This is a genomic window from uncultured Arcobacter sp., from assembly GCF_937982575.1.
Lineage (GTDB): Bacteria > Campylobacterota > Campylobacteria > Campylobacterales > Arcobacteraceae > Arcobacter.
The window spans coordinates 172,875-347,004 of sequence record NZ_CALJLR010000006.1 but is presented as its reverse complement, the minus strand read 5'-3'; the positions used below and the strand labels follow the sequence as shown (position 1 = coordinate 347,004).

165 protein-coding genes and 1 tRNA gene (1 of these 166 running past the window's edge) are annotated in these 174,130 nt (G+C 28.8%); 90 read left to right on the top strand and 76 right to left on the bottom strand.

Annotation, left to right across the window (positions count from 1 at the left end):
- Positions 1 to 226 precede the first annotated feature (226 nt).
- A tRNA-Thr gene (locus Q0617_RS06790) sits at positions 227 to 302 on the top strand.
- Positions 303 to 313: 11 nt separating this feature from the next.
- On the opposite strand, the gene Q0617_RS06785 is transcribed toward Q0617_RS06790, so the two are convergent.
- Both Q0617_RS06785 and rpsU read right to left on the bottom strand, forming a co-directional pair.
- Positions 314 to 1,267 (bottom strand): hypothetical protein, encoded by a 954-nt coding sequence (locus tag Q0617_RS06785; protein WP_298751777.1) that lies wholly within the window; start codon positions 1,265 to 1,267, stop codon positions 314 to 316.
- 151 nt (positions 1,268 to 1,418) lie between these two features.
- The gene (gene rpsU / locus Q0617_RS06780) at positions 1,419 to 1,631 is read right to left on the bottom strand and encodes a 30S ribosomal protein S21 (protein ID WP_013136837.1); all 213 of its coding nucleotides are present in this window, start codon (positions 1,629 to 1,631) and stop codon (positions 1,419 to 1,421) included.
- A gap of 115 nt (positions 1,632 to 1,746) precedes the next feature.
- Here rpsU and moaC point away from each other — a divergent pair, with 115 nt between their 5' ends.
- The 4 genes from moaC to Q0617_RS06760 are packed head-to-tail and all read left to right on the top strand — an operon-like array spanning position 1,747 to position 4,664.
- Positions 1,747 to 2,217: a cyclic pyranopterin monophosphate synthase MoaC gene (gene moaC, locus Q0617_RS06775; protein WP_298751775.1), complete on the top strand. Its 471-nt coding sequence runs from the start codon at positions 1,747 to 1,749 to the stop codon at positions 2,215 to 2,217.
- The gene (locus Q0617_RS06770; protein ID WP_298751774.1) at positions 2,214 to 2,477 is read left to right on the top strand and encodes a DUF493 domain-containing protein; all 264 of its coding nucleotides are present in this window, start codon (positions 2,214 to 2,216) and stop codon (positions 2,475 to 2,477) included. Before moaC ends, Q0617_RS06770 begins: the two co-directional genes overlap by 4 nt.
- 11 nt (positions 2,478 to 2,488) lie before the next feature.
- Entirely contained in the window at positions 2,489 to 3,316 is an 828-nt protein-coding gene (locus Q0617_RS06765; RefSeq protein ID WP_298751772.1) for a M15 family metallopeptidase, read from the top strand.
- On the top strand, positions 3,300 to 4,664 hold the full coding sequence (locus Q0617_RS06760; protein ID WP_298751771.1) for a M99 family carboxypeptidase catalytic domain-containing protein: 1,365 nt from the start codon (positions 3,300 to 3,302) through the stop codon (positions 4,662 to 4,664). The genes Q0617_RS06765 and Q0617_RS06760 overlap by 17 nt, the downstream gene beginning before the upstream one ends.
- Here Q0617_RS06760 and Q0617_RS06755 read toward each other — a convergent pair whose 3' ends face one another.
- The 5 genes from Q0617_RS06755 to Q0617_RS06735 form a co-directional block, all read right to left on the bottom strand.
- Positions 4,665 to 4,925, bottom strand: coding sequence for a hypothetical protein (locus Q0617_RS06755; RefSeq protein ID WP_298751770.1), 261 nt, complete (start codon positions 4,923 to 4,925; stop codon positions 4,665 to 4,667).
- A 5-nt stretch (positions 4,926 to 4,930) separates the two neighbouring features.
- Positions 4,931 to 5,719, bottom strand: coding sequence for a 5'/3'-nucleotidase SurE (surE, locus tag Q0617_RS06750; RefSeq protein ID WP_298751769.1), 789 nt, complete (start codon positions 5,717 to 5,719; stop codon positions 4,931 to 4,933).
- Positions 5,716 to 9,261 (bottom strand): DNA polymerase III subunit alpha, encoded by a 3,546-nt coding sequence (gene dnaE, locus Q0617_RS06745; protein WP_298751768.1) that lies wholly within the window; start codon positions 9,259 to 9,261, stop codon positions 5,716 to 5,718. Before dnaE ends, surE begins: the two co-directional genes overlap by 4 nt.
- Before the next feature lie 93 nt (positions 9,262 to 9,354).
- The gene (locus Q0617_RS06740; RefSeq protein ID WP_298751767.1) at positions 9,355 to 10,101 is read right to left on the bottom strand and encodes a patatin-like phospholipase family protein; all 747 of its coding nucleotides are present in this window, start codon (positions 10,099 to 10,101) and stop codon (positions 9,355 to 9,357) included.
- A gap of 5 nt (positions 10,102 to 10,106) precedes the next feature.
- The gene (locus Q0617_RS06735; RefSeq protein WP_298751766.1) at positions 10,107 to 10,835 is read right to left on the bottom strand and encodes a UDP-2,3-diacylglucosamine diphosphatase; all 729 of its coding nucleotides are present in this window, start codon (positions 10,833 to 10,835) and stop codon (positions 10,107 to 10,109) included.
- A gap of 83 nt (positions 10,836 to 10,918) precedes the next feature.
- Here Q0617_RS06735 and Q0617_RS06730 point away from each other — a divergent pair, with 83 nt between their 5' ends.
- Positions 10,919 to 12,064 (top strand): glycosyltransferase, encoded by a 1,146-nt coding sequence (locus tag Q0617_RS06730; protein WP_298751765.1) that lies wholly within the window; start codon positions 10,919 to 10,921, stop codon positions 12,062 to 12,064.
- A 3-nt stretch (positions 12,065 to 12,067) separates the two neighbouring features.
- Here the strand turns inward: Q0617_RS06730 and Q0617_RS06725 are convergent, their stop codons facing one another.
- Positions 12,068 to 14,179: an adenylate/guanylate cyclase domain-containing protein gene (locus tag Q0617_RS06725; RefSeq protein ID WP_298751763.1), complete on the bottom strand. Its 2,112-nt coding sequence runs from the start codon at positions 14,177 to 14,179 to the stop codon at positions 12,068 to 12,070.
- 48 nt (positions 14,180 to 14,227) lie between these two features.
- Here Q0617_RS06725 and Q0617_RS06720 point away from each other — a divergent pair, with 48 nt between their 5' ends.
- Positions 14,228 to 14,797 carry a hypothetical protein gene (locus Q0617_RS06720; protein WP_298751762.1) on the top strand — a complete coding sequence of 190 codons (570 nt, stop codon included), beginning with the start codon at positions 14,228 to 14,230 and terminating at the stop codon, positions 14,795 to 14,797.
- Between the two features lie 13 nt (positions 14,798 to 14,810).
- Here Q0617_RS06720 and Q0617_RS06715 read toward each other — a convergent pair whose 3' ends face one another.
- The gene (locus tag Q0617_RS06715; RefSeq protein WP_298751761.1) at positions 14,811 to 15,362 is read right to left on the bottom strand and encodes a DJ-1 family glyoxalase III; all 552 of its coding nucleotides are present in this window, start codon (positions 15,360 to 15,362) and stop codon (positions 14,811 to 14,813) included.
- Positions 15,363 to 15,569: 207 nt separating this feature from the next.
- Between Q0617_RS06715 and Q0617_RS06710 the strand changes: the two genes are divergently transcribed.
- Positions 15,570 to 16,217 carry a FlgO family outer membrane protein gene (locus Q0617_RS06710; protein WP_298751760.1) on the top strand — a complete coding sequence of 216 codons (648 nt, stop codon included), beginning with the start codon at positions 15,570 to 15,572 and terminating at the stop codon, positions 16,215 to 16,217.
- Positions 16,218 to 16,226: 9 nt separating this feature from the next.
- Positions 16,227 to 16,808, top strand: coding sequence for a FlgO family outer membrane protein (locus tag Q0617_RS06705; protein ID WP_298751758.1), 582 nt, complete (start codon positions 16,227 to 16,229; stop codon positions 16,806 to 16,808).
- On the opposite strand, the gene recJ is transcribed toward Q0617_RS06705, so the two are convergent.
- The 4 genes from recJ to Q0617_RS06685 form a co-directional block, all read right to left on the bottom strand.
- On the bottom strand, positions 16,803 to 18,365 hold the full coding sequence (gene recJ / locus Q0617_RS06700; protein WP_298751756.1) for a single-stranded-DNA-specific exonuclease RecJ: 1,563 nt from the start codon (positions 18,363 to 18,365) through the stop codon (positions 16,803 to 16,805). The two genes, Q0617_RS06705 and recJ, sit on opposite strands and share 6 nt — an antisense overlap.
- A complete protein-coding gene (locus Q0617_RS06695; RefSeq protein WP_298751754.1) occupies positions 18,365 to 19,981 on the bottom strand; it encodes a CTP synthase in 1,617 nt (538 codons plus the stop codon). Before Q0617_RS06695 ends, recJ begins: the two co-directional genes overlap by 1 nt.
- A gap of 131 nt (positions 19,982 to 20,112) precedes the next feature.
- On the bottom strand, positions 20,113 to 21,498 hold the full coding sequence (ccoG, locus tag Q0617_RS06690) for a cytochrome c oxidase accessory protein CcoG (protein ID WP_298751753.1): 1,386 nt from the start codon (positions 21,496 to 21,498) through the stop codon (positions 20,113 to 20,115).
- Positions 21,499 to 21,599: 101 nt separating this feature from the next.
- Entirely contained in the window at positions 21,600 to 22,445 is an 846-nt protein-coding gene (locus Q0617_RS06685) for a hypothetical protein (RefSeq protein WP_298751752.1), read from the bottom strand.
- Between the two features lie 250 nt (positions 22,446 to 22,695).
- Here Q0617_RS06685 and Q0617_RS06680 point away from each other — a divergent pair, with 250 nt between their 5' ends.
- Positions 22,696 to 23,949 (top strand): hypothetical protein, encoded by a 1,254-nt coding sequence (locus Q0617_RS06680; protein ID WP_298751751.1) that lies wholly within the window; start codon positions 22,696 to 22,698, stop codon positions 23,947 to 23,949.
- 16 nt (positions 23,950 to 23,965) lie between these two features.
- On the opposite strand, the gene mnmG is transcribed toward Q0617_RS06680, so the two are convergent.
- A complete protein-coding gene (gene mnmG, locus Q0617_RS06675) occupies positions 23,966 to 25,858 on the bottom strand; it encodes a tRNA uridine-5-carboxymethylaminomethyl(34) synthesis enzyme MnmG (RefSeq protein ID WP_298751750.1) in 1,893 nt (630 codons plus the stop codon).
- Positions 25,859 to 26,077: 219 nt separating this feature from the next.
- On the opposite strand from mnmG, the gene ribE reads away from it, so the two are divergent.
- Positions 26,078 to 26,695, top strand: coding sequence for a riboflavin synthase (ribE, locus tag Q0617_RS06670; protein ID WP_298751749.1), 618 nt, complete (start codon positions 26,078 to 26,080; stop codon positions 26,693 to 26,695).
- Here the strand turns inward: ribE and mreC are convergent.
- From mreC to Q0617_RS06635, 7 genes are read right to left on the bottom strand one after another with little or no spacing between them, the layout of a single operon-like run.
- Positions 26,679 to 27,479: a rod shape-determining protein MreC gene (mreC, locus tag Q0617_RS06665; RefSeq protein WP_298751748.1), complete on the bottom strand. Its 801-nt coding sequence runs from the start codon at positions 27,477 to 27,479 to the stop codon at positions 26,679 to 26,681. The two genes, ribE and mreC, sit on opposite strands and share 17 nt — an antisense overlap.
- Positions 27,480 to 27,507: 28 nt before the next feature.
- The gene (locus Q0617_RS06660) at positions 27,508 to 28,539 is read right to left on the bottom strand and encodes a rod shape-determining protein (RefSeq protein WP_298751746.1); all 1,032 of its coding nucleotides are present in this window, start codon (positions 28,537 to 28,539) and stop codon (positions 27,508 to 27,510) included.
- Positions 28,540 to 28,560: 21 nt separating this feature from the next.
- Complete coding sequence (gene clpX, locus Q0617_RS06655) at positions 28,561 to 29,787, bottom strand: ATP-dependent Clp protease ATP-binding subunit ClpX (RefSeq protein ID WP_298751745.1); 1,227 nt, start codon at positions 29,785 to 29,787, stop codon at positions 28,561 to 28,563.
- Positions 29,788 to 29,792: 5 nt separating this feature from the next.
- Positions 29,793 to 30,581 (bottom strand): acyl-ACP--UDP-N-acetylglucosamine O-acyltransferase, encoded by a 789-nt coding sequence (gene lpxA, locus Q0617_RS06650; protein WP_298751743.1) that lies wholly within the window; start codon positions 30,579 to 30,581, stop codon positions 29,793 to 29,795.
- 7 nt (positions 30,582 to 30,588) lie between these two features.
- A complete protein-coding gene (fabZ, locus tag Q0617_RS06645; protein ID WP_298751742.1) occupies positions 30,589 to 31,032 on the bottom strand; it encodes a 3-hydroxyacyl-ACP dehydratase FabZ in 444 nt (147 codons plus the stop codon).
- Between the two features lie 53 nt (positions 31,033 to 31,085).
- Positions 31,086 to 32,129: a lipid-A-disaccharide synthase gene (gene lpxB, locus Q0617_RS06640; protein WP_298751740.1), complete on the bottom strand. Its 1,044-nt coding sequence runs from the start codon at positions 32,127 to 32,129 to the stop codon at positions 31,086 to 31,088.
- Complete coding sequence (locus tag Q0617_RS06635) at positions 32,130 to 33,203, bottom strand: epoxyqueuosine reductase QueH (protein ID WP_298751739.1); 1,074 nt, start codon at positions 33,201 to 33,203, stop codon at positions 32,130 to 32,132.
- Between the two features lie 62 nt (positions 33,204 to 33,265).
- On the opposite strand from Q0617_RS06635, the gene Q0617_RS06630 reads away from it, so the two are divergent.
- On the top strand, positions 33,266 to 33,652 hold the full coding sequence (locus Q0617_RS06630) for a hypothetical protein (RefSeq protein WP_298751738.1): 387 nt from the start codon (positions 33,266 to 33,268) through the stop codon (positions 33,650 to 33,652).
- Here Q0617_RS06630 and Q0617_RS06625 read toward each other — a convergent pair.
- Positions 33,649 to 34,374, bottom strand: coding sequence for an IclR family transcriptional regulator (locus Q0617_RS06625; protein ID WP_298751737.1), 726 nt, complete (start codon positions 34,372 to 34,374; stop codon positions 33,649 to 33,651). The genes Q0617_RS06630 and Q0617_RS06625 overlap by 4 nt on opposite strands.
- Before the next feature lie 383 nt (positions 34,375 to 34,757).
- On the opposite strand from Q0617_RS06625, the gene Q0617_RS06620 reads away from it, so the two are divergent.
- The 6 genes from Q0617_RS06620 to fumC all read left to right on the top strand — a co-directional run bounded on the left by Q0617_RS06620 (position 34,758) and on the right by fumC (position 43,070).
- The gene (locus Q0617_RS06620; protein ID WP_298751735.1) at positions 34,758 to 35,891 is read left to right on the top strand and encodes an aldolase/citrate lyase family protein; all 1,134 of its coding nucleotides are present in this window, start codon (positions 34,758 to 34,760) and stop codon (positions 35,889 to 35,891) included.
- Between the two features lie 13 nt (positions 35,892 to 35,904).
- A complete protein-coding gene (locus Q0617_RS06615; protein WP_298751734.1) occupies positions 35,905 to 38,424 on the top strand; it encodes an aldolase/citrate lyase family protein in 2,520 nt (839 codons plus the stop codon).
- Positions 38,425 to 38,433: 9 nt separating this feature from the next.
- A complete protein-coding gene (locus Q0617_RS06610) occupies positions 38,434 to 39,501 on the top strand; it encodes a MaoC family dehydratase (protein ID WP_298751733.1) in 1,068 nt (355 codons plus the stop codon).
- Between the two features lie 29 nt (positions 39,502 to 39,530).
- Complete coding sequence (locus Q0617_RS06605; protein WP_298751732.1) at positions 39,531 to 40,514, top strand: aldolase/citrate lyase family protein; 984 nt, start codon at positions 39,531 to 39,533, stop codon at positions 40,512 to 40,514.
- A 254-nt stretch (positions 40,515 to 40,768) separates the two neighbouring features.
- Complete coding sequence (locus Q0617_RS06600) at positions 40,769 to 41,611, top strand: DUF5718 family protein (protein WP_298751731.1); 843 nt, start codon at positions 40,769 to 40,771, stop codon at positions 41,609 to 41,611.
- 61 nt (positions 41,612 to 41,672) lie between these two features.
- Positions 41,673 to 43,070, top strand: coding sequence for a class II fumarate hydratase (gene fumC / locus Q0617_RS06595; protein ID WP_298751730.1), 1,398 nt, complete (start codon positions 41,673 to 41,675; stop codon positions 43,068 to 43,070).
- Here fumC and Q0617_RS06590 read toward each other — a convergent pair.
- Positions 43,067 to 43,708, bottom strand: a complete 642-nt coding sequence (locus tag Q0617_RS06590; protein WP_298751729.1) for a flavin reductase — start codon at positions 43,706 to 43,708, stop codon at positions 43,067 to 43,069. The genes fumC and Q0617_RS06590 overlap by 4 nt on opposite strands.
- A gap of 48 nt (positions 43,709 to 43,756) precedes the next feature.
- On the opposite strand from Q0617_RS06590, the gene Q0617_RS06585 reads away from it, so the two are divergent.
- Positions 43,757 to 44,176 carry a hypothetical protein gene (locus Q0617_RS06585; protein ID WP_298751728.1) on the top strand — a complete coding sequence of 140 codons (420 nt, stop codon included), beginning with the start codon at positions 43,757 to 43,759 and terminating at the stop codon, positions 44,174 to 44,176.
- 28 nt (positions 44,177 to 44,204) lie between these two features.
- Here the strand turns inward: Q0617_RS06585 and Q0617_RS06580 are convergent, their stop codons facing one another.
- Positions 44,205 to 45,896, bottom strand: coding sequence for an L-lactate permease (locus Q0617_RS06580; RefSeq protein ID WP_298751726.1), 1,692 nt, complete (start codon positions 45,894 to 45,896; stop codon positions 44,205 to 44,207).
- A 168-nt stretch (positions 45,897 to 46,064) separates the two neighbouring features.
- Here Q0617_RS06580 and nfo point away from each other — a divergent pair, with 168 nt between their 5' ends.
- Positions 46,065 to 46,910 (top strand): deoxyribonuclease IV, encoded by an 846-nt coding sequence (gene nfo / locus Q0617_RS06575; protein WP_298751725.1) that lies wholly within the window; start codon positions 46,065 to 46,067, stop codon positions 46,908 to 46,910.
- A gap of 131 nt (positions 46,911 to 47,041) precedes the next feature.
- Positions 47,042 to 47,608 carry a hypothetical protein gene (locus tag Q0617_RS06570; protein WP_298751724.1) on the top strand — a complete coding sequence of 189 codons (567 nt, stop codon included), beginning with the start codon at positions 47,042 to 47,044 and terminating at the stop codon, positions 47,606 to 47,608.
- 17 nt (positions 47,609 to 47,625) lie between these two features.
- On the opposite strand, the gene Q0617_RS06565 is transcribed toward Q0617_RS06570, so the two are convergent.
- Positions 47,626 to 49,494 carry a diguanylate cyclase gene (locus tag Q0617_RS06565; RefSeq protein WP_298751723.1) on the bottom strand — a complete coding sequence of 623 codons (1,869 nt, stop codon included), beginning with the start codon at positions 49,492 to 49,494 and terminating at the stop codon, positions 47,626 to 47,628.
- Positions 49,495 to 49,647: 153 nt separating this feature from the next.
- On the opposite strand from Q0617_RS06565, the gene Q0617_RS06560 reads away from it, so the two are divergent.
- The 16 genes from Q0617_RS06560 to nuoN all read left to right on the top strand — a co-directional run bounded on the left by Q0617_RS06560 (position 49,648) and on the right by nuoN (position 66,087).
- A complete protein-coding gene (locus Q0617_RS06560; protein ID WP_298751722.1) occupies positions 49,648 to 50,004 on the top strand; it encodes a hypothetical protein in 357 nt (118 codons plus the stop codon).
- Between the two features lie 87 nt (positions 50,005 to 50,091).
- Entirely contained in the window at positions 50,092 to 51,825 is a 1,734-nt protein-coding gene (locus Q0617_RS06555) for an ATP-binding protein (RefSeq protein WP_298751721.1), read from the top strand.
- Between the two features lie 293 nt (positions 51,826 to 52,118).
- Positions 52,119 to 52,508 (top strand): NAD(P)H-quinone oxidoreductase subunit 3, encoded by a 390-nt coding sequence (locus tag Q0617_RS06550; protein ID WP_298751720.1) that lies wholly within the window; start codon positions 52,119 to 52,121, stop codon positions 52,506 to 52,508.
- Positions 52,490 to 52,999, top strand: a complete 510-nt coding sequence (locus Q0617_RS06545) for an NADH-quinone oxidoreductase subunit B (RefSeq protein WP_298751719.1) — start codon at positions 52,490 to 52,492, stop codon at positions 52,997 to 52,999. Before Q0617_RS06550 ends, Q0617_RS06545 begins: the two co-directional genes overlap by 19 nt.
- Positions 52,999 to 53,820, top strand: coding sequence for an NADH-quinone oxidoreductase subunit C (locus tag Q0617_RS06540; protein WP_298751717.1), 822 nt, complete (start codon positions 52,999 to 53,001; stop codon positions 53,818 to 53,820). The genes Q0617_RS06545 and Q0617_RS06540 overlap by 1 nt, the downstream gene beginning before the upstream one ends.
- Before the next feature lie 3 nt (positions 53,821 to 53,823).
- Positions 53,824 to 55,050: an NADH dehydrogenase (quinone) subunit D gene (gene nuoD, locus Q0617_RS06535; protein WP_298751716.1), complete on the top strand. Its 1,227-nt coding sequence runs from the start codon at positions 53,824 to 53,826 to the stop codon at positions 55,048 to 55,050.
- A gap of 12 nt (positions 55,051 to 55,062) precedes the next feature.
- A complete protein-coding gene (locus tag Q0617_RS06530) occupies positions 55,063 to 55,362 on the top strand; it encodes an NADH-ubiquinone oxidoreductase subunit E family protein (protein ID WP_298751715.1) in 300 nt (99 codons plus the stop codon).
- A 3-nt stretch (positions 55,363 to 55,365) separates the two neighbouring features.
- On the top strand, positions 55,366 to 56,160 hold the full coding sequence (locus Q0617_RS06525; protein WP_298751714.1) for a hypothetical protein: 795 nt from the start codon (positions 55,366 to 55,368) through the stop codon (positions 56,158 to 56,160).
- Complete coding sequence (locus Q0617_RS06520) at positions 56,157 to 58,631, top strand: NADH-quinone oxidoreductase subunit G (RefSeq protein WP_298751713.1); 2,475 nt, start codon at positions 56,157 to 56,159, stop codon at positions 58,629 to 58,631. Before Q0617_RS06525 ends, Q0617_RS06520 begins: the two co-directional genes overlap by 4 nt.
- A gap of 1 nt (position 58,632) precedes the next feature.
- Complete coding sequence (gene nuoH / locus Q0617_RS06515; RefSeq protein ID WP_298751712.1) at positions 58,633 to 59,625, top strand: NADH-quinone oxidoreductase subunit NuoH; 993 nt, start codon at positions 58,633 to 58,635, stop codon at positions 59,623 to 59,625.
- A gap of 8 nt (positions 59,626 to 59,633) precedes the next feature.
- Entirely contained in the window at positions 59,634 to 60,257 is a 624-nt protein-coding gene (nuoI, locus tag Q0617_RS06510; protein ID WP_298751711.1) for an NADH-quinone oxidoreductase subunit NuoI, read from the top strand.
- Positions 60,258 to 60,265: 8 nt separating this feature from the next.
- Positions 60,266 to 60,838, top strand: a complete 573-nt coding sequence (locus tag Q0617_RS06505) for an NADH-quinone oxidoreductase subunit J (RefSeq protein WP_298751710.1) — start codon at positions 60,266 to 60,268, stop codon at positions 60,836 to 60,838.
- Positions 60,835 to 61,134, top strand: a complete 300-nt coding sequence (nuoK, locus tag Q0617_RS06500; RefSeq protein ID WP_298751709.1) for an NADH-quinone oxidoreductase subunit NuoK — start codon at positions 60,835 to 60,837, stop codon at positions 61,132 to 61,134. Before Q0617_RS06505 ends, nuoK begins: the two co-directional genes overlap by 4 nt.
- Complete coding sequence (gene nuoL / locus Q0617_RS06495) at positions 61,135 to 63,066, top strand: NADH-quinone oxidoreductase subunit L (RefSeq protein WP_298751708.1); 1,932 nt, start codon at positions 61,135 to 61,137, stop codon at positions 63,064 to 63,066.
- A gap of 13 nt (positions 63,067 to 63,079) precedes the next feature.
- Positions 63,080 to 64,606: an NADH-quinone oxidoreductase subunit M gene (locus Q0617_RS06490; protein ID WP_298751707.1), complete on the top strand. Its 1,527-nt coding sequence runs from the start codon at positions 63,080 to 63,082 to the stop codon at positions 64,604 to 64,606.
- Positions 64,606 to 66,087 (top strand): NADH-quinone oxidoreductase subunit NuoN, encoded by a 1,482-nt coding sequence (nuoN, locus tag Q0617_RS06485; RefSeq protein ID WP_298751706.1) that lies wholly within the window; start codon positions 64,606 to 64,608, stop codon positions 66,085 to 66,087. The genes Q0617_RS06490 and nuoN overlap by 1 nt, the downstream gene beginning before the upstream one ends.
- 36 nt (positions 66,088 to 66,123) lie before the next feature.
- Here the strand turns inward: nuoN and Q0617_RS06480 are convergent, their stop codons facing one another.
- Positions 66,124 to 66,513: an EF-hand domain-containing protein gene (locus Q0617_RS06480; RefSeq protein WP_298751705.1), complete on the bottom strand. Its 390-nt coding sequence runs from the start codon at positions 66,511 to 66,513 to the stop codon at positions 66,124 to 66,126.
- Positions 66,514 to 66,656: 143 nt separating this feature from the next.
- Here Q0617_RS06480 and Q0617_RS06475 point away from each other — a divergent pair, with 143 nt between their 5' ends.
- From Q0617_RS06475 to Q0617_RS06450, 6 genes are all read left to right on the top strand, one after another.
- Positions 66,657 to 67,520, top strand: coding sequence for an MqnA/MqnD/SBP family protein (locus Q0617_RS06475; protein ID WP_298751704.1), 864 nt, complete (start codon positions 66,657 to 66,659; stop codon positions 67,518 to 67,520).
- A 3-nt stretch (positions 67,521 to 67,523) separates the two neighbouring features.
- On the top strand, positions 67,524 to 68,303 hold the full coding sequence (locus Q0617_RS06470) for a UDP-N-acetylmuramate dehydrogenase (RefSeq protein WP_298751703.1): 780 nt from the start codon (positions 67,524 to 67,526) through the stop codon (positions 68,301 to 68,303).
- 89 nt (positions 68,304 to 68,392) lie between these two features.
- Positions 68,393 to 70,759 carry a type I DNA topoisomerase gene (gene topA, locus Q0617_RS06465; RefSeq protein ID WP_298751702.1) on the top strand — a complete coding sequence of 789 codons (2,367 nt, stop codon included), beginning with the start codon at positions 68,393 to 68,395 and terminating at the stop codon, positions 70,757 to 70,759.
- A 2-nt stretch (positions 70,760 to 70,761) separates the two neighbouring features.
- A complete protein-coding gene (locus Q0617_RS06460; RefSeq protein WP_298751701.1) occupies positions 70,762 to 71,274 on the top strand; it encodes a YfcE family phosphodiesterase in 513 nt (170 codons plus the stop codon).
- On the top strand, positions 71,264 to 72,115 hold the full coding sequence (locus tag Q0617_RS06455) for a biotin synthase (protein WP_298751700.1): 852 nt from the start codon (positions 71,264 to 71,266) through the stop codon (positions 72,113 to 72,115). Before Q0617_RS06460 ends, Q0617_RS06455 begins: the two co-directional genes overlap by 11 nt.
- Positions 72,116 to 72,124: 9 nt before the next feature.
- On the top strand, positions 72,125 to 73,297 hold the full coding sequence (locus Q0617_RS06450; protein ID WP_298751699.1) for a cation:proton antiporter: 1,173 nt from the start codon (positions 72,125 to 72,127) through the stop codon (positions 73,295 to 73,297).
- Here the strand turns inward: Q0617_RS06450 and Q0617_RS06445 are convergent.
- From Q0617_RS06445 to Q0617_RS06425, 5 genes are all read right to left on the bottom strand, one after another.
- A complete protein-coding gene (locus Q0617_RS06445; RefSeq protein WP_298751698.1) occupies positions 73,259 to 74,056 on the bottom strand; it encodes an AMIN domain-containing protein in 798 nt (265 codons plus the stop codon). The genes Q0617_RS06450 and Q0617_RS06445 overlap by 39 nt on opposite strands.
- Positions 74,053 to 74,310 carry a septum formation initiator gene (locus tag Q0617_RS06440; protein WP_298751697.1) on the bottom strand — a complete coding sequence of 86 codons (258 nt, stop codon included), beginning with the start codon at positions 74,308 to 74,310 and terminating at the stop codon, positions 74,053 to 74,055. The genes Q0617_RS06445 and Q0617_RS06440 overlap by 4 nt, the downstream gene beginning before the upstream one ends.
- Before the next feature lie 9 nt (positions 74,311 to 74,319).
- A complete protein-coding gene (gene eno, locus Q0617_RS06435) occupies positions 74,320 to 75,597 on the bottom strand; it encodes a phosphopyruvate hydratase (protein ID WP_298751696.1) in 1,278 nt (425 codons plus the stop codon).
- 154 nt (positions 75,598 to 75,751) lie between these two features.
- A complete protein-coding gene (gene recA, locus Q0617_RS06430) occupies positions 75,752 to 76,792 on the bottom strand; it encodes a recombinase RecA (RefSeq protein ID WP_298751695.1) in 1,041 nt (346 codons plus the stop codon).
- Positions 76,793 to 76,877: 85 nt separating this feature from the next.
- The gene (locus Q0617_RS06425; protein ID WP_298751694.1) at positions 76,878 to 77,090 is read right to left on the bottom strand and encodes a hypothetical protein; all 213 of its coding nucleotides are present in this window, start codon (positions 77,088 to 77,090) and stop codon (positions 76,878 to 76,880) included.
- Positions 77,091 to 77,195: 105 nt separating this feature from the next.
- Between Q0617_RS06425 and pseB the strand changes: the two genes are divergently transcribed.
- The 15 genes from pseB to Q0617_RS06350 are packed head-to-tail and all read left to right on the top strand — an operon-like array spanning position 77,196 to position 90,524.
- Positions 77,196 to 78,188, top strand: a complete 993-nt coding sequence (gene pseB, locus Q0617_RS06420; protein WP_298751693.1) for a UDP-N-acetylglucosamine 4,6-dehydratase (inverting) — start codon at positions 77,196 to 77,198, stop codon at positions 78,186 to 78,188.
- Positions 78,189 to 78,195: 7 nt separating this feature from the next.
- Positions 78,196 to 78,825, top strand: coding sequence for an adenylyl-sulfate kinase (gene cysC / locus Q0617_RS06415; RefSeq protein ID WP_298751692.1), 630 nt, complete (start codon positions 78,196 to 78,198; stop codon positions 78,823 to 78,825).
- Positions 78,826 to 78,833: 8 nt separating this feature from the next.
- Positions 78,834 to 79,559 carry an adenylyl-sulfate kinase gene (gene cysC, locus Q0617_RS06410; RefSeq protein WP_298751691.1) on the top strand — a complete coding sequence of 242 codons (726 nt, stop codon included), beginning with the start codon at positions 78,834 to 78,836 and terminating at the stop codon, positions 79,557 to 79,559.
- Positions 79,556 to 80,689, top strand: a complete 1,134-nt coding sequence (gene pseC / locus Q0617_RS06405; RefSeq protein ID WP_298751690.1) for a UDP-4-amino-4,6-dideoxy-N-acetyl-beta-L-altrosamine transaminase — start codon at positions 79,556 to 79,558, stop codon at positions 80,687 to 80,689. The genes cysC (Q0617_RS06410) and pseC overlap by 4 nt, the downstream gene beginning before the upstream one ends.
- Positions 80,682 to 81,383: a pseudaminic acid cytidylyltransferase gene (gene pseF, locus Q0617_RS06400; protein ID WP_298751689.1), complete on the top strand. Its 702-nt coding sequence runs from the start codon at positions 80,682 to 80,684 to the stop codon at positions 81,381 to 81,383. Before pseC ends, pseF begins: the two co-directional genes overlap by 8 nt.
- Complete coding sequence (pseG, locus tag Q0617_RS06395) at positions 81,380 to 82,276, top strand: UDP-2,4-diacetamido-2,4,6-trideoxy-beta-L-altropyranose hydrolase (protein ID WP_298751688.1); 897 nt, start codon at positions 81,380 to 81,382, stop codon at positions 82,274 to 82,276. The genes pseF and pseG overlap by 4 nt, the downstream gene beginning before the upstream one ends.
- Positions 82,273 to 82,830: a hypothetical protein gene (locus Q0617_RS06390; protein WP_298751686.1), complete on the top strand. Its 558-nt coding sequence runs from the start codon at positions 82,273 to 82,275 to the stop codon at positions 82,828 to 82,830. The genes pseG and Q0617_RS06390 overlap by 4 nt, the downstream gene beginning before the upstream one ends.
- Complete coding sequence (pseI, locus tag Q0617_RS06385) at positions 82,827 to 83,849, top strand: pseudaminic acid synthase (RefSeq protein ID WP_298751685.1); 1,023 nt, start codon at positions 82,827 to 82,829, stop codon at positions 83,847 to 83,849. The genes Q0617_RS06390 and pseI overlap by 4 nt, the downstream gene beginning before the upstream one ends.
- Positions 83,850 to 83,857: 8 nt before the next feature.
- Positions 83,858 to 84,145 (top strand): hypothetical protein, encoded by a 288-nt coding sequence (locus tag Q0617_RS06380; RefSeq protein WP_298751683.1) that lies wholly within the window; start codon positions 83,858 to 83,860, stop codon positions 84,143 to 84,145.
- Positions 84,145 to 84,846 (top strand): SDR family oxidoreductase, encoded by a 702-nt coding sequence (locus tag Q0617_RS06375; RefSeq protein WP_298751682.1) that lies wholly within the window; start codon positions 84,145 to 84,147, stop codon positions 84,844 to 84,846. The genes Q0617_RS06380 and Q0617_RS06375 overlap by 1 nt, the downstream gene beginning before the upstream one ends.
- On the top strand, positions 84,846 to 86,189 hold the full coding sequence (locus tag Q0617_RS06370; RefSeq protein WP_298751681.1) for a fatty acid--CoA ligase family protein: 1,344 nt from the start codon (positions 84,846 to 84,848) through the stop codon (positions 86,187 to 86,189). The genes Q0617_RS06375 and Q0617_RS06370 overlap by 1 nt, the downstream gene beginning before the upstream one ends.
- Entirely contained in the window at positions 86,189 to 87,094 is a 906-nt protein-coding gene (locus Q0617_RS06365; protein ID WP_298751679.1) for a LicD family protein, read from the top strand. Before Q0617_RS06370 ends, Q0617_RS06365 begins: the two co-directional genes overlap by 1 nt.
- A 17-nt stretch (positions 87,095 to 87,111) precedes the next feature.
- Positions 87,112 to 88,380 carry a phosphoenolpyruvate mutase gene (aepX, locus tag Q0617_RS06360; protein ID WP_298751778.1) on the top strand — a complete coding sequence of 423 codons (1,269 nt, stop codon included), beginning with the start codon at positions 87,112 to 87,114 and terminating at the stop codon, positions 88,378 to 88,380.
- Complete coding sequence (locus Q0617_RS06355; RefSeq protein ID WP_298751678.1) at positions 88,380 to 89,450, top strand: thiamine pyrophosphate-dependent enzyme; 1,071 nt, start codon at positions 88,380 to 88,382, stop codon at positions 89,448 to 89,450. Before aepX ends, Q0617_RS06355 begins: the two co-directional genes overlap by 1 nt.
- Positions 89,451 to 89,474: 24 nt before the next feature.
- On the top strand, positions 89,475 to 90,524 hold the full coding sequence (locus tag Q0617_RS06350; RefSeq protein ID WP_298751677.1) for a phosphonoacetaldehyde reductase: 1,050 nt from the start codon (positions 89,475 to 89,477) through the stop codon (positions 90,522 to 90,524).
- Here the strand turns inward: Q0617_RS06350 and Q0617_RS06345 are convergent.
- The 18 genes from Q0617_RS06345 to Q0617_RS06260 all read right to left on the bottom strand — a co-directional run bounded on the left by Q0617_RS06345 (position 90,517) and on the right by Q0617_RS06260 (position 109,484).
- Positions 90,517 to 92,217, bottom strand: a complete 1,701-nt coding sequence (locus Q0617_RS06345) for a glycosyltransferase (RefSeq protein ID WP_298751676.1) — start codon at positions 92,215 to 92,217, stop codon at positions 90,517 to 90,519. The two genes, Q0617_RS06350 and Q0617_RS06345, sit on opposite strands and share 8 nt — an antisense overlap.
- Positions 92,218 to 93,261, bottom strand: coding sequence for a glycosyltransferase family 2 protein (locus Q0617_RS06340; RefSeq protein ID WP_298751674.1), 1,044 nt, complete (start codon positions 93,259 to 93,261; stop codon positions 92,218 to 92,220).
- 4 nt (positions 93,262 to 93,265) lie between these two features.
- A complete protein-coding gene (locus Q0617_RS06335; RefSeq protein WP_298751673.1) occupies positions 93,266 to 94,645 on the bottom strand; it encodes a glycosyltransferase in 1,380 nt (459 codons plus the stop codon).
- Complete coding sequence (locus Q0617_RS06330; RefSeq protein ID WP_298751672.1) at positions 94,642 to 95,610, bottom strand: GDP-mannose 4,6-dehydratase; 969 nt, start codon at positions 95,608 to 95,610, stop codon at positions 94,642 to 94,644. Before Q0617_RS06330 ends, Q0617_RS06335 begins: the two co-directional genes overlap by 4 nt.
- 7 nt (positions 95,611 to 95,617) lie before the next feature.
- Entirely contained in the window at positions 95,618 to 97,225 is a 1,608-nt protein-coding gene (locus tag Q0617_RS06325) for a glycosyltransferase (RefSeq protein WP_298751670.1), read from the bottom strand.
- Positions 97,225 to 97,893, bottom strand: coding sequence for a class I SAM-dependent methyltransferase (locus Q0617_RS06320; protein ID WP_298751668.1), 669 nt, complete (start codon positions 97,891 to 97,893; stop codon positions 97,225 to 97,227). The genes Q0617_RS06325 and Q0617_RS06320 overlap by 1 nt, the downstream gene beginning before the upstream one ends.
- Before the next feature lie 13 nt (positions 97,894 to 97,906).
- Positions 97,907 to 98,680, bottom strand: coding sequence for a hypothetical protein (locus Q0617_RS06315; protein ID WP_298751667.1), 774 nt, complete (start codon positions 98,678 to 98,680; stop codon positions 97,907 to 97,909).
- Positions 98,680 to 99,732: a glycosyltransferase family 2 protein gene (locus Q0617_RS06310; protein WP_298751666.1), complete on the bottom strand. Its 1,053-nt coding sequence runs from the start codon at positions 99,730 to 99,732 to the stop codon at positions 98,680 to 98,682. Before Q0617_RS06310 ends, Q0617_RS06315 begins: the two co-directional genes overlap by 1 nt.
- Before the next feature lie 88 nt (positions 99,733 to 99,820).
- On the bottom strand, positions 99,821 to 101,431 hold the full coding sequence (locus Q0617_RS06305) for a glycosyltransferase (RefSeq protein ID WP_298751665.1): 1,611 nt from the start codon (positions 101,429 to 101,431) through the stop codon (positions 99,821 to 99,823).
- On the bottom strand, positions 101,412 to 102,314 hold the full coding sequence (locus tag Q0617_RS06300) for a polysaccharide deacetylase family protein (RefSeq protein ID WP_298751664.1): 903 nt from the start codon (positions 102,312 to 102,314) through the stop codon (positions 101,412 to 101,414). The genes Q0617_RS06305 and Q0617_RS06300 overlap by 20 nt, the downstream gene beginning before the upstream one ends.
- Positions 102,307 to 102,939 carry a methyltransferase domain-containing protein gene (locus Q0617_RS06295; protein ID WP_298751663.1) on the bottom strand — a complete coding sequence of 211 codons (633 nt, stop codon included), beginning with the start codon at positions 102,937 to 102,939 and terminating at the stop codon, positions 102,307 to 102,309. The genes Q0617_RS06300 and Q0617_RS06295 overlap by 8 nt, the downstream gene beginning before the upstream one ends.
- Positions 102,929 to 103,696, bottom strand: a complete 768-nt coding sequence (locus Q0617_RS06290) for an FkbM family methyltransferase (RefSeq protein ID WP_298751662.1) — start codon at positions 103,694 to 103,696, stop codon at positions 102,929 to 102,931. The genes Q0617_RS06295 and Q0617_RS06290 overlap by 11 nt, the downstream gene beginning before the upstream one ends.
- A 1-nt stretch (position 103,697) precedes the next feature.
- Positions 103,698 to 104,804, bottom strand: a complete 1,107-nt coding sequence (locus tag Q0617_RS06285; RefSeq protein ID WP_298751660.1) for a hypothetical protein — start codon at positions 104,802 to 104,804, stop codon at positions 103,698 to 103,700.
- Positions 104,801 to 106,075 carry a hypothetical protein gene (locus Q0617_RS06280; protein WP_298751658.1) on the bottom strand — a complete coding sequence of 425 codons (1,275 nt, stop codon included), beginning with the start codon at positions 106,073 to 106,075 and terminating at the stop codon, positions 104,801 to 104,803. The genes Q0617_RS06285 and Q0617_RS06280 overlap by 4 nt, the downstream gene beginning before the upstream one ends.
- The gene (locus tag Q0617_RS06275) at positions 106,060 to 106,815 is read right to left on the bottom strand and encodes a class I SAM-dependent methyltransferase (RefSeq protein ID WP_298751656.1); all 756 of its coding nucleotides are present in this window, start codon (positions 106,813 to 106,815) and stop codon (positions 106,060 to 106,062) included. The genes Q0617_RS06280 and Q0617_RS06275 overlap by 16 nt, the downstream gene beginning before the upstream one ends.
- A complete protein-coding gene (locus tag Q0617_RS06270) occupies positions 106,812 to 107,918 on the bottom strand; it encodes a DegT/DnrJ/EryC1/StrS family aminotransferase (protein ID WP_298751654.1) in 1,107 nt (368 codons plus the stop codon). Before Q0617_RS06270 ends, Q0617_RS06275 begins: the two co-directional genes overlap by 4 nt.
- On the bottom strand, positions 107,918 to 108,346 hold the full coding sequence (locus Q0617_RS06265; protein ID WP_298751653.1) for a hypothetical protein: 429 nt from the start codon (positions 108,344 to 108,346) through the stop codon (positions 107,918 to 107,920). Before Q0617_RS06265 ends, Q0617_RS06270 begins: the two co-directional genes overlap by 1 nt.
- The gene (locus tag Q0617_RS06260) at positions 108,339 to 109,484 is read right to left on the bottom strand and encodes a glycosyltransferase (RefSeq protein ID WP_298751652.1); all 1,146 of its coding nucleotides are present in this window, start codon (positions 109,482 to 109,484) and stop codon (positions 108,339 to 108,341) included. Before Q0617_RS06260 ends, Q0617_RS06265 begins: the two co-directional genes overlap by 8 nt.
- Before the next feature lie 470 nt (positions 109,485 to 109,954).
- Here Q0617_RS06260 and Q0617_RS06255 point away from each other — a divergent pair, with 470 nt between their 5' ends.
- Together Q0617_RS06255 and Q0617_RS06250 are read left to right on the top strand one after the other, a co-directional pair.
- Positions 109,955 to 112,069, top strand: a complete 2,115-nt coding sequence (locus Q0617_RS06255; protein WP_298751650.1) for a hypothetical protein — start codon at positions 109,955 to 109,957, stop codon at positions 112,067 to 112,069.
- Between the two features lie 158 nt (positions 112,070 to 112,227).
- Complete coding sequence (locus tag Q0617_RS06250) at positions 112,228 to 112,746, top strand: adenylyl-sulfate kinase (protein ID WP_298751648.1); 519 nt, start codon at positions 112,228 to 112,230, stop codon at positions 112,744 to 112,746.
- Positions 112,747 to 112,920: 174 nt separating this feature from the next.
- Here the strand turns inward: Q0617_RS06250 and Q0617_RS06245 are convergent, their stop codons facing one another.
- From Q0617_RS06245 to trmA, 20 genes are all read right to left on the bottom strand, one after another.
- The gene (locus Q0617_RS06245) at positions 112,921 to 113,727 is read right to left on the bottom strand and encodes an FkbM family methyltransferase (RefSeq protein ID WP_298751646.1); all 807 of its coding nucleotides are present in this window, start codon (positions 113,725 to 113,727) and stop codon (positions 112,921 to 112,923) included.
- Entirely contained in the window at positions 113,727 to 115,307 is a 1,581-nt protein-coding gene (locus Q0617_RS06240) for a hypothetical protein (RefSeq protein ID WP_298751644.1), read from the bottom strand. The genes Q0617_RS06245 and Q0617_RS06240 overlap by 1 nt, the downstream gene beginning before the upstream one ends.
- A 14-nt stretch (positions 115,308 to 115,321) precedes the next feature.
- Entirely contained in the window at positions 115,322 to 116,347 is a 1,026-nt protein-coding gene (locus Q0617_RS06235) for a nucleotidyltransferase family protein (RefSeq protein WP_298751641.1), read from the bottom strand.
- Complete coding sequence (locus Q0617_RS06230) at positions 116,340 to 117,026, bottom strand: acylneuraminate cytidylyltransferase family protein (RefSeq protein ID WP_298751639.1); 687 nt, start codon at positions 117,024 to 117,026, stop codon at positions 116,340 to 116,342. The genes Q0617_RS06235 and Q0617_RS06230 overlap by 8 nt, the downstream gene beginning before the upstream one ends.
- 1 nt (position 117,027) lies before the next feature.
- On the bottom strand, positions 117,028 to 118,020 hold the full coding sequence (locus Q0617_RS06225; RefSeq protein WP_298751636.1) for a class I SAM-dependent methyltransferase: 993 nt from the start codon (positions 118,018 to 118,020) through the stop codon (positions 117,028 to 117,030).
- A 53-nt stretch (positions 118,021 to 118,073) separates the two neighbouring features.
- Complete coding sequence (locus Q0617_RS06220; RefSeq protein WP_298751634.1) at positions 118,074 to 119,168, bottom strand: radical SAM protein; 1,095 nt, start codon at positions 119,166 to 119,168, stop codon at positions 118,074 to 118,076.
- Between the two features lie 73 nt (positions 119,169 to 119,241).
- A complete protein-coding gene (locus Q0617_RS06215; RefSeq protein ID WP_298751632.1) occupies positions 119,242 to 119,898 on the bottom strand; it encodes a PIG-L family deacetylase in 657 nt (218 codons plus the stop codon).
- Positions 119,891 to 121,036: a UDP-N-acetylglucosamine 2-epimerase gene (neuC, locus tag Q0617_RS06210; RefSeq protein ID WP_298751630.1), complete on the bottom strand. Its 1,146-nt coding sequence runs from the start codon at positions 121,034 to 121,036 to the stop codon at positions 119,891 to 119,893. The genes Q0617_RS06215 and neuC overlap by 8 nt, the downstream gene beginning before the upstream one ends.
- Positions 121,037 to 121,045: 9 nt before the next feature.
- Positions 121,046 to 121,783, bottom strand: a complete 738-nt coding sequence (locus tag Q0617_RS06205) for a WbqC family protein (RefSeq protein WP_298751627.1) — start codon at positions 121,781 to 121,783, stop codon at positions 121,046 to 121,048.
- Positions 121,774 to 122,778: an N-acetylneuraminate synthase gene (gene neuB / locus Q0617_RS06200; protein ID WP_298751626.1), complete on the bottom strand. Its 1,005-nt coding sequence runs from the start codon at positions 122,776 to 122,778 to the stop codon at positions 121,774 to 121,776. The genes Q0617_RS06205 and neuB overlap by 10 nt, the downstream gene beginning before the upstream one ends.
- The gene (locus Q0617_RS06195) at positions 122,775 to 123,353 is read right to left on the bottom strand and encodes a NeuD/PglB/VioB family sugar acetyltransferase (protein ID WP_298751625.1); all 579 of its coding nucleotides are present in this window, start codon (positions 123,351 to 123,353) and stop codon (positions 122,775 to 122,777) included. The genes neuB and Q0617_RS06195 overlap by 4 nt, the downstream gene beginning before the upstream one ends.
- Positions 123,350 to 124,501, bottom strand: coding sequence for a LegC family aminotransferase (locus tag Q0617_RS06190; protein WP_298751624.1), 1,152 nt, complete (start codon positions 124,499 to 124,501; stop codon positions 123,350 to 123,352). Before Q0617_RS06190 ends, Q0617_RS06195 begins: the two co-directional genes overlap by 4 nt.
- Complete coding sequence (locus tag Q0617_RS06185; protein ID WP_298751623.1) at positions 124,488 to 125,669, bottom strand: UDP-N-acetylglucosamine 4,6-dehydratase; 1,182 nt, start codon at positions 125,667 to 125,669, stop codon at positions 124,488 to 124,490. Before Q0617_RS06185 ends, Q0617_RS06190 begins: the two co-directional genes overlap by 14 nt.
- A complete protein-coding gene (locus Q0617_RS06180) occupies positions 125,669 to 129,877 on the bottom strand; it encodes a 6-hydroxymethylpterin diphosphokinase MptE-like protein (protein ID WP_298751622.1) in 4,209 nt (1,402 codons plus the stop codon). Before Q0617_RS06180 ends, Q0617_RS06185 begins: the two co-directional genes overlap by 1 nt.
- 132 nt (positions 129,878 to 130,009) lie before the next feature.
- Positions 130,010 to 131,059: a GDP-L-fucose synthase gene (locus tag Q0617_RS06175; RefSeq protein ID WP_298751620.1), complete on the bottom strand. Its 1,050-nt coding sequence runs from the start codon at positions 131,057 to 131,059 to the stop codon at positions 130,010 to 130,012.
- 23 nt (positions 131,060 to 131,082) lie between these two features.
- A complete protein-coding gene (gmd, locus tag Q0617_RS06170) occupies positions 131,083 to 132,204 on the bottom strand; it encodes a GDP-mannose 4,6-dehydratase (RefSeq protein WP_298751618.1) in 1,122 nt (373 codons plus the stop codon).
- A 33-nt stretch (positions 132,205 to 132,237) separates the two neighbouring features.
- Entirely contained in the window at positions 132,238 to 133,638 is a 1,401-nt protein-coding gene (locus Q0617_RS06165) for a mannose-1-phosphate guanylyltransferase/mannose-6-phosphate isomerase (protein WP_298751616.1), read from the bottom strand.
- A 167-nt stretch (positions 133,639 to 133,805) separates the two neighbouring features.
- Entirely contained in the window at positions 133,806 to 135,299 is a 1,494-nt protein-coding gene (locus Q0617_RS06160; protein ID WP_298751614.1) for a flagellin, read from the bottom strand.
- Between the two features lie 293 nt (positions 135,300 to 135,592).
- Positions 135,593 to 137,209, bottom strand: coding sequence for a flagellin (locus Q0617_RS06155; protein ID WP_298751612.1), 1,617 nt, complete (start codon positions 137,207 to 137,209; stop codon positions 135,593 to 135,595).
- Positions 137,210 to 137,243: 34 nt separating this feature from the next.
- Positions 137,244 to 138,365, bottom strand: a complete 1,122-nt coding sequence (gene trmA / locus Q0617_RS06150) for a tRNA (uridine(54)-C5)-methyltransferase TrmA (protein ID WP_298751610.1) — start codon at positions 138,363 to 138,365, stop codon at positions 137,244 to 137,246.
- Positions 138,366 to 138,447: 82 nt separating this feature from the next.
- On the opposite strand from trmA, the gene Q0617_RS06145 reads away from it, so the two are divergent.
- The 17 genes from Q0617_RS06145 (at position 138,448) to Q0617_RS06065 (ending at position 157,263) form a co-directional block, all read left to right on the top strand.
- Positions 138,448 to 139,986, top strand: coding sequence for a helicase-related protein (locus Q0617_RS06145; protein WP_298751608.1), 1,539 nt, complete (start codon positions 138,448 to 138,450; stop codon positions 139,984 to 139,986).
- Between the two features lie 51 nt (positions 139,987 to 140,037).
- Positions 140,038 to 141,981 carry an ankyrin repeat domain-containing protein gene (locus tag Q0617_RS06140; protein ID WP_298751606.1) on the top strand — a complete coding sequence of 648 codons (1,944 nt, stop codon included), beginning with the start codon at positions 140,038 to 140,040 and terminating at the stop codon, positions 141,979 to 141,981.
- Positions 141,982 to 141,989: 8 nt separating this feature from the next.
- Entirely contained in the window at positions 141,990 to 143,291 is a 1,302-nt protein-coding gene (gene glmU / locus Q0617_RS06135) for a bifunctional UDP-N-acetylglucosamine diphosphorylase/glucosamine-1-phosphate N-acetyltransferase GlmU (RefSeq protein ID WP_298751604.1), read from the top strand.
- On the top strand, positions 143,284 to 144,546 hold the full coding sequence (gene coaBC / locus Q0617_RS06130) for a bifunctional phosphopantothenoylcysteine decarboxylase/phosphopantothenate--cysteine ligase CoaBC (protein WP_298751602.1): 1,263 nt from the start codon (positions 143,284 to 143,286) through the stop codon (positions 144,544 to 144,546). Before glmU ends, coaBC begins: the two co-directional genes overlap by 8 nt.
- Positions 144,539 to 145,219: a di-trans,poly-cis-decaprenylcistransferase gene (locus tag Q0617_RS06125; protein ID WP_298751600.1), complete on the top strand. Its 681-nt coding sequence runs from the start codon at positions 144,539 to 144,541 to the stop codon at positions 145,217 to 145,219. The genes coaBC and Q0617_RS06125 overlap by 8 nt, the downstream gene beginning before the upstream one ends.
- Positions 145,179 to 145,976, top strand: a complete 798-nt coding sequence (locus Q0617_RS06120; protein ID WP_298751598.1) for an A24 family peptidase — start codon at positions 145,179 to 145,181, stop codon at positions 145,974 to 145,976. The genes Q0617_RS06125 and Q0617_RS06120 overlap by 41 nt, the downstream gene beginning before the upstream one ends.
- Positions 145,973 to 146,992 (top strand): LptF/LptG family permease, encoded by a 1,020-nt coding sequence (locus tag Q0617_RS06115; RefSeq protein ID WP_298751596.1) that lies wholly within the window; start codon positions 145,973 to 145,975, stop codon positions 146,990 to 146,992. Before Q0617_RS06120 ends, Q0617_RS06115 begins: the two co-directional genes overlap by 4 nt.
- Positions 146,992 to 147,720: a tRNA pseudouridine(38-40) synthase TruA gene (gene truA / locus Q0617_RS06110; RefSeq protein WP_298751594.1), complete on the top strand. Its 729-nt coding sequence runs from the start codon at positions 146,992 to 146,994 to the stop codon at positions 147,718 to 147,720. The genes Q0617_RS06115 and truA overlap by 1 nt, the downstream gene beginning before the upstream one ends.
- Positions 147,721 to 147,824: 104 nt before the next feature.
- Entirely contained in the window at positions 147,825 to 148,541 is a 717-nt protein-coding gene (locus Q0617_RS06105; protein WP_298751591.1) for a response regulator transcription factor, read from the top strand.
- Between the two features lie 75 nt (positions 148,542 to 148,616).
- Positions 148,617 to 149,765: an MFS transporter gene (locus tag Q0617_RS06100; protein ID WP_298751589.1), complete on the top strand. Its 1,149-nt coding sequence runs from the start codon at positions 148,617 to 148,619 to the stop codon at positions 149,763 to 149,765.
- Positions 149,762 to 150,118 (top strand): hypothetical protein, encoded by a 357-nt coding sequence (locus Q0617_RS06095; RefSeq protein WP_298751587.1) that lies wholly within the window; start codon positions 149,762 to 149,764, stop codon positions 150,116 to 150,118. The genes Q0617_RS06100 and Q0617_RS06095 overlap by 4 nt, the downstream gene beginning before the upstream one ends.
- Before the next feature lie 207 nt (positions 150,119 to 150,325).
- Positions 150,326 to 151,840 (top strand): P-loop NTPase fold protein, encoded by a 1,515-nt coding sequence (locus tag Q0617_RS06090; RefSeq protein WP_298751585.1) that lies wholly within the window; start codon positions 150,326 to 150,328, stop codon positions 151,838 to 151,840.
- A 586-nt stretch (positions 151,841 to 152,426) separates the two neighbouring features.
- Positions 152,427 to 153,245: a heat-shock protein gene (locus Q0617_RS06085; RefSeq protein WP_298751583.1), complete on the top strand. Its 819-nt coding sequence runs from the start codon at positions 152,427 to 152,429 to the stop codon at positions 153,243 to 153,245.
- A gap of 10 nt (positions 153,246 to 153,255) precedes the next feature.
- Positions 153,256 to 153,861, top strand: a complete 606-nt coding sequence (gene grpE, locus Q0617_RS06080; RefSeq protein WP_298751581.1) for a nucleotide exchange factor GrpE — start codon at positions 153,256 to 153,258, stop codon at positions 153,859 to 153,861.
- 71 nt (positions 153,862 to 153,932) lie between these two features.
- A complete protein-coding gene (gene dnaK / locus Q0617_RS06075) occupies positions 153,933 to 155,819 on the top strand; it encodes a molecular chaperone DnaK (RefSeq protein ID WP_298751579.1) in 1,887 nt (628 codons plus the stop codon).
- Between the two features lie 11 nt (positions 155,820 to 155,830).
- The gene (locus Q0617_RS06070; protein ID WP_298751577.1) at positions 155,831 to 156,112 is read left to right on the top strand and encodes a hypothetical protein; all 282 of its coding nucleotides are present in this window, start codon (positions 155,831 to 155,833) and stop codon (positions 156,110 to 156,112) included.
- 62 nt (positions 156,113 to 156,174) lie between these two features.
- Positions 156,175 to 157,263, top strand: coding sequence for a murein transglycosylase A (locus tag Q0617_RS06065; RefSeq protein ID WP_298751575.1), 1,089 nt, complete (start codon positions 156,175 to 156,177; stop codon positions 157,261 to 157,263).
- Between the two features lie 10 nt (positions 157,264 to 157,273).
- On the opposite strand, the gene Q0617_RS06060 is transcribed toward Q0617_RS06065, so the two are convergent.
- The gene (locus Q0617_RS06060; protein ID WP_298751572.1) at positions 157,274 to 157,528 is read right to left on the bottom strand and encodes a hypothetical protein; all 255 of its coding nucleotides are present in this window, start codon (positions 157,526 to 157,528) and stop codon (positions 157,274 to 157,276) included.
- 138 nt (positions 157,529 to 157,666) lie between these two features.
- Between Q0617_RS06060 and Q0617_RS06055 the strand changes: the two genes are divergently transcribed.
- A complete protein-coding gene (locus tag Q0617_RS06055; RefSeq protein WP_298751570.1) occupies positions 157,667 to 158,476 on the top strand; it encodes a phosphatidylserine decarboxylase in 810 nt (269 codons plus the stop codon).
- Between the two features lie 81 nt (positions 158,477 to 158,557).
- The gene (locus Q0617_RS06050) at positions 158,558 to 158,773 is read left to right on the top strand and encodes a hypothetical protein (protein WP_298751568.1); all 216 of its coding nucleotides are present in this window, start codon (positions 158,558 to 158,560) and stop codon (positions 158,771 to 158,773) included.
- Between the two features lie 31 nt (positions 158,774 to 158,804).
- Here the strand turns inward: Q0617_RS06050 and Q0617_RS06045 are convergent, their stop codons facing one another.
- A complete protein-coding gene (locus tag Q0617_RS06045) occupies positions 158,805 to 159,161 on the bottom strand; it encodes a rhodanese-like domain-containing protein (RefSeq protein WP_298751566.1) in 357 nt (118 codons plus the stop codon).
- A gap of 127 nt (positions 159,162 to 159,288) precedes the next feature.
- On the opposite strand from Q0617_RS06045, the gene Q0617_RS06040 reads away from it, so the two are divergent.
- Both Q0617_RS06040 and dsbD read left to right on the top strand, forming a co-directional pair.
- Positions 159,289 to 159,654 (top strand): thioredoxin domain-containing protein, encoded by a 366-nt coding sequence (locus tag Q0617_RS06040; protein WP_298751564.1) that lies wholly within the window; start codon positions 159,289 to 159,291, stop codon positions 159,652 to 159,654.
- Between the two features lie 11 nt (positions 159,655 to 159,665).
- On the top strand, positions 159,666 to 161,396 hold the full coding sequence (gene dsbD, locus Q0617_RS06035; RefSeq protein WP_298751561.1) for a protein-disulfide reductase DsbD: 1,731 nt from the start codon (positions 159,666 to 159,668) through the stop codon (positions 161,394 to 161,396).
- 8 nt (positions 161,397 to 161,404) lie between these two features.
- Here the strand turns inward: dsbD and Q0617_RS06030 are convergent, their stop codons facing one another.
- Genes Q0617_RS06030 through Q0617_RS06020 form a run of 3 tightly spaced genes read right to left on the bottom strand, consistent with a single transcriptional unit; the run spans position 161,405 to position 165,585 of the window.
- A complete protein-coding gene (locus Q0617_RS06030) occupies positions 161,405 to 163,939 on the bottom strand; it encodes an HD domain-containing protein (RefSeq protein ID WP_298751558.1) in 2,535 nt (844 codons plus the stop codon).
- Positions 163,936 to 164,685 (bottom strand): sigma 54-interacting transcriptional regulator, encoded by a 750-nt coding sequence (locus tag Q0617_RS06025; RefSeq protein ID WP_298751555.1) that lies wholly within the window; start codon positions 164,683 to 164,685, stop codon positions 163,936 to 163,938. The genes Q0617_RS06030 and Q0617_RS06025 overlap by 4 nt, the downstream gene beginning before the upstream one ends.
- Positions 164,686 to 164,721: 36 nt before the next feature.
- Positions 164,722 to 165,585, bottom strand: coding sequence for a hypothetical protein (locus Q0617_RS06020; RefSeq protein ID WP_298751553.1), 864 nt, complete (start codon positions 165,583 to 165,585; stop codon positions 164,722 to 164,724).
- 149 nt (positions 165,586 to 165,734) lie between these two features.
- Between Q0617_RS06020 and Q0617_RS06015 the strand changes: the two genes are divergently transcribed.
- The 5 genes from Q0617_RS06015 to pyrC all read left to right on the top strand — a co-directional run bounded on the left by Q0617_RS06015 (position 165,735) and on the right by pyrC (position 170,200).
- The gene (locus tag Q0617_RS06015) at positions 165,735 to 166,949 is read left to right on the top strand and encodes an ammonium transporter (protein ID WP_298751550.1); all 1,215 of its coding nucleotides are present in this window, start codon (positions 165,735 to 165,737) and stop codon (positions 166,947 to 166,949) included.
- Between the two features lie 75 nt (positions 166,950 to 167,024).
- Positions 167,025 to 167,363, top strand: a complete 339-nt coding sequence (locus tag Q0617_RS06010) for a P-II family nitrogen regulator (protein WP_298751548.1) — start codon at positions 167,025 to 167,027, stop codon at positions 167,361 to 167,363.
- A gap of 221 nt (positions 167,364 to 167,584) precedes the next feature.
- On the top strand, positions 167,585 to 168,769 hold the full coding sequence (locus tag Q0617_RS06005) for an ammonium transporter (RefSeq protein ID WP_298751545.1): 1,185 nt from the start codon (positions 167,585 to 167,587) through the stop codon (positions 168,767 to 168,769).
- Positions 168,770 to 168,848: 79 nt separating this feature from the next.
- Positions 168,849 to 169,187: a P-II family nitrogen regulator gene (locus Q0617_RS06000; protein ID WP_298751542.1), complete on the top strand. Its 339-nt coding sequence runs from the start codon at positions 168,849 to 168,851 to the stop codon at positions 169,185 to 169,187.
- Complete coding sequence (gene pyrC / locus Q0617_RS05995; protein WP_298751538.1) at positions 169,187 to 170,200, top strand: dihydroorotase; 1,014 nt, start codon at positions 169,187 to 169,189, stop codon at positions 170,198 to 170,200. The genes Q0617_RS06000 and pyrC overlap by 1 nt, the downstream gene beginning before the upstream one ends.
- A gap of 5 nt (positions 170,201 to 170,205) precedes the next feature.
- Here the strand turns inward: pyrC and fliM are convergent, their stop codons facing one another.
- Positions 170,206 to 171,300 carry a flagellar motor switch protein FliM gene (gene fliM / locus Q0617_RS05990; RefSeq protein ID WP_298751535.1) on the bottom strand — a complete coding sequence of 365 codons (1,095 nt, stop codon included), beginning with the start codon at positions 171,298 to 171,300 and terminating at the stop codon, positions 170,206 to 170,208.
- 3 nt (positions 171,301 to 171,303) lie between these two features.
- On the bottom strand, positions 171,304 to 172,356 hold the full coding sequence (locus Q0617_RS05985; protein WP_298751532.1) for a flagellar basal body P-ring protein FlgI: 1,053 nt from the start codon (positions 172,354 to 172,356) through the stop codon (positions 171,304 to 171,306).
- Between the two features lie 64 nt (positions 172,357 to 172,420).
- On the opposite strand from Q0617_RS05985, the gene Q0617_RS05980 reads away from it, so the two are divergent.
- The 4 genes in view from Q0617_RS05980 to Q0617_RS05965 are tightly spaced (at most 11 nt apart) and all read left to right on the top strand, a layout consistent with a single transcriptional unit that may run on beyond the window.
- Entirely contained in the window at positions 172,421 to 173,377 is a 957-nt protein-coding gene (locus tag Q0617_RS05980; protein WP_298751529.1) for a hypothetical protein, read from the top strand.
- Positions 173,374 to 173,646 carry a flagellar biosynthetic protein FliQ gene (locus Q0617_RS05975; RefSeq protein ID WP_298751527.1) on the top strand — a complete coding sequence of 91 codons (273 nt, stop codon included), beginning with the start codon at positions 173,374 to 173,376 and terminating at the stop codon, positions 173,644 to 173,646. Before Q0617_RS05980 ends, Q0617_RS05975 begins: the two co-directional genes overlap by 4 nt.
- Positions 173,643 to 174,047, top strand: a complete 405-nt coding sequence (locus Q0617_RS05970) for a hypothetical protein (RefSeq protein WP_298751525.1) — start codon at positions 173,643 to 173,645, stop codon at positions 174,045 to 174,047. Before Q0617_RS05975 ends, Q0617_RS05970 begins: the two co-directional genes overlap by 4 nt.
- An 11-nt stretch (positions 174,048 to 174,058) precedes the next feature.
- Positions 174,059 to 174,130, top strand: partial view of a hypothetical protein gene (locus Q0617_RS05965; RefSeq protein WP_298751523.1) — the 5' portion only. Its footprint extends 420 nt past the window's final position; only the first 72 of its 492 coding nucleotides appear in the window; it begins with the start codon at positions 174,059 to 174,061; its stop codon lies off the right edge, out of view.

Sequence of the window (174,130 nt, the reverse complement as noted above, 5' to 3'; positions counted from 1 at the left end):
CTGCAGGGTCCCCTTGTGGAAACGTAAGTCGTCGCCAACTCTTGAGTATTTTTAAAGCTTAGTTCTTTATAGATTTATTTCTATTCAGTGCTAAGCTTTTTTTTAGCCTTTTTTTTACAGAATCTTTCTTTTATTCTTTTTTCTCAGGTGTCAATATTATTCAATATTACCTGTATCAGGATTATTCCCTACGGTCAGGCATCACTATTAGTTATTCATTATATAAGCTCGCATAGCTCCAACGGTAGAGCAATTGCATGGTAAGCAAGAGGTTGCAGGTTCGATTCCCGCTGTGAGCACCACTCTTTTTTATCTATTTACCAATAACTATACCTAATCTAAATTTAAATGCATAACGCATTTTGAAGTTATCTTCTCTTTCCCCATATAAAGAGGGAACAATATCATAATAGAGCCATTTTCTTATATAGTGTTTATATGAGATATATGCATCATAGTTTTTAGTTTTAAAATTTGTTTGATTATCATTTGAAGATATTGATGTTACATAATTGAGGGTATTTTTACTTGAAAGTATATGTGTAAGTCTCAATGAGTTATATATATTATTATCACTTGCTTTTTTATTCCAATAATATTGATTTGTATTTATAAACCGTAATTGATTATTGATATGTTTTTTTAAAGAGAGTGTGGTACTATTTTCAAAATTGTTTTTGTTATTTAATTCAATTTTCTCTTGAGCAACAAAATTCCAACTATTTGTCAAATCAAATTCTTTACTAACACTACTATTGATAAAAACAAAAGAGTTTAATTTAACTCCAGCTTTTGTTCTTAAGTTATAGTATTTTTTATATTTATCATATTCTAATGCTAAACTACTTTTATCATCTTTATAAGGAACACTTTCATTGTTATCTTCATACTCTTTCCCAATTTTATTGTCATCATTTTCTATGACTAATTTTAGTTTCTCTTTAAGTTGTGGAAGTCTCACTTTTACATTAAAAGTAACTCCACTTGTGTTTCCTTTTGTTTGTGTATTGTTGTAGTATGTTTCTATATGAATGGAACTGTTTTCATATTTATATGAACTTTTTTCATCAGTAAGGGTTTCATCCAATACTTTTGAGTATTGATTGAGTTTGTCATAAGTATATTTAAGATAAGTTTCTGTTGAATTGAGCATTTTATTAACAATTGAAGTGTTTTCTTGAGAGTGTTCTTCTTTTTCATAATCATGAAAAGAATATAAAGTCAAAGGAAGCATAAGTGTTATTAGGATTCTGAATAGATATTTCATAACATCCTCCTTATAAAAATGATTCCATTATTTATCTTAATAATTCATAAATATAAAGATTATAAAATTATTTTAATTTAGAGGTATTATAAAAAAAGACATAAAAAAAGGGCCTCTATTTCTAGAGACCCTTTTAGGTAATAGTGAACTATTACAGTCTAGATTCGTATCTTCTAAGCATATACAATCTTTTAAGCATTTTTTTCTTAGCGTTAATTTTTTGTTTCTTTCTCTTTTCAGTCATAGGTTCAAAAAATCTTCTTGCTCTTGTTTCAGTAACGATTAGGTTTCTGTCACATTGCTTTTTAAATCTTCTATAAGCTTCGTCGAATGATTCGCTATCTTTAACTTTAATACCTGGCACTATAATCACCCACTTTCTTTTAAAATTTAGGGATGCATTATATTTAAATAATACTTAATTACAATTTAACTCTATTTTGATATAATCCCATAATTTAAGATATTTAGGAAAAACTTTGGATTTAACACACTTAGATGAAAATAATAGACCTAAAATGGTAGATGTGTCAGATAAAAAAGAGACAACAAGAGTTGCTATTGCAAGTGGGCAAATATCTATGTCAAAAGAGGCATATGATGCTATAATTACTAATAACACAAAAAAAGGTCCAGTTCTTCAAACTGCTGTTATTGCTTCAATTATGGGAGTTAAGAAAACAAGTGAGTTAATACCTATGTGTCATCCTTTGTTATTGAGTGGAATAAACTGTGATATTGAAGAGTTACCATCTTTACCTGGATTTAAATTAATTGTTACAGCAAAATTAAATGGACAAACTGGTGTTGAGATGGAAGCTTTAACTGGTACAAGTATTGGCTTACTTACAATTTACGATATGGTAAAAGCTATTGATAAATCAATGGTTATATCAAATGTACAGTTGGAGAGTAAATCAGGTGGTAAAAGTGGAGATTTTATTAGATGATAGATTTAAATAAGCATAAATTAGAATTAGATTATCCTTGTAGTTGGGTATATAAAGTTGTTGTTGTTGAAACTGTTAATATAAAAAAAGTTATTAAAGAAGTTATAACAGAACGAGAGCACAAGTTAGTAGAATCAAAGGTTAGTTCAAAGGGTAAATTTAAAAGTTATACTTTAGATTTAATAGTTCATAATGATGATGATAGAAAAACTATATATGAGCTTTTGGGTAATCACGATTCAGTAAAAATGGTTTTATAAAAGAAGAAAAAATGAATAGAAGAGAATTTTTAGAAAAAGCAAGAAATTTTGCAATTGGTTCAACTCTTTTACCAATTATTGGAAGTGCAAGTTCATTAATAATAGAAGATGAAGAGTTACTTACTCCAAAAGATATAATTTTTGCTAGTGAAAATCGTATTAATATCTCAAAAGATGTATTTTTAGATAAAAAGTTTCATGAATCTTTTTTAAATGTTCAGAAGAAACTTAACTATATCCAACGTTATGTGGGATATGGAAATTTTAATATTATATCATTTGATGAAGCAATAAATGTTTTAAGATATTCAAAAGACCAAACCATTTTTACAAGTGATGAGTTAGCTTTTATAGAATATATTTTTTATTATGAGCCTTCTTACCATGGGTTTTATGGTGAAAGAACAACTATAAATCTAAGCTCTAAAATAAATAAAAATGATATTGAAAAAATACCTTATACTGGCCATTATGTATTTAAGGGAAAACCAAAAGAGACATATTTAAAACTAAAAAAAGATATCGGTCCAACTATTTATTTAACTTCAGGTGTTAGATCTGTTGTGAAACAAATGAGACTATTCTTAGATAAGTTAAAATCAGTAGATATGAACTTATCAATGGCTTCAAGATCAATTGCTCCTCCTGCTTTTACATATCACTCAGTTGGGGACTTTGATGTTGGTAAAAAAGGTTTAGGTGCTGACAATTTTACAGAAAGATTTGCACATACTAGTGAATTTACAGAGATGAAAAGTTTAAAATATATTGATATGAGATATACAATTGGTAATAAGGATGGAGTAAGGTATGAACCTTGGCATGTTAAAGTTATTTAGATTTTTATTTATTTTTATATTATTACAAAATTTGCATGCAAATAGTAGTGACTTAAATTTCAAACTTATTAAAAAAGGTATTCAAGATGAGAATACTCTTTTAATAGTAGGTGGCATACAAGGTGATGAACCTGGTGGTTTTATGGCTGCATCTTTGATTGCTACGCATTATGAGATAACAAAAGGTTCTGTTTGGATTGTTCCAAATTTAAATTTTAATTCTATTATTCAAAGATCCCGTGGTCCCTTTGGAGATATGAATAGAAAGTTCGCATATATATCAGAAGAAGACCCTGATTATATTGATGTAAAAAGAATAAAAGAGTTGATTAAAAAACCAGAAGTTAAATTAATACTTAATTTGCATGATGGAAGTGGATATTTTAGAAATAAATATATAGATAAAGACCACTCTCCTTATAAATGGGGACAGAGTTCTATTATTGACCAATCAAGCCTAAATGTACCTGCATATGGAAATTTAGAAGAGATAGGGAAAAGAATTTGTAAAAAAGTAAATGAAAGTTTGATTAGAGAAGAGGATATTTATCATCTACATAACACTAAAACTAAACTTGGTGATAAGGAGATGGAAAAAACCTTAACTTATTATGCAATAAATAATGGTAAAGCAGCTTTTGGTAATGAAGCAAGTAAAGAGTTACCTGTGCATGAAAGAACTTATTATCATCTACTTGCTCTTGAAGAGTATATGAATATTATGGGGATTGAATTTAAAAGAAAGTTTGATTTAGAACCAATAGCCTTGAGAAATGTAATAGATAATGATATTTATATCTCATTTTATAATGATAAGATAAAACTTCCTTTGTCTGAAGTGAGAAGTTATATTGGCTATTTTCCAGTAAAAAAAGATGGAACAATTGATTTTAAACCAAGTAGTCCTGTAATGACAGTTATCAAAAATAGTAATTCAACATATGCAATACATTATGGAAATAGAAGACTATCAGTTTTAGAACCAGATTATTTAGAAGTTAGTGAAAAGAAAGAGAATATAAAATTCAAGATTGATGGAGAAGATAAAAATATAGAAATAGGTTCTTTGGTTGATGTAGGAAAAAGTTTTTATGTCTTTCCAAATGAGTATAGAGTAAATGTTATTGGATATGTAAATAAAAACTTTAGAAATGAATCGGGACTCAATATTGAAAAAGATGATATTATAAAAAGATTTTCTTTAGATAGAAAAGGTGAAATCTACAGAGTTGAGTTTTATAACAAGATTGATAATAAATTTGCTGGAATGGTATTGGTGAAGTTCTCAAAAAAGTTTTATGAGGAACTAGTTTCTAATGAAGTAGGAAAAGTTCCTCCTTCATTATAATTATAAATCTACTAGTTCTTTTTTTATTTTTTCTTGGTTGATTTTTTTTATGGCATTTTTGTGAAGTTCTTCAACTCTTTCTAACTCTTCATCAATTAACTCACAAATTTGCTCGAAGTCTTGACCCTCTTCTGATGCTACAAAAACTTTATACTCTTTTTTTGTGAATTTTCTTTTTAAAATCTCTTTTAACTCTTTTTCATCTTTTAATTCGCCAACAAGTTTTTCTATATTGCAAATTAGAGCCTTTTTAAAATTCATTTACGTTATTCCTTTATCCAATTATTTAAATTTGTTATGTCATCATATGAAGTCATATCTAACATTATAGGAGAAATTGAGATAAAATTTCCTTTGATGGCTTCAAAATCACAATCTAAATGTTCACTTCTCTCCCAAATCAAAGGATGAAGTCCAATCCAGTAGAACTCTTCACCTCTTGGATTTAGATGTCTATGAGTATCATTCCCATAAACTCTATATCCCGCTTTTGTTATTTTAATACCCTTGCACTCTTCTTCTTTTATTGGAGGTATATTTATATTTAGAAATCTTCTATTTTCTAAAGGGAATTTATTTTCTAATATTTTCTTAGCAATTTTTGCAATTGTTTTTTTTGCTAATACAAAATCTTTTTCACTAGTAATATCTTCACATCTATCATTACATACTTGTGAGATTGCAATTGCAGGAATACCTTGAAGTGTAGCTTCCATGGCTGCTGCTGCAGTTCCACTATAAGTAATATCTTCACCCATATTTGCACCAATATTTATACCACTAATTACTAAGTCAGGTTTGTATCCCTCTTTAAAAAGATTGTTCAAAGATATAAAAATACAATCAGTAGGACTTCCATCATCAATTTTATAATAATCATCATTTACATTAATCATTCTAAGTGGTCTATCAAGTGTCAAAGAGTGGCCACAAGCAGACTTATTTTTAGCAGGTGCAACAACTGTAATTTTTGCTATGGGGCTTAGTGCTTTTATTAAAGCTTTTATTCCAATTGCATCAAAGCCATCGTCATTTGTTATAAGGATATGTTTCATTGTGCTATAAATACTCCATCAAGTGATTTTACAAGACTTTCTATATTTGAGGTAACTTTAAACCCACTATCAAGCTCAATATCACCTAGTTTTGATTTTACCAATAGTTTTAACTCTCTTTTACCTTGATTATTTGCAATGATTTCAAAAAGATCATACATGATTCTATCATCATTTGTAAAGTTTACTGCAACTGTTATAGGTGGCTCTGCTATTGCTTTTTGTTTTGTTTTGATTTTTTCTTTTTTTGCTTCTTTTAAAGTCTCTATTTTTCGCAAATTGATTCTTGTAAATTGATCATCTTTTGTGATTCTTACTTTAAATGCTATAGGTTCATCTAAATTAAAATCTTCTTTCAACTCTTTTAATCTATCTTCAAAAAGCATAAGCTCTATATTTCCATGGAAGTCCATAAGGCTCAATATGGCAAATTTATTTCCCTTTTTAGAGATTCGTTCTGTTATGGTTTCAACTTTTCCTATGAACAGAGCCTCACTTCCATCTCCTAAATCTTCAATTTCAGAAGATAAGGTATAACTTATCTCATCAAGTTGTGCTCTATACTCATCAAGTGGATGTCCCGATACATAAAACCCTAAAGATTGTTTTTCTAATTCTAATAACTCTTTTAATTCATACTCTTCAAAAGTTTCAAGTTGCACTTCAATTTTAGTTAACTCTTGTGAATCTCCAAATAGTGATCCTGTTGCCATTTTTTTTGCAGCCATTGCTTTTCCAACAGTTTCATTTATAAGCTCAATTTGCTCTAAAATTGACCGTCTTGAATAGCCAAAAGTATCAAAGCCACCAGCTTTTGCTAGGGATTCAAATACTCGTTTATTCACTTTACTTCCATCAACTCTGGAAATAAAATCTGCAAAATCTACATAATTGCCATTTTCATTTCTCTCTTTTAAAATAGATTTAATTGCCACATCTCCAGCACCTTTTATGGCACCCATTCCAAACATTACAACTTCTTGACCATCAATCTTTTTAGCAGAAAATACAAGGTCTGATTTGTTTATATCAGGTGGGAAAAGGTCTAGTTTTAATCTTTTTACTTCATCTACATATTTTACAACTTTGTCTGTGTTATCTTTTTCCAAAGTTAAAAGTGCTGCCATAAACTCTGATGGATAATATTTTTTTAGATATGAAGTATAAAAAGTAACTAGGGCATATGCTGCTGAGTGAGATTTATTAAACCCATATCCAGCAAACTTTACAATAAGGTCGAATAGCTCTTCACAGTGAGTTTTTTGGAATCCTTTTTTAACTCCACCAATAGCAAACTCACCTTTTAGTCTATCCATCTCTTCTTTAATCTTTTTACCCATAGCCCGTCTAACTAAATCCGCACCACCAAGGCTAAAACCACCAATAGTTTGTACGATTTGCATAACTTGCTCTTGGTAAACAATAACCCCATAAGTAGTCTCTAAAATTGGACGTAAAGGTGCGTCAAATTCATCATAAAAGTAGTTTATTTGGGCTCGACCATGTTTTCTATCAATAAAGTCATCAAGCATCCCAGACTCCATTGGACCTGGTCTATAAAGTGCAAGTACGGCGATTATATCCTCAAAATTTGATGGTTTTAATCTTTTACATAAGTCTTGCATACCATCGGACTCTATTTGGAATAGCCCAATAGTATTTCCAGTTTGAATTAGGTCATAAACACCTTTATCATTTACATCAACAGTAAGAAAATCTACTCTTTTTCCATGTCTTTGTTCTATTAATTTATTTGCTTCTTCAATTACTGTTAAGGTTTTTAAACCCAAGAAGTCAAATTTGATTAAATCCACATCTTCTACATACTTTCCATTGTATTGGGTTGCAAGGGTTTCCATTCCTGAAGGTTTAAACAGAGGTGTTTTATTCCATAATGGTTCATTTGAAATAACAACACCAGCTGCATGTGTTCCTGCATTTCTATTTAGTCCTTCTAGGGCTAGGGCAAATTCCCAAACTCTTTTTGCTTGTGGGTTTGAATCACAAAGCTCTTTAATCTTTGGCTCTTTTTCATATGATGATGTTAAGTTTATTCCTAGTTCATCGGGAATAAGTTTTGCCATGGCATCTGCTTGAGAATATGGCATATCAAGAACTCTTGCAACATCTCTAATAACCCCTTTTGCAAGAAGTTTACCAAAAGTGATAATTTGAGCAACATTGGCTCTACCATATTTATCAATAACATAATCAAGAATCTCTTGACGTCTTGCTTGACAGAAATCCATATCGATATCTGGCATAGATATTCTTTCTGGGTTTAGAAATCTCTCAAAAAGTAAACCATAAGGAATAGGGTCAATATCTGTAATAGCAAGAGAAAAAGCAACTAAACTTCCAGCAGCAGATCCTCTTCCTGGACCAACTGGTATTCCCATTTGTTTTGCAACAATTACGAAGTCCCAAACAATAAGCATATATCCTGGGAATTTCATATTATTGATAATATCAATCTCTACTTGTAATCTATCTTTGTACTCTTGATGTCTCTCTTCTGGAACTATTTCAAGTCTTTTTTCTAAACCTTGCCAACACTCATGAATAAATAAAATCTTATCATTTTCTAGGGAGTATTCTTTTTCTGGTTCTGGTAGAGTTAAGCCTTGCTCTTGCGATTTTTCTCTAGTAAATTTGAAGTTTGGAGGAGTTGGATCACCTAGTTTTATCTCTAAATTACATTTATCAGCTATTTCTTGAGTAGCATAGATTGTTTCTGGGATATCTGCATATAATTTTGAGATTTGTTCTGATGATTTTAAATAAAACTCATGAACACTGTGTCTTAGTCTATTTGGATCATCATAAAGTTTATTCATGGCAATACACATGAATGCCTCATGTGCATCGGCATCTTTTTGTTTTAAATAGTGAGTATCATTTGTAGCAACAACTTTTATGCCAGTCTCTTTTGATATTTTTAAAATTTGGTCATCAATAAAATGTTGGTCTGAAATGCCATGTCTCATTATTTCCAAGTAAAAGTCATCTCCAAATATCTCTTTATATTCTAAAGCAATCTTTTTTGCTTCTTCATAACCTTTTGCACCATTTTTTACATTTCTTTCACTTTGTGTATTTAGATGCCAGTTTACTTCACCTTGCAAACAAGCAGCACTACATATAAGTCCTTCACTGTGCTCTTTTAATATCTTTTTATTTATTCTAGGATAGTAGTAAAATCCATGCATATATGCTTGGCTAGTCAAAAACATTAGGTTTTTGTATCCTGCATCATTTTTTGCATATAAACATAAGTGAAATCTTTTTCTATGGGACTTATCATCTAATTCTTCTGAATTATGAATATAAGCTTCCATCCCAATTATGGGTTTTATCCCTTCTGCTTTCATCGCTTTATAAAAGTCAATAGCACCAAACATATTACCATGGTCTGTCATGGCAACACTTTTCATTCCTAATTCTTTTATCTTTTTAGCTAAATCTTTTATTTTATTAGCACCATCTAAAAGTGAGTATTCTGTATGTAAGTGTAAGTGCGTAAATTCGGGTATTTGTGACATGTTAATTCTTTAATATTTTATATGGCGATTATAACAAAATCGCAATTAAGATATGATGGAAATATTTAATAAATTTTAATATTTAAAACTATTTTAAGAGAAAAACTTTGGTGCTTCTTTGTAGCCTAAATCAAAAATATCTTGAAGACCTTTAAAGGTAAACATTGGAGTTTGTCTAAGTAGTGGATGTGTTATATATAAATCACTATGTTGTATAGAGTAGTTTCCATTATTAAAGCGAGTTTGAAAGAGTCTTTTTTTTAGAGGCTTTAATAAATCAAATCTTTTTTTCTGATTTTTTTCTGATTTAGGCATTAAATCTATACATACTATTTTATAATCTTTGTTTTGCAATGGGCTAATTGGCATATTATCAAAAAGTCCACCATCAATTAGATATTTGTGGTCATAATGAATAGGCTTAAAAATAGGAATCAAGGCACTTGAGGCTAAACATAGAGGGTGAGTCTCCCCTTTGTTAAAATAGTAAATTTTTTTTGTTTTTGTATCATAAGCATTGACATGGACACTTTTAGGAATATCTTCAAGGTTTTTAATAGGCAAGATAGTATCTAAAAGATGATGCTCTTTATCAATACGAAGTAGACCATTTTTAAAGTAGTTAAATTTGAGTGTTTTTTTTATTTCATCACTTTTAAATATTTCTAGCTGTTTTCTAGCTTCTATACCACTTGCATGAGAACAAGATATTATAGCACCAATTGAGCTTCCTGAATAGGCTTTTATCTCTATGGTTTTATCTTCTAAATAGGCTAAAATTCCTAAGTGAAATGCACCACGAGCTGCCCCTCCACTTAAGCAAAGAGCTAAATTATCCATCTATTTTACCAAGTAATAATTTTAAAATCACCTTCATATGTCTCCACTACAGCTGTGCATGATTCAACCCAATCACCACAGTTTTTATATTCAATCCCATCAATATCTCTTTGTTCTGCTTTATGAATATGTCCACAAATAATACCATCATAACCTTTGTGTTTTGCATGGTCAGTTAGAACTTTTTCAAAATCATTTATAAAATTAACAGAACTCTTGACATTATCTTTTATATATTTAGATAGTGACCATTGAGAATTTATTTTAAAAGTTGTTCTTATTTTATGCAATATATGATTTACATAAAGTAAAAAGTCATATCCATAATCACCTAAAATGGCTAACCATTTTTTTGTCATAGTAATAGAATCAAAAAAATCACCATGGGTAATATAATATTTTTTTCCACTTATTGAAGTATATGTAAACTCATTTGATACTTCTAAATTATTTCCTAGCACAAGAGGAACAAAAGGCCTTAAAAACTCGTCATGGTTACCTGTGATTAAATATACGTTTGTACTCTTTCTTGCTTTTCTCAGGATTTTTTGTATTACATCAGAGTGTGATTGTGGCCATACAAATTTCCTTTTTATTGACCAGCCATCAATAATATCCCCCACCAAGAAGAGGTTTTCACTTTCATTCTCTTTTAAAAAATCAATAAGTTTTTCTGCTTGTGCAAACCTTGTGCCTAAATGTACATCTGATATAAATATTGTTTTGTATTTCATAGCTTGATTGTAATTGTAAATGATTACATTATGGCATCAATTTAAGTAATATTTTTGTAACCATCTAGAGATAAAATAGTTAGATGAGAAATACACAATTGGTTTTGTTTAGTGATACAGTTTATGATTTAAATGGCGTCTCTAGATTTTTAAATGATTTTGCAAAAATAGGTGAAAAGAGCAATTTTAGTATAATTACTTCTACGAAAAAGAGTGCTTTTTCTCAAAAAAAGAATATTTATAATATAAACCCATATTTTAAGATATCCATGCCTTTTTATAAAGAGTTGGATTTAGTATTTCCAAATCCATTTAAAATGGCAAAGCTCTTAAAACAGTTATCTCCAACACTAATTCACATCTCAACTCCAGGACCAGTTGGACTAATAGGTTCAATATTAGCAAAAATTTACAAGATACCAAAAGCAGGAATATATCATACTGATTTTCCTCAATATATCTACAAAAACAGTAACTCAAAATTTTTTAAATATATTTCTAAAACTTATCTACGGTTTTTTTATAGAGATTTTGAAGCTATATTTGTAAGAAGTGATGAGTATAAGAATATTATTATAAATGATTTAAAAATTCATGAAAAAAAAATCTTCACACTAAAAGCTGGCATTGATACAAAAAACTTTTCATCATCTTTTAGAAATACTGATATTTGGAATAATTATAGAATAAAAACAAGTACATTAAAGTTTTTGTATGTGGGAAGAGTTACAAAAGAGAAAAATATTAAGTTTTTGATTCAATTATTTAAAGAGATCTCTCTTTTATCAACAAATATTGATTTGATAATTGTTGGTAATGGAGAGTTTTTAAAATATAAAGATGAATTAAAAAAGAACAATATATATTTTTTAGGAGCAAAGGGAGGAGATGAATTATCTAAAATTTATGCAAGTTCTGATGTTTTTATTTTTCCCTCTACTACTGATACCTTAGGTCAAGTTGTTCTTGAGGCAATGTGTTCAGGTCTACCTGTTATTGTTACAAATGAGGGTGGACCAAAAGAGTTTGTAAAGCTAGCAAATAGTGGATTTATATTGGATATAAAAAATAAAGATATGTGGATAGAGGCTATTATGAAATTAAAAGAAGATAAAAACTTACAAAAAGAATATTCACAAAATGCAAATTCTTTTATGTTACATAATGATATAAAAAATAGTTTTGATGATTTCTGTTTAAAAAATAGGTTAATTTGCTCTAAAAGATAAGTCTTATTTACTATGCATTATAAAGTTTTTATTTGATTCCTTTGAAGCTAATAGTTCAACACATTTATCTATATATAGTTTATTTAATTTTGTAGGTTCTATTTTATTCATTTTTTCAAAAATTGCTTTACACTTATCAAACTCTGATATTTCATAATATTTAATCGCTTCAGCATAATCACTCTGTTTATCCTTAAACTTTTCATACTCTTTGTTTGTTAAAACCTCATAAAGTTTGATGGCACTACTTTTTCCTTTTACTACAACACTTGCTAGGTATTTGAGGTGGTACTTTTGGGTTAATTGATTCTTTGTGGATTCTGATATTATTAATTTAACTCCAAAGGTTTTTGTAAGACCTTCTATTCTTGAAGCTAGGTTTACATTATCTCCAATAATTGTATAATCACTTCTTCCTTTAGAACCCATCTCTCCTACAACTGCTAATCCCGTATGAATTCCTATACCAATCTCAATGATTATTTTAGAGTCTTTTTGAAGTTGATCATTAAGTTTTTCTAATTCTTCAAGTTGAGATAGTGCAGTTTGTAAAGCTTTATCTGCATGATTAGATACTTCACATGGGGCATTCCAATAAGCCATAATGGCATCACCAATAAACTTATCAATAGTTCCATGGTTTTTGGTAATACTCTCAGTCATTGGTTCAAAGTATCTATTTAGAAGTTCAATAAGTTTTTGAGGAGAGTCGAAATTTTCTGAAAGAGATGTAAATCCTCGTATATCACTAAAAAAGACAGTTAGTTCTTTCTCTTTTGCTTGAAAGTTATTATTTTCATTTGATAATAGGTCATTGGCAACTTCTAAAGAGACTTTTTTTGCAAACTTATCTTTTATAAACTCTTTTTGTTTTTGTTCTCTTTGGTAGTTAATATAAAAGGCACTTATTGTGGTAATTACTATGGAGATTAAAGGGTAAAAAAGATTTAAAACAAGTCCTTGTGAAAAGAGTAGATAGTAATAACTCATATATAAAATAGAGGATAAGATAAATACAACGACTAGTGTTAAAACTGAAGATAAGTATAATAAAATAAGACCTAAAATAAGAGTTAAAAATAGAATTATAAAAATATCAATAGCTTTTGCAAAGGGTGGTTCATATAGAAAATCACCCTTTAAAATATTGTCAATCATATTTGCATGAATTTCAACACCAGGCATAGCTAGGTCATACACTGTAGCTCTTAAATCAGCCAGTGTTGTAATGGAAGTTCCTATTAAAATAAATTTCCCACTCACATCTTTTGGGTCAAAATTACCATTTAGTACATCTAAAAAGGAGATATATTTAAAGCTGTTTTTTGCACCTCTGAAATTTATTCTCATAAATCCATTTTTATCTGTGGGTATTGCCATGTTTGAAAGTTTAACACCATGAATTGCATAGTTATCTTGAAGTATTTTTACTTCTTTTGTTTGACTTGCAATATTTATCATTTCAAAAACTAAGGATGGGTAAATCTTATCTTTATACTCTAACATCAAAGGCATTTTAGTCATTTTGCCACCATAATCATTGAAAGCATTAAAAAATCCTGATGAATAAGCACTCTCTTGTACGGGAGATATATTAGTAACTACGTTGTTAAATTTTAAAAGATGAGGTGAACTATTTGGTGTAAATTTTGTAATTGGATGTGGTTGTGAGTTTTTGGATAAATCTTTAGTAAAATAGTATCCCAAAACAGTTGGTGTTTGTGAAACAACAGCTGCTAAAAGTTCATCATTATCTCTAAATTCACCTTTTACACCTAAACTTTTTGCCATAAATGAGGGTGAACTTCTATCAAATTCGGAAAAAATTATATCAATACCAATTATTCCAGCTCCTGCATTTGTAAGGTTTGCTAAAACTTGTGCCATATAATCTCTACCAAAAGGCCATTGTCCTATTGCACTTATAGATTTTTCATCAATATCTATTATTACAACTTTTTGGCTTGTTGGAATATTACCTCTTATTTCAAAGAAAATCTCTCTAATTTTTTCATCAAAGTTGTTAGTTATTTTCTCAAAGTTTAAATAAGAAAAAATAAGTAGTAAGAAAATAGTGAAGAAAAATAGAATTTTTCGTTTAAAAAAAAGTTTCATTACTTATGATATAATAATTGAACTAAATTATATTTGAGGGGAAGAAATATGAAAAAAATAATAATCTGTTTATCATCTGTTTTTTTATTTACATTATATGCAGATAGTGTTGTAAGTAGTGGTGAAGTCTATATAAATGGAGAAAAAGCTACTAAAAACAGTGTTGTAAAATTGGGTGATTTTATTAAAACTGGTAAAAATTCAAAAGTAAAATTTAATATAGGAAAAGATGCCTTTTTGGCAAAAGGTGATGCAAAATTTTCAATTAATGAAAAAGCTGGTGTAAAAAGTCTAAATATAGTCACAGGTGGAGTTTTAGCTGTTTTTGAAAAGGGTGGGAACCATGAAGTAAAAACAGAAAATATGACAGCGGGGATTAGGGGAACTGGTGTTTATTTAGAGCAAAAAGAGGGTAAAGCATACTTCTGTACTTGTTATGGAGAGACTGAACTATCTACTCAAAAAGAGCATAAAACATATACTGCACATCACCATAATATGGTTTGGGTAAAGGATGATGGAAGTGTCAAACCAGCAAAATTAAAAGAAGGTCATACAGATGATGACCTTAGAGAACTTGAAGCTATGGTAGGAAGAGTTCCTGATTTTGACAAATAATTTATAAAAGATACTAGCAGTTCTTTGCTAGTATTGCTTCTTTTACTACTTCGTATTTTTCTTGCCCTTTTAAAATCTTAACAATTTCCAAAGCAAAAGCCATAGCAGTTGCAGGTCCTCTTGATGTTAACACTTTACCATCAATTACTACATCTTGATTTTGAATATAATTGTGCTCATTTATTTTTTCTTCAAACCCTGGGTAGCAGGTATAGTTTTTATTTAAAACTCCTGCTTTATAAAGAGCATAGGGTGCTGCGCATATTGCAGCGATATTTTTATTGTTTTCTTTGAACTTTTTAAGAATTTTTTGTAAAAGCTCATCTTGGGCTAAATTAAAAGCATTTGGCAGTCCACCAGGCAGTGCTATCATATCAAAATCTTTTTCCTCAATATTACATAATAATATATCTGCTTTTATTGATATTTGGTGGGCACCTTTTACTTCTATGTTTTCTATAGATGCAACAGTTACTTCAATATCTGCACGGCGACAAATATCAATTATACTTACAGTTTCAATCTCTTCAAAACCATTTGAAATAGGTATTAAAAGTTTTGCCATAGTGAAATCCTTTTTGTTATTATTCTAACATATTTCTTAGCTTGAAGTGAAATTCTTTGATAAACAAAGAGAGATATAAACTTCATTTATTAATATTAGCTTAAATAATATGTGCAAAGAGAGAAAATACCAACTATTTAACTGCATATCAAGTACATATAAGTAAAGTTTAAATAAAATTTATCAATTATGAAAAAGGGGTAATACATGCTTAAGCTATTGAGAAACTCTAGTCTGATACTTTTATCAACACTTACACTTTTAACTGCTGGGAATAACAATTCACCAGAAGATGCAGGAGTTAAAAAAGCTGATAAGAAAGTTCAAATTACGAAACAACATTTAAAGATTGCAGAAGATATGCAAGTAAATGTTACAACACAAAATTCTTTAGAAGCTACAATTTCTTCTCTTGCAACACAAATGATGCAAAACAACAAAATGCATACTAGTAAATCTGTTTTAATCACATCTTTTGTTAGACTTGATAACTTTAAAAAGACTACTGAGTTTGGAAGAGTTATTAGTGAAAGTTTAATAAATGAATTATCAAACAGAGGTTTTAATATTATTGAATTTAGAGGACAACTTGGTGTTTCTGTAAATGCACAAGGTGAGTATTTCATTACAAGAAATGTAAGTAAAATGAAAGAAAATGTTCAAAATAGTTTTATTGTTGTGGGAACGTATTCAAGACAATATGGAAAAATAATGTTAAATGCTAGAGTAATTGATAATGCAAATGGACAAATCATTACAAGTGCTAGATCTACTTATGAGCATGGTTTAAGAAATGATTGTGTTATTTTCAAGGATTGTAAACCTCCTAGAACAATAAAAATAATGTCAGAATAATAATAGTTTATGAAACCCAAAGTTTTAAAAAAAGAGATGTTTAAACTTCTTTTAACATCTCTTTTACTTCCTCTACTTTTTACTTCATGTGTTTATAAAGACATTGATGGAGCAAATAACTTTCAAGCAATGCTAAGAGCATTAGTCGAAAAATCTTATGCTAAATTTGATCAAAATATTTTTAAAGATGAGACTGTTTTAGTATCAGACTTTGTTAATCTAGATAGATTGCAAAATCATTCTAAATTAGGCTTTTTATTATCAGACTCTTTAAAAAACTCTTTACTTAATAGAAATATACTAGTTAGAGAGGTTGAACTTGGTAATGACTTTAGAATTGGGGAACATGGGTTTAATCTATTAACTAGAAACTCAAATAGAATAAATAACCAAGTTATCAATGAAAACTTTGCAGTTGTTGGAACATATAGTGTTACAACAAAAAGATTAATAGTATTTATAAAACTTATAAATATAAGAACTGGCACAATATTAAGCTCTTCAAGTGCTTCTACACGAATAGATGAAGAGATACTTGATTTAGAGAGAACACCTGACGTAAGAACTACTTACGCACCTTTAGTTTTATAAGAAGTCTTGAATTAAAAATTGAGGGCTTATATCTCCTCTAAACTCATTTTTATTTACTGATATTATCATATCAATAAAATCTTTATTTATATTATTGCTATAAAATTTTATAGCTTCAAATTCAAAGCCATCTGAGTTTAGAAAAAGCTTTAGATGGTTTTTTTCTCTACCAAAAAGTTCAGACTTTATGATTTTTGCATTTGTTATTTTAAAGATAGGTTTGTGGTTTTCTAATCCATATGGCTCAAAGCTCTCTATTATTTGCATAAACTCTAAATCAACACTTGAAATATCAAGTTCTCCTAAGGTAATGGGTTCAATATATAGCTCTTTTGATGTATTTGACACAACATTATTCATAATAGTTTTAAACTCTTCTAAATACTTTACTTCCATATTTATTCCAGCGGCATTTTTATGTCCACCAAAACCCAATAAAAGATGCTGTGCTTTAGAAATGATTGTATGTAGATTGATATCTGCATTTGCCCTTGCACTTCCTTTTGCAATTCCATCTTTTATTGAGAAGATAAAGGCTGGTCTTTTAAAAGCATGTGATAGTTTTGAAGCAACTATACCAATAACTCCCTCATGCCAGTTTTCACCCCACACAACTATCGCTTTGTCGTTTATATCAATTTCATACTTTGCTTTTAGGGATATCTCTTCTTGGATACTCTTTCTTCTATTGTTTAGCTCTTCTAAAAGCTCTAGGGACTCATTTGCCTCTTCGATGGTATTTGAAAGAAGAAAAGATAATGCAATTGAAGCATCTTCCATTCTTCCAGCACTATTTATTTTTGGAGCTATTATAAATCCTATATCATCAGATACAAAAGAGTTTTTTCTCATGATATTTCGTAAGTGGGATATGGCAACTCTTTTTGAAGTCTCTATTTTTTTTAAACCATTTCTTACCATAGTATAATTTAGGCTTGTCATTGGCATCATATCAGCTATTATTGCAATACATAAGAGGTCTAAAAAATCACTCATATTGATATTTAGATTTAACTCTTTTTTTATAGCCGCACAAAAATACCAAGCTACTTGAGCTCCGCATATATCTTTAAATGGGAAATTACACTCTTGTTGTTTGGGATTTATGATGGCATATGCATTTGGGATATTTTCTCCAACTGTATGGTGGTCTGTAATTATTACATCAATATTTTTCTTATTTAAAGTCTCAGTTGCCTCACATGCAGAGATTCCATTATCTACTGTGATTACTACACCTTCATTTATAAGATCACAAATCTTTGTTGATAAGCCATATCCATGTTCAAATCTATTTGGAATAATATAATCAACTTCATAGCCAATTTTATTAAAAAAATCTACCATTATTGATGTTGAAACAACCCCATCAACATCATAGTCTCCTACAATAGTTATCTTTTCATTGTCAAGTATGGCTTTTTTTACACGTTTAGTTGCTTTATCTATATCTTTAAAGTTTGTTGGAGGGGGAATATCTGCAAGCTTAGAGTAGCTACTCTTTTCGTGTCTTGCAGATAAAAGGTCAAAAAGTTTTTGTTTTGTGACTTTAGACATTACTTTATTTTAGTAGCTTGTCTTACAAAATCAGTAATTATAGGATTTGGTGTTTCCAAATGAGATGTAAACTCTGGGTGAAACTGAACACCAACAAACCATGGGTGATCTTTTATCTCAACTGCTTCAATAAGTCCATCTGATTCACCAGAAACAATCATTCCTGCTTCTTCTAATTTTTGTTTATAGGCAGGGTTTGCTTCATATCTATGTCTATGTCTTTCAAAATATGTTTCATTGTTTCCATATGCAGCTTTTAATTTTGTTCCAGCTTTTGGATTAAATGGATATTCTCCAAGTCTCATTGTTCCACCCATTGGTGATTTATGAGTTCTAAGTTGTTTATTTCCCGATTGATCCATAAATTCATCAATTAAATATATAGCTGGATTAGCAGTCTTATCATCAAACTCTATTGAGTTTGCATCTTCGATTCCAAGTACATTTCTACAATATTCTACAATAGAGAGTTGCATACCTAAACAAATCCCTAAAAATGGAATATTATTTACTCTTGCATACTCAATTGCTTTTAACTTACCTTCAACACCTCTATTTCCAAAACCACCAGCAACTAATATTGCATCTGAGTTTCCAATTATGTCGTAAGCTCCAACATCTTCAATTCTTTCACTATCACACCAGTTAATATTAACCTTAGTATTTAAGTGAGCTCCTGCATGAATCAATGATTCTGTTAAAGATTTGTAAGACTCTTTTAGTTCTAAGTATTTACCAACAAAAGCGATTGTAATCTCATCTTGAGGAAGAATAATATGTTTTACAAGAGTTTCCCATTTTTCCATATTTGGTTTGATTTTGATATTAAAGTGTTCTGAAAGTGGAGTTAAAATTCCCTCTTTTAAGAAGTTCATTGGCACTTGATAAATAGATTGAGCATCACCTGCTTCTATTACTGCATTATTATTAATATCACAAGACATTGCAAGCTTTTTCTTTAACTCTTTAGGCAATGGTCTTTCACTTCTACAAACAAGCATATGAGGAGTAATACCAATTCTTCTTAACTCTTGAACACTGTGTTGAGTAGGCTTTGTTTTAAGTTCACCTGCTGCTGCTATATAAGGAACTAGTGTTACATGAATATTCATAGTTCTATCTTTATCTAATTCATGTCTAATTTCTCTAATTGATTCCATAAAAGGTAGCCCTTCAATATCTCCAACTGTTCCACCAAGCTCTACTATTAAAAACTCATGGCCTTCTGCTGCATCAAAGATTCTTGCTTTTATTTCATCAACTACGTGAGGGATTACTTGGATAGTCTTTCCTAAGTATCCACCTTCTCTTTCTCTTTTGATTACTGATTGATAAACTTGACCAGTAGTAAAACTATTTTTTGCACCAAGAGTTACATCAATAAATCTTTCGTAGTTTCCTAAATCTAAATCTGTTTCAGCACCATCTGCTGTTACGAATACTTCTCCATGTTCTAGTGGACTCATTGTTCCTGGGTCAACGTTTAAATATGGGTCGATTTTTAACATGGTTACTTTGTAACCTGATTGTTTTAAAATAGTGGCAATAGAGGCAGAAGTTATCCCTTTTCCTAAGGAACTCAAGACTCCACCCGTAACAAATATAAATTTAGTCATTAGTGATACTCCGTAAAAAATAGTAGTTATTATAGCCGCGATTATAGCTAAGGTTTTGTTAAGAGGGGTTTAATTTTTTAGAAGATTTTTGTAAGTGTAAATATTTAAATTCACACTTACAAGTAGTAGTATTATTTAAGTTTATCGCTTCTAGGGTAGATAAATATAGCTTTTCTAAATACTTGAATTCTTTCAGGTTCATCAACTGCATAAGCTCTGATGGTCACTGGAATTGGTGTATCTTTATCAGCATTATCAACCAATCTTTTTGATGTTTCTAAAATAACAACTTTTTTTGCAAGTTTTCCCGCACTTAGATTAAATGGGCTAAATCTTTTTATATATATATCTTTATGGTCAATTATTTCTAAGTTATATTTATGTCTTTTTGAATCTGTATTTTGAAATAAGAATAAGAAGTTATTTGAAACTACTCCATCATCTTTAATTTTATAAAGTTGTGTAGTCTTATTTACATTTAATAGCATGTACTCTTTTTTACCACCCATTACAAATAAAAGTCCAACTATCACAAGTAATGCAACACTGTACATAATAGTTGATTTTCTAATTACTTTTGTAGGAATATTGTTTTTTATTTTATTTGTACTTGTCCATTGAACAAGTGACTCTTTCCCAAGTTTACCCATAACAGTAGTACATGCATCAACACACTCTAAACAGTTGATACACTCTAACTGTAAACCTTTTCTAATATCAATATGTGTAGGACACACAGTGACACATGATTCACAGGTTGTACACTCATTTGCTGAATCTGGTAAATCTTTTGCTTTAAAAATGATTTTTTCTTTTTTATCATTATAAATATCTCCACCTCTATTTGTAGAGTAGATTGCTTGGAGAGTATTATCATCATATAAAACTGATTGAACTCTTGAATATGGACATATGTATACACAAAAATCTTCTTTTAGTTTTACAACATCATAGATTAAAAATGCAGCAATTGATAAAACAATTCCTATTAAAAACATGTGCTCCGTAGGGTCTTGTAAATATGCAAAGAAATCTTCTGGTGGAACAAAATACCACATAAAGTCAGCAGCAGCAACTAAAGATAAAATAGACCACAAAATAATACCTACAACTTTTTTACTTGCGTTTTCGGCTTTTGAATAATCAGGTTCTTTTTGTTTGTTTTTGATTCTTCTTAATTTTAATAAAGTTGATTCAATCAAATCTCTATAAACAACTCTAAAGATAGTTTGAGGACATGCCCATCCACACCAAGCTCTACCACCAATAGCAGTAACAGCAAAAATACCTAAAAATAACAACATTAATAAAAAGGGCATCATATAAAGTTCTTGCATATCAAATGCAATCCCCATTAGGTGTAGTTGTTTTTTATCAAATGATAATAAAAAGATGTGATTACCATTTATTCTAATAAATGGTATTACCAAAGCCATAATTGTAACAATTAAATAAACATAATACCTATTAAATCTATAAGGTCTTTTTTTAGGAAGTTGGACAGTATCGGAAGCCATTTTTTGCCTTTCATAAGGTGAACTTATACTATTTCACCTTTGTTTTTTGAATTATAGAAGATAAGAACTTACAAATAGCATAAAAAATTGATAAGCTCAGCTTATGATTCTATGCTTGAGAGTTTATTATAAGCATCTATTTTTTTACTTACTTGTTCTATGATAGGAGTAAAATCAAAATTATCTATTTCATTTAGTTTTGGATAAGAAATTATTTTTTCTTCAAATTCTGAGACTATTTTATCTAAGTTTTCGTTATAGTTTATTGTAGGAATGTTTAAATTTGAAATAAATTCCATATTATACTCTTTGTCTTGTCTTAAAAGTAAAATAGGATTGTTCCCACAAGCAATAGATTCAAAGCAACTTTGAAGTGATGTTGTTAATAAAAACTTTGAATTTGATATGGTATTTACATACTCTTCATCTGTAAATAGCATATTAAAATATGCAGCAAGTTTTGATTCATTACCTAAAAAGAAGTAGTGCCCTAATAGTAAATTAAGTTCTTGTTTTGAACTATTATTTGTAAGTTCAAGTAACTTGTTTTCGTAATCATCATCGCCAAAGAAAAAAGTCTTTTCTAATTTTGGACTTTCATTTTTTACAAAAAGAGAAGTATCTATAATAAAATCTGGAATATCATCTCCTATTTTATAAAGTAATGAGCAGAAATCTTTCATATGAGTTTCCATAAATTTTGTTGTCTCATCTGAATCAAAGATTAAGATATCGCCTCTTTTCATCATATTTGGAAGGTTCGTTAAAACATCAACGCTTACATATTTTTTAATACCTAGCTCTTCTTTAGCATAAACACCAGCTCTAAAATCGCAAGTACATAATATAGGATCAAACTCTTTTAATATTGAGGCAACTGCTGCACATCTTCTTGTTGCTTCAAGACCAATGTTATGACCACTTTTTGCATAAATATAAACTTGCATTATTTATTTTTCCTTTTGCTGTGATGAGATTAGAATTATGATAAAACTCTTGATTTTTTGGGATTGTACAATGTTTTAGTTAAAGTTTACTATAAATTATTTACTGATTTATTGAAATAAAAGAGTTTGTATATTTAATATTTATATTTTAATTTTATTAGATTATTTTAAAAATAAGACAATTTTCCTTCTGTTTTAGCTATTAATTAGATAAAATAATTTTATACAACCTTTCTAAAGGATATCTGTAATGGAAAGTATTATTGCCTTAGAAGCACTTATTAAAGAAAATGAAGCAAAAATAGCTTTACATAAACAACAAATTAAAAACCATGAAGCAGGTATTAATAAACTTTCTCGTGTATCTTTTGCTTCAGCAGAAAATTCTTTAGAAGTATCAACCGAACTTGTGGAAAAATATAAAAAAATGCTATCCCAACTTCTAACGATGGATGAAAAAGAACTTGAAGAGAAAGAAAGACTAATTTTTCTTGCTGAAAGAAAGAAATATTTTGATGCACAACCTTCCAGAATAAAGCTAAATATAGAACAAAGTAATGACAAAAAATTAGAGGTATTGAGAATCATAGAAGAGTTACCTACTGATATTAAATTTGATGATAAAGAACTATTTGAAATAGCAACAAAATCAATAGAGATGTCTCTTTCAGACCTAAATGATATTAGTAGTAAATTAGCAGATATAAGAAGTGAGTTTAATGCAATAAAAAAGCATATAGATGAAGAAGATTTACAAGAAATAGCAACTATTGATTTTCTTCTTCCCATTGTTGTCCTTCATTTTTATATATTAAGTTCAAATATAATACAAAATATAAATGAAGCAAATGAAAAAGTTTTACAAAAAAAAGAAATGATATTAAAAGGAAAAACTGTAAAACTTGCGGAGATAAAAAAGTCTTTAGAACTCAATGAAAAACTATTAAAAGAAAAACAATCAGAAGAAAAGAGTGATAAAGAAGAGATAAAAAATATAGAATCCATTATAAAAAGTCTCAATAATGAATTTAATAAAATAAATGAGATATTTATCCCCGAAGTAAAAACAAAAACTTTTTCAGGCTTCCCCAAATATCAAGATTGGTGGATAAGAGAGCTATGGGTAAGTCATCAAGCATATTTTGCTTTATTTAAATGGAAAGAAATTATTAGTAAATTATGCATAACAACAGAACAAAAAAAGGCTTGGAGTATAATCTTTGATAGATGGGTTTTTATAAAAAAACTCCTTAATGATAAAGGAAAACTTGCCTATGATTACCATTTTGCCTTTGATTCACTATTGAGTACTTATGCAGAAGTTGAAGAAGAATTGGATATAAAAAATATAGAGTCTATGGAAGTTATTATAAATGAAATAACTAAAAAAGAAGATTTCACAAAAAACGTTGGATTTCATAGTGTAAATACTGCATATTTAAAATTTAAAATGGAAAAACAAAAAGCTAAAGATAATACAAGTGATGAAAGTATGTTGTTTTAGATAAAAATGAGGCTATTTATATAGCTTCATTTTTTATTGATTTATTTTGTAAATTTATATACAAATGTATAACATCAACTGCTGCTGGTGTTATACCTGAAATTTCTCCTGCGTTGAAAAGTGTAGGGGGCTTAAACTTTTCTAGCTTTTCCACAGCTTCATTTGAAAGGCCTGGGATTACTCTATAGTCAAAATTCTCTGGTATTTTTAATTGAAGCATTTTTTTCATTTTTTCTATTTGTTTTTGTTGTTTTTCAACATATCTATAATATTTGGCTTCGATGATTATTTGCTCTTTTATATAATCATTTAACTCTTTGAATTGTGGACATAACTCATCAAGATGTTCATTTGTTACACCGTTTCTTCCTACAATGTCAACTAATAAAACTCTATCTTTGATTTTATCTTGTCCGAGTTTTTCTAGAAGTTCTAGATTCTCTTTTTTAGAAGTAAACCATTCATCTTTCATAAAATCGATTGCTTCTTTTATGCATTTGTCTTTGAATTGCACTTTTTGAATAGTTTCATCATCTATAAGACCAAAATCATGTCCATAGTGACTTAGACGTAAATCAGCTCCTTCTTCTCTCAGAAGTAATCTGTACTCAGCACGGCTTGTAAACATTCTATATGGTTCAGATGTTCCTTTTGTAACTAAGTCATCAATTAGAACACCTATATATGCTTCATCACGTCTTAGGATAAATGGTTCTTTTCCATCAATTGCAAGTGCTGCATTGATTCCTGCCATTAGTCCTTGTGATGCCGCTTCTTCATAACCTGTTGTTGCATTGATTTGTCCTGCATGGTATAGGTTTTTTACTTTCTTTGTCTCTAGAGTATGTTTAAGCTCAGTAGGGTCTATATAATCATACTCTATAGCATATCCATATCTAACTATTTTGGCATTTTCTAATCCATTGATTGAGTGAATCATGTCTTTTTGAACATCAATTGGTAATGAAGTACTAAGTCCATTGATATAATACTCTGTACACATAGCTGTTTGTGGTTCTAAAAATAGTTGATGTCTATCACGTTCTGAAAATCTACTTACCTTATCCTCAATACTTGGACAGTATCTTGGCCCTCGTCCTTCAATTTGTCCTGTAAACATTGGAGCTCTATGAAAATTACTAGAAATTTTGCCATGCGTTCCTAAGTTCGTATATGTGATATAACATGGGTGTTGTTTTGGATTAAATGTTTTTTTATCTGTTCTAAATGAAAAAGGTGTTGGTTTTTCATCTCCACCGTGTTCTTCCATTTTTGAAAAGTCAATTGATTTTGCATCGATTCTTGCAGGTGTTCCTGTTTTTAGTCTTCCTACATTTAGTCCAAACTCTTTTAACTGAGTTGATAGTGTAGTTGAAGGTAATTCCCATGCTCGACCTGCATCATAAGTTGAGCTTCCTATATGAATAAGACCTTTCATAAAAGTTCCAGTTGTCAGGATTACTTTTTTTGATTTAAACTCTTCTCCAAGTTTTGTTTTTACACCACATACTTCAAGTTCATTTTCATCTGATGTTAGTAAAGATGTCACTTCATCTTGGTAGATTTCAAGATTGGCAGTATTATGACAAACTTCTCTCATATACTCTCTATATCTATCCATATCAATTTGTGCTCGACTACCTTGAACAGCTGCACCTTTTGAGGCATTTAATACTCTAAATTGAATACCAGCACTATCAGTACAAAGTCCCATTTCACCACCAATAGCATCTAACTCTCGCACTAAGTGACCTTTTGCTAGACCTCCAATTGCAGGGTTACAAGAAGCTGCACCTATTTGTTCAACTAGCATAGTAATTAGTAGAGTTTTTTTACCCATTCTAGCACTAACTAGTGAAGCTTCAATACCAGCATGACCACCACCTACTACTATTACATCATATTCCATTTTATCTCCATATATACACAATTATCTAATGTATCTCTATTCTTTTTATGTTTATATTGAAAAGTGATTAAAAGTTTGATTAATTTTTTAGTGTAGTTTAAAATTAGCTTCTCAATAAATTTTCGCTATTATACCAAATAATTCGACTTTAAGTATCAACAACAAATAAAATTATACTAAAATAGTTATTGATACTTACAAAAGTTTTAAAGGAAAGCAGTGTTTACAGGACTAATTAGAGAGATGGCTGAGGTATTAAGTCTTAAATCAAATCTTCTTACACTAAAAGCAAAATATACTCCCAAAATAGGTGACTCTATAGCGATAAATGGCGCATGCTTGACTGTGGTGAAAGTTTCCGGCGGAACTTTTTCAGTGGAGTTGTCTCCTGAGTCTCAAAAAATTCTTGCCATGGAGAATTATAAGGGTAAGGTTCATATGGAGCCTGCAATGATGATGGGAGATAGATTTGAAGGGCATATTGTTCAAGGCCATGTGGACTGTTTAGGTACAATAAAATCTATAACTAAAAATGGTAACTCAAGTGATTTTATTATCTCTTTGCCAAGTGAATATTCAAAATATATAATTCCTAAAGGAAGTGTAACTATTGATGGAGTATCACTTACAGTTAATGAAGTTTTAAAAGACTCTTTTAGGCTGACGATTATTCCCCATACTGTTGAAAATAGTCTTTTTAAAACTTATAAAATAGGTACAAAGGTAAATTTAGAAACTGATATGTTTGCTAGATATATTTATAATATGTTTAAAAAAGATGAAAAGTGTGATGATTTAACTTGGGGGCAAGTAGATAAGCTTATGGCTTCTTACTAGTTGGTTTTGTTGTTTTAACTGGCTTTACAAGTGGCTTTGTAGTTGTTTTTTCAATTACTTTTACGACAGGCTTTTTTGAATATATATAGAAAAAGTTTTGTTCTAAGGCATTTACAAACGGTTCTATTTTTGCTTCTTGCATATCTGCCATTTTTTTAATTGCTACAACTTTTCCAACTTTTAATCCTTCAAAAAAGATATTATCCATTCCTGAGGTTATTACTTCATCTCCAACTTTAATATTTATCCAAATAGGAATAAACTTTGCTAAAAGTGTATTTGAGTTTGAAAGCCCATGTGTAATACCAGGAGCTTTATTTTCTCCAATAAAAACTGCATAATTACTTTTTTCATTTCCATTTAAAAGTGCTAATGCTTGATTACCTTTATTTACAACAATTCCAGCTGCATAGTTTTCTGAAATTAGACCCTCTATTTTTGAATCTGTTTTTTTTACATCTAACCAAACTTTTGTAAAATCATCAAAATCTACATATGATAAAACTTTTGCTAGTTTTAAGTCAGACTTGTAGTTTTTTAACTCTTCATGAACATCTTTGATTTTTGTTAGTTCTAGATTTTTTTGGGCATATAGAAGTCTATACTTTTTAAGGTCTTGGTTTTCTAAGGATATATTTTCAATTGTTTGAGCTTGAAAAAAATATTTTGTTAAAGTTTTTTCAACAATAAGTAGTTTTTCTGTATAAAATTTTTTTATGTCATTTATAAATTTGAAGTTTGAGCTTATTGACTGGTCTACATTGAAAATGTATAGACCAGTCATGATTATAAAAAGAAGAAAAAAGAGTAGTTTATTCATTAGAAATTAATTTTAATAAAGCTTCCTCGTCTAACACTTTGCTTGTACCATAAGCAACAGCTAAAAGTGGCTCATCAGCAACTTTTACAGGTAATTTAATAATGTCAGCTAAGTAAGTATCTAAACCACGAATTAGTGCTCCACCACCAGTTAATGTAACACCATTATCAACAACATCTCCAGCTAAATCAGGTGGCATATCTTCCAATACACTTCTAACAGCTGCAACGATTTCTCTAAGAGGTTCTTTGATAGCTGTTCTAACACCTTCACTACCTAATTCAATAGTAGATAATAACCCTGAGTTATCTCTACCTTTTACTCTGATTTTTAACTCTTGGTCAAGTTTAACAGCAGTTCCTATTTCTATTTTAATAGTTTCAGCAGTTCTCTCACCAATATATAAGTTATAGTTTTGTCTAACATAATCCATAATCGCTTTATCACATCTGTCACCAGCTGTTTTAATTGATTTAGATAGAACAAGTCCACCAAGTGAAGTAACACCAATCTCAGTAGTACCACCACCGATATCAACAACCACATAACCAGAAGGATCAGATACAGGAATTCCAGCACCAATTGCCGCTGCCATTGGTTCTTCTACTAAAAATACTTCTCTAGCTCCTGCACTTAAAGCAGACTCTTTTACGGCTTTTCTTTCCACTTGTGTAATTCCATATGGAATACATATAATGATTCTAGGTCTTATAAAAGATTTTCTTGAGTGAGCTCTTTCAATAAAATATCTAATCATTCTCTCTGTCATTTCAAAATCTGCAATAACCCCATCTCTCATTGGTCTTACAGCTTGAATATTTAAAGGTGTTTTACCAATCATTTGTTTAGCTTCAACACCCACTGCTAATATTTTATCTTTTCCGTATTTATCATGTTGAACAGCAACAACTGATGGTTCATTGATAATAATACCTTTTCCTTTTACAGAAACGATAGTATTTGCAGTACCAAGGTCGATAGCCATGTCACTAGAAAAAAATCCAATTAATTTGTCTAAAAACATCTACTCTTTCTCCTTTTTAAATTAAGCAATTTTTGGTTCTTTTTTATCACTCACTACATCTTTTGTAATAGTAATAGTTTTATCTTTGTAATTTGGTAAATCAAACATAATATCAAGCATAATATCTTCTAAAATTGATCTAAGTCCTCTAGCACCTGTTTTTCTCTCTATTGCTTTTTTTGCAATCTCAAGTAGGGCACCTTTTTCAAATTTTAAAGTAACATTATCCATGTCAAAAAGTTTAACATACTGTTTTACAAGTGCATTCTTTGGTTCAGTTAAAATATGAACCATATCATCTTCTGTAATTTCGTTTAGTGTAGCAATCATATGTAATCTTCCAATTAACTCTGGAATTAAACCATATTTTACCAAATCATCTGCTTCAACTAATGAAATAAGGCCATCATCATCTTTTTTACTACTTTTGGTTTGATTAAAACCTAGAACATTATTTCCTTTTTTTCTTTTGATTATATCTTCTAAACCATCAAAAGCACCACCACAAATAAATAAGATATTTGTTGTATCTACTTGTATCATATCTTGGCCTGGATGTTTTCTTCCACCTTTTGGTGGAACATTCACAACACTTCCTTCGATGATTTTAAGCATAGCTTGTTGAACACCTTCACCTGATACATCTCTAGTGATTGATCTATTTTCACTCATTCTAGCAATTTTATCAATCTCATCAATAAAAATAATACCAGTCTCTGCTTTTTTAATATCACCTTCGGCTGATTGTAAAAGTCTTGTAATAACATTTTCAACATCATCACCTACATATCCAGCTTCTGTTAAACTTGTAGCATCTGCGATTGCTAAAGGAACATCTAAATATCTTGCTATTGTTTGAGCAAGAAGTGTTTTACCAGAACCAGTAGGACCTATAAGTAAAACATTTGATTTATTTATTTCTGTATCTTCACCAATTTCATCACGTCTAAAAATTCTTTTATAATGGTTATAAACTGCAACAGATAAAACTTTTTTTGCTCTATGTTGTCCTACAACATAATCATCAAGTAAAGCTTTTAGTTCACTTGGAGTATGAAGTTTTACTTCTACAGCAGCTTCTGCAACTTCACTGCTTGGTAATTGTTCATTTTCTGCAGGCTCTTTACCACTCATGATATCAAAAGCTGCACTTACACAAGATTTACAAATACAAGCATTATCTCCTGATATTACTGGATTTGCTTTACTATCTTGTGCACCACAAAAATCACATTTTAATTTACTCATATATTCTACTTCTCCTGCTTTCTAATAAAGGGAATTCCTCTTTTTGTATTTATAATAAAGTTTGTAAATTCTAAAACATATTTATTATCTTGCGTTTTTACTAATTCATTTGCAACTTCTTGAATAGGTTGTCCCGATTCAAAAATCTCTTTATATGCTTTTTTCACAGCATTAATATCTTCTCTTCCAAGTCTTCTTCGAAGACCATTTAGATTTAGACCTCTAAGGTTTGCTCTGTTTCCTTCTGCTAAACAAAAAGGTGGGATATCTTGTGTTACTACAGAACCTCCACCAATCATTGCGTGGCTTCCAAGTTTACAAAACTGATGAATAGGAGTTAGTCCACCAACAACCACATAATCATCAACTTCAACATGACCTGCAAGTGTTGCAACATTGGCAAATACACAATTATTTCCAATAATTACATCATGGGCAACATGAACATAGCCCATAAAAAGGTTATCATCACCAATTCTAGTGATTGAACCTCCACCTTTAGTACCTGGGTTAAAAAGTGTAAATTCTCTTATTTTATTTCTATTTCCAATGATTAATTCTACATCCTCACCATCAAATTTTAAATCTTGTGGATCAGTTCCAAGTGCTGCATGTGAATAGATTTTATTGTCATCCCCAATTGTTGTTTTACCTGTAATTACTGTGTGAGAACCAATAACGTTTCCATTGCCAATTTTTACTTCAGAACCTATGATTGTATATGCGCCAATTGTAACATTGTCACCGATAATTGCACCATCTTCTATTATAGCTGTTTTATGGATGTTATTCATCAAATACCTATTTATCCACTACCATAGCTTTTAATTCAGCTTCAGCAACTAACTTATCATCAACAAAAGCTTTACCATCAAGTACTATTAGAGTTCCTCTTAGTTTTTTTACTTCAATTCTATACTCTAATTTATCACCAGGTTTTACAGGTGTTCTAAATTTTGCTCCATCAATACTCATAAAATAGATAACTTTACTTTTCATCTCTTCATTTGATAAATTATTGCTTTTTAGGGCTAATATTCCACCAGCTTGTGCCATTCCTTCAAGGATTAATACACCTGGATAAATTGGATGACCTGGAAAGTGTCCCATGAAAGCTGGTTCACTAATAGAGATATTTTTAAAACCAACGATACTTTTACCTTTTTCCATATCTGTAATTCTATCTACAAGTAAGAAAGGGTATCTGTGTGGAAGTATCTCTTGAATTTCTGTAATGTCTAACATATATTTTTTCCTAGATATTTTTATTTAAGGCATATATTCTATCAAAATATAAATTAGTTTTGAATTATGTGAGCCACATTCTTAGAACTTCCAAATTTTAGATATTCCCTTAATGTTTTTGAATTATCCATGAATTTGTTAGTATCCATCTTTTTATAGTCATTTAAAAGGTTTTCAACGCTTACATTTTCTTGTAAAAATTCACTGTGAATTAACTCTTTTTGCATTTTTGAAAAGAAAATATTGGCTAATCCTACTGCTGGAAGTTTTACAAGTCTTGAACCAATAAAATAATCTAGCTTTTTAGCAATATAAGAAAGTGTAAAGGGTGTTCCTATAAGTGCGGCTTCTAAGGTTGCAGTACCACTACAAATAAAGGCATAATCTGCATTTTTTAAGCTTTCATGGGCATTATTTGAAATAGTAAAGGCTGAAATATCACCATAAATAGTTTTAATATACTCTTCATCAAATTTTGAAGGGATGATTAAAATATACTCTTTATTTGGAATACTTTTAATTAGTTCTTTAAATATAGGCATAAGATTTATAATCTCATTTTTTCTACTTCCTGGCATAAAAGCTATTTTATTTGTGCTTGAAGCTGTAGTTTTGTAATCTTTTATTTCATCCAATAAGGGATGACCTACATAAGTTATTTTTTCTTTTTTTGAGTAATACTCTTTTTCAAAAGGTAAGATTGAACATAGTTTATCACAGTATTTTTCTATTTTAGGAATTCTACCTTTTTTCCATGCCCAAGCTTGGGGTAAAATATAATAAATAATCTCTTTATTTGGATACTTCTTTTTAAGAGCTTTTGCTAAAGGTAGATTAAATCCAGAAGAATCCATAAGTAAAACTTTATTCGCATCTTTTGCTAGTTCTACCATCTCATCTTTTAGTTTAAAGAAAAATGGTAATCTTTTTATAGCATCAACAAATCCCATGATAGCAAGTTGTTCAATATCATAATTTGGATTTCCTAGTTTTTTATCAAATATCCCAAAAAGTTCAACATCCTCATTTAGATGTTTTTTTAACTCTGCTAAGTGTATATTTGAAGAGGTTTCCATAGCACTTACAAGAAGTTTCATTTATATAATTACCTCTTTTACATCTTCATAAATTTTTGCATCTATATCTATTTCATATTTTCCATCAATTATTTCATCAATAATTACAATTGCTGATAAACCATAAGGATTTTGTGTAATTTCACTTCTTACTTTTAACTCAGCTTCAAATGTTAAAGGATGATACATCAAATCTTTTACATCTCTATAGTGTGATTGGGTAAAGTCATTGAAGGTATCTACGGTGATAATTTTTACTTCATCTTTATTTAGATAATGTATTTCAGCCTTTTCAAATGCAATTCTTCCACTTGTTTTACCTTTGTTTACTGTTGAGTAACATAAAAAATATGAAGGAACAATTTTCTTATCCACTTTTACTTTAGCATTTAAAAGTCTATAGTTTAAAAACCGCTGTTTTACTATTTTGTATGGGATATGTGTTTCATCTAAATTTGTTCTGTTGTTATATAATTCTAGTCGATACTCTATTGATTGGGGTAAAATTTGGTTTGAAATAGGCAAAAACATCTCATCCATTAGTTTGTCTTGGCTTTCTCGTTGTGCGCTCAATCCAAATAAACAACCACAATAATTTTGTCTATAAAATGAGTTTTCTTTTACCACTTTTGCTTGTTCTTCTACACCTTTGCCACTTCGATAATCTTTGAAAATCCATTTAATATTGTATTTTTTTTCTAACTCATTTCCAATTATTTCAAGTTTTTCTTGGGATTTTTTAGGAGAGATTAAAAGGGTTGTTGTGAATTTATCATGACCCAATTCAATAGCTTTTTTAACAGTTGTTTCTAATCTATCATCAAAACAAACTGTGCATCTGTCGCCTTTTTCTGGCTCATCTTCTAAGCCTTTTACTTTTTTTAACCACTCATCGAGATTATAAGGTCCCTCTATTAACTCTATGTCTAATTTATGGCAAGAGTATTCAACATCTTTTAGTCTAAGTAAGTATTCATTGTAAGGATGAATATTAGGGTCATAAAAAAAACCAACCAATTTTTCATCTGGGAAATCTTGTTGAAGTCTTTGTAAAAAATAGTGACTATCAACAGAACAGCATATGTGAACAAGCATTTAAATCCTTTATTTAATCGTATTATAGTAAAATTATTTTCAAATTAAAAGAGGAGCAGTTTTTGATTAAAACATTTACAGGCTTAATCTTTACGGTTTTGTTTCTAAGCTCATGTGCACAAAAGCAAATTATTAATTCAACAAGTGCAACTATTTTGATAAAAACTCCTACTATGAAGTTTTATGATAAAGGGTTTATATCTACCTTTGAAAATTACACACAAGTACAAATATATAGTGCTGGTAAAACTGTTTTAGATTTGAAGTTTTATGAAAATAGGGTTTGCAAATCAACTTTTGAGTGTGAGAGTTCAAAAGAGTTTAATAAAAAGTATTTACACTCTTCATATAAAGAAGATTTTTTAAAGACAATTTTTGATAACAATAAAAAAGAGACAGTGTTTAGAGATAAAGAGCACAATATTTTAATAAAAATAAAAAAAGATTAGATAACTGGATTTACCAAATTAAATATTTTTTTAGCTAATTCATGGGATTTTTCTTTATTTACTCTCGCAGAAAGTCCAGAAATTCCAACAGTTCCTACAAACTCTTTTTTGTTGTTAAAATATGGAACGGCAATAGAAAAAAGACCAAACTCATACTCCTCAAAACCTATTGCATACCCCCTTTGTTGAACTAGTTCGATCTCTTTTTGTAGTTTTGTCACAGTAGTAATAGTGTTTGCTGTATATTTTTTTAAATCTAGATTTTTCAAATTTACATTTTCAAAGGCTAATAAAACTTTCCCAAATGCATTTGCATGAAGTGGCGCATGAAGTCCAATAGAGTCTTTTGTTTTTAAAACTCTAGTTGATTTATCCACTTGATTTAAATATAAAACGGCGTTATCATCTAAAATACCAACATAAGAACACTCTTGGGTTAAATAATATATTTCATCAAGTAAGACTTTAGTCCTATCTACAATTTTCTCCCTTGACTCTTTTTGTGAGATGTTTTTCATAATATCACTCAGTACTATCTCTTTAGAGTTTTCAACATACTCTATAAAACCTTCACAAAGTAGTGTTGAAATAAGTCTTGACATAGTACTTTTATCTATATCATGTATTTGGCATAAATAGTTTGCCGTCAAAGGGACATTTGATTTCATGATTGATTTAAGTATTGATAACCCTTTGGTTAAGGATTTATTATGATTTTGCAATAGTATATCTCTTTATTTGATTTTTCTTATTTTATCATTTTTTATTTAAATTGCCTTATCTTTGCTTTTATATAAGCTTAAAAATTTCTTGAAACTATTCTTTGGGTAAGAAATGAACATTTTAATAAGCAATTGAAAAGATTTTATTGTGGATAGTAAGAGTTTTAGACTTTTTTTTCTCACTATGTGAAACTTACAAAATTGTAAACCTCTATAAAGCCTATAATATGGGCTAAATATCAGTTTATAAATTTTTTCTTAATCTAAAAACTAATAAAAAATTTTATATTTGAGTTTATATTATGTATGGATTAATTCTCTCACAAGAAGAGGTATTGCTTCAAAAAAGTAATAAAAAAATAAAATATATAAAGGTAAATATCATGACTTCGTCTATTATAGATTTATCAAAATTAACTGCAAATGATGATTTAAAACCAGTATTAGGTGGGCATTGGCCTGGAATTCAAATATACTATCCTCCAATCAAGTTTAATCCACTTGATGGTAGCTATGAAACAATGGAGCAAGCAAAACTTAGACTTCAAAAACATGCTTATAAGACAAAAGCACATACAGTGTTATTTGACTTGGAAGATGGATGTAGACAAAAAGCTATGAGTAGAGAGCTTTTAATTCAAGAGTTACCAAAATTTCCAGAGAGAGATTTTCAAATAGCTATTAGAATAAATCCTTTTAGAACTGATGAGTATGAAGAAGATTTAAAAATGTTAAAACAAGTACACAAATATATTGATGCAATTGTTTTAGCAAAAGCTGGTGAGGTTTATGGGGACGCTGAGATTAGAGATTTATCTTCTTGGTTAGTTTCTATTGGTAGTAATTTACAAATTCAACCAATTATTGAGCATCCAAAGTCACTTCAAATAGCTGATAAGCTTATGAGTCACTCAACAGTACAACACGTTGTATTTGGTATCCATGACTTCTCAAAAGCAATGGCTTACAAAATCACACCTGAGGGTTGGATTGATGAGTTAGAGACTTTCTTTAATATGCTTACAATGGAAGCTAGAATTAAAGGTAAAGGTGTAATTGGTGGTGTTGAAGTATTACTTACTCCAAACTCTTTACCTGATTCTTGTGTTGAGAAAAAAGATATTAGAAGATGGTTAGATTTACATGGTGATGATGCATCAAGACATGTTTATGCTCATGCACAAAGAGAAACGGCTATGGGATTAACAGGTAAACAAGTTATTACTCCAAATCATATCAATGTTTGTAAAGTTGCTTTTACACCATCTCCAAAAGAGACAGCAAAAGATATTGAAATCTTAAAAGCTGCTCTTGAAGCAGATGCACTTTTAAGTGGAGCTATTAGATATAAAGGTGAGATGTTAGATCCACCAATGTTTGGTAAATCATTACAAAATCTTTTAAGAGGTTATGCCTTAAGAAGTTTAAGTAAAGAAGATCAAGCTTTCGCATTAACAGTACTAAACAAAATGCCGTTACATACATTTAAAGAAAACTGGCCATACGGTCAAATATAGTAAGGAATATAATATGAGTTCAACAATAAAAATCGACGTACCTGAATTTTTAAATATTGGTGTAGCTTGTACATCTGCTCACGTAGGAACACCTAAAGAGAACAGTACAGCTATGATAATAGAAGATGATAAATTAGGAACTGATGAGATAACTTATAAAGATTTAGCTACAAGATCAGATCAAGTTGCTAATTTCCTTACAAGTATTGGAATTGGTGCAAGAGATAGGGTTTTAGTTTGTTTAAAAAACTCTTTAGCTTATCCAATCTCTTTCTTTGGTGCTATAAAAGCGGGAATCATTGCAGTTCCTACTTCTACACTTTTGAGTGGTTCAGAAGTTAAGTACCTAGCAGAAGATTCACAAGCTAGTGCTATTGTATTATCAGCATCTATGTATAAAAACTTACTGCCATATTTAGAAAATGTGGATAACTTAAAAACAATTATAGTTGCAGGAATAGATAGTGTAGATGAACTTGAAAAACCAAAAGGTATTAAAGTTTACTCTTTAAGTGAGATTTTAAAAAATGGTGATGCAACACCAAATCACTATAAATCAAAATCAGGAGAGCCTGCATATTTAGTATATACATCAGGAACAACTGGTTATCCAAAGGGTGTTTTACATTCACATAGATCATTAGTAGGAAGAACTCCTGCAACTGAGTATTGGTTTGATTTTAAAGAGAATGATAGAATCATGCACTCTGGTAAATTCAACTGGACATATGTATTAGGTTCAGCTCTTATGGATCCATTGTTTAATGGTCATACGGTTATTGCTTATGAAGGTGCAAATGATGCATCTACTTGGATTAATTTGATTAAAAAACATCAATGTACTATATTCATTGGAGTTCCAACTATTTATAGACAAATTATTCAAAAAACAGATTTTACAATTAAAGATTGTCCAAGTCTAAGATATTGTATGAGTGCTGGTGAGCATTTATCTGATGAGATGTTAGGACTTTGGAGAGAAAAATTCAACCAAGATATCTTTGAAGCAATCGGGATGAGTGAATGTTCTTATTATATTTCACACTCTAAAAACAACCCAATTAGACCTGGAAGTGCAGGATTTGTTCAACCAGGACATATTGTAAAACTTCTAGACCCTGAAACTTTAGAAGAGGTAGCCTTAGAAGAAGAAGGGATGATTTGTATAGGAGTTGATGATCCAGGACTGTTTTTAGAGTACTGGCAACTTGAAGAAGAGACATCAAAAGCTAGACATGATGGTTACTTCTTTACAGGTGATTATGCAAAAAGAGATAAAGATGGATATATATGGTTCATAGGTAGAAAAGATGATATTATCAATACTTTTGGGTTTAGAGTATCTCCACATGAAATCGAAAGAGTTGTAAAAACTCATGATGCAGTTGCTGATTGTGTTGCTTTTGGTTTAGATATTGGTAAAGATAAAACAATAGTTGCTATTGCTGTAATTGGACATGAAGATTTAAGTGCTGAAAAAGAGGCTGAAATATTAGCATTCTCTCAAGCTAATTTAGCAAAATATAAAGCACCAAAAGAGATTTTTGCACTTAAAGATTATCCAAGAACAAAAAATGGAAAAGTTCTTAGAAAACAACTTGTAAAACAACTGCATGAACAACATCACGCTAAAGAGAGTGGTGAAGAAGTTATTGAATATAAAGCAAGAAGATCAATGATTTTTGTTCCTGCATATAATAAAAAGTTTGTTAAAAAAGCAAAATCAATACTAGCAGATAGTGTAGTATTTGATTTAGAAGCAATTTTACATGAGCAAAAAGAGACTGCAAGAAATGTAATAAGAGAAGTATACAAAGAAGAGGGTTCAAAATTTGGAGAATCTGAGAGAATACTAAGAGTAAATGCAGTTGGAAGTGAAGAGTTCAAAAAAGATATGGCACTTGCAGGTGAACTTGATATAGATGGGATATTATTCTCATTAATTGAAACAGTTGAACAAGTAGCCCAAGCTGAAAAAGCCTTGATGGAAGTTAATCCAAACCTAACTATGATGGTTATGATTGAAACTCCACTTGCGATTTTAAACTCGCCTGATATTTGTGCATCTAGTACTAAATTAGAAGTTGTAGTTGTGGGTTCTAATAACTTATCAAATAGACTTCAAATAGATATTAAAAGAGGTTCAAAAGCGATGTTTAATTATCTAGCTCGTATTGCCTTATCTGCAAAAGCATATGGTAAAACAGTTATTGATGGACCTCATTATGATGTTCATGATGAGTTTGCTTGTGAAGCTTCAACTAAAGATGCCTATGATTTAGGTTTTGATGGAAAAGCTTTAATTCATCCAGTACAAGCTGAGTATATCAATGATATCTTTACTCCAAAAAGAAAAGAAGTTCAAGAGTATGAAGAGATGATTGCTAAGTTTGATGAAGCTGCAAAAGAGGGTAAAGAAGTAATTCAATACAAAGATAAATTAGTGGATACAAGTAGAATCAAGTGGGCTAAAAAGATGATAACATTATATGAAACATATAAATCATTGGGTCAAAATCTATTTGGTAAATAAGGGAGAAATATGTCTAAAATAAGCACTAAAATCAATTTTGGAAACTTTTTTGAAGATTTTACTATCGGTCAAAAAATAATTCATCCACTTCCTAGAACAATAACAGATGGTGATGTATCTTTTTACATCGCCTTAACTGGAAGTAGATTTGCTTTACATTCATCTGATTTGTTAGCACAAAAGATGGGTTATGAGAAAAAACCTCTTGATGATTTATTGATGTTCCATTTAACATTTGGAAAATCAGTTCAAGATATCTCTTTAAATGCAATTGCAAACTTAGGTTATGCAGAAGTATCTTTTCCTAATCCTGTATTTGTAGGTGATACTGTAAGACTAGAAACTGAAGTAATTGGCTTAAAAGAGAACTCAAATGGTAAAAGTGGAGTAGTTTATGTTCACTCTATTGGATATAACCAAGATGAAAAAGAGGTTTTAAATCTTAAAAGATGGGTTATGGTTCACAAAAAAGATAAAGAGACAATCTTAGGTACAAATGATGTTCCTACTTTTGAAAAAACTTTACCAATAGGAAGTAGTATTAATATCCCAGTTCAAAAAGATATTGACACAGATGCAACTGGTGGAAAATACTTTTTTGAAGATTATGAAGCAGGTGAAAGATTAAACCATCCAGAGGGAATCACTGTTGATAATAGTGACCATACACTAGCAACTAAACTTTATCAAAATAATGCAAAAGTTCATTTTGATGATTTTATGATGCAAAGTAGCCCTATGAAACAGCGACTTATGTATGGAGGTCATGTTATCTCAATAGCAAGAAGTAACTCTTTTAATGGTTTGCAAAATGCACAATGGCTTTACTCAATAAATAGTGGAGCTCATGCAAACCCAACATTTGCAGGTGATACTATTTATGCATTTACTGAAATTATTGAGACTATTGAACTTGATAATAGAGATGATATTGGACTTTTAAGATTAAGAACGGTTGGTCTTAAAAATATGAAAGCCCAAGATGTTGAATCTACTTTCGATGAAAATGGAAAGTATATTAAAAATGTAGTTTTAGATTTAGATTACACAGTTGTAATCCCAAGAAAACAAAAGTAAAAAATTAAATTTTAAAAAAGGAAAATAATATGACACACCCTAATGAAGCACTATTTGAATCTGGTAAATCTTTACCAATCATCCCAACTTGTGAGCACTTTGCAGGTAGCGAGAAACTTATTTTAAAAGGTTTCGAGATGCAAAAGAAACTTGGACCTGTTTTTGATATCACTTGTGATTGTGAAGATGGAGCTGAGACTGGTAAAGAAGTTGAACATGCAGAGATGATTGTTAGAGTTGTAAACTCTGATGCTAACCCATATGCAATGGCAGGAACAAGAATCCATGATGCTGCACATCCTGATTGGAGACAAGATGTTGATATCTTAGTTCCTGGTGCTGGTGAAAAGTTAGCATATATAACTTTACCAAAATCAACTTCTTATGAAGATGCAAAAATGCAAATTGAGTATATTCAAGAGGTAGCTAAAAAAGCTGGAATTACAAGAGAGATTCCAATTCATATCTTAATTGAGACTCATGGAGCATTACAAGATGTAGAGAAAACTGCAACTTTACCTTGGTTACAAGTTTTAGATTTCGGTCTTATGGACTTTGTATCAGGTTACCAAGGTGCAATCCCAGCTATTAATATGAGAAGCCCAGGTCAATTTGAGCATAGATTAATTGGAGCTGCAAAAGCTAAAGTATGTCAAGCAGCTATCCAAAATCATGTTATTCCTTGTCACAATGTTACATTAGATTTAAAAAATCCATACCAAACATTTAAAGATGCAGAAAGAGCTAGAAATGAGTTCGGATTTATGAGAATGTGGTCAATTTACCCAACACAAGTACAAGCAATCGTTGATGCTATGAAACCAGACTTTACAGAACTTGAAGCTGCACAAAATATTTTATTAGCTGCACAAGATGCTGAGTGGGGACCTATTCAATATGAAGGTGAGTTACATGATAGAGCAACATATAGATATTTCTGGGAATTAGTTCAAAGAGCACATTTCTCAGGGGCTAAAATGTTAGATGAAGTTACAAAAAGATTTTTTGCTTAATTAAAATTCTTAAGCTAAATTTATAGATAAGAGGGTAACCTTTTATCTGTAATTTAATATGAAAGGATATATGATGAAAAAGCTCGTCAAGGTCGCCAACTATGGTGAGAAGAGTTTAAACCCCAGGTAGATTTTTAGACAATATAATTTAACTACCCACATAAACTTCACGAAAAAATTCTCACTCAAATAAATAATCATCCAAAAAACAAAAAAACACATTGTCACAAATTTAAAAAATTGAAGGCAAAAAAATGAATAGACACAATATAAAATTAGATGAATTAAAAGATTATTTAGGATTTGGTGTTGCAGGAAACTTTGCAAACCACTTAGGAGAAGCTGGAGAAGCTGATGAATTTTCAGTAATAAAAACAGATGAAAAAGATGCACCAAAGGGATTGTTTCCTTTTTATATTCCAAATCATGACAGCTTTTTATCACAGTTTCCCATTTGTACAGATGAGATAACTCACAACGATATAGAACACTTACAAGTTGAAGCTGAGGTTGGATTAATCTGTGATTTTGTATATGAAAATGATAAATTAGTAGATTTAAAACCAAAATATTTTGGTGCATTTAATGACTGCTCAAACAGAATCCAAGATGGAAACAAACTAAGTACCAAAAAGAACTGGGGAAAAGGTTCAAAAGGTATTGCCCATGACTTTATAGAAATAGATAGTTTTGAAGAAGATGGTATATTAAACAAGTTTCATATTGCTTCGTTTATTAGACGTGATGGGATTTTAAGGGATTATGGAACAGTTAGTGCTGTACGATCATACTCTTACTTTTTCAATCAACTTAAAACTTGGATGATAGATAAGTTTAATACCCAAGAAGATTTGGGACCATTGGAAGAGTTGCCACCTTTTATAAAAGATATAAATAAACACAAAGGTCTTTTAATAGCAGCAGGAGCTACAGCGTATACTGAGTTTGGGAAACATCATTTTTTAGAAAGAGGAGATGAGATTTTTATATATGTTTATAATGCTCACTTCCACTCATTTGAAGATATTATGCAAGATATGGCAGGCTCTGATGTTTTTTTATCACAGTGTTCTAAACTTCATCAAATAGTTAAATAAACTTTTTCAATAATCTCTTTGTTTTTTGTTATATAATTAACAAAAAAAGGGAGCAATTATTATGAAGTATAGAATAGAAAAAGATACTATGGGCGAAATAAAAGTTCCAAATGACAAATATTGGGCAGCTCAAACCCAAAGAAGTTTGGAGAATTTTCCCATAGGTATTGAAAAAATGCCCCAAGAGATAATCAAAGCCTTTGCTTATTTGAAAAAATCATGTGCAGTGGTAAACTATGACTTACAAAAACTTCCCCTAGAAAAAAAAGATGCCATAATCAAAGTATGTGATGAGATTATTGAAGGTAAATTAGATGATAACTTTCCTTTAGCCGTATGGCAAACAGGAAGTGGAACCCAATCAAATATGAATCTAAATGAAGTGATAGCTTCAAGAGCAACTGAACTTTTAGGAAAAGATTTTAGAATAGAAAAACTAATCCATCCAAATGATGATGTAAATAAAGCTCAAAGTTCAAATGACACATATCCTAGTGCCATGAGAATAGCCTTTGTCTTAGAGATACAATCTCAACTAATCCCTGCAATAAATCAATTAAAAACTACACTAGAAAGTAAGTGTAAAGAGTTTGAAGATATTATCAAAATAGGAAGAACACATCTACAAGATGCCACGCCACTTACTCTAGGTCAAGAGTTTTCAGCCTATGTTGATATGTTAGAAAAAGCACTTAATCAAATAGATGATAGTATGAAATATATATGTGAGCTTGCCATTGGTGGAACAGCAGTTGGTACTGGACTAAATGCTCACCCAGATTTTTCACATCTTGTTTGTGAGAATTTGAATATTAATACAAAAACAAAGTATAAATTTGTATCTCATCCAAATAAATTTCACTCTTTAACATCACACGATGGGGAAGTGTTTTTAAGTGGAGCCTTAAATGCCCTTGCTTCAAACCTTATGAAAATAGCAAATGATATAAGATGGTTAGCTTCAGGGCCACGATGTGGAATAGGGGAGTTAAATATCCCTGAAAATGAACCGGGAAGTTCAATCATGCCTGGAAAAGTAAATCCAACCCAAAGTGAAGCTATGACAATGGTTGCAGTGCAAGTTATGGGAAATCATACAACAGTAAGTGTAAGTGCTAGCCAAGGAAACTTTGAGTTAAATGTATTTAAGCCAGTCATTGCTTATAACATCTTGCAGTCAATTAGACTTCTAAGTGATACCATGAAAGCATTTAATGATAACTGCGCAGTTGGAATAAGTGCAAACAAAAAGAATATAGAAAAATATCTAAATGACTCTTTGATGTTAGTAACAGCTCTAAATCCATATATTGGATATGAAAAAGCTGCCCTTATAGCAAAAACAGCTCACAAAAATGGAACAACTCTAAAAGAAGAGGCTCTTAGTTTAGGCCTATTAACAGCAGAACAATTTGATGAGTATGTAAAACCTCAAGAGATGGTAAGACCTAAAGCTTAAAGGTCAACCATCGCTTTAAATCTTACACCACATCTTCCTATATTTTCTACATTGATATGCATCTTTTCATTGATTCTTTCATCTTCTATAAACTGTTTTTTTATCTCTAAAATAAGAGGTGTAGTTTTTCCCGGGATTTTAACAGTGTCATAATACTCACAAAAAAGTGCACTTTGAGAAGAAGAAATCATAGGTGGAAAACCTTCAAGTATCTTTTGAACTTCTATTTCATACTCTTCTATTTCACTTTGTTCTTTTGGCAACATTGTTGAAGAGAGTTTTACTTTTTCTACATTGTCTTTGTTTACAAAACAGATTGTTGCTTTTTTAGTTTTTAGAATATTTGCTAAGCTATCTTTTGGGCTTCCATCCTCTTTTATTCCAATTGCAACTATTAAAGCTGCTGGGTTACTTGATATTGGTATAAAATATGAAAAAGGGGCTGCATTTAATACTCCATCATTATCTGTTACTATCCACGCAATTGGTCTTGGAACTACTGTATCTGACATAATTTTATATCTATTTAAATCACTTATCTCTTCATAATCAAGAATCATAAAAGTACCTTTGTTTTTATTTATTATATTTAGTTTTTGGTTAATGCCATTTGAAACCTTTAAGTGCTGATTAATCAATTAAATCATAAAATAATCAAATAAAGAGCTAATATAAAAGGGTTATAGGTGAAAATAATTTTTATACTTATATTTACAATTTCTTCAATTTTTGCAATATCACCTAAAGATTTATTAGGAACATGGGAAATGAGTAACTTAAGTGAAAAAAGAGCAAATATCTCTTTTGGTTTATACAATAGTTATAATGAACCTTTTGATATAAAGTTTATGGAAAACTATATTGTAAAATATCATGGAGAAGAACACAAAAGTTATTATGTTCTAGATGCAGATAAAATTTTTGTATCTAAGCATAAACCTTTTAATGGAGAGTTTTTAAATTCAAAAGCTATTGATATCTATGAAATAGTTAAAAAATTAAATAAAAAAGATACAAATAAAAAAGAGTGTTATGAAATCCATATTTTACAAAAGGCACTTTATGGGATTTATAGTAGAAGAGGTAATCAAAAGATGTGTAGGTAAAAAAAAGAGGGAATACCCTCTTTTTTGTTTATTTGATTAAAGGATCTGTAAGTCCTAGATAATACATACCAATAAGACCAATAATTCCCGCAATTAAACAATAATAAATAGTAGGTATTATTGTTTTTCTTAAGGTTTCACCTTCTTGATCAAGTAATCCAACTGTAGCAGAAGCTGCAACAACATTGTGTATTGCTATCATATTACCAGCAGCAGCTCCAACAGCTTGAAGTGCTATCATAAGAGCCGTTGAAAGTCCAAGTGCATCTGCAACTCCAAATTGAAATTGACTTAACATCATATTTGAAACAGTATTACTTCCTGCAATAAAAGCTCCTAGGGCACCAATTAGTGGAGCAAATAATGGATAAATATCACCAACTGAAGTTGCCACAAAGTTTGCCATAGCAACTGGCATAGAATCAAACCCCGCACCATTTACTCCTGAGTTGATAAGTATTCTTACTAATGGAATAGTAAATATAAGTACAAAACCAGCACCTAACATTACTTTTGAAGACTCACCTAGTGCTTCTTTCATCTCTTTAAATTCCATTTTGTGTAGAAAATAAGTGATTAAAACTACAAGTACTAAGATACCACCTGGTAAATAAAGAGGAACAATAGAGTAACCTAAGCCTTCACCTAAAATATCTTTAAAAGGAATAACCCAAGATTTAACAAAAGCTTTTGCTTCATCTGAAACCCTAGTAATTACTAAAATAAGTGCCACAAGAACATATGGAACCCAAGCTTTTGCTAAAGACATATCAACTTTAGTATTCATAGCATCAAGGTTCATCTCAAGTTTTGATACCCAATGAACAGGCCACATCTCTTTTGGAGCAAAATCCCAAGTATCTTTAGGGATTAAAAACCCTTTTTTAGCTGCAAATATTACAATTGGAAGTCCAACTAAAGCCCCAATAAGAGAAGGGAACTCAGCACCTAAAAATATACCAGTTAGTGCGTAAGGAATTGTAAATGCTAATCCACCAAAAATAGCAAAAGGTAAGATAGATAAGCCTTCTGTCCATGATCTGTTTTGACCAAAAAACCTAGTCATCATAATAATCATAAATAGTGGAATCAAAGTACCAGTTATAGCATGAATAACTGCAACTTCGCTAGTGATTAGTTGTAAGTAAGTTTCCCAGTTTGAACCTACAGCTTCTAAAGATGCACCAATAGTTTGTGCATCTAAACCTTTGTTAACACCTATTAAAATAGGTGTTCCAACTGCACCAAATGATACCGGAGTACTTTGTATCATCATACCTATCATAACAGCTGCCATGGCTGGGAATCCAATAGCAACCATAAGTGGTGCTGCAATAGCAGCTGGTGTTCCAAATCCTGAAGCACCTTCAATAAAAGAACCAAATAACCAAGCGATAATAATAACTTGTACTCTTCTATCAGGACTTACATTATTGAATCCTTCTCTGATAACTTTTATTGCACCTGAGTGTTTAAGAGTATTGAGCAATAATATTGCCCCAAAGATTATCCATAAAACTGCAATAGTGATAAGTAAACCTTGAACAGTAGATGCAAGTATTCTATTAAAACTAACTTGCCATATATAAAAGGCCACAACTGTTGTTACTATATAAACAACAGGCATCGCTTTTTTTGCTGGAAGTCTAAATCCCACCAACAAGATAGCTGCCACAAAAATAGGAAGAGCCGCAAAAAGGGCTTGTGTGCTTATTTCCATAAAATCTCCTTAATAATTAGAATTAAATATTAATTAAAGAAAATGATATTTGTATGATAAAAGTAGCATTAACATAGCATTTTTAATAAAAGAACTAAACTGAAACAATAAGCGACATAAAACCCAAGATTAAGTAAAATCCTCACAAAAAGATATTAGGAATTGATAATGAAATACGTAGGAGCACACGTAAGCGCAAGTGGTGGAGTATACAATGCACCCATAAATGCAACAGCAATAGGGGCAAAAGCCTTTGCACTTTTTACAAAAAACCAAAGACAATGGGCAGCAAAACCTTTAGAAAATGATGTTCTTGATAAGTGGTTTGAAGAGATGGACAAATGTGGAATACTACCAAAACATATTTTACCACATGACAGTTACCTTATAAACTTAGGTCATCCTGTAGAGGAAAATAGACAAAAATCTTTAGATGGATTTATACACGAAATTGAGCGATGTGAAATCCTAAAACTAGACAGACTAAACTTTCACCCAGGAAGTCACTTGCGAAAGATAAGTGAAGAAGAGTGCCTAGACAATATAGCCCTTTCTATGAACAAAGCAATAGATGCAACAAATGACATAAAACTAGTAATAGAAAACACAGCAGGACAAGGAAGTAACCTAGGATACAAGTTCGAACACTTAGCTTACATCATAGATAAAATAGAAGATAAAAGTAGAGTTGGAGTATGTATAGACACCTGTCACATGTTTACAGCAGGATATGATATAAGAACAAGAGAAGCCTATGATAAAACATGGAAAGAGTTTGATGAGGTAGTAGGAAGAGAATACCTAATGGGTATGCATATAAACGACTCAAAACCAGATTTAGGAAGTAGAGTAGATAGACATGATAGTTTGGGTCAAGGAAAGATTGGTTGGGATGCTTTTGGGTTTATTATGAATGATGAGAGGATGGATGATATTCCGTTGGTTCTTGAAACTATCAATGAAGAGATTTGGGCTCAAGAAATTCAAGACTTGTATAATTTAGTAGAAAAATAAAATCTCACTATTCTTAAAAATAGTTTAAAACACTATTTTTAAGCCCTTATTTACTTATATTCATCAAAAATTTCATTTTAATCTATACTTCACAGATATATAATAAAGCTAATATAATAAAGGTATAGATAATGATAGACAAAAATCAACAAAATAATGACAATATAGCAAATATGAGCAGTTCTGCTAAACTATTTTTTAGTAACTATGAGCAGTTTAAAACAAAAGCTGTTCCAAGTGAAATTAAACTTTTTAATAGCTATTTTCCTATGATGGATGCTTTACCTCACTTAAAAAAGAAAAATGTACTTGATAAGTGTCCTATATATGATTTGTTTGGTAAGAGTACCAAAATCATTTATGAGCAATATGACTGCGTTGATATTGATTCTATTAAGATAAATAGCAATAAGATTTTAATCAATTTCATAGTTAGTTCAAGTATTCCAGAAAGTTTTATTGAAGATATGACTCAAAATATCAAAAATAATACTTATGCAAATAGTGAATTTACTGTAAAAGTAACTAATGTAGATACATATGACTATGGGAAAATAGATATTATTTATAGTATTGATGAAAGAAATACTATATTTGATGAAGCGGAACTTATAGATATCTATCATGGATTAAGTGTGCTTAATCTAAACCCTGAACTACAAGATAAAGTAAAAAATATGCTTATAAAAGCTTTCTAGATTTTCCAAAAGAGGAGTTACTCCTCTTTTTCATAAATCACTCTATTTCTTCCCTCATCTTTTGCTTTATATAAAGCTTTGTCTGCTCTTTCATAAATAGTTTCGTAAGTATCTTTATTTAAAATATTTTTAGCAACTCCGATGCTGATTGTTATTTTAAGTAAATTATTCCCATAGTCAAAAATAGTATTTTCAATATTTTGTCTTATTCTTTGGGCGATGTTTATAGCATTTTCTTTGTTTTTTTCATCTAGAAGTATCATAAACTCTTCTCCACCTATTCTTCCTATATAATCTTTTTTTGAGATAATCTTTCTTATATTGTTGATGGCATCTTTTAAAATATAGTCTCCACATAAGTGTCCATAAGTATCATTTATCTTTTTAAAAAAATCAATATCTAACACTAAGAGATGAAACTCTTTTGTATCAATCCAGACTTCACACATATCTTTTATAGCAACTTTATTGAATATTTTTGTTAGTCCATCAATTGAAGCTTTTACTTCTAGGTGTGATATCTTTTTATTTAAAGTAGAGACATCATTCATACAAATTAGATATTTGCCCATATCAAGTTTAGATACATCAAAAGTAAAATAAAAGTTGTCATCTCCCATAATCTGAAATTTTGCAGGGATGTTTTTTGAAGAGTAGTATTGTGCAATATTTAGAAGATTTTTTTGAGTATTATTATCTACTAAAACAATATTTGATAAGAAATTATCTTCTGAGGTGAATGTATCTACAAACTTTTTATTTACACTTTGTATCTTATCCCCTTGGGTTATCATGATGATATTTTGTTGTGTATCTAGGACAGATTTTAAAAAATCTCTCTCTTTTTTTAGTTTTTCATGTTGTTTTATATCTATTGAAAGAAGCATTTCATTTAATTTTTTTGCTAAAAATGAAATCTCATCGTCATAGTTGTCTTTTATTATTATCTCTAGGTTATTATTTTCAGAGATCTTTTTTACTTTGTTTGAGATTTTGATAATCCTATCTGAAAAAAATATTTTTATAAAAATATAAAATATCATGATGATAAGTAAAAAACAAATAGATACGCAATATAATATAAAATTCATATTTGATTTTAGTTCTTGATATATATATCTTTTACTTTTTATACTAAAATAAAAGTTTTTATTCTCAAATTCATCAAAATATCTTACATATGTAAAAAGGTAGTTTTCATCCACATTTACAGTTTTGTATTTTATATTTAGTTTTTTATTTTTGATAGTGTTAAACTTATCAAAATCCACACTATTTATAAGTGAGACATACTCTTGTAGTACATCAGATATATTGGATAAAAAGTGAGAATCAATCGCCCTTGAAAAGTATATATATCCTATAGTTTGAGTGTTCCTGTTTTTTATCTCTTTTATATCAAAAATAGATTTTTCATAATCGGTAGTCATATAAAAGATCTCTTTTTTCTTATTTATATATTTTTTTATATCTTTAGTTTTAATGAAATTAATTAATTCAGTTGAGACACTCAACATCTCATTTGAACTAATATCATAACTTTTACCAAAAAGAAATTTTTTATCTTTATCAAAAATCAAAAAATTACTGATATTTAGTTCTTCCATTAAATTACTATCACTAAAATATGTTTTAAGTTGTGCATGATCTGATTTATTGATTATATCTCGGAGTCTTTCATTTTCTTGAAATTCGTATGCGATTTTTTTTAGATACTCACTATTGAAGTCTATTATATTGTGTAGTTTTAGAATATTTCTTTGTATTATTTTATCTTCAAGTATTTGAGACTTTTGAATTCTATTTTGTACAAGACCCGAAATAAAGGTTATTATAATAAGACTAATTAGAGTAAATAATAATGCCATTTTTTTGCTTATTTTCATTGGTATTCCCTAAAAATAAATTTTTTAGGAATATAACATAATTAGTATTAAATAATAATGATTATCAATATAAAATATTAATTAATTGAAAATTCATAATTAATTTTAATAATAACTTATGTAAAATAGGAAAAATACCAAGGAAATTTTTTTATGATAATACTAGTTTTACTTTCTCCTTTTTTAATAGCTTTAGGATGGGTTTTATATGTAGACTCCTCAAATATAGATATGATTGAAAAGTTTTATAAAAACGAATCTTGCAATACGATTTATAATTATAAATCAAGATATAAAGGTTTGTGTAACGATAATATTACAATAATAAACAACAAGTTTAGTATTGATTTTTCAAAAAATGTTTATATAAAATATGATGATATTAGAAATATTACGCGGGTAAATAAAGATATTTTAATACAAAATTCTAAAGGTGAAGAAAAATTATACTTTAAAGAAAAAGTCCATAGTGATATATTTTATGAACAGTTAAACAAAAGATTAAAATAGAGTATCTTATTTTAAGATTTGTTGATGTATTATTGATATTTAGCTAAGAAATTTTAAATAGATAATTAAAAATAGGAATAACAATTAATGAATGAATTGATTAAATTTATAAAGAGTATAGATTTAGAAAAAGAAGAACTATTTGTACAGTTGAAGTGTAATTTAGAAGAGGGGAAAATACTTCAGCATCTTACAAAAGAGTATATAAATGGCAGAGATGCTTTGATGGTGATAGATATTTTATCAGAATTTTATGATGTAAAAAAATATGAGCACTTAGAAAAACTTGAAGTGATAAAATCATTACTTGAGCTTGGTTGGTTAGTTCAAAACTCATTTACACCAATAAAACTAAGTGAGTTATCAAAATTGGAGTTACTGAACTCTAGTGTATCTTTAACACCATCATTTTTAAGACTTATGGAAGATGGTTCTATGGATATGTCTCTACCTGAGATTACAAAATACAGTGATCACTTGGAGTATTTGCAAGATCAGTTTTTCAAAATAGATTTAGCTCAAAAGTTAAATGTAGTAAAACACAACTTTGACGAAAAGTCACCAAATATAAAAAGACTAAAATCAAAACTTACACTTTTAGAAAATAGAATCAAAGAGAGAGTACAAGCTACTCCAAATGAAATCATGCTTGTGGGCTTTTTTAAAGAAAATGACCTAAACGAACATGAGCAGATGATATTTATAGCACTTCTTAAAGAGGAGTATTCAGGTGGAGATGAATCAATAAGAGATATGAATTCACTTATTGAGCTAATCTCACATGATGATTATGAGAAAATCAAAAACAGAAGTCTGCTAGAAGAGAGTTCAAAGTTGGTTTCAACAGGACTTGTTGATTATGATGAGATGCTAACACCTTTTGGTGGGATAAATAGAAACTTTTATATTCCTGATGAGGTTTTATATAAGATTTCACACCCAACAAAAAAGAAAACAAGAACATCTAAAATCAAAATCGACAACGTGATAAAAGAGCAAGATATGTTTGAGTTAATATCAACTGATAAGACTATGGAGGATGTTGTATTAAATCCAAAAACAAGAGAGACGCTAGATGCACTTTTGCAACAAGTTGACAAAAAGGTAATAAATAGACTAAAAGAGTGGGGAATAAAAGATAGAAAAAAAGGTATTGATGCCAGAATTATCTTTTATGGGGTTGCAGGTACTGGTAAAACTTTGACTGCCCTTGCCCTTGCAAAATCACTTAAAAGACAAGTTTTAGCTTTTGATTGTTCTAAAATACTCTCTATGTATGTGGGTGAGAGTGAAAAAAATGTTAGAAAAATCTTTGAAACATACGTAGATATAAGAGATAAAACAAAATCAGAGCCAATTTTATTACTAAATGAAGCTGATCAGTTTTTAAGTTCTAGGGTGACAGAGTCTACAAGTGGTAGTGATAAAATGCACAATCAAATGCAAAATATCTTTTTAGAGCAAATAGAGCGTTTCGACGGAATACTTATTGCAACTACAAATCTTTTGGAGAGCTTAGATAAAGCATTTTCAAGAAGATTCAACTATAAAATAGAATTTGTTAAGCCAAACAAAGTTCAAAGACTAGAACTGTGGAAAAAGTTATTACCTGAAAACATCCCATTGGATAGTGATTTTGATATGGAAAAAATATCTGAAGTTGAACTAACAGGTGGTCAGATAGAGCTAGTTATAAAGAACACTGCATATAAAGTAGCAGTTATGGATGAACCAATCTTTAGAATGGAAGATTTCAAAGAACAAATTTCTAAAGAACAACGGTCTCAATTTGACACTGAAAATAAAGTTGGATTTTTCTAAAACTGTTTCTAAATCTCTATATAAAATTATAATATTAGTATAATAAATTTATATTAATCTAAGCCTAGATTAATATAAATCCATTAATTATTGTTTTTTACCTATAAATATAAATTTTTTAAATAACAATGTTAAGAATGACTGATTTTAGGCTAAGCTATTTTTAAACTAACGCAGTTTTGCGGTAGATTTATTAAGTCTAGATTTAAAATATTTTTGCTAGTATCTAGCTGAATATAAATTAAAATGAAAAAACTAAATTCTTTAAATACAAAGAAATTAAGGATATAAATATGACTCATATGGATTTCGCTCATCCGTATTTTGGTGTTTTTATGATGTTTGTTTTAACCTTTGGGGCATTTTTTGCAACAATTTGGTTAGCAAGACTTGTAAGTCGAAAAATGGCAAGACTTGATACAGAAAAACTTAAAACTACATATTATGAATGTGGACCAGAAGTTACAAAGCAACCAAACACTATCTCTGTGCAGTTTTATCTTATGGCACTGCTATTTATCTTATTTGATATAGAGATAATATTTATGTTTCCATGGGCTGTTGACTTTAAAGTCTTAGGTTGGTTTGGATTTATAGAGATGATTCTATTTATCGTACTACTAACTATTGGCTTTATTTATGCATGGAAAAAAGGAGCGCTTGAATGGCACAGCATAAAATAAAATATTTTCAAGATGGGGGAGCACCTATTGCTCTTACAACTGTTGACAAAATTGTAAACTTTGGAAGAAGTAACTCCTTATGGCCTTTAACTTATGGTTTGGCTTGCTGTGCAATTGAGATGATGGCAACAGGGGCTTCAAGATTTGACTTCGATAGATTTGGAACAATATTTAGAGCTAGTCCAAGACAAGCTGATGTTATCGTTGTAGCTGGAACACTTACAAAAAAACATGCTGAATATATGAGAAGACTATATGACCAAATGCCAGATCCTAAATGGGTTATCTCTATGGGAAGTTGTGCAAATACTGGTGGTATGTTTAACACTTATGCCACAGTTCAAGGGGTAGACAGAGTAATACCTGTAGATATTTATCTTCCAGGTTGTGCACCAAGACCTGAAACACTACAATATGCTCTTATGATGCTTCAAAAGAAAATAAGAAGAGAGTCTGCATTTTTATCTAAAAAGAAAAAGAGGTTAGTATAATGAGAAAATATACTCCTAAAGATGATGTTCAAAAAAAATCATATTATAATGATAGATTTTATGTAACACCAACAATTCCTAGACTTGACCCTTCAAGTGATGAAATATATGCAAAAGATATTGAATCATTAAAATCAAAAGTAACTATACACGATAGTTATATAGAAAATGGTGAGTTAGTTATATATATAAATCCACAAGACAATGTAAAAACACTAACACTTTTAAGAGATGAGCTAGAATATGACATGCTTATGGAGCTTTCAGCTATAGATTATATCGCTACTAGAAAAGGTTTTGAGATTTTTTATGAAATGCTTTCTATGAGTAAACATAAAAGAATGAGAGTTAAGTGTTTCATTGAAGAAAAACAAACAATAGAGTCAGTTTATGGTGTGTTTAAAATGGCAAACTGGTCTGAGCGAGAAATGTTTGACATGTATGGAGTAAAAATCCTAAACCACCCAAATATGAAAAGAATACTTATGCCAGATGATTGGTATGACCATCCCTTGAAAAAAACATATCCACTTCACGGTGATGAAGTTGCACAATGGTACGAAGTAGACCATATCTTTGGAAAAGAAGCTAGAGATGAGATAGGTCCAGAAGAGAGAGATGATGCAGCCGTTGATAGATATGATACTACAAGATTCTCAAGACTTGGACATGAAGTTCCTTTTGGAACAGAAATTACAGAAGGTAATGAGACACAAACACCACTTGGATATACAGAAGAGGGTGGAGTGAAACTATTTGGAAAACGAATCATTAAAGATTTAGATGAAAAAAAATCTAAAATATTAGATAAGAGAAGGTAAATCATGCAACAAACCAATAGACTAAAACCTTTCTTTGAAAATATAAATTTTGAAAGAGCTGATAACACTATGGTGGTTAACTTTGGACCACAACATCCATCTGCTCATGGACAAATGAGACTAATCCTAGAACTTCAAGGTGAAGAGATAATAAAATCAAGACCTCATGTTGGATATCTTCATAGAGGAATGGAGAAGATGGCTGAGAATATGATTTATAATGAATTCTTGCCAACAACGGACAGAATGGATTATATTGCTGCAACTTCTAACAACTACGGTTTTGCCCTTGCTGTTGAAAAACTTCTGGGAATAGAGGCTCCAAGACGTGCAGAGATAATTAGAACTATGCTTTTAGAGATAAACAGAATCATGTCTCACCTTTTTTGGCTTGCAACTCACGCCTTAGATGTTGGTGCTATGTCAGTTTTCCTTTATGCCTTTAGAGAAAGAGAGTTTGCAATAGATTTAATCGAAGATTATTGTGGAGCTAGACTAACTCACAGTGCAGTTAGAATTGGAGGAGTACCTTTAGATTTACCAGATAATTGGTGTGAAGATTTAGAGAAGTATATAGGTATCCTAGAGGCAGAAGTTACAAAATATGAAGCCCTATTAACAGATAATAGAATCTGGAGAATGAGACTTGAAAATGTTGGTGTAATAAGTAATGAGATGGCAAAATCTTGGGGATGTTCAGGACCAATACTTAGAGCAACTGGTCAAAAGTGGGATTTAAGAAAAGAGATGCCTTATGGAATATATCCAGAGCTTGACTTTGATGTACCAGTTGCAACTGCTGGAGATAGTTTTGCAAGATATGAATTACATATGCAAGAACTAAGGGAAAGTTCTAAAATCTTAAGACAATTAATACCTATGTATAAAGAGTCAAAATGTGAACTTATGGCGCATGAGCCTCAATATATCTCAGCTTCAAAAGAAGATATTATGACTCAAAATTATGCCTTGATGCAACACTTTGTTTTAGTAACACAAGGTATGAGACCACCAAAGGGTGAAGTTTATGTGGCAACAGAATCACCAAAGGGTGAGTTAGGTTTTATGATTGTAAGTGATGGAAGCCCATATGCTTATAAGTTGAAACTTAGAGCTCCATCTTTTTGGCATACAGGACTTTTAGAAGAATTATTAGTTGGTCACCAATTAGCTGACGTTGTTACTATTATTGGTAACTTAAACGTAGTTTTTGGTGAGATTGACAGATAAGGGAGTAGGTTTATGAAAAGATATGATTTAAGACCATTAAAAGATAATTTCTACTCTAGAATGTTAGAACTAATGGATAAAGATATAAAAGATGGTGAAAATGCAATATTTCTTTTTGAAATAGGAGATTTTACACATATCCAAAAATCAGCAGATGAGATTTATGAAGCTGGATATACACTTATGAACTCAATTAAGTTCAATGAAGTAGATTGGACAATAGTTGTTAAAAAAGTAAAACCAGAGCCAAGATTAGTTGAAGAAGTTCAAGAAGAGTCAGATGAAGATGATGACGATGATGATGAAGAGTAAAATATGAATTTAGAATTAGTTTCAAAAAGTGATTATATTGTCTGCCTAGGGGCAATGATTTCAAAAGATTCACCAAAAATGAATGATTTGATTATAGAGGCAATTGCAAAAAATGAGGCAGAGTTTATCTATATGCATCCAATTGATGATATTGATTTAAAACTTTACTGTACACAGTTTGTAAAATATGAAGTTGGAAGTGAAGAGGGTATTTTAGCATTGCTTCTAGAGTATTTTACTAAAGATAGAAATAATGATTTAGAAGAGTATTTATCTGATTTAGATATTGGATATATTTCAGCTGAGAGTAGTGCGGGAGAAGAAGAGTTTGAAGAGATGGTAAAGCGTTCTTCAAATAAAACTACTAAAACTATTATTTTGGGAGAAGATTTATTTACTCACGAAAGAGTTGCCAATATCTCTTCTATGATAAAAGTTCTTGAAGAGTTTAGTGGATTTAATATTATTTTATTATCAGATATTATTTTACAAGCAAGTGCCAAGTTAGAAGATGTGGCAGAACTCAAATCTTATAATGGAACAGTGGCTTATAAATATGTTAGCAGTGAAGATGAGTTTATATATGGAAGTGAATCATTTTCAAGAGTTGCTAAGGTGTCAAATAAGGATAATGTTTCTATAAATTATAAAAATGAGACTCTTCAAAGAACTTTTAAACTAGATAAAAACTTACAAGGAACTATTGCTTTATGTGGTGTAAAAAATGATGATGAGAGTTTTTTATCACAAGGGTATAGATATAAGCAAGTAAAAATTGAAAAGGTTGATGCATTATGAGTGAAATGATTACTTTAACAATTGATGGAAAAGAGCTAAAAGCTAAAGAGGGAGAAACAGTATTAAATGTTGCCCGTGCAAATGGAATATTTATACCAGCACTTTGTTATTTAACTAGATGTTCACCTACACTTGCCTGTAGATTATGTCTTGTAGAATCTGCTGGAAAACAAATCTATGCCTGTAATGCCAAAGTAAAAGATGGCATGGAAGTTACAACTACAACTGAAAATATAGAAAAAGAAAGACGTGCAATAATGGAGGTTTATGATGTAAACCATCCATTACAATGTGGAGTTTGTGACCAAAGTGGTGATTGTGAACTTCAAAACTATACTCTTTATCAAAAAGTTGATTCTCAAAGTTATGCCATAAAAGATGTAAATAGACCAACTGAACACTGGGGAGTTATGAACTATGACCCAGGACTTTGTATTGTTTGTGAAAAGTGTGTAACAGTATGTAAAGATATGATTGGTTCAAATGCTCTTTCAACTGTAAAAAGAGGGGCAGAGGCTATTGAAGGTAAGTTTAAAACTACTATGCCAAAAGATGCTTACTCTATGTGGAATAAACTAAACAAATCACTTATTGGCTTTGAAGAAGATAAGTGTGTTGATTGTGGTGAATGTATCTCTGTTTGTCCTGTTGGAGCGCTTGTATCAAATGATTTCCAATATAAAACAAACTCATGGGAACTAACACGAATACCTGCATCAAACTCTCACTCAAGTGATTGTTCACTTATCTATTATGAAGTAAAACATGAATCAATAGTAAACCATGATGTTAAAAAAATCTATAGAGTAACAAATGAACACCACTATGCATCACTAAATGGTGCTGCTAGATTTGCTTATGATTTTGAAAACAGAGTTGAAAGTCAAGATGAAATAGCTTTTGATAAAGCAATTGAGGCATTTAAAAAAGCTGATACTATTAAGTTTAACTCATTTATTACAAATGAAGAGGCTCATATTTTACAAAAGCTAAAAGAGAAGTTTGGATATAAACTTATAAATAGTGATGCCTTAGCTTACAAAAAGTTCCTTGAAGCATATTCAAGCGTTAGTGGAAAAACTCTTTATAGTGCAGACTTAAAAGATATCCACAGCTCAAACTTTGTAATTTCTGTTGGGTCTTATTTAAAATCTGATTCTCCAAATACAAAATATGCCTTTAATAACTCAGTTGTTATGAATAAAGGAGCTGGACTATATTTTCATCCAATAGGTGATCCAGTAATGGAACAGTGTGGTAAAAGAGGAAAAACAACAGAGTTTATCTATCACAACCCACTTGCTGAAGAGTCTGTTTTATATTTTATTTTAGATAAATTTGGAGCTGATTTACCAGAATCTATTCAAGCAACACTTGATTCATATAAAGAGACAAGATTAAAATCTATTACAGAGATGATAAAAGAAAAAGTTGTATCTGTAGTAAAAGATGAAGAAACAGGTGAAGAAAAAGAAGTAACTAAAATGGTTCCTAAAAAAGTTACTAAAGAAGTTGAGTTTGAATATACAAGACTTTTAGATGAGATAAATTGTGATGCAACACTAATTGATACAATTGAAGCTATGAAAGATAAAAAAGATAGATACACTTTGATTTTAGGTGAAGATTTAATAACTCATGCAAACTCACAAAATCTTGCAAAACTAGCTGCCTTGATAGAAAAACATACACAATTTAAAGTAGTGATTATCCCAACTTCTACAAACACTTTAGGTGTGAGCTTGATTTGTGATTTAGATGAAGAAGAAGGGTCTTATTGCGTAGGATATAACGTAAAAGCAGATTTCCAATTATCAGCCCTAGGAGATGGTGATTTAGATATGCCAGCTCTTAATCAGCAAGAAGGAACTTTTACAAATATAGATAAAAGAGTTGTTCCTACAAATGTAGCCTTACCTTATAACGGTTATGTTTTAAATGACATTGCAAATGTTTTATTAGAAGCAGAAGTTGAACACACAATAGAATATACAAAATCTTTACCAGTAGCGAAAGGCTTTAAAGCAGTTGAGTTTGATAGTTTAACTAACTACTTCTCAAATGACTGGAGTGAAAATAGAGGTTATGTATTAGATTCTTTAGACATAGAGACAAATGATGAACTAGGTGAAAAACAAAACCAAACTTTTGAAATAACAGATGAACAAATCACTATTTACAAAGCAAACCCAATCAATCAATTCAATGAATTCACAGCAATTGCCCATGAGTTTAAAGATGATTTAGAAAGTGGAATGTTTGCAAATGAGACATTATTGGCTGAGTTAGAACTAAGTGTTGGAGATAAAGTCTTATTAAGTGCAAATGGATGTGAAATCCAAGTAAATGTTTATGCTGATAATCAAGTATCAGGAAAAATTGCTTATGTATCAACTTTTGAGAAAGAGTTAAATACAAAAGCACTTTTTACTGGATATAGATTTACAAGTGCAAATGTGAAAAAGGTGTAATATGGAGACAAGTATTTTAATAGAAACAGTTGTAAAAGCTATTGTTATATTAGCAGTATTTTCTGCAATTGCCGGTTTTACAACTTATATTGAGCGAAAAATATTGGCTTTTATGCAAAGAAGATTGGGGCCTACAAATGTTGGACCCTATGGAATCTTGCAACTTGTTTGTGATGGTATAAAACTATTTACAAAAGAGGACTTTATACCTCAAAACTCTGTAAAACCTATATTTATGGTTGCACCAATTATCACAGCAGCAACTGCTTTTATTGCTATGACAGCAGTTCCATTTTTCCCTGAGTTTGAGATTTTTGGTTATACAATAAGACCAATTATTGCAGATATTAATGTGGGTGTATTATTTGTAATGGGTGTTGCTTCAGTTGGACTTTATGGACCACTTTTAGCTGGGATGAGTTCTGGAAATAAGTGGGCACTTTTAGGAGGTGCGAGAACTGCCATTCAACTACTATCGTATGAAGTTGTATCTGGACTTGCACTTTTAGCTCCACTTATGCTGGTTGGTTCTTTATCTTTGATTGATATAAATGCTTATCAAAGTGAAGGCTTCACTTCTTGGATAGTATGGACACAGCCTTTAGCATTTGTTCTTTTTGTAATGGCTGGGTTTGCAGAGACAAATAGAACACCTTTTGATTTACTTGAGCATGAAGCTGAAATTGTTGCAGGGTATGCAACAGAGTATTCAGGTATGAGATGGGGGATGTTTTTTATAGGTGAGTATGCGAATCTATTTACAGTCTCATTTTTGATTTCACTAATTTTTCTTGGTGGATACAATGATTTATGGTTTATCCCTGGTGGATTAGCGATTATTTTAAAAGTATCATTTTTAATATTTTTCTTCTTATGGACAAGAGCTTCTTGGCCACATGTAAGACCAGATCAATTGATGTGGTTATGTTGGAAAATCTTAATGCCACTTGCAGTAGTTAATATTTTAATTACTGGCTTTGTGATGATGTTTTAGGAGCAGTGATGAAATTAGATGAATTAAAAAATAGAAATATAAGCGAACATGATTATATCAATATTCAAAAGAATAGTTTCCCTGAAACTCCATGGCAAGAGTTTAAACAGATATTTAAAAGATCAATAAAAGGTGAACTTTTTACAGGACTAAAAGTTACTTTTATCATGATGAAAGAAGCATTGTTTAATAACAATATGCACACAGTTCAATATCCAATTGAAAAACTTCCAATAGGACCAAGATATAGAGCTGTACATAAACTTCTAGGACTTTTAGAATCGGGAGAAAATAGATGTATTGGTTGTGGACTTTGTGAAAAGATTTGTATCTCTGATTGTATTAGAATGGATACAAGAATTGATGAAAACTCTAGAAAAGAGGTTTTAGAATACACAATAAACTTTGGTAGATGTATCTTTTGTGGATATTGTGCTGAGGTTTGTCCTGAGCTTGCCATTGTTCATGGTGGAAGATATGAAAATGCAAGTGAACAACGAGCTCACTTTGTGGTTAAAGACGATTTATTGACTCCACTTGATAAATTGGCTTCTCAACAAGAGTATCCAGGTTTTGGTGCAGTATCTCCAGATGCTGACGAAAAAATCAAAAAAACTCCATTAGAGTATTAGGAGAGATGATGTTTGAAATAGTAGCTTTTTACCTATTTGCAATATTGACAATAGTGATGTTCTCAATAACTGTATTTACAAATAACGCACTTTATGCACTTAGTGCCCTTGCAGCTGGTATGATATTTATCTCTGCTTTTTTCTTTTTGTTAAATGCTGACTTTTTAGGTGTTGTTCAAATTGTAGTTTATACAGGTGCAGTTATGGCACTTTATGCCTTTGGGATGATGTTCTTTGATTCTATGAGTGAAGTAAAAGAGAGAATCCAAAACCCTAGATTAGTTTTTTTACTAAGTGGAATGGCAGCTGTAATTATTGTGATTGTTTTTGTCTCTCCAATTGTATCTGATAATATTATTGCCGAATATGCAGTTCATCCAGAGTATGGAAATACTCAAGATGTGGGTGTTGTTTTATTTACTAAATTTTTAGTTCCATTTGAAGTTGCAGCTGTAATGTTATTAGTTGCAATGATAGGTGGAATTATATTAGCAGGGAAAAAGATGGATGTATCATATTCAGAACTAAGTGAAGATGAAATAGATGCACTAGAATCATCAAATGAAAAGGATAGCAAATGAGTTTAAATGCATATTTAATACTTTCAGCACTTCTATTTTGTATAGGATTGATTGGGGTTATTAGAAGAAAAAATCTTTTAATGCTATTTTTTGCAACAGAAATAATGCTAAATGCTGTAAACATAGGACTTGCTGCTGTTTCTCATTTTCATCAAGACCTTACAGGTCAGATGTTTGCATTTTTTATAATCGCAATTGCTGCAAGTGAAGTTGCTATTGGATTGGGATTACTTATTTTATTATATAAAAGAAAAAATTCAATCAACTTAGACACTTTACAAAGTATGGAGGGGTAGATGGAAAAGTTTATATACATAGCACTATTTGCACCCCTTGTAGGATCACTTGTTGCGGCACTATTTTCAATGAAACCAAAAACTTTGTTTACTGGTATTTTCACAAGTTTTATGTTAGCTGTTTCATTGCTTGCTTCTTTAGTCTTACTTTTTCATATATATTCAACAGGAGAGAGTATAAGTGTAAAACTTATGGACTGGATTGTTATAGGAAACCTTAGTATTCCATTTGGATTTGTAGCAGATGCAGTTAGTGTTACTATGATGTGTGTTGTAACTATGGTATCTACTATGGTACATATTCACTCTATTGGATATATGGACCACGACAAATCATTTAATAGATTTTTTGCATGGTTATCAGCTTTCGTTTTTTCTATGATGATTCTTGTTATGAGTGATAACTTTGCAGGGCTATTTATAGGTTGGGAAGGAGTTGGTTTATGTTCTTGGGGACTAATTGGGTTTTGGTATCACAAAGAGGATAAAGCACTTACAAGTGATATCTATAACTCACCATATTCAACACTATCTCCATACTCATCAATCTCTCCTGGGTATGCTGCAAATGAAGCCTTTATCATGAATAGAGTAGCAGACCTTGGTATGTTGATTGGACTATTCTTGATTTATTGGAACTTAGGCTCACTACAATATGATGTGGTATTTGCTGAAATTGGAACACTTTCTCATGGTTTAGTTGTGGCAATAGCAGCATTTTTATTTATTGGAGCTATGGGTAAATCAGCACAATTTCCTTTTAATCAATGGCTTGCAAATGCAATGGAAGGTCCAACACCAGTATCTGCACTTATTCACGCAGCTACTATGGTAACAGCTGGGGTTTATTTGGTTGTAAGAGCAAATGAGATTTTTACTGTTGTTCCTGAAGTTGGATATTTTATAGCTTGTCTTGGTGCTTTTGTTGCAATATTTGCAGCTTCTCAAGCACTAGTGGCAACTAATATTAAAAAAATCATCGCCTTCTCAACACTAAGTCAGCTTGGATATATGTTTGTAGCTGCTGGACTTGGAGCTTATTGGGTAGCACTATTTCATCTAGCAACTCATGCATTTTTTAAATCAGTTCTCTTCTTAGGGGCTGGAAATGTTATGCATGCTACAAATGATGAGATAAATATCAAAAATATGGGTGGACTTCATAAGCATATGAAAGCAACATCTATTATTATGACAATTGCTTCAACTGCATTAGCTGGTATCTTCCCACTTGCAGGTTTCTTCTCAAAAGATTTAATCTTAGAGGTAGCATTTGGACATCATGCTTATATTTTATGGGCAATTTTATGGATAACAGCTGGGCTTACAGCATTTTATTCATTTAGACTTATTATGTATGTATTTCATGGAGAAGAGAACTTTAAAAAGTTTGGTTATCACCCACATGAAACTTATCCATTTGTAATTGCAGCTATGACACCACTTGCTATTTTAGCAATTATCGCAGGATGGTTCCAAGATGCTTTTGTGGGAATGATTACAAAAGTTTTACCAAAACTTGAAATTCATGTTGACCACTCAACACTAAATATTTTAATAGCAGTAACAAGTGCCATTGCAATAGCAGGTATTTTATTTGCAGTATTCAAACATAAAAAAAGTGGTACATACTTTAGTGAAAAGCTGAAAAATAGAGCTTGTTATAAACTATTGGCAAACCAATATTTTATGCCACACTTTTTAGAGTATGTAATAAACAGACCTTATTTAGCAATGAGTAAGTTTGCATGGAAAGAGATTGATCTTAAAGTAATTGACTCTATTGTTGATGGTATTGGAAAAATTGTTTATGCATCAGGTAAAGAGGCAAGACCTATTCAATCAGGTAACTTATCGTCACTATTAAAAGTGATGGTTTACGGTCTTGTAATACTATTAGTTCTAAGTGTAGCGCTTGGGTTTTTAAAGTAAAGGGTTAGAAGGTATGGAACATATTTTATCAATTTTAATATTTTTTCCGGCATTTGCTGCATTTATAGGGTTTTTAGTAAAGAGTGATTCTATTAGAACTTATGCAATTATTGTCACAGCACTTGAGTTTTTGATTTCACTTATCTTATGGTATGGCTTTGATAGTTCAACACCAGATATGCAGTTCATGGAATCAATTCCATTAATTAGCTCTTATGGGATTAATTATGTTGTAGGAATAGATGGTATTTCACTATTTTTAGTTCTTATGACTACATTTATGACAATGATTTCAATTATTGGATTAACAGAGACTAGGTCTTTAAAAAATATGCTAATCACTGTGTTGTTTTTAGAGATGACTATGGTGGGAGTATTTTTAGCTTTAGATGCCATTGTCTTTTATCTATTTTGGGAACTTTCACTTATACCTATGCTGTATATCATAGGTGCATGGGGTGGAAACTTAAGAATTTATGCTTCAATTAAATTCTTTATTTATACCTTTACAGGTTCACTTGTAATGCTTATTGGTATGCTTTATTTAGGGTATGTTTATTATGTGACAACAGGAACATGGAGTTTTAATATCTTAGATTGGAATATGCTTTTACTTCCATTTGACATGCAACTTTGGCTATTTGTAGCATTTTTCTTAGGATTTGCTATCAAAGTTCCAATGGTACCATTTCATACTTGGCTTCCTTATGCCCACGGTCAAGCACCAACAATTGGTTCTGTAATACTAGCTGCAGTGTTACTAAAAATGGGAACTTATGGATTTATTAGATTCTCTCTTCCTCTTTTTCCTGATGGAACAGTCTATTTTATGATACCAATGGCAATATTAGCTCTTATAGCTATAGTATACACTGCAATGGTAGCTTATGGACAAGAGGATATAAAACAAGTAATTGCTTACTCTTCTGTTTCTCATATGGGTGTAATTATTTTAGGAACATTTGCACTAAATGTTGAAGGTATTGGTGGGTCAATTTTCTTAATGATTTCCCATGGTATTGTTTCAGGTGCACTGTTCATGCTTGTGGGTGTGATTTATGATAGAAGGCATACGAAAATGATGAGTGAATTTGGTGGATTGGCAAGAGTGATGCCAAAATATGCAACTATATTTGCAATCATGCTTATGGCTTCAGTTGGATTGCCTTTAACTATTGGTTTTGTAGGAGAGTTTTTATCTCTATTAGGATTCTTTAAAGTATCACCAGTGATGACTTTAATAGCAGGACTTACTATTATTTTAGGTGCAGTTTATATGTTAGTTTTATATAAAAAGACTTTCTTTGGACCAATAACAAATCCAAAAAATGAGAATCTTGAAGATGCAAAAGGAAGAGAACTTGTTGCTTTAATTCCTTTGGTTGCATTAGTTATTATTTTAGGGATTTATCCAAAACCAATATTAGAGCCTGTTAATACTTCGGTAAAACATTTAGTGGAAGTTATGAAGATAAAAGCTCAACAGCCAGCTTCTACAGCACAAATCTTATCGTCAAATACAATTGGGGAGGCAAAATAATGATACCAGCTATTTCAATTGATTTTGCAAGTTTAAACTTTGGAACTATAGTTCCTATGTTAGTTGCTATTGTTGGAGCCTTGGTTATTTTATGTGTTGATTTAGCAAATAAAAAACTTGATAAATCTCTATATATTATTTTGGCAGTTCTATTTTTGATTGTAGATTTAGGAACGCTAGTAGGATACAACGGCGATGTAAGAGGTATGTTTGATTTGATGTTGGTTGATGGTATTTCAATACTTTCACAATCAATTATTATCATTGCTTCAATTTTGTTTATTTTATTGTCATTTACAAAACAAAGATTTAATGAACAACGATATCCTGAGTATTATGCATTATATTTGTTTATGATTGCAGGTTTTCAGTTTATGGTAAGTTCTGATTCACTTATTTTGATATTTGTTGGATTAGAAACTGCATCAATGGCACTTTATACAATGATTGCTATGCATAATAGAATAAACGCAATTGAAGCAGCAATCAAATACTTTACAATGGGTGCCTTAGCAGCTGGACTATTTGCTTTTGGTTCACTTATCTTTTATGCTCTAACAGGAACTGTAGAACTTGGTAAAATATCTGAAGTATTAGTGGCATCTGATTTTGAAAACTATCCATTTGTTTTATTAGGTGTTGTATTTATACTTTCAGCTTTAGGATTTAAACTTTCACTTGTACCATTTCATGTTTGGGTTGCTGATGTATATGAAGGCTCAACTGCTTCACTTGCAGGGTTTATGTCTATTGTTCCAAAAATGGCAGGTTTTGTAGTAGCTCTTAGATTTTTTGAAATATTTGTTTCTTCAGGAAATCTATTTGTAGAAGCGATTTTATATGGTGTGGTAATTTTGACTATGACTATACCAAATATCATAGCCCTATTACAAAAAGATATAAATAGAATGCTTGCTTACTCATCTATTTCAAATGCTGGGTTTGCCTTATCTGCTATTTTAATAGGAACAACACAAGCCACAACTGCTATGTTTTTATATTGGATTTTGTTTTTAGTTACAAATCTTGGTGGATTTGCAATGTTATGGCTAAATAGAAATAAAGATTATAAAACATTTAAATCAGACCATGATATGGAAAAATATGCGGGACTTATAAAAATATCTCCAATGACAGCAGTTATTATGGGACTATTTTTACTCTCCCTTGCAGGTATTCCTCCCTTTGCACTGTTTTGGGGTAAAATGTATCTATTAGGTGCTGCTGTAAATGCTGGATATGTAGTATTAGCAGTAATCATGGCTTTAAACTCTGCAATTGCAGCTTACTATTACCTAAGACCAATTGTATATATGTTCTTAAAAGAACCAGTTGTTGATGGTATAAAATATATGGAAAATGCAACAACTACGAGTAAAGTAGTAGTTGGAGCTTGTGCAATATTTACTATAGTTTCAATATTCTTTATTGAAAATATTTTAGAAGTGATTTCTTATTATATTCAGATTTCTGGTTATTAGAAAAATTGCAAGGTCATAAACTGACCTTGCAAAAATTTAGTTAGAATTTTTCATTCCTTTTCCCATACCTTGGCCTTGACCCATGCCTTGACCTTTATTCATACCTTTTTGGCTTTTTTTCTCACTCATATTTTTCATTTGCCCTTCTAGCAGTTCCATTTTACTTAGTTGTTTATCTGAGTTAGTATCAAACTGTTCAAAAGTTGGAGCATTCCCTGCATTTTTCATTCTCATACCTTGTTCTGCTTTTGCATTCATTCTTTTTTCTCTTAAATCATAAAATTCAGTTTGCGAAATAGAACCATTTTTGTCACTATCATAAGCTTCAAAACTCATAGGACCTTTTTTTGTAAAATCTGTAGCACCTAGTGCTGCAACAAGTGAACCAGAAACCAAAGTCATAATGACTAATTTATATGCTTTCATAACATTCTCCTTAATTAACATAACTAATTATACTCTTTTAACTTAACATTATGTTAACAATATGGAAAAATAAAAATATTTGCATAACCAAAGATAAAACCATAACTTGCTACAATCTTTTGATTAAAAAAGAAGGATAGAATTTGAGAAAAATTAGTGTTGCACACTCTCCGGATGCTGATGATATTTTTATGTATTATGCTATAAAATTTGGTTGGGTTACTCCAAAAGATGCAGTTTTTGAAAATATTGCTGATGATATTGAGAGTTTAAACCAAGCTACAATAAATGGTGTGTATGACATCTGTGCAATCTCATTTGCGCTGTATCCTTTTGTAAAAGATGATTATGCTCTTTTGAAAACAGCAGTTTCGTTTGGAAATGGCTATGGACCAAAGTTAGTAAAGAAAAAAGATGTAAGATTAAAGAAAAACTTTAAAGTAGCACTTAGTGGCGAGTTTACGACAAATGCTCTGTTATTTAAAATTGCATATCCAGATGCAAGAGTTACATATATGAACTTTTTAGAAATAGAACAAGCTGTATTGGATGGTGTTGTTGATGCAGGTGTTTTAATACATGAGTCAATACTTACCTTTGATGATAGTTTGGAAGTTGAACGTGAGCTTTGGGATATCTGGCAAGAGTTAGCTGGTAAAGAGTTGCCTCTTCCTCTTGGTGGTATGTGTTTAAGAAGATCAATTCCTTTAACTCATGCAATTGATTATGAAAATACTTTAATAAAAGCAGTAAAAGTAGCAAATAAAAATAAACATATACTTTCTGATATGTTAATAGAAAGAGGACTTATAAGAGTTGATGCACCAACCCTTGATAAGTATTTAGACCTTTATGCAAATGATGATTCTATTGAGTTAAGTGAACTTCAATATGAGGCTTTAGATAAACTTTATGAACTAGGGTTTAAACATGGTTTTTACGAAAACCTTATTAAGTCACGAGAATTTTTAATACCTAGTGAATATGAAGAACTAAGAGCAAAATAATTGATGGAAAACTATTTTGAGCAAATAGATTTTAAAAAATATAGTTCCATTAAGATTGGTCCTCTTGTTGATGTTTTAGTTATAAATGAGATAGGTGATTATAGTGAGTACCAAATAATAGGACAAGCTAATAATATACTTGTATCAGCTACTCCTCCAAAGTTTGCAAAACTTGGCAAAGCTTTTGATTATATAGAACAAAAAGAAGATAAACTACATGTAGGGTGTGCTACAAAATCTGGAAAGCTTTTATCTTATGCAAAAAGAAATAATCTAGCAAATTTTGAATTTCTTGGTAAACTTCCTGGAAATCTTGGTGGTTTGATTAAGATGAATGCAGGCTTAAAAGAGTGGGAGATATTTAATTATATAGACTCAATCAAAACAAAAGATGGCTATATTAAAAAAGAAGATGTACAATACGGATACCGATATACAAATATAGATACTATAGTTTATGAACTTGTATTTAATATATCTAGTGGATATAGTAAAGAGATGAATGAACTATTTTCTAAAATGCGAAACAATCAACCACAAACTCCTAGTGCAGGAAGCTGTTTTAAAAATCCACTTGGAGATAGTGCAGGAAGATTGATAGAGCAAGTTGGATTAAAAGGGTTTAATAAAAATGGCATGTCCTTTTCAAAAGTACATGCAAATTTTTTAGTAAATGATGGTGGTGGAACTTTTGAAGATGCAATATTTTTAATAAATCTTGCAAAGCAGAAGGTAAAATCAGAGTTTAATATCGATTTACAAACGGAAGTTATAATTTTTTAGCTAAAAATGTTAATTTTAAAGCTTAAGTGCTTTTAATCTAATTATGTTAGAATTCGTGTTCGAAAAAAATTAGTGGGGTTATTTTTATAGTGAAAAATTTAGTTATCGTAGAGTCACCAGCAAAAGCAAAAACAATTTCAAAATTCCTTGGACCGGATTATAAGGTTATGGCATCAATGGGCCATGTAAGAGATTTACCAAAGTCAAAATTAGGCTTTGATCCAGCGGATAATTTTAAACCTCAATATCTTATTTCCACAGATAAAAGAAAAGTAATTGCTGATTTGAAAAAAGAGATAACAAAAGATACAACTATCTACCTCGCGGCCGATGAGGATAGGGAGGGAGAAGCTATTGCATGGCATCTTATCCCAGCACTTAAAGTTGAAAAAAACCCACTAAAAAGAATAGTATTTCATGAGATTACAAAGGGCGCAATTTTAAAAGCCTTAGAAAATCCAAGAGAAGTAAATCAACATCTAGTTGATGCACAACAAGCAAGAAGAATCCTTGATAGAGCAGTTGGATATGAGCTTTCTCCACTATTATGGAAAAAAGTAAGATATGGACTTAGTGCTGGAAGAGTTCAAAGTGTTGCTGTTAGAATCATAGTTGATAGAGAAAATGAGATTAGAGCTTTTGTTCCAGAAGAGTTTTGGAAAGTAAAAGCAGACTTTATAAATCCTGAATTAAAAACAGAACTTGCAAAAATCAATGGAAAAGTAAAAAAAATCAAAAATGAGCAAGAAGCTAAAGTAATCGAGGCTTCTATCAATCAAGGTGATTTTGACCTTTTTGATATTGAAGAGAGTGAAAGTAAAAGAAACCCAGCAGCTCCTTTTACAACTTCAACACTTCAACAAGAAGCAAGTAGAAAACTTGGATATTCTGTAAAACAGACTATGGTAATAGCACAACAACTTTATGAGGGAAATATTCAAAATATCCCAAATCATACAGGTGGTTTGATTACATATATGAGAACTGACTCCTTAAATCTTTCAGCAGTTGCAACAAGTGCTGCTAAAGAAGTGATTGAAAAAGAGTATGGAACTGAATACAGCTTAAAAAGTCCAAGAGTGTACAAATCAAAAGCAAAAGGGGCACAAGAGGCTCACGAAGCTATTAGACCTGTTGATTTAAGTTTGAAACCTAGCATGATAAAAGCTTATGTTGATAATGCACAGTATAGACTTTACAGTCTTATTTGGAAAAGAACACTTGCTACTCAAATGCAAACAGCAAAAATAGCAAACACTACATATAAAATAAGTGCAGGAAAAGATAAAGAGTACGAGTTTCAAGTAAAGGGTCAAAGAATTATTTTCCCTGGTTTTATGAAAGTTTATACAGAAGGTAGTGATAATCCTGAATCTGCACTTGATAGCAGTGAAAAGATACTTCCTACTATAAAAGTTGGTACAAAATTAGATTTAGAAAATCTTGATTTAGAACAAAACTTTACAAAACCACCAGCACGTTATACTGAAGCTTCGTTAGTTAAAAAGTTAGAGAGTGAAGGAATTGGAAGACCATCTACTTATGCTCCCACAATCTCAACTATTCAAGCAAGGGAATATATTACAAAATCTGAGGACAAAAAGTTAATACCTACTCCAACAGGTGAAATAGTAAACTCGTTTTTAACTGACCATTTTCCTCATATCTTGGACTTAGGATTTACAGCAAAAGTTGAAGAAGAGTTTGATGATATTGCTGATGGAAAGATTGCTTGGCAGCAAGTTATGCAAGACTTTTATGGTGATTTTAAAAAAACAATAGACGAAAAAGAAGAGAGTGTAAATAAAGAAGATTATTTACAAATAAGAGAAATAGGGATGCATCCAAAATTAGGAAAGCCTGTAAGTGCAAGAGTTGGTAGGTTTGGACCTTTTGTTCAAATTGGAACAAAAGATGATGAAGAAAAACCTCTTTTTGCAGCTATTCCAGAGCATTTAAATATGGATACTATTACTATGGATGAGGCTTTGTATTTATTTACTCTTCCTAGAGTTGTTGGACAAACAACAGAAGGTGAAGATATAAAAGCAAATATAGGAAGATTTGGTCCATATTTACAAGTAAAAACTAAATATTATTCACTAAAAGAAGATGATCCTTATACTATAGAACTACCACGAGCTTTAGAGCTTATCAAACACCTTGATGAAGAGAAAGCAAAGGCAACTATAAAGAACTTTGAAAAAGAGAAAATTATTGTTCTTGAAGGACGATATGGTCCATATATTAAACAAGGTAGAAAAAACTATAAAATTCCAAAAGGTAAAGATGCTACTTCTTTAGAGTTGGAAGATTGTTTAAGTATCATAGAAAATGATTCAAAAACTACAAAAAGAGCTCCTGCAAAAAAAGCACCAGCTAAAAAAACACCAGCAAAGAAAGCACCTGCAAAAAAAACCACGACTAAGAAAACGACTGCTAAAAAAGAGAAATAATCTTGAAAATAGCAGTTCTTTCTGATAGTCATAAAAAAGTTGATTTAACAAAAGAGGCTATTGACTTTTTAAAAGCAAAGGGCGCACAATACTTGATTCATGCAGGTGACTTGTGCTTACGTGAGAATTTAGAACTTCTAAAAAGTTCATCTTTACCTTATGTGTGTGTATATGGCAATAATGACAACTCTTTAGTTCATCTTTCAAATGAATTTAAAATAGAGAATGAGCCATATTATTTTAAAATAGAGGATATAAAGTTTAAACTTATGCATCTTCCTTTTTATATGACTGGCGATTGTGATGTTGTCATTTTTGGACATACTCATATCTTTGAAAGTGAATATAAAGGGAATACTTTATTTTTAAATCCTGGTGAAATATGTGCGAGAGAAAAACCTCTTAGTGAGTGCGTATTGTTGGAAATTAACCCAAATGAGTATATAATTAACTATTACTCAAAAAATATAAATGAAAAAGAATTTTTAAAAAAAGAGATAAAATATGAGCGATAATAAAGAGATATTTTTATGTGCCATTTGTAATATTGAAAGTGGTACTTGTAATGAAGACTGTAAATTTTGTACACAAAGTGTAAAATATAAAGCAGATATATTAAGATATAAAAGAAAAGAGATAGAACAAGTTGTAGAAGAAGCAAAAAGAGCAAAGGCAAATAATGCTAATGGATTTTGCCTTGTAACAGCAGGAAAAGGCTTAGATGACAAAAGATTAAAGTTTGTTGTTGAAGCAGCTAAAGCTGTAAAAAAAGAGAATTTAGGACTTATTTTAATTGCTTGTAATGGAACTGCTAGTGTTGAACAACTGCAAACGCTTAAAGAGGCTGGGGTTGATGCTTATAATCATAACCTTGAAACAGCAGAAGACTTTTATCCTGAGATTGTTACAACTCATACTTGGCAAGAGAGATATCAAACTTGTAAAAATGTAAAAGAAGTAGGATTAAGACTTGTATGTGGTGGAATTTTTGGTCTTGGAGAAACCCAAGAACAAAGAGTATCAATGCTTGAATCAATCGCATCTTTAGAGCCTATGAATGTACCTTTAAACTTTTTTCATCCAAATGAAGCTTTACCAATAGTAAGTAATAGTGTTTCAAGAGAAGAGGCATTTGAATTAATCAGTTTAGCCCGAAATTTGGTTCCAAATGCAATGAAAATAATGGTTGCTGGTGGAAGAGAACTTATGTTTGGGGAAGAGCAATATAAGATTTTTGAAAAAGGCGCAAATGCCTTCGTAATAGGAGACTATTTAACTACTTCAGGGAAGTCTCCAGTAGAAGATATGAAAGAGCTTGAAAAACTAGGATTTAAAATCAAAAGAGAAAGAGATTAATAAAAACAAATGGCAGAAGAAATCCTAATAATAATCTCAATTTCGATAATAATTTTTATCTCTCCTTTGGTATCGAAATTTACAAAGATACCAACGGTTCCTGTTGAGATTATATTGGGAGCACTTGCTGTTTATTTTTCTTTGATTGTTGAGCACACTATTTTAGAGCTAGTTGCAGAACTTGGATTCTTATATTTGATGTTTTTAGCAGGTCTTGAAGTTGATTTAAAAAAGATAATCAATTCGGACCCCTTAATTCTTAAAAAGTCGTTAGTTTATAATGGGGTATTATTCTCCCTTTCTTTTTTAATAGCATGGTATTTCGAACTAAGTAATGTATTTGTAGTTACTCTTCCTTTAATCTCTATTGGTATGCTAGCAGCATTAAGAAAAGAGTATGGAGATGAAGACTGGGTCTCTATGGCAATACTTGTAGGTCTTGTAGGAGAGATTGTTTCTATTATAGTTTTAACAACAGTTTCTGCAGGATTAGAGCTTGGATTAGGTTGGGAATTTGCTAAAACAATGATGTTGTTTATGGTGTTCTTATTTAGTTTATTAGTAGTATACAAAGTCTTTCATAACTTATTATGGTGGTATCCTGAAATAAAAAGATATCTTATGCCAGATGATGATCATCAAGAACAAGATATAAGAGTCTCTATGGCTATTTTCTTTTTATTGATTACTATTATGATTTATTTAAAACTAGAAGTGGCATTTGGAGCATTTATTGCAGGTACTTTTATAAAGACATTTTTTGAGCATAATAAAGCTCTTCCCACAAAACTAGAGCACTTTGGTTTTGGTTGGCTAGTTCCAATATTTTTTATATCTGTAGGTTCTTCTTTTGAGCTTGAAGCACTATTTCATGATGGACTTTTTCTTAAAGCCTTAACAATAGTAGGGGCTATGATTTTTATTAGGTTCGTAGCATCATTTTTATTTATGAAAGAGTTAAAGGGTGGGAAGTTTCTTTTAATAGGGCTTTCTCATTCAATGCCGCTTACTCTTTTGATTGCAGTAACGACATTGGCTTATCATAATCATAGTATCACTCAGTTTTATTATTATGCATTTATTCTAGCTTCTATTTTAGAAGTTTTAATTGTAATGATAATAATAAAACTGCTAACTTATTTCTTATTTAGAAACAATGTAAACCAAGCTATCATCAAATGATATATCATAGTTAGAAGGCATATCTTCTACTAAAATAACCACTCTAAAAAATTGATCTTCTTTGTGATTTCCAGCTACAAGTTGTTTAAAATTTGTAGAGTCTAAATCTAACTTTTTAGTAAAAAATGAAACATTTCCTTTGAAGTCAACAATTAATTTTTTCTCATCTTCTAAATAAAACTTTTTCATAATTTTATATTTTGTATTTAAAGTCATTTTATCATCTGAATACTCAACAGTTAAAAATGGTAAAACCTTTAAACTTTTAACTTCCATTTGCATATCATCTTGCATTTTTGGTTCATCTTGAGCTGTCATTTCTTCTGGTCTTGGTTTTACATAAATAACAGGACCTCTCTCTTCAAGCTCTTTGGCTTTAGCAACAGCTTTAGCTTTTTCCATTTTTGCTTTTGCAGCTTCTTTTTTTGCAGCTTCAACTTTTTTTAGTGCTTCTTGAAGCATCTGTTCTTTTTTTATTTGAGCCTCTTTTTCCATTTGCTCTTTTTTCATCTCTTCTTCACTTTTTGCAACAGCAGATGGTAAAGGTTTATTTACATCGCCCTCATGCAAAATAGGGGTCATATCTTCTAGTTCAATATCTTGGTTTTTTTCCATAAACTCAGCTGGGTAGTTTTGGTCTATTTCCATAAGTCTTGCAACTTCATCATCATATGCTTTTGTTGGCATAAACGGATTTTCCCTTGCTTGCAAAGAAGCAACAATAAGTAGTGATGTAACAATTAAAGGTAAAGATTTCATTCTTCTGGCTCCAAATTTTTTAATTCAAAATACTCTTTTTGTAATCTCGCATTACTCTCTTGAAGTCTATTTATTTCACTAGTTAAATAAGACTTCTTATTTTTAAGTGATTTATAAACCTCAAAAGAATTTACTCCAAAGAGTAAGTTTGCCACATGATAGCTTAGAAAAAGCGTAATAGCAATAGAAATTATTGCTATTACAGTAAATCGTTTTATCTCTTTATTTACATAACGTTTACTTTTCTTTTGCATATTATAATACTATTTTTTAGAAAAAGGTTGTTTCCCTAAATATTCAGCATAAGCAATTTCAGCACCAATTTCTAAAAGTCTGTTATATTTAGCGATTCTATCACTTCTTGCTGTACTTCCTGTTTTGATTTGTCCACAATTTAATGCAACTGCAAAATCAGCAATAAACGCATCTTCTGATTCTCCAGATCTATGTGACATAACACAATTATAATTGTTTCTTTGTGCCAATCTGATTGTTTGCATTGTTTCACTAACTGACCCTATTTGATTAGGCTTAATTAAAATTGAGTTTGCAATTCCTTTTTGAATACCTTCTGCAAGAATATTTGCATTTGTTACAAATAAATCATCACCTACTAATTGAACTTTTGAACCTAGTTCTTCAGTTAATATTTTCCAACCATCCCAATCGTCTTCACTTAATCCATCTTCGATAGATACAATTGGATATTTTGCACAAAGGTCAGCATAATAAGCAACTAACTCTTTTGAAGTCAATTCTCTATTTTCTGATTTTAGTACATAAAGACCTTTGTCATTAATGATTTCAGATGCAGCAACATCAAGTGCGATTGCAATTTGTTCACCAGCTTTATATCCAGCTTTTTCAATTGCAGTCATAATAACTTGGATTGGTTCTTCGTTTGATTTTAAGTTTGGAGCAAATCCACCCTCATCACCAACTGCTGTACTCTCACCCATCTCATCAATTACTTTTTTTAAGTTTTGGTAAATCTCTGCTGTTGCTCTTAAACCTTCATTGAAGTTTTCAAAACCAACTGGCATAATCATATACTCTTGAAAATCAACTGAGTTATTTGCGTGTTCTCCACCGTTTATAATATTGAACATAGGCACAGGCATAGTCATTGCATTTGCTCCACCTAAGTATCTATATAATGGAATTTGTAAAGAAGCAGCAGCAGCTCGTGCTACTGCCATAGAAACACCAAGAACTGCATTTGCACCAAGATTTGAATAGTTGTCTGTTCCATCAATATCTTTCATAGTTGCATCAACTTCTGCTTGATTATAAGGGCTTAAACCAATTAATTCATTTGCAATTGTTGAATTTACATTTTCAACTGCTTTTAAAACACCCTTTCCTAAAAATCTTTTATCGCCATCTCTTAATTCTAAAGCTTCTCTTTTACCAGTACTTGCACCACTTGGAACGATTGCACTTTGTTTTGTACCATCACTTAAAATAACTGTTGCTCTAACTGTTGGATTTCCTCTTGAATCTAATACTTCATCAGCATAAATGTTATCAATATATACCACGTAGGTCTCCTATAAATATTTAAATTTCTTAGATTTTATCTAAAAAATCATTTTAAAGTTCTTTTATGGTTTTAGGGATTTTTAATTATTTTGTGTAGTGGAGGTAAGTGTAGTTTTGTAAATAGTTAAATCTAAGAGAAAAATCTCTTAGATATTAATCTTCACCTTCTTCTGAGCTTTCATCACCTTCAAATGGTACTGCATCATTTACACCCATTGCTTCAAGGATTTTTTCTTCAATCTCTTTGGCTATTTCTGGATTTTCTCTTAAGAATACTTTTGAGTTCTCTTTACCTTGACCTATTTTACTGTCGTTATAAGAGAACCAAGCTCCTGCTTTATCAACGATGTCTAATTTTACACCATAATCAACAAGTTCACCCATTTTAGAAATACCTTCTCCAAACATGATGTCAAATTCTGCTTGTTTGAATGGAGGTGCAACTTTATTTTTTACAACTTTTACTTTTACTCTATTTCCTATTGAGTTTTCAGCTTGTTTAAGTGTTGCAATTCTTCTAATATCAAGTCTAACAGAAGAGTAAAATTTAAGTGCATTTCCACCAGTTGTTGTTTCTGGACTCCCATATCCTGTCATACCGATTTTCATTCTAATTTGGTTGATGAAAATTACTGTACAGTTCATTTTATGTAAAATACCAGTGATTTTTCTTAAAGCTTTACTCATAAGTCTAGCTTGAACACCAACTTGTTGGTCATCCATATCCCCATCAATTTCTACTTTTGGAGTAAGTGCGGCAACTGAATCAATTACGATTAAGTCTACAGCTCCACTTCTAATAACAGTTTCAAGTATCTCTAAAGCTTGCTCTCCAAAGTCTGGTTGAGAAACAAGTAAGTTATCTGTATCTACTCCTAAATTTTTAGCATAAATAACATCAAGTGCATGTTCTGCATCAATAAAAGCACAAACTCCACCTTGTCTTTGGCACTCAGCAATTGCATGTAAAGTTAGTGTAGTTTTACCTGAAGATTCAGGTCCATATATCTCTATGACTCTTCCCTTTGGTAATCCTCCAACACCTAATGCTAAGTCAAGTCCTAATGAACCTGTACTAATAGCTTCTACTGGAACAGTCTCCTTATCTCCAAGTCTTACAAGTGAGCCTTTTCCAAAAGCCTTGTCAATTTGTTTAATAGCTAAATCTAGTGATTTCTTTTGATTTTCATCCATGTTTTTTTCCTGCATCTTATTAATTTTGTGTATTTTATCAGAAATAGTTTTAATTGGGAAAAATTATTACAAATTGTAATAAAATTTATTCTTGATTTTCTTTTTTTGTCTCTTCATCTATTTTTTGAACAGTCTCAATTGTCTTTATGTGGGAGTTTACTCTTTTTTTCATAGTAAACTTTTTTATATGTTTGGCAAGTATTTTTGTATATTTCTTATAATTTCTTGAACCCTTCTCAAAGGTAGCAAGTTTTTTCTGGATTTTGATAATATCTTCTGAAATAAAATTTTCTGACATAAAATACCTAATTTTTAATTTATTAAATTATTACATATTCGCTCTTAAAATAAAAGTTAAATAATATATTAGGTAAAATAAAACAATTATAATAAAGGGCCGTAAATGTTTAATGAGAAAAATATTTTAATTACTGGTGGGACTGGAAGTTTTGGTAAGAAATTTACACAAATGATACTTAAAAGGTATAAACCAAATAAAATTATAATTTTTTCAAGAGATGAACTTAAACAGTATGAAATGTCCCAAGATTACAATGACAAGTGTATGAGATACTTTATTGGAGATGTAAGGGATGCCAATAGACTTAAAAAAGCTATGAATGATGTGGATTATGTTATCCATGCTGCAGCTTTAAAACATGTTCCAATTGCAGAATACAATCCAATGGAGTGTATAAAAACAAATATTGATGGTGCACAAAATGTAATTGATGCTGCCATTGATAATAGAGTTAAAAAAGTAATTGCCTTGTCAACTGATAAAGCCGCAAACCCAGTAAATCTTTATGGAGCGACAAAATTAGTATCTGATAAACTTTTTGTTGCAGCAAATAACTTAGTAGGGAAAAGAGATATCTCTTTTTCAGTTGTAAGGTATGGAAATGTTTTAGGAAGTCGGGGTTCAGTAGTTCCTTATTTTGAGAAGCTAATTAGAAATGGTGCCAAAGCTTTACCAATTACAGATGAAAAAATGACAAGATTTATGATAACACTTGAGCAAGGTGTCGATTTTGTTCTTAAAAACTTTGAGCGAATGAAAGGTGGAGAAATATTTGTACCAAAAATTCCATCTATGAAAATAGTAGATTTAGCAAAGGCAATGGCTCCAAGTTTACCCCTTGATATTGTAGGAATTAGACCTGGTGAGAAACTTCATGAAATAATGTGTCCCTCAGATGATTCACATTTAACAATAGAGTTTGAAGATCATTTTGTAATAGGTCCAACAATAAAATTTCATTCAGTACGAAATTATCTTGAGAATAATTTAAGAGAAATTGGTATGCAAGTTGAACAAGGTTTTGAATATAACTCAACTAAAAATGATGAATGGCTAGATGAAAAAGAGTTTTTAAATTTAATAAAAGGCCTTTAGTTAAATTATGAATAATAAAACAGATGAAAATATAGTTTGGCATAAACAAACAGTAGAAAAAGAAGATAGAGTACGATTATTATCTCAAAAACCATCAATATTGTGGTTTACAGGATTAAGTGCTAGTGGGAAATCAACTATTGCAAATGCTGTTGAAGCAGAACTTTTTAGAATGCAAAGAAAAACTTATTTGTTGGATGGTGATAATGTAAGACATGGCTTAAATAAAGATCTTGGTTTTTCTGAAATGAATAGAGTTGAAAATATAAGAAGAGTAGGAGAAGTTAGTAAATTATTTGTAGATGCTGGACTTATAGTGTTAACAGCTTTTATAAGTCCTTTTAAATCAGATCGACAAATTGCAAGCTCATTAGTTAAATATGATGAATTTATTGAAATATTTATTGATACCCCTATTAGTATTTGTGAACAACGAGATCCCAAAGGTTTATATAAAAAAGCTAGAGAGGGTGGACTTAAAAATTTCACAGGAATTGATTCCCCATATGAAGAGCCAGAAAATCCTCAAATTCATATAAGAACAGACAAACATTCTATTCAAGAGTGTGTAGATATAATTATAAACTACTTAATTAAGTTTGGTTATATAGAGGGTAATCTTGAATATGCAATTTAGAGGTTTTAATGTATAGAGATACTAATTTAAGATCAGTAACTAAAGGTATTAGTTGGAGATTTGTTGCAACTACTACAACTATTATTATTGTTTATATATTTTTTGGAAGACTTGATTTAGCAATTGCAGCTGGTGTAATTGAAACTGTTTTAAAAGTAGGACTGTATTGGGCACATGAAAGAGCATGGTTTAAAATAAAATGGGGAAGAAAAAAAATAGAACCTTTTAATCTTTGGTTTACTGGATTACCACTTTCAGGTAAAACAACATTGGCAAATAGAGTTTATGAAGAGTTATCTAACTTTGAAATTCCTTTGGAGCGAATTGATTCTAAAGATATTAGAGATTTAATTCCTGGTATTGGGTATACGAGGGAAGATAGAAATAGGCACATGCATAGAATTGGACATTTGATTAAAACTTTACAAAATAACTCAGTATCAACTGTTGCTTCATTCGTAAGTCCATATACAGAGTCAAGAAAAGCTATAAGAGAAATGGTTAAGAACAATATTGTAGTATATGTTAAAGCAGAACTTGAAACTTGTAAAAAAAGAGATATTAATGGTAAATATGAAAAAGCCTTAAGGGGTGAGTATGAAAATTTTACGGGTGTTAATGATGTATATGAAGAACCACAGCATGCAGAAATTATAATAGATACAGACAAACTAAGCATAGATGAATCTGTAGAAGTCATTATCAAATATATAAAGAGTAATTATATAAAATGATGAATTTTATTCCCTATAGCAAACAAAATATTTTAGATGATGACATAGAAGCAGTAGTAAAAACTTTAAAAAGTGATTATTTAACTACTGGGCCAAAAATAAAAGAGTTTGAAGAGGCTCTTTGTAAATATACTAGAGCTGAATATTGTGTGGCTGTTTCAAATGGAACAGCTGCTTTACATTTGGCTTCTCTTGTACTTTTAAAGGAAAATGATAAAGTCCTTACAACTGTAAACTCTTTTTTAGCAACCTCAAATTCAATTCTTTACGTAAAGGCAAAACCAAATTTTGTGGATATTTGTGAAGATGGAAATATAGATTTAGATCTTTGTGAAGAAGAGTTAAAAAAAGACTCTTCGATAAAAGCAATTTATGTGGTTCATTTTTCAGGACTTAGTGTAAATCAAAAGAAATTAAAAGAGTTAAGAGATAAATATAAGGTAAAGATTCTTGAAGATTGTGCACACTCTATTGGGGCAATTAATGATGGTGTAAAAGCGGGATCTTGTTTAAATAGTGATATTTCAACTTTTTCTTTTCATCCGGTAAAAGGTTTTACTACAGGTGAGGGTGGAGCTATTACTACAAACTCAAAAGAGCTTTATGAAAAGCTTTTGCTTTTGAGAAATCATGGAATGAAAGCAAAACCTGAAATTGGACCTTGGCATTATGACATGACAGAATTGGGATTTAATTATAGGCTTACAGATATAGCTTGTGCTTTGGGAATCTCTCAACTAAATAGATTAGATGGGTTTTTAGATAAAAGACGAGTATTAGCTAAAAGGTATTGTGAGATTTTAGAAAAATATGATTTTGTAAAACCTATATATGATTTTACTAATGAATCTGCTTATCATCTTTTTGTTGTAAATATTGACTTTGATAAGTTTGGTATTGATAAAAAAGATTTTGTGACTAAAATGAGAGAAAAGAATATTGGTTTACAATTTCATTATATCCCTATTAATAAACAACCATATTATAAAGATTTAGGATATGGAACTGAAAATACCCCTATGATGGATAAGTATTATAAAGAAGCTATTTCTTTTCCTCTTTATCCAAATTTGTCTATTGAAGAACAAGATTATGTAATTGCTTCAATGTTAGAGGTGTTGGATGTCTAAGTGTATTTGTATAATACCTGCTCGAGGTGGAAGTAAAAGAATTCCAAAAAAAAACATAAAAGATTTTTTTGGAAAACCTCTTATTGCATATACAATTGAAACAGCATTAAAATCAAAATTATTTGATAAAGTAGTAGTTTCTACAGATGATGAAACTATTGCTAAGGTTGCTAAAGAGTATGGGGCTGAAGTTCCTTTTTTAAGACCAGTTGAATTAAGTGATGATTTTACAGGAACAGGTGCAGTAATTGGACATGCTCTGTCTTTTTTGCAAAAGCAAGGTGAAAAGTATGATTTTCTTTGTAGTATCTATGCAACAGCACCACTACTACAAGTGAAGTATATACAAAAGGGCTTAGAGAGACTTCAAAATAGTGATGCTGTTAACTCTTTTAGTGCAACTTCTATGCCCTTTCCTATTCAGAGAACTTTTAAAATCAACGATGACAGATGTGAGATGTTTTGGCCTGAAAACTTTTCCAAAAGAAGTCAAGACTTGGAAGAAGCCTATCAAGATGCAGGGCAGTTTTATTGGAAAAACTTATATAAACAATCTAGTGATGTGATGTTTGGTAAAGATTCAATTCCTATTGTTCTTCCTAGGTTTTTAGTTCAAGATATTGATACTTTAGAAGATTGGGAGAGAGCTGAAGTTTTATATGAAGTTTTAAAAATACAAAAGAAAATTTCATGAAAAATATTTTAATTAGAGCTGATTCTTCTTCTAAAATTGGCATTGGGCATATCATGAGGGATTTGGTTTTAGTACAGCAATATTTTAACTCAAATATAACTTTTGCTTGCCAAGACTTAGAGGGAAATATAAATAGCAAAATCTTAGAAGCAGGTTATGATTTAAAAATATTAAACTCAAATGATGTAGAAGAGTTAGATGCTTTAATCAAGAGTTTAAATATAGATTTCTTAATCATTGACCATTATGAGATAGATTATAATGTTGAGGAAGAAATTAAAAATCAAAATCCTACCTTGAGAGTTTTAGTTTTTGATGATACTTATGAAAAACATCATTGTGATATTTTGTTAAATCACAACATTTATGCCCAAGAAAAAAACTATAAAGATTTAGTGTCACCTTCTTGTGAGTTAAGATGTGGTGAAAAATATACTTTAATACGAGAAGAGTTTAAGTACTATGAGCACCTAAGAAGAAATAAATCAAAAAAGAAAAAAATATTAATAGCTTTTGGGGGAAGTGATTTTGATAATATTTCATTAAAAGTATTAAAAAGTTTAAAAAAGAAAAAAGATATAAAAATCTATCTTTTAACAACTAATGCAAATAAAAATATAAAGACTCTAAAAGAGTTTATAAAAGATTTTGAAAATATAAAATTAATAATAAATAGTAAAAATGTAGCCAAACTAATCCATAAAATAGACCTAGCAATAGTAAGTCCAAGTACAATACTACATGAAATAATATATTTAAATAAAGAGTTTATCGCCATACAAACAGCTACAAATCAAAAGTTTATGATGAAGTATCTAAAAAAGAACAGATATGCTTGTATGAAAAGGTTTTCTAAAAAAGATTTTTTGAAAAAATTTGAGGCAAAGATATGAATAAAATAGTACTAAAAGATTATCTTCTCTTATCAAATGAAGAGCATAAAGAACTTTTGGACATAAGAAATAAAGAGTACATAAGAGAAGTCTCTTTAGATACAGATGTTATCGAGTTTGTAAATCATATTAGTTTTGTAAAGGGCTTAAAAAATAGTGATAAAAAGTTTTTTGCCATAATTTTTGAAGATAAAATCATAGGTGGAGTAAATATTTTTAATATAAAAGAAGATATTAAATGGGGAGTTTTCTTTTTAGAAGAAGCAAATATTATGATTAAATCCCTAGTGCCACTCTATTTTTTAGAATATATTTTTAAAACTTATCAAAAAGAAGAGATATTTTTAGATGTTAAAAAAGAGAATATCAATACAATATCTTATGACAAAAACTTAGGCTTTAATATTTTCAAAGAAGATGATAAAATAATATCTATGAAGATGAGCAAAGATGAGTTTGAAAATGCAAAAGAGAAGGCATTTTTAAAAAGAGTGATGAAACAGTTTAAAAAGTTTGATTTTGAGATAATTTCTTATGAGGGAGTTGACGTTTGAAAATAGGAAAGTTTAATTTTACTACAGATAAAACATATATAGTAGCAGAACTTAGCGCAAATCATAATGGCTCTTTAAAAACTGCCCTTGATACAATAAAAGCGGCAAAAGAAACCGGGGCTGATGCCATCAAAATCCAAACTTATAGAGCCGATACCATAACCTTAGATTGTAAAAAAGATGATTTTATGATAGATGGTGGAACATTGTGGGATGGGAAGAGTCTTTACGAACTTTATGAAGAGGCTTATACACCTTGGGAGTGGCATGAAGAGCTTTTTTCTTATGCTAGAAGCCTTGATATGGATATTTTTTCAACTCCTTTTGATAAAAGCTCTGTTGATTTTTTAGAGCAGTTTAACCCAAGTGCTTACAAAATAGCCTCTTTTGAAATCACTGATTATGAGCTTGTAGAGTATGTAGCTTCTAAAATGAAACCCATAATCATAAGTACAGGAATAGCTACATATGAAGAGATAGAAGATGTGGTAAATATTTGTAAAAGAGTTGGAAATAAAGAGATAATACTTTTAAAATGTACAAGTGCTTATCCAGCACCAATGGAGTTGGCAAATTTGAAAATGATACCAGATATGGCTGAAACATTTGAAGTAATAAGTGGATTTTCAGATCATACTATTGGAAGTACTGCTCCCATAGCCGCTGTAACCCTTGGAGCTAGAGTTATAGAAAAACATTTTATCTTGGATAAATCTATTGGGGGGCCGGATAGTGAGTTCTCAATGGATAAAGTTGAATTTACGAAGATGGTAAAAGATATAAGAGATACAGAAAAACTTCTTGGAAGAGTTGATTATCGACTTGATGAAAAAAGAGAATCTCAAAGAAGATTTTGTAGAAGTTTATACGTATGTAAAGATATAAAAAAAGGTGAAATCTTTTCACAAGAGAATATAAAAAGTGTAAGACCAGGATATGGTAAACATCCTAAATATAAAAAAGATATAATAGGAACAAAGGCAACAAAAGATTATACTTTGGGCGATAGGGTAGAGTAGGAGAAAAGATGACAGAAAAAATAGAAAATATAATATGTGAGACTCTAGTTGAACTAAATGAAGAGTTAGGAAATGAAAACTTTGAGAATCCTACAAGTAAAACAAAACTTTATGGAACTAATGGCATGGATTCACTAGCTTTAGTATCTTTTATAACTGACTTAGAAGAGCGAATTAGTGATGAGTTTGATAAAGATATTGTTTTAGCAGATGAAAAGGCTATGAGCGCTAAAACTTCTCCATTTCGAAGTGTTGAAAGTCTAACAATTTATATTAAATCACTTTTGGAAGAGTAATGAGTCAAATTATAGTTATAACTGGAACATCAAAAGGAATAGGGCAAGCTTTAGCAAACTACTATTTAAAAAATGGTGAGATAGTAATAGGTTGCTCAAGGGGTGAGAGTTCTATAAAGCATGATAACTATAGACACTTTTCTTTAGAAGTAAATGACGAAAAAGCAGTTATAAAGATGATTAGAGAAGTAAAAAAAGAGTTTGGTAAAATCGATATCTTATTAAACAATGCTGGAATGGCATCTATGAATCATATCCTTACAACATCTGTATCAAGTGTAGAAAAAATATTTGCTACAAACTTTTTAGGTACATTTATCTTTACAAGAGAAGTATCAAAAGTGATGATGAAACAAAAGTATGGAAGAATTGTAAACTATACAACAGTTGCAAGTGCTCTTAGACTTGAAGGGGAAGCAATATACGCTGCAAGTAAAGCAGCAATAGAAAACTTTACACAAACCTCTGCAAAAGAGCTAGCACCTTTTAATATAACAGTAAATGCCATAGGCCCAACACCTGTTCAAACAGACCTAATAAAAGCAGTTCCAAAAGATAAAATAGATGAGCTTTTGGCAAAACAAGCCATAAAAAGATTTGGACAGTTTAATGATATAAAAAATGTGATTGATTTTTTTATTAGCAAAAAGAGTGATTTTATAACAGGGCAGATAATATATCTTGGTGGGGTTTCTAACTGATGAATTATTTATTTGATAAATTTTCTATATTTAAGGAGTTAGATGCCATTATAATTGAAGGTAAGAGTTACTCTTATGAGAATTTATTAGAAAAAATCCTTGAGTATAAAAAGATATTAGAAAATAAAATAGAAACATCAAGTGTAGTTGCTATTTTAGGTGATTATTCTTTTGAAAATATAGCTTTGTTTTTTGCTTTATATGATAATAAAAATATAATAGTACCCATAACTACAAGTTTAGAAAACTTGCAAAACGAATATATGCAAGAATCATTTTGTGAATATAGTATAAAAATTGATGGTGAAATAAAAATAGATAATTTACCTGTAAATAGTTCCCATGAGATGATAAAAACTCTAAAGAAGAATAATAACTCAGGGTTAGTACTTTTTTCAAGTGGAAGCACAGGTAAACCAAAAGCTATGATACACAATCTAGACAACTTAATAAGCACATATAAAGACAAAAGAGCAAAAGCTATGAATATGCTTGTATTTTTGATGTTTGACCATATAGGTGGATTAAATACACTATTTAATGCCTTTTCAATGGGAGCTTGTCTAATCATCCCCAAAAATAGAGATGCTAAAACAATTTGTGAGCTTATCCAAGATTATAAAATCATGGTATTACCCTCTAGTCCTACATTTTTGAATCTTATTTTAATCTCAGGGGAGTATTTAAACTATAACTTGCGAACTCTTCGAATGATAACTTATGGAACTGAAGCTATGCCAGAATCACTTTTGATAAAACTAAAAGAGATATTTCCAAGGGTAAAATTTCTACAAACCTTTGGTACAAGTGAGACAGGAATTAGCACTACAAGTTCTAAATCATCTGATTCTTTGTATATGAAAATAGAAGATGAAAACCAAGAGTATAAGATAGTAGAAGGGGAACTTTGGCTTAGAAGTAAAACCCAAGTTTTAGGATACTTAAATGCGAGCATGGACTCTTTTACAAGCGATGGTTGGTTTAAAACTGGCGATTTAGTTGAAGAGATAGAAGATGGTTATCTAAAAATCATAGGTCGAGGAAAAGAAGTAATCAACGTAGGTGGAGAAAAAGTCCTACCTGCTGAGGTTGAATCAGTTGTTTTATCTATGGATGAGATAGAAGATTGTATGGTTTATGGCGAGCAAAATGCAATTACAGGACAAACAGTTGTTTGTGATGTGGTTTGTTCACAAGCGCTTGATAAAAAAGAGTTAAAGAAACTTATAAGAAGTTTTTGTAAACAAAAGCTAAATAACTATAAAATACCTACAAAGATAAATTTGGTTGAGAAAACAAACTTTTCTGATAGATTTAAAAAAATAAGAAAGAAAGAGAAATAGTGAAAAAAGTAATATTATTTGGTACAGGCAATGGATCTAAAGAATATTTGTTAAAATATGGAAGTGAATTAGATGTAGTAGCAATAGTTGATAATGATAAAGAAAAAGAGGGTACTATATATCAAGACAATTTAATAATATCTTCTCCATCTTCAATAGCTAGTTTTGATTATGATGAAATAATTATTGTTTCACAATGGGCAAAAGAGATTTCTAGTCAACTTGAAAAAGAGTTAAATGTTGATATTTCAAAAATTTACATTCCTCCTAAAAAAGATATAAAAGATGTACAAAGACCATTTGAAGATCCTAATACAAGGGAATTGGCAAGAGAAATAATAAAAAAATTATCTTATTATGCTATTGAAGATAATATTCCTTTGTTAGTTGACTTTGGGACATTACTTGGAATAGTAAGAGATAATGATGTTATTTTATGGGATGATGATGTTGATTTCTCAATTGTTAATCTACCCTTAGATGTTGAATTTGAAACGTGGTTGCTAAATGCAATTGGAAAAATTAACTTACCAGTTAATCTTAATATTAAATCTAAAATAGTTGATAATAAACAAGTTAGTTTTATACTATTTTTTAAACATGAATCATACAAAACATTTAGCATTTCAATTAGTTTAAGAGAATTAAAAGATGATAGGTATATTCATCTACCTAGTGGCGGAATGTGGTATTCTCCACAAAAGTTTTTTGATAAATATGAAATAATAGAATGGGATAAACATAAAGTAATGGTTCCTTTTTGTTATAAAGAGTATTTGGAATTTTTATATGGTGATTGGAAAAAACCTAAAAAGGATATAACAATGACAGACTATGCAAATTTAGGTGAAGTCAAATATGAGGACTTTATAAAATCTGGTGATGGATATAAGGAAATAATGTGAAAAAAATCTATGTAGGAATGAGTGCAGATTTAGTACACCCTGGTCATATGAATATATTAAAAGTAGCTTCTGAATTGGGTGAAGTAACAGTAGGACTTTTAACAGATAAAGCAATAGCAAGTTATAAAAGACTTCCTTACATGACATATGAACAACGAAAAGTTGTAATAGAGAATATTAAAGGGGTAAAGGAAGTTATACCTCAAAATACACTTGATTATAGACCAAACCTTGAACTTGTAAAACCAGATATCGTTGTCCATGGAGATGACTGGAAAGAGGGGGTGCAAAGTAAAACTAGACAGCAAGTTATTGAAACGCTATCTCAATGGGGTGGAAAATTAGTTGAACCTTCTTATACTGATGGTATATCATCAACGGCTTTAAATAAGTCATTAAAAGAGTTAGGTACAACTCCAGATATTAGAAGATCTAGACTAAGAAGACTTATTGATTCAAAAGAAATAGTGCGAGTTATGGAATCACATAATGCATTAAGTGGTTTAATTACTGAAAATATAAAAGCAGAAAATGGAACAGAATACGATGGTATGTGGTCAAGTTCACTTACTGATTCAACTTCAAAAGGTAAACCTGATATTGAAGCAGTCGATGTAACTACAAGAATAAATACAATTAATGAAATATTTGAAGTAACAACAAAACCTATGATTTATGATGCAGATACAGGTGGAATAGCTGAACATTTTGCTTTTACAGTTAGAACATTAGAGAGAACAGGAATAAGTGCTGTAATAATTGAAGATAAAACAGGATTAAAGAAGAACTCTTTATTTGGTAACGATGTAGCACAAACTCAAGACACAATAGAAAATTTTTGCCAAAAAATTCAAACTGGTAAAAAAGCTCAAATTACTGATGATTTTATGATTATTGCAAGAATTGAGAGCCTTATATTGGAAAAGGGAATTGATGATGCGATAACTCGTGCAAAATCCTATATTGAAGCTGGAGCTGATGGTATAATGATTCATTCAAGACAAAAAGAGCCAGATGAAGTAATTGAGTTTTGTAGACAACTAAGAGAATATAATGAAAATATTCCAATTATTGCTGTTCCTACTTCATATAATCAAATTACAGCAAAAGATTTATCAAAAGCAGGAGTTAATGTAGTAATATACGCAAACCACATGTTAAGAGCTGCATACCCAGGTATGAAAAATGTTGCAAAATCAATTTTAGATAATGACAGAAGTTTTGAAGCAGAAAAAGAGCTCCTTTCAATTAAAGAGATTTTAGATTTGATTCCAGGAACTAAATAATGCCATTAGACACAAAGGTTTTTGTTAATCGTTTAATAAAAGAACATTATACTCATTTGTGTGTAGTACCTTGTAGTTTTGCAAAATATGTAATAAATGAAGCTATTAATAATCCAAATATAGAGTATGTACCCTGTGCAAGTGAAGCTGTAGCTTGTTCCATCGCAGCTGGACTTAAAATGTCAGATAAAAAACCTATAGTTATTGTGCAGTCTTCAGGTGTTACAAATATGGGCTCATGTATTACGAGTTTACTTAAACCTTATGGTGTGACTTTTCCTATACTAACAAGTTGGAGAACATACAAAGAAGGGGATAGTGAGATACAACATCAACATTTAGCAACACAACTGCCAAGTTTAATAGAAGCCTATGGATATGAACATACTATCTTAGATAATGAAAATCTTAATAATGCAATTTCACAAGTAAACAGTTGTGATAATACAAATACTATTTGTATACTTAAAAAAGATAGCTTCACAAAAGTTGCTTTAGATGAAAAACATATTATAGATTTATCAAAGTATATACCAAGAAGTAAATATTTAATCAATCTTAATGAAAAGTTTAAAGATACCCAAACTCTTTTTATAGGGACAACTGGAAATACTGCCCGAGAAATGTATAGTTTTATGCCAGATACGAACAACTTTTATATGGCAGGAAACATGGGGGGAGCATTAAGTCTAGGCTTAGGTTCTTCAATGGCAGGTAAAAAAGTATTTGTTTGTGGTGGTGATGCTGAATTTGTGATGCACATGGGTGGATTAACAACGGCAGGGAGATACAACCATGAAATAGATTTAACATACATATTGTTCGATAATGAGTCTAATAAATCTACAGGTGGGCAAAATACTTATCAAAAACATTTAGATTATATAAATATCGCAAAAAGCTCTGGATTAGATGTTTTTACTGAGCTTATAGTTACAGTAGAAGATTTTACTAAGATAATAGATAAGTTTGATTCTAAATCAGGTTTAAAATTTTTATGTGTAAAATGTGGAGTTGATGAAGAAACTCCACGGCCTCCATTAAAGATAGTGAAAGTGAATAAATTATAAATGAAAGAGGATTTCACTTATTATATGCCAACAAAAATTGTGTATGGGAATGAATCTTTAAAAGATTTAGATAAATATATAAATGGTAGAAAAACATTATTGGTTACTTCTGAAGGTTTTGTTAAAAGGGGTTTAGTTGATAAAGTTAAATCTATAACTTCAAATATAGTCGAAGTTATAAGTGATATAAAGTCTCATCCAGAGTTTACAGATTTAAAAAAAGTATACAATTTTATAAAGAATATTGATTATGAATTGATTTTGGCTATGGGAGGAGGAAGTGTACTAGATGCTTCTAAGTTTTTCTCAGTTCAAAACCAAGAAAAAGATTACCAATTTGTAGAAGATATAATAAAAGGGAAAAGAGAGAAAAAAGAATATATAATAACTCCTACTATATCTATACCTACAACAGCAGGTACGGGAAGTGAGATAACTCCATGGGCAACAATCTGGGATATGGAAGAGAAGAAAAAATATTCTTTATATTTATCTGAACTTTTTAGTGAAGTTGCACTTTACGATGCAACTTTAACTTTGAGTGTTCCTAAAAATATCACTATTCAAACAGGTTTAGATACTCTTTCTCATGCACTTGAATCTATTTGGAATAAAAATGCGAATCCAATAACGGTAGGATATGCTATAAAATCTGCAAAATTAATAATTGAAAATTTAGTAAAATTATCAAATGACTTAGATAATTTAGAATATAGAAATAATATTATGAAAGCTTGTATGTATGCAGGTTTAGCATTTTCTAATACTCAAACAGCAGTTGCTCATGCTATGAGTTATTATATTACAGCTAATAAAGGTATTCCTCATGGAATAGCTTGTAGTTTTACTCTTCCAATGCTTATTGATAAAGTTATTGGAAAATACGATTTTATTGATAATGCATTATTTGATATATTTGGAGAGTTAAGTTCAAATAAATTAAGAGATATATATCAAGTGTTAAATATATCAACAAAGTTTAGTGATTATAATATAGATAAAGAAGAAATTGAAAGTTTATTGTTTTCTTTACAAAATAATCAAAGAGCTGGAAATAGTTTAGTTTCTATGTAGAAAATTTTTCATATTTAAACATCTTTAGAATACTATTCTTAGAAAGATTAATAATTTCTCTTTTATCTTTTTCAAATACTTTTTTCGCTTTTTTAAAGTCTTTAACAATCAGGTTTAAACCATATTTTGTTGTATCTCTATCAATAGTTAGGTTTTCACTTGCATAATTTAAATCAATACCCAATAAATATATTTTTCTAAAACCTAAGTAGTATGCAAGTTGTAAGCATAAATGCAAAGTTGAACTTGAAATATAAAGTTTTTTACTTATATCTTTTGAGAACTTAGTTTTTCTATAATTTTTATCAAAATAGTTAAAGTATGTAAAATCTTCACTGTAAAAATAGTAAGAAGAATTTTTCTCTTTTATCCTCTTTTTATAACTTTTTGGTAGAAAAAGATATTTTGTATGGATATTTTTAATGGTTGAAATATTTTCATTTAGAAATAGTTTATCACTTTCTATAAAAAAAGTTGGCTCAAAATCATTTGAATTAATAGACTCGAAATGATTCCCAAAAATGATTGTAAACTGGTCTTTTAATAAAGATTTGTCAAATTCATGAAATGAAGAACCTTGTCCTAGTATAAAACAAGTTTTATCTTTGAATCTATCTTTTAATTCTATATTTCTTTTTATAACAGTATCTTTAAGTTTATCTTTAAGTAAGGTATCAATTAGTAGATTCTGTTTTATTCCTAAGATATCTTTTTTATACAATTTACTAGGAGATTGTTTTTGATAAGAATTAATAATAGAGATATTTTCTAAATATTTTAAATAAGAAGTAAGGTCATTATTTTTAATAAATTCTAAATTCTCTTTTTGTAAATAAGGAGAGGTTTTTATTTTATTATGAATATATTTATAGTATTTGGGTAAAGAACTTTTATTAGAAAACTCTTTTGTTCTTTTTACTAAGAGATTGATTCTTTTAAAACATCTTATAATAAACTCTTTTTTGTATTGTTTATAGCAATTGTACTCATTCAAGAAGTCAAATGTAATATCAAAAATAGAAAATATATCATCAATTTGTTTATTATCAATGCTTCTAGTAATCGAACCTTCCCTTATTCTCCAATTATATAAAACATTGTTTGAAAATGTTACAGATTCAGCAAAAAAATATAATTTAAAAATAAAAGCTATATCTTCATAATACATATCATGGAACTTTAAGTTATTCTTAGAAAACAACTCTTTTTTATATATTGAATCCCATACTACTGATGTATATTTTAAAGACAATATGCTCTTAAAATATGTTGTATCAAATGTTGAAGTTATTATTTTTGAATATTGACTTGTTTGAGTACCATCCTCTTTTATTCTCTTATATCTGCATTTGACAATGTCTGAGTTATTCTTTTCTGCAATTGAATAAAGTTCTTCGAGCATAGTATCTTCAATAAAATCATCAGAATCAATAAAGGATAAGTATTTTGATGTTGAATAATCTATCCCAATATTCCTAGCTGCACCCTGTCCTTTATTATCTTGATTTATTATGATAATTCTAGAGTCTTTTTTTTCATATTCTTTTAGTATATTAAAAGAATTATCTGTAGAACCATCATTTATCAATATTATTTCAATATCTTTAAAAGATTGAGCAATAATTGAATCTATACATTCTTTTAAATAATTTTCTACATTGTAAACTGGTACAATTACACTTATTTTTGGCATTTATATCTCAAATATTTTAATTTTTTTTAAGTCTACATTTTCTTTTTCTAAGTTTTTTAAAATCTCTTTTTCTCTACCTAATACGGATATTAAAAGAATATCAAAATTGATATTCTTTATTTTAGAGATAGATATGAATTTTTTGGTTTCTTGTGAAATATTAGTGTTTCTGTCTGTAATATAAACTATTTTTTCTTTTAGTAGCAGTTCAATGTTTTTACCTAGAGTTCCATAACCATATAAAATTATATTTTTATAGTTATTTTTAATATTTTCTAATTGATTAAAAAGTTGACTAAATTGTCTTGAAAATAAAAGTTTATTATCAATAGGTTGTTTGATGGAAAAGTTCTTGTAAAATGTACTATCATAAACTAAATCAATATTTGGTGCATAATTAGCAATAATTTTTATAGATTCTATTTGTGCTAATTTTGCTTGTTGTTTATGGAGTCCACCGGCTAGCATATTTGCTATTATCTTATTTGTAAATTGAAACTTGTTATTATTTATAAAGCATTTTAAATAAAAATCATGATCTCCTGCAATTTTATATTCTAGACTATACTTACATTTTTTCATAAGTGAAGTTTTTATAAAACTTGCTTGATGCCAACAAGGAACAGTAACCCAAACTTTTTCTAATCCATGAGGAGGTTTGTATGTAATCTTATTTTCATCTACAAAGTTTATAGCACCATTATAAAGTTCAGTATCAATATTTACATTATTTATAAAGTCAGTTATTGTTGAACTATTGAAAAATGTATCTCCTGCATTCATAAATAGTATCCACTCTCCTGTAGCTTTTTCAATACCTTTATTCATTGCATCATAAATACCAAAGTCAGGTTCACTAATCCAATAAGATATATTTTCTTTATATTCTTTTATAGTATCAACACTATTATCTGAACTTGCTCCATCAATTATTATATATTCTATATTTGGATAATCTTGTTCAATTATACTTTTTATGGTCTTATTTAAATATCTTTCAGCATTATAAGTTACTGTAACGACAGATACTTTAATATTTGTCAAAATATCAACTCAAATCTAAACAAATAATTCTATTAGGGGTGATACCAATTTCTTCTAATGATTGAATAACTTCAATAGATCGTCCAAAAACACTTAATAAAATTTTATTGTTATTTTCAAATAATTTCTTTATGGGAAAAATCTCTTTTCCAAATAATTTATTTCCATGTTTTTTATCATCAATATCAACTAGATAACTTATTATCTCTGGAATAAATCCTAATATAAGTTTTGCACCTGTTCCTGATCCATATAAAATGATAGTATCATTTTCTTTTTTTAATGAATTTAATGTTTTTTCTAATTGATTTAATTGTAAAGAAAATATCATACTTTTTGAGGATACTCCACTTATTAATTTAAGATCATCTAAAAAAAAATTTAATTCTTCATTTTTTAGATTTGTCTCTAATTTCTTTATATTAGAAAAGTCATGCTTGTGTTTGCTGGTAGATGTCTCAATAAAGTTAATTATTTTTTCTTCTTTAGTATCCCAAATATTTTTTATTTGTGAAATAGTGTTTCTAGCTCTTTCTCCTATAATTTTGTGATTAGATAAATCCAAAGGAATTAAATCCTTTGGATTGTAAAGTAATCCATTAACCCCGTGAGTAATATATTCATTCATTGTTGGTAAGTCTGGTGAAATTATACATTTTCCATAAGCCATAGCTTCTAAAAATGCTTGTCCTATCCCTTCATTATATCTAGGCTGAATAAAGATATCACAGTTTTTTATTTTATCAATTAATTCATCTTTATCATTAAACCAACTAGAAAAAGTGATATTAAATTCTGTAATATCACTTTCCTTTGGTTTTTGAAACCATAAATCATTAGTCTCTTTAGCTTCAATTCTATGAATGTGTACTGAGTTTACTTGACTTTTATTAATAAGTTTTTTTATTAATTCCCAATTTAAACTTTTACTTCTTTGCCAAAAAAAGATGTCTACTTTTGTTTTATATTCTTTTTTCTGACAATCTGTCACTATATTTGGAGCATATTGTAAATATATATTATGTCTAATTCCTAAAATCTTCAATTTGTTATACAGGGATTTTGAGAAATTAATAAATTTATATTCATAATATTTACTCCATTGAGAATATGTTTTGTTAAGTTCATTATCATACATTGGAATTAATGTAATATTTTGACATTTAAACTGTTTTAAATCATTCACATCTAAAAGAATCTGAAACATTACAATGCAATCATAGTCTTTTTGCCAAATATAACTATTTTTAATTTCCATAGATGCTACTCTAGGTAATGTCCAAAAAAAATCTACATTATAATTTTTCTCAAGAATATCAATAAAAAATTGTGTAGACTTAGTTTTTTGGTGAAAACTATGTCCTAAATATAAAATATTTTTCATTTGTATAACTCTTGTTCTTTTTTTATCATCTCAATTATTATTTCTTTAAATTCTTTTGAATGCTCAAAACCTAAAATTGCTTTAATTTTTGATGTATTACCACTAAGTGGTGTTTTTTCGCTTGCTCTAAAAAATCTATCATCCACTTTTACATAATCTTTATAATCTAACTCTAAATATGAAAAAGCTATATCTAAAAATTCTCTAACACTATGAAGTTTACCTGTTGCCATTATATAATCATCTGCACAATCATGTTGTAATATTTTCCACATCATTACGATATAGTCAGGAGCATAACCCCAGTCTCTAAGTGCATCCAAATTACCTAAATACAAATCTTTTATAAATCCTTTCTTTATCTTTACTGCAGAAGTGATAATTTTTTTCGTAACAAACTGATTTCCTCTTCGAGGACTTTCATGATTGTACATAATCCCAGTACATGCAAAAATATTTTCTTTTTCTCTATAGTTTTTAATTAAATAATGACTAGATACTTTTGAAATACCATAGATACTTTTAGGATTAAATGGTGTATTCTCATTTTGAGGTGATTCGTTTGGTTCTCCAAACATTTCACTTGTTCCTGCAAAAAAGAGTTTACACTTTGGATTAATTTCTTTTATTGTTGATAATATATAATGAGTAGAACTAAAATTATTATTTATAGTTTGAAATTCTTCATCAAAAGAGTAATCAACAAAAGTAGAACCTGCTAAATGATAACATTCATCTGGCATAACTTTTGATACTATCTTATAAATTGAGAGATGGTCGCTTAAACTTCCTACATGCAAAGTAATTTTATCTCCAATTTGAGATATATTTTTAATCTTTTCACTATTTTCAAGGCTTTCTCTTCTGATGATACCATGTACATCATAATTCTTTGATAATAATAATTCAGCTAAATATGAACCATCTTGACCAGTTATTCCTGTTATTAATGCAGTTTTCTTCATCTATATCCTAAATTATTTTTAATTCATTAGTAATTAAATCATTAATATCTATAATTTTACTACTTTGTACTTTAATCTCTTGTAAATAATCTTTTATTTCTTGTGATTTATTTAACACGGCAATAATTAGTTTATCATAATTGATGTTATTGATATTAGATGGATGAAAAATATTAGTATTATTAATTTTTGAATAATCTTTATCTATAAATATAATTTTTCTCTTTTTTAAAATATATTGAAGATATTGACCAAAATATCCATAGCCATAAATAACATAAGATTTATTAGGAGACAATAATTCATTTAGCTTATTTCCTAATAAATTTAGATTATCTACTTTAGATAAGCATTCAATTCCTTTACAAAATTCATTATTGGTAATTTTATTTAAATTCTCTAAACTTTTTTGTTTATATAAATGTATATATTCCTGTGCTATCTTTGTAGCTGAAAAATTAGATACAATTTTTTTTATGGCATTTTCAGATAAGTTTTTATATTTCTTATTATATAAAATCCATTTTATTCCATGTGCTAAATCTTGAATATCATATTTATTAGCTAAATAACCATCTTTTTTATGGCTAATTATTTCACTTGGACCTCCGGCATCTTTAAAACAAATGGCTGGTGTTCCACATAGCATTGCTTCAGCAATTGTTTTGCCAAATGGTTCAAATAAAGATGGGGCTACAAATAGTTCTGAAGCACAATAAATGTTTCTTAATGTAGTTTTACCTACATATCCAAAATATAAAAAATCATAATTTATTTTTTTTAAAAATTCATTATTAGTTTGTCCAAAAATTAAAATTAAAAATTTTTCATTAGATATTAATTCTAGTGCTTTTATAAAATAGTCTAAACCTTTATGTGGATCTTCTAAGTTATTTGATCCAATAGAAATTATTCTTTTGTTACTTTTTATAGATAAATTATTTTTCGCTTCCTGTGGAGAAATTTTATGAAAAATAGTGTCATCAACATTATTGTAAATTAATCTTATATCAAAATCTTTAAATAAAGAACTTTTCTTTGCGTCATTTACCATTTGTTGACTTATTCCAATGATAGTGATATTTTTTTGTTTAATATATATTTTTTTTCTTAATAAATTTTGATATGTAATATCTTTTTCATCAGCACTTTTAATTAAATGACAATTACCACACTCATTTTGATAATTATTACAATCAAGTGGATGATGACAACCTCCACTCATTGGCCACCAATCTCTTAGTGTCCATATGATTGGCTTGTTTATTTTAGCAATATCTTCTACTGATAATAAAGCTCTGCATATCCAATGTAAGTGAACAATATCTGGGTTTATATCTTTAATTTTATCTATTAATGTAGGTGAATCTATTAATGCATTAGACATTATTCTTAGACCACTTTTATAAAATCTTGTTGGAAATGTGTCTAAATTATTTCTAATCATTACCTCATTATCATCATAAATCTTAATAATTGTATTATCTCTTAAAACTTTATCTTGGACTAATAAAATTGAATCAATACCTAGATTTATAAGCTTTTTATGTAATATAAACATACCTTGAGCTGCACCACCACTATAATCAAATGTATTTAAATGAAGAACTTTCATTACTTATCTTTAGTACAAAAATATATTTCACCACAATCCCCAATACCCATTTTTTCTCTTTCTTGAGGAGATAGAAAATCATCCGGATATATTACATTAACTTTAAAATTAGATTCTTCTAATCGGTCTTTATAATCTATACCATAGTTTCTAACATGATCTGCTTGTCCAAAAACTTTTGTTCTCTCAATAGGATCAACAATAGAAAAATCTTCAAATGTTGGTTTGTCTATATTAACTATAGGAACATTTAAAATAGCCCAGCCATCTTTTTTTAATACTCTATTTAACTCTCTCATAGCTTTTTTATCATCAACAATATGTTCTAGAACATGACTACAATATACTGCATCAAAACTATTATCTTCAAATTTTATATTTGTTATATCCATTTTTACCATGGCATTTTCATCATGTAAGTCTGCTGAGATATAACTATCTTTTAGTAAGTTTTTAAATATTTTTTGAAATATTTGTTCTGGTGCAATATGGAGCATTTTTATATGTGTATTATTTAAAATGGCTGTCTGTTTTGTTAGATATAGCCAAACTAATCTATCTCTTTCAACTGATCTACAAGTAGGACACATAGCATCTTTTCTCATAGCTACTCCATAAGGTTTAAATTCTTCTGCGCTAGTTTCACAAATTGGGCAGTATCTTTTCATTATCTATCCTTATTTAACGCTTATTAATTAATTTTTTATTATATATATTATATTTAGTAAACACATTTTTTATTTGTAAATTATTTCCTGTTTCTTCATCAATATTTATTGTACAAAGGCCTATCTCTTGCGTACCATCAATAAAGTCAAGATTCATATATTTATTATTTTCTTGTTTAACAATTTTACATTTTACATCTTTTTTTAAACTCATAGCTTTTAACCATACGTCGTCATTATTAGGAGTTAAACTTAAAAAAAAATCTGATTTTAAAACATCTTCATAAAAACAACCAGGGAAATATAAAACACCTCCAACTCCTGTTGGAAAAATATCAAAGCCTGCTTGAAAATCGTTTGTACAATAGTCCCATTTATTATATGATTCTAATTCTCCATTTTCAGTATACTTAATTTTATGTCCCCTCATACAGTGTATAATATTTGGTTCTTTTTCATAGGCATCTAAAAGTTCTTCAATAATAGTATTTTTATAAAAAATATCGTCATCAAAAGTAATTATTAAATCATTAGGGAATTTTTTTAACGTTGGAATGAGTTTTTGAAATACTTTTATATCATCACAATATTCTATTTCTAAACCTTTTTTTTGAAGAAGTTTTAATTCATTAGGAATTTCACTTTCTAAGTATTCACCTTTAGTTAACCACAATATAACTTTATCAGCTTTAACTGTTTGGCCTAAAATTGTCTCTATAGCTAAATGGACTGTTTTTATTCTTGTGCTATGTGTTGTAAGGGTTGCAATAATTTGTATATTTTTCATTATTTAATCTTTGAAATTGATAGTTTTAATATATTTTTTTTATTCATGTGACATTTACTTATTAAGTAATTTTCTATTTCTGCTTCTTTTCCTAAAGTAGAGATAAGAACATAGCCAATTTCTATATCTTTTAGTGTATCTGGGTTAACAATATCAATATTGTGTTCTTCCTTTAAAACCTTATAATTTTTATCTACAATACAAACTATATTTTTTTTATATTTATGATAAATAATTTGACCAATATTGCCAAATCCATATAAAACAAATCGTTTGTTCTGTAAAGTATTTGATAGTTGAACATTAAGATTATTTAAGAATTTTATTAATAATTGATTATTATTTGGTGTAGAAATAAGATTTTTATAAAATTTATTTGAAAATATATCCATAGGATCCTTTAAATATTTAGCTTGTAAATGCATTGCTTCTGCCCATGCTAATACATTATTTTGTTGTGATATACCACCTTCAAGACATTTTGCAATGGGCATATTAATAAACTTGAATTTACATCCTTCAATAAAACAACGAAAGAAAAAACCATAATCGGAAGAAATTTTCATACTGCTATCAAACATAAATTTTTTCATAAGTGACATTTCTGTAAAAGAGGCTTGATGATTTACGAATACTGAATCATAGGCATAATCTAAACCTAATGTTTTTTGATATACGGAGTAGTTTTCTCCCCTTAAAATATCTCCACATATTATTTGATAGTCTTCATTAAAATTTTTCGAAACATTTGAAATCGTATTTGTTTCGGAAAACATGTCACCTGCATTCATGAAGTTAATCCATGAGCCAGTTGCAATATCTATCCCTTTATTCATAGCATCATACAAGCCATTATCTGGTTCACTAATCCAATAGCTTATATATTTTTCATATTTTTTGATTATATCGATAGTTCCATCTGTACTATTACCATCAATAATTATATATTCAATATTTTTATAATTTTGTTCAATAATATTTTTTATAGTTCTTTCAAGAAATTGTTCGGCATTGTATGTTACAGTAATTATAGATACTAGAGGCGGTTTCATACTTTAGTTCCTTTGATGTTTTAATGATATTTTGATTTTAGTAAATATTATTTAAATTGTTTTGTGTCTTTTAATGATTTAAATTTTGTTATAATTCAATTGTAATAATTTTATTTTTTGGAACAGAGAGCTCTTTTACAAGATATCTTTTAATTTCTTTTTCTCTTCCTAATACACTAATGAGGATTTTATCATATTTCATATTTCTTAAAGTTGAAGGATGGTTATTATTATCATTCATATCTATATATCCAATAATTTTTTCTGGAATTAGTTTTTGAATGGTTTTCCCAATAGTTCCATATCCATAAAGTATAATATTTTCATCTATTAAACTTATTTGTTCAAAGAATTTATTAAAGTTTTTAGAAAAGTATATTTCTTTTTCTGAATTTTCTTTTTGTACGTATTTGTTAAATGTCTCTATATAGAGATTAGATAGTTTTATGTCTGTCGATTCTTTAAAATTATTTTTAGAATATTTAAGCTCTTTTAATATTTTTTTATAAAGTTTAATATACTTAGGAATAACTATCTCTTCACTGAAATTACTTAGAACCTTTTTTCTTGCATTTTTGCAAAGTTCATCATAATTTGGGTGATGTAGTATCCATTCAATTCCATCTGCAAGGTCCTGAGTATTAAATGCTTTTGCAAGATATCCATTTATCTTATGGTCAATTATATCAGGAATACCACCTATATTAAAGGCTACTACAGGTAGAGAAGAAGAAAAGGCTTCAATAATAACATTTGGTAAGTTTTCTTGAAGACTTGGTACTATCATGACATCAGATAGATTATATAATTCAATTAAGACTTGATCATCTTCAATTTTACCAAAAGAGTTGATATGAAAATTATTAAAATTTTCAATATTGTCATCATTTCCAAAAATTAAAAGTTCAATATTTTTAGATTTTAGTTTTGATAATGAATCTAGTAATAAATGATAGCCTTTATTCAAATCAGATGTTGAAGACATTGCACCAAAAATAACAATTTTCTTATTTTTAGAAATTTTATATTTTTTTCTTAGTGAATCTTTATTTATATTTACATAATATTCTGAATTGATAGGATTTGGTAAGTTAATTATATTAAATTTATTTATTAAGGAACTTTTTTTTGCTTTATTTGTTACCCATTTACTTAAACCAATAACATATGTATTTTTATTTAGGTTATTAAATACTTTTTTCTTTCTATTCCAATTAATATTACTAATATCATTGATTTCATTACTATTTAATATGTGGCAATTACCACATTCATTTTTGTAGTTAATACATTCTCCCATAATGTGACAACCACCTGTAAAAAGCCAATTATCATGCATAGTAAAGACAATTGGTTTAGTTATTTTTCCAATATCTTCAATTGAAAGAAAAGAATTGGTTATCCAATGTAGGTGTACAATATCTGCATCACTTTCATTTATATAGTTAATTAAATTAGAATTTGAAATTATTGAATTTGAAAAGTAAGTTTTTATATTTATATAATTAGTTAAAAGTATAGTATCAAAGGTTAACATCTCTGAGTTATCAAATGTTAATACAGAATTATCATTAGAAGTACTTTTTTGTACAAGGAGTTCAGCCTCTATATTAAATTTTAATAAGCCACTGTAAAGTCTATATGCTGCTCTTGCTGCACCACCTTTAGAATCAAAAGAGTTAACTATTAGTATTTTCAATATAATTACCTTCACACAACATAAGTCGTCTTAATTCATAAATATTTTCTCCATGTCTTGCATGTCCAGATATCGTAGTTGTAGCAGTCAAAAGTTTTAATTCTTTAACAACGTCAAATTCTTTTTTTCCACATGAATTTTTATCACCAAAAGGATATGCAAAATGCTTTACATCTTTTTTAATAAAGTTAGTAATAGTCTTATTTGCTAGATTAATTTCATTTATTATTTCATCTTTATTTAATTTACTTAACACAAAATGATTTACTGTATGTCCACCTATAGTACAAAGTGAGTCATTCGATAATTCTAGTATTTCATTCCAATCCAATGTTAATAATTTTGAATATTTATACCAGTCTATAGAATATAAGTTAAAAAGATTATTTAACTCATCATATAGATTTTTTTGGTCCAAGTTCATTATTATCTCTCTTATTTTCATAAAAGTATTTATTTTTTCTTCTTCTGAAAAACACTTAAAATAAGAGGAATTATTAAGTGAAATTTCATTATTACAAATAACTAATTCCTCTAAATTATACCACCATAAAATAGCTTTTTTATCAGGAAACTTTGTTGTAATATATATTAAAAATGGTACATTATATTTTTTAAAAATAGGATATGCATGGGTATAATTATCTTTGTATCCATCATCAAGTGTCATTACTATTTTTTTTGAAACAGTAGTTTTATATTTTAAGATTTGACTTAATTCATCCATAGATATAAATTCATAACCCTTTTCTTTAGCATCAATTATGAATTTTTCTAGAAATTCAGGTGTAATTTTCATATTTTCATTTGGAAAAAGTTTATTATTTTCAAAGGGAAAGACTCTATGAAGCATATAAATTTTACAAATATTTAAATTATGCATTTTTAGTAGCTTTTATTGTAATAAGAATCTGGTAGTCTTTGTCTTTGTAGAATAATTCTTCTTTTGTTAACTCTTCTGCACTTAGACCATCTAAAAAAGATTTTGCAGCAAAAACATTTCCATAATAATTTACTTCAACATTTCCTTTTCCAAACACATTTTCAAAAGCAAGTTTTATGGATAAATCAGTAAATCTCCAATAATCACCCCATCTATCCATATCGTATCTTGATATTTGGCTTAATCCAGCAACTGTAGCTAACACAATACCTTTTGGTTTAAGTATATGGTGGATTCCTAGAATGGCTTTTTGAAAGTCATAAATAAAATTTAGTGTTTGAGTACATATAAAACAGTCAATGTCATCTTTTGGCAAAGAAGAAATATTTGTTAAGTCTCCAACAATAGTAGCATTGGGATTTTCATTATTATTATGAAGTATTTCATATCTTACAATTTCTGAACCAAATTCTTTACTATATGTATCTTCTGCAATTTCAAGTGTGACACCTTTTATTTCACTTGAGTTGTTTTTTAAAAAATCTTCTATATATACTCTGTCAATTGCAGTTCCTCTGTCTAATCCAAATACATTTGAAATAGGAATTAGCTTATTATTTTTCATTTTTGTATCCAAAAATATTTAATTGATTATCAAATCCTGCAGAAGTTAAAATATTACAAAATGGATGATCCGATTTTACTCCTACATGTTCTATATAATATCTAAACCCATTATCTTCTAATATATTAAGTATAACTGACAATGATTGTTTTTCATTTTTAAAAGAGTGATACTCTATAAATAAATTCTTTACATTTTTAAGCTCATTTTGGCATTCTAATAATACTTCTGTTTCAGCACCTTCAATGTCAATTTTTAGAAAATCAACTTTATTATTTCTTAAATAAGTACTTAATGTTACGGTTTCTATTTGTATGAGATTATCCATTTCATCCTTAATGGCAATTCTTCCACCATCGGAACCTTCAGAAAAAAACTTTAAAGTAGTTTCTTCTTTCCATAAACCTTTATTTATAAGTTCTATATTGTTAAATTCAAAAGAATTAATATTGTATTTTAAATAATTAAAAATTCTTTTGTCTGGTTCAAATGCTATAATTTTTGCATTTGGATATATTTTTTTAAAATAAATTAAGCTTAATCCAATATTTGCTCCACAGTCAATAATAAATGGAGTTTTACTTGAAGATTCAAATTTATATATTTCTTGACCAAATAATTCTCTATTTAAAAAAATCAAGGATCCAGAATCTGGTACTTTAATTTTTTTATTAAAAAAATTTAAAGAAACTTCTTTAAATCTAGCCATTTTTCTTAACTCTTTATATTCACTATCAATAAATCTTTTTTCAGTCATCTTATAAAATATCCTTTAGTGCATTTTGAAAGCTTTTTTTAAATGAATAATTTTTAAAAGTTTTAAAACAATTTTCTACAAAATATGAATAGTTTGTGTCTATAATATTTATTGAATTTAAAATATTTTCTTTTTTATTAAAAACTTTTCCCACATTATTGTTCTCTATATATTTTTTCATGAAAGGTATGTTATTCCCTATTACTGGAACTCCACATCGCATAAAATCAAATAATTTACCAGATGAACCTGCTGCATATTTTAAGTTTAAATCAAGGGGATTATATGAAATATATCCAAAATCAGCAGATGAAAATATTTTATATTTTTCACTGAATGGTATGATATCTTCTGATAAAAAAATATTTTTGTCATCAACTTTTGATAATATATACTTTCTAAATTTATCATTAGGTATCCAGCCATGTAAAATAACTACATATCTTTCATCTTGGAATAAATTTGATTCAATTAGTTCATCTATTCCAGTAGTTTCAAGTAATGTTCCTGTTGCTAGAATAATTTTTTTACTTTTTGGAATATTAAATTTTTTTCTTAAATAGGTATTCTTATTTTTTATTAGAGTTTCTTCATATGAACTATTCCATACATGCGAGCAAGATTTTTTATCTATTTTATTAAGAATTGAAAGAATCCTAATCCTATATTTATCTTGTGTAATAGTTACTGTTGCATATTTGTTAAAATAAATTTCTAGGTCTTTCAGTTTATCTTTTATATCATAAATCTCTAATGAAAAGTAAACAAGTTTTAAATTTTGCATTTTTCTAAAAAGAATCCCTGCTTTTATAAGTCCTTCTATATCAAATGCTATTATAAATTTATAAATTTTTTTTTTCATATTTTTGATTTCTAAAATATGCTTTTTAAGTAAGTTTGTGGAATTTATATTTTGATTGTAATAAATAGAGTTTAAGTTTTTGTGTTTTATAAATGTATTTGATATTTTTAAATTGTCACAAAAAGTGTCTTGTTTTAAATATAAGTCAATGTTATAATCTTTTTTTAAAAGTAATAATATTGTATTAATTAAGGGTGAAGATATCCCCAGCCAACCATAATTAGTTACTATAGCTACTGATTTCATTTTGATAAGATCTCTCCAACAAATAAAATTCTATTTATTTCTATTTTTTCTTTATATAATAATTTAAAGTGGCTACAAAATTTTGTTTGAAACCATTCTTCCGTATACCATGAAGGCACTGGTGGAGTTTTCTCTAAATCTCCACCGTAGAGTCCTAATGGCATAAATTCAATAAGTACATTTTTTTTACCAAAGCTACCTATAAGTTCAAAAATAAAATCAATATCATAAGATGAACTTAATAATAAATGGTGAGTAAGTGCTAGGGCTAATACCATGTCCGCTTTAGGGCGGTCTGATAAAACTAAATAGTAGTCATCAACTATATCATTATATAAAGGAGTAATTTTTTTATCTCCAATATTATGAAAAAGTTTATTAATGGCACTATGGTCTTTATCTATACAAACTACATGTTTTACAGAAGATATTTCATTTAATATAATATTAGCAAACATACCTGCATTAGATGCTAAATCTATTATATTCTTTGGGTTATATTGTTTAATTTGTTGAATAATTTTTGTAACTCTATTTTCACTATTTAAATCATAATCAGATTCAAAATTGTCATGATAGTTACTCCATGTAGTAATTTGATTTTTTAAATTGATTATCTCAATATCTTCTTTTAGTTCTTTTATTGATAATCTTTGTTTCAAGTTATATTGTTTGTCAAGTGGGATAACTTTTTGATAAATTTCATTAGGAATATAATATGCCATTCCTTTAATTGATTCCTGATACTCATACTTATCATCCAATGACATAAGTTGGAGTAGTTTCATATAACTATTTATAAACTCTTCATACGCTACCCATTTACTACTACGTGTGACTACAAAACTATCTAAATCAATAAAAATACTTTTTCCATAAAAAAACATTGTATTTAAAAAATGTGCATCTCTAATTTCATATCCATATTTATTAGCTATCTCATTAACTAAAAGTGTTGTTTTTGCAGAATCTTTAAGCATCTCAAAAGACCATTGTAAAAACATATTTCTTAATGGTATCTTTTCATGTTCTATAACAAGTTTATATTCTTTTAATTGAACATTTGCAATGTTTGTTTTAGGAAACAGTTTTTTATTTACTAATTCTTCAATAAGGCCAGAATTCATCAATTGTAGAATTTCTTCTATTTTATCATCATTTATACCTCTAAAAACTCTTTTATTTTTGTAAATGTATACTTTACCATAGTGAGCTTGTAACCTTAAATGACTTGCTTCATGTAAATAATTATCATCTATTTTAATATCCATACACCATTCCAACTTTTAAAATTTATTTTATTTTTACTTAGCCATTCATATCTATTTAGAACTTTAAAACCAGTTTTCTCAATAACAAGTTCAAGTTCAGTGTCAAAAAAATATCTCATTTTATGTAATTCATTTTTTTGTATAATATTTTTAGATAATTTGTTTTCAATAAATATATTGTAGCTAACGTTAACTAAATTTTTTTGGCATTCTAATGTTGGTTCTGCAATTCTTGTAACATTAATATTTTCATTCTCTAATCTTTTTATTCTAGTTGTTGGTAAATCAGTTAATACCGCTGGTCCATACCAAAAATCAAATATAAAAATACCGTTTGTATTTAAATGATTTTTCGCAACCTCAAAAGCCTTTGTAACTTCTTCATTAGAGTTTTGATAACTCATTACATGAAATAAGGAAATAATAACATCAAATTTTTTATTCAAATTCAAATCTTGAATTTTTGATTGACTGAAAGTTAATCTGTCCCTTTTCCCTTGTGCTCTTTTCTTTGCAACTTTAAGCATATCTTCACTTAAATCAATACCATGAATGGTATACCCTTTGTTACAAAAAAGTTCTGCATGTTTTCCAGTTCCACAACCCATATCAAGAATAGTTTTTGCTTGAGGAAAATTTGATTTAATTAAATCTTCTACATAATCAACTTCTTTTTCATAATCTTTGTCACTATAAAGTAAATCGTAGTATTGTGAATATAAATCTCCAAATTGACTCATTTTAAAACCTTATGTAATACTTCTGACACTTTTTCTATTTGTTCTATAGTTAAAGCTAAACCACTTGGTATATAAAAACCTTTTTCATAAAGTTTTTCACTATACGGTAAGTTATCCTCTAAAAATAATCCCATTTTATTAAATACTGGTTGTTTATGCATAGGATAAAAAAATGGTCTGCTACCTATTTTATATTCTCCAAGTTCTGATATAATATCTTTTGCATTTTTTGAGCATGTATCTTTTAATGTAATCGCATATACCCAATAAATATTTTTACAATAATCTGTTTTTTGTATTGGTAAATTAATTGTCTCAATATCTTTTAATAAATCATGATATGTATTTCCTATCCATCTTTTCTTCTCAATTACTGTATCGATTTGTTCAAGTTGTGCAACACCAAGTGCTGCCTGCATATTTGTCATTCGATAATTCCATCCAAGTTCTTCATGAATAAATCTATCAGGAGTAAAACAAAGATTTCTTAAACTCTTGGCTCTTTTATCAATATTTTCATTATTTGTTAGAATCATACCACCTTCACCAGTAGTTATCTGTTTATTTGGATAAAAACTAAATATACTTATGTCTCCAAAACTACCGCACTTTTTACCTTTGTATTCTTGTCCATGTACTTCTGCTGCATCTTCTATAATTTTAAGGTTATACTTTTTTGCAAGTTCTAATATTGGATCAATATCTACGGCAAGTCCAAATATATGGACTATCATAATAGCTTTTGTTTTTTTTGTTATTTTTGATTCAATATCTTCAACTATCATATTAAATGTATCAAAATGACTATCTACAAGTACGGGCTTAATGCCTTGTGTAACTAAAGATTGTGCGCAAGAAATAATCGTAAATGAGGGTATTATTACTTCATCATTTTTTTTTAAATTTAAGGCTTTTACTGCTATATCAAGTGCTGCACTTCCATTTGCACAAGCAGTAGCATGTTTTCGTCCTATATAAGATGCCATTTCTTTTTCAAATCTTTGGATAAATGGACCTTCACTACTTATCCAGCCTGTATCTATACATTCATTTAGATATTTTTTTTCATTACCATTAAAGATTGGAGTATTTACTGGTATCATTATTTTATTTCTAACTTTTCTTTTGAAATATGGACAAATCTTGTTTTATCTTCATCTCCTAGGTATGGACCTTGCTTTATTTCAATCATTTCAATATCTTCCAATACTTCAAATCCATGTCCTCCACTAGCAAGTAGTATTACATCCCCTTTTTCAAGAATTCTACTTTCTAAGTATTCTTTTTCTTGTGTGTAAAAATCTATACGAAGCTTGCCTTCTCTTATTACTAAAACTTCTTGAGTCATATGAACATCTCTAGTTACTTTATTATGAATATGTGCATCAATTTTTTTGCCTTTTTTATGTGACATATAAGCAAGTTGTTGAGAATAATCATTTGGCGTAAAAAACTCTACACCTTCTTTTTTGTAATTGTTTTTAATAATAATGGCTATTTGTTGATTATCATGAATGATTGTTTTAATCATTTATTAGACCTACATATTTGCAAATTATTTTTCCTTGTAGTGCAAGATTTTCAATATTATATTGTTCTTTAACTAAATTATATCCATTTTGAGCAAGATTATTTTTTGTTAGTTTATTTTCAATTAAATCAACAATTTTTTGATAAAAAATATTAGGTTCATCAGCTATTAATATATTTTCACCATCTGTTATAGGTATTCCTTCTGCACCTAATGTCGTAGATACTATTGCCTTTTTACAAGCCATTGCCTCTAAAATCTTAAACCTTGTTCCAGATTCAAAACGTAAAGGAACCAATACTACATCAACATGTTTTAAATATGGTAATACACTTTCAACTTTGCCTACCACATGTATATTTTGATTACTTAAATCACCAACTATTTCAGTGGATTTTTTTCCCAAGATATATAATTTTAAATTTGGATATTTAATTATTAAGTTTGAAAATACTTTATCTACAAACCAACGAGTAGCATCTTCCATTGGAGAATTTTTCCAAAAAGTTCCTGCTAAATATAAAGAAGGAGATGTTATATTATAAATATTTTCTATAGTAGTTTGATATGATGATAAATCAATTACATTAGAGAAAAGATGGATTTTATTTTTATTTTTTGTTAGTGACTTATAATATTCCATATCAATTTCAGAAACTGCAGTTGTTACATTACAAAAATTAACCCAATCTTTTTCTTCATGTTCCTTAATTTTACCTTCTTCTGCAACTTCTAATCTTCTTTCTTGATTGTTTTCTACATCTAGTTCTCTAAGAATGAATTTAGACCAAACGCTATCAGTATCACAGACTAAAGGTATATTTGTTATTGACTTTAAGTATTTCATTAGAACATATGATATATTACCATAGCCAAACCAAATTAAATCAGGTTTTTCATTTTCTAAAATTTGTGGCCAAAAGACATCTTTAGGAATATGAGGATCTAAATAATAAACTTTTTCAGATAAATTATTTAAAAAATTATTAGATTCATTAGTTAGCCTTAATTTGGGCAGTCTAATATAGCATACAAGGTTACTGATTTTAGATAATGCTTTAATTGATGTTTCAATTCTTAACTCGGGTCCTCCTATTGATGGAAAACCAAATACTGGTGATGTAAACAATATTTTCATTGTACTATAAACCTTTTTTATTGATAATGTTATTTATCCATAAAAAAACTTTATAATTAATGAATAATACAAATTTTTTTTACTCAAATTTTAATTCATCTATTTTACGTTCTTCTTCTAATAATAAATCTACAGTGTCAAAAAAAGAAATATTGTATCCTCAGTTTAATTTTTTTTTGTTTTGATAAATATCTTTGATTTAATTGGGTATAAAAAGGTTTTTATTTAGGATGATTTTGTTTTTACTAAGATTTATTTCTATAGAATATAATAGCTTATCTCTCTAATGCTTAATACTTCTGAACATATTATATTGTTATTTTTACTTTCTAACTAGGATATTCCAAAATTTATATAGGTATCTCTAACTAAACAATAAGTGCTTTCAAAGTAATACAAGTGTACTATTATTTAACTCTATTTCTTATTTAAAATAACAACTAACAAAAATAAATTTAAAGGGAATCTTAATGAATGTTATAGAAGATACATTAAGAAAAAAACTTGAGTATAATTCGAAGCAAAATATAAAAGAATATTTTAATAATTTAGAGGTTAAAGACCTTGTAATTTATTCAATTGGATTTAACTGTAAGAATTTATTGAAAAGTATATCTGAATTGGATGATGTACAAATACTAGATATTTACAATTTTGATGATGGTAGCTTTATTGATTTTTCTCATCACTGTAAATATACAAAGAAAAAAGTGACAATTGTTATTATATATTTTGGCTATCCCATGTTTCTAGATTCATTAGTAACTCATTATGAAAATAATTGTGTTATTGTAGATTTAATGTATGATTTATCTTTAAGCATATTCCTAACAAATAATGAATTTAAGCATAAACTTTGGTATAACATAGAAAAATTGGTAAAAGTTATACCAGTTAATCAAGCTAAAGATATATTAGGAAAATCATATAGCACCTATTTTCAGCTGTTTCATGAGCTATTAAATAAAGCAGGTTATTTAAATAGTAATACTTTAATATTTCAATATAGAAGTGATTTTGATTATTTGCTAGAATTAGTCGATAACTCGTTGACCTTTGCTGGTATTAAAACATCTTTGAACAAAGAAAATGAAAAGGTATTTTATGGAGAAGAATTAATTCGTAAGTTTAATAACTGCTGTGTCTTAGCAAGTCCTTTATATGCTTCTCGTAGTAAATATGGATTTTTGTTAGAATACTCTTTTATTCATGAAGAATTTCACATTAAAGCTAATCAACATGTTAAGAAAAATATTTTTATTAATAAGTTTATTGAAAGATTTAGTACTTGCATTTGGTTTAAAATACAGGCAATTAATGTAAATAGGCAAAGTATCTCATTGGGCTATCCTAAATTAGATAATTTTATAAAATATTATCAGACTAATAAACAAAAGACTTCAAATATAGTGTTTATGGCTAGTGTTTATAGTGATATAACATTGGAATACAGTGCAACTGAAACTGATGAATTTTTTTTAGATGACATTGTCAAAAAATATTACAATCAAAAAGTAATATATCGACCACACCCTTTTTCCTTAAGTAATACTATTGTAAAAGGTAGGATTCATAGATTGAATAATTACAATAATTTCTACTTAGATGATTCATCATCATATTTTGATGTATTATCTAAAAATCAAGTATTGATTTCCGAAGGATTTGGTTCATCTGTTTATATGTATGCTACAGCCACTTTAAAACCAGTTATATTTTATTTACCAAATAAAGATTATCTGAATCGAATGGAAGGATTTTATGGAAAAAATTTAACTGTTATTGGTGACATTGCAGAGACTAGAAATGAGTTGTTTTCACTAATTAATAAACATTTAAATGACATTGAATATATGAAAAAAAAATCGCGTGATATAGAATTATTTAGGAACAAAAATATTTCAAATATTGGTGATTCAAAAAATGCACTAATAAAATTTTTGAATAATTACTCTCATTTGGTTTCAAAAAATAAATTAACATCATTTTATCAGGATAAGTTAGTAAAATTATCTAAGGCTAAAATAAAAACATATTTTGATTTAATTAAAAATAATAAGCTTATTATTTATGGGGCAGGAGAACATTTTGATAATGTACTGCAAAAACTATATAACTTTAGAAATTTAAATATTTGTTTTACTGATTCTAATAAAGAATTATGGGGAAAAGAAAAAGACGGAATAAATATTATTTCAAAGTTAGATATAAAGAGTACTGATTATATAATTATTTCAAGTAAAAAGTATGAGCAAGAAATTTATAATGAATTAAGAGATCAATATAGCAATATAATTTTACTATATGAAAATCAAGAAATTAATAATGAAATTGAAACAATATTTGCTGACTATTATCAAATAATTTTATTTTGGTTCAATATTATTAAAATAGAACATTTTATTGATCAAGATACTTTAAATGATATTCTCAATAAAGATATAACATCATTTAAGGAACTTTCTTTACAATGTTTAAAGGCTAGTAGAATTAATTTCAATTATACTAACTCTCTGGAACTATATTTTAAAAAAGATAGTCTATATCTTATGAAAAACAATTATTTTCCTAAAAATATTGAATAATATAAAAATAGTAAATAGACTTAGAACTTTTCAATTTAAAGAAAAGAATAGATTATTTATGTAGTATAGAAAATATCGATAATATGATAATATTTTTAAGTCTTCTTAGATATAATTATTTTTAAAATGAAATATCTTAATTAGGTAAATGTAATACAATGGTAATATGGATAACAGGTCTAAGTGGTAGTGGTAAAACAACAATAAGTAGAGAGGTGTATAATAGTCTTAAAGAAGATTATCCTAATACAGTTTTATTAGATGGAGATATTATTAGAGAAGCCTTAAATCACTCATATGGTTACACTATTGAAGAAAGAAGAGTTGGTGCTAGACAAATTCACGGTTTGTGCAATATGCTAGATAAAGAAGGTATGATTGTAATTTGCGCAACAATGAGTTTGTTTTATGAAATTCATGAATTAAATCGAAATAAATTCTCAAATTATATTGAAGTTTTTTTAGATGTAGATATGGATGAACTTGTCAAAAGGGACAAAAAACAATTGTATTCAAAAGCATTATGTGGGACAGAAGATAATGTAGTTGGAGTTACATTAGATTATGATCAACCAAAAACTCCACATTTACATTTAACTAATAATAAAGTAGAGGAACGGATAAAAAATACAGGGTTAATACTCAATAGTATAAAGAAATTATTAAAAAAGAATTGAAAATTCCTGTTTATAGATCTAGAGTTCTTGGTAACATTTCAAACAAGTTAAATTACTGATCTAGAAAATCTTTTGGATATAAAAATCATCTGAAATTTTATTTGATAAATTTGTAAAAGTATTAATAGGGTTTATTACAAGTATGCATTTATTTTTTGAATAGATGAAATTATATTAATAAGCAAATATCATATATGGTCTTGATGGAGTAAAGTATTTATATTCACCTCTGAACTCAACATTATATGTTGGATTAGCTTTTAATATAATTTCTTTACAAAGCATGGCATTTTCATATTCATGATAGACTGCAATTGCTAATTTAGGTTTATATGTTTTCAAGAGTTCTGTTGCTCCTAATAATGCATCCATCTCTGCTCCTTCTATATCCATTTTTATCATTCCATTTTTATTGATATTATGTTGTTTACTTACAAGATCAATTGTTGTAATCTCTACATCATATGAATGATCATCTTTTTGAGTATCTAAACAAATTTTTGAGTCACATAAATGTGTATCTCCACTAAAAAATTTTAGTTTTCCAGTCTCCTTACCTAATGCTTTATTAATTAAAATCATATTTTTAGATTTTAATTCTTTTGAAAATGTATACAATAATGCTTCTTCCATTTCTTTTAATGGCTCAAAAGCAATAACTTTACAATTTGAATTCTTTTGAAATGTAAATAATGAAAAATATCCTTCACAACAACCAGCATCTATAATCCAATCTACTTTATCAATTTCCATACGTGGATGATTATAGGAAGAGGGATTATCTTCAAAGGAATCAAATATTTCATGATGAAGCCAGGGTAGAGCAGTATCTGAGATATTAGAAGGCCAAAAAACTTCATTTGTTGTAATTTTCACTGTATTTAAAGTTTTAGAGTGTTGTTTTACGATTTTTTCTTGCATTTTTAATGATTGTTCTATTTTATAAAGATTTTTGTCTTTAGTTGTAAATAAATAGTTCATTAACTTTCCTTTGGCCAAGTAGTCTCATCTAATATTGGTTTTGCATTACTAATACAATTAACAATATAGTTGAAGTTTTCAAATTTCTTTTCTAGTTCTTTTAAGTTATTAATTTTAATTTCTGGAGTTTGTCTATAATTGAAAGTAAAGATTTCAATATTTGTATAATAGTGAAAAAAGTTAAATTTAATAAATTTATAGGCTAAATCAAGTGCTCTTTCATCATAATTATTTTTATTTGTTAAGTTTTTTTCTAGCAATAAATAATAGTCATTAATAGAAGAAGGATCTTTTGTGAAACCAAAGCCTCTATAATGAGATTTTGCTGCTGTAATTACAGGTATATTTGAAGCAGCCATTTCCAAACCAACAGATGTAGTATATATTAATCCAACCTTTATAGTTTTGAATAAATCATATACTGTTAGAGAAACATCAGCGGGTAAAATAAATACATTTTTAGGAAGATCTTTATAATGCTTTTGTATTACATATTCTACTGACTCCTCTGTTCTAGGTATTTGAGGATGTACTTCTCCAGGGTGAGGTTTAATTATTAATTGAAATTGAGGATTGTTTTTAAACCATTCAATAGTTTTTAATACCCAGTCCATCATGCCATTTGTAAAAATCTCTTTATTTAATGCAGCTAAATCCCATGATACATTTGAACATAAAAGGGCAATTGGTTTTTTTGGGTCTATTTTTGATAAATCGAAATGTTTTTCTTTAAAGGAAGATAATGATGCGGTGTCAATTATTAAGTTTCCCCCCTTTATTCTATCTTCTAGCCATTTATGTATTCTTTTTGTTTCATTTATTGATAATGGTATTTTACTGTATTCCTTCCAAGGTTTTGAAAAATCTAAACTACAACATGACTGATTGTATGAATAGCTCCACCTACCTTTAGTTGTAGCTGTCCAAGATGAGTAAAATGGAATTTTTTTCTTTTTTGCCAAATGTTCCCACATAGCCCACATCCCATAAAAACTATCATTTGATATAATTCGATCTGGTTTAAGTGCATGAATTATATTACTAGAAGCTTTATATGATAATAATAAATTCTTTAAATGAATAATACCTAACTTATTATAATTCTCAATTTGAGTATAATCGCTAGCCATATTCATATTTTTAAGAATATCTGTAGCCCATTTACCTAAAGGGGCATTATCAAAAGTATAGCTAGTCCATTCCTGTTCATTTTTAATATTTGTAATAGTTTCATTTATATCTGAAACTTCTTTTTCAGATATATATTTTGAATAAGTGAGAATATTATTTTCATCTAAAAAATTCCACAAGTTAAAAGATTTTTTTTGACAATTCTGACAGTTATTATTAAAATTCTCTTTACCTCCCCATATTCCTCCATATATATTACACTCTATTGTTTGTAATCCATCGCAAAAAGTTCCAAAAATATTAAAACCTTTTTTATATAAAGAGTAGGCGAGAAGTCTATCATGTATGTAACAAGGTTCGTATATTCCAAAAGTATGGGCAAATAAAACTTTCTTTTTATCTTTTTGGTTTTTTAACTTTATATTTTTGAATAATTCATCAATTTTCATTTTCTTCCTAATAATTATAAACTTGAAATAAATTCATTAGCTTTTAAATAATCTTCTTTTTTCCCAATATCTATCCAATAATCTTCAATTTCATATGTAATACATTTTTTTTGATTTTTATTTAAAATTTGAAATAAATTAGGCAAATCAAAATAAACATTATGAGGTATAAAAGATATTGTTTCTGGGTTTAATATATATACTCCTGCATTAAAAAAGATAGTATATTGTGGCTTTTCTACTAAATTTAGAAATATATTATCTGAGCTCTTTTCAACGACTCCATATGGGATTTGGAATAAGTCTTTTTTTATGCACATAGTTGCATCAGAATTATTTTTATTATGATAATTTAATAAATCATTAAAATTAATATTTGTTAAAATATCTCCATTGATAATAAAAAATGGGTCTTTTATCTGCATATTTAACAAACTAAGTGCCCCACCTGTACCTAATTTTGTTTTTTCTTCAATGTAAACTATTTCAACACCAAATTCTTCGCCATTTTTAAAATGATTTTTTATAAGTTCAGATTTATAGTTTACACATAAAATAAATTTTGTAAAACCAAAAGAAATAAATTGTTCAACAATATGTTCTAAAATAGGTTTTTTACCAATTTTAAGCATAGGTTTAGGTGTATCTTTAGTTAGCTCTTTTAATCTTTTACCTAATCCTCCTGCCATAATAACAACCCAATTTGATTTTAAATTAAATTCTTCTTCATCTAATGAATAAAGTTTTTCAAATTCATTATTGTTATTTACAAGTGGCATATGTCGTCTATGAATTTTTTTTAGTTGTGCTACAATTTGTGATTTTGAAGACGAAATAGACATTTTATGTGGATTGTTGTTTATGATTGAATTTAAATTAAAGTTATTATTTAAAAATGCTTTTCTTATATCACCATCTGTAATTAAGCCAATTAATTGATTGTCTAAATCTACAACAGCTAAAGCCCCTTTTCCATTTTTATCTAAAAGAGAAATGGCATCTTGAATATTAGTATTATCCTGTAGTACTAGTTTATTCATGGTTATTTTCCTTTTTTATAAGGAATTCCACATATTCAAAATCATCTATTGTATCAATGTCAATTGACTGTTTCCTTGGCATAATGTATGCATAAGAATTTTCTGTATAATATGTTTTATTTAGAATTATACTATATTTATAAATATAAATTGAACCATTTGGATAGTATGAAGGCTTGAAATCTTGTCTATTTTGGATTTTTTCTGGAAAAATTTCTTCAATCTTATTATCAAGAGTAATATACTTATTCCATTGAATTGGGTGGCTTTCTTCGGTAAAACTTACTACAGAATCAGCATTTTTATTTTTAAATAGTTCAATCGCCTCATCAATGTTTTTTGACGTTTTTAAAGGTGAGGTTACTTGAAGTACTACAAATGCATTAATTTCAAAGTTATATTCTTTTTTTAGCCTATCGATAGTATATGTATATGTATCAATTACTTTAGCACTGTCTGTTGCAAGATTTTTAGGTCTTAAAAAGTAGCTTTTTGCTCCATATTGTAATGCAATATCTTCAATTTCTTTGCAATCTGTAGAGATAATTACTTCTGTAATATAATTCGATTTTAAAGCCTCTTCAATTGTATAAGCAATTAATGGTTTACCAAGTAAATTTTTAATGTTTTTGTTTGCTAGACCTTTTGAACCTGATCTGGCAGGTATAATTGCAATCATATCACTTCTTCCTAGCAATAACAGTCATATTTCCAGACAAATTATATTTAGAGAGAAGCTTTTGAAATTCATTTAAAAAGGATTCATTTTCATTATTGTAGATATTTTCCCAAAAAGGTGATAATTTTATTTTTTTCATATAATTGTAATTTTTAACAATAGATGTATCTAAAACACCATCACAAAAAACTTGAATATCTTCAAATCCACAACGTTTCAAAAGTAATTTTATTGAATCTGGATTAAAATAATTTAAATGTCCAGGTGCAAATAAATTTCTATATCCTTCTCCAATTTCCAAAAAGTCATAGGAGTGATAGTTAGGCATTGACATATAGACAAAACCATCTTTTTTTAAAATAGTATTTATACTATTTAAAACAAATTCAGGATTAACTAGATGTTCAATTACTTCAAATGAAACAACGGCATCATAAGAAAGGTTGTTATCGAGAGCAAAGTCATTAATATCTGCTAGTTTACAAGGTATACCTTTTTCTTTACAAGATTCAACAGATGCAGGAGTTAAATCTATCCCTAAAAGATTTAATTTTGGATTTATTTTTTTTAAAAGCTGTAAGGAAATGCCATTACCACATCCAAATTCTAGAATTTTATTTATATGCGTTGGGACTCTATTTAAAAAGTTTTTAATTCGTGTTTCATATAATTCAATACGTTTACTTTCTGTGTTTTGAAGAATTTCATTAGAATGTTGTGCATGTTTTGAGTTTGAATACCACCATTTAAGTTGTGATTCATCTGGTCTAGGATTAACAAAAAGTGTATTGCACTGAGGACACTTTTGAAAAGTAAAGCCATCTTTTGTAAAACTATTATAGACTAAGTTTGAATCACAAGCAATACAGTTATCAATATATTTAAGTTTATTGTGAAATTTTTTATGGAAAATTTCAATATCTTCATAAAATAAAACTTCTCTATTGTAATTAATTAATATTGTAGGTCTTATGTCTGCTTCTTTTATTGTCATAACTCTCCTACATTTTTAGTATTAAATTATATCGTAAAATATTTAAGTTATTATTATAATTCATCAGGATTATATTCAATATTTTTATCAGGAAGATAACATAATCTTGAACAAAAACTATCATATTTCCCTGCCAACATATTTTTCCTAAAGCCTATTGCTTTTTTTTCATTCATAGCTACTTCTAATCCTTTTGTAGCATCAGCAATAGGATGAAATTCCCTTCTTCCACAAACAGTTAACCTTCCTTCAACGTCAATATATGGATCTTCAAAACAAGTAAAGCATATTTTTTGTCTTTTTTTTATTTCAATTATTGGATCCATACCTACACCAATACTTGTAGGTGAAAGTTCCCATTTTAAGTCTAGGGTTTGAATGTCAGTTTCTATTTTAACTAATAATTTTTGATATTCCTCATTATCAACTACATTATTCTCTCCGTCTTTTATCATTTGTTCTGTTACAAAGAGTGGTATGGTATGAATAATTTTAATATTTTTTGCATTTTTCAATATATTTACTAAATTAAATAAAGAATTATAATTTTGTTTATTTACTACAGAATTAATTTGTAAATGTAAATTTGTGTGATTAGAAATATATTCTATCATTTCAACCATTTTATTTAAATCGGCCCCTCTAAATTTTAATTGATCTTCAAAAGTAAATCCATCAATACTAAATTCAATATGGGTCAATCCTGCTTTACTTAGTCTATTAACATCATCTTTTGTAATTAAAGAGCCATTAGTTGTAATTTTAACATGTTTAGATTTTCTTTTTACTATTTTAATCGCTTCTTCTAAGTGAGGATACATAAGAGGCTCACCTAAACCTGCTAGGTGAGTAAGTCTAAAATTTCCTTTTGTATTATCAATGATTTTTTGTAGAGTCTCTATTTTCATATGTTTATCTAAAATTTTCTTATATTTTGAATCAAATCGATAACACCAAGTACAAGTTAAGTTACAAAAAGTGGTAATGGCTATAGCTACTCGTCTAAAAGACATTGTATCTTGATAACAATATGGACTAGCATCTTTTCCATATGATAGTATCTCCATATATTTCATTAATCTATCTGGCATACCCTCAAATGTATTCATGTACTCTTTCATTTCTTCTTTTGTTATAATATCTTTCATAATGACCTTTCTTCTTATCTTTATTAAATTGAACTCTATCTTATAGTACTTAAAAGAAATTAATTAATTATTATTAATTAATTTCTTTTAAAAGAACAAAACTTTCAGCATAAGTACAGTTTGCACTAGAGCCCCTAAGTATTGCAAGAGCTTCAATTGTTTTTATACTTCTGGGAAAAGGGTGCTCAGCCAATTCTGTTTGAAAAACTTTTATAATTTCACATTTCTTTTTAAAATAATCACTAATATCAACAAAAACATTTGCTTTAAATGATTGAGAAGCATCTCCATTTGCAAACTCTGTCTCACTTAATGTTTCCATCATATAAACTTTTTTGATAAATGGATACCTAAATGTTTTAGTACAGCTGAATGCAGCGTTAAAAATTATTCTATGGTCACTGTGAACATCATTCTGAAAAGGTAAATAAATAATATTTGGTTTGACTTTATTTATAATTTTTGATATTTGCTCAATCAGTTCACTGGTACTATATCCATCAACTTTCATTGTTTTAAATCTTAAATTATGAACACTATTAAAATTATATAATTTACTTACAGTTTTTATTTCATTTTCTCTTTTATCATAATATGCATCTTTATTATCAATAGTTGTACATATAAGCCAATGTATTTCATCTCCATTTGCTTTATATTTTAAAAGTGTACCTCCACAACCTAATGTTTCATCATCGGGGTGAACAGCTATTACAAGAACTTTATTCATGGGCTACCTTTAGTGGGTCTTCAAATTTAATAAGATTTTTTTTAAAATCTAACGTTTTGATTAACTTATATGCTTTTTGTGCACTCTTACCATCACCATATGGATTTTGTACTGTTTTTAGGCTATCTTGAAACTTTTCAGAAAAAATGGTCTCAATAGAGTTTGAAATATTATCTATATTTATATCAGAAAAAATTACATTTTTAACAGTAAGTCTATTTTTTTGTCGTTTCCCAACATTTATAGCTGCTTTTTTTATAGTTGCTGCTTCATATATACCTGCAGAGGAATTACCAATAATAAAATCACATTTTTTAAATAAAGTTAAGAATAGGTTTCTAGGTAGATTTTTGTAAAAAATAAACTGTTTGTTTTCTTTATTATTTTCAATGATTTGAATAATTTTTTCATATCCAGGATCTGTATTTGGATAACTGATAAAAGAAAATATATTTTTTGATTCTAAAACTTTAAGAATATTGTTAAATATCTCACCCGAATTTTCACCTTCTATGGGATGAAAAATTACTAGAGCAAAATTTGACAGGAAAGAAAGATTAAAACTACTTTTAATATCCAAAAGATTAAAGTCAAAGAACTTGTCTAAGCTAATACTTCCAATATTTTGTATTCTATATGACGGCTCACCTAAAGCTAATAGCCTATTTCTATGCTCTTTCGTTGAAACAAAATGATATGTGGATAGTTTAGAGGTTGCATGTCTTATATATGTGTCTTGGTGACCATCTTCTTCATGATCACCACCATAAAAATGTATACTTGGAATATGTAAAAACTGGCTTATTAAAGAATAAATGATTACGTCTTCTCTATCTCCAGCATAAAGTAGTAAATCTGGACTAAATTCATCTATTATATCAATACTATTTTGTAAAAGTAAGCTAGTAGTTTTTAAACGTGATTTATTGCTATCAGAATTTATAAGAGTTTCAATTGAGGCTAATATTTTAAAACCATCATCAATAATGTATTTTTTTGTATATCCACAAGCAGTCGATAAATGTGATCCTGATAATAATAGTTTAAAATTTATGGAAGAATCATTGTTTAAAAGTTTATATAGTGGAGAAAGTAAGTCATAATCTGATCTAATTGAACTGAAAGCTAGTATTTTCATTAGTTACCTTTAAAATTTGATACTTTTAAGTTGATTAAGTTGATTAATATTTTCATAATGTGTATATAGTTGTTCCATATAGTCTTCATGAATAAATGGCAACTCCAATGCAAAACATCCATCTTGAAAGTCTTTTTTTGTTTTTTGATCAAATTGAATATGATAAAAATCTTGATAATTTAATTGAATATTATTATTTTTGAAATCCTCTTCATTCATATAATTTTTTGCTCCTACTCCAGATAAATAAGTGGTACAACCTGAAGCTTTAACTAAATCAAGTATTCGGTCTGACTTAATTAATTGAGTATTAAATTCAGATGCATATATTATTTGAGTATTTATACTGAACACTTTTAACATGAAATTTAAAATTTTAAGATTAATTTCTAAAAGATGAGTATACTTTTGATTGAATATATATTCTACTTCTTCTTTATATTTTTGAAAGCTTTTGAATTTTCCATACCGATTTAAGATTATTTCGTAGTGTTTTTTTATTATTTCAATATTATTTACTTTAACTTCATTAATTAGTAAATTATCGAGTTGATGATTTTTTGCATCTACAGAAAGAGTTAAATAAGAAGGCTTTCCTGAGGGATTTGAATATAAAGTTCTATGTTGAAAAGCACGCCTATTAAATTGTACATCATCCATTATAATAAAGATATCTGACTTAATAATTTTGTCAAGTAGTCCAAACCAACTTAAGTAGGGTGGTTGATGAATAGATGCTATTTCCATTTTATTAAATCATCTTCATTATAATCACATATTGCTTTTGTATTTAGTATTTCATACCATCTCATTGGACTAATCCCATTCCCTGGTCTTTTAATTGTGATATTATCTTTTGTTAAAATATCACCTTTTTTTATGAATGTTTTTGCAACAATACTTTTTCTACTACAAAGTTTATTTGGTGCTTCACTTTGTGTAATTTGTTTAATAGTACTACCTAAGGCTTTTTCAATATTTCTAATTGAATTAACCATGTTTTTTAATTCATGAGGTTCTAAGGAAGCTTTATGGTCTGGTCCATCCATCATTTTATTTAAAGTAAAATGTTTTTCAATAATTGTAGCACCTAATGCAACTGCTGCAATATCGACTTCAATTCCTAACGTATGATCACTATAGCCGTAGTTTATATTAAAGGTATTTCCAATTGTTACCATAGCTTTTAAATTTACATCTTGCATTGGTGTAGGATATTGAGTATTTGCATGTAGCACACTAATATTATCTTTAGATGTACCTGCTTGAATAAGTATTTCTAATGCAGATTCAATTTCACCTATAGTTGCCATACCTGTTGAAAGAATAATTTTTTTATTGAGAGAACCAATATGTTCAAGGTACGGAAGATTTGTAATTTCACCACTTGGGATTTTAAAAATATCTAATTCAAGTTTATTTAATAATTCTATACTGGCATGATCAAATGGTGTAGATAAGAATATAATATTTTTTATTTTACAGTATTTGAGTAATTCGTAATGACTATCTATATCTAGTTCTAGTTTTTTAATCATATCAAATTGAGATTCATCTTTATTGGTAGTCTCTTTTTGATATTCTGCTTTTTGTGCATTTTTGGAAACTAAATTTTCAGTCTTAAATGTTTGAAATTTAACTGCATCTGCTCCAGCTTCTACAGCTACATCAATTAATTGTTTTGCAAGTTTAATTGAACCATTATGATTGACACCTGCTTCTGCAATAATAAAAACACTCATTTACTAATACCTCCTGCTTTTATAAAGCCACTAATTGTTATATTTTGTTTTGAAGTGGCATTACTTCCAAAAAATGAATTTGTTTTGACTATTACCGCTCCATTTATAACGCTTGCAGTTGAAATGTGACAATGGTCTTCAATAATTGCATCATGTTCAATAAGCGCTTTTGTATTAATAATACAATTTTTGCCAATTTTCACATTTGCATTTATTAAACAATGATGCATAATTATAGTTCCTTCCTCGATGAAAGAGTGTTTTGAAACATAAGCAAGAGGAGAAATTACTATAGGTAAATTAAAACCTATTTTTTTTAATTTTGTAAATAAATTTACTCTTGCATGGTTTGAAGTTATATGTCCTACCGTAATTACTGCATTTTTACAAGTTTTGTAAATATTTTCTAAGTCATCATCAAATCCAATAGTTTTGTAATTGAAAATCTCTTTACAATTGCTTCCCTTTTTATCAACTATTCCAATTATGTTATATTTATTTTCTTGTTCAATTACATCAATGACACTGTGGCAATGCCCTCCCGCTCCTACTAATATAATGTTTTCTTTTTTCATATTCTTACACTACTTGGGATATTTACAACTCTTTTCTCCAAGTATTTTACATTTTTTAGAGTAGTTTTTTGACATTCTTTGAACATCTTGAGTGTATTCAAAGGCTTCCAGATAGGTCTTGTCATGACACCATTTTCATTTGTATATTTTAAAAAATTATTTTTCTCTTTTTCATTATTTAATAAAACTGCTTGTAACCAATAATTTGATTTAGATTCTTTTGGTTCTTCTATAAACTTTATGTCATAGTTTGAAAAAAAGTCTTTGTATATATTTGCTAAGTCTCTTTTAGATGTTAAAAAATTATCTAGTTGCTCAAGTTGGGCAAGAAGTAGTGCTGCATTTAAATTTGGAAGCCGGTAGTTAAATCCTATTTCGTCATGTGTATATTCATATGGATGAGGAATTTTTGCTGTAGTTGTAATATGTTTTGCTTTTTTTGCCAAAATTTCATCATCAGTTATAATTACTCCCCCACCACCTGAAGTTATTATTTTATTTCCATTAAAAGAAAATATACCAATCTTTCCAAAAGTTCCCGTATGCTTGTTTTTATAATAGCTACCTAAAGATTCTGCAGCATCTTCAACTAAAGTTATTTTCCATTTATCACAAATTTGTTTTATCTCATCAATTCTACAAGGATGACCAAAAGTATGCATTGGTATACAGGATTTTATAATTTTCCCAGTTACTTTATTTATGCATTCATTATTTTTTATTTCACAGTTAGTTTCTAAAAAAGATTGTAAAGAATTGGGACTTAAACCCATTGTATTTAAATCAACATCTATAAATATTGGTTTTGCACCAATATAACTAATTGCATTACATGTTGCTATAAATGTAAGTGGTTGAGTAATAACTTCATCATCTTTTTTTACACCTGCTAAAATAAGTGCTATATGAAGCGCGGCTGTGCCATTTACTACAGCAATTGCATACTTAGAGTGTACAAATTTTGCAAATTTTTTTTCAAATGCGTCTACATATTCTCCTACACTTGATACAAATGAAGAATCAATACAGTCATTTAGATATTTTTTTTCATTTCCTATAAACCTAGGTTCATGAAGTGGGACAAATTTTTTTGTATCAAAAGTTTTTTGTATAAATTCAACAATATTTTGCATGTTACATTTTCCCATCAAGATACCTGCCTATCTCTTTGTGTCCAAAATTTGGAATCATCATAAAAAATTCTTTTAAAATATCATCTTTTGTCCATGATAAATTTTGTTTAAAACTTCTAATTTTAGTTTCAAAATGATTCAGTTTATTTTCATTAAAGAGCACTTCATTTTTAATAATTCCAAGATTTTCAAATCTTTCCATATCCAAAACTTCTTTATCAGTAAAAAATTCTTCGAAATCCTTTTCTCCCGTTGTATTACTTGCTTTAAATAAACATGGCCATTTCCCCTGAGATGGTAAAGTTTTTGCTAATTCTCTTGCTTCATCTTCATCTTTACATAAATAAGGTTCATAACCTAAATTCTTAAGATATTTGGTAGCAATTTCAGCAAAACTAATTAGATGCAAGTTTTCATTTAATTTGGGAAAAAATATATCTCTATTTTCTCCAAATATACAAGACATCAAACATAATTCACCACTTTCTTGAGGTGTAACAAAATATCTTCTAATATCGTTAGGCGCAACGATTGGTTGATTTTTTTGAATTCTTTGATTAAATCCATGAAGTAGACTTCCATCGCTAAAAGCAACATTTGCAAATCTTGCCATTGAAACATTTATTTGTTTTGATTTTCTCATAACAAACATTTCCATGATTTTTTTACTTGCACCCATCATATTTACTGGATTAGTAGCTTTATCTGTGGATACGCAGAAGTATTTTTTTGTATTATTTTCAATAGATTGTCTAAGTGTTTTATCTGTATTAAATATATTAGTTTCAATCATTCTCATTAAAGTAAAAGGATCTTTTTCACTTCTTACATGCTTTAATGCAGATAAATTTAATACATAATCATACTTGCCATCAGCTTTTATAAAAGCGTCATATTCATAACTTCCAATATCTAAGGCAAAAGTTGCAAATTCACCTTCTATATAACCAAAAGAACTTCTAATATCTCGAACCAACTCAACCATATTATTTTCACTAATATCAACAACATGAAGTTTTTTAGGATTTCGTTTAAATATTTCTTTTGTAACAGCTTGCCCAATACTCCCTGCTGCACCAAGTACCAAAAAAGAAGATGAAGTAACAATTTCTTTTAAACACTCTTTTTTATTATGGATATCATTTTCAAACAACTCTTGATTTCTTCCAATTAAATATAGCATTATTCCTCATTAGACTTAAAAAGATTTGGTAAATGAAGTTTTCTTAGTTGATAAATCTTTTCTATAAAAGAATTGTTATATAGTGCAAACTCAATGTGCATATAATGGATAATATATTCTAGGGTTGTATTATTAACTTGTATATCATTTGAATTCTTTTCTAAGAAATTATTGGCAAGAATTATTTGATAATTATAATTGAATTTTTCAAAAATACTTGGATCAATACCAATTTCTTTTAATGAATTTAGATAAAAATCATCTTTATTAACTGCACATTCAGATAAGTTTATTCTAGATAACTCTCTATTATATGCTAAGTAAAAAACATTCTTATTAAATGGTAACATTTTTTGTTCGATATCTGTATAAAAAATAGAGTTCTTATTATTTATAAAAATTTTTAAATTGTTAAAAAAATTGTCTTTAGTAAATTTCAATATTGAAAAATTTGTATTATGAAGCTTTTCTTTTACTAGCTTACTGTCAGAATCATTAAAATAATAGGCATTAATAGTTATAGAAGGGTGTACTTTTTTTAAATTTAACAAGTATTTAATAAATTCATCATCATTAATATTGTCATTAGTAGCTAAAAATGCTAAAGTATTTTTAGCTGAATTATCTAATTTAATTTTTTGATTAAAAATATTTTTAAAAAATAATATGTCATAACTTGAAGAATCTTTATATATATTAGAAACAATAGATTTAGTGAAGCTTCTTTTAGATTTATCTATTAACTTAAGAGAATAATTAAAAATATTTTCATCTTTTATTTCTTCAAATAAATGAATTTTAAATAAATTTACTTTTGTGTCATTCAAAATTTGCCATATTTTATGATAATTAGACGTTTTAGGTTTTTTAAAATTTATAAAAGAGTAAATATATGTAGATATGTTTTCAACAATATCATAAATAGTTATAGGGATGATAAAATCAATTTGTTGAATATAGTCTGCGAAAATTATCGAAGTTAAATCTTTTTGTTCTTCATTAAAATAAAATGCTTTATATCTTATGTTATAATTTTTTTCAAAAAGTATGGACATGAGTTTTATAAATTCTTTATCTTCTAGATTATCTTCTGTAGCTAAAAATCCAATGTTGTCTTCTGGGTCTGTATTTTGTAATCTTTCTTCATCTAGATTATCATTTAGAGCCTTAGTAAAAATTGTCTCATTGTAGTTTTCAATTAAACACTCTAAATAGTTAGTTGAAGTATCTTTTATAGCATACTCCTCTTTTAAAACAATAGGATGAATATTAACTGTATTATTGATTAATCCATAAATCTTAGTATGTAAAAAACTTTGATTTTTAATTGAGGCTTGTACCCAAACTTCTATATTATCTGTAATATCAAAAATATTTTTTGGTGTAATAAAGTTAAATCTATTGATAACCCTTCCAAAAATTTTTATAAACTCTTTTACATCCACTTCGTCAAAATAAAATACTGAAAATTTTACATTTGGAAATTTATTACAAATTTCTACAATTTTATTTACAAATTCTTGTTGAAGATTCTCTTTAATTGCAAAAAAACCTATATACTCTTTTAGATATTTTTCATTTAATAAATCTTTATCAATATCAAATTTTAAACTATTTGCAAATTCAAAATATTTGGTATTTGGTAAGACAAAATTGTGCTTAATCTTTTTTGTTAATGTGAACTTATCAGTATTAAATTCTTCTTTCTCTTCATCAATATTATTAAGGGCAGATTGATATTCAATCTGAGTAAACATAGAAGAGTAAATATTCTCATAGTTATTTAATATAATGTCATCTATCTTTTTCACATTTATTGTATTATTATATGTTTCAAGCCATAGTTCTACAGTGCTTGTTATTGTATTAATATTGTGTGGGATTATTAATTCAATTCTAGATAATTCTTGTTTAAAAATATATTGAGCTTGAACTTTTTGAAAATCAAAAAAGTAAAAAAGTTTAAGTTTAATTTCTGGGAATTTATTAAGTAACTCTTTTACATAACAAATAAAATTTTTATTAGAAAGGTTATCTTCAATTGCAAAAAATCCGATTGAATTCATTCCAAATTCGTATTGATAACCTTGTTTTGAAGTTTCTACTAACTCTTTGAAAAATGGTTCTGAATAAATACTATTTTTTATTGAATACTCTTTTAAGTATTTATTTAATTTCTTTAATGCAATACTATTTTCATCTTGTGAATATGAAATTGATATTACATAAGTATCAACTATTTTATTTAGCTGAGTAAGTAAATTTTTATTTATTTCATAGATATATTTTTTATTATCATTTTTACTTTCTAAATCAAAAAGATAAAAAATATGATGAAGGTTATGTGAAGAGTAGTTGATTAAGATTGATTGTAAATCTTCACATTGATGTTTCTCAAATAAAATATTTTGAATAAGGTTAATTAAATGCCCTTTATACTCTTCAAAATCTTTGTATTTTTTCATTTTTTGAAATTGGTCTAAATTTTTCTTGATTTTTTTTACACTACTTAGTTTAAGGTTTAGTTTCTCTAAATCTTTTTGATTATAACCAGCTTCACTTATAGTTATAAAAGCATTGGAAAGTTCGTTTTTTAATGCTTCTTTTTCATTTACAGAAAAACTAGATAGATTAATATCTTCAATTTTTAATGGTGTTGTACCATTTAAATAAGCGCCATTTGACAGATTGTAAATATTTTGAGTTGAATCTTTAAACATTTCTGAAAACTGAGCAAATGTATCAATATTAGTTTTAAATACTGGTACGGACTTAACTTCTGCTAAAAAGTTACCTTTTACAAGTATAGTGTTTTTTCTGTATGAGTAGTTTTTATCATCAGATTCTTCTAAGTCTTTTAGTTTATTAAATGCTCCAGACCCTGAGTGTCCTTCAATATGTGTATCACCAGACTCTACGTCCATAGCAAAATCAAGACCTAAAAGATAAACTTCTTTTGCTTGAAATAAAAGAAGTAAGGCATAAGTTAACTCACCAATACTTGGACTCGTTAAAGTCCCAAAATTTTCTTTTAATTCAAACATCGCTTGAAAAATAAAAATATTTTCTTTTGGAAAAGAGTTCATTAGTTTTGCATTTACATGAGATGCAAAAATAAATATAGTGTCCTTGAAATAGTTTATATCTTTTAATTTAGCAAGCGTATTTAAAACTTGTACATCTTGCTCATCATATTGAGTAATAATGTCAGGTTTTATTCCATTTCTCTCCAAAATTGGCATAGTCGCGTATATTGCTACTATTGTAAAATAGTTTTGGTTTTTCTTTACAAAGTCAATATTATGTTGTAATGATGGACCAGCTGAGAGATAAAGTACTGGTTTTTCAAAAGGCTTAAGATTTTGTTTTTGTTTTATGTTTAATAATCTAAAGTTTTGACTAATATAAGAGTTAGTTCTACTTAAACTTAAAAATGTCCTATCGTATGAGTATAATAAATGACCTTGTGATACTAAGAAGTTTTGAATAGTTTTCATATATATATCAGATCCAGCTGATAAATTTACAAACTTTAAATAATGGTTGAAAATAAAAAGTTCTCCATAAAAAGCTTCAAAAGTCTTTTTAAATTCAAAATCATTTTGTGCAACAGAGAAAAAAAGTTTTGTTTGTTTTGATAGGTTTGCATAATTTGTAACGAATAAAGACAATCTAAAAAATTCTAAATTTGGTTCGACTATTAAATAAACCTTAGAATTTAATTTCTGATGAATTAATGGGATATGAATACCTAATAAAACTCCAAATATGATGAATTTGTGAATTTCTTTTAGATTTTGAGGACTTGGTAAATTTTTATCAACAAAATTTATTACCGGAGCATTTCCAATTGTATGAGGTGCTAAGATATCTTGTTCTAGTGCTTTTTTTGCAACAGCATCATTGTACTTAAATTCATAGTATGTCTTAAAACTATTTACAGTCGCATCAAAGTTTATATCATCAGCAATTTTTTGAGAAACTTCATTTGAGTTTTGTGTGTATAAAAATTGTTTTGTATTTGGATTAACTATATCAAAGTGTGTATTTAAGTATTGAAGTTCAAATTGAGGTTTTACTTGCCCTAAATCAATTGCAGTGGCATAAAGTTCTAGATTTTTATAAATATCAGGATGATTTTGTTTAAAAAATTCTAGGTTTTCATTGTAAGTTTGTAGTGCTTTTTGCTGAACTTGATCTAATGACATTTTATACCTTGGATAAATCCCTTTACGCAGTAAATAGAGAATATTATTTTGGTATTTATTTTAGCATGTTTGCTCTAAAGATAGCTGAATTTGAAGTGGATTTTTTAAAAATTAATAAGTGAATAATAGTTTTTATTTATTTTTTAAATACCAATTGTACATATTTTTAATACCATTTTCAAGATTAATTTTATGTTTCCATCCTAAATCATGTAACTTACTAGAATCAGTAAGCTTAAACATTGTTCCATCCGGTTTATCAGAGTTAAAGTAAAGCTCACCATTAAACCCTATTATACTTTTAATAAGCTCTGCAAGTTCTTTTATTGAAATATCAATTCCAGTCCCTATATTAATATGTGTATTTCTTATTTCTTTGTTATTTAAATTATATGTATCTTTAAAATCTCTATTTTCAAGTAAAAAAACACATGCATCTGCCATATCTTTCGAATATAAGAATTCTCTTCTTGGTTCTCCTGATCCCCAAATCTCTACATGATTCTCTCGAATTCCAAATTTAGCTAAATAAATTTCCAATTCTTCAATAGTTGATAGATTTAAATCTTCTAAAACTTCTCTAGTTTTACCTTCACTTAAAAGTTTTGCTAAATGTATTTTTCGAATAAGTGCAGGTAGTACATGTGATTTCTCTAAATCAAAGTTATCATTTGGTCCATAAAGATTTGTTGGCATTACACTTATAAAATTCGTCCCGTATTGTAAGTTATAGCTTTCACACATCTTTATACCTGCTATTTTTGCAATAGCGTATGGTTCGTTTGTATATTCCAAGGGAGATGTTAATAAACTATTTTCACTCATAGGTTGTGGTGCATTTTTAGGATAAATACAAGTACTTCCTAGAAACAAAAGTTTTTTTACTTTATGAACATAACTTTGATGAATTACATTATTTTGAATTTGTAAATTTTCATAAATGAAGTCTGCTCTATAAGTATTATTAGCAACAATGCCACCCACTTTTGCGGCAGCAAGAATTACATATTCTGGTTTTTCATTTTGGAAAAAGTTTTCTACATCTTGTTGATTTAGAAGGTCTAATTCTTTATGTGTTTTATATATTAAGTTTGTATAATCTTTTTCTTGAAGGTTTTTAACTATTGCAGAACCTACTAAGCCTCTATGTCCTGCTATATATATTTTAGAGTTTTTATTCATTGACATATACTTACAATTCTTTCTTATTCATAATAACTCAAAGTTTTATATCCGCCATCTTTAAGATAAACATCTTTTGTCATTAGTTTTAAATCTGATTTCATCATGTCATTTACAAGATCTTGTAGTTTATACTCTCTATTCCATCCAAGTTTTGTTTCTGCTTTGGTAGGATCTCCTAAAAGTAAATCAACCTCTGTTGGTCTAAAATATCTAGGATCTACAGCAACTACTTCTTTACCTATTTCTATTTTATAATCTGGGTTTGAACAAGAGGCAACATAAGCTTTTTCATTTACACCCTCACCTTTAAATTCTAAAGTAATACCTGCATAAGTAAAACTTAGTTTTACAAATTCTCTTACTGTTGTAGTTTGTCCTGTTGCAATTACCCAATCTTCTGGTTCATCTGCTTGTAAAATCATCCACATCATTCGTACATAATCTTTTGCATGTCCCCAATCTCTTTTTGCATCAAGATTTCCTAGATATAGTTTATCTTGAAGTCCTAAGGCTATTTTAGATGTTGCTCTTGTGATTTTTCTTGTTACAAAGGTTTCACCTCTTACTGGACTTTCATGATTAAATAAAATACCATTACAAGCAAACATTCCATAGGCTTCCCTATAGTTTACAGTTATCCAATATGCATACATTTTAGCAACTGCATATGGACTTCTTGGATAAAAAGGTGTTGTTTCACTTTGTGGTGTTTCTTGTACTTTTCCATATAGTTCACTAGTTGATGCTTGATAGATTTTTGTTTTATTTGTAAGTCCTAAAAGTTTTACAGCTTCAAGGATTCTAAGTGTTCCAGTACCATCTGCATTTGCTACATATTCTGGTGTTTCAAATGAAACTGCAACATGACTCATAGCAGCAAGATTATAGATTTCATCTGGTTGTACTTCTTGGATAATTCTCGTAAGGTTCATAGAATCTGTCATATCACCAAAGTGAAGTATTAAGTTTCTATTTTCCACATGGGGATCTTCATAAAGATGGTCTATTCTATCTGTATTAAAAAGTGAACTTCTTCTTTTTATACCATGAACTTCATATCCCTTTTTCAGTAAAAATTCTGCAAGATAAGATCCATCTTGTCCTGTTATTCCTGTTATTAGTGCTACTTTCTTTTGAGTCATATTTTATTTTATCCTATTACTTAATTATTTGTATTATATTTTATTTCTACTAAAATCATCATCAATTCTAATAATATCATCTTCACCTGTATATTCACCTACTTGAGCTTCTATGATAACTAAGGGTAATCTACCTTGATTCTCAAGTCTATGTAATTGTCCTGCTTTTATGTATGTTGATTCATTTGGGTTTAGTATAAAAGTTTTATCATCTATTGTAACTGTTGCACAGCCTGATACTACTATCCAATGTTCATTTCTATGGAAATGTTTTTGTAAAGATAATCTTGACTTTGGTTTTACTACTATTTTTTTTATTTTATAACCATTTGAATCTTCTAGGACGGTGTATGTTCCCCATGGTCTATGACCTGTTAGGTGAATATTATGAAGTTCACTTTTTTGCTCTTTTAGTTTTTGTACAACTTGTTTTACTTTTTGACTTGAACCTTTTTTAGATATTAAAAGTGCATCTCCAGTATCTACTATAATACAATCTTCCATATCTACTGTTGCTATTTTTCTATCATTACCATAGATTAAATTATTTTTTGAATCTATTGAAATATGATTTTCATTTATTGTATTATTATTTTTATCTTTTGGAAGTTCATCATAAAGTGAATCAAAGCTTCCCACATCACTCCATTCTATATTTGAAGGAATTACTTTTACACTATTACTTTTTTCCATGACTGCATAATCTATTGAATTTTCTTTGATATTTAACATGTCATCATGTTTTATTCTAATTAATGAATTTTCAACAGAAGCATTATTAAATGCTATTAAAGAATCATTATAAATTTCAGGTGAATGAGTTTTTAGTTCATCAAGAAAAACTCCTGCTTTAAAACAGAACATTCCTGAGTTCCAAGAATAATTACCTTCTTCTAAATATTTAGTTGCGGTTTTAAAATCAGGTTTTTCATGGAATGCTTTTACATCAAAGGTATTTATTGATTCTATATATCCATATCCTGTTTCTGCGAAGGTTGGAGTAATGCCGAAGGTTACTAATTTATTGTCAAGGGCAAACTCTTTTGCTTGAATTATTACTTTTTCATACTCTTTTTCATTTTTTATTAGATGATCACTTGGTGTTACTAATACTATTTCATCTTTTGGTAATGCCATACAAGCTAAGGCAATAGCAGGAGCTGTATTTCTTCCTATTGGTTCTAGTAAATAGTTGTTAGATGATAGTAGATAGGGAATAGTGTTTTGAATCTCTTCTAATTGGTCTAATGCTAAAAAATACTGTTCAGTGTTTGAAACTATAAATTGACTTTCACATAATTTTGAGTTTCTTTGCACTGTTAATTGGAATAATGACTGCTTATTAAATAGTTTTACAAACTGTTTTGGCATGAGTGTTCGACTTATTGGCCACAGTCTTGTTCCATTTCCTCCACATAGTATTATGTTAGTCATTATGTCACTTCCTATTCTTTATGTTGTTAGATATTTTAGCTTATAAGAGTTTGATGTTTTCTGACAATATATTAAAATTTAAAAAAAGAGATTTTTTCTGATTTAAATAGAAATAAAAAAAGTAGCATCCAAAAGGATACTACTTTTAAAAGTGAAAAGATCAAATACTATTGTAATAATCTTAAAACATTTTGTTGGATAGAGTTAGCTTGACTCATAGCATACGATCCAGCTTGTGAGATAATATTTTGTTTGTTGAAGTTTGAAGATTCTTCAGCATAATCAACATCTCTAATAATAGACTCAGCAGCTTTTACATTTGTCTCTTGGGTCATTAAGTTTCTAACCCCAGATTCAATTTGATTTTGAGTAGAACCTAAGTCCGCTCTATATGTATTAAGTTGAGAAATTGCAGCATCAACTACACCTTGGAATTTATCGGCTTGAGCACGTGTCAATTGATTAGCCGCTAAAGATTTTAATCCAGAAAGTGTTCCTCCCCCTGTAATTTTACCACCAGAAGCAGCAGTTGAAACTGTGATTTCTTCACCATTTGCACTATTTAAGTTTGTAATATTTAAGTTTTGTGCATTTCCACTAACTGTTAAACTTCCAGATGCAGAACTTTGAGTGATTTGCATAGAACCAATACTAAATGTACTTAATAATGCTGGACTTGCTCCACTTGTAGTAGTAGATGAGTTATTTACTGTATCAATAGTATTACCACCAAGATTGATAGTAGTACCAGATGTTACTGTAAATGTAATAGCTCCTGCAATACCATTAATTGAACTTGCTTGAACTTTTGTGATTGAACCACCTGAAGATATTGAGAATGTACCAATAACGTTCCCATTAATATCACTTACTTCTACTGATTTACCACCAGATGCAGCAGCTAGTTTTTCTAAAACTAATTGTGTAACTGCATCAGTATTACTAATTGTTCCTGAACCACTAAATGTAATAGCTCCTGAGATACCTGACAAGTTTACATCTAGTGAAGTTCCTGAAGAGAAACCATCAATTGTAATATCATTTGTACCATCACCAGTAACAACGATAGATGTACCTTGTGAAACGATATTATTTCTATCACTAGCACCTGATGTTTGAACCAACTCTTCAGTTCCTCCACCAAGACCTAGTGTATTAGATTGAATAGACTCTGCTTGAATAATATCATCTTTATTTCCACCAATTTGGAATGATAATTGATTAGACCCTTGAGTTTCATCATAACCACCTTGTAATAGTGTTGTACCATTATAGTTCGTTTGCTGTGCAATATTATCTAATTGTTCAAGTAGTTTATTGATATCTTTTCTAATAGCTTCTCTACCTGCATCAGAAGTAGTATCAGTATTTGCTTGAATTAATTTAGCTTTAACAACATCAAGAATATTTGATTGTTCAGACATAGATTTATCAGCAATTTGTATTAATGAAACAGCAGAGTTACCGTTGTCAATACCTTGACCAATAGAACTTGCTTGTGTTCTTAATTTATCAGCAATTGCTAAACCAGATGCATCATCAGATGCTTTATTAATTTTTAATCCAGTAGAAAGTTTTTCTAATGAACTTGCAATTTTATTTTGCGTATTTGTAGCTGCTTCTCTTGCATTTAATGAAGCAATGTTAGTATTAATTCTCATAATAAATCCTTTTTAATTATGACACATTGTGATAAATCACGACGGAAACATTCTCAGGTTAGTGAGCATAGAGTAAAACTCTTTGGAATCAATTGATCCCTACTTTGTAAATAGAATTATTACATACCAATTCTTAAAAGTAGTTTAAAATATAAGTTGGCAATAAAAAAAGAGAGCTAAAAAGCTCTCTTTTAAATTTTAATGTTAAATTTGCTTCTTATTGAAGTAATCTAAGAACGTTTTCGAGGAAACGTATATCGTAGTAGTAAAACTACTACTTTAACGACTATTTACTATTGTAAAAGTCTCAATACGTTTTGTTGTACAGAGTTAGCTTGACTCATAGCATATGACCCTGCTTGTGAGATGATATTGTTTTTATTAAAGTTTGCAGACTCTTCAGCATAATCAACATCTCTAATAACTGACTCAGCAGCTTTTACATTTGTCTCTTGTGTCATTAAGTTTCTAACTGCTGATTCTATTTGATTTTGAGTAGAACCCAAGTCAGATCTGTAAATATTCATTTGACTTAGTGCTGCATCAACTATACTTTGATATTTATCTGCTTGAACTTTTGTTAATTGTCCAGTTGCTAATGCTTTTAATCCTGAAAGTGAACCACCACCATAAATTGTACCAGTTGCTCCATCATTATTAACACCAGTTGTCAGTTTTAGTTCTTCTCCAACTTGGTCATTATTATTTTGTATCATTAGGTTTTGTGCATTTGCCCCAAAGGTTATACTTCCAGATGCGGAACTTTGTTCTATGGTCATGGCTCCTACACTATATGTATCAATAGTACTGCCAATTGCTAAGGTGTTTATAGCATTACCACCTAAATCTATTGTTGTACCTGTTGAAACACTAAATGATGGATTCTCTTGAATACCATTTACAATTGTTCCTGCATTAATTGTAATAGCAGAAGAGATACCCGCTGCTCCTCCCGATGTACTAATAGAAAAATCACCTAAAACATTTCCATTTATATCACTAACTTTTACTGTTGCTTTTAGTGTACCAGAAGCTGCTGTAAATACTTTTGCTTGTGCAACTGTTAAATTAGTCTCTGTTCCATCTGCTGCAACTCGAGTAAACTTAACCTTTCCACCTGAAACAGCTGTTGTTGTGCTTATATTTGCTAAACTTTCCAAAATTAATTGAGTATTTGTGTCAACGTTACTAATTGTTCCTGATGATGTATTAAAAGTAATTTCACTTGTAATTCCAGAAATATTTACGTCTATTGCAGTTCCTGTAGCATAACCATCAAGGGTTATTGCATTTGTTCCATCAGCGCTAACAATTGTTGATAAACCTTGTGAAATAAGGTTACCTCTAGTGCTTGATCCAGAAACTTGATCTATGGCTTCAGTTCCTCCACCTAGTCCAATAGTATTTGATTGGATATACGAACTTTGCATAATATCATCTTTGTTTCCACCAATTTGAAAACTTAGTTCTCTTGAACTTTGCATACTGTCATAACTATCTTGTAATAGTGTAATACCATTGTAGCTCGTTTGTTGAGCGATATTATCTAGTTGTTCTAACAGTTTTACTATATCTTTTCTAATAGCTTCTCTACCATCAGGAGATGTAGTATCTGTATTTGCTTGAATTAATTTAGATTTAACAATATCAAGAATATTTGATTGTTCTGCCATTGATTTATCTGCAATTTGTATTAGTGCAACTGCAGAGTTACCATTGTCAATACCTTGACCAATAGATGTAGCTTGAGTTCTAAGTTTATCAGCAATTGCTAACCCAGATGCATCATCACTAGCTTTGTTTACTTTCAATCCAGTAGAAAGTTTTTCTAATGAACTAGCAATCTTACTATTAGTCTTTGTTGCTGCTTCTTGTGCATTAAGCGAAGCTATGTTTGTGTTTATTTTCATTTTTCCAACCTTGTAACAGCTTATATGCTAAATTCTAACAAGATTTTTTAAGAATTACTCCTGTTTCAACATGCTTAGAATAGGAAAATTGGTCAAATAAAGCTAAATTTAAGATTTGGTGCGTTTTAGTTAACTCTTTTAAATCCCTATGTAATGTCTCTGGATTACATGAGATATAAATGATTTGTTCAAAGTCTTTAACTAGTTCTCTCGTAGTTTCATCAAGCCCTGATCTTGGAGGGTCTACAAATATTGTGGAAAAGGTATAATCTTTTAAATTAATATCTTTTAGTCTTGTAAACTCTCTAACACCATTTAAAGCTTCAACAAATTCCTCTGAACTCATTCTTATAAAGTCAATATTAGTTCTATTATTAAGTTCACAGTTTTTTAGTGCTGAGTTAATTGAAGTTTTTGAAATCTCTGTTGCTAATACTTTATTAAACTTAGTTGATAAAGCAATGGTAAAATTTCCTCCACCACAATAAAGTTCACATAAATCATCTTTTGTCTCTATATTATTTAAAACCCACTCAATCATTTTTATATTTACTTTAGTATTTGGTTGAGTGAAACCTCCCTCTTTATAGTGAAATTTAAAATTGTCATTATTGATGTTCAGTTCTTCTTTTATAAACTCTTCTTCTAAAACAATTTTTTGTTTACGACTTCTCCCAATTATTTTTATATTTAACTCTTTTTGTATCTCTTTAGCTTTTATTTCCCATGTACTATCTAATTTTTTGTGATAAATTAAAGTTACTAACATATCATTAGTAGTAGAGCCTAAAAACTCTACAGAATAAATTTTATGGTGCAGTATTTCATCTTCAGAAATTTTTTTTAAAAGTTTTGGCATTAACTCACTAATTTGTTTAGAAACAATTGAGCAGTTATCAACTTCTACAATATCTTTATCAAAGCTTGTCATTGCATATGAAAGTGTTGGATTATCTTCATCATCATAGTTTTTCCAAAATCTAAACTCAGCTCTATTTCTAAAATGCGCTTCTTCACTTTTGATTATCTCAAATTCCATTGATGTTATATCGTTGAATCTCTCTTTTTCTCTTTGTATTTTAAATTCAAGTTGCTCATAATAATCCATATTATACAAAGTACAACTACCACATTTCCCAAAATAATCACAAGTCATCAAAATCCCTTAAAATCTTTATTATAATATTAATATTTTATGATAAAATCGATTTAATACTTATAAAATTAAAAAGAATAATATGAAAACAAATTGGCAAGAACAACTAAAAGAGCTTTTAAATTGTGATATAAAATCATTGTACCCCTTAGCTAGAAGTATGAAAAGAGAGCTACACTTTTATGTAGGACCTACAAATTCAGGTAAAACTTACAAAGCAATGCAAGAGCTTAAAAAAGCAGATTGTGGTTTGTATTTAGCACCTTTAAGACTATTGGCACTAGAAGGTTATGAAGACTTAACAAAAGAAAAAATACCCGCTTCACTAATCACAGGGGAAGAACAAAATCTAAATGAAGATGCAGCGCATGTTTGCTCAACTATAGAGATGATTGATTTTAATATGGATGTTGATGTTGCAATTATTGATGAAGTTCAAATGTTAGATGATGATGACAGAGGTTGGGCTTGGGTAAATGCAATTATTGGCTGTCCTGCAAAAAAGATAATTATGACAGGAAGTGTAAATGCCCTTGATGCCATTAAAAAATTAGCAGCATATTTAGAAGAAGATTTAATAATAGAAAAATTCAAAAGAAAAAATGAATTACAACTTTTAGATAAACATATAGCTTTAGGTGACTTAGAGAGTGGAACAGCATTAATCGCTTTTTCAAGAAGTGATGTACTAAAATTTAAACAAAAACTCCAAAAGAAACATAAAGTCTCAGTTATATATGGAAATCTCTCACCTGAAGTTAGACGGGATGAAGCAAGGAGATTTAGAGAAAAAGAGACAGATATTTTAATAGCAACAGATGCTATTGCTATGGGATTAAACCTTCCTATTAAAACAATCCTTTTTACTACTCACATGAAGTTTGATGGAATTTCAAGACGAGGTATAAGTGTAAATGAGATAGTTCAAATAGCAGGTCGAGCAGGACGATATGGACACCATGAAAAAGGATTTATAGGAGCTACTACAAAAGATAGTTTGAAATATATTAAAGAAGAGTATGCACAACCTATAAAAACAATAAAACCTCCCTTTAGAGTAAAAATCAATAATGAGCAACTCTCTAATTTAGCAATGCATTTAAAAACAACATCTTTAACAAAGGTACTAAAGTTCTTCTCTTCTAACATGGAGTTTGAAGGACCCTTTGTCGCTGCAAATATTGGTTCTATGATTAGTGCATCTACTATTGTTGATCAAAAGTTTAATTTAAAACTTGAAGATAAGTATATGCTCTCCCAAGCACCTATTTCAATAAAATCAAAAATTATTTTACAAGCATATGATATTTATATATCAGCAGTATTAAAAAACAAAGTTATAAGATATAGACCATCTATAACTCTGCCTAAAGTTGCTAGAACACAAAAAGATTTGCTTCTTGTAGAAGATGAGATAAAAAAGATTTCTTTGTATTTATGGTTATCATATAAGTTACCAGAACAGTTTCCTGATACCATAAAAGCCACAATTGCTAGAACTTCATTTAATCAATTTATTGAGAATTCATTAAAAAAAGATATTAAATTAGAGCAAGAATCAAGCAGAAGAAATTTTCCTCCCAAAGATTCACGAGAGTTTAGGAGAAGGAGAAGATTTTAATTTTCTTTAGATATAATCAGGCATTATTAAAAGTATTAGAGGGAAGCGTTGATGTTTAATCTATTTAAATCAGATGATAGTACAACTTTACAAAAAGAGTTGATGAAAGACTATGTAAATGAAGATAAAATACAAAAACTTATTGATAGTGGATTAGATATTAATGAAACTGATGAAAAAGGTAAAACACTACTCTTTGAACTAGTACATAAAAGACGAATTGAGGGTGTGAAAATTTTACTTAAAAATGGTGCAAATATTGACCATGAAGATAAGTTAGGTAAAACTCCTCTTTCTATTGCTGCATCAAGTGCAGATGGCATGATGATAAGATTCTTACTTGAAAAAAAAGCCTCATTAAATTATATAAATTCTTCTGGAAGAACGCTTATACAAGATATAGCTTTAGAAGGAAACTTAAAAGTTTTTCAACTTTTACTTGCCCAAGGAGCTGAGTTAAACTTTAAAGATGGATATGGAAGAACAGTACTTTTTGATGCAGTTGAGGGTGGAAACATCAGAATTGTAAAAGAGGTTTTAAATAACATTGAAGATGTTAATATTGCTGACAATGAAGGTGAAACAGTCTTATTTAGTGCTGCATTAAAAGATGACCAAATGATTATGAAGTACTTGATTGATTATGGCTTAGATATAAATCATTTGGATAATAAAAAAAGAAATGTTTTGTTTAAAGTTGTATTAAAAGGATCTACTCACCTAGATACAGTTGATGCTTTATTGCAAAGAGATATTAATGTAAATCAAAAAGATATCGAAAATAAAACAGTTTTAGATGAAATAATAAAAATATTTAACATTTTACGTGAAAATAATTTGGATAAATATAGACAGACTGATTATAAATATGTAAAAAAAGAAAATAACTATCAAAAACTATTAACAATACTAATAGAATATGGCTTGGATATTGATAGAAAAGATGAACATGGAAAAAGTATTCTTTTTTATGCTATTGACAATAAAGATTTTGAAGCAATAGAGTTTTTATTAAATGCAGGTGCTGATATAAATACTCAAGATAAAGATGGAAAAACTGTTCTTTTTCAAGAGTGTTTAAAAGGATATCAAAATTATGAAATGCTTGATTACCTTTTTGAAAAAGGTATAGATATTGACCATAGAGATTTTGATGAAAAATCTGTAATTGATGATTTAGCTGAGATGATACTGATCCAAAATAATGGTAAAAAACCAAGCTCTAGAAGATTTTTAGATATTGTTGAAAATGGAGATTATTTTAAACTATTAAAAAGATTGATTATAAAAAGACCTAAGCTTAATCAATCAAGAAGCGATGGTAAAACAATAATTTTTGATACGATACATTACAACAATATAGAACTTACAAAAGTTTTTTTAAATAATGGTGCTGATATAAATAAACTTGATAATGATGGAAATACTCCACTATCTTGTATGATAGATGAGGGCTTAAAAGCAAAAACAAAAAAAGAGAGACAAGAGTTCTTAGAGAGAGTTGTTTTTATGCTTAAATTTAGAGTTGATGTAAATATAACTGACAAAGATGGAAGAACAATTTTTCATAAAGCTGTTATGGCAGATGATTATGAACTTGTGGAAAAACTTTTATCTAAAAAAACAGATTTGAATATTAAAGATAAACAAGGAAGAACAGTTTTACATCATACTCAATGGAAGGGTAATTTTAAAATTGCAAGACTTTTAATATCAGCAGGTGCTGATATCAATGAAGTAGATAATGCAGGATTTTCTATATTAAATTATGCTGCAATTTTAGGTCATGCAAAACTTGTTATGGTACTTATTGCTTCTGGAGTACTTATGTATAACAGAGCTAGAAAAAGCAAAGCAGTGGCAGCTTTCTTTAAAGAAAAAGAGGCTAATTTGACAAAATTAGTTGAAAATAATATAACAGATGAAAAAATGAAAAATGCACTTCAACAAGTTGCAGATAACTTGCGAAAAGAAGTAGCAGAAGCATTAAAATAAGGGTAAAAATGTTTAATAAATCTATTATTATTCTAGCAGCAGGGGCTGGTACTAGAATGAAATCTGACACACCAAAAGTATTACATAAAATTTCTGGTAAGCCTATGTTGTATTACTCAATTAAAGAGGCTTTGGAGTTAAGTGATGACATTACTGTAGTTTTATATCATAAAGCTGATTTAGTAAAAGAAACTATGCAAGAGTATTTTCAAGATAAAGTTAATTTTGTAATACAAGACCATATAAACTTTCCAGGAACTGGTGGCGCTGTTATGGGGATAAAACCAAAGTATGAAAAAACTTTAGTATTAAATGGCGATATGCCATTAATTCAAGCAAAAGAGCTTAAAAAATTTGACCTTGATGCTACTATTGTAATGTCTGTTTTAGAGTTGAAAAATGCAGATGGATATGGAAGAGTAGTTATAAAAAATGGTGAAGTAAAAAAAATAGTTGAACAAAAAGATGCAAGAGATGAAGAGTTAAAAATCACAAGTGCAAATGCAGGTATTTATCAATTTTGTACAGAATTTTTATTAAATTCATTACCTCTTTTATCAAATGATAATGCACAAGAAGAGTACTACATCACAGATTTAATAGAAATAGCTATTAATAATAAAGAAACGTTAAAACCAATAGTAGTAAATGAAGAAAACTTTAAAGGTGTTAATTCAAAATATGAACTTGCCCTTGCTGAGGTTATTCAGCAAAATAGAATAAAAGAATCTTTTATGAAAGCTGGAGTTATCATGAAGTTACCTGAGACTATTTATATAGAATCAGGTGTTGAAATCAGTGGAGAGAGTATTATTGAAAATGGAGTTACTATTTTAGGAAATAGTAAAATAGAAAATTCCCATATAAAAACAAATACAGTAATAGAAGATGCGATACTAACAAATAGTGATGCGGGACCAATGGCAAGAATAAGACCAGGTTCAATTATAAAAGATACACATATAGGAAATTTTGTTGAGACTAAAAAAGCAATTTTAACAGGTGTCAAAGCTGGACATCTCTCATATCTTGGCGATTGTGAAATTGATGAGGGTACAAATATAGGCTGTGGAACAATTACTTGTAATTATGATGGTATTAAAAAATATCAAACAAAAATAGGCAAAAATGTATTTATAGGAAGTGATACACAACTTGTAGCTCCTGTAACTATTGAAGATGATGTTTTAATAGGAGCTGGAAGCACAGTTACAAAAAATGTGAAAAAGGGTGACTTAGTCTTAACAAGAGCAGCTACAAAAGTTGTAAAAGGATATTTTTACAAATTTTTTGGAAAAAAAGATGCTTAAAGATAAAAACATTTTAGTAGGAGTTACAGGCTCAATTGCTATATATAAAACCTTAGAACTAATAAGATTATATATAAAAGCTGAGGCAAATGTAAAAGTTATTATGACATCTTCTGCTAAAAAATTTATCACACCTTTAACTTTTGAAACTATTTCACAAGCACAAATTTTAGATGATACAAATGAGTCTTGGAATAAAGACTCCCACTATAATCACATAGCAATTGGAAAGTGGGCTGATATTTTTGTCATAGCTCCTGCTAGCGCAAATACAATCAATAAACTAAGCAATGGTATTGCAGATAATATATTAACTCAAACAGCGTTAGCCTACCCAAGAGTAAAACTTCTTTGTCCTGCTGCAAATACAAATATGATACAAAATCCCATTACAAAAGCAAGTATGAAGATGCTAAAACTTTGTAATTATAAAATCATAGACTCAGTATCAAAAGAGTTAGCTTGTAGAGATATAGGAAATGGTGCTTTAAGTGAAGTTGATGATATCTATTATACTACTTTAAAAGAGTTATTAAAAGATGAGTATTGGGAAAATAGGAAAGTAGTTTTAAGTGGTGGAGGAAGTGTAGAAAAAATTGATGATGTTAGATATATCTCTAATTTTTCTTCAGGAAAAATGGCTGCTTCTTTAGCTTTAGCACTTTATTTAAAAGGTGCAGATGTTTGTTTGATTAGTTCAAGAGGACATGAAAATTTACCAAAAGAGATACATATAATAGAAGCACAAAGCTCTCAAGAGATGTATAAATATCTAGAAGATTCTATTAGAGTTGCCAAAAAAGGAATAATGAGTTCTACCACTTTAATGGATAAATCAAATCCAAGTCTAATACAAAAAAAACCATATCTTTTTATGGTAGCAGCAGTGAGTGATTATCTTCCTTCGTTTCCACAAAGTGGAAAACTAAAAAAAGCTGCACTTGGACAAAAGTGGAATTTAGAGTTAAGACAAAATATTGACCTGCTATCAAATTTAGAAAAAAGCGATATTTACACTATTGGCTTTAAAGCTGAGATGGATAAAAAACTTGCCTATGAAAATGCAAAAAATATGAGAAGTGAAAAAAACATCGATGGAGTTTGTCTAAATATAATTGATGAGAATAACTCTTTTGGTTCTAGTTCAAATAAGATTGATTTGATAACAAATGATAAAACAATAAGTTTTGAGGGGGATAAATTAGATGTCTCTTTAAATCTTTTAAATACTTTATCTTTGGAGTTTTATGAATAATATGCCAGAACATGTTGCTATTATCATGGATGGCAATGGTAGATGGGCAAAAGAGCAGGGGTTAAATAGAACTGCTGGTCATGAAGAGGGGGCTAAAACTGTAAGAGAGATTACAACCCATGCAAATAATTTGGGAATCAAATATTTGACTCTTTATGCATTTTCAACAGAAAATTGGTCACGTCCAAAACTTGAAGTAGAATTTTTGATGAAACTATTGGAAAGATATTTAAAAAATGAGCTATCAATATATTTAGAAAATAGTGTGAAGTTTAAAGCAATAGGTGATTTGTCAAAGTTTTCAAAATCTTTACAAAAAGTTATAAATGATACCCAAGAAAAAACAAAAAATGGACAAGGTCTTACTCAAGTATTAGCTTTAAATTATGGTTCAAGAGATGAAATAACAAGGGCAGTAAAAAAGCTAGTTGATAAAAAACTTGAAGTTAACCAAGATAATATTGAATCTTGCCTAGATACAGCAGGTATTCCAGATGTGGATATGCTTATACGAACAAGTGGAGAGATTAGACTTTCAAATTATCTTTTATGGCAATGTGCCTATGCAGAGATGTTTTTTACAAAGACCTATTGGCCTGAGTTTTCTAAAAATGAATTTGATGATTTATTAAGTGATTATACCAATAGAGAGAGAAGATTTGGAGCTGTATAGTATTTCTGTATTTATTTTTGGTGCAATTATTGGCTCATTTTTAAATGTAGTTATTTATAGAGTACCAAAATGTGAATCTATTATTACCCCAAGAAGTCATTGTACTAATTGTCAAAAAACTATAGTGTGGTATCATAATATTCCTATTGTTTCATTTATAATTCTTGCAGGAAGATGTAAGTATTGTGATGAAAAGTACTCTATGCAGTATTTTTTTATAGAAGTTTTATCTGCCCTTGTTGCTTTAGCTTTATTTTTAAAAATAGGGGTTTCTTTAGAGTATTTTTTGATTTTGGCACTATTTTATACTCTACTTGTATTATCTTTTATTGATTTAGAATATAAAGCAGTTCCTGATTGGATTTTATTACTTGTACTTATTTTTGGTTTTTCTTATATTCATAATGACTTTTTAAACTCTATAAAATACGGGTTTATTTTTGCAGGGGCTTTTGTAATACTTGATTTTATTATTACTTTTTATATTCAAAATATAAAATCAAAGATATTAAAAGATGAGACTCTAAAAACTCAAAAAGCACTAGGTGAGGGTGATTTACCAGTAATTGCAGTAATTGGTGCAGTGTTAGGATTAAGTTCTGGGCTCATTGCTATATTTTTAGCAGCACTTTTTGCTATAATTCCCTCAATATATAACAACGCTAAAAAAAATGAAAGACAGACAGCTTTTATACCTTATTTGTCTTTAGGTTTTTTTATTGAGTATATATTTCAAATTTCAAAGGTTATTTTGTGAAGCTAAAACAGTATTTACTATCTCAATTTTCTAATACATTTTTTCCTATTTTTTTAGTACTCTATTTTATTACATCAATAATATTTTTAGTAAGAATTGCTTCGGTGACATCAGTTATTACGATTGATTTATTTGAATTACTTACACTCTATGCGTATAACCTTCCAAGTATTATATTTTATACTATGCCTATATCTTTTTTTGTTTCATTGGTAATCACCTTATCAAAGTTGTCTAGTGAGTATGAATTGATAGTAATTACTTCATTTGGGTTAAACCCAACAAATATTTTAAAGATATTTTTACCAATCACTTTTATAATGTCTATTTCTCTTTTAATTATCTCTATTGGATTGATCCCAAAGACAAAATACCTTTCCCAAGAGATGATTAATCAAAAAACAAAAGAGGCTAATTTTAATATTAAAGCATCTGAATTTGGGCAAAAGTTTGGTGACTGGCTTATATATATTAGTAAAAAAGATGATAAATTATATGAAGAGGTAAAGTTATTTAAAGCACAAAAAAAAGATGCAGACCAATTTATAATTGCTAAAAATGCTAGATTAAATAATGACTCAGGAAATTTAAGTTTTGTTTTAAAAGATGGTAAAACTTTCTTTTTTGAAAAAGATAAAATCAATCAAATTGATTATAAAGTAATGCATATAAATGATACTTTAAGTGAGTCTTCAATTACACCTTTTACAGATGCCTTTGATTATTGGAATATAAGAAGTAATAGTAAAAGTCATGTTGCAAAACTCTCTTTTTATGTTTTAACTTCTATTTTCCCTTTTATTTCTATTTATTTAGTAGTTGCTTTTGGATACTTTAATCCCAGATATGAGAAGAATAGGTCAGTTGCTTATGCAATTGTTAGTGTTGTTGGCTTTTATTTAATCTCAGACCCACTAACAAAAGCAATAGGTTTTGCTTCAATTATTGTAGTTGCAGTTTTTTGGGCAATCTTATCATACTATATATATAAGTCAAATGTTCAAAAAGTATATTAATGAACGTAAAAATTACCATCTCTTATGATGGCTTTTCTTATCAAGGTTCCCAAAGACAACCCAATAAAAAAAGTGTAGAAAACAAACTTATAGAAGTTTTCAATCTTTTAAATATAGAACCTAAAATAATTTTAAGTGGAAGAACAGATAAACAAGTTCATGCTACAGGGCAAGTTTTTAATATCAATATCCCTATTTTTTGGTCAGATTTAAAAAAACTAAAAAAAGTTTTGAATCACAAATTACCAACTTCCATTAGAATTAAAAATATCAAAAAAGTAAGTGATGAGTTTCACTCAAGATTTCATGCAAAAAAAAGAGTTTACAGATATGTAGTAAGTACAAAAGAGATAACACCCTTTTTAGCAAACTATGTCACCTTTGTAAAAAGTATAAATGAACAGAAGATTAAAGAAGCCATACAATTATTTAATGGTTTGCATGATTTTGAATATTTTCATAAGCTTGGTAGTGATAAGGAGAATCTAGTTAGAGAAGTTTATGATACTAAATTTTATAAATATAAAGATTTTTATATTTTTAAGTTTGAAGCAAACTCATACTTAAGGTCACAAATCAGGCTTATGGTAGGATTTTTACTTAAAATCTCTGATGGAAAATTATCAAAAGATGATTTAAAAAATCAACTTGAAAAGAAAAAAATAACAAATAAAATACCAGCCCCTGCCAATGGATTATATTTAGCAAAAGTTAAATATTTTTTTTAATAAATATTAAATAATTTTATGTAGTTTTTTTGTTTAATAAAAAAAAGCAAAAAAATGCTATAATAATAATTATAAGATAAAAGAATTAAATATAGGAGCTCTAAATGAGTACATATACAACTAGAGTCTTACTCGTAGAAGACGAAGAAGTTGCTAGAAAAACACTATCTTTTTATTTAAATACAATTTTTGATGAAGTTGTTGTAGCAAGTGATGGACAAGAGGGAATTGATTTTTATAAAGAGAGTTTCAATGATAATAGATGTTTTGATTTAGTCTTAACAGATATTAAGATGCCAAATAAAGATGGTATTGAAATGATTGATGAAATTTTGGAATTGGTTCCAGAACAAAAGTTTATTATAGTTTCTGCACATAAAAATGAAGAAGATTTATTAAAACTTATTAACTTAAAAGTCCTAGGATACTTTGTAAAACCATTAAATGTTGACAATATGATGGATATGCTTCAAAAAGCAAACGAAGAGTTATTAAATGCAAAAAAAGATAGTACAGAAGATGATTCACCACTAGCTTTAAATAATACATATACATATAATAGATCTAGAAGTCTATTATACAAAGATGGACTAAGTGTAAAACTATCTAAAAAAGAGTCTCAGATTTTAGAAGTTTTAATTAAAAACTTAGGAGAAGTTGTTTCTGTTGAGAAATTTAAAGAAGATGTTTGGGGAGACTTATCAACAAATGATTCTGCATTTAGAACAGTAATGAAAAGATTAAAAGATAAAATTATTGATGATGACTTTATCATCTCTCAAAAAGGTTACGGTTATATTATAGAATTACCTTATATGTAATCTATATTTATAAAACTTTTAAAAAGGTGAGAATTATTTCTCACCTTTTTTTATTTCTATTAAAATCGGATAAAATTGAAAACAAAAGAACTCTCTATAATCATATATAATATTGTAGTGATATTATCTGTAATGTATGCAACTCAACCCCTTCAACCTCTACTTGCAAAAGAGTTTGATGTATCTATTGTAAAATCTTCACAGTTTACTGCTGTAATCATGTTATTTTTAGCAATAGCTCCTATTATTTATGGATATATTTTAGAGAGAGTAAATGCAAAAAGAGTTCTTCTTATAGCTTCTGTTATTTTAGCTATAACAAATACTTGTTTAGCTTTTTCAAGCTCATATGAGATGTTTTTAACAATAAGAACAATAGAAGCTATGGTAATTCCAGCAATATTAACATCATCCATGAGTATTTTGGCAAATATCGATAAAATAAATGTGAAACTAAACATGTCTATTTATGTAGCATCTACAGTATTTGGTGGATTGGTTGGAAGAGTATTTTCTGGGTATATTGCCTCAACTTTTGGTTGGCAGATGGTTTTCTTGTCTTTATCTTTTGCTTCAATTATAGGCTTGTTTTTAATTACAAGATTAAGATTTGATGCCCAAGCACACTTAACAAAAGCTACCATAAAAGATATCACACATATATTAAGAGATAAAAGATTTACAGTTATATATTTATTGATGTTTTCCATATTTTTTGTATTTGTTGGAGTTTTAAATATCCTACCATTTAGATTAAAAGAGTTAGACCCAACTACAAGTGAGAGTCAAATAGGACTATTATATTTAGGATATGGGATTGGTATTGTGGTATCTCTTTATATTCATAGAATAATAAACTTTTTCAATAAAGAGATGAGAGCTATTTTATTTGGTATAGCAATTTTCTTAATCTCAACAACACTATATATAGTAGAAAATCCTCTTATTATATTTTTAAACGTATTTCTTTTTTGTTTAGGTATGTTTATAGTTCATACGGTTAGTACTAGAATTGCAAATTCTCTAAAAGAGTCACAAAAATCACTAACTTCAGGGATGTACCTAAGCTTTTATTACATAGGAGGAACGGTTGGTTCAATAATTCCTCCAATGTTTTATCAATTATATGGTTGGGATGAAACTATATATTTGTGCATGTTTTTACTTTTTATAATCTTTATTTTTGTATATTTAAACAGAAAAATATTTAAGGCATATAATTGATACTAGGAAAATGTCCCTATTGTAAAGATGGACAAATAGAGGTAAGAAAAAAAGAGGTTAATGGCAAGAAAGTAGAGCTTTATGCTTGCTCCAATGCCAAATGGTACAGCGAAGATGGAGAACTCTTTGAACTTACCCCTGATGCAACTTGTGATTTTAAGATTTGGCAAAATTCTTTGCGAAAGTATGGGAAGTATTTGAAACAGCGAGAAGTGAGAGCTTTGCTTTTGGGAGAGGATGTTGTTGTTACTTTTCATTCGAAGAAGTATAAAGAGAAGGTTACTTATCAGAAGTATATAACGCTGAATCAAGAATACGGAGTATCTGTCATCTGGGACATCGACATCGAATAAAAAAGCCATCTTTTTAGCAATTTCTGCGTCAGAACAATAAATTTACTCAGTCACATACTACTTGTATGCTCCTTCCCAAATTGATTCCTCTTCCTTGACCTTACTAAAAATATGGCTTTTTTGTATTTGAGTTAAAGTGTCGAAATGCTAATTTTTAAATAACATTCATGTAACATACTTATAAATATTTTATTTAAAGAGTTGTAAATGAGTAGAATCAAAAAGAATAATCCAATTGAAATAAATGAAGATGATATTTTTAAAAATGATAAATTAAAAAGAAAAGACTCTATAATAGATTTATCTCAATTGATTAAGTCAAATTTAGAGCCATTAGTACTTAGTATAAATGCAAGTTGGGGTTCAGGAAAAACAACTTTTGTTAAACTTTGGCAAGCATATATAAAAAATGAATGTAATATTAATAGCATATATTTTAGTGCATGGGAAGATGACTTTTCTAAGGAGCCTTTAATATCAATATTGGGTGAATTAAATAATTACATTGAAAAAAATTATCCAGTAAATACACCTATACCACAAGGTTTTAATAAAGCTATTAAAATGACTGGAAAAGTATTAAAAAGAGGATTACCAGCTTTTATAAAAGGTTCAACAGCAGGAGTACTTGATTATGATTCGGGGATTGAAGAGGCTATATCTTCAATGAGTGAAGAATCTACAAAAGAGTTAATAGAAAATTATTCTAGAGACAAAGATGTATTAAAAGAATTTAAAAATGCACTTGAAAATGTATTAAGTAAAATGGATGAAGATAAACCTTTTATAATATTTATTGATGAATTAGATAGATGTAGACCTTTATATTCAATAGAATTATTAGAAAGAATAAAACATGTATTTGGAATAAAAAGGTTGATTTTTGTTTTATCAATAGATAAAGTCCAATTATCAGAATCAATTAAATCACAATATGGAAATATAAATACAAATAGTTATTTGAAAAGGTTTATTGATTTAGAGTATTGGCTAAGTAATCCTAATATTAATGATTTTTGTGATTATTTATATGGAGAGTTTGAAATAGATAAGCTTTTACTATCTAAAGGTATTATTATTAAAGATAGTGAATTCTTTCATCATTTAACTATTATGAAAAAGCTAGCAAATATTTTTCAATTGCAGTTAAGAGACATAGAACAAATATTTACAAAAATACATATATTATTTAATATTATTGAACCTCGATTATTTGGAGAGCATTTAAAAGTATTTGTATTTTTTGAAATGTTAAAAGCATATGATAATAAGTTGTATTATAATTTAATCAAAAAAGTAGTTGATGGAAGGGCAATAAAAAAGTTAGTGTTGCCAATATTTAAAGATGATAATACTTACAGAGATGTAAGTATCTTTCTTGAAAATTTAATTGATAGTACGGGAAAAAACGATACAGAGTATTATCAATTGATACAAAAAAGAAAAGAAGAATATATAAGAAATATGAGTTCCATTAATAGCATGGAACCAATAGAAATTAGAGACTTAAATAATGAGACAGATAATAAGGATGGAAAAGAACAGACGATAAGGCAAAAGTTTGGAAAAAAACGAGAAGAAGCTACTAGATTAGATTATTTAATCAAGAGACTAGAACATACTTATGATGATTGGGGAGATTACAAATTAAATAATTTAATTGAAACCGTTATCAAAAAAATTGAATTTGCAGATAAATTTAATTTTGAAACAGTTTCATAAACACCTAAAGGTCTTCGCTTTCTCTTACTTTGTGTGAACAAAGTAAGCAAAATCACCAACGGTTTCAAAGCCCTTTGGGTTCCCTCACTTATTATTTTTATCTTTTCTGCTTGGCAAAACTCGTTTATTAAAACTTCCGTTTAGGAACTTTTAAACACTCAAACAGTTGCCAATCTTGTTTAGAAAAGAGAAAAATAAACGTTCGGCTTTTGCAAATGTTGGTAACAAAGGTGGGATAAGGACATTTGCATTTTTGATTTGTTTAGATTCTTTACTTTTATCTACGCTTCTTTACACTAGATAGTTTATACTTTTAAAACTGTAGGGGAGCTTTGCCTTCATCAACTTGGCAGTCTTTTTTGCTTACTTTTTCGAGACCAAAAAGTAAGAAAAGCGAAGACCGTCAGGTGTTCATGAGAGGAAAATCAAAAGTTATATTTTAAATATGTTACAAAAATAAACTCAAACAAAGCCCACTAACTCAACCCTAAACAACAAATTGGCACTTTTATTAATGAATTGCTAAAAAGTACTTGACAAATAAACACTCAATTGAGTATAATTATTTAGCAGTTTAAGATTATGAGTGCTAAATAAACAAAATTGGTTGAAAATGATTGACAAAAAAGAGTTTTTACTACAATCTATTATCAAAGCATATATTGAGCATTTAGAACCTATTGGTTCTTCACAGCTTAAAAGTATGTATGATATCACATATTCACCAGCGACTATTAGAGGATACTTTAAAAAGTTAGGTGATGAGGGCTATTTGGCTCAAGAACATGTTAGTAGCGGTAGAACTCCTACAACTGAAGCATTGAGACAATATTGGAGTTCAAAGTTAAACTTTAAACTTAATTTTGTAGATGAAAAAGCAGTTGATTATTATTCTTCTCAAGTTGGATTGACAGCATTTGTATTGGAACAGACTAGCGATGTTTTAAAAAATATACTTAATGTAGAAAATCGATATATGATTTTAGAGTTTTCAACTTTTACAGTTACTGTAAGGTTTTCAGATGCTCTTTATAGATTTTTAAGTGATATGATAGGTTTAGAACTGATACATATTGTAAATATTTCTAAGCAAGTTGGTGCTTTAGAAGTATATGAATCAGTAAATCAATTTTTGAAAAATAGAGATTTGAGAATTTACAATACTAAAGAGTTTTTTTCATTGGTGTTGAGATTTAATTATGATGAAGAGACCATTGAAAAGTTTTTAAAAGGAACTATTTTTGACAACATCGAAAATAGTATATATTTTGACACCATTGTTCCAGAAGGATACATTGGGATTTGTCATGATTGTGTAATAAATAGCAAGGAATCTAAGCTTTTGGTAGTTGGAGAATTATCAAAAGATTATGAATTCTTTTATAATAAAATAAGTATGAATTAGGAGAGTTATTTTGAGTAAAGATACAGAAAATACAAATAATGAAGAAATAGAACAAGAATTACAAACTGAAGAAGAGTGTTGTAAAGATGAGTCTTCATGTTGTAATGAAGAAGAACAAGCTACTACAGAAGAAGTAAAAGAGTTAAGTGCAGAAGATAAAGTTGTTGAATTAGAAGCTAAATTAAAAGAGGCAGAAGAGAAGTATTTAAGAGTTCATGCTGATTTTGAAAATATCAAAAAAAGACTAGAAAAAGAAAAGTACAATGCAATTGATTATGCAAGTGAAAAATTTGCAAAAGATTTATTATCTCCAATTGATACATTAGAGATGGCATTAGCAGCTGAAGAAGCAGCTTCTAATCTTAGTAGTGAAGAGTTACTTGCAAAATTAAAAGAGGGTGTAGAACTTACAATTAAGAACTTCTATACAGCTTTTGAAAAACACAATATTACTGTTGTAGAAACTGATGGTGAATTTGACCCGAACTTTCATAATGCAATTATGAAAATAGATAGTGAAGAAAAAGATAGTGGTGAAATAGTGCAAGTTATGCAAAAAGGTTATATGTTAAAAGATAGACTTTTAAGACCTGCGATGGTTAGTATAGCTAACTAAAGTTTTGACCGCAATGTCGAAAAACTATTTGGTAAAATTAAAAATTAATAAAAAAATGATAAGGAAAGAAAATGAGTAAAGTAATTGGAATAGATTTAGGAACAACAAACTCTTGTATGGCAGTTTACGAAAATGGTGAAGCGAAAATTATCTCTAATAAAGAAGGTAAAAACACAACTCCATCAATCGTAGCTTTCACAGATAAAGGTGAAGTTTTAGTTGGTGATTCAGCTAAAAGACAAGCTATTACAAATCCAGAAAAAACTATATATTCTATTAAAAGAATTATGGGTCTTATGATGGATGAAGAAAATGCTAAAGAAGCACAAGAAAAAGTTGGATATAAAATCGTAGATAGAAGTGGAGCAGCAGCTGTTGAAATTGGTGGAAAAGTTTATACTCCTCAAGAAATCTCAGCTAAAATTCTTGGTAAATTAAAAACTGATGCAGAAGAGTATCTTGGAACTGCTGTAACTGATGCAGTTATTACAGTGCCTGCATACTTCAATGACGCACAAAGAAAAGCAACTCAAGAAGCTGGAACAATCGCAGGACTAAATGTGCTTAGAATTATCAATGAGCCAACAGCTGCATCATTAGCTTATGGACTTGATAAAAAAGGTGAAGAAAAAGTTCTTGTATACGATTTAGGTGGTGGTACATTTGATGTTACTGTTTTAGAGATTGGTGATGGTACATTTGAAGTACTTTCAACTGATGGAAATGCATTCTTAGGTGGAGATGACTTTGATAACAGAATCATTGATTGGTTAGCAAAAGAGTTCAAAGACGAAAACGGATTTGATATCAAAACTGATAAAATGGCATTACAAAGATTAAAAGATGCAGCTGAAAATGCTAAAAAAGAGTTATCATCTGCTGAGTCAACAGAAATCAACTTACCATTTATCTCTATGGGAAATGCAGGTCCTGTTCACTTAGTTAAATCTCTTACAAGAGCAAAATTTGAGTCTATGACAGAAGATTTAATCACTGAAACATTAGACCATATTAAAACTGCACTTAAAGATGCTGGTTTAGAAAAAAGTGAAATCCAAGAGATTATCATGGTTGGTGGATCTACTAGATTACCAAAAGCAAATGCAGTTGTTAAAGAGTTCTTTGGAAAAGATTTAAATAAAGGTGTTAACCCTGATGAAGTAGTTGCTGCTGGTGCTGCTGTTCAAGCTGGTGTATTAAAAGGTGATGTTAAAGATGTATTATTACTAGACGTTACTCCTTTATCACTTGGTATTGAAACTTTAGGTGGAGTTATGACTAAACTTATTGAAAAAGGTACAACAATCCCTGTTAAGAAATCACAAGTTTTCTCAACAGCTGATGATAATCAACCTGCTGTTTCTATTCATGTAGGACAAGGTGAAAGAGAGTTTGCAAAAGATAATAAATCTTTAGGTATGTTTGAATTATCTGACATCCCAGCAGCTCCAAGAGGTGTACCTCAAATTGAAGTAACATTTGATATTGATGCAAATGGTGTTTTAAATGTAAGTGCAAAAGATAAAGGAACTGGTAAAGAAAATAAAATTACTATTTCTGGTTCATCTGGATTATCTGATGAAGAAATCGAAAAAATGGTACAAGAAGCAGAAGCAAACAAAGAGACTGATGCTAAGAAAAAAGAGGTAATTGAAATCAGAAACCAAGCTGATGCACTTTTACACTCTACTAAGAAAACTTTAGAAGAAAATGGTGATGCTGTTTCTGAAGAAGAGAACAAAGCAATTGTTGATGCAGCTGCTGCTTTAGAAGAGTTATTAAAAGATGAAAATGCTACAAAAGAGCAAATTGAAGAAAAAGTAAAAGCTTTAACTGAAGTTTCTCATAAGTTAGCAGAAGCTATGTATAAAAAAGAGGGTGGCGACCAAGCTGGTGCAAAACCTGATGCAAAAGCTAAAAAAGATGACGATGACGTTATTGATGCTGAAGTAGAGTAAATCTCTACTTCATGCAAACAATTATTTTTTTACTACTACTCTTTTTAGGTGTAGTATTCTCAATTCTACTTTACATAAACAATAAAAGCTCAAGATTAAAAAAACTAAATAGTGGAGAATGTCCCTCTTGCCATGAAAAAGCAAAAGAGTTTTTTGATACAAATACAAATACTAGATTCAAACATGAAATTATAAGTGCAAGATTATTAAAAGATCATGGCTGTTCAGGATTAAAAGAGATTGAATACAGTTGTAAGTCTTGTGGTCTAAAAGAAGTTCACTCTTCAAATTAGATTTTATAATTAAATTTGTGTTAACTAAAAAGTGTTAGAATCTCATCAAAGGAATTAATACTATGAAATTTTTTATTTTTACTACAATAATAATCGCAATATTTACTGGCTGTTCTCCAAAATTTGAAAAGATAGATAACTCAAAAGCAAACCTATTAAAGGTGAGTTTTAATGATATAAAAGACTTTGAAAAAGACGATTTAACTTTTGCTTTAGATGTTTTTAAAAAAGCTTGTACAAAAAGTGCAAGACGAGAGACTTTTGAAGAGGTTTGTTTAAAAGCAAAAGATGCTACAAATCCAAAAGCCTTTTTTGAAAATAATTTCACCCCATATAAGTTATATAATAAAGATGGAAGTGATAAGGGAACTATTACAGGATATTATGAGCCTTTATTATACGGGAGTTTAACAAAAACTGAAAGGTTTAAATATCCAGTTTATAAAGTTCCAGATGATTTGATAACGATTGACTTGAGAAGTATTTACCCTACCTTAAGAAAGTATACTTTAAGAGGTAAACTTGAAGGTAATAGAGTTGTACCTTATGAACCAAGAAAAACAATTGATAAAAATCAAAAAGATGATATCTTATTATATGTTGATAATAAAATAGACCTGTATTTCTTACATATTCAAGGTTCAGGAAAAGTTCAATTATCAAATGGTGATATTGTAAATGTTGGATATGCCAATCAAAATGGCCAAAAATATAACTCTGTTGGTAAATACATGATAAACAGAGGTTATATTGGAAGTAATACGAGCTATAGCGCCTCTATGCAAGGTATGAAAAAGTGGTTTATTGATAATCCAAAAAAAGTAGATGAAGTATTAAACATAAATCCTAGTTATATTTTCTTTGAGAAAAGATCCCAAGGAGCAACGGGAAGTTTAGGAGTTGAATTAATTCCCCAAAGAAACTTAGCAGTAGATACTAGATATATTCAACTTGGGATGCCTGTATTTATAAATACAAAAAATCCAGTAACAAATGAAGAGATAAACCAATTAATGGTAGCAGCTGATACAGGTGGGGCTATTAAAGGTGAAATTAGAGCTGATTTTTTCTGGGGTTTTGCAAAGGAAGCTGCACATTATGCAGGAAGAATGAAGGAAGTGGGGGAACTATATATTTTAGTTCCCAACTAAAGCTTAAGCTTTAGTGTGTTCCACATCCACCACCACAGCATCCGCTTGTAGTATTTGTTGGAGCTTCTTGTTTAAATGAGATTACAAAGTTATTGTTATCTTCAACAAGTTGAAAATCATGTTTACCACAGAAATCTTCATTCATAGTTGTTGCCATTGACATTGCTTTTGCCAATGCATCATCTTTATTTTCCAATTGTACGTTATTTTCTAAATCACTTCTTTTAAAACAACCACAAACGTGTTCTACTTTAATTGTATGCATTTTATTATTATCCTTTTTATTTATTAATAATGGAAGATTAGCAAATTAATATTTTTTTATTCTTAGGAACTTAAGTTAAATATTAAGTTTAAAAATCAAGTGATAATTAGATAGAATACATTTTTTATAAGGATTAAAATGCATATTACAAATTTGATTTCACAATATTTTGGAAAGTTTGCAAAAAAAGAGTTCCCATCTTTTATTCAAACAGCTATAAATAATACATACGTAAAAAGTTTAGGCTTAGATATGAGTGAGTTTAGAAATCCAAAATACTATAAATCTTTAAATGATCTTTTCACAAGAGAATTAGCAATACAGCGAGAAATAGATACAAATGAAGACTCTATAGTTTCGCCAACAGACTCTTTGATTACAGAGTGTGGAAATTTAGATAAAGATAAATTATTACAAATAAAAGGTATGGAATATAACGTAGAAGAGTTATTGACTTATCATGTTAGTAAAGAAAATCTTGCAAAAGTTATTGATGGAAGTTTTATGAACTTCTATTTATCACCAAAAGATTATCACCGATATCATGCACCTTGTGATTTCAAGGTAACAAAACTTATCCATGTACCAGGAAAACTCTATCCCGTAAATTTAAAATATCTAAATAAAGAGATAGACCTATTTTGTCAAAATGAGAGAGTTATATTAGAGTGTTATGATAAAGATTCAAATCTATTTTATATGGTATTTGTTGGAGCTTTAAATGTTGGGCAAATGGTATTTGAGTTTGAAAGTGCAGTTGAAACAAATGTTGATACAAAAGAGATAAAAGTTTATGAGTATGATAATTTAAATATTAAAAAAGCTGAATGTTTAGGTTATTTTAAAATGGGTTCAACAATTGCAATGATTTGGGAAAAAGATAGCATCAAACTAAAAAAACTTACAAATAAAAAAGTTTTATTTGGTACAGTTATTAACGAAAAGTAAAAAAGTAAGTTATAATAAATAAGTTTAACATTATAAAAGTTTATTTTTGTAAAATGTTATAAATCAACAAAAGGATAAGATATGTCAACAACTACACAATTAGCAGAAATCTCTTTATCAGGGACAAAAAAAGGAAAAATCTTTATTTCTAATATAACAGAGCCTTATGGTGCTGGAACTGATGATGTTGTTAGTATTGGTATTTCATTAAATGGAGAAACAGTTGAGTGGAAATCTCATATTCCTTATGCAAATTTAGATGAAGTAATAGAAGTATTACAAAAAGCAAAAAAATAGTAAAAAAAGACCAAAGAGATTTGGTCTTTTTTTAGTAAACAACTTCTTTATTTTGATCTAACCATAATGCCATGCCACCTTCTAAGTGATAGGCATTTGTATACTCTAATTTATTTGCTAAATAGTCTCCTACTGTTTTTGTTCTATTTGCATGGGCACAAACTAAAATAAACTTATCCTCTTTATTTTTTACAATTTTTTTGAAATCATTTAGCCATTTTTCCAAATCATGTCGACCATATTCATCAAAAAAAGTTAATTTGTATGCTCCTTTTATGATACCAGTTGCTTTAAACTCATCATCTCTTCTAATATCTATAAGTGGTACATTTTCATCTATGAAGGGTTGTATATCTTGTGGAAGTACATTCTTTAAAGTTTTATTCATTAAAAATCCTAATAGTTTTTAAAAATCTTACATAAATAATTCTTATACTAAAGTATATAAAAAAAGTTAATAAGACTAAACAATATTTACACACTTTTTTACTATACTTATATCAAAGGAATTATTTATGAAAAAGCTTTTAATTATATTTTGTTTATTTGCTTCAAGCTTGTTTGCTTTTGAGCATTTAACTGTTGATAATATTGATGAGAAAATCAAAGGTAAAAAAGTTATTATAGATTTTTATGCCACATGGTGTCCTCCTTGTAAAGTGATTGCAAAAAATTTAACAACATATGATTCAACAAAACCAGAAGAGATAACAATATATAAAGTTGATATTGATGACCAAAGAGAATTAGTAAGTAAGTTTGGAGTGGTTAGTATTCCAACACTGGTATATGTATATGATGGAAAAGTAGTAAAATTAACAGTAGGTGTTCAATCACTAGATGAAATAAATGATAATGTTAATTCACATTTATTAAAATAATAGGAAACTAAATGAAAAAACTTATATTTTTACTTCTTACTTTTGCTTTTGCCTTTGGGATTGAAAGAACTTTTTTACCTCCTAATGAGGCATTTAAAGAGAGTTTTGAAGCTAATAACAATAGTTTAATAATAAACCTAGAGTTAGGTAAAGATATTTATCTATATGCTGATAAAGTAAGCGTAAAAATAAAAAAGCCAGAACAATTTGATTTAACAAAAGAGTTAGATATAAAAGAACCTGTACCCTATGAAGAGTTTATAGTACATTTTTACAATTTAAAAATTGAAGTTCCCTTTTCTTTGTTAAAATCAAAAGTTGATGCAAAAGAGTATGAAATAGAGTTTAACTTTCAAGGTTGTTCAAAAGCAGGGCTTTGTTATGCTCCTATGAGTAAAACAACAATTGTAAATATACCTGAAAATATAGTAGCTAAAACTACAACTACAACTGTGACCAATACAGATTTAAATGAGACTGATACCATTGCTAGTAGTTTAAAAGATGGAAACTTTTTTATTGTATTAATTACATTTTTTGGATTTGGGCTTTTATTATCATTAACTCCTTGTGTTTTTCCAATGATTCCAATTTTATCTTCAATTATTGTAAAAGCAGGGCAAAATGAGATATTAACTGCAAGAAAAGGTTTCTTTTTATCTTTGGTTTATGTACTTGCAATGTCTTTGGCATATACAATAGCTGGGGTAATAGCTGGAATTTTTGGTGCAAACTTACAAGTTGCACTTCAAAATCCATATGTATTAACTATTTTTGCTGCTATTTTTGTGGCTTTAGCTTTTTCAATGTTTGGATATTTTAAATTAGAACTACCTCAAAGTTTACAAAATAGAATAAATAAAACAACAGAAGGAAAAGAGAAACAAGGAATTGTAGGTATTGCAATTATGGGGTTCCTATCAGCACTTATAGTTGGTCCTTGTGTTGCCCCACCATTAGCTGGAGCTTTAGTTTATATAGGTCAAACAGGTGATGCTATCTTAGGTGGAGCTGCCTTATTTGTGATGAGTTTAGGTATGGGTTTACCACTACTTTTAATTGGTCTTGGTGCAGGAAAATTTATGCCAAAACCAGGTGGTTGGATGGAAACTATTACAAAAATATTTGGAATAGTGATGTTAGCAATTGCTATCTGGATGTTAGATAGAGTTCTTGAGCCAACTATTGTTATGTATTTATGGGCTTTATTACTTTTAGGAAGTGCAATATATTTAAAAGTATATGAACATATTTTAATAAAACTTACTACTTTAGTGATTTTGATATATGGTATTGTAGTTTTTGTTGGTGCCATAAGTGGTGCAACAAATGTCTTAAATCCTCTAGAAAAATTTACTTCAGGTAAAACTATTTCAATGCAACAAAATGAATTAGTATTTAAAAGTGTTAAAAATATTGCTGAGCTAGAAGAGGCAATAAAAAGTTCTGATAAGCCAGTTATGTTAGATTTTTATGCTGATTGGTGTGTCTCTTGTAAAGAGCTTGAAGAGATAACATTTAAAGATGAGAAAGTTATTCAGAAACTAAAAGGTTTTACTTTACTTAGAGCTGATGTAACGGCAAACAATCAAGATGATAAAGAGTTACAAAAAAGATTTGATATAGTTGGACCCCCAGGATTGATTTTTTGGGATAAGAATAAAAAAGAGATAAATGCCTCAAAAATTGTTGGATATAAAAACCCAAAAGAGTTTTTAGAAATAGTTAATAAATATTTTTAGTAGTGGCACTATTCGCCACTACTAATTATATCTACGATTTTATCTGTATTTATACAAAAGTTTCCATTCTTTTCAATCAAGAATAAATCTCTAACTTTTCTTTTAGTTGAAGATAGTTTTGCACTCTCAATTTCCACATTAAAATCATCAAAAATTTTAGTAATATATGCTAATAAACCTTTTTGGTTGGTAGAGTTGATTTTCATACTTGCCAAATAAGAGGTGTGATTACAATCTATTTCTACTTCATTTTTTAGAATATTTGGTTTTTTAATATTTAGTTTCTTACTCATATCAAAAGAGGATTTTATAATATCTTCAATATGTAAAATATCACCCTCTGTGACTTTTTCTGTAAATGTAATTTCAAAACATTTTTTATCATCAAATAGCTTAAAAATATTCATTGTAGAGATATCTAAAAACTCTAGTCTTCCCAGTAAATAACCTAAGTTAAGAGGGATTTTTCTAATAATTCTTATTGTTAACTGGCTATCATTTAATATTTTATAAGTGTATGTTTCTACATCTTTTGCTTTTATTACCAAGTCTAAAATATCAGCAGCCTTAAGTTGTAAAAATATCTGATTTGAAGAGATGTAAGATATTTTTTTCTTAATTAATGAAGGAAGTTCAATATACTGTTTTAGTTTTTTAATACTATTGATTTTTCTAACTCTTCTTGAACTCTCTGTTAAAAGTGTTACATCTTCAAAGGCATACATAGTTTGGTTATATAACTCTTTTAATAATGCAGAAGTTGAACTCTTATAAACATTTTTACCAACAGCTGATATATCTGCATATGTTAAAACAAATAGCATATCTAGGAATTTCTTATTTAAAACCAATCCTGCAAAATTTCTAATGATTTTTTCTGAGTAGATATCTTCACTAGTTGCTACCTTACTCATCATATTGTGATATCTTATAAGTTTTGCAATAATTTGAACATGTTCAGATTTAAAGTCAAGACCATTTGCCATATTTCTAAATAGTTTTTCCCCTGAAACATGGTGATCATTATGTCTTCCTTTACCTACATCATGAAAGAAAGTTGCTATTTTTACTAAAGATTGTTCTGTTTTGTCAAACTTATCATATAACTCTTTTACAAAGTCATCTTTTATATCTGCTAGATGTTTTAGTGTTTTTATTGAATGAACATCAACAGGAAGTTCATGGTATCCATCAAACTGTGGTTGATTTATCATTTTTTTAGTAATAGGGAATATTGTTTGAAATATTCTTGCATTATAAAGTAACTTCATAATCGCGTATAAAGACTCTTTGTAAAGCAATCTTTTTAATAGTTGTTTGTGCTCTTTTGTTTGCTTATGTGGCAAGATAGTTTTACTTGCATAATAAACGTATGACTGGTCATACCTTTCAACTTCTATTGGCAAAGATATAAGTTCTTTTAAAAATGCAGTTAGCGTTTTTGGTTTGTTAAAGTATGAGGTATAAAGTTTTCCTTCATAGATAAAAAGATTTTTTTTAAACCTATGTTTTCTAACTAAATCATAATTTTCATTTTTAAATTCGATTGCCCTTGTAAACTTTTTAGTTAAAATATTTGTAAAAAAATGAATATTATGTAAAGACTCAAAGATTTTATTCATTGCTTGAGTCTCTTTTGTTTTTCTTGGAGTATGTTTAAATCCAAGTTTGCTACTTAACTCTGGCAATATATCAAAGTTTACTGTATCTAGTTTTTTCTTTGCAATATTATGTAAGTGATTTCTTACTTGAAAGATATATTCTAAAGAAGTTCTATATTTTTTGTACTCTTCTTCTGTAAACTCTTTATCCATAAGATATTTTAGTTTTGTTACACCAAAGACAATATTAGCAATCCAAAAGACCATATTAGCCTCTCTCATTCCACCATAACCATCTTTTATGTTTGGTTCCATTTTCAATGGATATTTTAACAGTCTATCTTTATGTTCTTGTTTTTTTTCTAGTACAAATTGCAGTTGGTCTGTTTTTCTAATTCTATTTAAGACATTTTCAAAACCAAACCATAAATATTTTGAACCATAAATTAATCTTGATTCAATAAGAGCTGTTTTAATTGTAACATCCTCTTTTACACTATCCGCTACATCTTTTAGTTCATGTACTCTAGAACCTAACTTTAGACCACAATCCCAAGCTAAAGTAATAAACTCTTGTATCATATCTTTTGTATTGTAACCCTTGATATCTTCATAAAGTATCATTAGGTCAATATCAGAATAAATACATAATTGTTCTCTTCCATAAGAGCCCAAAGCAATTAGTGAAATGGGAATCGCAGTACTCATTGGTTGGTAAGAGCCAAAGTTTTTTCGCAAGATATATTTATAAAGAGATATTAAAAACATATCTGTATTTTTTGTATGTTTTACAAAAAAATCTTTTCCCCCATTTGTATCAATACTTGTATCAATTGAGTCAACATACTCTTTTATATATTTTTTAAATACTTTTGCTATTTGAAAATCATTTGCATTTTTTTCAATAAGTTCTTCAACTTCAATATTCATCTCAGTTATCATATTAATTCTTTATGTAACTCTAACTTTTTTCTTAAGGTTATTCTATTTAATCCTAGGTTTTTAGCCATTTGAACTTGGGACTTAAACTTCTTTTGTGAAGCTCTAAGAAGTGGTGCTTCAAATAGATATACAAAATCTCTGTAAGTATTTTCACCTTCCATATTATCAAGTATATAGTTTTCTAAAAGCATCATAATCTCATTTTCACCAATTGATTCAAAAAGGTATGAAAAGAATATAGATTTTCTCAAACTATAAGCATTTTGGCTTGTATTTACTATAAGTTTAGAGGGTTTATCTTCTATTCCTAAAATATCACTAGCCTCTTTTGCAAATTTATTTGCTAAGGGTTTTATATCTTCTTTTCTAGTATCTAATGGTGGAATATCTATAGTTATTGAAAATAAATCTGATAGTTTCTCATTTAAATCATCTTTTTTTGATGTTGCTATGACTTTTATAGAGTTATTCTCAACCCAATTTATAAATAAATCAATATTTGTTATCTCATCAATATTCTCTATAATAACCGTACAATTAGAAATTGAGATTACATTATCTGTTATATCATCTTGTAGTGATTTTGCACTATAAATATTTGAATCTTGTGTAATATATTTCGCTAAACTTTTCTTACCAACGCCTCTTTGACCTGTTATTAATGCATTAATATCTAATGACTTAAGAAGTTCTGCTGAGTTTTTTATCTCTTTTGATATCTCTGAAACAGCTATAAATTCTTGCATACTTACCCTCTACTATTTAGTATATATAGTATACAATTATTTATATTTTTTTGAAGTTAAATAAATAAAAATAGATAGGGCAATAATAATAAAAGAGATACCTGTTATAAGATAAAGTGCATTTAACATTTCAGTATAATTTTCTATTGCTATTTTAAATACAACCATTAAGCCCTCAATTGACAAGGCTATAATAATAGTAATCAAGAATTTTATGACCATTCTAGTATCAACTTTAGAGTTTCTAGAGTAGGATTTAAAAAAGACCTCTTGTTCTAATATTGTTTTTGCCAAGTCAAATATAGCAATACCTAAAGTTAAGGCAATTATAGGTTTAAAAATAGCATCAAGAGTAAAATCATAATGTATTATTAAACTTATAAAAAATCCTCCTAGTGAATAAAGTATAATAAATAAAGCTAATAAAACCATAGAAAAACCAGCTATTGCATAGAATATTTTTGTTAAAGTATGGAAAGGTTTATTTAACTCAATTAGTTCTAACCTTTCTAATAGGGTCTCTATTTTAAAATCTAAAAAAATTATTATATCGCCTTCTTTTATAGTAAGAGTAATACAGTTACTTCTTGTGGCACTACTTATATAAGGAGATGAAAATGCTGTAGATTTATCTTTAAAATGAAGCTTATCTATTATATAAGAACGACTTTGATTACTTGCACTAGCATCAAGTTTATTTCTGTAGTAGTTAGGTGAGTTTTGTATTTTTGTATCTTTGTTGACTGTATAAACTAATTCTAAAGAAGGAAATACTGAAAAAATATTAGAAAAGTTATTCTCTTCGTTATCTTTTAAGCTTCCTAGGTTGTGAATACTATTAATTATAAAATCTTCTATCTTCTCTTTATTAACCTCATATATGGTTAAAAATTCTTCCATGTTTATTCCTTTTATGTAACTAGATACATTATAACATTTTAATGAAAAGTAAAAAAAATAATAATTGTATATTATTTATACAGAGTATGTCTAGTAGAAGTTTATTTTTTATTTTATAATTTCTCATATCAATTTTGAAAAGGAAAAAAATGGAAAATTTTGCTGATGTAAAATATGTTCTTGATGGGTTCTTATTTATCATGATGGGAATCTTAGTTATGTGGATGGCAGCTGGGTTCGCTATGTTAGAATCTGGTTTAACAAGAAGTAAGAATAATGCTACTGTATTAACAAAAAATATTGCTTTATTTGCAATATCTTGTATTATGTATTACTTTGTAGGTTATAACTTAATGTATGGAGATGGTGGATCTATCATGGGAAGCTTCTCAACAATTAGTATGGAAACAGCTGCTGATGCTGCATATCCTGCTGCTGCTGATTTCTTCTTCCAAGTTGTATTCGTTGCAACTGCTGCTTCTGTTATCTCAGGATCAATTGCTGAAAGAATGAAATTATGGCCATTTTTAATATTTGTTGTTGTTTTAAGTGGTGTTATTTATCCACTACAAGGTCACTGGACATGGGGTGGAAGTGAATTAGGTGGAATTATTGCTGGTTTCTCTGATTTTGCTGGTTCAACTATTGTTCACTCTGTTGGTGGATGGGCTGCTTTAGCTGGTGTTCTTATCTTAGGAGCTAGAAAAGGTAAATATGGTAAAGATGGTGGAGTTAGACCAATCCCTGGTTCAAACTTAACATTAGCTACACTTGGTACATTCATTTTATGGATGGGATGGTTTGGATTTAATGGTGGTTCTCAATTAGCACTAGGTTCAAAAGGTGATATTGATGGCATTGCAATGGTTATTGCTGATACAAATATGGCAGCAGCAGCTGGGGCTATTATGGCTGCAATTTTAACTCAACTTATCTATAAAAAAGTTGATTTAACTATGGTTTTAAATGGTGCTTTAGCAGGACTTGTATCTTGTACTGCAGGACCAGATTTAGGAATGATGGTTGCATTTATTGAAGGTATTGTTGGTGGTGCTTTAGTAGTATTTGCTGTACCTATGTTTGATAAAATGAAAATTGATGATCCAGTTGGTGCATTATCAGTTCACTTAGTTGCAGGTATCTGGGGAACATTAGCTGTTGGTATCTTCAATCCAGATGTTACAATTATGGCACAAGTTAAAGGTATCGTTGTTATTGGTGCATTTGTTTTCATATCTTCATTTATCGTATGGAAAATCTTAGACTTAATTGTTGGATTAAGAGTAAGCGAAGAAGTTGAAGTACAAGGTTTAGATATCCATGAAACTGGACTTGAAGCTTATCCTGAGTTTAAAAGAGCGTAAATGGTGATAAAAGGTAAGGAGACTTACCTTTTAAAAAGATATATTTTTTTGAAATATTACTAAAAGGAATAAAGAATGAAAAAAATCGAAGCAATCATCAAGCCTTTTAAACTTGAAGATGTTAAAGAGGCTTTAGTTGAAACTGGTGTTACAGGTATGACTGTAACTGATGTAAAAGGTTATGGTAGACAACAAGGTCACTCTGAGTTATACAGAGGGGCTGAGTATATTGTTGATTTCTTAGCTAAAATAAAAATAGAGTTAATTGTAAATGATGAAGATGTTGATAAAACAATTGCAACAATTACAGAATCTGCAAAAACAGGAAAAATTGGTGACGGTAAAATTTTCGTTACACCTATTGAAAATGTAGTTAGAATTAGAACTAGTGAAACTGGAAGCGAAGCAGTTTAGTTCTTATTTTATATAAAAAAGACAATACTTTTATTTGTCTTTTTTTATTAAAACAAAGAGTGCGCCTCTTAAGCACTCTTTAGTTTTTGTATATTAATTATACAAGATATTCTATCAGTCTAAAAAACACCCAAAAATTATGTATAAAAAACAACCATCAAAATAAATCAAAAATTATAGAGATAATATATAATAATCCAAATTAAATAATAAGGATAAGTATGGATGCAAACATCTCTTATGTAATTGATACATTTTTTGCAATTTTTGCAATGACTTTAATCATTTTTATGGTTCCAGGTTTTGCTATGTTGGAAGCGGGATTAGTACGTACTAAAAATGTAAGTGCAGTGCTAATGGTTAATACTATGATTTATGCAGTAGCCTCTTTGGCATTTTTATTAGTTGGGTACTCTATTGCTTTTGGTGATTTTGGAAGTGATAGTATGAGTAAATGGGCTGCATTTTTATTCCAAATGGCATTTGTTGGTAAGGTAATTAATATAATGTCTGGAGGAGTTAGTGAAAGAGCAAAGGTGTTACCACTTGGACTATTTACTATAATAATGGGTGCATTAATTTATCCTATAGTTGTAAATTGGTCTTGGGGAAGCGATATGCTAGAAGGCACTGTTTTAGATTTAACTATGTATGATTTAGCAGGATCTACTGTTATTCATAGTACTGGTGGTTGGGCACTACTTGCAGCTATAATTATTATAGGAGCTAGACGAGGAAGATATCCAAAAGAGGGTGGGGTTCGGGTTATTCCAGCTTCAAATATCCCTCTTGTAACTTTAGGGGCATTTCTTTTATGGATTGGTTGGTTTGGATTCAATGGTGGAAGTGTAGGTTCAATTGCTTCAAAAGAGAGTGCAGATGCGGTAGCTTTAACTATTATGAATACTAATACAGCAGGTTTAGCAGGAGCTATTTTAGTTGGTTTATATATGCATTTTAGATATAACAGACTTGATATTACTATGGTATTAAATGGAGCATTAGGTGGATTGGTTGCAATTACTGCAGGTCCTGATCTTTATGATATTTATACTCCAATCTTAATAGGTGCAATTGGTGGTGTTTTAGTTATCTTTGGTGTAAGCTTTTTTGATAAATTAAAACTTGATGATCCAGTAGGGGCTCTATCTGTTCACTTATTAAATGGTATTTGGGGAACAATTGCTGTTGGTATTTTTGCATCAAATGGAGATGATATTACCTTACTTGGACAATTAAAAGGTGTACTTGTTGTTGGAACTTTTGCTTTTGTTACATCATTTGTAGTATTATTTATAATTAATAAAATAGTACCACTAAGAGCAGAAAAAGACGAAGAGATGCAAGGATTGGATGTTGAAGAGTGTGGACTTGAAGCATATCCAGAATTCAAACGAGCATTTTAATCTAATTATTAGTTATAGAATGATTAGATTTATTTAAATTTATTTTGTTAGAATATAAGAATCAAAAAAAGGATTAAAATTGAAAAAAATTGAAGCAATAATTAAACCATTTAAATTAGAAGATGTAAAAGAGGCATTAACAGAGGCTGGAATAACTGGTATGACAGTTTCTGATGTAAAAGGTTATGGAAGACAGCAAGGTCACTCTGAGCTTTATAGAGGTGCTGAGTATGTAGTTGATTTTTTACCAAAAATTAAAATTGAACTTATTGTTGCAAACAAAGATGTTGATTCAACAATTAATTTAATCACTGAATCTTCAAAAACAGGAAAAATTGGTGATGGAAAAATATTTGTTTCTCCAATTGAAAGAATAGTAAGAATTAGAACAGGCGAAGAAGACGAGGAAGCAATTTAGTGAGTAAGCAAATTGTTCTTAATTCTCCACTAGATATGCATCTTCACCTAAGAGATGGTGAAATGTTAAAACTAGTGGGGCCACTAACTTCTAAAACTTTTGCTGGTGCATTGGTAATGCCAAACTTAGTGCCACCTGTTACTACAAAAGAGGCTTTAATAGCTTATAAAAATAGAATAAAAGAGGCTTGCCAAGAAGATAACTTTGAGCCTTTTATGACTCTATTTTTTCAAGAGTACTCAAGAGAATTTTTAGAAGATGTTAAAGATGAAATTATAGGTATAAAACTCTATCCTGCAGGAATTACTACAAATTCAGAAAATGGAGTTGCAGCAATAGATGCTGAGAGTTTACGACCAACTCTTGAAGCTATGAGTGATTTGGATATCCCTTTATGTGTTCATGGTGAAACAAATGGCTTTGTAATGGATAGAGAAAAAGAGTTTATGCCTATTTATGAAGGTTTAGCTAAAGCCTTTCCTAAACTTAAAATTATTATGGAGCATATTACTACTAAAGATGCTGTAGAGTTAGTTGAAAGATATGATAACTTGTATGCAACAATCACTTTACATCATTTACTTATTACATTAGATGATGTTGCAGGTGGAATGCTTCAACCACATCTTTTTTGTAAACCTATAGCAAAAAGATATGAAGATAGAGATGCCTTACTAAAAGCTGCATTAGATGGAAATGCAAAAATTATGTTTGGTTCAGATTCTGCACCGCATCCTAAACATAAAAAAGAGTCTTGTGGTTGTGCAGCAGGAGTTTTTACTTCTCCTATAGCTCTTCAAGTTTTAGTGGAGCTTTTTGAAGAACATGATAAATTAGATAATTTAAATGCTTTTCTAAGTTTAAATGCTCAAAAGATTTATAATTTTAAACCACTAAGTAAAGATATTACTTTAGTAAAAGAGGAATTTACTGTTCCTAATATTTATGAAGGTTTTGGTGAAAATGTTGTTCCAATGTACAATAATCAAAAACTGAAGTGGTCTATAAAATAAGAGACTTAAGTGTCTCTTTCTGATAAGAGTTGAGTAATTTTTTCTTGACTCTCTTTAGCTTTTTGAATTCGCTCTTCTCTCATACTTCTTAAAGTTTCTAATGTTTCCATTTTCTCATGATCTATATTTGCTTTTATCTGGATAGCTTTTCTATTATTTGATAAGCCACTTATTGCTAAGAATTTTTCTTTATTATTGATATATACTTTTGAAGTTGATGAAGTTGAGTTTTTGTTAAAGACTATAACATCTCCCTCTTTTAAATCTAAAACTTCAGAGGCTTTTAGAACAGTTTCAGCCATAATTGCTTCAATATTCATTTTTGCACCAGAGATCAAAGTTGTAATATCTCTTTTTCTACTTGCTTTTTTATTTCTACCTTCTGCGAAAATCTTTGTAACAATTTTATTTAATAGAGTCTCTATGTATGAAATAGGATAACAAATAGATAAAAATCCTGATTCTTCATCAATTGTAAATTCTAAAACAACAAGCAGAACAATTTCATGATCTGAGATAATTTGAATAGCATTTGCATTTGTATCTCTTGATTCTATTTTAAAGTTAAGTGTTGTAATTTCATCCCAAGCTTTATATAAATGTGAAACAATAAGTTTATAAAAATGGTCAAATATCTCAACTTCAATTTCTGTTAACTCTCTATCTAGGTTATCACTAGCAGCAACTGAACCACTTCCTAATAATTCTGCAATAATTTTATGTGAAATACCTGGATTACACTCAATTACTATTCTTCCATCTAGTGGTTTGATAGATAAAGTATTTAAAGATGTTAATTGTGGAATAGATAAAATAAATTCACCATAAGTCATTTGCTCAATAGAGTATAGTTTTATATCAACAATCTTTCTAAGCATAGCAGAAAGGTCAGTAATAAGATCTCTAAGCATTTTATCATGGAGTGTTGAAAAAGCTTTAAACTGTTCATTTGAAATACGATTTGGTTTTTTAAAGTCATAAATAGAGTAGTTTTTTTCTTTTGATATTATTGGTTCATCGGCAGTTTTATCAATATCTTCACCCTGCTCAGCTATATCTAAAAGAGCATCAATTTCATCTTGACTTAAAAATTCTGCCATCTCTTATCCTCTAATTTCAAGTTCAACATCAAGAGCCCCTAGCTCTTTAATTAATTTAAGGGTTTCAATTATATCTACCATTGGCAATTTCATTACTTTCATTGCTCTTACTAAATCAGAAACTTTTGGTAAACCTTTTGTATTTATCATGGTATTATCTAAATCTACTATTGGTTTATCAGCAATAACAATATCATCACCAATATTCATTCCCTTATTTACTTCTATGTTATCCCATTCTTCACTATTTAAATCTGTTTGTTTAATTCTTAAAATAAAATTCTCTTTTGTAACAGTAACTGGACCTATCTCAATCTCATTTCCAGAGATAATCATCTCTCTATTTTTATCTATGATAATTCTTTTTTTAAAAGAGGAGTCTAGTGGTATATCTTCGATCATTGAGATAAATCTTACCATTGACATATCATCTTGGGGTTTGTTAACTTCAATAGTTCTTGTATCATATGCAAAAGCAATTTTTGAGCCAAACTTTTCATTTATTTTTCTTTGAATCATATCAGCATCAGAGGCAGATGCTTTTATTAAACTAAGTGTTAAATTTTTTTCATTTTTTAGGGTATATGGTATTTCATTTTCTATAATAGCACCCTCATAAATCATTCCAGTGGTTTCATTATCTTTAGTAGCTATTATTGTTCCTTGTGCAAGTCCATAAACATTGCCATCTACACCTTTTAATTGAGTTAATAAAAGTTCACCATTATTGATTGATTTGGCATCACCAATAGCAGAAATCTTAACTTTTATTTTATCACCTTGTCTAGCAAAGGCAGGAAGTGATGAAGTTACCATTACTGCTGCTATATTTTTAGACTTAATTGATGATGTAGGAATTTTTATATATGAATTTCTAAGTAGATTTTGTAAACTTTGCATAGTAAAAGTTGATTTATCACCAGTACCTGCAAGTCCAACTACAAGCCCATAACCTAAAAGTTGATTTTCTCTAATACCAACAATATTTGTTATATCTTTTATTGTTTGTGCATATATAGATGTAAATAAGAAAAAAAATAAAAAAATGTATTTCAATAGTTTACCTCGTATGATTATTGATTTATTTTATCTAAATTTATATAAATTTTAGATATCATAAATGAAAAATAAATTAGGGTTATCTTTGAATATTTATATTTATGGCGGTCAAAACTTTAAAAAAGATATTAAAGATGAATTAAATAGAACTCACATCGATTTTAAATTAGGTGATAATGGTTTAATTCAAGATGTTCAATCCTTGAATACCTTAAAAGAGCTAATTGAAGATAATGATGATGATGTCTTTTTAATTGATGATGCAAAGATTATAAAAGAGAATTTAATAAATTCTAAAATAAAGTTTTTAAAACCAAAAGATGGAATAGAACAAGAGTATTTAAAACAAAAAGGAATTGATGATTTAAGTGTTGATTCTATTGCTGATATATCAAAATATATTCTTAAGAAAATGAAAGACTTAGGTCTAGATGATGACGATGATTTTGATGATAGACAAATACAAGATTCTATTACAAATATTGTTAATGATGCTTATAATAGTGAAGATAAAGATACTGTAGAAAATGAAGATAAAATTATAGATGATGATTATGAACTCAGTGATGATTTAAAAGATTTATTATCTCAAGATGAAGAAACTGATTATGATGACGCTATAGATGAAGATAGTGAAAAAATTGAAATAGGTGAAGAAGAACTTCAAGAAAATGAAGAAGAATCTTTTGAAACAAATGAATCTGAGCAGTTGCTAGATGAGGAGTCTAAAATTAATACTAATGATGAAACTGATAAAACATTTGAATCAATCACTTCTCTTGAAGAGATGGATGAACTAATGAGTTTTGAAGATATCACATCTTTAGATGATTTAACAGAAGATGATATTTTATCTGCTTTAAGTGGAAAAGATATAAAGCCAAGAGTAGCAAAAAAAATAGAAAATAAAGCAAAAGAGATGAGTTTAAAACTTGATAATCCAAATGATATAAAAGAGTTTTTAACTAAATTATTAGAGAGTAAAGCATTAGAAATTACGGTAAAGATAAAAGAATGAACATGGATCTAATGGCTATTGCCCAAAGTACAGTTAAGATAATTCTTTTGTTAGCCTTACCCTCACTACTTGTAAGTATGGTAATAGGGCTTTTGATTTCTGTATTTCAAGCAGTAACTCAAATCTCTGATGCGGCATTGGCTTTTGTACCTAAAGTTATTTTTGTATCTGTTTTTATATTAATCTCTTTACCATGGATTGGCGATAATGTAAGTACTTATACAATAGAGTTATGGAATATGATTTTAATGTTTGGTAATAACGGATGATACAAAAATTATATAAGCTAAAAAAATCTCAAACTGATCAAAAATTGATGTATAAAGCTGAAATTATGAATTCAATTTCACTATTTGATGAACAAATAAACGATTTAAGTGTTAATATAAATACAGCAAGTGTTGATAGACATGGAGCAATTTCAGACTTTAAGATTTTAGAAATTCATAAAGAGACACTAAGAATGGAACGTAAAAAACTAGAGTCTCAAAGAAACTTTTTATTAACAAAAATAGATAAGTTAAATTTAGAAATTGTACAACTTCAAAAAGAGGCTGAACAATATGATTATTTACTTAAAGAACAGAAAAAAGAGTTATATAAAAAGATGCTAGTTGCAGAAGAAGCAGAGTCAAGTGAATTTGTACAAAGTAAATATATAACAGGATAAGGAGATTTTAATTGAATAAAATATTTTTAATAATTTTGGTTTTTGGAACATATCTATTTTCACAAGAGACAGCTGGTTCTTTT

Excerpts from the sequence above, each read along its gene's own strand:
- Q0617_RS06370 (WP_298751681.1), top strand. The coding sequence starts at position 84,846 with ATGAATTATTTATTTGATAAATTTTCTATATTTAAGGAGTTAGATGCC.
- Q0617_RS06345 (WP_298751676.1), bottom strand. The coding sequence starts at position 92,217 with ATGCCAAAAATAAGTGTAATTGTACCAGTTTACAATGTAGAAAATTAT.
- Q0617_RS06560 (WP_298751722.1), top strand. The coding sequence starts at position 49,648 with ATGATAATACTAGTTTTACTTTCTCCTTTTTTAATAGCTTTAGGATGG.
- Q0617_RS06155 (WP_298751612.1), bottom strand. The coding sequence starts at position 137,209 with ATGAAAATAAACACAAACATAGCTTCGCTTAATGCACAAGAAGCAGCA.
- Q0617_RS06470 (WP_298751703.1), top strand. The coding sequence starts at position 67,524 with ATGGAAAACTATTTTGAGCAAATAGATTTTAAAAAATATAGTTCCATT.
- gmd (WP_298751618.1), bottom strand. The coding sequence starts at position 132,204 with ATGACTCAAAAGAAAGTAGCACTAATAACAGGAATAACAGGACAAGAT.
- Q0617_RS06740 (WP_298751767.1), bottom strand. The coding sequence starts at position 10,101 with ATGGATAATTTAGCTCTTTGCTTAAGTGGAGGGGCAGCTCGTGGTGCA.
- Q0617_RS06025 (WP_298751555.1), bottom strand. The coding sequence starts at position 164,685 with ATGCAAGAATTTATAGCTGTTTCAGAGATATCAAAAGAGATAAAAAAC.
- Q0617_RS06375 (WP_298751682.1), top strand. The coding sequence starts at position 84,145 with ATGAGTCAAATTATAGTTATAACTGGAACATCAAAAGGAATAGGGCAA.
- mnmG (WP_298751750.1), bottom strand. The coding sequence starts at position 25,858 with ATGGAATATGATGTAATAGTAGTAGGTGGTGGTCATGCTGGTATTGAA.
- Q0617_RS06270 (WP_298751654.1), bottom strand. The coding sequence starts at position 107,918 with ATGATACCAGTAAATACTCCAATCTTTAATGGTAATGAAAAAAAATAT.
- Q0617_RS06265 (WP_298751653.1), bottom strand. The coding sequence starts at position 108,346 with ATGATTAAAACAATCATTCATGATAATCAACAAATAGCCATTATTATT.
- Q0617_RS06610 (WP_298751733.1), top strand. The coding sequence starts at position 38,434 with ATGTCTAAAATAAGCACTAAAATCAATTTTGGAAACTTTTTTGAAGAT.
- Q0617_RS06765 (WP_298751772.1), top strand. The coding sequence starts at position 2,489 with ATGAATAGAAGAGAATTTTTAGAAAAAGCAAGAAATTTTGCAATTGGT.
- Q0617_RS06230 (WP_298751639.1), bottom strand. The coding sequence starts at position 117,026 with ATGATTGCAATTATACCTGCCAGATCAGGTTCAAAAGGTCTAGCAAAC.
- Q0617_RS06045 (WP_298751566.1), bottom strand. The coding sequence starts at position 159,161 with ATGAATAAAACTTTAAAGAATGTACTTCCACAAGATATACAACCCTTC.
- Q0617_RS06490 (WP_298751707.1), top strand. The coding sequence starts at position 63,080 with ATGGAACATATTTTATCAATTTTAATATTTTTTCCGGCATTTGCTGCA.
- Q0617_RS06455 (WP_298751700.1), top strand. The coding sequence starts at position 71,264 with ATGAGCGATAATAAAGAGATATTTTTATGTGCCATTTGTAATATTGAA.
- Q0617_RS06040 (WP_298751564.1), top strand. The coding sequence starts at position 159,289 with ATGAAAAAGCTTTTAATTATATTTTGTTTATTTGCTTCAAGCTTGTTT.
- truA (WP_298751594.1), top strand. The coding sequence starts at position 146,992 with ATGAACGTAAAAATTACCATCTCTTATGATGGCTTTTCTTATCAAGGT.
- lpxA (WP_298751743.1), bottom strand. The coding sequence starts at position 30,581 with ATGAATAACATCCATAAAACAGCTATAATAGAAGATGGTGCAATTATC.
- Q0617_RS06785 (WP_298751777.1), bottom strand. The coding sequence starts at position 1,267 with ATGAAATATCTATTCAGAATCCTAATAACACTTATGCTTCCTTTGACT.
- Q0617_RS06520 (WP_298751713.1), top strand. The coding sequence starts at position 56,157 with ATGAGTGAAATGATTACTTTAACAATTGATGGAAAAGAGCTAAAAGCT.
- Q0617_RS06165 (WP_298751616.1), bottom strand. The coding sequence starts at position 133,638 with ATGACTAACATAATACTATGTGGAGGAAATGGAACAAGACTGTGGCCA.
- fumC (WP_298751730.1), top strand. The coding sequence starts at position 41,673 with ATGAAGTATAGAATAGAAAAAGATACTATGGGCGAAATAAAAGTTCCA.
- nuoH (WP_298751712.1), top strand. The coding sequence starts at position 58,633 with ATGGAGACAAGTATTTTAATAGAAACAGTTGTAAAAGCTATTGTTATA.
- Q0617_RS06255 (WP_298751650.1), top strand. The coding sequence starts at position 109,955 with ATGAATGTTATAGAAGATACATTAAGAAAAAAACTTGAGTATAATTCG.
- fliM (WP_298751535.1), bottom strand. The coding sequence starts at position 171,300 with ATGGCAGAATTTTTAAGTCAAGATGAAATTGATGCTCTTTTAGATATA.
- Q0617_RS06175 (WP_298751620.1), bottom strand. The coding sequence starts at position 131,059 with ATGAATAAAAACTCTAAAATATATATAGCAGGACATAGAGGCTTAGTA.
- pseB (WP_298751693.1), top strand. The coding sequence starts at position 77,196 with ATGTTTAATGAGAAAAATATTTTAATTACTGGTGGGACTGGAAGTTTT.
- Q0617_RS06050 (WP_298751568.1), top strand. The coding sequence starts at position 158,558 with ATGTCAACAACTACACAATTAGCAGAAATCTCTTTATCAGGGACAAAA.
- neuC (WP_298751630.1), bottom strand. The coding sequence starts at position 121,036 with ATGAAAATACTAGCTTTCAGTTCAATTAGATCAGATTATGACTTACTT.
- Q0617_RS06020 (WP_298751553.1), bottom strand. The coding sequence starts at position 165,585 with ATGGAAGAATTTTTAACCATATATGAGGTTAATAAAGAGAAGATAGAA.
- Q0617_RS06770 (WP_298751774.1), top strand. The coding sequence starts at position 2,214 with ATGATAGATTTAAATAAGCATAAATTAGAATTAGATTATCCTTGTAGT.
- recA (WP_298751695.1), bottom strand. The coding sequence starts at position 76,792 with ATGGATGAAAATCAAAAGAAATCACTAGATTTAGCTATTAAACAAATT.
- Q0617_RS06250 (WP_298751648.1), top strand. The coding sequence starts at position 112,228 with ATGGTAATATGGATAACAGGTCTAAGTGGTAGTGGTAAAACAACAATA.
- Q0617_RS06275 (WP_298751656.1), bottom strand. The coding sequence starts at position 106,815 with ATGAGTCAATTTGGAGATTTATATTCACAATACTACGATTTACTTTAT.
- glmU (WP_298751604.1), top strand. The coding sequence starts at position 141,990 with ATGTTTAATAAATCTATTATTATTCTAGCAGCAGGGGCTGGTACTAGA.
- Q0617_RS06710 (WP_298751760.1), top strand. The coding sequence starts at position 15,570 with ATGCTTAAGCTATTGAGAAACTCTAGTCTGATACTTTTATCAACACTT.
- Q0617_RS06070 (WP_298751577.1), top strand. The coding sequence starts at position 155,831 with ATGCAAACAATTATTTTTTTACTACTACTCTTTTTAGGTGTAGTATTC.
- Q0617_RS06185 (WP_298751623.1), bottom strand. The coding sequence starts at position 125,669 with ATGCTATATTTAATTGGAAGAAATCAAGAGTTGTTTGAAAATGATATC.
- fabZ (WP_298751742.1), bottom strand. The coding sequence starts at position 31,032 with ATGTTAGACATTACAGAAATTCAAGAGATACTTCCACACAGATACCCT.
- clpX (WP_298751745.1), bottom strand. The coding sequence starts at position 29,787 with ATGAGTAAATTAAAATGTGATTTTTGTGGTGCACAAGATAGTAAAGCA.
- Q0617_RS06570 (WP_298751724.1), top strand. The coding sequence starts at position 47,042 with ATGATAGACAAAAATCAACAAAATAATGACAATATAGCAAATATGAGC.
- Q0617_RS06245 (WP_298751646.1), bottom strand. The coding sequence starts at position 113,727 with ATGAACTATTTATTTACAACTAAAGACAAAAATCTTTATAAAATAGAA.
- Q0617_RS06240 (WP_298751644.1), bottom strand. The coding sequence starts at position 115,307 with ATGAAAATTGATGAATTATTCAAAAATATAAAGTTAAAAAACCAAAAA.
- Q0617_RS06260 (WP_298751652.1), bottom strand. The coding sequence starts at position 109,484 with ATGAAAATATTGTTTACATCACCAGTATTTGGTTTTCCATCAATAGGA.
- Q0617_RS06320 (WP_298751668.1), bottom strand. The coding sequence starts at position 97,893 with ATGAAAAGATACTGCCCAATTTGTGAAACTAGCGCAGAAGAATTTAAA.
- Q0617_RS06720 (WP_298751762.1), top strand. The coding sequence starts at position 14,228 with ATGAAAAAAATAATAATCTGTTTATCATCTGTTTTTTTATTTACATTA.
- dnaK (WP_298751579.1), top strand. The coding sequence starts at position 153,933 with ATGAGTAAAGTAATTGGAATAGATTTAGGAACAACAAACTCTTGTATG.
- Q0617_RS06755 (WP_298751770.1), bottom strand. The coding sequence starts at position 4,925 with ATGAATTTTAAAAAGGCTCTAATTTGCAATATAGAAAAACTTGTTGGC.
- Q0617_RS06325 (WP_298751670.1), bottom strand. The coding sequence starts at position 97,225 with ATGAAAGTTCTTCATTTAAATACATTTGATTATAGTGGTGGTGCAGCT.
- Q0617_RS06330 (WP_298751672.1), bottom strand. The coding sequence starts at position 95,610 with ATGAAGAAAACTGCATTAATAACAGGAATAACTGGTCAAGATGGTTCA.
- Q0617_RS06605 (WP_298751732.1), top strand. The coding sequence starts at position 39,531 with ATGACACACCCTAATGAAGCACTATTTGAATCTGGTAAATCTTTACCA.
- pseF (WP_298751689.1), top strand. The coding sequence starts at position 80,682 with ATGTCTAAGTGTATTTGTATAATACCTGCTCGAGGTGGAAGTAAAAGA.
- pseC (WP_298751690.1), top strand. The coding sequence starts at position 79,556 with ATGATGAATTTTATTCCCTATAGCAAACAAAATATTTTAGATGATGAC.
- nuoD (WP_298751716.1), top strand. The coding sequence starts at position 53,824 with ATGCAACAAACCAATAGACTAAAACCTTTCTTTGAAAATATAAATTTT.
- Q0617_RS06205 (WP_298751627.1), bottom strand. The coding sequence starts at position 121,783 with ATGGAAATAGCATCTATTCATCAACCACCCTACTTAAGTTGGTTTGGA.
- Q0617_RS06390 (WP_298751686.1), top strand. The coding sequence starts at position 82,273 with ATGAATAAAATAGTACTAAAAGATTATCTTCTCTTATCAAATGAAGAG.
- trmA (WP_298751610.1), bottom strand. The coding sequence starts at position 138,365 with ATGACTTGTGATTATTTTGGGAAATGTGGTAGTTGTACTTTGTATAAT.
- cysC (WP_298751692.1), top strand. The coding sequence starts at position 78,196 with ATGAATAATAAAACAGATGAAAATATAGTTTGGCATAAACAAACAGTA.
- Q0617_RS06280 (WP_298751658.1), bottom strand. The coding sequence starts at position 106,075 with ATGGATATTAAAATAGATGATAATTATTTACATGAAGCAAGTCATTTA.
- aepX (WP_298751778.1), top strand. The coding sequence starts at position 87,112 with ATGAGTGCAGATTTAGTACACCCTGGTCATATGAATATATTAAAAGTA.
- Q0617_RS06220 (WP_298751634.1), bottom strand. The coding sequence starts at position 119,168 with ATGAAAGATATTATAACAAAAGAAGAAATGAAAGAGTACATGAATACA.
- cysC (WP_298751691.1), top strand. The coding sequence starts at position 78,834 with ATGTATAGAGATACTAATTTAAGATCAGTAACTAAAGGTATTAGTTGG.
- Q0617_RS06300 (WP_298751664.1), bottom strand. The coding sequence starts at position 102,314 with ATGCATAATTTAAATATTTGTAAAATTTATATGCTTCATAGAGTCTTT.
- Q0617_RS05980 (WP_298751529.1), top strand. The coding sequence starts at position 172,421 with ATGAAAAATAAATTAGGGTTATCTTTGAATATTTATATTTATGGCGGT.
- Q0617_RS06445 (WP_298751698.1), bottom strand. The coding sequence starts at position 74,056 with ATGAAATCTTTACCTTTAATTGTTACATCACTACTTATTGTTGCTTCT.
- Q0617_RS06225 (WP_298751636.1), bottom strand. The coding sequence starts at position 118,020 with ATGACAATAAAAGAAGCAGACATAAGACCTACAATATTAATTAATTAC.
- Q0617_RS06180 (WP_298751622.1), bottom strand. The coding sequence starts at position 129,877 with ATGTCATTAGATCAAGTTCAGCAAAAAGCACTACAAACTTACAATGAA.
- pseG (WP_298751688.1), top strand. The coding sequence starts at position 81,380 with ATGAAAAATATTTTAATTAGAGCTGATTCTTCTTCTAAAATTGGCATT.
- Q0617_RS06005 (WP_298751545.1), top strand. The coding sequence starts at position 167,585 with ATGGATGCAAACATCTCTTATGTAATTGATACATTTTTTGCAATTTTT.
- lpxB (WP_298751740.1), bottom strand. The coding sequence starts at position 32,129 with ATGAAACTTCTTGTAAGTGCTATGGAAACCTCTTCAAATATACACTTA.
- recJ (WP_298751756.1), bottom strand. The coding sequence starts at position 18,365 with ATGTCTAAAGTCACAAAACAAAAACTTTTTGACCTTTTATCTGCAAGA.
- Q0617_RS06090 (WP_298751585.1), top strand. The coding sequence starts at position 150,326 with ATGAGTAGAATCAAAAAGAATAATCCAATTGAAATAAATGAAGATGAT.
- Q0617_RS06760 (WP_298751771.1), top strand. The coding sequence starts at position 3,300 with ATGTTAAAGTTATTTAGATTTTTATTTATTTTTATATTATTACAAAAT.
- Q0617_RS06235 (WP_298751641.1), bottom strand. The coding sequence starts at position 116,347 with ATGAATAAACTAGTACTACAGGATAATACTAATATTCAAGATGCCATT.
- surE (WP_298751769.1), bottom strand. The coding sequence starts at position 5,719 with ATGAAACATATCCTTATAACAAATGACGATGGCTTTGATGCAATTGGA.
- Q0617_RS06635 (WP_298751739.1), bottom strand. The coding sequence starts at position 33,203 with ATGCTTGTTCACATATGCTGTTCTGTTGATAGTCACTATTTTTTACAA.
- Q0617_RS06480 (WP_298751705.1), bottom strand. The coding sequence starts at position 66,513 with ATGAAAGCATATAAATTAGTCATTATGACTTTGGTTTCTGGTTCACTT.
- Q0617_RS06620 (WP_298751735.1), top strand. The coding sequence starts at position 34,758 with ATGACTTCGTCTATTATAGATTTATCAAAATTAACTGCAAATGATGAT.
- Q0617_RS06355 (WP_298751678.1), top strand. The coding sequence starts at position 88,380 with ATGCCATTAGACACAAAGGTTTTTGTTAATCGTTTAATAAAAGAACAT.
- Q0617_RS06055 (WP_298751570.1), top strand. The coding sequence starts at position 157,667 with ATGCATATTACAAATTTGATTTCACAATATTTTGGAAAGTTTGCAAAA.
- Q0617_RS06565 (WP_298751723.1), bottom strand. The coding sequence starts at position 49,494 with ATGAAAATAAGCAAAAAAATGGCATTATTATTTACTCTAATTAGTCTT.
- Q0617_RS06310 (WP_298751666.1), bottom strand. The coding sequence starts at position 99,732 with ATGAAACCGCCTCTAGTATCTATAATTACTGTAACATACAATGCCGAA.
- Q0617_RS06580 (WP_298751726.1), bottom strand. The coding sequence starts at position 45,896 with ATGGAAATAAGCACACAAGCCCTTTTTGCGGCTCTTCCTATTTTTGTG.
- Q0617_RS06555 (WP_298751721.1), top strand. The coding sequence starts at position 50,092 with ATGAATGAATTGATTAAATTTATAAAGAGTATAGATTTAGAAAAAGAA.
- Q0617_RS06550 (WP_298751720.1), top strand. The coding sequence starts at position 52,119 with ATGACTCATATGGATTTCGCTCATCCGTATTTTGGTGTTTTTATGATG.
- Q0617_RS06695 (WP_298751754.1), bottom strand. The coding sequence starts at position 19,981 with ATGACTAAATTTATATTTGTTACGGGTGGAGTCTTGAGTTCCTTAGGA.
- Q0617_RS06140 (WP_298751606.1), top strand. The coding sequence starts at position 140,038 with ATGTTTAATCTATTTAAATCAGATGATAGTACAACTTTACAAAAAGAG.
- Q0617_RS06735 (WP_298751766.1), bottom strand. The coding sequence starts at position 10,835 with ATGAAATACAAAACAATATTTATATCAGATGTACATTTAGGCACAAGG.
- Q0617_RS05975 (WP_298751527.1), top strand. The coding sequence starts at position 173,374 with ATGAACATGGATCTAATGGCTATTGCCCAAAGTACAGTTAAGATAATT.
- Q0617_RS06295 (WP_298751663.1), bottom strand. The coding sequence starts at position 102,939 with ATGAAAAATAATAAGCTAATTCCTATTTCAAATGTATTTGGATTAGAC.
- Q0617_RS06125 (WP_298751600.1), top strand. The coding sequence starts at position 144,539 with ATGAATAATATGCCAGAACATGTTGCTATTATCATGGATGGCAATGGT.
- Q0617_RS05970 (WP_298751525.1), top strand. The coding sequence starts at position 173,643 with ATGATACAAAAATTATATAAGCTAAAAAAATCTCAAACTGATCAAAAA.
- Q0617_RS06680 (WP_298751751.1), top strand. The coding sequence starts at position 22,696 with ATGGAAAGTATTATTGCCTTAGAAGCACTTATTAAAGAAAATGAAGCA.
- Q0617_RS06190 (WP_298751624.1), bottom strand. The coding sequence starts at position 124,501 with ATGGGAAAATGTAACATGCAAAATATTGTTGAATTTATACAAAAAACT.
- nuoK (WP_298751709.1), top strand. The coding sequence starts at position 60,835 with ATGAGTTTAAATGCATATTTAATACTTTCAGCACTTCTATTTTGTATA.
- Q0617_RS06545 (WP_298751719.1), top strand. The coding sequence starts at position 52,490 with ATGGCACAGCATAAAATAAAATATTTTCAAGATGGGGGAGCACCTATT.
- Q0617_RS06380 (WP_298751683.1), top strand. The coding sequence starts at position 83,858 with ATGACAGAAAAAATAGAAAATATAATATGTGAGACTCTAGTTGAACTA.
- nuoL (WP_298751708.1), top strand. The coding sequence starts at position 61,135 with ATGGAAAAGTTTATATACATAGCACTATTTGCACCCCTTGTAGGATCA.
- dsbD (WP_298751561.1), top strand. The coding sequence starts at position 159,666 with ATGAAAAAACTTATATTTTTACTTCTTACTTTTGCTTTTGCCTTTGGG.
- Q0617_RS06615 (WP_298751734.1), top strand. The coding sequence starts at position 35,905 with ATGAGTTCAACAATAAAAATCGACGTACCTGAATTTTTAAATATTGGT.
- Q0617_RS06030 (WP_298751558.1), bottom strand. The coding sequence starts at position 163,939 with ATGATAACTGAGATGAATATTGAAGTTGAAGAACTTATTGAAAAAAAT.
- Q0617_RS06060 (WP_298751572.1), bottom strand. The coding sequence starts at position 157,528 with ATGCATACAATTAAAGTAGAACACGTTTGTGGTTGTTTTAAAAGAAGT.
- Q0617_RS06315 (WP_298751667.1), bottom strand. The coding sequence starts at position 98,680 with ATGAAAAATATACAAATTATTGCAACCCTTACAACACATAGCACAAGA.
- Q0617_RS06065 (WP_298751575.1), top strand. The coding sequence starts at position 156,175 with ATGAAATTTTTTATTTTTACTACAATAATAATCGCAATATTTACTGGC.
- Q0617_RS06350 (WP_298751677.1), top strand. The coding sequence starts at position 89,475 with ATGCCAACAAAAATTGTGTATGGGAATGAATCTTTAAAAGATTTAGAT.
- mreC (WP_298751748.1), bottom strand. The coding sequence starts at position 27,479 with ATGACTGGTCTATACATTTTCAATGTAGACCAGTCAATAAGCTCAAAC.
- Q0617_RS06600 (WP_298751731.1), top strand. The coding sequence starts at position 40,769 with ATGAATAGACACAATATAAAATTAGATGAATTAAAAGATTATTTAGGA.
- nuoI (WP_298751711.1), top strand. The coding sequence starts at position 59,634 with ATGAAATTAGATGAATTAAAAAATAGAAATATAAGCGAACATGATTAT.
- Q0617_RS06285 (WP_298751660.1), bottom strand. The coding sequence starts at position 104,804 with ATGAAATCAGTAGCTATAGTAACTAATTATGGTTGGCTGGGGATATCT.
- ccoG (WP_298751753.1), bottom strand. The coding sequence starts at position 21,498 with ATGGCTTCCGATACTGTCCAACTTCCTAAAAAAAGACCTTATAGATTT.
- Q0617_RS06530 (WP_298751715.1), top strand. The coding sequence starts at position 55,063 with ATGAAAAGATATGATTTAAGACCATTAAAAGATAATTTCTACTCTAGA.
- nuoN (WP_298751706.1), top strand. The coding sequence starts at position 64,606 with ATGATACCAGCTATTTCAATTGATTTTGCAAGTTTAAACTTTGGAACT.
- Q0617_RS06105 (WP_298751591.1), top strand. The coding sequence starts at position 147,825 with ATGAGTACATATACAACTAGAGTCTTACTCGTAGAAGACGAAGAAGTT.
- Q0617_RS06450 (WP_298751699.1), top strand. The coding sequence starts at position 72,125 with ATGGCAGAAGAAATCCTAATAATAATCTCAATTTCGATAATAATTTTT.
- Q0617_RS06505 (WP_298751710.1), top strand. The coding sequence starts at position 60,266 with ATGTTTGAAATAGTAGCTTTTTACCTATTTGCAATATTGACAATAGTG.
- Q0617_RS06195 (WP_298751625.1), bottom strand. The coding sequence starts at position 123,353 with ATGAAAAAAGAAAACATTATATTAGTAGGAGCGGGAGGGCATTGCCAC.
- Q0617_RS06715 (WP_298751761.1), bottom strand. The coding sequence starts at position 15,362 with ATGGCAAAACTTTTAATACCTATTTCAAATGGTTTTGAAGAGATTGAA.
- Q0617_RS06010 (WP_298751548.1), top strand. The coding sequence starts at position 167,025 with ATGAAAAAAATCGAAGCAATCATCAAGCCTTTTAAACTTGAAGATGTT.
- Q0617_RS06015 (WP_298751550.1), top strand. The coding sequence starts at position 165,735 with ATGGAAAATTTTGCTGATGTAAAATATGTTCTTGATGGGTTCTTATTT.
- nfo (WP_298751725.1), top strand. The coding sequence starts at position 46,065 with ATGAAATACGTAGGAGCACACGTAAGCGCAAGTGGTGGAGTATACAAT.
- Q0617_RS06215 (WP_298751632.1), bottom strand. The coding sequence starts at position 119,898 with ATGAATAAAGTTCTTGTAATAGCTGTTCACCCCGATGATGAAACATTA.
- Q0617_RS06290 (WP_298751662.1), bottom strand. The coding sequence starts at position 103,696 with ATGACTGAAAAAAGATTTATTGATAGTGAATATAAAGAGTTAAGAAAA.
- Q0617_RS06425 (WP_298751694.1), bottom strand. The coding sequence starts at position 77,090 with ATGTCAGAAAATTTTATTTCAGAAGATATTATCAAAATCCAGAAAAAA.
- dnaE (WP_298751768.1), bottom strand. The coding sequence starts at position 9,261 with ATGTCACAAATACCCGAATTTACGCACTTACACTTACATACAGAATAC.
- Q0617_RS06725 (WP_298751763.1), bottom strand. The coding sequence starts at position 14,179 with ATGAAACTTTTTTTTAAACGAAAAATTCTATTTTTCTTCACTATTTTC.
- Q0617_RS06660 (WP_298751746.1), bottom strand. The coding sequence starts at position 28,539 with ATGTTTTTAGACAAATTAATTGGATTTTTTTCTAGTGACATGGCTATC.
- Q0617_RS06525 (WP_298751714.1), top strand. The coding sequence starts at position 55,366 with ATGAATTTAGAATTAGTTTCAAAAAGTGATTATATTGTCTGCCTAGGG.
- Q0617_RS06730 (WP_298751765.1), top strand. The coding sequence starts at position 10,919 with ATGAGAAATACACAATTGGTTTTGTTTAGTGATACAGTTTATGATTTA.
- Q0617_RS06440 (WP_298751697.1), bottom strand. The coding sequence starts at position 74,310 with ATGCAAAAGAAAAGTAAACGTTATGTAAATAAAGAGATAAAACGATTT.
- Q0617_RS06705 (WP_298751758.1), top strand. The coding sequence starts at position 16,227 with ATGAAACCCAAAGTTTTAAAAAAAGAGATGTTTAAACTTCTTTTAACA.
- Q0617_RS06685 (WP_298751752.1), bottom strand. The coding sequence starts at position 22,445 with ATGCAAGTTTATATTTATGCAAAAAGTGGTCATAACATTGGTCTTGAA.
- Q0617_RS06540 (WP_298751717.1), top strand. The coding sequence starts at position 52,999 with ATGAGAAAATATACTCCTAAAGATGATGTTCAAAAAAAATCATATTAT.
- neuB (WP_298751626.1), bottom strand. The coding sequence starts at position 122,778 with ATGAGTGTTTTTATTATTGCAGAAGCAGGTGTCAATCATAATGGTTCA.
- coaBC (WP_298751602.1), top strand. The coding sequence starts at position 143,284 with ATGCTTAAAGATAAAAACATTTTAGTAGGAGTTACAGGCTCAATTGCT.
- Q0617_RS06335 (WP_298751673.1), bottom strand. The coding sequence starts at position 94,645 with ATGAAAAATATTTTATATTTAGGACATAGTTTTCACCAAAAAACTAAG.
- Q0617_RS06160 (WP_298751614.1), bottom strand. The coding sequence starts at position 135,299 with ATGAGAATTAATACTAACATTGCTTCATTAAATGCAAGAGAAGCAGCT.
- Q0617_RS06145 (WP_298751608.1), top strand. The coding sequence starts at position 138,448 with ATGAAAACAAATTGGCAAGAACAACTAAAAGAGCTTTTAAATTGTGAT.